The sequence below is a fragment of the Paraburkholderia lebeckiae genome, from assembly GCF_050436325.1.
Lineage (GTDB): Bacteria > Pseudomonadota > Gammaproteobacteria > Burkholderiales > Burkholderiaceae > Paraburkholderia > Paraburkholderia tuberum.
The window spans coordinates 1,786,249-2,015,450 of sequence record NZ_JBNDLZ010000003.1; the positions used below are offsets into that span (position 1 = coordinate 1,786,249).

Annotated in this window: 208 protein-coding genes, 2 tRNA genes and 12 pseudogenes (2 of these 222 only partly in view); 117 read left to right on the top strand and 105 right to left on the bottom strand. The window is 62.0% G+C overall.

Features of this window, described 5'->3' with window-relative positions; genetic code table 11:
• Nucleotides 1-655, top strand: partial view of a Na+/H+ antiporter gene (locus tag OKW44_RS26075; RefSeq protein WP_018419203.1) — the end only. The gene continues 1,001 nt to the left of window position 1, outside the view; only the last 655 of its 1,656 coding nucleotides appear in the window; its start codon lies beyond the left edge, outside the window; its stop codon occupies nt 653-655.
• Nucleotides 656-717: 62 nt separating this feature from the next.
• On the opposite strand, the gene OKW44_RS26080 is transcribed toward OKW44_RS26075, so the two are convergent.
• Together OKW44_RS26080 and OKW44_RS26085 are read right to left on the bottom strand one after the other, a co-directional pair.
• Entirely contained in the window at nt 718-2,025 is a 1,308-nt protein-coding gene (locus tag OKW44_RS26080) for a solute carrier family 23 protein (RefSeq protein WP_018419202.1), read from the bottom strand.
• A 148-nt stretch (nt 2,026-2,173) separates the two neighbouring features.
• Nucleotides 2,174-3,706: a sensor domain-containing diguanylate cyclase gene (locus OKW44_RS26085; RefSeq protein WP_018419201.1), complete on the bottom strand. Its 1,533-nt coding sequence runs from the start codon at nt 3,704-3,706 to the stop codon at nt 2,174-2,176.
• A 334-nt stretch (nt 3,707-4,040) separates the two neighbouring features.
• Here OKW44_RS26085 and antA point away from each other — a divergent pair, with 334 nt between their 5' ends.
• The 3 genes from antA to antC are packed head-to-tail and all read left to right on the top strand — an operon-like array spanning nt 4,041 to nt 6,961.
• Nucleotides 4,041-5,432 carry an anthranilate 1,2-dioxygenase large subunit gene (antA, locus tag OKW44_RS26090; RefSeq protein ID WP_018419200.1) on the top strand — a complete coding sequence of 464 codons (1,392 nt, stop codon included), beginning with the start codon at nt 4,041-4,043 and terminating at the stop codon, nt 5,430-5,432.
• Nucleotides 5,429-5,917: an anthranilate 1,2-dioxygenase small subunit gene (gene antB / locus OKW44_RS26095; protein ID WP_018419199.1), complete on the top strand. Its 489-nt coding sequence runs from the start codon at nt 5,429-5,431 to the stop codon at nt 5,915-5,917. Before antA ends, antB begins: the two co-directional genes overlap by 4 nt.
• Before the next feature lie 15 nt (nt 5,918-5,932).
• A complete protein-coding gene (gene antC / locus OKW44_RS26100) occupies nt 5,933-6,961 on the top strand; it encodes an anthranilate 1,2-dioxygenase electron transfer component AntC (RefSeq protein WP_018419198.1) in 1,029 nt (342 codons plus the stop codon).
• Nucleotides 6,962-6,967: 6 nt separating this feature from the next.
• Here antC and OKW44_RS26105 read toward each other — a convergent pair whose 3' ends face one another.
• A complete protein-coding gene (locus OKW44_RS26105; protein WP_026225566.1) occupies nt 6,968-7,963 on the bottom strand; it encodes an AraC family transcriptional regulator in 996 nt (331 codons plus the stop codon).
• A 244-nt stretch (nt 7,964-8,207) separates the two neighbouring features.
• Here OKW44_RS26105 and OKW44_RS26110 point away from each other — a divergent pair.
• Nucleotides 8,208-8,592, top strand: a pseudogene (locus OKW44_RS26110) (methyl-accepting chemotaxis protein); the annotation flags it as partial.
• Between the two features lie 49 nt (nt 8,593-8,641).
• Here the strand turns inward: OKW44_RS26110 and OKW44_RS26115 are convergent.
• Both OKW44_RS26115 and OKW44_RS26120 read right to left on the bottom strand, forming a co-directional pair.
• On the bottom strand, nt 8,642-9,790 hold the full coding sequence (locus tag OKW44_RS26115) for a type II restriction enzyme NmeDI-related protein (RefSeq protein WP_018419195.1): 1,149 nt from the start codon (nt 9,788-9,790) through the stop codon (nt 8,642-8,644).
• A gap of 487 nt (nt 9,791-10,277) precedes the next feature.
• Complete coding sequence (locus OKW44_RS26120) at nt 10,278-10,559, bottom strand: hypothetical protein (RefSeq protein ID WP_162633919.1); 282 nt, start codon at nt 10,557-10,559, stop codon at nt 10,278-10,280.
• A gap of 418 nt (nt 10,560-10,977) precedes the next feature.
• Here OKW44_RS26120 and OKW44_RS26125 point away from each other — a divergent pair, with 418 nt between their 5' ends.
• Nucleotides 10,978-12,198, top strand: a complete 1,221-nt coding sequence (locus OKW44_RS26125; protein ID WP_018419194.1) for a tyrosine-type recombinase/integrase — start codon at nt 10,978-10,980, stop codon at nt 12,196-12,198.
• 461 nt (nt 12,199-12,659) lie between these two features.
• Here OKW44_RS26125 and OKW44_RS26130 read toward each other — a convergent pair whose 3' ends face one another.
• Nucleotides 12,660-12,857 (bottom strand): helix-turn-helix domain-containing protein, encoded by a 198-nt coding sequence (locus tag OKW44_RS26130; protein WP_018419192.1) that lies wholly within the window; start codon nt 12,855-12,857, stop codon nt 12,660-12,662.
• 422 nt (nt 12,858-13,279) lie between these two features.
• Complete coding sequence (locus OKW44_RS26135; RefSeq protein ID WP_018419190.1) at nt 13,280-13,468, bottom strand: hypothetical protein; 189 nt, start codon at nt 13,466-13,468, stop codon at nt 13,280-13,282.
• A gap of 798 nt (nt 13,469-14,266) precedes the next feature.
• Here OKW44_RS26135 and OKW44_RS26140 point away from each other — a divergent pair.
• The 3 genes from OKW44_RS26140 (at nt 14,267) to OKW44_RS26150 (ending at nt 17,229) form a co-directional block, all read left to right on the top strand.
• Nucleotides 14,267-15,232: a DUF932 domain-containing protein gene (locus tag OKW44_RS26140; protein ID WP_026225565.1), complete on the top strand. Its 966-nt coding sequence runs from the start codon at nt 14,267-14,269 to the stop codon at nt 15,230-15,232.
• Between the two features lie 77 nt (nt 15,233-15,309).
• Nucleotides 15,310-16,308 carry a YqaJ viral recombinase family nuclease gene (locus tag OKW44_RS26145; RefSeq protein WP_018419187.1) on the top strand — a complete coding sequence of 333 codons (999 nt, stop codon included), beginning with the start codon at nt 15,310-15,312 and terminating at the stop codon, nt 16,306-16,308.
• A gap of 15 nt (nt 16,309-16,323) precedes the next feature.
• On the top strand, nt 16,324-17,229 hold the full coding sequence (locus tag OKW44_RS26150; protein ID WP_018419186.1) for a recombination directionality factor: 906 nt from the start codon (nt 16,324-16,326) through the stop codon (nt 17,227-17,229).
• 424 nt (nt 17,230-17,653) lie between these two features.
• Here the strand turns inward: OKW44_RS26150 and OKW44_RS26155 are convergent, their stop codons facing one another.
• Nucleotides 17,654-18,166: a phospholipase D-like domain-containing protein gene (locus OKW44_RS26155; protein WP_018419184.1), complete on the bottom strand. Its 513-nt coding sequence runs from the start codon at nt 18,164-18,166 to the stop codon at nt 17,654-17,656.
• An 87-nt stretch (nt 18,167-18,253) separates the two neighbouring features.
• On the bottom strand, nt 18,254-20,119 hold the full coding sequence (locus OKW44_RS26160) for an NUDIX hydrolase (RefSeq protein ID WP_018419183.1): 1,866 nt from the start codon (nt 20,117-20,119) through the stop codon (nt 18,254-18,256).
• 206 nt (nt 20,120-20,325) lie between these two features.
• On the opposite strand from OKW44_RS26160, the gene OKW44_RS26165 reads away from it, so the two are divergent.
• Nucleotides 20,326-21,258, top strand: coding sequence for a metallophosphoesterase (locus OKW44_RS26165; RefSeq protein ID WP_018419182.1), 933 nt, complete (start codon nt 20,326-20,328; stop codon nt 21,256-21,258).
• Between the two features lie 254 nt (nt 21,259-21,512).
• On the opposite strand, the gene OKW44_RS26170 is transcribed toward OKW44_RS26165, so the two are convergent.
• The 3 genes and pseudogenes from OKW44_RS26170 to OKW44_RS26180 all read right to left on the bottom strand — a co-directional run bounded on the left by OKW44_RS26170 (nt 21,513) and on the right by OKW44_RS26180 (nt 23,138).
• Nucleotides 21,513-21,833, bottom strand: a complete 321-nt coding sequence (locus OKW44_RS26170) for a hypothetical protein (protein WP_018419181.1) — start codon at nt 21,831-21,833, stop codon at nt 21,513-21,515.
• 87 nt (nt 21,834-21,920) lie between these two features.
• Nucleotides 21,921-22,139, bottom strand: a pseudogene (locus OKW44_RS26175) (type I restriction enzyme endonuclease domain-containing protein); the annotation flags it as partial.
• A gap of 63 nt (nt 22,140-22,202) precedes the next feature.
• Nucleotides 22,203-23,138 (bottom strand): COG2958 family protein, encoded by a 936-nt coding sequence (locus tag OKW44_RS26180; protein WP_026225564.1) that lies wholly within the window; start codon nt 23,136-23,138, stop codon nt 22,203-22,205.
• 174 nt (nt 23,139-23,312) lie between these two features.
• On the opposite strand from OKW44_RS26180, the gene OKW44_RS26185 reads away from it, so the two are divergent.
• The 8 genes from OKW44_RS26185 to OKW44_RS26220 all read left to right on the top strand — a co-directional run bounded on the left by OKW44_RS26185 (nt 23,313) and on the right by OKW44_RS26220 (nt 33,939).
• Nucleotides 23,313-25,703 carry a type I restriction-modification system subunit M gene (locus OKW44_RS26185; RefSeq protein ID WP_018419178.1) on the top strand — a complete coding sequence of 797 codons (2,391 nt, stop codon included), beginning with the start codon at nt 23,313-23,315 and terminating at the stop codon, nt 25,701-25,703.
• A complete protein-coding gene (locus OKW44_RS26190) occupies nt 25,694-27,004 on the top strand; it encodes a restriction endonuclease subunit S (RefSeq protein WP_018419177.1) in 1,311 nt (436 codons plus the stop codon). The genes OKW44_RS26185 and OKW44_RS26190 overlap by 10 nt, the downstream gene beginning before the upstream one ends.
• On the top strand, nt 27,001-30,054 hold the full coding sequence (locus tag OKW44_RS26195) for a type I restriction endonuclease subunit R (RefSeq protein WP_018419176.1): 3,054 nt from the start codon (nt 27,001-27,003) through the stop codon (nt 30,052-30,054). Before OKW44_RS26190 ends, OKW44_RS26195 begins: the two co-directional genes overlap by 4 nt.
• Complete coding sequence (locus OKW44_RS26200) at nt 30,044-30,775, top strand: M48 family metallopeptidase (protein WP_018419175.1); 732 nt, start codon at nt 30,044-30,046, stop codon at nt 30,773-30,775. The genes OKW44_RS26195 and OKW44_RS26200 overlap by 11 nt, the downstream gene beginning before the upstream one ends.
• A 32-nt stretch (nt 30,776-30,807) precedes the next feature.
• The gene (locus OKW44_RS26205) at nt 30,808-31,236 is read left to right on the top strand and encodes a DUF3293 domain-containing protein (RefSeq protein WP_018419174.1); all 429 of its coding nucleotides are present in this window, start codon (nt 30,808-30,810) and stop codon (nt 31,234-31,236) included.
• Nucleotides 31,237-31,272: 36 nt separating this feature from the next.
• A complete protein-coding gene (locus tag OKW44_RS26210) occupies nt 31,273-32,526 on the top strand; it encodes a PDDEXK-like family protein (RefSeq protein WP_018419173.1) in 1,254 nt (417 codons plus the stop codon).
• A gap of 111 nt (nt 32,527-32,637) precedes the next feature.
• Nucleotides 32,638-33,279, top strand: a complete 642-nt coding sequence (locus OKW44_RS26215; protein ID WP_018419172.1) for a uracil-DNA glycosylase — start codon at nt 32,638-32,640, stop codon at nt 33,277-33,279.
• A 48-nt stretch (nt 33,280-33,327) separates the two neighbouring features.
• Complete coding sequence (locus OKW44_RS26220) at nt 33,328-33,939, top strand: 3'-5' exonuclease (protein ID WP_018419171.1); 612 nt, start codon at nt 33,328-33,330, stop codon at nt 33,937-33,939.
• 150 nt (nt 33,940-34,089) lie between these two features.
• On the opposite strand, the gene OKW44_RS26225 is transcribed toward OKW44_RS26220, so the two are convergent.
• From OKW44_RS26225 to OKW44_RS26270, 10 genes are all read right to left on the bottom strand, one after another.
• Nucleotides 34,090-34,290 carry a hypothetical protein gene (locus OKW44_RS26225; RefSeq protein ID WP_018419170.1) on the bottom strand — a complete coding sequence of 67 codons (201 nt, stop codon included), beginning with the start codon at nt 34,288-34,290 and terminating at the stop codon, nt 34,090-34,092.
• A 462-nt stretch (nt 34,291-34,752) separates the two neighbouring features.
• Entirely contained in the window at nt 34,753-37,143 is a 2,391-nt protein-coding gene (locus tag OKW44_RS26230) for a DNA primase family protein (protein WP_018419169.1), read from the bottom strand.
• Nucleotides 37,140-37,577, bottom strand: coding sequence for a hypothetical protein (locus OKW44_RS26235; RefSeq protein ID WP_018419168.1), 438 nt, complete (start codon nt 37,575-37,577; stop codon nt 37,140-37,142). Before OKW44_RS26235 ends, OKW44_RS26230 begins: the two co-directional genes overlap by 4 nt.
• Complete coding sequence (locus OKW44_RS26240; RefSeq protein ID WP_018419167.1) at nt 37,570-37,926, bottom strand: helix-turn-helix domain-containing protein; 357 nt, start codon at nt 37,924-37,926, stop codon at nt 37,570-37,572. Before OKW44_RS26240 ends, OKW44_RS26235 begins: the two co-directional genes overlap by 8 nt.
• A gap of 118 nt (nt 37,927-38,044) precedes the next feature.
• Nucleotides 38,045-38,881, bottom strand: coding sequence for a DUF6387 family protein (locus tag OKW44_RS26245; RefSeq protein WP_018419166.1), 837 nt, complete (start codon nt 38,879-38,881; stop codon nt 38,045-38,047).
• Nucleotides 38,882-39,028: 147 nt separating this feature from the next.
• Nucleotides 39,029-39,104: transfer RNA gene (locus OKW44_RS26250), tRNA-Ala, on the bottom strand.
• 62 nt (nt 39,105-39,166) lie between these two features.
• On the bottom strand, nt 39,167-39,520 hold the full coding sequence (locus OKW44_RS26255) for a c-type cytochrome (RefSeq protein WP_018419165.1): 354 nt from the start codon (nt 39,518-39,520) through the stop codon (nt 39,167-39,169).
• Complete coding sequence (locus OKW44_RS26260) at nt 39,520-40,311, bottom strand: BON domain-containing protein (RefSeq protein WP_018419164.1); 792 nt, start codon at nt 40,309-40,311, stop codon at nt 39,520-39,522. The genes OKW44_RS26255 and OKW44_RS26260 overlap by 1 nt, the downstream gene beginning before the upstream one ends.
• A 26-nt stretch (nt 40,312-40,337) precedes the next feature.
• Nucleotides 40,338-40,925 (bottom strand): phosphoheptose isomerase, encoded by a 588-nt coding sequence (locus OKW44_RS26265; RefSeq protein ID WP_018419163.1) that lies wholly within the window; start codon nt 40,923-40,925, stop codon nt 40,338-40,340.
• Between the two features lie 142 nt (nt 40,926-41,067).
• On the bottom strand, nt 41,068-41,490 hold the full coding sequence (locus tag OKW44_RS26270) for a YraN family protein (protein ID WP_239499047.1): 423 nt from the start codon (nt 41,488-41,490) through the stop codon (nt 41,068-41,070).
• Between the two features lie 88 nt (nt 41,491-41,578).
• Between OKW44_RS26270 and rsmI the strand changes: the two genes are divergently transcribed.
• Nucleotides 41,579-42,463, top strand: a complete 885-nt coding sequence (rsmI, locus tag OKW44_RS26275) for a 16S rRNA (cytidine(1402)-2'-O)-methyltransferase (protein ID WP_018419161.1) — start codon at nt 41,579-41,581, stop codon at nt 42,461-42,463.
• 120 nt (nt 42,464-42,583) lie between these two features.
• On the opposite strand, the gene OKW44_RS26280 is transcribed toward rsmI, so the two are convergent.
• The gene (locus OKW44_RS26280; RefSeq protein ID WP_026225563.1) at nt 42,584-43,189 is read right to left on the bottom strand and encodes a septal ring lytic transglycosylase RlpA family protein; all 606 of its coding nucleotides are present in this window, start codon (nt 43,187-43,189) and stop codon (nt 42,584-42,586) included.
• Nucleotides 43,190-43,839: 650 nt separating this feature from the next.
• On the opposite strand from OKW44_RS26280, the gene OKW44_RS26285 reads away from it, so the two are divergent.
• From OKW44_RS26285 to OKW44_RS26295, 3 genes are all read left to right on the top strand, one after another.
• Nucleotides 43,840-44,484: an MBL fold metallo-hydrolase gene (locus OKW44_RS26285; protein ID WP_018419159.1), complete on the top strand. Its 645-nt coding sequence runs from the start codon at nt 43,840-43,842 to the stop codon at nt 44,482-44,484.
• A complete protein-coding gene (locus OKW44_RS26290; RefSeq protein WP_018419158.1) occupies nt 44,481-45,113 on the top strand; it encodes a 3'-5' exonuclease family protein in 633 nt (210 codons plus the stop codon). The genes OKW44_RS26285 and OKW44_RS26290 overlap by 4 nt, the downstream gene beginning before the upstream one ends.
• Before the next feature lie 90 nt (nt 45,114-45,203).
• The gene (locus tag OKW44_RS26295) at nt 45,204-45,662 is read left to right on the top strand and encodes an Lrp/AsnC family transcriptional regulator (RefSeq protein WP_012431468.1); all 459 of its coding nucleotides are present in this window, start codon (nt 45,204-45,206) and stop codon (nt 45,660-45,662) included.
• 63 nt (nt 45,663-45,725) lie between these two features.
• Here OKW44_RS26295 and OKW44_RS26300 read toward each other — a convergent pair whose 3' ends face one another.
• The 3 genes from OKW44_RS26300 to OKW44_RS26310 form a co-directional block, all read right to left on the bottom strand.
• Nucleotides 45,726-47,009, bottom strand: a complete 1,284-nt coding sequence (locus OKW44_RS26300) for a cation diffusion facilitator family transporter (protein WP_018419157.1) — start codon at nt 47,007-47,009, stop codon at nt 45,726-45,728.
• Between the two features lie 287 nt (nt 47,010-47,296).
• Nucleotides 47,297-47,599, bottom strand: coding sequence for an H-NS histone family protein (locus OKW44_RS26305; RefSeq protein WP_008921239.1), 303 nt, complete (start codon nt 47,597-47,599; stop codon nt 47,297-47,299).
• 399 nt (nt 47,600-47,998) lie between these two features.
• Nucleotides 47,999-48,661 carry a HugZ family pyridoxamine 5'-phosphate oxidase gene (locus OKW44_RS26310; protein ID WP_018419155.1) on the bottom strand — a complete coding sequence of 221 codons (663 nt, stop codon included), beginning with the start codon at nt 48,659-48,661 and terminating at the stop codon, nt 47,999-48,001.
• A gap of 251 nt (nt 48,662-48,912) precedes the next feature.
• Between OKW44_RS26310 and OKW44_RS26315 the strand changes: the two genes are divergently transcribed.
• Nucleotides 48,913-50,127, top strand: a complete 1,215-nt coding sequence (locus OKW44_RS26315; RefSeq protein ID WP_018419154.1) for an MFS transporter — start codon at nt 48,913-48,915, stop codon at nt 50,125-50,127.
• A gap of 105 nt (nt 50,128-50,232) precedes the next feature.
• On the opposite strand, the gene OKW44_RS26320 is transcribed toward OKW44_RS26315, so the two are convergent.
• Nucleotides 50,233-51,378: a branched-chain amino acid ABC transporter substrate-binding protein gene (locus OKW44_RS26320; protein WP_018419153.1), complete on the bottom strand. Its 1,146-nt coding sequence runs from the start codon at nt 51,376-51,378 to the stop codon at nt 50,233-50,235.
• 451 nt (nt 51,379-51,829) lie between these two features.
• Complete coding sequence (locus OKW44_RS26325; protein WP_018419152.1) at nt 51,830-52,933, bottom strand: NAD(P)H-dependent flavin oxidoreductase; 1,104 nt, start codon at nt 52,931-52,933, stop codon at nt 51,830-51,832.
• Nucleotides 52,934-53,265: 332 nt separating this feature from the next.
• Here OKW44_RS26325 and OKW44_RS26330 point away from each other — a divergent pair, with 332 nt between their 5' ends.
• Nucleotides 53,266-53,964: a dienelactone hydrolase family protein gene (locus OKW44_RS26330; protein WP_018419150.1), complete on the top strand. Its 699-nt coding sequence runs from the start codon at nt 53,266-53,268 to the stop codon at nt 53,962-53,964.
• A 270-nt stretch (nt 53,965-54,234) separates the two neighbouring features.
• Entirely contained in the window at nt 54,235-55,761 is a 1,527-nt protein-coding gene (locus OKW44_RS26335; RefSeq protein ID WP_026225562.1) for an amidase, read from the top strand.
• 168 nt (nt 55,762-55,929) lie between these two features.
• On the opposite strand, the gene OKW44_RS26340 is transcribed toward OKW44_RS26335, so the two are convergent.
• From OKW44_RS26340 to OKW44_RS26350, 3 genes are all read right to left on the bottom strand, one after another.
• Nucleotides 55,930-56,241, bottom strand: coding sequence for a high-potential iron-sulfur protein (locus tag OKW44_RS26340; protein WP_026225561.1), 312 nt, complete (start codon nt 56,239-56,241; stop codon nt 55,930-55,932).
• Between the two features lie 132 nt (nt 56,242-56,373).
• Nucleotides 56,374-57,480, bottom strand: coding sequence for an NAD(P)/FAD-dependent oxidoreductase (locus tag OKW44_RS26345; RefSeq protein ID WP_018419147.1), 1,107 nt, complete (start codon nt 57,478-57,480; stop codon nt 56,374-56,376).
• 355 nt (nt 57,481-57,835) lie between these two features.
• Complete coding sequence (locus tag OKW44_RS26350) at nt 57,836-58,813, bottom strand: AAA family ATPase (RefSeq protein WP_018419146.1); 978 nt, start codon at nt 58,811-58,813, stop codon at nt 57,836-57,838.
• A gap of 270 nt (nt 58,814-59,083) precedes the next feature.
• Here OKW44_RS26350 and OKW44_RS26355 point away from each other — a divergent pair, with 270 nt between their 5' ends.
• Both OKW44_RS26355 and OKW44_RS26360 read left to right on the top strand, forming a co-directional pair.
• Nucleotides 59,084-59,644 carry a hypothetical protein gene (locus OKW44_RS26355; RefSeq protein WP_018419145.1) on the top strand — a complete coding sequence of 187 codons (561 nt, stop codon included), beginning with the start codon at nt 59,084-59,086 and terminating at the stop codon, nt 59,642-59,644.
• Between the two features lie 54 nt (nt 59,645-59,698).
• A complete protein-coding gene (locus OKW44_RS26360; RefSeq protein WP_018419144.1) occupies nt 59,699-60,496 on the top strand; it encodes an endonuclease/exonuclease/phosphatase family protein in 798 nt (265 codons plus the stop codon).
• Between the two features lie 45 nt (nt 60,497-60,541).
• On the opposite strand, the gene OKW44_RS26365 is transcribed toward OKW44_RS26360, so the two are convergent.
• The gene (locus OKW44_RS26365) at nt 60,542-61,498 is read right to left on the bottom strand and encodes an aldose 1-epimerase (RefSeq protein WP_018419143.1); all 957 of its coding nucleotides are present in this window, start codon (nt 61,496-61,498) and stop codon (nt 60,542-60,544) included.
• Between the two features lie 387 nt (nt 61,499-61,885).
• Between OKW44_RS26365 and OKW44_RS26370 the strand changes: the two genes are divergently transcribed.
• The 5 genes from OKW44_RS26370 (at nt 61,886) to OKW44_RS26390 (ending at nt 68,089) form a co-directional block, all read left to right on the top strand.
• Complete coding sequence (locus tag OKW44_RS26370; RefSeq protein ID WP_018419142.1) at nt 61,886-62,938, top strand: LacI family DNA-binding transcriptional regulator; 1,053 nt, start codon at nt 61,886-61,888, stop codon at nt 62,936-62,938.
• 176 nt (nt 62,939-63,114) lie between these two features.
• A complete protein-coding gene (locus tag OKW44_RS26375) occupies nt 63,115-64,134 on the top strand; it encodes an ABC transporter substrate-binding protein (protein ID WP_018419141.1) in 1,020 nt (339 codons plus the stop codon).
• A 324-nt stretch (nt 64,135-64,458) separates the two neighbouring features.
• Nucleotides 64,459-66,024, top strand: coding sequence for a sugar ABC transporter ATP-binding protein (locus OKW44_RS26380; protein ID WP_018419140.1), 1,566 nt, complete (start codon nt 64,459-64,461; stop codon nt 66,022-66,024).
• 64 nt (nt 66,025-66,088) lie between these two features.
• Nucleotides 66,089-67,069, top strand: coding sequence for an ABC transporter permease (locus tag OKW44_RS26385; protein ID WP_035470513.1), 981 nt, complete (start codon nt 66,089-66,091; stop codon nt 67,067-67,069).
• Nucleotides 67,070-67,132: 63 nt separating this feature from the next.
• Nucleotides 67,133-68,089 (top strand): ABC transporter permease, encoded by a 957-nt coding sequence (locus OKW44_RS26390; protein WP_018419138.1) that lies wholly within the window; start codon nt 67,133-67,135, stop codon nt 68,087-68,089.
• A 187-nt stretch (nt 68,090-68,276) separates the two neighbouring features.
• Here OKW44_RS26390 and OKW44_RS26395 read toward each other — a convergent pair whose 3' ends face one another.
• Nucleotides 68,277-69,431 (bottom strand): NHL repeat-containing protein, encoded by a 1,155-nt coding sequence (locus OKW44_RS26395; protein ID WP_018419137.1) that lies wholly within the window; start codon nt 69,429-69,431, stop codon nt 68,277-68,279.
• Between the two features lie 587 nt (nt 69,432-70,018).
• Between OKW44_RS26395 and OKW44_RS26400 the strand changes: the two genes are divergently transcribed.
• From OKW44_RS26400 to OKW44_RS26455, 12 genes are all read left to right on the top strand, one after another.
• A complete protein-coding gene (locus OKW44_RS26400) occupies nt 70,019-70,789 on the top strand; it encodes a ferredoxin--NADP reductase (RefSeq protein WP_018419136.1) in 771 nt (256 codons plus the stop codon).
• A gap of 404 nt (nt 70,790-71,193) precedes the next feature.
• Nucleotides 71,194-72,081, top strand: coding sequence for a sensor histidine kinase (locus OKW44_RS26405; RefSeq protein ID WP_018419135.1), 888 nt, complete (start codon nt 71,194-71,196; stop codon nt 72,079-72,081).
• A 10-nt stretch (nt 72,082-72,091) separates the two neighbouring features.
• Entirely contained in the window at nt 72,092-72,748 is a 657-nt protein-coding gene (gene rqpR, locus OKW44_RS26410; RefSeq protein ID WP_018419134.1) for a response regulator transcription factor RqpR, read from the top strand.
• A 298-nt stretch (nt 72,749-73,046) separates the two neighbouring features.
• A complete protein-coding gene (gene bcaP / locus OKW44_RS26415; protein WP_018419133.1) occupies nt 73,047-74,438 on the top strand; it encodes a branched-chain amino acid transporter BcaP in 1,392 nt (463 codons plus the stop codon).
• 471 nt (nt 74,439-74,909) lie between these two features.
• Nucleotides 74,910-75,431 (top strand): (2Fe-2S)-binding protein, encoded by a 522-nt coding sequence (locus tag OKW44_RS26420; protein ID WP_018419132.1) that lies wholly within the window; start codon nt 74,910-74,912, stop codon nt 75,429-75,431.
• Nucleotides 75,432-75,441: 10 nt separating this feature from the next.
• Entirely contained in the window at nt 75,442-77,823 is a 2,382-nt protein-coding gene (locus OKW44_RS26425) for a xanthine dehydrogenase family protein molybdopterin-binding subunit (RefSeq protein WP_026225559.1), read from the top strand.
• A 28-nt stretch (nt 77,824-77,851) separates the two neighbouring features.
• A complete protein-coding gene (locus OKW44_RS26430; RefSeq protein ID WP_018419130.1) occupies nt 77,852-78,649 on the top strand; it encodes an FAD binding domain-containing protein in 798 nt (265 codons plus the stop codon).
• A 168-nt stretch (nt 78,650-78,817) separates the two neighbouring features.
• A complete protein-coding gene (locus OKW44_RS26435) occupies nt 78,818-79,699 on the top strand; it encodes an AAA family ATPase (RefSeq protein ID WP_018419128.1) in 882 nt (293 codons plus the stop codon).
• 11 nt (nt 79,700-79,710) lie between these two features.
• Nucleotides 79,711-80,976, top strand: a complete 1,266-nt coding sequence (locus tag OKW44_RS26440) for a vWA domain-containing protein (protein ID WP_018419127.1) — start codon at nt 79,711-79,713, stop codon at nt 80,974-80,976.
• Nucleotides 80,967-81,575, top strand: coding sequence for an SRPBCC family protein (locus tag OKW44_RS26445; RefSeq protein ID WP_018419126.1), 609 nt, complete (start codon nt 80,967-80,969; stop codon nt 81,573-81,575). The genes OKW44_RS26440 and OKW44_RS26445 overlap by 10 nt, the downstream gene beginning before the upstream one ends.
• Nucleotides 81,548-82,570 carry an XdhC family protein gene (locus OKW44_RS26450; protein WP_018419125.1) on the top strand — a complete coding sequence of 341 codons (1,023 nt, stop codon included), beginning with the start codon at nt 81,548-81,550 and terminating at the stop codon, nt 82,568-82,570. Before OKW44_RS26445 ends, OKW44_RS26450 begins: the two co-directional genes overlap by 28 nt.
• 80 nt (nt 82,571-82,650) lie before the next feature.
• Nucleotides 82,651-82,968, top strand: a complete 318-nt coding sequence (locus OKW44_RS26455; protein WP_018419124.1) for a hypothetical protein — start codon at nt 82,651-82,653, stop codon at nt 82,966-82,968.
• Nucleotides 82,969-82,979: 11 nt separating this feature from the next.
• Here the strand turns inward: OKW44_RS26455 and OKW44_RS26460 are convergent.
• From OKW44_RS26460 to OKW44_RS26470, 3 genes and pseudogenes are all read right to left on the bottom strand, one after another.
• Nucleotides 82,980-84,018, bottom strand: a pseudogene (locus OKW44_RS26460) (serine/threonine protein kinase).
• Between the two features lie 218 nt (nt 84,019-84,236).
• Nucleotides 84,237-84,449: a hypothetical protein gene (locus OKW44_RS26465; RefSeq protein WP_018419122.1), complete on the bottom strand. Its 213-nt coding sequence runs from the start codon at nt 84,447-84,449 to the stop codon at nt 84,237-84,239.
• A gap of 238 nt (nt 84,450-84,687) precedes the next feature.
• Nucleotides 84,688-84,852: a hypothetical protein gene (locus OKW44_RS26470; RefSeq protein WP_018419121.1), complete on the bottom strand. Its 165-nt coding sequence runs from the start codon at nt 84,850-84,852 to the stop codon at nt 84,688-84,690.
• A 20-nt stretch (nt 84,853-84,872) separates the two neighbouring features.
• Between OKW44_RS26470 and OKW44_RS26475 the strand changes: the two genes are divergently transcribed.
• The 5 genes from OKW44_RS26475 to OKW44_RS26495 all read left to right on the top strand — a co-directional run bounded on the left by OKW44_RS26475 (nt 84,873) and on the right by OKW44_RS26495 (nt 93,013).
• Nucleotides 84,873-88,055: an efflux RND transporter permease subunit gene (locus OKW44_RS26475; RefSeq protein WP_018419120.1), complete on the top strand. Its 3,183-nt coding sequence runs from the start codon at nt 84,873-84,875 to the stop codon at nt 88,053-88,055.
• Nucleotides 88,056-88,158: 103 nt separating this feature from the next.
• The gene (locus OKW44_RS26480; RefSeq protein WP_018419119.1) at nt 88,159-89,469 is read left to right on the top strand and encodes an efflux RND transporter periplasmic adaptor subunit; all 1,311 of its coding nucleotides are present in this window, start codon (nt 88,159-88,161) and stop codon (nt 89,467-89,469) included.
• A 2-nt stretch (nt 89,470-89,471) separates the two neighbouring features.
• A complete protein-coding gene (locus OKW44_RS26485; RefSeq protein WP_035470432.1) occupies nt 89,472-91,046 on the top strand; it encodes an efflux transporter outer membrane subunit in 1,575 nt (524 codons plus the stop codon).
• Nucleotides 91,047-91,313: 267 nt separating this feature from the next.
• Nucleotides 91,314-92,504, top strand: a complete 1,191-nt coding sequence (locus OKW44_RS26490; protein ID WP_018419117.1) for an MFS transporter — start codon at nt 91,314-91,316, stop codon at nt 92,502-92,504.
• A 326-nt stretch (nt 92,505-92,830) separates the two neighbouring features.
• Nucleotides 92,831-93,013 (top strand): hypothetical protein, encoded by a 183-nt coding sequence (locus OKW44_RS26495; protein ID WP_026225558.1) that lies wholly within the window; start codon nt 92,831-92,833, stop codon nt 93,011-93,013.
• A 100-nt stretch (nt 93,014-93,113) separates the two neighbouring features.
• Here the strand turns inward: OKW44_RS26495 and mgrA are convergent, their stop codons facing one another.
• Complete coding sequence (mgrA, locus tag OKW44_RS26500; RefSeq protein WP_018419115.1) at nt 93,114-94,157, bottom strand: L-glyceraldehyde 3-phosphate reductase; 1,044 nt, start codon at nt 94,155-94,157, stop codon at nt 93,114-93,116.
• Between the two features lie 228 nt (nt 94,158-94,385).
• Here mgrA and OKW44_RS26505 point away from each other — a divergent pair, with 228 nt between their 5' ends.
• Nucleotides 94,386-94,592, top strand: coding sequence for a DUF3185 family protein (locus OKW44_RS26505; protein WP_018419114.1), 207 nt, complete (start codon nt 94,386-94,388; stop codon nt 94,590-94,592).
• 31 nt (nt 94,593-94,623) lie between these two features.
• On the opposite strand, the pseudogene OKW44_RS26510 reads toward OKW44_RS26505, so the two are convergent.
• Together OKW44_RS26510 and OKW44_RS26515 are read right to left on the bottom strand one after the other, a co-directional pair.
• Nucleotides 94,624-95,390: pseudogene (locus OKW44_RS26510) on the bottom strand (phytanoyl-CoA dioxygenase family protein).
• 19 nt (nt 95,391-95,409) lie between these two features.
• Nucleotides 95,410-95,709 (bottom strand): hypothetical protein, encoded by a 300-nt coding sequence (locus OKW44_RS26515; RefSeq protein WP_162633917.1) that lies wholly within the window; start codon nt 95,707-95,709, stop codon nt 95,410-95,412.
• A gap of 251 nt (nt 95,710-95,960) precedes the next feature.
• Between OKW44_RS26515 and OKW44_RS26520 the strand changes: the two genes are divergently transcribed.
• Nucleotides 95,961-96,323, top strand: coding sequence for a hypothetical protein (locus OKW44_RS26520; protein ID WP_018419112.1), 363 nt, complete (start codon nt 95,961-95,963; stop codon nt 96,321-96,323).
• A gap of 231 nt (nt 96,324-96,554) precedes the next feature.
• On the opposite strand, the gene metK is transcribed toward OKW44_RS26520, so the two are convergent.
• Nucleotides 96,555-97,745 (bottom strand): methionine adenosyltransferase, encoded by a 1,191-nt coding sequence (gene metK / locus OKW44_RS26525; RefSeq protein ID WP_018419111.1) that lies wholly within the window; start codon nt 97,743-97,745, stop codon nt 96,555-96,557.
• A gap of 285 nt (nt 97,746-98,030) precedes the next feature.
• Between metK and OKW44_RS26530 the strand changes: the two genes are divergently transcribed.
• The 9 genes and pseudogenes from OKW44_RS26530 (at nt 98,031) to hslU (ending at nt 107,701) form a co-directional block, all read left to right on the top strand.
• Nucleotides 98,031-98,915 carry a lipid A biosynthesis lauroyl acyltransferase gene (locus OKW44_RS26530; RefSeq protein ID WP_018419110.1) on the top strand — a complete coding sequence of 295 codons (885 nt, stop codon included), beginning with the start codon at nt 98,031-98,033 and terminating at the stop codon, nt 98,913-98,915.
• Nucleotides 98,916-99,088: 173 nt separating this feature from the next.
• Nucleotides 99,089-100,024, top strand: a complete 936-nt coding sequence (gene dapF, locus OKW44_RS26535; RefSeq protein WP_018419109.1) for a diaminopimelate epimerase — start codon at nt 99,089-99,091, stop codon at nt 100,022-100,024.
• Between the two features lie 57 nt (nt 100,025-100,081).
• Nucleotides 100,082-100,840 (top strand): DUF484 family protein, encoded by a 759-nt coding sequence (locus OKW44_RS26540; RefSeq protein WP_018419108.1) that lies wholly within the window; start codon nt 100,082-100,084, stop codon nt 100,838-100,840.
• 27 nt (nt 100,841-100,867) lie between these two features.
• Nucleotides 100,868-101,782 (top strand): annotated as a pseudogene (gene xerC, locus OKW44_RS26545) (tyrosine recombinase XerC); the annotation flags it as partial.
• A gap of 71 nt (nt 101,783-101,853) precedes the next feature.
• Nucleotides 101,854-103,056: a class I SAM-dependent rRNA methyltransferase gene (locus OKW44_RS26550; RefSeq protein ID WP_018419106.1), complete on the top strand. Its 1,203-nt coding sequence runs from the start codon at nt 101,854-101,856 to the stop codon at nt 103,054-103,056.
• A gap of 237 nt (nt 103,057-103,293) precedes the next feature.
• Nucleotides 103,294-104,373, top strand: coding sequence for a CobW family GTP-binding protein (locus OKW44_RS26555; RefSeq protein WP_018419105.1), 1,080 nt, complete (start codon nt 103,294-103,296; stop codon nt 104,371-104,373).
• Nucleotides 104,374-105,048: 675 nt separating this feature from the next.
• Nucleotides 105,049-105,468, top strand: coding sequence for an RNA polymerase-binding protein DksA (dksA, locus tag OKW44_RS26560; RefSeq protein ID WP_008923580.1), 420 nt, complete (start codon nt 105,049-105,051; stop codon nt 105,466-105,468).
• Between the two features lie 339 nt (nt 105,469-105,807).
• Nucleotides 105,808-106,344 carry an ATP-dependent protease subunit HslV gene (hslV, locus tag OKW44_RS26565; protein WP_018419104.1) on the top strand — a complete coding sequence of 179 codons (537 nt, stop codon included), beginning with the start codon at nt 105,808-105,810 and terminating at the stop codon, nt 106,342-106,344.
• 10 nt (nt 106,345-106,354) lie between these two features.
• Entirely contained in the window at nt 106,355-107,701 is a 1,347-nt protein-coding gene (hslU, locus tag OKW44_RS26570) for an ATP-dependent protease ATPase subunit HslU (RefSeq protein ID WP_018419103.1), read from the top strand.
• 134 nt (nt 107,702-107,835) lie between these two features.
• Here the strand turns inward: hslU and OKW44_RS26575 are convergent, their stop codons facing one another.
• Nucleotides 107,836-108,378, bottom strand: a complete 543-nt coding sequence (locus OKW44_RS26575) for a response regulator transcription factor (protein WP_018419102.1) — start codon at nt 108,376-108,378, stop codon at nt 107,836-107,838.
• Nucleotides 108,375-109,685 carry an ATP-binding protein gene (locus tag OKW44_RS26580; protein WP_018419101.1) on the bottom strand — a complete coding sequence of 437 codons (1,311 nt, stop codon included), beginning with the start codon at nt 109,683-109,685 and terminating at the stop codon, nt 108,375-108,377. The genes OKW44_RS26575 and OKW44_RS26580 overlap by 4 nt, the downstream gene beginning before the upstream one ends.
• Between OKW44_RS26580 and OKW44_RS26585 the strand changes: the two genes are divergently transcribed.
• Nucleotides 109,684-110,058, top strand: coding sequence for a hypothetical protein (locus tag OKW44_RS26585; protein WP_018419100.1), 375 nt, complete (start codon nt 109,684-109,686; stop codon nt 110,056-110,058). The two genes, OKW44_RS26580 and OKW44_RS26585, sit on opposite strands and share 2 nt — an antisense overlap.
• A 22-nt stretch (nt 110,059-110,080) precedes the next feature.
• Here OKW44_RS26585 and OKW44_RS26590 read toward each other — a convergent pair whose 3' ends face one another.
• Complete coding sequence (locus tag OKW44_RS26590; RefSeq protein WP_084754011.1) at nt 110,081-110,305, bottom strand: cysteine-rich CWC family protein; 225 nt, start codon at nt 110,303-110,305, stop codon at nt 110,081-110,083.
• 263 nt (nt 110,306-110,568) lie between these two features.
• Here OKW44_RS26590 and argB point away from each other — a divergent pair, with 263 nt between their 5' ends.
• The 7 genes from argB (at nt 110,569) to OKW44_RS26625 (ending at nt 117,921) form a co-directional block, all read left to right on the top strand.
• On the top strand, nt 110,569-111,468 hold the full coding sequence (gene argB, locus OKW44_RS26595; protein WP_018419098.1) for an acetylglutamate kinase: 900 nt from the start codon (nt 110,569-110,571) through the stop codon (nt 111,466-111,468).
• A 157-nt stretch (nt 111,469-111,625) separates the two neighbouring features.
• On the top strand, nt 111,626-112,381 hold the full coding sequence (locus OKW44_RS26600) for a pyrimidine 5'-nucleotidase (RefSeq protein ID WP_018419097.1): 756 nt from the start codon (nt 111,626-111,628) through the stop codon (nt 112,379-112,381).
• 53 nt (nt 112,382-112,434) lie between these two features.
• Nucleotides 112,435-113,145, top strand: a complete 711-nt coding sequence (gene slmA / locus OKW44_RS26605) for a nucleoid occlusion factor SlmA (protein ID WP_018419096.1) — start codon at nt 112,435-112,437, stop codon at nt 113,143-113,145.
• A gap of 321 nt (nt 113,146-113,466) precedes the next feature.
• Complete coding sequence (metX, locus tag OKW44_RS26610) at nt 113,467-114,612, top strand: homoserine O-succinyltransferase MetX (protein WP_018419095.1); 1,146 nt, start codon at nt 113,467-113,469, stop codon at nt 114,610-114,612.
• A complete protein-coding gene (gene metW / locus OKW44_RS26615) occupies nt 114,609-115,217 on the top strand; it encodes a methionine biosynthesis protein MetW (RefSeq protein ID WP_018419094.1) in 609 nt (202 codons plus the stop codon). The genes metX and metW overlap by 4 nt, the downstream gene beginning before the upstream one ends.
• Nucleotides 115,218-115,231: 14 nt before the next feature.
• Nucleotides 115,232-116,626, top strand: coding sequence for an AmpG family muropeptide MFS transporter (locus tag OKW44_RS26620; RefSeq protein WP_018419093.1), 1,395 nt, complete (start codon nt 115,232-115,234; stop codon nt 116,624-116,626).
• The gene (locus OKW44_RS26625; protein WP_018419092.1) at nt 116,608-117,921 is read left to right on the top strand and encodes a M48 family metallopeptidase; all 1,314 of its coding nucleotides are present in this window, start codon (nt 116,608-116,610) and stop codon (nt 117,919-117,921) included. The genes OKW44_RS26620 and OKW44_RS26625 overlap by 19 nt, the downstream gene beginning before the upstream one ends.
• Nucleotides 117,922-117,980: 59 nt before the next feature.
• Here the strand turns inward: OKW44_RS26625 and OKW44_RS26630 are convergent, their stop codons facing one another.
• The 5 genes from OKW44_RS26630 to gatC form a co-directional block, all read right to left on the bottom strand.
• Entirely contained in the window at nt 117,981-118,760 is a 780-nt protein-coding gene (locus OKW44_RS26630; protein ID WP_018419091.1) for an exodeoxyribonuclease III, read from the bottom strand.
• A 52-nt stretch (nt 118,761-118,812) separates the two neighbouring features.
• A complete protein-coding gene (locus OKW44_RS26635) occupies nt 118,813-119,652 on the bottom strand; it encodes a PPK2 family polyphosphate kinase (protein WP_018419090.1) in 840 nt (279 codons plus the stop codon).
• 142 nt (nt 119,653-119,794) lie between these two features.
• Nucleotides 119,795-121,270, bottom strand: coding sequence for an Asp-tRNA(Asn)/Glu-tRNA(Gln) amidotransferase subunit GatB (gene gatB, locus OKW44_RS26640; protein WP_018419089.1), 1,476 nt, complete (start codon nt 121,268-121,270; stop codon nt 119,795-119,797).
• 5 nt (nt 121,271-121,275) lie between these two features.
• Complete coding sequence (gene gatA, locus OKW44_RS26645; RefSeq protein ID WP_018419088.1) at nt 121,276-122,763, bottom strand: Asp-tRNA(Asn)/Glu-tRNA(Gln) amidotransferase subunit GatA; 1,488 nt, start codon at nt 122,761-122,763, stop codon at nt 121,276-121,278.
• Nucleotides 122,764-122,919: 156 nt separating this feature from the next.
• Nucleotides 122,920-123,219, bottom strand: a complete 300-nt coding sequence (gene gatC, locus OKW44_RS26650) for an Asp-tRNA(Asn)/Glu-tRNA(Gln) amidotransferase subunit GatC (RefSeq protein ID WP_018419087.1) — start codon at nt 123,217-123,219, stop codon at nt 122,920-122,922.
• 373 nt (nt 123,220-123,592) lie between these two features.
• On the opposite strand from gatC, the gene OKW44_RS26655 reads away from it, so the two are divergent.
• The 5 genes and pseudogenes from OKW44_RS26655 (at nt 123,593) to rodA (ending at nt 129,961) form a co-directional block, all read left to right on the top strand.
• Nucleotides 123,593-124,636, top strand: coding sequence for a rod shape-determining protein (locus OKW44_RS26655; RefSeq protein ID WP_004189550.1), 1,044 nt, complete (start codon nt 123,593-123,595; stop codon nt 124,634-124,636).
• Between the two features lie 154 nt (nt 124,637-124,790).
• Entirely contained in the window at nt 124,791-125,927 is a 1,137-nt protein-coding gene (gene mreC, locus OKW44_RS26660) for a rod shape-determining protein MreC (protein WP_018419086.1), read from the top strand.
• On the top strand, nt 125,924-126,436 hold the full coding sequence (mreD, locus tag OKW44_RS26665; RefSeq protein ID WP_018419085.1) for a rod shape-determining protein MreD: 513 nt from the start codon (nt 125,924-125,926) through the stop codon (nt 126,434-126,436). Before mreC ends, mreD begins: the two co-directional genes overlap by 4 nt.
• 79 nt (nt 126,437-126,515) lie before the next feature.
• Nucleotides 126,516-128,801 carry a penicillin-binding protein 2 gene (gene mrdA / locus OKW44_RS26670; protein ID WP_018419084.1) on the top strand — a complete coding sequence of 762 codons (2,286 nt, stop codon included), beginning with the start codon at nt 126,516-126,518 and terminating at the stop codon, nt 128,799-128,801.
• A gap of 10 nt (nt 128,802-128,811) precedes the next feature.
• A pseudogene (gene rodA, locus OKW44_RS26675) lies at nt 128,812-129,961 on the top strand (rod shape-determining protein RodA).
• Between the two features lie 81 nt (nt 129,962-130,042).
• On the opposite strand, the gene OKW44_RS26680 reads toward rodA, so the two are convergent.
• The 8 genes from OKW44_RS26680 to OKW44_RS26715 all read right to left on the bottom strand — a co-directional run bounded on the left by OKW44_RS26680 (nt 130,043) and on the right by OKW44_RS26715 (nt 138,878).
• On the bottom strand, nt 130,043-130,777 hold the full coding sequence (locus OKW44_RS26680) for a tetratricopeptide repeat protein (protein ID WP_018419082.1): 735 nt from the start codon (nt 130,775-130,777) through the stop codon (nt 130,043-130,045).
• The gene (locus OKW44_RS26685; protein WP_018419081.1) at nt 130,774-131,556 is read right to left on the bottom strand and encodes an HpcH/HpaI aldolase family protein; all 783 of its coding nucleotides are present in this window, start codon (nt 131,554-131,556) and stop codon (nt 130,774-130,776) included. The genes OKW44_RS26680 and OKW44_RS26685 overlap by 4 nt, the downstream gene beginning before the upstream one ends.
• 191 nt (nt 131,557-131,747) lie before the next feature.
• Entirely contained in the window at nt 131,748-132,203 is a 456-nt protein-coding gene (queD, locus tag OKW44_RS26690; protein ID WP_026225556.1) for a 6-carboxytetrahydropterin synthase QueD, read from the bottom strand.
• Between the two features lie 9 nt (nt 132,204-132,212).
• Nucleotides 132,213-132,845, bottom strand: a complete 633-nt coding sequence (queE, locus tag OKW44_RS26695; protein WP_018419079.1) for a 7-carboxy-7-deazaguanine synthase — start codon at nt 132,843-132,845, stop codon at nt 132,213-132,215.
• Nucleotides 132,846-132,899: 54 nt separating this feature from the next.
• Nucleotides 132,900-133,631, bottom strand: coding sequence for a 7-cyano-7-deazaguanine synthase QueC (gene queC, locus OKW44_RS26700; protein WP_018419078.1), 732 nt, complete (start codon nt 133,629-133,631; stop codon nt 132,900-132,902).
• Between the two features lie 763 nt (nt 133,632-134,394).
• Nucleotides 134,395-135,738 (bottom strand): hypothetical protein, encoded by a 1,344-nt coding sequence (locus OKW44_RS26705; protein ID WP_429411860.1) that lies wholly within the window; start codon nt 135,736-135,738, stop codon nt 134,395-134,397.
• Between the two features lie 16 nt (nt 135,739-135,754).
• Entirely contained in the window at nt 135,755-136,378 is a 624-nt protein-coding gene (locus OKW44_RS26710; RefSeq protein ID WP_162633915.1) for a hypothetical protein, read from the bottom strand.
• Nucleotides 136,379-137,933: 1,555 nt separating this feature from the next.
• Nucleotides 137,934-138,878, bottom strand: coding sequence for a hypothetical protein (locus OKW44_RS26715; protein ID WP_026225555.1), 945 nt, complete (start codon nt 138,876-138,878; stop codon nt 137,934-137,936).
• Between the two features lie 157 nt (nt 138,879-139,035).
• Here OKW44_RS26715 and OKW44_RS26720 point away from each other — a divergent pair, with 157 nt between their 5' ends.
• Genes OKW44_RS26720 through OKW44_RS26730 form a run of 3 tightly spaced genes read left to right on the top strand, consistent with a single transcriptional unit; the run spans nt 139,036 to nt 140,854 of the window.
• Nucleotides 139,036-139,626: an RNA polymerase sigma factor gene (locus OKW44_RS26720; protein WP_018419073.1), complete on the top strand. Its 591-nt coding sequence runs from the start codon at nt 139,036-139,038 to the stop codon at nt 139,624-139,626.
• Nucleotides 139,623-140,027, top strand: coding sequence for a hypothetical protein (locus OKW44_RS26725; RefSeq protein ID WP_018419072.1), 405 nt, complete (start codon nt 139,623-139,625; stop codon nt 140,025-140,027). Before OKW44_RS26720 ends, OKW44_RS26725 begins: the two co-directional genes overlap by 4 nt.
• On the top strand, nt 140,024-140,854 hold the full coding sequence (locus OKW44_RS26730; RefSeq protein WP_018419071.1) for an ImmA/IrrE family metallo-endopeptidase: 831 nt from the start codon (nt 140,024-140,026) through the stop codon (nt 140,852-140,854). Before OKW44_RS26725 ends, OKW44_RS26730 begins: the two co-directional genes overlap by 4 nt.
• A 122-nt stretch (nt 140,855-140,976) precedes the next feature.
• On the opposite strand, the gene OKW44_RS26735 is transcribed toward OKW44_RS26730, so the two are convergent.
• Nucleotides 140,977-141,483: a DUF4238 domain-containing protein gene (locus OKW44_RS26735; RefSeq protein ID WP_018419070.1), complete on the bottom strand. Its 507-nt coding sequence runs from the start codon at nt 141,481-141,483 to the stop codon at nt 140,977-140,979.
• Nucleotides 141,484-141,579: 96 nt separating this feature from the next.
• The gene (locus OKW44_RS26740; RefSeq protein ID WP_018419069.1) at nt 141,580-142,614 is read right to left on the bottom strand and encodes a hypothetical protein; all 1,035 of its coding nucleotides are present in this window, start codon (nt 142,612-142,614) and stop codon (nt 141,580-141,582) included.
• Between the two features lie 459 nt (nt 142,615-143,073).
• Here OKW44_RS26740 and OKW44_RS26745 point away from each other — a divergent pair.
• Nucleotides 143,074-144,308 (top strand): IS3 family transposase gene (locus OKW44_RS26745; protein ID WP_280784466.1). Its coding sequence is split into 2 segments (ribosomal slippage): nt 143,074-143,428 and nt 143,428-144,308, totalling 1,236 coding nucleotides; the frame shifts between segments, so codons are not numbered across the junction.
• A gap of 157 nt (nt 144,309-144,465) precedes the next feature.
• Here the strand turns inward: OKW44_RS26745 and OKW44_RS26750 are convergent.
• Nucleotides 144,466-144,636 carry a hypothetical protein gene (locus tag OKW44_RS26750; protein WP_018419066.1) on the bottom strand — a complete coding sequence of 57 codons (171 nt, stop codon included), beginning with the start codon at nt 144,634-144,636 and terminating at the stop codon, nt 144,466-144,468.
• Between the two features lie 703 nt (nt 144,637-145,339).
• On the opposite strand from OKW44_RS26750, the gene OKW44_RS26755 reads away from it, so the two are divergent.
• On the top strand, nt 145,340-145,675 hold the full coding sequence (locus OKW44_RS26755) for a hypothetical protein (protein WP_018419065.1): 336 nt from the start codon (nt 145,340-145,342) through the stop codon (nt 145,673-145,675).
• Between the two features lie 1,221 nt (nt 145,676-146,896).
• Here the strand turns inward: OKW44_RS26755 and OKW44_RS26760 are convergent.
• Together OKW44_RS26760 and OKW44_RS26765 are read right to left on the bottom strand one after the other, a co-directional pair.
• Entirely contained in the window at nt 146,897-147,265 is a 369-nt protein-coding gene (locus tag OKW44_RS26760) for a hypothetical protein (protein ID WP_018419063.1), read from the bottom strand.
• Nucleotides 147,266-147,570: 305 nt separating this feature from the next.
• Nucleotides 147,571-148,098, bottom strand: a complete 528-nt coding sequence (locus OKW44_RS26765) for a Uma2 family endonuclease (protein WP_018419062.1) — start codon at nt 148,096-148,098, stop codon at nt 147,571-147,573.
• A gap of 675 nt (nt 148,099-148,773) precedes the next feature.
• On the opposite strand from OKW44_RS26765, the gene OKW44_RS26770 reads away from it, so the two are divergent.
• The gene (locus tag OKW44_RS26770) at nt 148,774-149,262 is read left to right on the top strand and encodes a short chain dehydrogenase (protein WP_239499023.1); all 489 of its coding nucleotides are present in this window, start codon (nt 148,774-148,776) and stop codon (nt 149,260-149,262) included.
• A 562-nt stretch (nt 149,263-149,824) separates the two neighbouring features.
• Here OKW44_RS26770 and OKW44_RS26775 read toward each other — a convergent pair.
• The 9 genes and pseudogenes from OKW44_RS26775 to OKW44_RS26815 all read right to left on the bottom strand — a co-directional run.
• Nucleotides 149,825-150,151 (bottom strand): annotated as a pseudogene (locus OKW44_RS26775) (DNA polymerase Y family protein); the annotation flags it as partial.
• A 281-nt stretch (nt 150,152-150,432) separates the two neighbouring features.
• A complete protein-coding gene (locus OKW44_RS26780) occupies nt 150,433-150,735 on the bottom strand; it encodes a PepSY domain-containing protein (protein WP_026225554.1) in 303 nt (100 codons plus the stop codon).
• A 143-nt stretch (nt 150,736-150,878) separates the two neighbouring features.
• Nucleotides 150,879-151,607, bottom strand: a complete 729-nt coding sequence (locus tag OKW44_RS26785) for a cytochrome c biogenesis CcdA family protein (RefSeq protein ID WP_018419059.1) — start codon at nt 151,605-151,607, stop codon at nt 150,879-150,881.
• The gene (locus tag OKW44_RS26790; protein WP_018419058.1) at nt 151,607-151,993 is read right to left on the bottom strand and encodes a thioredoxin family protein; all 387 of its coding nucleotides are present in this window, start codon (nt 151,991-151,993) and stop codon (nt 151,607-151,609) included. Before OKW44_RS26790 ends, OKW44_RS26785 begins: the two co-directional genes overlap by 1 nt.
• A 221-nt stretch (nt 151,994-152,214) precedes the next feature.
• On the bottom strand, nt 152,215-152,430 hold the full coding sequence (locus OKW44_RS26795; RefSeq protein ID WP_084754010.1) for a GDCCVxC domain-containing (seleno)protein: 216 nt from the start codon (nt 152,428-152,430) through the stop codon (nt 152,215-152,217).
• A gap of 44 nt (nt 152,431-152,474) precedes the next feature.
• Nucleotides 152,475-153,029, bottom strand: coding sequence for a DoxX family protein (locus OKW44_RS26800; protein WP_084754009.1), 555 nt, complete (start codon nt 153,027-153,029; stop codon nt 152,475-152,477).
• Nucleotides 153,026-153,835 carry an HvfC/BufC family peptide modification chaperone gene (locus OKW44_RS26805; RefSeq protein ID WP_343219775.1) on the bottom strand — a complete coding sequence of 270 codons (810 nt, stop codon included), beginning with the start codon at nt 153,833-153,835 and terminating at the stop codon, nt 153,026-153,028. Before OKW44_RS26805 ends, OKW44_RS26800 begins: the two co-directional genes overlap by 4 nt.
• Complete coding sequence (bufB, locus tag OKW44_RS26810; protein ID WP_018419055.1) at nt 153,813-154,703, bottom strand: MNIO family bufferin maturase; 891 nt, start codon at nt 154,701-154,703, stop codon at nt 153,813-153,815. The genes OKW44_RS26805 and bufB overlap by 23 nt, the downstream gene beginning before the upstream one ends.
• A gap of 15 nt (nt 154,704-154,718) precedes the next feature.
• Entirely contained in the window at nt 154,719-155,039 is a 321-nt protein-coding gene (locus OKW44_RS26815) for a BufA1 family periplasmic bufferin-type metallophore (protein ID WP_018419054.1), read from the bottom strand.
• Between the two features lie 92 nt (nt 155,040-155,131).
• Between OKW44_RS26815 and OKW44_RS26820 the strand changes: the two genes are divergently transcribed.
• The 3 genes from OKW44_RS26820 (at nt 155,132) to OKW44_RS26830 (ending at nt 157,745) form a co-directional block, all read left to right on the top strand.
• Nucleotides 155,132-155,833 carry a sigma-70 family RNA polymerase sigma factor gene (locus OKW44_RS26820; protein ID WP_239499022.1) on the top strand — a complete coding sequence of 234 codons (702 nt, stop codon included), beginning with the start codon at nt 155,132-155,134 and terminating at the stop codon, nt 155,831-155,833.
• Nucleotides 155,830-156,483, top strand: a complete 654-nt coding sequence (locus tag OKW44_RS26825) for an NrsF family protein (RefSeq protein WP_018419052.1) — start codon at nt 155,830-155,832, stop codon at nt 156,481-156,483. Before OKW44_RS26820 ends, OKW44_RS26825 begins: the two co-directional genes overlap by 4 nt.
• Before the next feature lie 446 nt (nt 156,484-156,929).
• Nucleotides 156,930-157,745: a class I SAM-dependent methyltransferase gene (locus tag OKW44_RS26830; RefSeq protein WP_018419051.1), complete on the top strand. Its 816-nt coding sequence runs from the start codon at nt 156,930-156,932 to the stop codon at nt 157,743-157,745.
• 534 nt (nt 157,746-158,279) lie between these two features.
• On the opposite strand, the pseudogene OKW44_RS26835 reads toward OKW44_RS26830, so the two are convergent.
• Together OKW44_RS26835 and OKW44_RS26840 are read right to left on the bottom strand one after the other, a co-directional pair.
• A pseudogene (locus tag OKW44_RS26835) lies at nt 158,280-158,548 on the bottom strand (hypothetical protein); the annotation flags it as partial.
• Between the two features lie 151 nt (nt 158,549-158,699).
• The gene (locus OKW44_RS26840) at nt 158,700-159,299 is read right to left on the bottom strand and encodes a hypothetical protein (protein ID WP_343219774.1); all 600 of its coding nucleotides are present in this window, start codon (nt 159,297-159,299) and stop codon (nt 158,700-158,702) included.
• On the opposite strand from OKW44_RS26840, the gene OKW44_RS26845 reads away from it, so the two are divergent.
• On the top strand, nt 159,298-160,152 hold the full coding sequence (locus OKW44_RS26845) for a class I SAM-dependent methyltransferase (protein WP_018419049.1): 855 nt from the start codon (nt 159,298-159,300) through the stop codon (nt 160,150-160,152). The genes OKW44_RS26840 and OKW44_RS26845 overlap by 2 nt on opposite strands.
• A gap of 360 nt (nt 160,153-160,512) precedes the next feature.
• Here the strand turns inward: OKW44_RS26845 and OKW44_RS26850 are convergent, their stop codons facing one another.
• The 3 genes from OKW44_RS26850 to OKW44_RS26860 form a co-directional block, all read right to left on the bottom strand.
• Complete coding sequence (locus OKW44_RS26850; RefSeq protein ID WP_026225553.1) at nt 160,513-161,355, bottom strand: tetratricopeptide repeat protein; 843 nt, start codon at nt 161,353-161,355, stop codon at nt 160,513-160,515.
• Nucleotides 161,352-162,302: a non-homologous end joining protein Ku gene (ku, locus tag OKW44_RS26855; RefSeq protein ID WP_018419047.1), complete on the bottom strand. Its 951-nt coding sequence runs from the start codon at nt 162,300-162,302 to the stop codon at nt 161,352-161,354. Before ku ends, OKW44_RS26850 begins: the two co-directional genes overlap by 4 nt.
• Nucleotides 162,303-162,789: 487 nt before the next feature.
• The gene (locus OKW44_RS26860; RefSeq protein ID WP_018419046.1) at nt 162,790-162,954 is read right to left on the bottom strand and encodes a DUF2934 domain-containing protein; all 165 of its coding nucleotides are present in this window, start codon (nt 162,952-162,954) and stop codon (nt 162,790-162,792) included.
• 481 nt (nt 162,955-163,435) lie between these two features.
• On the opposite strand from OKW44_RS26860, the gene OKW44_RS26865 reads away from it, so the two are divergent.
• Nucleotides 163,436-163,639, top strand: coding sequence for a cold-shock protein (locus OKW44_RS26865; protein ID WP_018419045.1), 204 nt, complete (start codon nt 163,436-163,438; stop codon nt 163,637-163,639).
• 745 nt (nt 163,640-164,384) lie between these two features.
• Nucleotides 164,385-164,912 (top strand): TIGR01841 family phasin, encoded by a 528-nt coding sequence (gene phaP / locus OKW44_RS26870; protein ID WP_018419044.1) that lies wholly within the window; start codon nt 164,385-164,387, stop codon nt 164,910-164,912.
• Between the two features lie 544 nt (nt 164,913-165,456).
• Here phaP and OKW44_RS26875 read toward each other — a convergent pair.
• Entirely contained in the window at nt 165,457-165,681 is a 225-nt protein-coding gene (locus OKW44_RS26875) for a dodecin family protein (RefSeq protein ID WP_018419043.1), read from the bottom strand.
• 739 nt (nt 165,682-166,420) lie between these two features.
• Here OKW44_RS26875 and OKW44_RS26880 point away from each other — a divergent pair.
• From OKW44_RS26880 to OKW44_RS26900, 5 genes are all read left to right on the top strand, one after another.
• Nucleotides 166,421-168,181 carry a hybrid sensor histidine kinase/response regulator gene (locus OKW44_RS26880; RefSeq protein WP_018419041.1) on the top strand — a complete coding sequence of 587 codons (1,761 nt, stop codon included), beginning with the start codon at nt 166,421-166,423 and terminating at the stop codon, nt 168,179-168,181.
• A 287-nt stretch (nt 168,182-168,468) separates the two neighbouring features.
• A complete protein-coding gene (locus OKW44_RS26885) occupies nt 168,469-168,789 on the top strand; it encodes an acylphosphatase (protein ID WP_018419040.1) in 321 nt (106 codons plus the stop codon).
• Between the two features lie 594 nt (nt 168,790-169,383).
• A complete protein-coding gene (locus tag OKW44_RS26890; protein WP_018419039.1) occupies nt 169,384-169,821 on the top strand; it encodes a response regulator in 438 nt (145 codons plus the stop codon).
• A 728-nt stretch (nt 169,822-170,549) separates the two neighbouring features.
• Nucleotides 170,550-170,990 (top strand): Hsp20/alpha crystallin family protein, encoded by a 441-nt coding sequence (locus OKW44_RS26895; protein WP_018419038.1) that lies wholly within the window; start codon nt 170,550-170,552, stop codon nt 170,988-170,990.
• Between the two features lie 12 nt (nt 170,991-171,002).
• Nucleotides 171,003-171,410 (top strand): Hsp20/alpha crystallin family protein, encoded by a 408-nt coding sequence (locus OKW44_RS26900; RefSeq protein ID WP_018419037.1) that lies wholly within the window; start codon nt 171,003-171,005, stop codon nt 171,408-171,410.
• A gap of 754 nt (nt 171,411-172,164) precedes the next feature.
• On the opposite strand, the gene OKW44_RS26905 is transcribed toward OKW44_RS26900, so the two are convergent.
• The 5 genes and pseudogenes from OKW44_RS26905 to OKW44_RS26925 all read right to left on the bottom strand — a co-directional run.
• A complete protein-coding gene (locus OKW44_RS26905; protein ID WP_026225552.1) occupies nt 172,165-172,704 on the bottom strand; it encodes a hypothetical protein in 540 nt (179 codons plus the stop codon).
• 449 nt (nt 172,705-173,153) lie between these two features.
• Nucleotides 173,154-173,453, bottom strand: a pseudogene (locus OKW44_RS26910) (SOS response-associated peptidase family protein); the annotation flags it as partial.
• 665 nt (nt 173,454-174,118) lie between these two features.
• The gene (locus OKW44_RS26915; protein ID WP_018419034.1) at nt 174,119-174,469 is read right to left on the bottom strand and encodes a hypothetical protein; all 351 of its coding nucleotides are present in this window, start codon (nt 174,467-174,469) and stop codon (nt 174,119-174,121) included.
• 642 nt (nt 174,470-175,111) lie between these two features.
• Nucleotides 175,112-175,819 carry a phosphate signaling complex protein PhoU gene (gene phoU / locus OKW44_RS26920; protein WP_026225550.1) on the bottom strand — a complete coding sequence of 236 codons (708 nt, stop codon included), beginning with the start codon at nt 175,817-175,819 and terminating at the stop codon, nt 175,112-175,114.
• Nucleotides 175,820-175,983: 164 nt separating this feature from the next.
• A pseudogene (locus OKW44_RS26925) lies at nt 175,984-176,217 on the bottom strand (hypothetical protein); the annotation flags it as partial.
• Nucleotides 176,218-176,482: 265 nt separating this feature from the next.
• On the opposite strand from OKW44_RS26925, the gene OKW44_RS26930 reads away from it, so the two are divergent.
• Together OKW44_RS26930 and OKW44_RS26935 are read left to right on the top strand one after the other, a co-directional pair.
• Entirely contained in the window at nt 176,483-176,755 is a 273-nt protein-coding gene (locus OKW44_RS26930) for a DUF1488 family protein (RefSeq protein ID WP_018419030.1), read from the top strand.
• Between the two features lie 563 nt (nt 176,756-177,318).
• Entirely contained in the window at nt 177,319-177,570 is a 252-nt protein-coding gene (locus OKW44_RS26935) for an RNA chaperone Hfq (RefSeq protein ID WP_084754005.1), read from the top strand.
• A gap of 515 nt (nt 177,571-178,085) precedes the next feature.
• On the opposite strand, the gene OKW44_RS26940 is transcribed toward OKW44_RS26935, so the two are convergent.
• From OKW44_RS26940 to OKW44_RS26955, 4 genes and pseudogenes are all read right to left on the bottom strand, one after another.
• Nucleotides 178,086-178,466 (bottom strand): response regulator, encoded by a 381-nt coding sequence (locus OKW44_RS26940; protein ID WP_018419029.1) that lies wholly within the window; start codon nt 178,464-178,466, stop codon nt 178,086-178,088.
• Between the two features lie 720 nt (nt 178,467-179,186).
• Nucleotides 179,187-179,412: pseudogene (locus OKW44_RS26945) on the bottom strand (anti-sigma factor family protein); the annotation flags it as partial.
• Nucleotides 179,402-180,256, bottom strand: a complete 855-nt coding sequence (locus OKW44_RS26950; protein WP_018418176.1) for an RNA polymerase sigma factor — start codon at nt 180,254-180,256, stop codon at nt 179,402-179,404. The pseudogene OKW44_RS26945 and the gene OKW44_RS26950, both read right to left, overlap by 11 nt.
• A gap of 178 nt (nt 180,257-180,434) precedes the next feature.
• Nucleotides 180,435-181,349, bottom strand: coding sequence for a substrate binding domain-containing protein (locus OKW44_RS26955; protein WP_018418177.1), 915 nt, complete (start codon nt 181,347-181,349; stop codon nt 180,435-180,437).
• A gap of 172 nt (nt 181,350-181,521) precedes the next feature.
• Here OKW44_RS26955 and gcl point away from each other — a divergent pair, with 172 nt between their 5' ends.
• The 3 genes from gcl (at nt 181,522) to OKW44_RS26970 (ending at nt 185,223) form a co-directional block, all read left to right on the top strand.
• The gene (gene gcl, locus OKW44_RS26960; protein WP_018418178.1) at nt 181,522-183,297 is read left to right on the top strand and encodes a glyoxylate carboligase; all 1,776 of its coding nucleotides are present in this window, start codon (nt 181,522-181,524) and stop codon (nt 183,295-183,297) included.
• Between the two features lie 129 nt (nt 183,298-183,426).
• On the top strand, nt 183,427-184,236 hold the full coding sequence (otnI, locus tag OKW44_RS26965) for a 2-oxo-tetronate isomerase (protein ID WP_018418179.1): 810 nt from the start codon (nt 183,427-183,429) through the stop codon (nt 184,234-184,236).
• 75 nt (nt 184,237-184,311) lie between these two features.
• Complete coding sequence (locus OKW44_RS26970; protein WP_018418180.1) at nt 184,312-185,223, top strand: 2-hydroxy-3-oxopropionate reductase; 912 nt, start codon at nt 184,312-184,314, stop codon at nt 185,221-185,223.
• Nucleotides 185,224-185,482: 259 nt separating this feature from the next.
• Here the strand turns inward: OKW44_RS26970 and OKW44_RS26975 are convergent, their stop codons facing one another.
• Nucleotides 185,483-186,526, bottom strand: a complete 1,044-nt coding sequence (locus OKW44_RS26975) for an asparaginase (RefSeq protein WP_018418181.1) — start codon at nt 186,524-186,526, stop codon at nt 185,483-185,485.
• 480 nt (nt 186,527-187,006) lie between these two features.
• Here OKW44_RS26975 and OKW44_RS26980 point away from each other — a divergent pair, with 480 nt between their 5' ends.
• Entirely contained in the window at nt 187,007-190,633 is a 3,627-nt protein-coding gene (locus OKW44_RS26980) for an ESPR-type extended signal peptide-containing protein (RefSeq protein WP_280783705.1), read from the top strand.
• Nucleotides 190,634-190,662: 29 nt separating this feature from the next.
• Nucleotides 190,663-191,616: a YadA family autotransporter adhesin gene (locus tag OKW44_RS26985; RefSeq protein WP_026225414.1), complete on the top strand. Its 954-nt coding sequence runs from the start codon at nt 190,663-190,665 to the stop codon at nt 191,614-191,616.
• 145 nt (nt 191,617-191,761) lie between these two features.
• On the opposite strand, the gene OKW44_RS26990 is transcribed toward OKW44_RS26985, so the two are convergent.
• From OKW44_RS26990 to OKW44_RS27010, 5 genes are all read right to left on the bottom strand, one after another.
• On the bottom strand, nt 191,762-192,688 hold the full coding sequence (locus tag OKW44_RS26990; RefSeq protein ID WP_018418184.1) for a CysB family HTH-type transcriptional regulator: 927 nt from the start codon (nt 192,686-192,688) through the stop codon (nt 191,762-191,764).
• A gap of 120 nt (nt 192,689-192,808) precedes the next feature.
• A complete protein-coding gene (locus OKW44_RS26995) occupies nt 192,809-193,867 on the bottom strand; it encodes a sulfate/molybdate ABC transporter ATP-binding protein (protein ID WP_018418185.1) in 1,059 nt (352 codons plus the stop codon).
• The gene (gene cysW / locus OKW44_RS27000) at nt 193,868-194,875 is read right to left on the bottom strand and encodes a sulfate ABC transporter permease subunit CysW (RefSeq protein WP_018418186.1); all 1,008 of its coding nucleotides are present in this window, start codon (nt 194,873-194,875) and stop codon (nt 193,868-193,870) included.
• Nucleotides 194,872-195,768, bottom strand: a complete 897-nt coding sequence (cysT, locus tag OKW44_RS27005) for a sulfate ABC transporter permease subunit CysT (protein WP_018418187.1) — start codon at nt 195,766-195,768, stop codon at nt 194,872-194,874. Before cysT ends, cysW begins: the two co-directional genes overlap by 4 nt.
• A 162-nt stretch (nt 195,769-195,930) precedes the next feature.
• Complete coding sequence (locus OKW44_RS27010) at nt 195,931-196,977, bottom strand: sulfate ABC transporter substrate-binding protein (protein WP_018418188.1); 1,047 nt, start codon at nt 196,975-196,977, stop codon at nt 195,931-195,933.
• Between the two features lie 310 nt (nt 196,978-197,287).
• Between OKW44_RS27010 and lexA the strand changes: the two genes are divergently transcribed.
• The 3 genes from lexA (at nt 197,288) to OKW44_RS27025 (ending at nt 199,110) form a co-directional block, all read left to right on the top strand.
• Entirely contained in the window at nt 197,288-197,938 is a 651-nt protein-coding gene (gene lexA, locus OKW44_RS27015; protein ID WP_026225415.1) for a transcriptional repressor LexA, read from the top strand.
• 90 nt (nt 197,939-198,028) lie between these two features.
• Nucleotides 198,029-198,373, top strand: coding sequence for a hypothetical protein (locus OKW44_RS27020; protein ID WP_018418189.1), 345 nt, complete (start codon nt 198,029-198,031; stop codon nt 198,371-198,373).
• A gap of 119 nt (nt 198,374-198,492) precedes the next feature.
• Nucleotides 198,493-199,110 (top strand): DUF2939 domain-containing protein, encoded by a 618-nt coding sequence (locus tag OKW44_RS27025; RefSeq protein WP_018418190.1) that lies wholly within the window; start codon nt 198,493-198,495, stop codon nt 199,108-199,110.
• Between the two features lie 119 nt (nt 199,111-199,229).
• Here OKW44_RS27025 and OKW44_RS27030 read toward each other — a convergent pair whose 3' ends face one another.
• Nucleotides 199,230-199,697 carry a universal stress protein gene (locus OKW44_RS27030; RefSeq protein ID WP_018418191.1) on the bottom strand — a complete coding sequence of 156 codons (468 nt, stop codon included), beginning with the start codon at nt 199,695-199,697 and terminating at the stop codon, nt 199,230-199,232.
• Nucleotides 199,698-200,118: 421 nt separating this feature from the next.
• On the opposite strand from OKW44_RS27030, the gene nodI reads away from it, so the two are divergent.
• The gene (gene nodI, locus OKW44_RS27035; RefSeq protein WP_018418193.1) at nt 200,119-201,033 is read left to right on the top strand and encodes a nodulation factor ABC transporter ATP-binding protein NodI; all 915 of its coding nucleotides are present in this window, start codon (nt 200,119-200,121) and stop codon (nt 201,031-201,033) included.
• A 19-nt stretch (nt 201,034-201,052) separates the two neighbouring features.
• Complete coding sequence (locus OKW44_RS27040) at nt 201,053-201,880, top strand: ABC transporter permease (protein ID WP_018418194.1); 828 nt, start codon at nt 201,053-201,055, stop codon at nt 201,878-201,880.
• Nucleotides 201,881-201,972: 92 nt separating this feature from the next.
• On the opposite strand, the gene OKW44_RS27045 is transcribed toward OKW44_RS27040, so the two are convergent.
• Together OKW44_RS27045 and OKW44_RS27050 are read right to left on the bottom strand one after the other, a co-directional pair.
• On the bottom strand, nt 201,973-202,395 hold the full coding sequence (locus OKW44_RS27045; RefSeq protein ID WP_013089291.1) for a hypothetical protein: 423 nt from the start codon (nt 202,393-202,395) through the stop codon (nt 201,973-201,975).
• A 280-nt stretch (nt 202,396-202,675) separates the two neighbouring features.
• The gene (locus OKW44_RS27050) at nt 202,676-203,659 is read right to left on the bottom strand and encodes a LysR family transcriptional regulator (RefSeq protein ID WP_018418195.1); all 984 of its coding nucleotides are present in this window, start codon (nt 203,657-203,659) and stop codon (nt 202,676-202,678) included.
• A gap of 254 nt (nt 203,660-203,913) precedes the next feature.
• Here OKW44_RS27050 and OKW44_RS27055 point away from each other — a divergent pair, with 254 nt between their 5' ends.
• Nucleotides 203,914-205,308 (top strand): M20 family metallopeptidase, encoded by a 1,395-nt coding sequence (locus tag OKW44_RS27055; protein WP_026225416.1) that lies wholly within the window; start codon nt 203,914-203,916, stop codon nt 205,306-205,308.
• Nucleotides 205,309-205,433: 125 nt separating this feature from the next.
• Here the strand turns inward: OKW44_RS27055 and OKW44_RS27060 are convergent, their stop codons facing one another.
• Nucleotides 205,434-206,486, bottom strand: a complete 1,053-nt coding sequence (locus OKW44_RS27060) for an NADP(H)-dependent aldo-keto reductase (RefSeq protein WP_018418197.1) — start codon at nt 206,484-206,486, stop codon at nt 205,434-205,436.
• A 168-nt stretch (nt 206,487-206,654) separates the two neighbouring features.
• On the opposite strand from OKW44_RS27060, the gene OKW44_RS27065 reads away from it, so the two are divergent.
• Together OKW44_RS27065 and OKW44_RS27070 are read left to right on the top strand one after the other, a co-directional pair.
• Nucleotides 206,655-206,882 (top strand): DUF3820 family protein, encoded by a 228-nt coding sequence (locus tag OKW44_RS27065; RefSeq protein ID WP_018418198.1) that lies wholly within the window; start codon nt 206,655-206,657, stop codon nt 206,880-206,882.
• Between the two features lie 247 nt (nt 206,883-207,129).
• A complete protein-coding gene (locus tag OKW44_RS27070) occupies nt 207,130-207,375 on the top strand; it encodes a hypothetical protein (protein ID WP_018418199.1) in 246 nt (81 codons plus the stop codon).
• Between the two features lie 170 nt (nt 207,376-207,545).
• Here the strand turns inward: OKW44_RS27070 and OKW44_RS27075 are convergent, their stop codons facing one another.
• The gene (locus OKW44_RS27075; protein WP_018418200.1) at nt 207,546-207,992 is read right to left on the bottom strand and encodes a sulfotransferase family protein; all 447 of its coding nucleotides are present in this window, start codon (nt 207,990-207,992) and stop codon (nt 207,546-207,548) included.
• Nucleotides 207,993-208,429: 437 nt separating this feature from the next.
• On the opposite strand from OKW44_RS27075, the gene OKW44_RS27080 reads away from it, so the two are divergent.
• The 5 genes from OKW44_RS27080 to OKW44_RS27100 all read left to right on the top strand — a co-directional run bounded on the left by OKW44_RS27080 (nt 208,430) and on the right by OKW44_RS27100 (nt 215,013).
• A complete protein-coding gene (locus OKW44_RS27080; RefSeq protein ID WP_084753989.1) occupies nt 208,430-208,801 on the top strand; it encodes a hypothetical protein in 372 nt (123 codons plus the stop codon).
• A gap of 126 nt (nt 208,802-208,927) precedes the next feature.
• Complete coding sequence (gene dusA, locus OKW44_RS27085; RefSeq protein ID WP_026225417.1) at nt 208,928-209,929, top strand: tRNA dihydrouridine(20/20a) synthase DusA; 1,002 nt, start codon at nt 208,928-208,930, stop codon at nt 209,927-209,929.
• Between the two features lie 89 nt (nt 209,930-210,018).
• Nucleotides 210,019-210,094 (top strand) — tRNA-His (locus OKW44_RS27090).
• 1,671 nt (nt 210,095-211,765) lie between these two features.
• On the top strand, nt 211,766-214,216 hold the full coding sequence (locus OKW44_RS27095; protein WP_018418203.1) for a glycoside hydrolase family 15 protein: 2,451 nt from the start codon (nt 211,766-211,768) through the stop codon (nt 214,214-214,216).
• Nucleotides 214,217-214,743: 527 nt separating this feature from the next.
• Nucleotides 214,744-215,013, top strand: coding sequence for a hypothetical protein (locus tag OKW44_RS27100; protein WP_018418204.1), 270 nt, complete (start codon nt 214,744-214,746; stop codon nt 215,011-215,013).
• A 176-nt stretch (nt 215,014-215,189) separates the two neighbouring features.
• Here the strand turns inward: OKW44_RS27100 and OKW44_RS27105 are convergent, their stop codons facing one another.
• Together OKW44_RS27105 and OKW44_RS27110 are read right to left on the bottom strand one after the other, a co-directional pair.
• Nucleotides 215,190-215,483, bottom strand: a complete 294-nt coding sequence (locus tag OKW44_RS27105) for a DUF6566 family protein (RefSeq protein ID WP_429411904.1) — start codon at nt 215,481-215,483, stop codon at nt 215,190-215,192.
• A gap of 147 nt (nt 215,484-215,630) precedes the next feature.
• Complete coding sequence (locus OKW44_RS27110; RefSeq protein WP_018418206.1) at nt 215,631-215,828, bottom strand: hypothetical protein; 198 nt, start codon at nt 215,826-215,828, stop codon at nt 215,631-215,633.
• Between the two features lie 241 nt (nt 215,829-216,069).
• Between OKW44_RS27110 and OKW44_RS27115 the strand changes: the two genes are divergently transcribed.
• A complete protein-coding gene (locus OKW44_RS27115) occupies nt 216,070-216,330 on the top strand; it encodes a hypothetical protein (RefSeq protein WP_084753968.1) in 261 nt (86 codons plus the stop codon).
• 35 nt (nt 216,331-216,365) lie between these two features.
• Here the strand turns inward: OKW44_RS27115 and OKW44_RS27120 are convergent, their stop codons facing one another.
• From OKW44_RS27120 to ssuD, 4 genes are all read right to left on the bottom strand, one after another.
• Complete coding sequence (locus OKW44_RS27120) at nt 216,366-216,581, bottom strand: TOBE domain-containing protein (protein ID WP_008922916.1); 216 nt, start codon at nt 216,579-216,581, stop codon at nt 216,366-216,368.
• A gap of 50 nt (nt 216,582-216,631) precedes the next feature.
• Nucleotides 216,632-217,651 (bottom strand): ATP-binding cassette domain-containing protein, encoded by a 1,020-nt coding sequence (locus tag OKW44_RS27125; protein WP_018418208.1) that lies wholly within the window; start codon nt 217,649-217,651, stop codon nt 216,632-216,634.
• Nucleotides 217,648-218,496, bottom strand: a complete 849-nt coding sequence (ssuC, locus tag OKW44_RS27130; protein ID WP_018418209.1) for an aliphatic sulfonate ABC transporter permease SsuC — start codon at nt 218,494-218,496, stop codon at nt 217,648-217,650. The genes OKW44_RS27125 and ssuC overlap by 4 nt, the downstream gene beginning before the upstream one ends.
• A 74-nt stretch (nt 218,497-218,570) precedes the next feature.
• The gene (gene ssuD / locus OKW44_RS27135; protein ID WP_018418210.1) at nt 218,571-219,731 is read right to left on the bottom strand and encodes an FMNH2-dependent alkanesulfonate monooxygenase; all 1,161 of its coding nucleotides are present in this window, start codon (nt 219,729-219,731) and stop codon (nt 218,571-218,573) included.
• Nucleotides 219,732-219,957: 226 nt separating this feature from the next.
• Here ssuD and OKW44_RS27140 point away from each other — a divergent pair, with 226 nt between their 5' ends.
• Together OKW44_RS27140 and OKW44_RS27145 are read left to right on the top strand one after the other, a co-directional pair.
• Entirely contained in the window at nt 219,958-220,098 is a 141-nt protein-coding gene (locus OKW44_RS27140; protein WP_162633894.1) for a hypothetical protein, read from the top strand.
• Nucleotides 220,099-220,266: 168 nt separating this feature from the next.
• Nucleotides 220,267-220,692 carry a hypothetical protein gene (locus OKW44_RS27145; RefSeq protein WP_018418212.1) on the top strand — a complete coding sequence of 142 codons (426 nt, stop codon included), beginning with the start codon at nt 220,267-220,269 and terminating at the stop codon, nt 220,690-220,692.
• Nucleotides 220,693-220,756: 64 nt separating this feature from the next.
• Here OKW44_RS27145 and OKW44_RS27150 read toward each other — a convergent pair whose 3' ends face one another.
• Together OKW44_RS27150 and OKW44_RS27155 are read right to left on the bottom strand one after the other, a co-directional pair.
• Nucleotides 220,757-221,893: an enoyl-CoA hydratase/isomerase family protein gene (locus tag OKW44_RS27150; protein WP_026225418.1), complete on the bottom strand. Its 1,137-nt coding sequence runs from the start codon at nt 221,891-221,893 to the stop codon at nt 220,757-220,759.
• A 46-nt stretch (nt 221,894-221,939) separates the two neighbouring features.
• Complete coding sequence (locus OKW44_RS27155; RefSeq protein ID WP_018418214.1) at nt 221,940-222,788, bottom strand: TetR/AcrR family transcriptional regulator; 849 nt, start codon at nt 222,786-222,788, stop codon at nt 221,940-221,942.
• A 144-nt stretch (nt 222,789-222,932) separates the two neighbouring features.
• Here OKW44_RS27155 and OKW44_RS27160 point away from each other — a divergent pair.
• The 3 genes and pseudogenes from OKW44_RS27160 to OKW44_RS27170 all read left to right on the top strand — a co-directional run.
• Nucleotides 222,933-223,532, top strand: a pseudogene (locus OKW44_RS27160) (NAD-dependent epimerase/dehydratase family protein); the annotation flags it as partial.
• Between the two features lie 82 nt (nt 223,533-223,614).
• A complete protein-coding gene (locus OKW44_RS27165; protein ID WP_280783726.1) occupies nt 223,615-224,748 on the top strand; it encodes an ISAs1 family transposase in 1,134 nt (377 codons plus the stop codon).
• A 233-nt stretch (nt 224,749-224,981) separates the two neighbouring features.
• Nucleotides 224,982-226,709 (top strand): outer membrane protein assembly factor BamB family protein, encoded by a 1,728-nt coding sequence (locus OKW44_RS27170; RefSeq protein ID WP_113062031.1) that lies wholly within the window; start codon nt 224,982-224,984, stop codon nt 226,707-226,709.
• Nucleotides 226,710-227,247: 538 nt separating this feature from the next.
• Here OKW44_RS27170 and OKW44_RS27175 read toward each other — a convergent pair.
• A complete protein-coding gene (locus OKW44_RS27175; RefSeq protein WP_018418938.1) occupies nt 227,248-228,201 on the bottom strand; it encodes an IS5 family transposase in 954 nt (317 codons plus the stop codon).
• Nucleotides 228,202-228,361: 160 nt separating this feature from the next.
• Here OKW44_RS27175 and OKW44_RS27180 point away from each other — a divergent pair, with 160 nt between their 5' ends.
• On the top strand, nt 228,362-229,202 hold the 5' portion of the coding sequence (locus tag OKW44_RS27180; RefSeq protein ID WP_280783730.1) for an ISAs1 family transposase. Its footprint extends 293 nt past the window's final position; only the first 841 of its 1,134 coding nucleotides appear in the window; its start codon is at nt 228,362-228,364; its stop codon lies beyond the right edge, outside the window.

The window sequence follows — 229,202 nt, forward strand, 5'->3', positions numbered from 1 at the left end:
GGTGTGGCTGCTGCGCTGGTTCGCGAGCCGCGGCGCGACGAAGCACGGCGTCGCGAACGCAGTGCCCGGGTTGCGCATGGTGTCGGTGACGACGGTGGCCGGCGTGCGCGGCGCGGTGACGCTCGCGGGCGTGCTGTCGCTGCCGGAGGTGCTGCCGAACGGCACGCCGCTGCCGGGACGCGATCTCGCGATTTTCATCGCGTCGGGCGTGATCCTGGTGTCGCTGCTGGTGGCGGTGGCCGCGTTGCCGCTGCTGCTGCGCGGCTGGCGGCGCGGCAAGGACCCGCACGCCGCCGAGGAAGCACTCGCGCGTACGCTCGCCGCGCAGTCGGCGATTCGCGCGGTCGATCATCTGCACGACACGGAATGCGCGGACCTCGATGAATCGGCTCAGGCGTATGCGACCGATGTAACCGCGCGGGTGATGGACCTGTACCGCCGCCGCCTAGCGACGCTCGACGACGAACAGGCGCCACGCGAACTCGCGCGCAGCGCCGATGCCCTCGAATTCCGCATGAAGCTCGCGGCGATGCGCGCCGAGCGCAAGACGCTGCTCGACCTGCGCGACACCCAGCGCATCAACGACGAGACGCTGAACAAGCTGATGCGCGAGGTGGATCTGTCGGAGACGGCGCTGACCGCGCGCAAAAGGTAGGAGTTGGCTGCCGCATCGGCACCTGCACCGGCGCTTGAAATGCCAGTGCCGATAAAAGACGCTCAGGCCACCGGCCCTTGCGTCGGCTTTCTTCTCAACAGCGCGTACAGGATGATCGCGCCGAACGTCGCGGTGCCGATGCCACCGAGCCCGAAGCCGCCGAGCTTCAGCGAGAAGTCGCCGGCGCCGAGCACGAGCGTGACGGCCGCGACGATCAGGTTGCGGTTGTCGGAGAAGTCGACCTTGTTGACGACCCAGATGCGCGCGCCCGTCACCGCGATCAGCCCGAATACGACGATCGACACACCGCCCAGCACCGGTCCCGGAATCGTCTGGATCACCGCGCCGAACTTCGGCGAGAAGCCGAGCACGAGGGCGATCAACGCGGCGATCACGAACACCAGCGTCGAATAGATCTTCGTGACCGCCATCACGCCGATGTTCTCCGCGTACGTGGTCACGCCGGTACCGCCCGCGAAGCCGGACACGATCGTCGCGAGCGCATCGCCGAGAAACGCGCGGCCGATATAGCGGTCGAGGTTCTGGCCCGTCATCGCGCTGACGGCCTTGATGTGGCCGAGGTTTTCGGCGACGAGGATCACCGCGATCGGCGCGAGCAGCGTCATCGCGTGCGGGTCGAACACCGGCGACATGAAGTTCGGCATGCCGAACCACGCGGCGTTCGCGACGATCGAGAAATCGATCGGCTTGCCCATGCCGAGGCCGTTCGTGACGATCGCGTATATGACGTAGGCGAGCAGCAGGCCGACCAGGATCAGCAGACGCTGGAGCATGCCGCGCGTGAACACCGCGACCGCGCCGACGCATAGCACCGTGACGAGCGCCATCCACGACTCGAAATTGCTGCCGCTCACGCCATGCACGGCGATCGGCGCGAGGTTCAGACCGATCACGCAGACGATCGCGCCGGTCACGACCGGCGGCATCAGCGTTTCGATCCAGCCCGTGCCGACCGCCGCCACGATCAGGCCGATCACCCCGTACGCGACGCCGCACGCGATGATGCCGCCCAACGCGACCGCAATATTCGGGTTCGCGCCGTGTCCGCCGTAGCCGGTCACCGCGATCACGAGGCCGATGAACGCAAAGCTCGAACCGAGATAGCTCGGCACGCGCCCGCCGACGAGCACGAAGAACAGCAGCGTGCCGATCCCCGACATGAAGATGGCCAGGTTCGGATCGAAGCCCATCAGCAGCGGCGCGAGCACGGTCGAGCCGAACATCGCGACGACGTGCTGGACGCCCATCGCGAACATCTGCGGCCACCCGAGCCGTTCGTCGATGCCGACGATGCCGCCCTCGGCGACGGCAGGCTGGCGGCGCCAGCGGGGGAAATAGGATGCGGCCATCGCGGGGATTCTCCTCAGGGTCGGCGTGGTGTGTGCCGATCACGCGCTGCGGCGTGGGTCCGGCAAAGTTACGCGCGAGTTTACGGAGAGCAATAAGGGCTGGCAAGCGGGCCGACAAGTGGCTCGGGAAACGAGCCCTGGAAGCGCGTCAATTCGCCCGGCGCGGGTCGGGGTCCGGCGTCACCGCGGCGCCGTCCCGCGAGGAGTGGTCCGTCGGCGCGCCGTACAGCATCACCCGATTGCGGCCGGCATCCTTCGCGCGATACAGCGCTTCGTCGGCGGCGTCGACTAGCGCGCGGCTCGTCGCGAGCGCCGCGCCCTGCGCGGTCGCAGCGCCTGCGCTCACCGTCAGCACGTGATGCGTGCTGGCCACATGGCGGCATTGCAGCGCCTGCACCGCCGCGCGCATCTGCTCGGCGATCCGCTGCGCGCCCGTCGCGTCGGTGTCCGGCAGCAGCACCGCGAACTCCTCGCCGCCGAAGCGCGCGGCCGTATCGCCCGGACGTCGCGCGTTCTGCGCGATACAGCGCGCGACGCCGATCAGCGCTTCGTCGCCGGCCGAATGGCCGTACAGGTCGTTGAAGCCCTTGAAGTTGTCGACATCGATCAGCAGCAGCGACAGCGGCCGGCCGGTGCGCTGCGCGCGTCGCCATTCGTCGTTCACGTGCTCCTCGAAGGCGCGGCGGTTGTTCAGGCCGGTCAGCCCGTCCGTGCGCGCCAGTTCGCGCAACTCTTCCTCGGCCGCACGGCGCAGACGCAACTGGCGTGAGAACAGGATCGCGAGCGCGATGATCGTCACGTCGAGCGCGCCGATCAGCGTGCCGATGATCCATGCGCGCCGCCGCCACTCGACGTAGATGTCGCGCGTCGAGAGCGCGACGTCGAGGATCAGCGGAAAGCCGTCGATATGGCGGAACGCATACCAGCGCTCGACGCGATCGATCGCCGCCGTGCCGAAGAAGTCGCCGCTCGGCCGCTTGATGAAGCGCGAGAAGTTGGCCGTGCCGGTCAGGTTGATGCCGATCGTTTTCGAATCGTAAGGACGGCGCATCAACATCGTGCCGTCGCTGAGCATCAATGCCATCGAGCCGCTCGGCCCGAGCTTCATGCCGTCGAACAGCCGATGGAAATACGTGAGGCGCAGCGTGCCGACCACCACGCCGCCGAAGCTGCCGTCCGGCCTCGAGATGCGCCGGCTCAGCGCGATGCGCAGGTCGTCGTCGGTGCCGCTCGGACTGAACGGATGGCTGATGTACAGGCCGATGTCGGGTGAAGCGCGCTGCGCCTTGAAGTAATCGCGGTCCGCATGGTTACTTGCGCGCGGCGGCCACGCGCGTGAATCGAAGCGCACGTTGCCGTTCTCGTCGAGCACGAATACCGAGCCCATGTCCTTTGCGCTGATCGAGCCGTCGAACAGCACCATCTGGCGGATCTCCGGCGGCAGATCGAGCGCGCCCGGCTGCTTCAGTCCGTCGATCGCCGCGCGCAGCGACAGGTCGTAGATCTCGAGATTGCGCGACACGTCGCGCTGGACCAGCAGGGATATGTTGGCGATGGAGTCCTGCGCGCGCCGCAACGCATCTTCGCGCATCTGTGCGAGCAGCGACACGGCGATCGCGAGGATCGCGCCAGCCAGCAAGACACTGATCGCAATCACGTTGTTCGGTCGGCGCGTCACCATGCGTTTTTGGTTCTGACATGCGCTGAACGTCGCGCGTGAAGAAGCGGCCGCGTCTCGGCAATCACCGTCAAAAACGCGACCTATAAAAACGTGAGCGTAGCAGACATGGCGCGCAGGCAAACGTTTGCGTAGCCGGGTGTTTGCCCGCATGCACCGGAACGGCACGCCAGAAGTCCCGTCCGGCGGGGGTTTGCGCCCGATCGCCAGATTATCCAGGCGCCGTCCAATTATTCGGATAGAAAACGCGAATTGGCTGGATAGTTGGCCTCGCCACTTGGGTATTCAATCGAGCCTGTCACGTTCAAACGATTGGACACAAGGAGAGAGACACATCATGAGCGAGAAGCGCAGCGCCTCGGAATGGCGCGAATTCGTCAGCGGCTGTCTGGACTTTCGCCCCGCGGAAGGCGTGTACCGGATTGCCCGCGAAATGTTCACGGAGCCCGAGCTGTTCTCGCTCGAGATGGAGCACATCTTCGAGAAGGCCTGGATCTATGCGTGTCACGAAAGCGAGATCCTCAACAAGAACGATTTCCTGACGATGCGCGCTGGCCGCCAGCCGCTGATCATCTCGCGCGACGGCGCCGGCAACCTAAACGCGATGATCAACGCGTGCCAGCACCGCGGCGCGACGCTCACGCGTATGACCAAGGGCAACCAGTCGACCTTCACGTGCCCGTTCCATGCATGGTGCTACAAGAACGACGGCCGGCTCGTGAAGGTGAAGGCGCCGGGCGAATACTGCGACGACTTCGACAAGTCGGTGCGCGGCCTGAAGAAAGCGCGCATCGCGAGCTACAAGGGCTTCGTGTTCGTGAGCCTCGACGTCGACGGCACCGACACGCTCGAAGACTATCTCGGCGACGCGCGCATCTTCTTCGACATGATGGTCGCGCAGTCGCCGACCGGCGAGCTCGAAGTGCTGCCCGGCAAGTCGACCTACACGTTCGACGGCAACTGGAAGCTGCAGAACGAGAACGGTCTCGACGGCTATCACGTGAGCACCGTGCACTACAACTACGTGGCGACCGTGCAGCACCGCATCGAGTCGAATGCGAAGAAAGGGGATGACCCCAGCGGCACGCTCGACTACAGCAAGCTCGGCGCCGGCGACAGCGAAACCGACGACGGCTGGTTCGCGTTCAGGAATGGCCACAGCGTCCTGTTCAGCGACATGCCGAATCCGCAAGTGCGTCCCGGCTACGAGAGCGTGATGCCGCGGCTCGTCGAAGCCTATGGCCAGGACAAGGCCGAATGGATGATGCACCGGCTGCGCAATCTGAATGTCTACCCGAGCCTGTTCTTCATGGACCAGATCAGCTCGCAGCTGCGCATCGTGCGGCCGGTCGCGTGGAACAAAACCGAGGTCATCAGCCAGTGCATCGGCGTGAAGGGCGAGTCGGCGAAGGATCGCGAGAACCGCATCCGTCAGTTCGAAGACTTCTTCAACGTGTCCGGCATGGGCACGCCCGACGATCTCGTCGAGTTCCGCGAGCAGCAGCGCGGCTTCCAGGCGCGCCTCGAACGCTGGAGCGACATCTCGCGCGGACATCACAAGTGGGCCAGCGGCGCGACCGCGAACACCACGCTGCTCGGCATCGAGCCGAATCTGACCGGCACCGAGCTGACCCACGAAGGGCTTTACGTGAACCAGCACGGCACCTGGCGCGACACGATCCTCAAGGGTCTCGACAAATCCATCGAATCGCAGGGAGAGCAGGCATGAGCCAAGTCCAACACTCCGTCGAGCAGTTTCTGTATCTGAAGGCCGATCTGTGCGACAAACAGCAATGGGACGAATATGTCGACCTGTTCGATCCGCAGAGCGTGTTCCATGTGCCGCAGTGGGATTCGGAGCACGTGTACACGACCGATCCGAAGCAGGGCATGTCGCTGATTTACTACTCGGATCGCGCCGGTCTCGAAGACCGCGTGTTTCGGCTGCGCACCGGCAAGTCGGCCGCGTCGACACCGCTGCCGCGCACGATGCATCAGATCAGTAACGTGCGACTGAGCGAGCGCGAAGATTCGAGCGTCGAAGCGAACGTGAACTGGTCGACGCTGTACACGCGTCACGGCTCGACCGACTACTTCTACGGCCGCGCGGTGTACGACCTGCAAGCGTCGGGCGATAGCTGGAAGATCAAGCGCAAGCACGTGCTGCTGCTGAACGACCACATCAACGCGGTGCTGGATTTCTACCATCTGTAAGCCGGGAGCACGACGATGAAACATAAGGTCGCGTTGAGCTTCGCCGATGGCAAAACCGCGTTCTTCGATGTGAGCCCGAACGAGCTGTTGCTCGACGCGGCGCTGAAGAACGGCGTGAACATTCCGCTCGACTGCCGCGAAGGCGTGTGCGGCACCTGCCAGGGGCGCTGCGAATCGGGCGACTACACGCTCGATTACGTCGACGAGGAAACGCTCAGCGAAGAGGACCTCGCGCAGCGCAAGATCCTCTCGTGCCAGACGCGCGTGAAGTCGGATGCGTCGTTCTATTTCGACTTCGACTCGACGCTGTGCGAAGGCGCCGGCACGAGCACCGTGTCCGCGAGCGTGGTCGGCGTCGAGCTGGTGTCGGCGACGACCGCGATTCTGCGTGTCGATGCGAGCGCGCTTGAGCGTCAGCTCGATTTTCTGCCGGGCCAGTATGCGCGCGTGAAGGTGCCCGGCACCGAAGAATGGCGTTCGTACTCGTTCGCGAATCATCCGAACGCACGCAACGAGTTGCAATTCCTGATCCGTCTGCTGCCCGACGGCATGATGAGCAACTATCTGCGCGAACGTTGCAAGGCCGGTGATACGGTCGAGTTCGAGGCGCCGCTCGGCGCGTTCTATCTGCGCCAGGTCGAGCGTCCGCTCGTGATGGTGGCGGGCGGCACGGGACTCTCTGCCTTCCTCGGCATGCTCGACGACATCTCGGCGAAACGCAATGTCGCGCATCCGGTGCATCTGTACTACGGCGTCACGAATGCAGCCGATCTGTGCGAGACCGGGCGCATCAACGGCTACAAGGCGAACATCGAAGGATTCGCGGTCGAGACCGTCGTGATGAATCCGGCGCCGGGATGGTCGGGCAAGACCGGGCTGATTCCCGAGCATTTCGACCGCTCGTTTCTCGAATCGAATGGCTTCGACATGTACGTGTGCGGACCGCCGCCGATGGTCGAAGCGATCAAGACCTGGCTCACCGAGCAGGGAATTCAGGATTACCGGCTGTTTTACGAAAAGTTCGGCGAAAGCAACGCGCGATAGGACGTTCTAACGCCGCGCTGCGCGCTTCAGCGTCTCGGATGGCGACTCGCCGAACAATGCCTTGTACTCGGTCGAGAAACGGCCGAGATGGGACATCCCCCAGCCCAGCGCCACCGACGAGATATTGCGCACCGAGCGGTCGTCGAGAATGTCGCGCCGCGCCGATTCGAGTCGGTAGCGTTTCAGATACGCGATCGGCGCGCAGCCAAAATATTGACGGAAGCCGTCGAACAGCTTGAAGCGCGACACACCCGAAGCGCGCTCGATGTCTTCGAGCGTGATCGGCTCGCGCGCGTTGTCGTGAATGAACTGGCGCGCGCGGGTCAGATAATGCGGTGGCGTCGGCGCGGTCGCGTTGGCCAGCTGTTCCGAATAGTTATGCGGCTGTGACAGCAGCAGCCCCTTCAGCAACGTTAGTTCGAATTCGCTGGACATGTAAAGCTGCCCTAGCGACGGTCCCGAGCGCTCCATCTCGCCGGCCAGGAACTTGACCATGCGCCACCACGATGCCTGGTCGCCGGCGGCTGCGTCCATGTCAGGCTGGAACACGAGCGGCGTTTCGACGGGGCGTTGCAGCATCGTCTGCAGCACCTGTTGGAGCGCTGAGCGCGGAATCGCGACGTGCAGCTTGCGGCAATTGCCGGTAATCGCGAGATCTTGCGATTCCTGCGGACTGACAATCAGACCGCAATCCTGATCCGACAACCACCTCTTGCCGTGTGCTGCGAGCTCCTGTTGACCGACCATCGGCAGGCTCACGCTGTAGCAGTTCAGCGGACTGCTCTCACTCACCGCGACCGTCACGTCGGTGCCGTATTCGACGTAGCCTATCGTCGTCGCCATCGAACGAAGTACGGTGCCGGACTGGTGGAAGCGCAAGCGCTCTGGATGACTGACCTGGAGGCCGTGGGGGCCGCAGATGGACGCCATCCAGTTGCGTGCGCCGTCTAGGTCGTTTAACGCGGCACGGAGGTCGCGATTGCCGGGGTCCGGAGTTGACATACGTGGAGACGAGCTATTGAGGTGCGTGCCCCGAGGGCAGACAGTCCATCAGGGCGCAGAACGGGGGACATGATGGGATTGGCTAAGCCTACCTCAACCGTGGCCGCTCCGGGTGGATGAATCCGGGTGGATGAATGAGACATTGTCCTCCGGTAAAGCACCGCTGTGCTGGCATGGAGAATCGCTGCCAAATGGAAGAGAGACCGAAATTCAAACGAAAGGCGACGCATTCATCACGCATTTAAATACGCGCAAAACCGTGCAAATTTGTATTTTATCGGTCATTGCGTTGTCAGTCGCGCAGAAGGGCAGCGCGGTGGCCCGCGCGAGGTCGTCAAACACGACGCAGCACATCAGCGACAGCTCGACGAAGATCGCGGACATCACAGCGATCATCGAGGCGTTGCGTTTCAGACCGACCTTCTCGCGCTGAATGCGGCCGTCGAAACGGCGCGCACCCGCGAGCAGGAACGCAGCTTCGCGGTGGTCGCGAGCGAGGTGCGCAGCCTCGCGCAACGCTCGTCGAGCGCCGCCAGGAGATCGACGACCCGATCGCGACGTCGGTCGACCGGATCCGCGACGGCTCGGCGCTCGCTGGCGAAGCGGGGAGGACGATGAACGAGGTCAGCGCCTCTTCAAACGAAGATTGTAGGGAGTGCCTAGCAAGCCCGGGGCAACTCACTCCGCTTCCTCCGCAAATTCCTCGTATTTGTCCAGCACTTCCTGCTTGAGATATTCCAAAGTGGGGTTAGCGGCCAGGTCCTGCACCTTCTCATATGGTAGGTAGCTGCAAAGCGCTGACAATGGCCCCTGCGGGAAAATCGAGAACGCCGGCCGCATCAGCTCCTGAAACACCTTTTTGCGCCGTTCTTCCGGCGCCACGATGTGCAGCCTCGTGTGGAAGTTGGGCTGCAGCGCCAGCAGGTCCGCCATGCGTAAGATCCCGGAGTAGACCGCGGTTGTGTGCTCGACTTCAAAGGCACGCACGATGGTCTTCTTTTGTAGCCAGAGAACATCAATCTGTTCGACCGTCTTGATGGCCGGTTCGGAAAGCTGCGTGTAGGGGAGGGCCGCCAACAGCTCGTGGTTACCCATCTCTGAAAGAACAGCTTCCTTGTCAGCCTTCGGTATCCAGACCTCAAATCCCATGGCGATCCCAATGTCGGCGAGCAACGCCTGCATCTTGTGGGAAGTTCGGACCTGCGGCGGGAGATTTGAAGGGTCTGGTATGTCGCATGGTTTCGGAGTAAGCGTCTCAGGCTGAGGAGCTTCGGCCTCTTGCTCATCAAGGGGAATCTGCACCGCCACAAGCTTTCCCACGGCATTAATCATCTTCAGGCTGCGGTGCTTTTCCCAAGTCTCGTCAGCGATCTCATCAGGAGTCGGATGCTGGGACTGGTGAGAAAGTAGCTCCTCCACTTTCTGACCGTCGGGTTCCCGTAATCGAACGCCACTGCTACGCAGGATGGCATTCCACCCGCCGGCCCCGGGCGTTACGTCCTTCGTGAAGGATAGGGCGGCCCAAACGGTGGAACGCTTAATGGGAAGAAGTGCGCCTTTCTTCAACCAGACGATCGGCTTCACGGGGAATTGCAGCGTGTACTCGCTGAGGATTTCGCTGCTCGGCGCCGCCTCCGCCATCGGCCCCATGACCTCTAATATGCCTACCCAGCAGGACAGCCCCTTAAGGTAGCAAAGAATTTTGTCGCCGGGTTTGATTTTGGTAACCCAAGCCTTGCGGTTGGGGTGGAAACCTGCAGTATTCTTGGGGGTATTTGAAAAGCCCTCGAATGTATCTACCGAGAAAATATCAACGAAGTAGGTCATTGGAGTATGGGTGGGGTTCGGGCAAGGTCAAGTGACGGACGCAGTAACGCTGGATAAATATACTAACTATACTAACGGCTACAGTTGAGGCAGCGATTAAGAATCGCACCGAATTTAGTGGACGCTTATGGGTATCTGCAACAGAAGGTCGATCAGTCACTCGGAGTCGGTTACGCGGAAGACTCCTCATTGGCCGAACCCGGAATGTCATGGTGGCAGACCACCGTTGCAGCGCCGCGCCAAGCAAAGTCTAGTCTTCGAAAAGACCAAGGTAGTCGGTACTCACCCGCTCATAACTCGACGCAGACAGCCATGCGCGGCCGCCCGTGACACTGGCGTTCGTGTGGCCCCACACCGCTACTCTGTGTGCGGGAATGCCATCACTCGCCATGCCCCTAACGCGCCGATTTCATCCAGCTCGCCAGTTCGGGGCATGAGTGTTTCAAGCCAGCGTTCGAGGTGAGGCTTGGCAGCAAGCGTGTCCGATTTACTGCGATTGCAGGTCGGGTGCGCGAGCGAGCACAAAATTGTGAGCTTGGTCCCTTTGATACAGCGAAAATTGGACAAAGTGATCGACGTCGGCCTCGGTAACTCCGCGCCCACAGTAGAAGCAATGAGGGCCGTTCAGCTTACGCAAGTGTGCACCAACGATGGTCAGTGACTGACGCAAGGCGCAAAACAGGAAGTCCGCCAAGTCGTCCGCGTCACCGAGGATGGCGTGGTTACGCCGATTAGCCTTAATATGCTCGACCCAGCGGGTGCGCGACATTTGCTGCACCAGTGTATAAAAGCGGCGAAGGGAGTAAGCGACGCCGTGCCTCAGCGTGATTCCCCCGCGTGTGGATCGCACATAAAGGAACGGATCGGTGACGCCGCCGGAGTTTTGGAGGTGCTTCTCAATGCAAAACAACGCACTACATCGCAAAGACGTAGTGCGTTGCTTTTAAAGCAATTTATGGTGGCGAGGAGGAGGATCGAACTTCCGACCTTCGCATTGCGAATTCGAATATCTGCGATTCACCTAGATACTTCGCCCTACTCCGAACTCTTAAAACTCTGAAAAATCACCGTGTTAGTGTCCGTCTTCGTACTTTCACATAGATCAATGTACCGCTGCTGATCCTACACCGTTCCTACATGATAGAATTTTCTCAGACCCAATTCTCTGTGTAGGAGCCACGCCAAATATGGCAAACATAACAAAGACCTACGTTGAAAAAAGCGCCGCACCCCGCGAAGATGGCAAGCCGGCGTTCTACTTCGATGACGAGATCAAGGGCTTCGGCATTCGGGTGACCGGCGGAGCCAAAACCTTCATCGTCGACCGGAAATTAAACGGCAAGACCGTCCGCGTCAGCATCGGCAGGTATCCCGCCTGGTCAGTTCAGGCAGCCAGAGACCGCGCAAAAGAACTGATCGTGGAACTCGACAAGGGCAATGACGTCCGGCAACAGGAGAAGCAGCGCAGTGATGCGGGGGTAACCCTACAATTAGTTTTCGATAAATTCATGGCTGAACGGCAGTTGAAGCCAAGAACTCAGACCGACTATCGCCGCTACATGGAGCACTACCTGTCAGACTGGATGGGAAAGGCGATAGCAACTATTGATTCGGACATGATCATGGCCCGCTATCGCCGGATTGCGAAATCCAGCAGCGGCGCAGCCCAGGCGTCAAGCGTGATGCGCACCTTGAGGAGCATATTCAATTTCGCCATCGCAACGTATGGGCGAGCTGTCATTCCGGAGAACCCGGTGGCGAGCCTCACGGCCAAGCGCGCCTGGTTGCGGGACAAGGCTCGCACCGATCACCTGCGCCCGCACGAAATCAAGCCGTTCGTCGTCGCAGCGCGGGCATTGCCAAACGCAGTCATGGGCGCTTACATCGAATTCATCCTATTGACCGGCGCACGCCGTACTGAAGCAGCAACGCTTAAGTGGAAGCACGTGGACCGAAAGGCACGAACCCTCACGCTGAAGGAGACCAAAAACCACTCAGATCGGGTGCTGCCTATTACCCCGAGAGTTGCGGAAATTCTCGATGCAATGTGGCAAGTCAAGATCGGCGAGTTCGTTTTTGCTGCCCGAGACAAGAACGGCGAGCCCTCGCACGTCAGCGAGCCTCGCAAAGCGATGACGACGTTGAATGTGGCAGCAAGTAGCGCCGTCACGGTTCACGGTCTTCGCCGCACCTTTTCGACCGTTTTGGAATCGCTGGACTGCCCCGGCATTCCACTGAAGTCGCTACTCGGGCATTCGCTGAAGGGGGACGTTACAACGGCTCACTACACGCAGATCACCGTTGAGCGGCTGCGACCGTGGGCGGAACGATATGAAGAGCATGTCTTGGCTTTACTTGCTGCTACCCCTTCAGACACCGACGAGGCCACAGAGGTCGCAATCGGTTGATTTCGCAAACGAACCGGTCTGACGAGACAATAAATCCACGCCCTGCCGAAGACCGATGGATCAAAGCGTCAAACGGCAGAGGCGGATGATCCCCAAACCGCATTACTTTTTTGTTGGGGGAGCAACCGCGAATCCTGGGCGTCGCAGGCCGGTCTCCTGCACGACATGGTTGATTCGTTGCCGTGCCTCCGGACTCTGCAGATATGCATGCAGGAGCTCGTAGAGTTGCACGTCACCCACGGACCCACCGGATAGGTTACAGGCGAGGATGAATGCTCGCACACCAGCATCGATTTGTTGAAGAGTCAGCCGATCACATGTGCCCGACGTAAGCTCATGCTTTGGCGGTTCCACGTAGAACTCGGGCCAACCTTCTTTAACTGCGGTCCATATCGCCTGCTGAGCCGCCAAGATATTTTGCCGGGCGAGCGTTTCTTCACTTCGTTCGTCGACGTAACACATCAGCGGGTTCCTCGAAGAAGGTGAACGTCGATCCCCGACTCTTTGGCGACGATCTTCGCTCGGTCAATGTTCGGGATGCGCCCTGAGGTGATCCATGCGTGGACTGCGGCGTTGCTGACCGAGCAGGCGTGTGCAACTTTGGTGGGGCCGCCGATTCTATCGACTGCGATCTTGATGTAATTTGATGTAATGTACATGCGCTGCTTAGTCCTTTATTTGATAAGCGCAAGTCAATTTTTTGATAATTGCTTGTCTACTTTTATTTTAATTCAAAGACTGAGACATGGATGCAAATATACTTAATGCGGATTTAGGCGAGCTGTGGCGCTCCACACTTTGAGCAGAAGCGCATTCCGGACGGCGCGCGCGGTCAAGTCAGCGCTTTCAATTCTTTATTGCCAGATCTGTATTTTTCACGCCTAATTTCATCAATTAACAAACCGGGCCGCCCTTTACCAGACGACGCAATGCTGCCCTCTACCACTCAGTGGTCAGCTTACTTCATCTTGCTAAACATTCCTTCCCGCATCTTCTCACGGCGCCAGCTCATGAAGTATGTGAATGCGTAACCAGGATCGTAATCGTACGACATACATGCCTCAGTGGTACTGGTCGGACCTTACTTCTCCCGTCCGTTGGCCTTCTCGTTATCTTTCCGACGCAGCCTATTGCTTTCGTCGTATTCTCGAAGGTCCTCATTCGTCATGCGGTGCCAACCAGGCTCAGTGATATTGCCTTTCTCATCGACATAGCCGTGCCGACGCTGCGACGCATACGACATGTCGGATAAGTTCTTTCGTGTTCCCATGATTTACTCCTGGTTCTTCCCCAACAGTTCGGGGTCGGTTCATTACGATCTCCACTGTGGTGAAGTAATCGTACTCCTTGCCGCCTCCATCCGTGGGTTCTTGACGCGTCGGAGCGAACCATGTGCCGATACCCGGCATGTGGTTGATTCTTCTCTAGCACGACGCAGCTATTGTTCTCGAGCAAAGTTGGGTTGTTTTTTTCGTTGCAGATATGCCTGCGCCCTTAAATGAGCAAGAACCGCCCCCAGAAATATGACAGATTTCTGTAAGTTATAATTATGCACGTAATGTTTAACCTTCTGGAAAATGCAAATCATTTTGCCGCCCGGCAAAGCGCCCCAAAAAAAATCGATAAATATCCAGTTTTATTTCTGGCTTTTTCGATCGCAAGATGCGTCCCGACATTCGCCGTGGAGATCAGCAATCTCTCTAGAGACGGCGAATTATTTATCTTTCAATTGCGGTATTTGCTCAATACTTGAGTGCCGCCTTGGTACAAGAATGATATAGAACCACTTCGCTTTCCGATACTAGGGAGCCTAATGAAAAACGCCGTCGTAACCTTTCTGCTCGTCGTCTTGGTCGAAGCCGCTACCGCAATCGCCGGATACTTGAAGAGACGTCTCTCGGAATACCTACGTCGCTCGGGCAATGACAACGCGTACGACTCCGACTTCGCCTGCTGCTAATCAAGATCTTCCCCTCGTCCCGCTGCACTGGCAGGCGCTTCCCTTTCAACTGCATTCACGACCCCGCGTTTCGACCAGGCTGAATGCGCTCGCCTATTGGAGAAAAATATGCATCTCGTGCAAAGCATGGCCTATGTTGGAGAACGGCCTTGGCATGGCCTCGGTCACCAGCTATCACCGAACCAACCAATGGAAGTCTGGGCCGCCGCAGCAGGAATGAACTGGACTATAGAAGAAGCAGAAGTTCGTTTCGTCGCCGGAAGCGGCGGTCTCGGGAGCATCCACGCGTTTCCCGAACAGAAGGTTCTGTATCGGAGCGACACGCAAGAGCCGCTCTCTGTTGTTTCAAGCCGATACCAGACAGTGCAACCTAGCACGGTTTTGTCCTTCTACAAAGACCTAACCGAAGTTGGCGGATTCCAGCTCGAGACGGCGGGTGCATTGAAGGGTGGGCGCAAGCTCTGGGCCTTGGCTCGCACGGGGCAGTCGGTATCTCTCAAAGGTCGGGACGAGGTGAACGGCTATCTGCTGCTTGCCACGGCATGTGACGGAACCCTGGCGACGACGGCCCAGTTTACCTCTGTACGTGTCGTTTGTGCGAACACGCTCGCTATAGCTATCGGCGAAAGCGATGGCGCAATCAAAGTCCCGCACCGCAGCCAATTTGATCCTGAAGCCGTCAAGCGTCAGTTGGGTATCGCCATCTCGTCTTGGGATGCATTCATGGTCCGAACGAAGGCTTTGTCCGAGCGGAAAGTCAAGTCCGAAACGGCGGAAGCGTATTTCCGTCGTGTGTTGACGTATCCAGTGAGCGCCACTCAGGGCAATTCGACGACAGCGACGAACGATCGGGCCATCAAAGCCGTGCATGACCTGTTCGCTGGCCGTGGTAAAGGTGCAGACCTCGCTTCAGCTTCGGGTACGGCGTGGGGACTCGTCAATGCTGTGACCGAGTTTGTCGACCATCAACGTCGGGCCAGAAGCGACGATCACCGGCGTGACGGCGCATGGTTTGGCCAAGGCGCAGCAATCAAAGCCAAAGCGTGGGACGAAGCACTTCGACTAGTCGCCTGATTTCCCTTAATTCACCTGCAATCTTGTAGCCCGGTTGAACTTCCGTTCGCCGGGCTTTTCCTTTGAAGGAGCGGAACATGAGCATTGCAACCGATGGTTCAAAACCAGCTAAGCAGAAACCGGCGCTTCGACTGGTCAACACCTTGAATCTCGACCGTGAAGACTGGCTTGCTGTTCGCAAGACTGGCATTGGCGGGTCAGACGCCGCCGCTGCTGTTGGTCTCAACCCGTATAAGTCGATGCTTGAACTGTGGCTCGAAAAGACTGGCCGGGACGCCGAAGTCGACAAGCCGGATCCAAATGACACCACGCATCCTATCTTCTGGGGAACACTACTCGAACCAATTGTTGCCGCAGCCTATACGCAGCAGACCAGCAATCGGGTGCGCAAGGTGAATGCTGTACTTCGACATCCGTCGGTGCCATTCATGCTTGCCAACCTCGACCGGGAAGTGATCGGTGCCGACGTCCAGATTCTCGAATGCAAAACGGCCGGCATCAACGGGGCGAAGTTCTGGCGGGAAGGCGTCCCAGAATACGTGACCTTGCAGGTGCAGCATCAACTCGCCGTGACCGGGAAGCTGGCTGCGCACGTTGCCGTGCTCATGTGCGGCCAGCAACTCGACGTCCATCACATCGAGCGTGACGACGATCTCATCGCCAGGTTGATTGAACTCGAAGCCCGGTTCTGGCAATACGTCGAAAGCGACACCGCTCCGCCTGCGGATGGTACGGACTCTGCTGATCGAGCGCTGCGTTGCCTGTTTCCGAAAGACGCCGGAAGCACTGTTGACTTCAGCGACGATCGCAACCTCTCCACCACGTTTGCAGACCTCCTCGCCGTCCGGGCCGAAATCGAAACCAGAGGACAGCTCGAATCAAAGCTCAAGCAAACCATCCAGCAGGCGATGGGCGATGCCTCCCGTGCGGTCTTCGACACTGGCGAAGTGTCGTTCAAACGCAGCAAGGACAGCTCCGGCATCGACTTGAAGAGGCTACTCGCCGATTACCCAGAGCTGCAGCAGCAGTACGCCATCACGAAACCAGGTTCTCGTCGGTTCCTCGTTTCAGCCTAACCATTGGAGGTCATCATGCTGAAGGGATTTGCAATCACGCCGCCTGTCATCGGTCGCATTTCGATTGGCCGTGTTATAGAGAAGAACGGAAAGCGTCTGCCCGAGAAGTCGGACGAATTTCAAGTCACGACACAGGTGCAGGGGCGTGACGGCTGGGTACTCCATCCGTTCGACGAAGCGCTTCGACAAGCAAACGGCGGCGGCAAGCTGAGGGCAATTCCGGTACGGGTGCTGTTCAACGATCCCGACCTGAACCTTCGAGCCGAGTACAGCTTGTTCGACCGCGAAACGGGGCGGCCTGCTTGCGTCGGTAACGGCGAAAGCTGCAAGCGTGTCACCAACGACGGCATCGCTTCCTTGCCGTGCCCGTCTCCCGATGGTTGCTCGTACAGCAATGGCTACTGCAGGCCCTACGGCCGGTTTAACGTTGTAATCGGCGACGAGGATGAGCTGGGCTCGTTCATCTTCCGCACGACATCGTTCAATTCCATCCGGACGTTGGCGGCGAGGCTTCGGTACTTCAGTGCTGTTTCGGGCGGTCTGTTAGCCTGCATGTCGCTCGAACTGAAACTCCGGGGCAAATCGACAACACAAAGCTACAGATCTGCAATTTATTACGTCGACGTCGTGGTGCAGTCAGGTTTGACGCTGGAAGATGCCATCGCTCAGGCTCGGGAACTCGATGCTCGTCGCAAGGCGTCAGGCTTCGATCAAGCCGCGCTCGACGATGCTGCTCGTGTTGGATTCAGCAACGGTGCATTCGAGGAGTCGGGCGAAGACGTTCCTGCTGTCGTGGAGGAGTTTTATCCCGAAGCGGACGGCGTACCGGAAGCTGAAGTCGAATCTGGCAACGGCGTTCCGGCCAGCTTGAAGGACAAGCTCGCACGGAAGGTGGCAACGGTGGCGGGAGGGGCATCATGATCCTTATCAAAGCGATCCTGTTCTTGACCGTTGCGCCGTTTGGGTTGATCGTCGTCGGTCTGGGCTGGCTTTGGCTAGGACATAAGTTGCTGCGCTGTTTTCTGGGACGATGAGGCGTTCCGTTGCTCTTGCTTCGGCGAGGGCTTTTTTAGGTTTGGGCCTTTGTGGCAACCGGTCAAGTAGTCGGCTGGGGCTGCGCCGCTGCATCTCCACTATATATATATATTAGAAAAAGCTCGAAGCGGGAAACGAAGCATCGGCAAGGGATCCCGGCGCTCGACCGCCCACCAGTTTTTAAAATTCGTGGGCAGATTGAGCTTGGATCGTATATGACGACGATGCAATCAACTTTCGCTGGCCCGTGTTTGACGCCATTTCCGCCTAATCGCATCAAGAACTTAGCTTAGGAACTTTGATCAACGCATCATACTGAGCAGGGGCGATCGGCAGGATTCGCGGCGCCACGCTTGCGAGGCCTTAATGCCAGATGCTGCAGATATGCAGCGACCTTTGGGTGCTCAGAATCGCCAATCACGCCGCTTATCTTGACCGACATCTCTTCGTTTGTTTCCAAGCCGCCGCGAGTAATATTTGCGGAGCCAATCACTGCGGTATATTTGCCGTTCGACTCGAAGTAGAAGATTTTTGAGTGTAGATAATAGTCTTCCTTGTACACGATGACGTGCTGTAACTTCCGAGTCGACAGCTCTTCCCTCACACCAGGATAGGTGTTTTCGCGGTTGCTGTAGATCGTTATGGACGCGTTGTTCTTGTCGATAGCCTCATCGATAGCCGGCAGCAGGAGTTGCAGACCGTCCAGCTTCATCCATCCCGAACACAATACGATCCTGTCTGAGGAGAGAACCAGTTCGGTGAGAACGGCTGCGTGAGTTCTTCCTTTCTTGCGCTGGTTGAATATTATTTCCGTCGATGACATATGCCTCAGTAGCTCCTTTTTTGGGCGGGTGTTTCAATCTGTCTCAATGAATGATGGCGGGGCAACTGTGCCAGTTCGACCAGACTCCTACACCAGCGGCGTCACGCCCCACAGCCAACGCGTCGCATACTCGATGCCAAGCTCGTAATCATTGTCTCCGCCGCTCGGGCTGTTGTAATCGAAGACACGCCCGGAGTTGTCCGTCACCACCAGCGTATGTTCGGCAACAACAACCAACCGCAGCTTTGCGGTCAATAAGGCAAACGCTTCTGGGCTGATCTGCGCTCGAAGCGAGGACAATGTATCTGCGTCGATCCGCAACGTCGAAGGCCAATGGCTGTATAAGCTTGCGAAACGGCTCAAAGCGAAACATAGTCGACGCGCAACTCCAAAGAAGTCCAAGACGAATTCTCGCCACTCGTGACGACTACTCTCGCTCCACGTTCCCCATAGCCACATCTCAGCAACCGGTGTCCGGTGCTGCGGGTCCACTGCGCATGCCAGCCTGTTTCCATACGAGTCAGCGACTGAGGCATCCGAGCCTGAAGCCACGCCGACGGGCGTAAGCTTACGTTTTAGGGCTCGGTAAGCAGAAGGCGAGAGTACGTCTTCCCTAAACCACCGCATCTGCTCTTTCGATAGCAACAGCTTCTCTGGCCAATGACCAAACAGCAGTCGGAATCGAGACACCGATTGAACGATTGCTTCATACGACGGGACAGATTCCTCGCCCTCGTCGATTGCGATCAATGCGTCGATCTTCACGATCTTCTTTGGATGCGAGTCGTCGAACACGAGCAACTCATGGTCGTCAGGCCATTCGACGTCGTTGCTGCCCGGTGCCGCATAGTCAGGAGGCTGACTGATGAAGCCGCTGTCACCCAGCGGGAGAAAAGCGTCCATCGCCCACATGCCGTCGTGCTCGGACATCGGCGAAAAAGCTACCGGTATGCGGTTAGTGCGCATAGTCTGGTCGTAGAGCTCGCCGAGCCACGACTCATACGCTTTTGTGAGGGGACCGCTCGAAGATTGCAGGTATTCTTTCTCTTTCCCACAGGCAGTTTTCACGATCCTTTCCGCTAACTCCAAAGGGGAGATGTCAGCATAGCGTTTGGGATCGCCGTAGGCGTTGAGGTATCGGTCTTCACTTCCATTCGTGTACCGAAACGCCACCTTGCCCGGATTGCGCAAGAGATGGAACTCGCAACGCCAATAGCATCCGCTGGACGACATGTACGGTAGCACTCTGAGCCGCCCGTAGCCTTTCTGTATCAGCTCGCTAAGGGTGTAAAGGACGGTAATCATGTGCGTGTGGCGACGCGTGTGCTCACGATCAAGCACCAGTCCGTTGAGCTTCTTGTCGGTCGCATGGGTAATAACGGAGTCAACGTCAAACGGCGATAGCAGATGCACTGCCTGGCTCTGCCATCCCATGTCGGCCGGACTGCCTCCCGTTCTCTTTGCCCAATAGAACCTCGTTACCGAGGCGGTCCGTTGGAAGTCACCAGCAAAGCCGGTGAGCTCGACACGCAGCCCGGTCTTTTCGTAACCATGCTTGACAGCAGCGGCACGAGCTGAGAGCGCTGGTGTCAGCCGTCCCTTAGGATACGTTGTTGTGTATCCGGCGAACTGGTTGGTTGGACTGTGCGCCCAGACCCGCCCGTCTGGCTCCACGATCAAAGCGCCCACCGCGTCGATAAAAGAACCGAGGGGCGGTTCGTCGAAGGTCATGCCTTGCGATGCGAACTCCGTCCATCCCATGTCGGTGGTCGGTGCAGCTTCCCAGCGTGCAAACGCAGTGCCTTCGAATTCGGCAGGAAACTGCCCGCCCGGAATCACGGTGACGACGTTGCTTATTTCATGCCATGAACCATTGTCCGTCGCAACGTTCGGTGTTTTGATTATGACGGGGTTGCCGTCGTCGTTCAGCTTTGGATGGATGTTGTTGTTCATCTTATTTTGAGCTTGTGTCGACGCCACGCAGCACTCGACCTCATAGAAGTCTTGTCCTGTAACGGACCGATGCCCGGAACCTGGAGGTCGAAGTCGCAGCGACTAAAAGTATCTTGTACGCTCGTGCCTGTGGCTGACCTCGCCGCGTATCTGGTACTTTATCGCTGAACTACCAAGTACAATATAAATTTCAAAACGGGGTTGTGATGAGCTACGACGTTATCGGGGATATTCACGGCCATGCGGACAAGCTCCGGGCGCTCCTGAAGCGCTTGGGCTATGTTGAGCACGGCGGGGTGATGAGACACCCTGAGCGCACTGCCATCTTTGTAGGGGACTTCATAGACCGAGGTCCGCACCAGCTTGAGACGCTCAGTATTGTTCGGCCAATGGTTCAGGCTGGCAGCGCCCTTGCCACGATGGGTAACCATGAATTCAACGCCATTGCGTGGTACCTGCGTGACCCCGACCAGAGCGACGAGTATCTTCGTCCCCGGAAAGGGGAAATTGGCGAGAAGAATCGTCATCAGCACGCCGCATTCTTGGCTGAAGTCGAGCACAAGCCAGACCTTCACGCCGAGATCATCGATTGGTTCCTCTCTTTGCCACTCTGGTTGGACCTTCCCGAGCTGCGGGTGATCCACGCTTGCTGGCACCCGGGCTTTATGGCTGAGCTCGAGCCAAGATTGAAGCCGGGTCGTTTGCTTGACGACGCCCTGATGGTCCAGGCCAGCCGCAAAGGCACCGCGGAATACAATTTGGTCGAAACGCTGCTTAAAGGCATAGAAGTCCAGCTGCCACCTGGCTACTTCTTCAAGGACAAATCGGGACATACCCGACACGAGGCCCGCACTCGCTGGTGGGACGAGGCGGCGACCACCTATCGTCTTGCAGCGCTGGTCCCCCCTGAAACCGCAGTGCAACTCCCCGACACGGAGATCCCGAATGATTCGAGGATCAGCTACGCCGCGGACAAGCCAGTATTTGTCGGTCACTATTGGATGACGGGGAAGCCAGCGATATTGTCGCCAACGGTGGCATGCGTCGATTACAGCGCTGGAAAGGGCGGTCCGCTCGTGGCTTACCGGTGGAGTGGCGAAACCGAGTTGTCGTCCGGTCACTTCGTTTTGTCCCATTAATGTCACCGGGGAACTGAAGCAAAGGGACGGTCACGCACGCGTGACGTGATATGCCGTTTGCCTGTGATGACGATTTAGCATCGGAATGCCGGCCATAGGGTGCGAGAGTCTTCGCCGAATCACTCCCTACTATATATTAAAAAATGCTCACCGCCGGGAATGAAGCAATGGCTGAGCTTTCCGTCGGTCGATCGCCCACCAGTTTTTAGAATTCGTGGGCGATGTCAGGGCTACAACCCTCGCTGGCTAACCTATTAGACAAGCCTCAGCACCAACTTCCCGGCGATAACGAGGATAGGGGATGCACCGACCTCGTAGGTATTCGACGAATTGGCATTGACTTTGGGCTTCGCCTTGTTGCCTTCGATGACCCACGTATTTGACGACACTGCATTGTTTTTTGGCTTCAATTCACTACCATTCCAAACCCAGGTATTCGAACTGGTCGCATTCGTCTTCGGTTTGATTTCCTTGCCATCAAAAATCCACGTATTCGACGATGATGGATTGTTTTTCGGCTTGAGTTCCTTTCCATCGCAGACCCAGTCACGCGGCAATTCGATTTTGTTGGCCATCTACCCTTCTCCAAGGTTGTCAATCAGTTCGCTCGCTCAGCGAGCATCAAAAATTGTCTACGCCCACTCCGCAGTCAGCTTCTCAGCTTATTGCCGGTCCGTCTGCACCGCTTCTTCCTGCCGCTCGGGTGGGTATTTGCGCTTCCGCAAGATCCGCCTCACCATCAGCCGAAGCTTCGCTCGAACACGCTCTCGCACCGCCCAATCGACGCTGACGTTCTGGCGAAGGTTTTCGGTCAACTCGTGGGCGATCTTCTTCAGCGTCTCATCACCCAGCAGCCTGACTGACGCCTCGTTGTTCGCCAGGTGCCTACGTGTCAATTTCAGGCTCGGCCGGACCGACATTTCATAGATGGCGCCAGCTGATGCCTAGTCGTCGCCCGTCTGCATGCCCCAATCCCTTGCGTTCGTTTCGCCGGTCTGATAGAACTTCCTCACCAGCTTGACGTACTCGACGAAATCCCGGTTCTCTTCAGCAAGACGATTGCACGTGTCCCAATCGATGCCAGGCCGCTCACGTGCAGGGATCAGTATCTGACTGGCGGTCGGATCGTCAGCATCCAGCTGAATCACCCCGACCCCATGTGCTGTCGCCAGCAGGCGCAACTCTTTCAACGTATCCGAGCCTTCGATTTCCGCTGCGACGAGGTAGCCGAAATTTGCCCATGAGGCGTTGGACACGGTCTGGAAGAAGCTTCGGCGCACATTCGATCGATTAAGCAGCAATTTCACTTCGAATGCCCAAAGCTTGGTGCGGGTATCCGCATGTTCACGAACACAAGCTCTAATTTCAGAAGTCCACTCTGACGAAAGATCCTCCATTCCGACAATGTCCGGATGCAGCCATTCGTTGCCGCCCGAGCCTGCCCTGTTGCTGGAGCGTTTTTCGTCGATTCGCATGGAGTGAACGTTATGCTCCGCCCATAGATATGTCGCTAGGAGCGGGTAGAGGGAGTGTTCCGTTCGTTTTCCCGCAGCCTCCTCGGCGCGACTTACTGGTGCTTCCGCTTCCGCTACTTCCGTCGCATCGTCCTTCAGCGACCAGAAAAATCGACGCGGTCGTCCTTCCGTGGTTTTCAAGGATGGATCTTGGTGCTGCCAATTCCGGTGGGAGCCATATATCTCGGCGCGAAGCTGGGCGAATAGCTGTTCGTCGGTTTCGATTACCGCACTATCGGCAATCTTCTGGGCGCACTCCGCCGGATGGGTCGACATGATCCAGCGGGCAATTTCACCAGCTGTCATTTTTGCGCCCGGATCCGCCCGAAGGCACTCCAGAACACGTTTTCGTAATTCCAGTTTCAAATTTTTCCCCGGAAAGCGGCTTCGTCGAGCGAAGTTCGTATAATTGACCGACTTATGATAATCGGGGCAAGCCGTGCCGGCAAGGCGACGCCGATGGCGACGTAAGCCGCGCTGCTACGTGGCCCCGACCGCATACTCAGCCCCCACACCGCAACATCACGCAGAAGATATTCGATGGCAATCAAGAAATCTGAACTTTACAGCTCCCTGTGGAAGGGCTGTGACGAACTCCGGGGTGGCATGGACGCCTCGCAGTACAAGGACTACGTGTTGGTCCTTCTGTTCGTCAAATACGTTTCCGACAAGTATGCGGGCCAAAAGGATGCCCTGATTGAGGTCCCGGCTGGTGGAAGCTTCGGCGACATGGTGGCGCTGAAGGGTGACAAGGAGATCGGGGACAAGCTGAACAAGATTATCAGCCGCCTCGCCGAAGCCAACGAACTGAAGGGCGTAATTGATGTCGCCGACTTCAACGACGCCGAGAAGCTGGGCAAGGGCAAGGAGATGGTTGACCGCCTGTCCAACTTAGTCGCCATCTTCGACACGCCCGGGCTCGACTTCAAGAGTAACCGAGCCGAGGGCGATGACATTCTGGGCGATGCCTACGAATACCTGATGCGCCACTTCGCAACCGAATCGGGGAAAAGCAAGGGGCAGTTTTACACACCGGCTGAAGTCTCTCGCATCATGGCGAGGGTGATCGGTCTCGGAAGCGCAAAGAGTGCCGACCAGACCATCTATGATCCGACCTGTGGCTCGGGATCGTTGCTCATCAAGGCACACGACGAAGCAAAAGGCACCAGTCGGCTCGATCTGACCATTTACGGTCAGGAAATGGACAACGCCACGTCAGCGCTGGCGAAAATGAACATGATCCTGCACGACTGTCCTACGGCAGAGATCTGGAAGGACAATTCGCTTTCTAGCCCACATTTCAAGCAAGCCACCGGTAGCCTGAAGACCTTCGACTTCGTTGTTGCCAATCCGCCGTTTTCGACGAAGGCATGGAGCAACGGGTTCGACCCAGCGAACGATGAGTTCGGTCGATTCAAATATGGAACTCCACCCGAGAAGAACGGTGACTACGCCTTTCTGCTGCACATCCTGACGTCCCTCAAGAGCGCGGGCAAGGGTGCGGTGATTCTCCCGCATGGTGTCCTTTTCCGTGGCGGCGCCGAAGGTCTCATCCGTAAGCGCGTTGTCGAGCAGGGTTACATCAAGGGCATCATCGGATTGCCTGCCAACCTGTTTTATGGAACGGGTATCCCTGCTTGCATCATCGTGCTCGACAAGGAGCACGCCTCTGCCCGTAAAGGCATTTTCATGATTGATGCCAGCAAGGGTTTCATCAAGGACGGTAACAAGAACCGGCTGCGTGCCCAGGACATTCACAAGATCGTTGATGCCTTCAACAAGCAGGCAGAGATTCCAAAGTTCTCCCGGCTGGTGCCTGTTTCGGAAATTTCCGACAACAACTTCAACCTGAACATTCCCCGCTACATCGACAGTTCCGAGCCCGAGGATCTGCAGGACATCGCCGCACACTTGTTGGGTGGCATCCCCGATCGGGACGTCGAAGATCTGCGCAAATACTGGCAGATCTTGCCGAACGTGCGTACTGCTCTGTTTGGTCCGACCGATCGAGCGGGCTACAGCCAACTGCAAGTCGCCGGGAGCGAAATCAAAGCGACGATCTTTGGCCATTCCGAGTTCGCAGCCTTCAATGAGACGGTCACCGCCCGCTTTGCCGGGTGGAAGACGACCAACGTCCCGCACCTGGCCGGCATTACGATTGGCAGCCATCCGAAAGCGCTGATCGAGACGATCTCAGAAAACCTGCTAGAGACGTTCAAGATGGTACCGCTACTGGATGCCTACGATGTGTATCAGCATCTGATGAGCTACTGGGCGGACTCGATGCAGGACGACGTCTACATGTTGGTCCACGACGGCTGGACTGCGCTGGTCGACGGTAAGCCGAACACGGATTTGATCCCGTCATCTCTTATCGTGTCCCGATACTTTGCAGATGATGCGAAGGCCATCGAACAACTCGAAGCCCAGCGTGACGCTGTCACGCGTCAAATGGAAGAGCTGGACGAAGAACATGGCGGGGAAGAGGGTTTGCTTGCAGAGGCCAAAACTGAGAAAGGCAAGCTCACTAAAGTCAGCGTCAAGACTCGCCTCGCGGAAACAAAGAAGGACCGTGACGCTGCGGACGAGCGAAAGTTGCTGAACGACTACCTCGACTTAATCGAGCAGGAAGCAGCGGCAAACAAAAAGGTGAAAGACGCTCAGAAAGCGCTGGATGCCAAGGTTACCGCGCAGTACAGCAAGCTTACGGAAGCCGACGTTAAAAGCTTGGTGGTGGAGGACAAATGGTTGGCAACGTTGGCTACCGACGTGCAGACCGAGCTCGACCGTGTATCGCAGGCTCTAACTGAGCGTGTCAGGGAGCTGGCAGACCGCTATGCTATGCCGCTTCCGAAGCTTATTGTCGAGGTCGAAGCCTTTGCAGCACGTGTCGATCATCATCTGAACAAGATGGGGTTCGCATGGAACTGAAGCCGGGTTACAAGCTGACAGAGGTGGGGATGATTCCCAACGACTGGAGCGTGGAGCGAATGTCGTCGCTCATCAGCGCCCCCATTCAAAACGGCGTGTTCAATGATCCCGCACGGAAAGGGAAAGGCTGCAAGCTCATTAATGTTGGCGATTTATACAATGCCGTCCCAGTGCCATCGCAATTACTTGAAAGATTTGATGCGTCAAAAGATGAGCTCTCACGCTTCGGAGTTGCAAGAGGCGACATCTTTTTCACGCGTTCGTCTCTGACGCCGGACGGCATCGCACACTGCAATGTTTATGATTGCTCTCACCATGAAGAGGTTGTCTTCGATTGCCACATTGTGCGAGTGAGAGCGAATAAGAAAAAGATCGAGCCTTTTTACCTATTTCGATACTGCAAAAGTTACTCGGCTAGAAAATACTTGGTGACCAACGCCAAGACCACAACAATGACCACCATCGATCAGGCCGTCATTGCGAACCTCCCGACTGTGGTTCCACCTCTTGCCGAACAACGTGACATCGCCACTGCTCTTCATGACGTTGACATCCTGATTTCATCGCTGGATCAACTCATCGCTAAGAAGCGTGACATCAGGCAGGCCACGATGCAGCAACTGCTTACTGGTAAGCAACGTCTGCCGGGGTTTGGTCGCGGCAGCGTCAAATTTAAGCAGACGTCGGTGGGGCTAGTCCCTGAAGAGTGGGACATTAAGCCGCTGGGCGACCTTGGTTCTTGGAAAGGTGGAATGACTCCTTCTATGAAAAACCGGCTATTTTGGGCTAACGGCGACATCCCTTGGGCATCATCTGCTGACGTCAAGGCCACGTTGCTTGTCGATACGCAAATGAAGGTTACAAACGTTGCGATTAAGCAATCAGCCACTACACTGTTGCCGCCAAATTCTATATTGATTGTCACTCGGAGCGGGATTCTTAGAAGGTACCTGCCTGTGGCGAAGAATACCAAACCAATGGCTATCAATCAGGATATTAAGGCATTGATTCCGAATGACGACATTCACGCGGATTTCATACTTCACGTTCTGATTGGCTGCGGGCATAGCATACTGTCCGCTTGCCTGAAATCGGGAACAACAGTCGAAAGTATTGAGTACCCTTGGCTGAAGGCCTATCAGATTCCCGTGCCCCCCGTTTCGGAGCAGATTGCCATCTCTACGGCCCTGTCAGACATGGACGCGGAGCTCGCAGCCCTTGAACAAAAACGTGACAAGACCAAAGCTCTGAAGCAGGGCATGATGCAAGAGCTGTTGACCGGGAGAATTCGCCTCGTATGAGCACCGTCGGCCAAATCGAGAAAAAGACGCAGGAGCGTGTCGTCAAGTTGTTCCGTGACTCGCTGGGGTACGAGTACCTGGGCGATTGGATCGACCGTGTCGGTAATCGGAACCTAGACCACGGCTTGCTCGAAGGCTTCCTGAAACGACAGGGCTACGACGACGCCCTTATCTCCCGAGCTATCCATCTTCTCGATAAGGCCTCCGGCGACCAAAGCAAGAGCATTTACGATCGCAACAAGGCGGTGTACGAGCTGCTCCGCTACGGTGTGAAGGTAAAACCCGACATCGGCGAACAGGCGCAGACGGTTTGGCTGGTCGACTGGAAGCAACCGCTTAACAACGGTTTCGCCATTGCCGAGGAAGTTACTGTCACCGGCGCCGATGCAAAGGCGAATACCAAGCGCCCTGACGTCGTCCTGTACGTCAATGGTATTGCGTTGGGTGTGCTGGAGCTCAAGCGGTCCACCGTGTCTGTTTCAGAGGGGATCCGGCAGAACCTCGACAATCAGAAGAAGGTCTTCATCGAGCACTTCTTCTCGACCATGCAGTTTGTCATGGCAGGCAACGATACGGAAGGTTTGCGCTACGGCACCATCGAAACGCCAGAGAAGTACTACCTCGCCTGGAAAGAAGACAGCCCGATCGAGAACCTGCTTGATCGTCACTTGACCCAGGTCTGCAGCAAAGCGCGCCTTCTGGAGCTGATCCACGACTTCATCGTGTTCGACGCGGGGATCAAGAAGCTATGCCGGCAGAACCAATACTTCGGGGTTCGTGCTGCCCAAGATCACGTGAAGCGCCGCGAGGGCGGCATTATCTGGCACACCCAGGGTTCGGGGAAGAGCCTGACGATGGTGTGGCTGGCAAAATGGATTCGGGAGAACGTCAAGGATGCCCGTGTTTTGATCATCACCGATCGTACCGAGCTCGATGAGCAGATCGAGAAGGTATTCAAGGGCGTCAACGAAGAAATCTACCGCACGAAGAGCGGCGGAGATTTGATCACCAAACTCAACGATACAAAGCCCTGGTTGTTGTGTTCCCTAGTCCACAAGTTCGGGGGCAAGGAGGGCGAGGAATCCGGTGACGTCACAGGTTACGTCGAAGAAATGAAACGAGCTTTACCAGCGGACTTCAGGGCTAAAGGCGATATCTATATTTTCGTCGACGAATGCCACCGCACGCAGTCCGGCGAGCTGCATAAGGCGATGAAAGCCATCTTGCCAAATGCGATGTTCATCGGCTTCACGGGCACCCCGCTTCTGAAGGCCGACAAAGCGACCAGTCTGGAAGTCTTCGGCTCCTTCATTCACACGTATAAATTTGACGAAGCCGTGCGGGACGGTGTGGTGCTCGACCTTCGCTATGAAGCTAGGGATATCGACCAGTACATCACGTCTCAGAAAAAAATCGATCAGTGGTTTGAAGCCAAGACCAAGGGGCTAACTGACCTTGCCAGGGCTCAGCTCAAGCAGAAATGGGGGACCATGCAACGGGTCCTCTCTAGCCAGTCACGCCTCGAACAAATTGTGTCGGACATCATGCTCGACATGGAGACCAAGGAGCGACTGATGAGCGGCCATGGCAATGCCCTGCTAGTCTCGGGCAGTATCTATCAGGCCTGCAAATTCTACGAGCTCTTCGACAAGACCGACTTGGCTGGGAAGTGCGCAATCGTCACGAGCTACAAGCCGTCTCCCGCCGACATCAAGGGAGAAAGCACAGAGGGCCTGACGGAAAAGCTGCGGCAGTACAACATCTATACCAAGATGCTCAACGGACAGGACCCGGACACATTCGAAACCGAGGTCAAAAAGAAGTTTATCGACGAGCCTGGGCAGATGAAGCTGCTCATCGTCGTGGACAAGCTCCTCACTGGGTTCGACGCTCCGGCCGCTACGTATCTCTACATCGATAAAAAAATGCGGGATCACGGCCTTTTTCAGGCGATCTGCCGCGTGAATCGACTCGACGGCGACGACAAGGACTACGGATACATCGTCGATTATCAGGACCTTTTCAAGAGCATCGGAAGCGCCGTACAGGATTACACTTCGGGTGCCTTAGACGGATACGATGCCTCAGACGTAGCCGGTCTTCTGGAAGATCGTCTTGCCAAGGGCAAGGAGGACCTGGACGAGGCCCGGGAAGCGATCAAAGCACTTTGCGAACCGGTCGAAAAGCCAAAGGGAACGCAAGAGTACATTCACTACTTCTGCGCCAAAGACTCTGGTAACGCTGAACAGCTCAAAGCAAACGAGGCAAAACGTCTAGCGTTGTACAAGATGACGGCCGCTTTCGTTCGGACCTATGCCAATCTGGCCAGCGAGCTTGAGGAAGCCGGGTATAGCCCCGCTGACATCTCCGCGTTGCAGCAGGAGACGGCCCACTACGACAAGGTCAAAAACGAGGTCAAATTAAATAGCGGCGACTACATCGACTTGAAGATGTACGAGCCGGCGATGCGTCACCTGATTGACTCCTACATCAAGGCCGACGATAGCGAGGTGATCTCTGCGTTTGACGATATGTCACTGATCCAGCTCATCGTTGAAAAGGGTGTCGGAGCGATTGATTCCCTTCCGAAAGATATCAGGAAGAACAAAGATGCCGTTGCCGAGACAATCGAGAACAACGTCCGCAAGCTGATCATCGACGAGCAGCCGATAAATCCGAAGTACTACGAGAAAATGTCTGAGCTGCTCGATGCGTTGATTGAGAAACGCAAAGCGGATGCGCTCGCCTATGAAGAATACCTCGCCGAAATCGTATCGCTCGCCAAGCAAGTACAAAGCCCAACGTCTGGGTCGAGCTACCCCGCTTCACTGAAAACGACCGCGCAAAAAGCACTATACGACAACCTGAGCAAAGACGAGAATCTGGCATTGAACGTCGATCATGCGATCCTAGTCGCTCGTCAGGATGACTGGCGAAGCAACACAATGAAGACTCGAAAGCTCCGCAACGCCATCAAGTTTGTCTTAGGTGACGAAGATGCACGCGTTGATGCGATTCTGGATCTCGCGAAGAATCAGCATGGCTACTGAGACGCATCGTCAAATCAAGATCAGCGGCTTGACCGTCGACATCGTGCGTAAGGACATCAAGAACCTGCACCTTGGCGTTTATCCGCCCAACGGTCGAGTCCGGGTCGCTGCCCCGCTGGCTGTCACCAATGACGCTGTAAGGCTCGCTGTGATTGGCAAGCTGGGTTGGATAAAGCGGCAACAGGCAAAGTTTGAAGCTCAGCCTCGCCAGTCACCCCGTGAAATGGTCGGTGGTGAGAGCCACTATTTCCAGGGGCGCAGATACCGTATCCGTGTTGTCGAACATAAGGGCGCGGGTACTGTGGTGTTGCGTAACAAAACCACATTGGAAATCCATGTGCGTCCTGAGGCCAACGCCGAACAGCGTTTGAGGGTGCTAGAACGTTGGTACAGAGAACAACTAAGAGCTCAGGTCCCGCTTCTGCTCGAAAAGTGGGAGCCGCTATTGGATGTTGCGGTAGCTCACTGGGGCATCAAGAAAATGAAGACCAAGTGGGGGAGCTGCAATGTTGATGCACGTCGCATTTGGCTGAACCTTGAGTTGGCCAAGAAGCCCATGCAGTGCCTAGAGTATGTCGTCGTTCATGAACTAGCCCATCTGACGGAGAGACATCATAACGACAGGTTCATCGCATTGATGGATCGAAACCTTCCGCATTGGCGAACGTATCGTGAAGAATTGAATCAAGCCCCGTTGGGTCATGAGACCTGGCTTGATTGATCGATCGTCAATTCATACATAAGGGACCTTCCGTGACGACTGCCTCGAACATCGATTCGGACACGATCAAGGCGTACCTTGAGACCCACTACCGCGTCATAAGCGATGAGCCCATGACCTTGCTTGTGGGCACGCCGAATCCTGCATTAGAAGCACTACACGAGGCTACTGGCGTCGAGTCGAGCGCTTTCATCACCGCATGGAATCCGTACAGCCAGAAATGCGGCGACGAGACCAACGCCAATCGACAGAAAGCTCTCGCCGGCGAACTGACTGCACTTGGCCTGCGCTTTTTACCTGGCGTTGGCCTCCACCCATCGGGCAAGTGGCCCGGTGAGCCGAGCTTTCTCGTGCTCGGAATTTCGTTCGAATCGGCGAAGGAGCTCGCTGAGCGGTACGAGCAGAATGCGATCATTTGGGCGAGGGCTGATGCTGTGCCGGAGCTCGTGCTGTTGCGATAGGTGGAACTTGCCGAAACGTTCAATGTGTGATTGCCAATGACCCAAAGCATCGATAGCCAAACCGAGATTCCGCCCGACTTGGGCGCTCGTGATCTGCTGACCTCGGTTCATAGCCGCCTGGAGGGACTGCGCACGGCTCGGGCTGTGTATGCCAAGCGTCTCGCCCCGGAATTCAATGTTCTTTCTCTTCTTCGTCTGGATGAGCTTCGGCTGTCGTCTCTGCTTGCTGAACTGCTCGATCCGGCGGGACGCCATGCACAAGGTCGTACCTTCTTCGATCTGTTCGTTGAATCGCTTCAGTTGCCGGAATGGGTTCACAACTCCCGGCATGCCGACGTCCGGACAGAATCGACAACCGATGCTCTGGATCGAGCGGAGCGACGGATCGATATTTTGATCGTGCTCGACGGTCAAGCCGCTATAGCAATTGAAAACAAACCTTGGGCGGCGGATCAGGATCGGCAGATCGCAGACTATCTCGACCACCTGAAACAGGCATATGCCAAAAATTATGTTCTGCTCTATCTCGCTCCGGATGGGCGAAGCCCTGCGGAAACCAGCATTGCGGCCACGGAGAAAAAGCAAGCAGAACAGGATGAGAAGCTTCGGATTGTTGGCTTCAGTGAGCTGTTGCCATGGCTGAGAGCATGCCGCAATGCCAGCGAGGCATCGAACGTTGCTTCCTTCCTGTCAGAGGTTGAGCAATATATTTGTAGGGAATTCTTAGGGATCCAAGACATGGCTGAAATGGATGCGCTCATCGGTGAGGTAACCCGCAATGCTGCGACGGTCGAGGCAGCCTTCGAAATTGCTCGGGCAGTGGGTGCGGTGAAGCAGAAGCTGCTCGGGGACCTAGAGGTACAACTTCGTAAGCTGTTGGCCGAGTCCGACCGAACGTGGATCCTGACCGTTGACGCGGCCTGGGCATCAAGGTATCAGGGGTTTAGCTTCCAGTTCAGCCCGGGAGATCGCTACCTGCTTCGATTCCAATTCGAGCAAAGCGACTGCCGGCAGTTTTTCTTCGGTTTCAGAAAGGATCCGGCGGACTCTCATCCCGAGGAGGTCAGAGACGCCCTGGATCGGGAGTTCGGATGCAAGGGCAAGAGGAGTGATCACTGGACGTGGTATCAAAACTTTGAGGCACCGCTTTGGGACTGGACGTTGACAGCAATTCCGTGGCAACAAGTCACTAGCGGTGAGATGGCTAAAATGATCGTTTCTCGGGTTGAAACAGTCTATCGTAGGCTCGAAGCCGATAAGCTGTTGTCTCGATTGAAAATCGCAGCATGAAGCAACAGAATTCGGCACCTGTGCAGACTACGAGTAAGGCGAAGGTGCCGACATCACTGCGTTCGCTGGCTGGCGAATAGGCCTTGAAATAAATTGGGCAGCTAATCCTTCATGGACTACATTCACTCTCCCCGTTCTTTCAAGTATCCCGAGGCGGTCGCTCATCGTCGCATGATGCTCGATGAGCCACACATTTCGCCTTTAACGTCTTATGTCGAATCACTGAGGGCCAAATACCCTACTGGGGAATTCCAGGACTTTGACCCAGCGGATGGCGGCATTGCTGCGGAAATCCTCTTCCTGTTTGAAAAACCGGGGCCTATGACGTCGAGTTCGGGCAAGCGTAAAGGCTCGGGCTTCATTTCTCGCAACAACGATGACCCAACGGCTGAGGCTACCTTTTCCTTCATGGTGCAGGCGAACATCGACAGAAAGCGAACGGCGCTCTGGAATGTCGTGCCCGGGTGGAATGGGACCATAAAGGTAAGCTCAGCGGAGTGCCGAGATGGGCGGCAAGAGTTGAAGAACCTCGTTGCATTGTTGCCTCGAGTGAAAACGGTCGTGCTTGTCGGGCGCAAAGCCGGAAACGCAGAAGAGTTCATGCAGTCGCTCGGGTTCAAAGTATTCACATCGGCGCATCCATCACCCAAGGTCAAGAGCATCAATCGAGCGATGTGGGATCTCATACCTAAGCAATGGGCAGAGGCCGGCAGCGACCAGTCGGAAACGATATTGTCTGTTTGCTTGGCTTGACTAGACGCCCGCTGCAGGTCGGGCCGTCGACTAACAAGAGAAATGAGCATGCAAACCGTTGCGGTTCTGGACTTTGAAACGACGGGCCTATCGCCGACGCAGGGTGACCGAGCCACAGAAATTGCCGTCATTCTCTTGCGTGACGGGGAAATCGTCGACCGTTACCAGAGCTTGATGAATGCGGGCAGACGCATACCGTCGGATGTCGTGAACCTTACGGGCATCACTAACGAGATGATTTCGTCGGCTCCCCCGGTCTCGAAAGTAATGCGTGAAGTGGCCCTGTTCGTTGGCAAACATCCAGTCGTGGCCCACAACGCCGGCTTCGACAGAAGGTTTTGGCAGGCTGAGCTTGCGATGGTTGGGATGCCGGCAAATCAGACCTTTGCGTGCACGATGCTCGCGTCGAGACGTATCTACCCTGACGCTCAAAGTCACCGGTTATCGAGCCTGGCGGAGATGCTGCGATTGCCGAAGTCCGGTCGTGCACACCGGGCGATGGTTGATGCTGAGATGACAAGTCACCTGTGGCGCCGATTGCAATCCGACATCGCTCAGCAATACGGACTGGCTCGGGTCGACCACACCGTAATCGCTCGTGTGCAGGTTACAAGTAAGGCGAAGGTACCGGCGTACTTGTGTTCGCTGGCTGGCGGATAGGCGTGAGTCGAGAAAGAGTTATAGGACAGTCGTCGCTGAAGCCATAGGTGTGGCAGGCCCCCACCCCGAGCGCCCTGCCCAGTCGGATGCCCTTTCCGGTAACGTGCGACTGTCCGGATAGAGGGTGGGCTCGGGTCCAGCTAGACAGAGTTACTTCGACTTGTGGCGGTCCAGGATGTCATAACCACGCTGCGCCGACTGCTCCATGAAGAAAGCTCCGACGACGCGGTGTACAGCTTCTTCGTTGTCGAACTCGTGGGCAGAGTTCAGGTTGGGGTCGAGCGAATACTGATAATCGCCATTCTTACCCGCGCGGGTGATGAACCCCAAATCGTTGAAGTATGCGATCACGATCGCTCTCCCTCTAATAGCGTTGGTCAGATATTGTGCTGTTGGTAGGAAGGATACCGCAGCGTTGTCGGTCGTACAACGGCGTGGAGCAAGTCCCGGCACAGGGCTTTTAGCGGCCATTGCCTTCATGCCAGATAGGGTGGGATGCAGGGGCAGATAACCGAAAGCGACGAGAAAGAAAACATTTGACTACGCTTACACTTTCGTTTGCTAAGGGTCCGAACTGAAAGTAATTGCAAAAAACTTTTTTCGGCATAGTAGATGACGGCTATTGATGGCCATCCACGCCTGGAGTGAGATAGTTTTTTTACAGTTTTACTGAAAATATCTACCCCTACCTACCCTGAATCGTATAAATAGCTGATAGATAAAGGAAAGTACGCAGGGACAGGAGAATTTTCATCCCGCCCTGCTGCCGCCCCTATCTGCCCCTGCTGAGTGCAGTACGCCCCGCAGGCAAAATCAAACGCTGTACCTCGACGCCAGTTCACTGCCGATTGCCGAACCGGCGTCCGCTGAGTCATTCGCTGCTGCAGTGATCAGACTCGAGCCGATACCCATGCCGATCCCGTATTCTCGACCAGCCTGCGTTATTGCGACTCGCCAGTACCTAGTCCCGTTCGACTTGACTTGTTCGAAGCCCAGTTCTCCCAGCGCCCGACCAAATGTCGAGACGTTTCGGCAATTGAATCCGTATTGACCGCACCACTGCCTGTGCACCGCAAGTAAGTCCTTCGATTGCGCTCGCCCAGTCTGGGATGCGACCAAACATTCGTCGGCGAAGAGCTTCACAGGGTTTGCCTCGGCCCGGTACTGCTCCAACGCCGCATCCGAAGATGCCGGAATGGTGAAGTGTCCCTGCTGTCGCAGTGTCCTTAGCCCGGCGACCGCCCAAGCCAGAATCCCGGGTAACTCTTCCAGAAGCTCTTTGACCAGGTTCGGGTTCTGCTCATGCGCTGCAAATTTGCGATTGAACGACAAAATGATCGTGCGGCGGAAGAAGCCGTGCGTCAGGTCATTCGTTCTCGGCAAATTGTTCGTTGCGGCCATGAGTCGAGCAAATGGCCGAAACGACTTCGATGGCTTGTACTTCCGGGACGCCTCAATTGTGTCGCCAGCAACGATCGCCTTGATGTAGCCGTCGTCGATCATCGAATCTGCTGCCATCTCGCCAGCAATATTCACCAGCTTGCCGTCAAGCTCAGCCCGGACGTGTGACTGGTGGAACGTGTCCAGCATGGCGTGCGAGATGTTTGCTTCTCCGACCAATGCGTTGACGACGGCCAACAGCACCGACTTACCGTTTGCGCCAGCCCCGACCAGCCAAAGCATCTTCTGCAAGGACGTATCTGGGACGAGCAGATACCCCAGCCATTGCTGGACGAAGGCGATCTTGTCTGCCTTGTCAGCGTCGGACTGGAACACGCCGTCGAGATACGAAACAAACCTCGGGCATGACGCACCCGGATCCCACGCCACCTCTAACCGGGTTCGCAAGCGATGCCCCGGAGAGTGCGGTTCCAGTTCGAACGTGGTCAGATTCAATGTGCCGTCGGTCAAGCACAAGTGATTCAAGTTCGGCGTGAATCCGAAATCGGTCTGGGCCTGCTGGATCGCCAGTAGTCCCGTGAGTTTCCCGATGAAGGTCGCCGTTGCAGAATTGCCGAGGAATTTTGCAATGGGCTGTTCGATCTCCGCTTTTTCATCTAGCTGTTCGTAGGCTCCCGCACGGTAACGATTGTATTCACCGTTGGCATACAGCAGCCCCTCCGGGAAGGTGCTGTCCAGGAACGAACGTAGAATGACCGGATGCGGGATGTCGTCATGCTCGAAGTAGGTCGGCCACGAGGCAAGTCCTGCGGGAGCGCCGGTCGGTTCACCACTGGGCTTCACACAACCACCACGCGGACAATGATTGAACCCAAGCGACTGGATGTGGGCGCAAGTAATCGGCCCAGACTGCGAGAGGTGGCGTGCCAGGCGTGCGTCCGTTTCTTCAGGCGTGTAATCATCGTGGTGACAGCTGGCTGCGTGCGCAAAATCCCGCCCACCTTGGAAGCGGCTAGCGTTCGAAATCATCGCCCTCCACTCAGGCTCGGACACAGCGTTCTGGTTAGCGGGCGCCGAAGCCCAATTCATGAAATGGCAACGCTTGAGAACTTGTTCAAGACCAGGTTCACCCGCCTCGTAGACAGTCACGTCGTCGACATCCATACAACTTGCGTGCCGATTGACTCTTGCTGCCCGTTGAGCCGGTTGCAGTGAAGGCTGTGCCGACGGCAAGGCCGGCAAATCATCGACCGAGATCAAACGTCCATCGTGACGGCGTACAAAATGTCCATCCGTTGCAGGCGGCTTACCGGGCAGGAAGTACATCCGAGCGGGATCCTTCGTCACGGGATCAGCATGTCCTTTGACTAACAAGTCCAAACGTCGACGAGCGACTGGCCAATCGGAAGTCGAGATTGGCGCAGCAAGCGGCAGCACCACACGATACTTCGGGTGCTCGGGGATATGGCTGTGCGACGTGTGCACAACGTGACAAAACGGGTGCAGCCTTCCTTCAAGCTCCGAAAATGGCGTGCCGTCGTCGACGTCAATGACGAATGCAGTCACCGCCGTAACGCCCGTGTTACCTCGAGATGCGCCTGCGGCATAGATCGTGGGCGACCAGAGCTTGCCAGAACTCTTGTCAGCGATAACGTCGTGCTCCATAAACATGGCGATAAACTGCTCAAGCGGCAATCGTTCTGTCTTCGGCTGAGTTGCCGTCATCCTCGTAAAGACTGCAAACGTGATGGCAACATCCTTGGCCGATTCAGTGATCGGCTTGTTGATTGAAATGTCGCTCATGCTGCCACCTCGCCCATGTTGGTGAGACGGACGTAAGTGCCGAGGCGCATATTTGCCAGCGTCCTAACCGGAAACTCACCTTGCTTCACGTCCACTTCGACGAACATGCGGGGGCGGCGATACGTGTAACCCACCTCAAACGGGTATTTACTTTCAAACACAATCTCGTAGCCGATCCGAACGAGCGCCCGCCGATCTGCACTCAGCTTCAGGTAGGCATCCTTGGCGGCTTCGGGGCCAGCGACCGTCAGCTTCAGTGCGAGCCAAAGTACGCTGGCAGCATAGGGACGCATGGTGGCGGTCCATTCGTGCTTCGTGTACTTCGCAGGCGCTTCGCATTCGACACGGTGCGGGGCGTTGTTAAGGACGGCCAGTTCGCATTCTTCCGGCAGAGCCAAGAAGAGCGATGCAATTTGGGCGTGGAGTTTAGACATTGGCGCCCCCGATCACCGCTGCGTTGCCATGGCGGTTAGCCATGACGAAAGCGTCGAGGTCTGCGAGCCGATACATGACGCGACGACCGATCTTCACATAAGGCAAGTTTTGCGTCCGAGTGACGGCCCAGTTTGCCAGAGTCTGCGGCTTGAGCCGGAGGTACGTTGCCGCCTCCTGACGATCGAACAGCCGGTTGAAATTTGCAGACGCAGGAGTAGCGTCATTCCAGGAAGAACCATCCCGAGCCTCGGTACTGGTACTGATTGAGGCCGGGAACGGGACGTGCGCCGTGGGAAAGTCGCGGCAGCTATCCCCGGAAACTTTGCGGGAAAATGCATGAGAGTTCATTTCTTCGTTTCGGGTCACCGGAACATACCGGCATGAAACGATTCTCGGGGTGGCGGCGCTCAGTTGCGAGGAAGAAAAATCTGCGGAATTTCTTTCCGCCTGATCACCGCGCTGTGGATCAGTCGGGCGCTTGTACTGTTGGCAGATCGTTTGCGAGCCGTCGCAAGAGTCGGTATGTGTCTTGCGAAAACAAGAGTGCTGCGGCGTTAGCGGCTTTCTTTTTCTTGGAATCGAGCGTTTCGTATTTCACCCCCGGGAACAGGCTGCCCCAACGAAACACACTTGGGACCGAAAGTCCGGTAAGACGCTCAAACAGATCGAGGTCATACCACTGCACGGCGCAATGTGGAATCCATTGATTCTTCGCCTTGTCCATGTAGTCGCCGTTTTTTTGGTCAGGTTCTGGCAACTGACGACGTTGAAGTTCTCGTTCCAACCACGTCTTGAAATCCTCGATGATCGACTCCCGAGGAAGTTCCAGCGACACCATCACATGCGCAAAGCGTTGGAATGACGACTGTGAATTGGTTGCCAAAATCTCATCGACAACGGCATCTGGAGACTCCATCAAGTCGCTCCACAAATCGCCGTCATCATCGCCACACGAATAGCCGTCATCATCAGTCGCTTGCGTCGTATCCAGCTCATTGATGAGGAACCCCAATCGCCGCAGATTCATCGACTTGACTGTGGCCGTGTTGGCTTCGTGATCTGCACCAATATACCGAACGTCCGAGCCCAGCCACTTCAAGGGCTCCTTCTTGAGTGTTTCGAAAACGCCAGCGACTGCCTCCGGACAACCCCCATCGACTGCACGTCGGATGTTGAGCCGGTCACCGACCAGACGTGCCCACTCCAGCACCGTGAAGTTCTCAAGCCCCGCGTAGTGTCTGGACTGGAACCATTCCAAGTCTTGTTCTGTGGCAGGCGTGGCAATCTTTTTCGAGCGCGGCATAGCCAATACGAAGCTCCGTGCGTGAACGACGGACGAGTGCGGCGGCGTAAGACGCCGGACACCGCCAGAACTCCTACATAGTTCCTACACGCCTTGCTTGGCAGATGTGAAAAGGGCCTAGCATCGCTGCTAAGCCCTTGATTTGTTTGGTGGAGAGGAGGAGGATCGAACTCCCGACCTTCGCATTGCGAACGCGACGCTCTCCCAGCTGAGCTACCCCCCCAACAAAAATAATTCTAGCACAGCCATTTTCCCTTTTGCCAAGCCTCCAGCCCCGGGAAAACCTCATCTGGACGGCGCGCCCGCGAGCACCCAGTCGACGACCGCGCGGATATCCGCATCGCTCATCGATTGATGGGCCGGCATTGGAATCATGCCCCATACGCCGGAGCCGCCGTCCTTCACCTTGCGCGCGAGTTTGGCCGGCGCCTGCGCGTCGCCCTTGTACTTCGCGGCGATTTGCTGGAACGACGGACCAACCAGCTTGCGATCGACGGCGTGACAGCCCATGCATGCATTCGCAGCGGCGATCTGCTGGCCGCGCGGCTCCTCGGCCGCGCGAGCACCTGACGTTATCGTGCCGGCGAGCGCGCCCACCGCCAACGCGAACACGAAACCCGCACGCGTCATACCGCGCATCAAGGCACCGCCTTCGGATTACCCGGCCGCACCGAAGTCGACGAGTTGACAGGCGCAGGCGCCTGCTGATCGAGCGGACGCGCGCTCACCGACGAATCGGGAATCGCGCCGACCGTCGGCTCGCTGACCTCGGGCTGCGAGGCGGCCACCGGCGCCGTCGCACCGGCGGCCGCAGCAGCTTCGGCTTCCTGCGGCTGGATGTACTGGAACACCTTGACCACCTGCACGACGCCCGGCACGCGGCTCGTGACGTCGGCGCCGATATTGCCCTCATTCATCGTGACGAGGCCCATCAGATAGACGTTGCCGCGCTCGGCCACGACCTTGAAGTTGTTCGCCGAAATGTTCTTCTCGGCGATCAGAGCGGTCTTCACGCGCGTTTCGAGGTAGGTGTCGTTGGTGCGCGACGAGAACGAGCTCGCCGGCGTGATCGCCAGTTCATTGACGATCGTATTCACGTTGGTCATGTTCCGCACGATGCTCTCGGCGCGCTGCTTGGACGCCTCGCCCGCGACCTCGCCGGTCAGCAGCACGCGGCGGTTGAACACCGTGACGTTGACGTGCGCGGAGTCCGGCAGATTCTGGCTGATCTGCGACAGCGCCTTCACCTGAATCTCGCGATCCTCGGTCTGCGCGCCGAGCGTGCGGCGGTCGGTCGCCATCAGCGCGCCGCCGCCCGCCGCGGCCCCGACCGCGAGAAAACAGCCTTGCAGCGTGGCCGACAGGCCCGCCGCGACCCCGACCACGAGCACGGTTCTCACCAGTGTCTTCTTGATGCGGAAAACGCTCATCAACTAGCTCTCCTTCGAAATCAGTCTCAGTCTTCGCCGAGCAACATGGCATCGATGCCGTCGCACAGGCAATGGATGGTCAACAGGTGCACTTCCTGGACGCGCGCCGTGCGGTCGGACGGCACGCATACGTGGATGTCGGTGTCGCTCAGCACGTCCTGTGCGCGTCCGCCGCCCTTGCCGGTCAGCGCAACGACGATCATTTCGCGCTCATGCGCGGCTTCGATCGCGGCGAGCACGTTCGCGGAATTGCCGGATGTGGTGATCGCGAGCAGCACGTCGCCGGGCTGACCGAGCGCCCAGACCTGTTTCGCGTAGATCTGTTCGAACGAATAGTCATTGGCGATCGCGGTGAGCACGGAGGTGTCGGTGCTGAGCGCAATGGCCGGCAGACCTGGCCGCTCACGCTCGAAGCGGCCAATCAGCTCGGCCGCGAAATGCTGCGCGTCGGCGGCCGAACCGCCGTTGCCGCACGCGAGGATGCGATTGCCGTTGGCGAGCACGGCGAACATCGTGTCGATCGCGGCGGCGATCGGCATCGACAGGGTTTCGAGGGCTTCGAGTTTGACTGCCGCGCTGTCGCGGAAGTGTTGTTGGATGCGTTCGACTGACATCGAGTCTCTATCTTCTACCGCGAATGGACCGCACTGCGCGGCCGTGTTGTGAAGTCATACTGCCAGGCTGTGGCCGCCGATGAGCTCGCGCGGCACGCGAGCGCAAGTTTATCGCACTCACGCGCGTTGTCTGCGCTGTCGGTCAGACTTCGTCGGCGCGAAACGCATCGCGCAACCACACGAGCCTGCCGCTCTCGAACGCGACGACGTCGAAACGGCACGCGGGTTCGTCGCGCGGGCCGCGGTTCGTCGTGGCGCGCGTCGCGAGATAGTGCCGCGCCGCTCGCACGATGCGCTGTCTCTTCTGCCAACCGATGCTCGCAGCCGCACCGCCATAATGCCGCTGCGCACGCGCGCGAACTTCGACGAACACTAGCGCGCCGTCACGATCACTCATCACGAGATCGATCTCGCCGCCCCGACATGTGACGTTGCGCGCCACGAAGCGCAGACGCTGGCGCTGCAAATATTCTCGCGCGCGTGCTTCGAAAGCCGCGCCGACGGATTTGGACTGGTGAGCGGCGGAAAAGTTGTGGGCGGTTTTTGGACCGGCGTTTATGGACATCTTTTGCGCAGTCTTCTGCACGGCCTGCTCGCGCAAGCCCACATGGCACAATGTCGGCCTCGTTCCGTCTGTTTGTGTCTTCCGTGTCATGACTCCTCTCTCCGAACTCGCGCAAGGGCAGCAGTACCCCGCCGCCGCGCTGTATGTGGTCGCCACGCCGATCGGCAACATCGCCGACATCACGCTACGCGCGCTGCACGTACTCGGACTCGCGGATCGCATCGCCGCCGAGGACACCCGCAACACCGGTCAGTTGCTCGCGCGCTACGGCATCTCGAAGCCGCTCGTCGCCGTGCATCAGCACAACGAGCGCACCGCCGCGCAGCGCGTGATCGGGTATCTGCAGGCCGGCGAGCGCGTGGCCTACGTGTCCGACGCGGGCACGCCGGGCATCTCGGACCCCGGCGCCAAGCTCGTCGATGCCGTGCGCGAGGCCGGCTTCGTGGTGGTCCCGCTGCCCGGCGCGAGTGCGCTCGCCACCGCGCTCAGCGCATCCGGCGACTGGGTCGCGACGTTCTCGTTCCTCGGCTTCCTCCCGCCGAAGCCGAAGGCGCGCGCCGCCGCCTTGCAGGCGCTCGCGCAACATCCTCACGCGATGGTGTTCTACGAAGCGCCGCACCGGATCGTCGAGACGGTGCAGGCGCTCGCCGATGCGTTTGGCGGCACACGCCGTCTGCTGATCGCGCGGGAACTGACGAAGTTACACGAAGCCCTGCACCAGGGCACCCTGGCCGAAGGGCCAACGTGGCTCGCTGCCGACGCGAACCGGCAGCGTGGCGAATTCGTGCTGGTGGTCGAAGGCGCGGCGCCCGAAGCGGCCGGCGAGCACGATCACGACGCGCTGCTCGGCATCCTGCTGGAAGAATTGACGGTGAGTAGCGCGGCGAAGGTCGCGGCGGCGCTCACGGGCGCATCGCGCAACGTGTTGTACGCGCGCGCGCTGGCGCTGAAGGAAGACAAGCCCGAAACGTGAGGGTCGGGCCCGGCGGGTAAAAGGCTGACGGCAACAGAAAAGGGCCGCATGTCGCGGCCCTTCGATTTTCTGCAGACGGTTGGTTCAGCCGACGCGGCATCATCGCCACGGAGCGTCACATCACTTGTTCGAGTCCGAGTTCGACGCAAGCGTCTCGTTCAGCTCGGCGCGCGCTTCCTGCTGCGTGAGCCCTTCGATCTTGACCCGCGCGGTGCCGGCGTGGCGCATGTCGAGCATGGCGGCGGCCGCCATCGACAGGTCGATCACGCGGCCGCGTGCGTACGGGCCGCGGTCGTTGATTCGTACGATCACAGAGCGCGAATTGGCCGGATTGGTCACGCGCACGTACGAGCCGAGCGGCAGCGTGCGATGCGCGGCCGTCAGGGCATGCATGTCGTAACGCTCGCCATTGGCGGTGCGGCGGCCGTGGAAGAAGCGTCCGTACCACGACGCGCGTCCGATCTGATGGAAGTCCGCGACGTCGACGCCGTCGTCGGTGAGCGGCTGCGCGTCAGCCAGCGGCGACGCGGGCGCGTTCGACGCGCTCGGGCTCGAGGCCGGCGCGCTACCGAACGATTGCGGTCCGAAAGAGCTCAGGTGCGCGTTCTTTGTACTTTGCGGCGTGTCGTTCGCGGACGTATCGCGCGCGCCCGGAGGCGTGGCACAGCCGGCCAGTACAAAAAAGGCAAAAAGAGTCCCTAGACCACGGGTTAGCCGAGTTTTCATAAGACGTGCAATCACATTGTCGAGCCGCGTCACCCGCAAAACTGCTGGGTATGTTGCTTGCGGCTCCGGCGGTAGGGACGACAACGCGCCGCGCGAAAAAGCGCAGTACGTCAAAGCCCGGATACGGCTCACTCAGCCGCTACCGCACGGTTAATTTTCACGTCTGGCGCAACCTGTCCCCGGCAGCCTGACCAGACCCCACATGCCGCCAACTGAACGTGGCAATGACACGTTCTTGCGCGCTCAACTCAGCGCGCAGGAACGGCGGCGTAGGCCCCACCCAGCGTCACGGAGATTAATTCCGTAGCAGGCGCGCGGCGCCTGGCTGGATAAGACGTGTGCATCGAACTCATCGATACTGGATGGCCGTCGGCACTCCGACAGCCCTTACTTGAACGGCGAGCGGCATTCCCTTTTTGTGGGAACGCATCGCCTTGTGGCAGCACAATTCCTAGTGCATGGAGTCCATTATACCCAAAACTTTTTTTTGGGATGGTGAGCTGCTCAAAAACTTGATCAATCTTCACATTTATCGCAAAAATGGACTTACGAAAGACCGGGACGGGCCGTGAGCCGGCCTGGTCGCATGGGCGGCGGAGGCTGTCGCGAGGCCCGGTACAATCAACGTTTTTCCAGCGCGTCGTCCAGCCATGAAAGTCACCCTGATCCCCGTCACGCCGTTCCAGCAGAACTGCTCGCTACTCGTTTGCGAGGCCACCGGGCGCGCTGCTGTCGTCGATCCGGGCGGCGACCTTGACATGATCCAGCGCGAGATCGCGCGGCAGAACGTGACCGTCGAGAAGGTCTTGCTGACCCACGGCCACATCGATCATTGCGCCGGCGCGAAGACACTCGCCAGCCATCACGGCGTGCCGATCGAAGGTCCGCATCCCGACGAGCGCTTCTGGCTCGACAAGCTGCCGGACCAGAGCACGCGCTTCGGCTTCCCGGCCGCCGACGCCTTCGAGCCGGACCGCTGGCTACAAGACGGCGACACCGTGCAATTCGGCGACGAAACCTTCGAGGTCTACCACTGCCCCGGCCACACGCCGGGCCACGTGGTGTTCTTCAGCCGGGCGCACCGGCTCGCGCTGGTTGGCGACGTGCTGTTCGCCGGCTCGATCGGCCGCACGGATTTCCCGCGCGGCAATCATGCGGACCTGACCCGCTCGATCCGCGACAAACTCTGGCCGCTCGGCGACGACGTCACGTTCGTGCCCGGCCACGGCCCGACCTCGACGTTCGGCGCCGAGCGCCGCACGAATCCCTACGTCGCAGACGGAGTGGGCGCATGAGCAGCGAAATCTATGTGAGTACCGACGTCGAAGCGGACGGCCCGATCCCCGGCCCGCATTCGATGCTGAGCTTCGCATCCGCCGCATACACCGAAGACAAGCAGCTGATCGCGACGTTCTCGGCGAATCTCGAACTGCTCGAAGGCGCGGCGCCGCATCCTGTGCAGGCGGCGTGGTGGAAGACCCAGCCGGAAGCGTGGGCGGCCTGCCGCCAGGACTTGCAGAAGCCCGAGGCCGCCCTGACCGCCTATGTCGAATGGGTCGAGGCGCTGCCGGGCAAGCCGGTGTTCGTCGCGATGCCGGCCGGCTTCGACTTCACCTACATGTTCTGGTACATGATGCGCTTCGTCGACCGCTGCCCGTTCTCCTGGTCGGCGCTCGACATCAAGACGCTCGCGTTCGCGATGACTGGCCTGCCGTACCGCAAGAACATCAAGCCGCGCTTTCCGAAGCACTGGTTCGACGAGCATCCGCACACGCACATCGCGCTCGACGACGCGATCGAGCAGGGTGCCCTCTTTTGCAACATGCTGAAGGACTTGCGCGCGCGTCAGCCTGAGCTGCCGGGGGACGCTAAGGATGATGGGGACGGCTCAGGGCAAAACGCCGCTCCCGACCCGGTAAATTAGGCAATCTCGCTCGCGAGAGCCGTTTTACATTGCGTTTCGTTTTCGCGCCCTCTACCATGCGTTGATACGGCGACGCTAACGGAGGCGCAGTTGACACTCGATACGTTCTCACAGAAGATCCTGCGCCTACTGCAGCTCGACGCACGTCGTTCCGTGCAGGAAATCTCCGACCAGGTCGGGCTGTCGAGCACGCCATGCTGGCGGCGCATCAAGGACATGGAACAGTCGGGCGTGATCCAGCGCTACACGGCGCTGCTCGATCGCGAAAAACTCGGCTTGCATGTGTGCGCGCTCGCGCATATCCATCTGACGCGCCACACCGAAGGCGGCGTCGAGCAGTTCGAGCGGGAAATCGCCACCTGCCCTGAAGTGACCGAGTGCTACAGCACGACCGGTGAATCCGATTACATCCTGAAGATCGTCGCGCCGGACATCAAGGCGTACGACAGCTTCCTGCACGAACGCATTTTCAAGATTCCGGCCGTCGCGCAGGTGCGGACGAGCGTCGTGCTGCGCGAAATCAAGTTCGATACGCAGTTGCCGTTGTGACGCATGCCGCCGCTGCGGGCGGCATGAAGGTTCGTGGTATCGGGTGTCCGAAACTCATCGGACTCAGGCGGCGTTGTGAGGCTCCGTGGCAATTGACCGACCGCCGGGGGCGACGCCAGTCTTGAGTTCCGCCGCCGAACCGCCTTGCGCGGCCGAGATATCCCGTTGCAGCAGCACGTCTAGCTTGCGCGCGCCGAGACGACGCTTGAGCGCCTCCAGATCGACGCGCCCAAGCGACTGCGCCTCGCTTTCCAGCAGACGCGCGGCCTCTGGGCCGTCTGCAGCGCGCCCTTCAACGGACGCCGCCGCCGGTAACACCACCTCCACGTCGAGCCCGGTGCTCAGGTAATGCAGATTTATCGCAGCGGCCTGCAAGCCCCAGGCCGCCAGCGCCGCGTCGACCTCGGCGGTCACGCGCTCCCGCGGCGGCAGATCGACCGGTGGATGCGCGAGCGCATCGTTTTCCGGATCGACGTGGATCAGCGCGTCGAGCACGCGCTTGTCGGTCAGCACACGCAGACGCGCCGACTCCGCGATGTAATGCCCTTCCGATACCGAAATCATTGGATCGACCAGAATGTGCGCGTCGACGAGCGCGAAATCGCCCATCTTGCGCGTACGCATTTCGTGCACGTCACGCACGCCGGGGGTGGCCATCAGCAATGCGCGCATGTCGGCCGCGGCGGTTTCGTCGAGCGCGCGGTCCGACAGATCCTGCAGCGCGTCCCAACCGAAGGTCCAGCCCATGCGCGCGACCATGAAGCCGACGATGGCCGCTGCGATCGGGTCGAGCAACCGCAAGCCGGCGAGACTGCCGATCACGCCGATCCCCACCACCAGCGACGACGCCGCGTCCGAGCGCGCGTGCCATGCGTTCGCGATCAGCATCGCGGAACGCACACGCTTCGCCTCGCGCAGCATGTAGCGAAACAGCGCTTCCTTGCAGACCAGCACGAGCGCCGCGACCGCGAGCGCGCTCATGTGCACGGCGGGAATATTTTGCAGGTCTGCGAGCCGCGTACCGGCGCGCCACAACATGCCGACGCCGACCGAGATCAGCAGCGCGCCGAGAAATAACGACGCCACCGTCTCATAACGGCTATGCCCGTAATTGTGATCCGCGTCGGGCTTGGCCCCGCTGTGCCGATTGGCAATCAGCACGACAAAATCGGAAATAAGATCGGCAAGAGAATGGATACCGTCGGCAACTAGCGCCTGCGAATGCGCGATCGTGCCGATGGCGATTTGCAGCGTCATCAACACGCTATTGAGCGCAATACTCGCAAAAGTACTTTTGCGCGCAACGCGTTGTTTCTCGGTGGTTTGGGCGATCACGGCGGACTGCATGCTGAAGAGGCGGAAAGGTCAATTACCGTTATTGTACCCGCCGCGAATCGCGCTCGCAGGGAAAAGCGGAAAAAAACCTTTTTAAATCAGGTGCTTATCTAAACGAAAAGCATTCGCGTTCCAGTTGCCTGAAGCGCATGTGACAAAAAAACTCGGCGCCGCAAACGACGAAAGCCGCGCCCTGAACGGTGCGCGGCTTTTTGAGATTCTGCAGCAGGCTATAAATGCGGTGGATTGCCGCCATTCGTATTGCGCGCGGCCAACCCTCACTGCCCGCCTGATCGTGATTACTTCTGGATCAGAAACTTTTCGCGATCAAGACCTGCAATCCAGCGCGGCGGCTTGCCGCGACCGGACCATGTGCTGCCGCTTTCCGGATCGCGATATTTAGGCGCGACGCCTGCGCGCGGTCGGCTCGCTTTAGCGCCTTTCGGTGCGCGGCCGCCGCCGAGTTCGCTCAGCGAAATGCCGTAATCCGCCATCTTCTGCTTGATTTCATTCAAGACTTCCGCGTATTCGCGCGACTTCGCTTCTTCAATCTGCTTTTCGAGCTTCTCGCGCTGCGCGAGCAGTTCTTTGTAAGAAGACATAGGTTCCCTTGTGGTATGGATAAATGACCGCCGGTCTTTTGCCGACTCGCCTTTGAAGGTTTCATGCCTCGGAATTTGACGGCGAGATTAACACAAAATAGAAAGGCTGGATAAGCAACCGGAAAAAATTAATTTAAATTCGTTTCAAAAAGTTTCCTGCGCTGCTTTTGGGCCGGACTACGGCCTTTCAAATCGCTGATTTCGCATGTCGCTGAAAAAGTCCACTGGTATGCATATTTACACGATTTAACTATCAAGAAATGAGACTTGAGCCGTCTATTGCGCATCGAACATTTCACGGCATGAAAGCTTTGGCTTGGATAAGCCGCGCACTATTGAGACAAGGACGCCGTTCGTCGCGACTGGCGCATGCGTGCTTTCCCGATAAACGATAAATGCTTAATCCGCATGCCGCTCGATGCAGACTTCGAGCGCGGCGTGCAATGTCCCGGTATCGGACCGGGCGCCATCGAATGCGAAACGGTGGCGCACGCCGTTGCGTTTCAGATCGGCGCCATAACGGTCGACACCCAGCAATTCGACGCCGCCCGCGCCACTCAGCCGGTGACCGAATTCCCCGATCAGCGCGTCCTCCTCGCCGACTGCAAGCGGCGGCAGCGGATCGAGCTCGGCGCCGTCGAGCCAGCCCATCGCGCCAAAGCCGCCGATGTAGCGCAGCCGCTGGACCTCCATGATCCAGAACGTGAAATCGCCCAGCATGAGGTAGCGCGCCGCGTCCGGGTGATAGCGCAGGTAGCGCCGCGCCAGTTCCGGGCTCGAGCCGACCGGCCCGAAGCGGCCAAGCAGCGTGACGCGCTGGCCGCCCAGCACGTCGCCGTCGGGTGCGTCGACGGCCAGAAAACCGGCGCGCGGATCGGTGTGCAGATTGTGCGTGTGCTCCGCGAGCCGGCTCACGAGGATCGTCGGACGATGCCGCGGGTCCGGCGCGAACGGCAGCACCGACGGATACGGAAAGCCCTCGGGCTGGCGAGCGTGCGTGGCAAGCGTGCCGATCGTGGCCGTGTGCAGCAGATGCAGCGGAGCGTGAGCCGGAATGTTCAACTGAGCGTTCCTCGGTGAATTAAGGAATGAACGGAAAGCGGCGAGTGGTAGAAAAGCCGCCGCGCACGGCAATGCAAAAACCAACTGCGGCGTGCCATGGCATGACAGCCGGCAATACCGCCAGGTTGCGTCCCCAGCCTATCAATCGTATGCGCCGGATCCCACGGCTCCAAGCATTCGCCACCACGCTTCGATAGAATCGAAGATCCGCTTTCAATGCGCTTTCTCGCGCACTTCGCCTCGAGATCTCCGTGCCCGATCACCAAGCCTCCGAATTCGCCGTCCTGCCCGCCGCGCATCGTAATCTGTCTGTCACCGCACGGCAACGCGCACGCATTGCCACGATGGCGCTATTTTTTATCGCCGGTATGATGTACGCGTCGTGGGGCGTGCACGTGCCGACGGTGCGCGACCGCTTCCATCTGAATCCGGCGATGCTGTCGTTCGCATTGTTCGCGGTGGCGGGCGGATCGATCGGCGCGATGGTGACCAATGCGTCGTGGATCGCGCGGGTCGGCACGCGCCGCGCCTGCCTGACCGGCGGCCTCGCGATGGCCGCCTGCGCCGCGCTGATCCTCGTCGTGCCGGCGTACTGGATCCTGCTGATCGTGCTGGCCGTCTTCGGCGCGGGCATGGCCACGCTCGACGTCGCGATGAACGCCGAAGCGAGCGCCGTCGAAAAGGCGCTCGGCAAGCCGATCATGTCGTCGCTGCACGGGATGTTCAGCCTTGGCGGCATGTTCGGCGCGGCGGTGGGCGGGGCGCTGCTGTCGCGCGGCATGGCGCCGGCTCTGCATCTCGCGCTCGCCGCGGCGGCCAGCGCGCTCGTGCTGGTGCTCGCGTGCCCGTCCGTGCTGCCGCACGTGCCGCACGCCGAGCATCCCGATGCTGCGACGCCGCGCGCGAGCCGCTGGCGCTCGCCGGCGTTGTGGGCGCTCGGCACGATGGCGCTGGTCGCGCTGATCGCCGAAGGCGCGATGTACGACTGGGCCACGGTCTATATGCGCGATGTCGTGCTCTCGACGCCCGCGCTCGCCAGCGCCGCCTACGCGGCGTTTTCCGGCGGCATGGCGGCAGCGCGCTTTGCCGGCGACGCGGTGCGTGCCCGCTTCGGCGCGCCGCAACTCGTGATGATCAGCGCGGCGCTCGCCTGCGCCGGGATGGTCGACGCGCTGCTGCTGCCGAATCCGGTGGCCGCGCTCGCCGGCTTTGCGCTGATTGGCCTGGGCCTCGCGAACATGATGCCGGTGCTGTTCGCCGCGGCCGCGAGCGTGAAGGGCATCCACGCGGCCGAGGGGCTCGCGCACGTCGCGGGGCTGGCTTATTTCGGGTTGCTGCTCGGACCGGTGATCATCGGTGCGGTCGCGCAGGTGACCAATCTGACGATCGGGCTGTCGGTCGTCGCTGTGTGCGCCGCGATGATCGCGCTCGTCGGGCCGAAGGTGCTGCGGCGTTTGAAGATCTGACGCAAACGCAACGCCAAAAAGAAGAGGCACGCAAGCCTGCGGCCCACGTGCCTCTTTAGCGGCAAATCGAAGTGCGGCCCGACGCCGCCTTCGACCACACCGAATTTACATCTTCACGACGTCGAGCAGCGTCTTCTTGCCTTGCTTGTAGTTGTACAGCGAGATCACGCCGTGCTGCAGGTCGCCCTTCGAGTCGAACGTCGTTTCGCCGATCACGCCCTTGTAGTCGGTCGTCGGCATCGCTGCCAGGATCTTCGCCGGATCGGTCGAGTTAGCGCGCTTCATCGCGTCGACGATGATGTACACCGCGTCATACGTGAACGGCGCGTAAATCTGGATCGGCTGGCCGAAGCGCTTCTCGTACTTCGTTTCGAACGCCTTGCCGCCCGCCATCTTTTCGAGCGCCATGCCGGCTTCCGAGCAGACGATGTTGTCGGTTGCGTCGCCGGCCAGGTCCGACAGTTTGTCGGTACACACGCCGTCACCTGCCAGCACCTTCGCGCGCAGGCCGAGCTGCTTCGCCTGCTTGGCGAACGGGCCGCCGGTCGCGTCCATGCCGCCGTACATGATCGCGTCGGGATTTTCACCCTTGATCTTCGTCAGAATCGCGCGGAAGTCGACGGCCTTGTCGTTCGTCGCGTCGTGCGACACGACGTTCATACCGAGCGACTTCGCCGTCTTCTCGAATTCGTTCGCGAGACCCTGGCCGTAAGCGGTCGAGTCGTCGACGATCGCGACGCTCTTCACCTTCATGCCCTTCGCCGCGTAGTTCGCGAGAGCCGGGCCTTGCTGAGCATCGGTCGCGACGACGCGGTAGGTCGTCTTGAAGCCTTGCTGCGTATAGGCCGGGTTCGTTGCCGACGGCGAGATCTGCACGATGCCCGCATCGCTATAGATCTTCGATGCCGGGATCGAGGTGCCCGAGTTCAGGTGGCCGACCACGGCGACGACCTTGTCGTCGACGAGCTTCTGCGCAACCTGCGTAGCCGTGCGGGGGTCAGCCGCGTCGTCCTGCGCGTCGAGTTGCAGCGTGACCTTCTGGCCGCCGATCGTCAGACCCTTCGCGTTGATTTCCTCGATGGCGAGGCGCGCGCCGTTTTCGTTGTCCTTCCCCAGGTGAGCGATACCGCCAGTCAACGGCGCGACGTGACCGATCTTGACGACCGTGTCGGCCGCGGCCGATGTTGCCAACGTCGCGAACAGCAGCGCCGCGGCGCTGATCGGCAACAGCTTTTGAATTTTGATGTTCATGTAAGTCTCCAGTTTCGGTCAAAACAACGTAATCGCCCTGTGCCCCGCTTCCCCTACACGTGTCGCTCAGTCCCGTGGACGACCACGCCGGTTGCATCGTTCATGCACTTGGCCAGTACGTTTACCGGACTGTTTGTGACAGTTGGCAAACCGTACTTGCGCGCAAGTGTAGGCCATCAAATTAATTTGGGGGAATTTTTTGAGAAAGTGGGAACAACACTAATAGCGCAGTTCCCGGGCGAACCGCTCGCGGCTTGGGCGAGCGGGCCGGAAAGCCCCAGCCCATGCGGGTTTCCGCTAATTTGGAAGTTTCTCCGCGGGCGCGGATTTAGCCTTTTTCCGGCTTCTGTCACATATGATTCGAAGGGTTTTTCGACTCAAAAATGTGGCGTGCCGCACAGGATTGTGAGTGCGGTAAAAGACTTAAATCAGCCTTAAATCGGCAATGCAATCAACGCAAGAACGCGGCGATTCGCACGGAGGCCGCCTGCCATTCCTGCTCGAGTTGCGCCATCAGTTCGATCGCGCCGATTGCTTCGGCGCGCGCGTGGCCAAGCGGCGCACCCTGCCCCGCCCACAACGACAGGTAATCGCCGTTCTGCGCACGCGCCGCGCTTTGCCGCAGCTCCTGCGTCAACGCGTTTTGCACCGGATACGGCGCGATGCTGTCCGCCGATTCGCGCAAACGCTGCATCAACGGATTGCGGATGCCGCGCGCGTGGCGGCCCGTGATCGCGCGCGTCACCGTGGTCGAGGTATCTGACATGCCGCGCACGCGGGTTTTCCATACCTCGGGGATCGCGCTCTCGCGGGTGGTCAGAAACGCGGTGCCCATCACCGCGGCTTGCGCGCCCAGCGCGAGTGCCGCGACGATGCCGCGACCGTCCATGATGCCGCCGGCCGCGAGCACCGGCAGCCCGGTCGCGTCGACCAGTTGCGGCACGAGCGCCATCGTGCCGACCAGCGCATCTTCGAATGCGCCGATGAACGTGCCGCGATGCGCGCCCGCCTCCGCGCCCTGCGCGGCGACGGCATCGGCGCCCGCATCGCGCCACGCGATGCCTTCGGCAACATGCGTCGCAGTCCCAACTACATAGCTGCCGCTCGCGTGCAAACGCTCGACGTCGTCCGCTGCTAGCAGTCCGAACGTAAAGCCGGCGACCGGCACCCGCAATTCGATCAGCGTTTCCAGTTGCGCGCGAAAGTCAGGCGCATAGCGTGCGAGCGGCTGTCCCGGCGGCAAGCCGAGATCGGCGCGCAGCGGATCGATTGCGTCGAGCGCGCGGCGCACGGTGGCTTCATCGGGCGAGACCGGATCGAGCACGAACAGATTCACGCCGAACGGGCGATCGGTCAGCGCGCGAATCGCCGCGACCTCGCTCGCGATCTTCTCGGGTGCCAGCGCCGCCCCCGCGAGAAAACCAAGTCCGCCCGCATTGGATACCGCCGCGACGAGCGCCGGCGTCGTCGCGCCGCCGGCCATCGGCGCCTGCACGACGGGTACCCGCATCTGGAAGTGCTCGGCGAACGGCGTCACGAAACTGTCTTCATTCATGTTCGTTTCCTTCCGGCGCAAAGCCGGCGATGTGCTGATTCATGCGCTCGCCAACCTGTTCGCGAGAGGCGCTGACACGCGCGAGCCATCACGCGCTGACTGTACCGACACTGTACCGACACGCGCCATCGCGGAGAAATGAATTATCGAGATCGTTTCAATCGCCTTACGAGAATCGAAGCACGCCGCATCACCCGCGAGGACCCGTCCCGCCTCGCTGCAAGGCGGTTCTTTTGATGGCAAACTAAGCGCCCGTTGCAGGGCCTCGTGGCCTTGAGCGTTTCGTACACACCGACCTCGCGCGGCGGTCGCGCGAGTCAATGGAGAACAGCATGAGCACGACTTCCCGATGGATCGACATCCCCGCCGGCAACGACAGTTTCGGCGGCTACCTCGCGCTGCCGAAGGGCGGCAAGGGACCGGCCGTCATCATCATTCAGGAAATCTTCGGCGTGAACGGCCATATCCGCTCTGTCGCGGATCAGTACGCGCAGGACGGCTATGTCGCGCTCGCCCCGGACGTGTTCTGGCGCGTGCAGCCGCGCGTCGAATTGACGTATGACGGCAAGGATCGCGAAAAGGGCATCGAGCTGATGCAGAAAACCAAGGTCGACGACGCGGTCGCCGACCTCGGCGCCGCCGCGGCCGCCTTGCGCGCGCTGCCGGAAGTGACCGGCAAGATCGCGGCGATCGGCTACTGCTTCGGCGGCCGTCTCGCCTATCTGGCCGCGGCGGCCGGTTCGGTCGACGCCGCTGTCGCCTACTACGGCGGCGGCATCCATAACCATCTCGACAAAGCCGCGAACATCAAGGTGCCGATGCAGTTCCACTACGGCGAGCTCGACGCGCATATTCTGCCGTCGGACATCGGTCAGATTCAGGAGCGCTTCGCGGGTCGGGCCGACGTGCAATTCAACATCTACCCGAACGCCGATCACGGTTTCAACTGCTCGGAGCGTGCGTCGTACAACCAGCACGCGTCGGCATTGGCGCATGGCCGCACGCTGACCTTCCTCGGCGAGCGGATGTAATCCGCGGTTCCGGCATTCAGTCGGACCGCCGCGTTGCGCATGTGATCGCAAGCTCGCGCATTTGAAGTGCGCACTCGAATTCACATGAGTCACGTCGGCGCTCAACTCGGGTACTCTGTGCAAGACGGCGTGTCGGCCGACACGCCGTCTTTTCACATGTGCGACGCGCGAGCGGGGCAACGCGATGCCGAGCGAAACGCCCCAGTCGCGCCTGCATGGCCGGCCACGAATTCGACGCAGCATGCCAACCGACCGCGAGGCTCAACCGACGTGCAATCAGACTATCTCGCTCATGACGCCATCGGCCTCGCCGAACTCGTGCGCACGCGCCAGGTCAGCGCGCGCGAATTGATCGACGTCGCGATCTCGCGCACCGAGGCCGTCAATCCCGCGATCAACGCGGTCGTTCTGAAGGACTACGATGCGGCCCGCCAACGTGCGTCGCGCGAAGACGCGAATCGCGCGAATACCGTCGACGGCGCGAACGGCACGGACAACTCCACCGCCCACGCCGCGCTCGCCGGCGTGCCGTTCCTGATCAAGGATCTCGGCGCGCCCGTTGCGGGACTGCCCATGGCAATGGGCAGCCGACACTACCGCCATTTCATTCCGACTCAGGATGCGCCGGTCGTCGCGCTCGCGAAAGCGGCGGGTCTGAATATCTTCGCGAAGACCAGCACGTCCGAGCTCGGCCAGATGCCTTATACGGAGCCCGAACTATTTGGTGCGTGCCGTAATCCGTGGAACATCGATCACACGCCGGGCGGTTCGAGCGGCGGCGCGGCGGCGGCGGTCGCTGCCGGCATCGTACCGCTCGCGCATGCGTCGGACGGCGGCGGTTCGATCCGGATTCCGGCGTCGTGCTGCGGACTGTTCGGCCTGAAACCCTCGCGCGGTCGCGTGCCGCGCGCGGCGCAGGCCAGCGCCGGCGAACTCGGCATCGATCACGCCGTGTCGCGCAGCGTGCGCGACAGCGCGTTGCTGCTCGATCTGCTGGCCGGCAACGCCGAGCGGCCGACCGGCGCGCCCGGCACCTTTCTCGGCGCGACGCGCGAGCCGTGCAAACCGCTGACGATCGCCTACGTGACCGAGCCGATGCTCGCGTCGTCGTTATCGGCCGATGCGCGCGCCGCGCTCGACGACGCCGCGCAACTCGCGAGCTCACTCGGCCATCGTCTGGAGCCGGTGTCGCTCGGCGTCGATTTCGCGGCGGTCCGTCATGCGTTCCTGACGCTGTGGTCGGTAACCGCCGAAGACCTCGTGCTGAACGCTGAGCGCATCACCGGCCACAAGCCAACGCGCGGCGAGTTCGAAATTTCGACATGGGCGATGGCGCACGTCGGCCGCAAGCTCGGCGAACAGGGCTTGCCGGCCGCACTCGACGAACAGCGCCGCATCACCGCGCGTCTGACCGACCTGCTGAACCGCTACGACGTGCTGTTGTGCGCGACGCTCGCGTCCGCGCCGATCAAGATCGGCGAGATGCGGCCAAGCTCGGTCGAGCGCATGCAGATGCGCGCGGTCACCACGATGCCGCTAGAACGATTGATGAAGAAACTGCTGTTCGAAGCGTCGAACAAGGCATTCGCGTGGGCCGGATGCACGGAGCTGTTCAACCTTAGCGGCCAGCCGGCGATGTCGGTGCCTTTGTACTGGAATGCGCGCGGGCTGCCGATCGGCGTGCAGTTCGCGGCGCGTATCGGCGGCGAGGCGACCCTGTTCAGACTCGCCGCGCAACTCGAGGCGGCACGGCCGTGGTTCGACAGGCGGCCACCATTGATGAATGCGCGCCGCTAAAAGTCCAACGGCCCGCTGCAATGAAGCTTTGAAAAACCGGCCCGGCTTGCGCAGCGCAGCCTGCGCCGCGCGCGGCGCGAAGCGCCAGGATGCGCACAATCACGGGATGCGCCGCGGTATTGCGGCGCATCCCGTGCGTGCTTGCAAGCATCTCAAGCGCAGGCTTGCTCAGGCCTTCTTGTTATAGGCGCTGCACCATCCCGTGGCCGCGACCTGCTTGCCCGCGAACATCGGGCAGCCGCCGTAAGCGTCGCCCGCCTTGCCCTGGAAGAAGCTGCAGTTGCTGCATTGCTCGCCAGGCGTGTATTTGGCGAATTTCGCCTTGTCGACTTTGCTCGCGTCCGCCTTGTAGCCAAGCGCCTGCGCGGTCGGATCGGTTTCGGAGACTTTCGGCGCGTCGGCGAACGCCTGGCGCGACAACGCGAGCGTCGATGCCACGCCGATGCTGGTGATCAAAAACGTACGACGGGAAGATCTCATGGGGAACGCACTCCATTTATATGGGAATCAACGCCGTTCTAATGACAGCGTTCGCCAAGCATAGCAACGTAGCCGTCGCCCGTGAGATTCCAAATGCTAAAGATAAGCGGATCGGTACGGTGCAAATCGGCTTCAAGCCCGCCCGCTCAGCTCGCAGACCCGCTGCGCAATCGCAAGCGATGCCGTCAACCCCGGCGACTCGATGCCGAACAGATTGACGAGTCCGCGCACGCCATGCGCGGCCGGCCCCTGGATCACGAAGTCCGCGGCGGGCTCGCCCGGGCCGGACAACTTCGGACGAATACCGGCGTACGCCGGCTGCAACGCGCCATCGGGCAAGGCCGGCCAGTACGCGCGAATCGCCGCATAAAACGACTCCGCGCGACGCGGATCGACGTCGTAATTGATCGCGTCGACCCATTCGACGTCGGGACCGAAGCGCGCCTGGCCGCCCAAGTCGATCGTCAGATGCACGCCGAGGCCGGCTTCGTTCGGCATCGGATAGATCAGGCGGCTGAACGGCGCGCGCCCCGACATGCTGAAGTAATTGCCGCGCGCGAAGTAGAGCGGCGGCACGTGGCGCGCGTCGAGTCCGCGAATCTTGCGCGCGAGTGCGTTCGCATGCAGACCCGCGCTGTTGATCACGCAGGCAGCGCTGATCGTGGTGGGCGCCGCACCGCCGACCGCGATGGTGAAACGGCCGTTGTGAGCCTCGATCGCCTCGACCGGCGCATGGAACGCGCACACGGCGCCGTCGCGCTCGGCATCGCCTTGCAGCGCGAGCATGTACTGATGACTATCGACGATCCCCGTCTGCGGCGAAAACACCGCTTCCACGCATTCGAGCGCCGGTTCGAGCGCCTGTGCCTGATCGCCGGTGATGCGCATCAGGTCGAGCACGCCGTTGTCGCGCCCTTTGGCCATGATGCTTTCGAGCTGCGGAATCTGGTTTCGCGACGTGGCGACGAGCAGTTTGCCGCAGCGCGAATGCGGCACGTTGCGCTCGGCGCAATAGTCATACAGCATTTCGCGGCCGCGCACGCACAGCGTGGCCTTCAGCGATCCGCGCGGATAGTAGATGCCCGCGTGAATCACTTCGCTGTTGCGTGAACTCGTGCCCACGCCGATGGCGTCGGCGGCCTCCAGCACGATCACCTCGCGCCCGCGCGCCGCCAGCGCGCGCGCCGTCGAGAGGCCGATCACACCGGCGCCGATCACTACACATTCGATCTGATCCATATCCTTTGACGCGGCGCATTGGGCCGCGCGCTGCCTCGTTCAGCCGATGGAAGGAAGACAAGTACGGCACCTCGCCGCCGCGTTCCGTTTGTTGTCGAACGCATCTGTCCGATGGTCTGCTTATGTCTTTTTATCACCGCTACGGAAAATTGTACGACTCGGTACAGACAGAAGTGACAAACCTTCGAGCGCGCCGACCAGGCGATGGCGGCGCAAGCTGGCTCGATTCCACGCTCCACATCGAAAGTAGCAATAATTGCCGCGGCATTCACCACGCAGGCTGTACGAATTTGCCGGGACAGCGCCCCAAATTCCAGAGAAGCGGGGCGTTGGTGCAAAAAACCGACCGAAAACCTCAAAAACCGATCGGTTTTCGCCGGTTTCCGTAATCCAGGCGGATATCGGCGGGCTCGATCTGGTCGCGTCCCGCGATGCGCGCCGCGCCGAAGCCGTTCAGGATCGCGCGGCGCATCTCACGCGGCGACGCCCGCTTGAGCGCATCGAGCGTCGCATCGCCAAGCGTCTCCGGAAAGCGCAGGCCCCAGTTGTGCGCGCCGCGGATCTCGTCGTAGATCGATTGCGCGATGCGTCGCGCGCCGGCGTGGTCCGGCGGCGAGATCTCGTAGACGTTCATGCGGTTCAGGATCGGCTCGGGGATCGCGCGTTCGTCGTTGGCAGTCGCGATCCAGATCACGTTGCCCGCGTTGATCGGTATCTCGGCGAACTCGTCGATGAAGCTCTGGGCGGTGTCGTGTTCGAGTAGCGCGTACAGCGCGCCGAGCGGATCGTATTGCGAATCGCCGCTCGCCTTGTCGATTTCGTCGACGGCGATCACCGGGTTCGCGTAGCTGCCGTTCACGAGTGCATCGAACACCTTGCCCGGCTTCGCGTTCTTCCATTGCGACGACGCGCCCGACAGAATCCAGCCCGCCGTCAGCGAACTCATCGCGACGTATTGGTACGCGGTGCCGAGCAGGCGCGCGAGCTGCTTCGCGAAATGCGTCTTGCCGATGCCCGGCTCGCCGAGCAACAGGATCGGCATGAGTTCGAGCCGGTCCTCGGTTTCGAGGCACAGCGCGACCTGCTTGCGGATGTCGTCGAGCGGTGCGGAAAAATTGGGCAGCGCGCCGATCAGATCGTCGATCGACGGCATCCGGTTCGGCTTCACGCAGAATCGCAGATTGCCGGTTTTCAGCATCTTTTCGTAGGTTGTGCGCAGCGCCTCGTTCGCGCCCTCGCCGAGACCGTTCAGCGCGCTTTCGACCTCGTCGAGGTCATACACCCGGCTGAACGAGGCCACGGCGATTTCCTGTTTGACCATTGCTGTCGTCATCGCTCACCCCGTTTGGCTGATTCTGCAGCGGCGGCGCCTTGTGAGCGCCGGTTCGAGTCCAGTGTAGCGAGGACATAAAGGCGTGCAAGCCAGCAGTCATGTGGCTCTGCTGCTAACGATCGCTGGCATCCCATTCTTATCTGGAATGGATTGTTGCTGAACGGGACCTCGTCGACCGTGTCAGAAATCGTCGCGGCCATCGGGGGTAAGATGGCTCTCTAATTGCTACGAGGCACCCACGCAACCGACGCGTGAGCGGAGATCCTTTTTATGTGGAAAACCAGTATCGTGGCCATGCTGCTTGGCGCTTCGTTGCTCGCCCACGCGCAACAACGGCCAGCGCAGCAGGTCGTGCAATGGCAGCTGCAGGTGGTGAAAGATGGCCAGCAGATCGATTCGTTCGACGGCACCACCACCGTCGGCCAGGCACGCACGGATACGCATCACCAGGTCGTGCAACACGAGGTCGGCTGCAAGGACCAGCCGGCCGGCAACATCGATCTGTCACGCACGATCACGGTGTCGCCGCTGCGCGTCGATCCAGAGGGCGTGATGTTTTCGATCGACACGCAGGAAACGCTCGAGGACGACAATGCGCGGCGCACCGACATCGGCTGCAAGCTGCCGCCGCAGCCGCGCCAGGTGAGCGCGAGCCACCCGGGTCTCGTGGTGCCGCCGGATCAATGGGCGAGCTGGACGATCGTCGATCACAATCCGAACCTCGTGTACCGCGTGCATGCGAACGTCGTGAGCAATGGTGCGAACGGCAACGGCACGAACGGCGGCATGAGCGGCAATGGCGCCGCGACCGGCAGCAGCAATCCGAACTGACAGGAACCGCGCGCCTTACCGACGCGCTCAAACAGAACACGTGGATAACGCGGCATGCGAAACCCAGAAGAACTGATTCGCGAGAGCCTCGCGCCGAACGATTTCGTCGCGGTGAGCTGGAACCTGCACAAGGGCCGCACACCGCTCGGTTTTCAGGCCTGGCAGGCGATGCAGCGCTGGGTTCAATCGACCCACGCGGACGCATACTTCCTGCAGGAAGCGATGGCGCGGCGTATGCCGTCGCCGGTATTGGCGAGCAGTTTCGGCACGCCGATGGGCGATCCACTGACCGACGTATGGCACTGTCAGGCAACCGAAATCGCGCGCGCGCTCGAACTCGAAGTCGCGCTCGGCCCGAACGTGTTCAAGCCGTCATGGCGGCACGGCAACGCGATCCTGTCGCCGCATCCGCTCGATCTCGGCGGCCGCTGGGACATCTCCGCGCACCGCTTCGAAAAGCGCGGCCTGCTGGTCGCGCGTGCGACGTTCGGCGGACGACTCGTCACGTTGCTCTGTGCGCACCTCGCGCTGACGCGTCCGGCGCGGTTGCGGCAGATGGACTGGATCGCGCACTGGATCGCGAAGGAAGCCCCCGACGGTCCGCTCGTGCTGGCCGGCGATTTCAACGATTGGCGCAACGACTCGGTGCCGCTCTTTCGCGAGCATGGCTTACAGGAAGTCGCGACGCTGCTCGGCGAACCGGCGCGCACGTTCCCGGCGTTCTCGCCGGCGCTGTCGCTCGACAAGATGTTCGTGCGCGACATGCAGCCGGTCGAATGGATCCAGCCGGCGCAGGAGACCGCGTGGCTGTCGGATCATTTGCCGTATATGGCGAAGTTGCGGCTGGAGTGAGCGCTTCAGTTGGTTGAGCTTTCACCAACGGAACGCGCGTCCCCCTCACTCGCGAAGCGGCGTCCAGCTCAACGCCGCTTCGATCTCCTCCCCCGGCTGCAATACGCAGCCACCGACGTGTTCTTGTGTACCAACCGTGTTGAAGCAATCGGTCGTATTCGTGACCGGTTCCACGCATAGCTGCGGATCGTTGGCCGGCGCGAACACGACCAGATGATCGAACGGCGCATCGGCACGCATCGTCAGATTGCGGCGCTCGTCGGGCCACGAGATCGTCGCCACGCGCGACCAGTTCGAAAAGTTGTTGTCGAGATCGAACGCATCGGGCGACATGCCCGCGCGCAATGCGTCGACGGCCGGATGCGGGCCGAGATGCGTCGGCAGTACGTCGGTGTCCGCGTGCCACATCGCCTGCACGTCGGCATGGATGCGCGTCGACGCGGTGCGCGGATAGTACGGATGATGGCCCATGCCGAACGGCATCGGCCGGTCGGCGAGATTGCGCGCGGACATCGTGATGTGGAGCGCGCCACCGCGCAACTCGATACGCTGCCGCGCGCGATAGCGAAACGGCCAGTCGCCGGTCATGCTCGCATCGGGCTCGTGCTCGAAGTGCAGGTCCACCGCGCTTTCGCTGCGCGCGCCGACGCGCCACGGATGCCGCCACGCATTGCCATGCAGCGCGTGGGCGAAACGCGGGTCGTTGCCGGCGAGATCGATCGTCGCGCCGTCGAACGCGAAGCGCGCATCGCGAATCCGGTTGCAGTATGGGAACAGCGGAAAACTCGCCATGCGCAGCGCATCGCGCGCTTCGAACGCTTCCGGCAGCGCCGGCCGCAGCCAGTGCAACCGACCTTCCGGCGTGACTTCGTAGAACGCCGCGAGCGCGCCGCCAACGTCCGGCGCGAGCACCGCTCGCAACACACCGGCCGACAACGTGACGAGGCGCGCGGCGATCGCGGGATCGTCGAGCCATGAGCGTTGAGTCGCCGATCGAGTCATGGCCTGTGCCTCGCGCGGGCGGGCAGATTCAGGGAAACGTCGCGCATGGTCAGACGAGGCGAAACCGCGAGCGGAAAGCGGTATCAACGTGCATTCATATCTCCTTTGACGTGCCGCGCACCCCGCGGCCGGCGAACCCCCTCAGTCCGCCCCGAGCGAGAATCGCACGACACCGCACCACCGGTCAATATTATTAGTAATAAATTCGTTAAAAAAGCACCGGTAACGGATCGTCAGCTCGGTTCCCAAATGGCGGGTTAGCGTGCGTTGCCGGGCGCATATTATTAGTGGTACCGTCAGCAGCATGATGCCGCTGGCATTCCCCTGCTTCAGCGCCGCCTCCGCGCGGCCCGCACAATGAAAAAATCGACTCAACGCCGTCCCACCATGACCGACATCGCCAAGCTCACCGGCGTGTCGCAATCCACCGTTTCGCTGGTGCTCAACAACGCGGCCGGCGCGAAATTCTCCGATGCGACCCGCAACAACGTGCTGAAGGCCGCGCACGACCTCGGCTACCGGCTGTCGCTGCGCGCGCCGGTAGCGGCATCGAGCGACGAGCGCAACCTGATCGTCTATCTGGCCGACGAAATCTCGACGAGCCCGCACCCGGTCGTCAACATCGACGGCGCGCGCGACGCCGCGTACGCGAGCGGCAAGATGCTCGCGGTCTACTCGACGCACGGCAACGCCGACATCGAAAAACAGGTACTCGACACGGTCCTCACCAATCCGCACGTGTTCGGTGTGATCTACGCGACCGTCTACACGCGCAAGGTCGCGCCGCCGGCCGCGCTGTCGCAGGTGCCGACCGTGCTGCTGAACTGCTACACCGGCGACAGCACGTTCTCGTCCGTGGTGCCAGCCGAGGTCGCGGGCGGCCATCTGGCGACCGAGTACCTGCTGCAGGCCGGCCACCGGCGCATCGGCTACATCAACGGCGAGCCGTGGCAGGACGCCGCGAAAGACCGCCTGAAGGGCTACCGCACCGCGCTCGCGACCGCCGATCTGCCTTTCGCGGCCGAACTTGTGCGCGACGGCGACTGGAGCTCGGGCCTCGGCTTCGAGCTGACGCTGTCGCTGATGCGCGAGGCCAATCCGCCCACCGCGATCTTCTGCGCCAACGACCTGAGCGCGATCGGCGCGATCGAGGCGCTCAAGCAGCTCGGCCTGCGCGTGCCCGAGGACGTGTCGGTGCTCGGCTACGACGACCAGGAAATCGCGCGCCACACGCATCCGCCGCTGTCGACGGTGGTGCTGCCCAACTACGAACTCGGCCGCTGGGCCGTCGAAACGCTGCTGCAGGAAGAGCACAACCGCGCGGCCGGCGCGCCGGTGCGCCATCGCACGGTCAAGCTTGATGGACCGCTGGTCGAACGTACCTCGGTCAGGGTAATCACCGAGGCGAAACCGGTGACAACTAATATTATTAGTGATTGACCGATAATAATTCCTGGTGGAATAATCGGCACGTCGGGTCGGGAAGAAAGCGCACCGGTGGGTCATAGCCGACGGCACGGCTCGCCGGCGAAAAAACGTCGGCGCCCCGACTGGACAGAGGCAATCCCGAGCAGCACAAAAAGCAAATAAACCGTCACCGGTTACTGGAGGAAGACATGGCGTCGCTCAATACGCAGTCGCGCATGCACGCGCGAAAGCAGCAGATTCGTCCGCTGGCAGCTTCGCTGCTGGCTCTGGCAATCGGTGTCGGCGCGGCGGCCGCGCACGCCGACGACGCATTACCGAAGTTGCCGACCAAAACCCCGTTGAAGGTCGGCTTCGCGCAGACCGAAAGCAACAACCCGTGGCGTCTCGCGGAAACCCGGAGCTTCAAGGACATCGCCGCGAAATGCGGCTGGCAGATCGTGATGACCGACGCCAACGGCTCCAACTCCAAACAGGTCTCCGACATTCAAAGCATGATCGCCCAGCACGTCGATCTTCTGGTGTTCCCGCCGCGTGAAGAGAAGCCGCTCGCGCCGGTCGTGCTGCAGGCGAAGAAGGCCGGCATTCCGGTGATCCTCGTCGACCGCGACGTCGACCAGTCGGTGGCGAAGGCTGGCCGCGACTACATCACGTTCATCGGCTCGGACTTCATCGATCAGGGTCACCGCGCCGCCGACTGGCTCGTCAAGGCGACGGGCGGCAAGGCGAAGATCATCGAGCTCGAAGGCACGACGGGTGCGTCGGCCGCGAACGATCGCAAGAAGGGTTTCGACGAAGTCATCGCGAAGAACCCCGGCATGACGATCATCGCGTCGCAAAGCGGCGACTTTGCGCGCGACACCGGCCGCAAGGTGATGGAAACACTGTTGCAGGCGCATCCCGACGTGACCGCCGTGTACGCGCACAACGACGAAATGGCGCTCGGCGCGATTGCCGCAATCAAGGCGGCCGGCAAGCAGCCCGGCAAGGACATTCAGATCGTCACGATCGACGGCACCAAGGGCGGCATGGACGCGATCGCGGCCGGCGAACTCGGCGCGAGCGTGCAATCGAGCCCGTTCTTCGGCCCGCTCGCCTGCGACGTCGCGCAGCGCTATGCGAAGGGTGAAAAGATCCCGACCTGGATCAAGGTGTCCGACCGCTTCTACGACAAGGAAAACGTGCAGCAGAACATGCAGTACGGCTACTGATCGCAATTATCGGGAAGCGCCCCGGGCGCATCATTTTCCCGGGGACTCCCTTCGGCGTTGTAGCAGGAAGTCGCCCGCCTTCCATGAATGTCTCCTCGTCGGGCGGGTGGTGGGAAGGCTTCGAAGCGACGCGCCCGTGACCGACGGACCGTCGCTTCGCTTTTATGCGGGCGTAGCATGGGCCGGGCGCGCTGGCGCGACGGACCCCGCGTCGCCAGCAACAGCGCAGTCGGCAATATCGACAGCATCCGCATCAGGAGAAGTCTCGTGGAATCTGGCAAAGAGACGCCACACTCCCCCCTTACCCGTTCGCCGCTGCTCGAGATGCAGGACATCGGCATCAGCTTCGGCGGCGTACCCGCGTTGCGCGGCGCGAATCTGAGCGTCGCCGCGGGCGAAGTGCACGCGCTGATCGGCCAGAACGGCGCCGGCAAATCGACACTGATCAAAATCCTGACCGGCGCCTATCGGCGCGGCTCGGGCAGCGTGAGATTCGAAGGCCTCGAGGTCGATTTCCGCACGCCCAAGCAGGCGCGCGAAGCGGGCATCAGCACGATCTATCAGGAGATCAACCTGGTGCCGTTCCGCTCGGTAGCGGAAAACATCTTTCTCGGCCGCGAGCCGCGCCGCTTCGGTCTGATCGACTGGCGCACGGTGCAGCAGCGCGCGGCCGCGCTGCTCGATTCGTTCGGTTTGCAGATCGACGTGAAAAAGCCGGTCGGTCGTTACTCGACCGCGATCCAGCAAATGGTGGCGCTTGCGCGCGCGGTGTCGTCGGACGCGAAGATGGTGATCATGGACGAATCGACGTCGTCGCTCGACGAGCGCGAAGTCGAACTGCTGTTCACCGTCGTGCGCAAGCTGCGCGACGACGGCCGCGCGGTGATTTTCGTCTCGCACCGGCTCGACGAGCTGTACGCGCTGTGCGATCGCGTGACCGTGATGCGCGACGGCCAGACGGTCGTGCAAAGCACGATGGTCGAGATGGACAAGCTGCAGCTCGTCACGACGATGCTCGGCCGCTCGCTCGCGGCAGTCGTGCAAGACGACACGGCCGCGCGCGAAGCGAATCTCGCCAGGCGCGGCAAGCAGGTGATCGGCGCGACGCAGCTCGGCGCGCCGCCGAAGGTCAACGGCGTGTCGCTCGACGTGCACGCGGGCGAGGCGGTCGGCTTGGCCGGTCTGCTCGGCTCGGGCCGCACCGAAACGATGCGGCTGATGTTCGGCGCCGATCCGCTGGCACAAGGCGCGCTGGCGATCGGCGGCGAGAAAGTCGCGCTGAAGTCGCCGCAGGACGCGATCGCGCGCGGCCTCGCGTACCTGACCGAAGACCGCAAGGGCGAAGGCATCGTCCCCGAGCTGTCGGTGCGCGACAACCTGACGCTTGTCTGTCTGCGCACGCTCGCGAAAAACGGCATCGTCGACGTGCAGAAGCAGCAGGCGATCGTCGATCGCTTCATCACGTCGCTCGGCATCAAGCTGCGTTCGGCCGATCAGCCGATCCGCGAGCTATCGGGCGGCAACCAGCAGAAAGTGCTGCTCGCGCGCTGGCTCGCGGCCGAGCCAGCGCTGCTGCTGCTCGACGAGCCGACGCGCGGCATCGACGTCGGCGCGAAAGCTGACGTCGCGAAGATCGTGCGCGAGTTGCGCGACGCGGGGCTCGCGGTACTGCTGTCCGCGTCCGAGCTCGAAGAATTGACCGCGGTCGCCGATCGCGCGGTCGTGATCCGCGACGGCCGCACGGTCGCCGAACTGAACGGCGCCGACATGAGCGAGACCGCGATCATGGATGCGATCGCCTACGGCAGCGAAGGCCAATCGGCGCTCGCGCAAGCCGCGCAATCGGCACACATCGAAGACGCCTTGGAGGGCGACCGTCATGGCGCTTAAGCTGCATTCGAATTCGCTGCGCAGCGATGCGGCGGGCGCCGCTGCGGCGGGCGCCGACACCACCATGATGCAATCGACCAATACCCCGCCCGCACGGTCCGCGAGCACCGTGCACAAGTGGCGCCATCTCGCGATGCAGCGCGAAGTGATCGTGCTGCTCGCGATGGTGCTGTTCAACCTGATCTTCACGCCGCACTTCTGGTCGTTGCAGACGTTCAACGTGAACATGACGCAGGTCGTGACGATCGTGATCGTCGGCATCGGCATGACGCTTGTTGTCGCGACGGGCGGCATCGATCTGTCGGTGGGCGCGTCGATGGCGATTTCGGGCGCGCTCGCGCCGATGCTGTTCCTCAACATAGCGGGGCCGCTCGGCATCGGGCTTGCGTTCGTGCTGCCGGTAGTCGCAGCGGCCGCATGCGGCGTGTTCAACGGCCTGCTCGTCACGCGACTATCGGTGCAGCCGATCGTCGCGACGCTCGTGCTGTTCATCGCCGGACGCGGCATCGCGCAGGTCGTCACCGACGGCAGCCTGCAGGCGTTCAACACGCCAGCCTTTCAGTGGATCGCGCTCGGCAAGGTCGCGGGCGTGCCATTCCAGGTGCTGCTGATGCTCGCGCTGGTCGGCGCGTTCGCGTGGATCGTGCGCAAGACGTTGTTCGGCCAGTATCTGCTGATCACCGGCGGCAACGAAAAAGCCGCGTATCTGTGCGGCGTGCCGACCGCTACCGTCAAGATGATCGCGTACACGCTGTGCGCGGCGCTCGCGGGCCTCGCGGGGCTGATCTCGATCTCGGTGAATTCGTCGTCGGATGCGAACGTCGTGGGGCTTGGCGTCGAACTCGATGCGATTGCGGCGGTCGCGGTCGGCGGCACCGCGCTGACGGGCGGCAAGGCGTATATGGGCGGCACGCTGATCGGCGCGCTGATCATCCAGTTGCTGCGCTATACGCTGCTCGCGCACGGCATTCCCGATGCCGCCGCGCTCGTCGTGAAGGCCGGCATCATCGTCGCGGCGGTTTACGTGCAGCGGCGCTCGCGCTGATTCTGGCGCTGGCGCTCACGCTCATTTTCACGATCTGCGGGCACTCTTTCCGGATTCGATGCGATGAAAAAGAATCTTCCCATCCTGCTCGCGCTCGCGGGGCTCGTCGTCTTTGGCCTCGTGCGCTACGACCACTTCGGCTCGGCGTACAACATCACGTCGTTCTGGCGCTACAACTCGATGTTCGCGCTGATCTCCATCGGCATGGCCTTCGTGATCATCACGGGCGGCATCGATCTGTCGGTCGGCACGGTCGCGGCGCTCGCGAGCGTGGTCGCCGCGTTGACGAGCGTCTTCGGCGGCTGGGTCGCGGTGCTGGCGGGTTGCGCGGCCGGGCTCGCGGTCGGTGTGCTCAACGGCGTCATCATCACCCGGCTCAAGATCCTGCCGTTCATCGTCACGCTCGCGACGAGCCTCGGCGCCCACGGCGTCGCGTTGTTGCTCGGCAAGAACGACGCGGTATCGATCGCGGCCGATTCGAACTTCGGCAACTTCGGTCAGGGCGACCTGTTCGGGCTGCCGATTCCGGGACTCGTCGCGCTCGTCGCCGCGGTCGCCGGCTGGCTCGCGCTGCGCAGCACGCGCTTCGGGCGGCACTCGCTCGCGATCGGCGGCAGCGAAGAGGCCGCGCGGCTGATGGGGTTGAACGTCGACCGCACGCTGGTGATGGCCTATGCGGTCAGCGGGCTGCTCGCCGGCATGGCGGGCGTGATTCTCGCCGCGCAGTTCGGCGCTGGGCAGCCTAACGAAGGCGTCGGTTGGGAGCTGTTCGCGATTTCGGCGGTCGTGCTTGGCGGCACGCTGCTGACCGGCGGCGAGGGTTCCGTCGCGATGACGATTGCCGGCGTGCTGCTGCTCGGGCTCGTGTTCAATCTGCTGAACTTCGAGAACGGGCTCGGGTTCATCAGTCTGTCCGCGTACTGGCAATCGGTGATTCGCGGCGTGTTCCTGCTACTCGTGATCGTGCTGCAGGCGCGCGTGTTGAAACAGAGCGGAAAAAAGCGGGTGCCGGCGGTGTGAGCAAGCGGCACCCGCGAATTGGCGTCATCAATTCCATCGGACAGAATTTCCTTACTTGGCCGAGGCTTGCTGCCACAATCGCCGCCCCCGACCCATATCTGTGTACCGATAGACTCGCCGCGAAACCGTGTGACCGTGACACGTCCCCGACGCGTCACGACGTCCCCGATCGTCGTCCCCGGTTTCCTTATTGACTGTCGGTGCGCAACGTCCAGACGGTCGCCGTATTCGTGGCGTCGTCTACCGCGGTGAACTGCAAGTGGCGCTTGCTATCGAGGCCGAATGCGAGGCCGAACGCGGAGCCCGGCGCAGGGTCGACCGACATTTGAGCGACGAATTGTCCGTCGACAGTGAACTCGACGATTTCGCTGGGACGTTTCGGGTCGGGGTTGACCGCGTCGCCGTTTGCGGTCACGAGATGCCCGTTGGGTGCGAGCGCCAGCGCAAGCGGACCGTGCAGGTGCTTGTTGTCCTGATAGATCATCCGGCCGATGCCGCCATCGTGTTTCGCGCCCGCAGCGCCGTAAATGGCGAACACCGCGTTGTCACCGGTCGAGGCGACGTAAAGCACGTCATGCGATGGGTCGTAAGCCAAGCCTGTCGGGCCGACCACGAGTGCCGCTGGGTCGGTGCGGTGCAGATAGCCTGACGCGATGATGGCCGAGCCAGGCAGCATCTGAACGCCATCCTCGCCGATGGCAAGATCGATCCGCGCGACCTTCCCGTTCAACACATCCGAGACGAAGACCCGGACGAATCGCCCCCCGTCGATCACGGTGAGATCCCAGGGGCCGTCCAGCAGGTTGGGATCTTTCAGTTCCTTGACGAGCCCGCCCTGAGGATTGATGACGAGCAGCGAGCCCGGCGCGACGACGTTCTTGCCATCCGTGGTCGGCACATTGCCCACCAGCACGAAGCCGCTTCTCAGCACGGCGAGCGCCGTCGTGAGACCGAGATTGTGTCCCTGGAAGAAAGTCACCGGATCGCTATTGGACACGAGCTTGACGATCGTCGTACCGGTTCCCTGCAAATTCGACTTCGCATTGAAATTCGACACCACCACATCGCCGGGTTTGAGCGTACTCCAGGACGGCACGCCGGCCGGCACGAACGCCATGCCGTACGGATTGACATCGCCGTTGGCCGGAACGGTCGATGAGGTCACCGACTGCGGCGGCAAAATCGCCTCCTGCGCCTCGGCCCCGACCGTCCCCAACGCTAAAACCAGCAGACCAGCTCGACACAGCACGCGACGCACGCGGCGCGATGCGCGTTCCCGTATCACGAACCCGTCGAAGCCAGTGTATGAACCGAATGCGGAAATCGCACGAGAAGCTTCCATTCGACACCTCCTGCTCGCATGGGCGGCCGCAGCCGCCAGGACGAGTCGCGCAGCCAACGCACTGCCTGGCTTAGCGCGACTCGCGTCCTGCGTAAACGAGGCAACGTCGTGCGTATTCCCCAAAAAGTCGCGGCGCGCAAACGATAGTCGAAAGCGAGTCGAGCTCGATGGCGCCGGCAGGGTTCCGCCCCATTTGCCAGTTTTATCAGCAGGGTCAATGCTGCAGCGCACGCCGCCTTTCGGTATCATCCTGAAAATGTCGCCCTTGCGGCGCGTCGCTTTCGCGCCTGCCGGGCAGCCAATGGCAGCCGCCCTTCGCGGCGTTCGCCGAATCGCCGTACCCCGCTGAAGCACGGCCGCACTCACGCCAACGTACTTCGCGGCGCCAGCAAGCCGGCGCCGCCGCTTCCCGGTTGGCAACCCGCTTTACCACGTCCGACCGCCGCGCCGCGGCCCCGCCCCGGCGGGCACGGTAAAATGGCGGATTGCGCGGGAGCCCCGACCACGGGTCAGCGCAGCATCGCCCCTTGCCGTGCCGGCCGGCTCAGACGACTGGCCGCCTTTGTTTTCGCACTATCCAAGAAGCCATGAGCAACCTGAATTCACAAACCGTCCTGAGCGTCCATCACTGGACCGATACGCTTTTCAGCTTCACCTGCACGCGCGATCCGTCGTTCCGATTCGAAAACGGCCAGTTCACGATGGTGGGCCTGCAGGTCGAGGGCAAGCCGCTGCTGCGCGCATACAGCCTCGCCAGTGCGAACTACGAAGAACATCTCGAATTCCTCAGCATCAAGGTGCAGGACGGCCCGCTCACATCGCGTCTGCAGCATCTGAAGGTCGGCGACGAAGTGCTGATCGGCAAGAAGCCGGTCGGCACGCTGGTGGCCGACAACCTTCTGCCGGGCAAGACGCTGTGGCTGTTGTCCACCGGCACGGGCCTCGCGCCGTTCATGTCGATCATCAAGGATCCGGACATTTACGACCGCTACGAGCGCGTGGTCCTCACGCATACCTGCCGTTTCGTCGACGAACTCGCGTACAAGGAATACATCACCGAGCACCTGCCGGCGCATGAACACCTCGGCGAGTTCGTACAGGAAAAGCTGCTGTACTACCCGACCGTCACGCGCGAAGCGTTCCAGAACCGCGGCCGCATCACCGAGCTGATCGAAACCGAAAAGCTGTTCGCCGACCTCGGCGTGCCGGGTTTCTCGCTCGAGGACGACCGCGTCATGCTGTGCGGAAGCCCGCACATGCTGCGCGACACGCGCAAGCTGCTCGAAGACGCGGGCTTCAAGGAAGGCAGCAACAACGAGCCGGGCCATTACGTGGTCGAAAAGGCCTTCGTCGGCTAAGCCGGCCGGCATTCTTCTTCGCGGCCCGCGCGCCGCGAATTCCAAAAGAGGAGCCTCCGGGCTCCTTTTTTGTTGCTCCGTTACAAATCGGAGCCCGTTGCATTACCTTCGCTGTCAGAATTCCTCTGACAGCACGAGTCGGCGGTAAACATCATGTGATCTCTGAAGACTCCGCGCTAAGCCTTTCTGCGACTGCTTTTTTAATCTTTTTGAGATATCATCGCGCCGCGAGACCAGACGAATTCATGCACCGATCGTCGTCGACCCGAGTTGTTACTGAATGTAAATTTCGTTACGTTGGGCCATCGTGTTTCGTCCGACGCGAAACCTCGTGATTCGCAGGCTTTGATTCCGGCTGCGCGTGCCCGCTTCGCCGTCCACTCTGCTTCCTGAGAGGGAAATTCATGGATATGTCGACCGCCGTCCCGTTCAACGCTGCGCTGGCTTCGTCCGCGCAGCGTGATGGCTTCGACATGCCATCGCTCGCCGCGCGCGAGATCGAGCGGCTGCGCGCGCGGGTACGCGAGCTGTCGGCCGAATTGGTCGATGCGCAGGAAAGCGTGCGCCGTCATGTCGCGCGCGAGCTGCACGACGGCGTCGGCGCCGAGCTGACTGCGACGCGCTTCGCGCTCGCCGGCATCGAAACCTGGCTGCCCGCCGACGCGCCGCCGCAATGCGCGGCCGCGCTCGCGGTCGCGAATCGTTCGCTCGACGCCGTGCAGGCGGCAAATCGCGACGCCATCGCGCAACTGCACGCGCCGTCGTTCGAAAAAGGCCTCGCCGGCGCGCTGGAGTGCTGGGCCCGCGACTTCTCCATGCGCACCGGCTTGCGCACCACCTTCACCTGCAGCGTCGACGCGCGGCTCGCGCGCCTGCCCGCCGATGCCGCGCTCGGCGTGTTCCGCGTCGCGCAGGAAGCGCTGAACAACGTCGCGAAGCACGCGCGCGCGACCTGCGCCGAGCTGCGCGTCGAAACCGGTGCGCGTCATCTGAGGCTCCTCGTCAGCGACGATGGCATCGGCCTGCCGCGCGGCGCGCGCGAACGCGGTGGCCAGAAAAAAACGGGCGGTCATTTCGGTCTCGCCAGCATGCAGGCGCGCTGCGCCGCATTCGACGGCACGCTGCGAATCAGCGCGAGGCGCACGAGCGTCGGTCGTGGCGAGGACAGCGGCACTGGCAACAACGGCGCCATCCCCCCGCGCGGCACCCTGATCCAGGCCCGCTTCGCGTGGCACGCGCTGCTCGCGGCCGCCCCAACGCCGCGCGCCGCCCGGCGCGCGCTGCAATCGTGAGCCCGCGACCATGAGCCTGCGCATCCTGATCGTCGAAGATCACGCGGTGGTTCGCCAGGGCGTTCGCCAGCTGCTGCTCGATCGCGGCGTCGCGCGCGAGGTCGCCGAAGCGCAAACCGGCTCCGAAGCGCTCGACCTGGTCGTCCACCAGTGCTTCGACGTCGTGCTGCTCGACATATCGCTGCCCGACATGAATGGCGTCGAGGTGCTCAAGCGTCTGAAGCGCAAGGCGCCGCGCGTCGCGGTGCTGATGTTCTCGATGTACCGCGAGGACCAGTACGCGGTGCGCGCGCTCAAAGCCGGCGCGTCCGGCTATCTGTCGAAGACGGTCGATGCCGCGCAGATGATCGGCGCGATCCAGCAGGTCGCGGCGGGCCGCAAGTACGTGAGCCCCGCGATGGCCGAGGCGCTCGCCGACTACGTGTCGTTCGACGGCGAGCAGTTGCCGCACGAAAAGCTGTCCGATCGGGAGTACCAGACGCTGTGCATGCTCGCGTCAGGCAAACGTCTCACCGATATCGCGGCCGCGCTGTCGCTGTCGGTGAAGACGGTCAGCGTGTACCGCACGCGGCTGCTCGACAAGATGAAGCTGCGCAACAACGCCGAGCTGACCTTCTATGTAATGAGCAACCGCCTCGTCGATCTGAATCCCGCGATGGCGGGCTAGCCCGGCAGACGCCGCCAGCCGTGCCTGCGCCGTTGCGCCGCGGTCGTCCGATCGTGGCGCCGGCGCAAACGGAAAGATTCCATCCTCATCGATTGACTATTCAGTCAATAGCTTTACTGCCGCCCCGCTTCCAGCACCGCAAGACCACCTCGGAATCACCTCCTGGCGGGACTTTCCGCCCCTCGCCTTGGCCCAGAAAGCGCCGCGCGGACCAGCCCGGCGACACGCATCCGCTAGAATCGCGGGTTTTCCCGACATTCGGCGCGCAACACGCGTGCACCACTGGAGACCCACGCCAATGTCCCTGTTTCGCAAAAAGAGCGTCGAGCACATGCTTGCGGCGAGCGCTCAGACCGCCGGCCTGAAAAAGGCGCTGGGCGCGCTCGACCTGACTTTCCTCGGCGTCGGCGCCATCATCGGCACCGGCATCTTCGTGCTGACCGGCACGGGCGCCTTACAGGCCGGCCCCGCGCTGATGATCTCGTTCCTGATCGCGGCGATCGCCTGCGGCTTCGCCGCGCTCGCCTACGCTGAATTCGCATCGACGATTCCGGTCGCCGGTTCGATCTACACGTACTCGTACGCGACGCTCGGCGAGCTGGCCGCGTGGATCATCGGCTGGGACCTGATGCTCGAGTACGGGCTCGCGACCTCGGCGGTGTCGGTCGGCTGGTCCGGCTATCTGCAGTCGCTGCTGTCGGGCTTCGGCGTGTCGCTGCCGATGGCGCTGACCGCGGCCCCCGGCGCCGTCCCCGGACACGAAACGCTGTTCAACCTGCCCGCCTTCCTCGTGATGATGGCGATCACCACGCTGCTGTCGCTCGGCGTGCGCGAATCCGCGCGAATCAACAACATCATGGTTGCGATCAAGGTCGTCGTCGTGCTGCTCGTGATCGGCGTCGGCATGTTTCATGTCACGCCGGCCAACTGGCACCCGTTCATGCCTCACGGCTGGAGCGGCGTGTTCGGCGCGGCCGCGGTGATGTTCTTCGCGTTCATCGGCTTCGACTCGGTGTCGTCGGCGGCCGAAGAAGTGAAGAATCCGAAGCGCGATCTTCCGATCGGCATCATCGCGTCGCTCGGCGTGTGCGCGGTGCTGTATGTGGCCGTGGCCGCGGTCGTCACCGGCATCGTGCCGTCCGGGAAGTTCATGGGCATTTCGCACCCGGTGTCGTACGCGCTGCAACTCGCGGGGCAGAACTGGGTCGCGGGCTTCATCGACCTCGGCGCCGTGCTGGGCATGCTGACCGTGATTCTCGTGATGGCCTACGGTCAGACGAGGGTGATCTTCGCGATGTCGCGCGACGGCCTGCTGCCCGCGAAGCTGTCGAAAGTGCATCCGCGTTTCGCGACGCCGTTCTTCACGACGTGGCTCGTCGGTATCTTCTTCGGCCTGATCGGCGCGCTGGTGCCGCTCAATGTGTTGGCCGAGCTGATCAATATCGGCACGCTCGCGGCGTTCTCGATGGTGTCGATCGCGGTGCTCGTGCTGCGCAAGACGCACCCGGAGCTGCCGCGCGCGTTCCGTTGCCCTGGCGTGCCGGTCGTGCCGGTGCTCGCGGTCGCATCGTGCCTGTTCCTGATGCTGAATCTGCAAGGCATCACGTGGGGCGCGTTCGTGATCTGGCTGCTGATCGGCATGGTCATCTATTTCGGCTACTCGCGGCGTCATTCGAAACTGGCAAAGTAATGCGGCGCCGTTTCGATGAAGCCACGCCAATGAGCTGAAAGCTCGCGAGCGTGGCCACGCTTTCCGCTGATCTATCGATGCGCCCCGTCGTGCTCCGCAGACGGGGCGCTTGTCTTTGCGGCGTCCCATTCCGTGGCCGCCATGCTCTCTTCGTGCGCTCGCGCGCGGCGACACACTTCCCCTCATAGCGCGCCCGCGCGATTTGTGCTTTACTTTTCGGCAGACTTGTAAAACCCGTAGTACCCTCATCGGACCTGGCGAATCGAAGTCAGCACGCAGTCGAAGCAAAGCAGAGGGCAATAACAATCACAGGTCCGGTCTCACCCACAGCAACTATCTTGCATGGGATCGTGGTCTGCGCCGAGGCAGGGATCGATACGCCAACGCGCTCGCTCCGATCAATCGCGATAAACGCATGGGACCGCAGTAAGCGCTGAAGCGCTAACTGCGGTCGACAAAGGAGACAGCTTCATGGCGATCAGCATCAGTCTGACGGTCAATGGCGCGCCCGTGAGCGCCTCAGTCGACCCTGGCACCCTGCTTGTCCAGTTCCTGCGCGATCAACTCCGTCTGACCGGCACCCATGTCGGCTGCGATACGGCGCAATGCGGCGCCTGCACCGTGCATCTGAACGGCCGCGCGATCAAGTCCTGCAACATCCTCGCCGCGCAAGCCGATGGCGCCGAGGTCACGACCATCGAAGGGCTCGCGCACAACGGCGCGCTGCATCCGATGCAGGCCGCGTTCAAACACTGTCACGGTCTGCAATGCGGCTTCTGCACGCCGGGCATGGTGATGAACGCGGTGTCGCTGGTGCAGCGTCAACCCGATCTGACGGGCGACGAGGTGCGCGAGCAGCTCGACGGCAACCTATGCCGCTGTACGGGCTATCACAACATCGTCAAGGCCGTGCTCGAGGGCGCCGCGGGTATGAAGTCCGCCGCATCGAGCGCATCTGCCGGCGCGAATGCCGCCGGCGCAACCGCCGCTTGAGGAGCCGACGATGAACGCACCCGATACACAGAGCCTGATTGGCGCCGCCGTCGAACGCAAGGAAGACTATCGCTTCCTGACCGGCAAAGGCCAGTACACCGACGACATCGTGCTGCCGCAGCAAACCTACGCCGTGTTCCTGCGCTCGCCGCACGCGCACGCGAAGATCAGAAGCATCGACACGAGCGCGGCCAAACAGTCGCCGGGCGTGATCGCGATCTTCACCGGCGCGGATCTCGCCGCCGAGAACGTCGGCGGACTGCCGTGCGGCTGGCTGATCCACAGCACCGATGGCAAGCCGATGAACGAGCCGCCGCATCCGGTGATCGCGCATACGAAAGCACGGCACGTGGGCGATCAGGTCGCGCTCGTGATCGCTGAATCGATCAAGGCGGCGAAAGATGCGGCCGAACTGATCGAAGTCGATTACGAAGAACTGCCGGCCGTCGTCGATACCGCGCATGCGGCCGACCCGGGTCAAGCGGCCGTGCACGACGAAGTGCCCGACAACGTCTGCTACAACTGGGGCCACGGCGACAAGGCCGCGACCGACGCCGCGTTCGCGAAAGCCGCGCACGTGACCACGCTCGATATCGTCAACAACCGCCTCGTGCCGAACGCGATCGAACCGCGCGCGGTCAACGCGAACTATTCGGCGCAGGACGACAGCTACACGCTGTACGTCGCGAATCAGAACCCGCACGTCGAGCGGCTGCTGATGGCCGCGTTCGTGCTGTCGCTGCCGGAATCGAAGCTGCGCGTGATCGCGCCGGACGTCGGCGGCGGCTTCGGCTCGAAGATCTTCCTGTACGCCGAAGACGTCGCGCTCACCTGGGCGTCGAAGAAGATCGGCCGGCCGGTCAAATGGACGGCCGAGCGCTCCGAGGCGTTCCTTTCCGACGCGCACGGCCGCGATCACGTGACCAAAGCCGAGCTTGCGCTGGACGCCGACGGCAAGTTCCTCGCGATGCGCGTGCATACAATCGCGAACATGGGCGCGTATCTGTCGACGTTCGCGTCGAGCGTGCCGACGATCCTTTACGCGACGCTGCTCGCCGGCCAATATGCGACGCCCGCGATCTACGCGGAAGTGAAGGCCGTCTTCACCAACACCGTTCCCGTCGATGCGTATCGCGGCGCGGGCCGGCCGGAGGCGACGTTCGTCGTCGAGCGTCTGGTCGAAGCCGCGGCGCGCGAGATGAAACTCGACCCCGCGGAAATCCGCCGCCGCAATTTCATCACGCAATTCCCGTACGCGACGCCGGTCGGCCTCACCTACGACACCGGCGACTACAACGCGATCCTGTCGCGCGCGCTCACACTCGCGGACGTCGAGGGCTTCGCCGCACGCCGGCAGGAATCCGAAAACAACGGCAAGCGCCGCGGCCTCGGCTACTCGTGCTATATCGAGGCATGCGGTCTCGCGCCGTCGAACATCGCGGGCGCGCTCGGCGCGCGCGCGGGCCTGTTCGAAGTCGGCCAGATTCGCGTGCACCCGACCGGTTCGGTGACCGTGTTCACGGGCTCGCATAGTCACGGCCAGGGCCATGAGACGACCTTCGCGCAGGTGGTCGCGGATCGCCTCGGCATTCCGCTCGAAAGCGTCGAGATCGTGCACGGCGACACCGGCCGCATCGCGTTCGGCATGGGCACGTATGGCTCGCGTTCGATCGCGGTCGGCGGCTCGGCCATCTCGAAGGCGCTCGACAAGATCGAAGCAAAGGCGAAGAAGATCGCCGCGCATCTGCTCGAAGCGTCGGCCGAAGACATCGAGTTCAAGAACGGCGTGTTCCGCGTCGCGGGCACCGACCGCACCAAGGCGTTCGCGGAAATCTCGCTCGCCGCGTACGTGCCGCACAACTATCCGCTCGACGTGCTCGAACCGGGGCTCGAAGAAAGCGCGTTCTACGATCCGACCAACTTCACGTATCCGTCGGGCGCGTATATCTGCGAGATCGAAGTCGATCCGGACACCGGCGTCTCCCGCATCCAGCAGTTCACCGCGGTCGACGATTTTGGCAACGTGATCAATCCGATGATCGTCGAAGGTCAGGTGCATGGCGGGCTCGGGCAAGGCATCGGTCAGGCGATGCTCGAGCGCTGCGTGTACGACAACGACAGCGGCCAGCTGCTGTCCGGCTCGTACATGGACTATGCGATGCCGCATGCGTCCGACCTGCCCGACTTCACGGTCGAAACGTCGAAGGGCACGCCGTGCACGCACAATCCGCTCGGCGTCAAAGGCTGCGGCGAAGCGGGCGCGATCGGCTCGCCGCCGGCCGTGATCAACGCGATCATCGACGCGCTCGCGCCGCTTGGCGTGACCAATCTGCAGATGCCGGCCACGCCGCATCGCGTGTGGTCCGCGATTCAAGCGGCGAAGCAAGCCTGACCCAACGATCCTGAGCGGAGCATTCGACATGTATTCATTCGAGTATCAACGCGCGACGGATCCGCAAGCGGCCGCCGCAGCCCTCACCGCCGACAGCGACGCGAAGTTCCTCGCCGGCGGCCAGAGCCTTCTGCCGACGATGCGCCTGCGTCTCGCGCAGCCGTCGCAACTGATCGACGTGACGCGCATTCCCGCGCTCAGGACGATCACCGTGGACGCCAACGCGGTGACGATCGGCGCAGCCGTCTGTCACGCGGACGTCGCCGAACACGCGGACGTGCGGCGCGTGTTGCCCGCGCTCGCGGAGCTGGCCGCGAATATCGGCGATCGCCAGGTGCGCGCGCTCGGCACGATCGGCGGCTCGCTCGCGAACAACGACCCGGCCGCGTGCTACCCGGCGGCGGCGATGGGCCTCGATGCGACGATCGTCACGGACCGGCGGCGCATCTCTTCGGGCGATTTCTTCGTCGGCATGTACGAGACCGCGCTCGCGCCCGACGAGCTGATCGTCGCCGTCGAGTTTCCCGTGCCCGAGCGTGCCGCGTACGAGAAATTCCGCAACCCGGCCTCGCACTTCGCGCTGGTCGGCGTGTTCGTCGCGAAGTCCGCGAGCGGTGTGCGAGTTGCGGTGACGGGTGCGGCGGCGTCGGTATTTCGCGTGCCCGAGCTCGAAAGCGCGCTGTCGGCGAACTTCACGCCCGAGGCGGCACGTGCAGTGAGCGTGTCGCCCGACGAGCTGAACGACGACATGCACGCGAGCGCCGCGTATCGCGCGCATCTGATTCCGGTGCTCGCCGCGCGCGCGGTCACGAAGGCAAATGCCTAGCGATCCGCGCTGAGCCGCCCGGCTTGCCGCGCGCACACCACGGCGCGCGCAAGCCGGCCTCGTTCACTTCGCGAGCCGGCGCGACAGTTCGACGCCGGGCTCGCGGCCATTGCGTTCTTCACACGCGTCACGCTTTGCCATGGCCTGTCGCACAGATTCAGGATCACCATGCAGCCGGCTTCGATCGACGACACCCTCGCCCAACTCGCCGCCCAACGCTATTTCGCGAGCCGCGAGCTCGCGACCGCACTGTATCTCGCGCTGCGCATGGAGCGGCCGTTGTTCGTCGAAGGCGAGCCGGGTGTCGGCAAAACCGAGCTCGCGAAAGCGGCGGCGGGCATGCTCGGCACCACGCTGCTGCGCCTGCAATGCTATGAAGGCCTCGACACCGCGAGCGCGCTTTATGAATGGGACTACCCGCGCCAGATCATGGCGCTTCGGCTTGCCGAAGCGAGCGGCGAGCGCCCCGACAACGACACGCTGTATCGCGGCGAATTCCTGCTGAAGCGTCCGCTTTTGCAGGCTCTCATGCCCGACGAAAACCATCCCGGCGCGCGGCGCGTGCTGCTAATCGACGAAATCGACCGCGCCGACGAACCGTTCGAGGCATTCCTGCTCGAACTCCTGTCCGACTTCCAGGTATCGATTCCCGAATACGGCACCGTGCGCGCGACGCAGCCGCCGCTCGTCATCATGACGTCGAACCGCACGCGCGAAGTTCACGACGCGTTGAAGCGCCGCTGTCTGTATCAATGGATTGGCTATCCGGACCGCGATCGCGAACTGGAGATCATCGCCGCGCGCGCGCCGCAAACGTCGGCGCAATTGCAGCGGCGCGCGGTCGACTTCGTGCATCGGCTGCGCGGCATGGATCTGTTCAAGGCGCCCGGCATCGCCGAGACGATCGACTGGTGCCGCGCGCTCGAAGCGCTGTCGGTCACGGAGCTCGATCCGCAATCGGTGCAGAACACGCTCGGCGTGCTGCTCAAGTATCAGGACGATCTCGCGCGTGTGGATGCCGCGCAGATCGCGCAGTGTCTGTCCGGGTGAGGGTGATTGGCATGACGAACGGAACCGGCTCTGGCAGGCTCGACGACACGAACCAGCACACTGCGCCCACGCTCGCGCGCAACGTCGTCCATTTCGTGCGCGTGCTGCGCGGCGCCGGCTTGCCGATGTCGCCCGCACAAGCAGTCGACGCACTCGCCGCGTTGCAGTGGATCGACCTCGGCCGCCGCGACGACGTGCACGCCGCGCTTGCCGCGCTGCTCGTCACCGCGCCCGACGAACGCGAACTCTTCAATGCCGCGTTCGATCTGTTCTGGCGCGACCCCGATTGGGAAGGCAGGCTGCGCGCGCTGCTGCTGCCGAAAGTGCGCGACGGGCTGCCACCGCCCAAGCGCAACAACCGTCTCGCCGATGCGCTCGCGGTACGCATGCCACCGTCGCCGCATCTGAATGCGCCGCGGGAAACCGAGCAGCACGAGTTGCATGCGCAGTTGACGTTCAGCGCGGAAGAGCGGCTGCGTCATCGCGATTTCGACACGCTGAACGCCGACGAATGGCGCACGCTGCGTCATCTGATTCGCGGCCAGCGGCTGCCGCTCGCAACCGAATCGACGCGGCGCCTGAAGGCGGCATCGCACGGCACGCATGCGGACTTGCGCGCGAGCGCGCGGCATGCGGTGCGCGCCGGTGGCGACTGGACCGTGTGGAAGTATCGCAAGAGGGTCGAGCGCAAGCCGCCGCTCGTGCTGCTGCTCGACATTTCCGGCTCGATGAGCAACTACTCGCGCGCGGTGCTCTACTTTTGCCACGCGTTGTTGCAGTCGCGCGAACGTCTGCAGGTGTTTCTGTTCGGCACGCGGCTCACGAACGCGACGCGCGCATTGCGCGAACGCGATCCGGACGTCGCGATCGCGACGCTCAGCGACCAGGTGGTCGACTGGTCGGGCGGCACGCGCATCGGCGCGGCGCTCGCCGAGTTCAACCGACGCTGGGCGCGCCGCGTGCTCACAGGTCGTGCGACGGTGCTGCTCGTCACCGACGGTCTCGATCACGAAGCGATCGACGTGCTCGATACCGAAATGGCGCGCCTCGCACGCTTCGCGCATCGCATCGTGTGGCTCAATCCGCTGCTGCGGTTCAGCGGCTTTACTCCGAAGGCGCGCGGCGTGCAGGCGATCCTGCCGTATGTCGACGCGCATCGTCCGGTTCATAATCTAGACAGTCTCGCAGCGTTCGGCCACGATCTCGCGCAACTGACACGCGCGCCTCGCCACGCCGTCGCCGCGACGACACTCGCAGGAGCAACGTCATGGAATTGACCGAAACTCATACGCTGCCGGTCGCGCAGCAGCAAACCTGGGACGCGTTGAACGACACCGAGATTCTGCGCGCTTGCATTCCCGGCTGCGAAAGCATCGACCCGGACGGCGAAAACGCGTACCTGGTCACGCTGAGCGCGGCGGTCGGCCCGGTCAAGGCGCGCTTCAAGGGGCGCATGCAACTGACCGATATCGACGCGCCGAACACCTACACCATTGTGTTCGAAGGCCAGGGCGGCGCCGCGGGTTTTGCCAAGGGCAACACGCATGTCACGCTCGAAGCCGACGGCGATGCCGCGACGAAGCTCTCTTACACCGCCAATGCGCAGGTCGGCGGCAAGCTCGCGCAGATCGGCTCGCGGCTCGTCGACGGTGCGGCGCGCAAGATTGCGGGGGAGTTTTTCAAGCGCTTGAGCACCCAGCTCTCGGGAGACAATAGCGCTCATGAAACAGCGGAAGGCGACGCCCCGGTGGATACCGAAGCCGAAGCCGCATCCGCCTCCGAGCAAACGGAATCGAACGAGGCCGCGGACGGCGAGTCCGGCGGCGAAGCAAAGAAAGGGAAGAAATCATGGACAGCGTGGATCTCGAAGTTCTGAAAACCAGCGCCCGCTGGCTAGCGGACGGACATCGTGCGCTCCTGGTGACGGTCGTGAAGACGTGGGGCTCGTCGCCGCGTCCCGAGGGCGCGACGCTCGCGGTGCGCGACGACGGCCTCGTGGTGGGCTCGGTGTCGGGCGGCTGCATCGAAGACGATCTGATCGATCGCGTGCGGCAACGGGGCATCGAGCAGACACATCCGGAGGCGGTGAAGTACGGCATCACGGCCGAGGAAGCGCATCGCTTCGGCCTGCCGTGCGGCGGCACGATCCAGCTCGTACTCGAACCGTTGACGCGGCAAAGCGGCATCGCCGAGCTGTGTCACGCGGTCGAAAATGGCCGGCTCGTCGCGCGCGAACTCGACATGACGACGGGCGCGGTTCGGCTCGACAACGCACAGGCGACCGACGGCGTGCATTTCGACGGTGAGCGTCTGTTGACGATCCACGGCCCGCGCTACCGGATGCTAGTGATCGGCGCCGGGCAGTTGTCTCGCTACCTGTGTCATATCGCGGTGGGGCTCGATTATCAGGTGACGGTCTGCGATCCGCGCGAGGAATACACCGAGGAATGGGACGTGCCGGGCACGAAGATCGTACGCACGATGCCGGACGATACCGTGATCGACATGAAGCTCGACGAGCGCTGCGCGGTAATCGCGCTCACGCACGATCCGAAGCTCGACGATCTCGCGCTGATGGAAGCATTGAAGACGCCGGCGTTTTATGTCGGCGCGCTCGGCTCGCGCAGGAACAATCAGGCGCGACGCGAGCGCCTGAAGGAGTTCGATCTGAACGAAGCCGAACTGGCCCGCTTGCATGGACCTGTCGGCATTTATATCGGCAGCAGGACGCCGCCCGAGATCGCGGTGTCGATTCTGGCGGAGGTGACGGCGGCGAAAAATGGCGTGTCGCTGCCGACGCTATTGCAGGTCGAAGGCGCGAAGGCCGCGCGGGAGATTGCGGCGTCGGGTGGCGCCGCTTGCAGCGTGTAGCCCGTCGACATCACGCAATTGAGTGCTTTGCTCAATGTCGACAGGCGGCGGGCTCGCCGTGCAAGCGCACGCAGCCGTTCGTGTGCCACAACCTCGCGATCCACGAACGCGCGCGCATCGAACTGCCGGCCAATTTCCGGGTGCTCGACCTGCCGGAGGCGCAACGCACGCAGGACCGCTTCGTCGATTTCACGTCGCAGTACGCGTTCGATCCGCGTAGCAACGTGGTAACGATGACGCGCGACGGCGCCACCCATTTCGACAGCGACGTCTGCACGCCCGACGATTTCACGCGCATGCGTCCCGCGATCGAAGCGATTGGGCGGGACGTGCGCGCGGAGGTGATCGTCAGATCGACGTTGGTGGAGTCGTCGAATGTGGCGTCGCAGGCGCCTTGACCGTCAGGACGTCAAACCGGCCACAACGGCCCTTCCTGCATCGCGCCGATCTGCTCGCGCATCTCGAGGATGCGATCTTCCCAGTAGCGCTGCGTGTTGAACCACGGAAACGCGGCCGGAAACGCCGGATCGTTCCAGCGGCGTGCTAGCCATGCCTGATAGTGAATCAGCCGCAACGTGCGCAGCGCTTCGATCAGATACAGCTCGCGCGGCTCGAATTCGCAGAAATCCTCGTACCCGGCGAGCAGATCGGTCAGCGCGCGCGACGCCTCCGCACGCTCGCCCGGCAGCAGGAGCCATAGATCCTGAATCGCGGGCCCCATGCGGCTGTCGTCGAAATCGACGAAATGCGGGCCCGCGTCGGTCCACAGCACGTTGCTGGGATGACAGTCGCCGTGCAGACGCAGCCTGCGAATCTCGCCAGCCCGCTCGAACGCGCACGCGACGCCTTCGAGCGCGAGATTCACGACGGTTTCCCACGCGGTGCGCAGATCGTCGGGAACGAAACGGTGCGCCAGCAGGAAGTCGCGCGGCTCGTAGCCGAACGTGTCGATGTTTAGCGTGGGACGCTCTGCGTAGTCCTGGGTCTGCCCGATCGCATGAATGCGTCCGATGAAACGCCCCAGCCATTCCAGCGTGTCGCGCCGGTCGAGATCCGGCGCGCGACCGCCGCGTCGCTCGAAGACCGAGAAGCGGAAGCCGTCGAAACTATGCAGCGTGCGGCCGTCGAGCACGCGCGCGGGCACGGCTGGGATCTCGCGCGCGGCGAGTTCGGCGACGAACGCGTGCTCTTCGAGAATCCGCCGCGTCGCTCCAGCGCTCGGGGCGATAGAACTTCGCGACCACGGGCGGACCGTCTTCGACGCCGACCTGATACACGCGATTTTCGTAGCTGTTGAGCGGCAGCAGACGGCCGTCGGTACGCACGCCGGTCGTTGCGAGCACGCCGTCGATCGCGTCGAGCACGGTTTCCGGCGTGAGCCGCGCGAATGGCACGGCGCCATCGGCGCCGGCCTCGGGATAGGAATTGTCGGGAATGGTGTCGTTCATGCCCCGCATTGTGCGCCGCGCCGCGGGTAAAGACGAGGGCGGCGACTCGCAATGCGTCCGTGGCATCGCTAGAAATACGGGCTGATCTGGGACGCGCCGTGAATCGTCGCGCGCATCGGCCCACAGCGATGCTCGCGAGCCGAACTCACCTTACAGCATCACTACAGCCCGCACCTGCCTGTCACGCAACGGCAATGAGCAACCGGTAAGTCTCTCGTTCAATGCGTCTGCGCGCCGGCCGGACGTATCAGATCGCCAGTATCGATCAGATCTTCCAGGAAAAAGGGTTCGGTATTGAGTTGCTGCGAGGCGCCGGGCTCGCCGGCGTACCACGCCACCATCGCCATGTCGCCAAGAATGCGCATGACGATTCCGCGCGCGCCTTGCGGCACGGCGATATGTACCGATCGGACAATGGAACCGACTTCCATGATAATTCCCCGCTTCCCTTAGCCGGCTTTATGATTTCACGCCGGTCGAGGTGATGATAAAAACGCCGCTTCGCATTTGACGTTGCGTGCGCACTTAATCTGTCCTGTCGCGCGCATGGCGCGTGAAGGTTCGAGTCATTGTTCCCGCTTTGCGGGGCTTTGGGAAGGCGAATAGAAGGCTTTCACCAGTCGTTTCGCCCTATTCCCATTACGCTGCGCACGGCCGATGATCTCGGCGTCAGACGTCGTAATGCAGACCATCATAAACCCTGCGGGGGGAGACATCAAAAACGTGCACGGCCAGAACGAGCTGCCAGATGCGGGCGCCGCGCAGCTTCGCACCTGCCTTCGCGCCGAGGTGCGCGCCTGCGTTTCCGATCCGCGCGGTGCGGTCGCCGCTCATTTCATCCGTCTGCGCTAGTCATGTGGATCGTTCGTCTCGCGCTACGGCGCCCCTATACGTTCGTCGTGCTGGCGCTGCTGTTGCTGATCGTCGGACCGTTGACCATTCTGCGCACGCCCACCGACATCTTTCCGAACATCGATATTCCGGTGCTCTCGGTCATCTGGTCGTATAACGGCCTGCCCGCCGACGAAATGGAGCGGCGCATCGCGCTGAACTACGAGCGCGGCTTGTCGGTGGCGGTCAACGATATCGAACACACGGAATCGACATCGCTGAACGGCATCACCGTCATCAAGATCTTTTTCCAGCCGGGCGCGAATATCGACGAAGCGCTCGCCGAGGTCACCGCGCTGTCGCAATCACAAGTGCGCTCGCTGCCGCCCGGCATCACGCCGCCGTTCATCCTGCGCTACAACGCGTCGACGGTGCCGATCTTGCGGCTCGCGTTGTCGTCCGCGTCGCTGACCGAGCAGGAACTCTACGACTTCGGCAATAACTTCCTGAAGACGCAACTCGCCACCGTTCCGGGCGCATCCGCGCCGCTGCCGTATGGCGGCAAGCAGCGGCAGATCATGGTCGACATCGATTCGCGCAAGCTGCAGGAGCGCAATCTGTCGCCAATCGACGTGGTCAACGCAGTCTCCGCGCAAAATCTGATCCTGCCCTCGGGTACCGCGAAAATCGGCTCGACCGAGTACTCGGTGGAAATGAACGGCAGCCCCGATTCCCTCGCGGGGCTCAACAACATTCCGATCCGCACCACGGCAAACGGCACCATCTATATCCGCGACGTCGCGCACGTGCGCGACGGCTACCAGCCACAGACCAACATCGTGCGCGTGAACGGCCAGCGCGCCGCACTGCTGACGATCAATAAAAGCGGCAACGCGTCCACGCTCGATATCGTCGACCGCATCAAGACGATGATGCCGACGCTGCGCAATCTGGTGCCGCCGTCGCTGAATATCGACCCCGTCGCCGACCAATCGCTGTTCGTGCGTGCATCCGTGCAGGGCGTCTTGCGTGAAGCACTGATCGCCGCGTGCCTGACGGGCCTGATGATTCTGCTGTTCCTCGGCAACTGGCGCGCGACGCTGATCATCGCGGTATCGATTCCGTTGTCGATGATCACGTCGATCATCGCGTTGTCCGCGCTCGGTCAGACGATCAACATCATGACGCTCGGCGGGCTCGCGCTCGCGGTCGGGATTCTCGTCGACGATGCGACCGTCGCGATCGAAAACATCAGCCATCAGCTCGAACAGGGCAAGACGCTAGAACAGGCGATTCTCGACGGCGCGCATCAGATCGCGATTCCGACGCTGGTGTCGACGCTGTCGATCTGTATCGTGTTCGTGCCGATGTTTCTGCTCACCGGTGTCGCGCACTATCTGTTCATTCCGCTTGCCGAAGCGGTGGTTTTCGCGATGCTCGCGTCGTACTTCTTCTCGCGTACGCTCGTGCCGACGCTCGCGAAGTATCTGCTGCGCTATCACCACAAGCCCGCGGATTTACATCACGCGCCGGTGCAAACGCGCAATCCGTTCATGCGCATGCACTACGCGTTCGAGCGCGGTTTCTCGCGTTTGCGCGAGCGCTACCGCGTGTTTCTCGAAGCGCGTGTCGCGCGACCGGGACTGTTCGTCACGCTGTTTCTCGCCTGCTGTTGCGCTTCGTTGCTGTTGCTGCCGTTTATCGGCCGCGACTTTTTCCCCGCCGTCGATGCCGGCACGATCGCGCTGCACATGCGCGCGAAAACCGGCATGCGCGTCGAGGAAACCGCGGTGCTGACCGATCGTGTCGATGCGCGCATCCGTCAGCTGATTCCGGCCGGCGAACTGCATTCGATCATCGACAACATCGGTCTGCCGGTGTCGGGCATCAACCTTTCGTACAGCAACACGGGCACGATCGGCACATCCGACTCGGACATCCTGATCACGCTGAACCCCGATCATCATCCGAGTGCCGACTATGTGCGCAAATTGCGGCGCACGCTCAGCGACGAATTCCCCGGCGCGCAGTTCGCGTTTCTGCCTGCCGATATCGTCAGTCAGACGCTCAATTTCGGCATGCCGTCGCCGATCGATATCCAGATCGTCGGCCGTGAGGTTGCAGCCAATCGTGCGTTCGCCGCGAACCTGCTGCACCGTCTGCGCACGGTGCCGGGTCTCGCCGATGCGCGCATCCAGCAGCCCGCCGATCTGCCGCGGATCTTCATCGACGTCGATCGCACGCGCGCGCAGCAAGCGGGTTTTTCGCAGCGCGATATCGCGAGCAATCTGTTGATCACGCTGTCGGGCAGCCAACAGACCACGCCGACGTTCTGGCTCAATCCGCGCAATGGCGTCAGCTACAACGTGATCACGGAAGCGCCGCAATACACCATCGATTCGCTGCAATCGCTCGCGAACATTCCGCTCAACGCCAACGGCCGCAGCAACATTCTCGGCTCGCTCGCGACGATGCGCCGCGAAGCCGGCAACGCGGTGCTGACGCACTACAACGCGCAAACCACGATCGACATCTACGGCACCGCCGACGGCCGCGATCTCGGCGGCGTGTCCGACGACATCCGCAAGGTCATCGACGCATCGAAAACCGAGCTGCCGAAGAGCTCGACCATCGAACTGCGCGGCCAGGTGCAAACGATGAACGCGTCATTCTCGGGCCTGCTCGCCGGTCTGCTGTTTGCGGTGCTGCTCGTGTATCTGCTGATCGTCGTCAACTTCCAGTCGTGGCTCGATCCGTTCATCATCATCACGGCGCTGCCGGGTGCGCTCGCGGGCATCGTGTGGATGCTGTTCCTCACGCACACCACGCTGTCGATTCCTGCCCTCACCGGCGCGATCATGTGTATCGGCATCGCGACCGCGAACTCGATTCTGGTGACCAGCTTCGCGCGCGAACAGTTGCTGCTGCACGGCGACGCGACGCGCGCTGCGATCGAAGCGGGCTTCACACGTTTCCGCCCGGTGCTGATGACCGCGCTCGCAATGGTGATCGGCATGGTGCCGTTGGCGATCGGGCTCGGCGAAGGCGGCGAGCAGAACGCGCCGCTCGGACGCGCGGTGATCGGCGGGCTCGCGGTCGGCACGCTGGCCACGTTGATCTTCGTACCGGTCGTGTTCTCGATGATCTATCGACGGCTCGCGGCGCGGCATCAACGTGCCGCGGAACATGTGGTGCAGAAACCATGAACGTCCAGCACGCGATGACCGTACAAGCCGGCACGCGCACCGTGCGATGCCACGGCATAAGAGGCAGCATCGACTGCCCATGCAATTTCGAAGGGGAAGTTTGATGGAAGCACAACGTCCCGGCGGCTCAGGTTCAGGCTCTGGTTCCGGTGGCCACACCGCGCATGACCCGGCGAAAGCGCGACGCGCGCGCCTGATCATGATCGCCGCCGCCGTCGCCGTGCTCGCGCTCGCCGCGCAAGGCATCTGGTCGCGCCACGATGCGCATGCGGCGCTCGAACGCGATGCCGAGCACGCGAGCCAGATGAGCGTCGAAGTCGTGCAGCCGCAGAAGTCGTCGGCCGGGCTCGATCTCGTGTTGCCCGGCAATGTGCAGGCCTTTCTCGATACGCCGATCTATGCGCGCACCAACGGCTATCTGAAGCAGTGGTACGCCGACATCGGCGCCCGCGTGAAGAGCGGCCAGCTTCTCGCGGAAATCGACACCCCCGAAGTCGACGACCAGTTGCGCGCCGCCCGCGCCGACCTCGCGAACGCCGAAGCGAATTACGCGCTCGCGAAGAGCACAGCCGATCGCTGGACAGATATGTTCAGCAGCAAGTCGGTGTCGAAGCAGGAGACTGACGAAAAAGTCGGCGACATGCTCGCGAAAAAAGCCACGCTCGACGCCGCGCGTTTCAACGTCGCGCGACTCGAAAAGACGCAGTCGTTCCAGAAGGTCTATGCGCCGTTCGACGGCACCGTGACCGCGCGCAACGTCGACGTCGGCGCGCTGATCGACGCGGGCAGCTCGGGTGGTCCCGCGAAGGAGCTGTTTCATGTCGCCCAGGCGGACCGCCTGCGCGTCTACGTGAACGTGCCGCAGGCATACGCGCAGCAGGTTCGCGCGCAGCAGAGCGCGTTTCTGACGCTGACCGAGACGCCGTCGCGGCACTACCCGGGCACGGTCGCGCGCACCGCCGGCGCGGTCGATCCGCAGCAGCGCACGATGCTCGCCGAAGTCGACGTCGACAATCGCAGCGGCGAGCTGTTGCCGGGCGCGTACGCGCAGGTGCATTTCGCGCTCGGCGCGGGCACGGCGCCGTTCACGCTGCCGGGCAACGCATTGCTGTTCCGCCCCGACGGCGTCAAGGTCGCGACTGTCGATCCGCAGCACAAGGTGAAGCTGCTGCCGGTATCGCTCGGCACGGACTTCGGCACGCGCGTCGCGATCGTGTCGGGTTTGCAGGGCAACGAGCAGGTGATTCTGAATCCGCAGGATTCGATCGTCGATGGCGCGCCGGTGCGGATCGTGCCGCGCAAGGCGGAAAGCGGTGCGGCTTCGGAGGGCGCGGCTGGGGCGGCGGGTGCGACCGGCGCGGCGGCCAGCTCGCCGGCGGCGCAAGGCGGCGCGCGGTCGGCCGCGAGGACGTGATCATGAAGAGGTCGGTTTGGCGGCGCGTGGTTGCGTCATTGGCTGGATTCGCGGCTGGGTCGGCGAGCGTTTCCGTTCGCGCCTCGGCGGTTGCGCTGAGCCTCGCCTGCGCGCTCGGCGCCTGCACCGTCGGCCCGGACTACGTGAAGCCCACCGCCGTCACGCCCGCGACCTGGCGCGAACTCGAGGGCACCGGCTGGAAGCCGGCGCAACCGGCCGACACACTCACGCGGGGCGCGTGGTGGCGCATCTACGGCGACGCATCGCTCGATGCGCTCGAACCGCAGGTCGCGAGCGCGAACCAGGACGTGCAGGCCGCCGAAGCGCGCTTTCGCGCGGCGCGCGCGACCGTCGCGCAATATCGCTCGCAATTCTTCCCGGTGGTCACCGCGGGCGCCCAGTATTCGCGGACGCGGACCTCGGAGAACGTGCTGCATAAATCGACCGCCGGTCTCACGCTGAACGACTATCTGATGCAGGCCGACGCGTCGTGGGAGCCGGATCTGTGGGGCCGCGTGTCGCGCAGCGTCGAAGGCGCGAAGGCCGGCGCGCAGGCGAGCGCCGCCGACGTCGACGCCGCGCTGCTGTCGATGCAGGCCGAGCTCGCCACCGATTATTTCGAGCTGCGCGGACTCGATCAGGAGAGTCAACTGCTCGACGACACGATCAAGGCCTACCAGCAGGCGCTCGAACTGACGCAGCATCGCTACGCCGGTGGCATCGCGACCGACGCCGATGTCGCGCAGGCACAAGCACAGCTGAAGACGACCCAGGCGCAGGCGCTCGACCTCGGCGTGCAGCGCGCGCAGCTCGAACATGCGATAGCGATCCTGATCGGCCAGCCGCCTTCTACTTTCACTTTGCCGGTCGCACCGCTCGTCGCGATGCCGGTAGTCGCGGCCACCGGCGTGCCGTCCGGCTTACTCGAACGGCGTCCCGATATCGCGGCGGCGGAGCGGCACGTCGCCGCGATGAACGCGCACATCGGCGTGGCCACCGCGGCGTTTTTCCCCAACCTCGTGCTGGCCGTGACGGGCGGCCTCGAAGCGACCAATTACAGCCAGTGGCTGCTCGCGCCGAGCCGGCTATGGTCGCTCGGGCCGACGCTCGCGGGCACGCTGCTCGACTTCGGCGGCCGCGCGGCGGTCAAGGAGCAGGCGCGCGCGCATTACGACGAAAGCGTCGCGCAATATCGGCAGACGGTGCTGAACGCGTTCGGCCAGATCGAGGACAATCTCGCCGCGCTGCGCGTGCTCGAACAGGAAGCCGCCGCGCAGGACGACGCGGTCGCGGCTGCGCGGCGCGCGCTCGCGGTCGTGTCGGACCGCTACCGGAACGGCGCGATCACCTATCTCGACGTGGTCGTCGCGCAGACGACCGCGCTGACCAACGAGCGCAACGCGGTCGCGATCGCGCGCCGCCGGATGGCCGCGAGCGTCGCGCTGGTGAAGGCGCTCGGCGGCGGCTGGGATACGTCGGCACTGCCGGGCGACGACGCGCTCGTGCATCCGTCGACGGCGACTTCGGGGGCCACGCGGGCGCAGGCGCCGGGCAGTGAAGCCGGGGCGCACGGCTAGCGCCGGGAGATAGGCGCGCGACGTACTGCGAATGGAGCGCTGCGGGCACACCGCGGCGTCGCGGTCTAGCGCACGCCGCTCCGATAGCACGCCGCGTTACCCGCGACGCCGGCTTGAAACGCGTTTTCAGCGTATCCTTAACACTTTTGCGCGTTTCCGTGTGACCCAAGGAGTTTTGTTGTGACCCTGCCGCCGCAATCCCAGCGGACTGCATCTGCCGTTCCCTCCCGCGGCGCAGCTTCAATTGCTTCCGCGAGCACCACCACCGTGTCGGACATCCCTTATCTCGAACGCGGCTCGCGCGCGTACTGGCGTGCCAGCCTCGCGCTGCTGTTCGCCGGCTACGCGACGTTCTCACTGCTCTACTGCGTGCAGCCGCTGCTGCCGTCGTTTTCCGAAGCGTTCAACGTAACGCCGGCGCAAAGCAGTCTGTCGTTGTCACTATCCACTGCCGCGCTCGCGCTCGCGATCTTCGTCGCCGGTTTCGTCTCCGAGGGTTGGAGCCGGCACAAGCTGATGACGCTGTCGCTGACGGTGTCGTCGGTGCTGACGATTGGCGTATCGGTCGCGCCGCACTGGCACCAGCTGCTCGTGCTGCGTACGCTCGAAGGGCTCGCGCTCGGCGGCGTGCCGGCCGTCGCGATGGCTTATCTCGCCGAGGAAGTGCATCCCGACGGCCTCGGCCTCGCAATGGGCCTGTACGTCGGCGGCACGGCGATCGGCGGCATGGCCGGGCGGGTCATCACCGGCGTGGTCGCGGATCTGTTTTCGTGGCGCGTCGCGATCGGCACGATCGGCGTGCTCGGCCTGCTGTCGATGCTCGCGTTCCGCGCGCTGCTGCCACCGTCGCGCCATTTCGTGCCGCGCCGCGGGCTCGGCTTCGCGCATCACCGCACGCTGCTGTTGCGACAGTTCACGCGACCAGGTCTGCCGCTGCTGTTCCTGCTCGGCTTCGTGCTGATGGGCAGCTTCGTCACGCTGTACAACTACATCGGCTACCGGCTGCTCGCGCCGCCGTATCGGTTGAATCAGACGGAGATCGGCGCGATTTTCATCGTCTATCTGGTTGGCGTGGTCGCGTCGCCATGGTCCGGGCGCATGGCGGACACGTTCGGCCGCGCGCGCGTGCTGATCGGGAGCCTGCTGCTGATGGTGTTCGGCCTCGCGCTGACGATGCTGCATCCGCTCGCGGCGATCGCGACCGGGATCGCCTGCGTGACGTTCGGGTTCTTTGCCGGGCATTCGGTCGCGAGCGGCTGGGTCGGGCGGCTGGCGAAAGACGCGAAAGGCCAGGCCGCTGCGCTGTATCTGCTCGCGTACTACATCGGCTCGAGCCTGGTCGGTTCGTATGGCGGCCACGTATGGGCCGGTCATGGCTGGAACGGTGTCGTCGGGCTAGTCGGTGCGCTGCTCGTGATCGGCTTGATCGCGGCGAGCCGCCTGCGCGGGCGCGAATAGCCCGGCGCATCGGTCGCGTTGCGCGGTGCAGGCACCGCGAGCCGGCCGCAATCAGCCAATCCGCATGGATCGGCGGCAAAACGAAAGGCTTGCGTAAACGAACGTTTGATATTTTCCGGCGCGTTTTGTTGCACCGCGCCAATCGCCGCAGGCCGCGCCGCGCCTGGGTTCAGCAGCTTACGAATAAGCGCCGACGCGCCCGCTTGCGCCGTCGCGCCCCTCCATCGGTCTCCTATACTCGATTCGTGCAATGGGGCTGCATGATTTCGAAGCCGCGGACTCTGCTGGAACGACATAGCAATCATCCCGCATGGGAGGAGACGAAGATGACCTACTTTACGATCAGCGATTTCATCCTGGTCATTCCGATGGCATTGGCTGGCGCGCTATTCGTCGGCGCGCTGCCCTGCAAGACCGAGTTGCGACACAACGGGCTGCGTGTGCTGGGCGCGCTGATCGGTGTGATGTGCGCGGTGGCGCTGGTCGAAGGTCTGCCGGCGCTCGTGTAGCGGCGCGGCGAAATACCTGCAGAAAAGCCGCACGCTGAGCGTGCGGCTTCGTTTTGCCCTTGCGTCCGTCCGCCTGTTGCGCGGACGGCTCCTCACGCGATCAGATCGCCTGATCGGTCGACGGCTTTTCCCACAGATTGATCCCGCCTTCGGTCGCATAGCGATCGATTTCGGCGAGTTCGTCGGCCGAGAATGCGAGGTTCTTCAGCGCGCCGACGTTCTCGCGCACCTGCTCCGCGCGGCTGGCGCCGATCAGCACCGACGTCACGCGTGGATCGCGCAACGCCCACGCTAGCGCCATCTGCGCGAGGCTTTGACCACGACGCTGCGCGATGTCGTTGAGCTTCCGCACGTGCTCGATGTTCTGCGGGCTCAGATGCTCGTCTTTCAGCGAACCGCCGCCCGGCTTGTTGACGCGCGCATCGGCCGGCACGCCGTTCAGGTACTTGCCGGTCAACAATCCCTGCGCGAGCGGCGTGAACGCGATCGTGCCCGCGCCGACTTCGTCGAGCGTATCGAGCAGGTCGTGTTCGATCCAGCGGTTCAGCATGTTGTACGACGGCTGATGGATCAGCAGCGGCACCTTGTATTCGTCGAGCAGCTTCGCCATTTCGCGCGTCTTCGCCGACGAGTACGACGAGATGCCGATGTACAGCGCCTTGCCCTGCTGCACCGCGCTCGCGAGCGCGCCCGCGGTTTCCTCGAGCGGCGTATGCGCGTCGAAGCGATGCGAATAGAAGATGTCGACGTAATCGAGGCCCATGCGCTTCAGGCTCTGATCGAGACTCGCGAGCACATATTTGCGCGAGCCGCCGCCCTGGCCGTACGGACCGGGCCACATATCCCAACCGGCCTTCGACGAAATCAGCAACTCGTCGCGATACGGTTTGAAATCGTCCTTGAACAGACGGCCGAAATTGGTTTCCGCGCTGCCGTACGGCGGGCCGTAGTTGTTCGCCAGATCGAAGTGCGTAATGCCGAGGTCGAAGGCCGTGCGCAGGATGTCACGCTGCGTCGAGATCGGCGTAGTGTCGCCGAAGTTGTGCCACAGGCCGAGCGACAGCGCCGGCAGTTTGAGACCCGACTTGCCGCAGACGCGGTATTGCATGTCCGAATAGCGTTCTGAAGCTGCTTCGTAAGCCATTGCTAGTGTCCTTGTCGATGAGATCGCCCGAGGATGGCGGGCGTGAGGATTCGCGCGTTGCGGGAGGCGTGCTGCCGGGAAAATTTGTTGTTGTGGCGTCGCCGCAGTGCGGCCGGACCGCTATGTTAGCCAATCGACGCGGCGCTTGCAGCGCAACCAGTATGCGGGATGGACGAGCACGCACGCCTCACCTACACTCTGGCCGGTTCAGGTTGATGGGAGGTGCAGATGACGAAAGCGATTTCGATCGCGCTGATTGTCGGCGGTATCGTGCTGCTGTATTTCGGCGGGCAGGCGTTCAATTCGGTGAGCAGCGACGTGTCGCGCTTCTTTACCGGCTCGCCGAGCAACAAGGCGATCGTGCTGATCGTCGCGGGCGTGGTGGCGACGCTCGCCGGGCTGACGGGAATCGCGATGTCGGGGCGCAAGCGCTGAGCGTCGGCGCGAGGCCCGCGACCAAAATAATCTAGAACGCGATCTCGGGCTTCGCGGCCGAGCGCGTGCCGGGCAGCGGAACATTGCTTGCGCCGTGATAGGTGAACACCAGCGAGAACTTCACCTCATCGCTGAGATTCTTGCCGGCCGAGTGCAGCGTGTTGCAGTGAAAGAACACCACGTCGCCGGCCTTCAGTTCGGGCGACACCGCCCTGCGGATCGCGGCCTCGTTCTCGGCGAGATCCGCGCGGAAAAACTTCGCTTCGTCGAAACGGTCCGATGTGAACGCGGCGCCGTGCGATTGCGGCACGAACCACAGCGCGCCGTTATCGACGGTTTCCGGGCCGACAGCGAGCCACACCGACACCAGATCGTCGCGCTCGAACGACCAGTAGCGCACGTCGCGATGCCAGCCGGTCAGGCTGCCGTACGCGGGGTGCTTGGTCATCATGCAGTTGTGATGCGCGCGCGACAGACGCGGCTCCTCGCCAAAATACAGCTCCATCCAGCCACGGATTTCGGACGCGGTCGCCCATTGCGCGAACGCGGGGTGACGACCGTACGCGTCGAGCAGGCGCCGCACCGTATGTCCGCCCGGAGCATCCTTCGATGACGGCGCGCCCGGATACTGCAAATCAGCTTCGAATTCGATCGGCGCCGCCGCTTCCTGCAGCTGCCGCTGCGCTGCGCGATCCGCTTCAGTTCGTCGCAACGCTCGGGCGACACGAGTCCTGGCACGACGACAAAACCCTGCTCCCGCAACGTTTGAATCTGCTCTTTCTTCGAATGGAGTGACATGGCGTTCCGTTACCGTCGACTAACTGATGTTCGATTGTAAAACGGGCGCGATCGGGATGCGTTGGTTCACCGCGAGAGGCCCCTGCGTCCTGCTGATCTTTTGCGCCGCTCGCCTTCGCTTTTCGCGGCGCGCCAATGCACCGGTTTCAGGCGCGCGGCGCGCCCGCACCGCACATTCGCTGGGCAAACGCGCACGCAAATCGCCCGTAAAGGGTGACTGCAAACTGGCATCCGCGACGATTCGATCCGCGAAGAAATCCAGTCTCACGGGTAATAACCGACTTTCTGACGTCACGATTCCCGTGTAGTCTGCTCGCATGTCGATCGTCGCTTACGCAGTTTTCTGTTGCGCGCAGGCCGTCAGGGCCCGTGCCGTCGGTTTCTCCGCGTTGTACCTTCGCTGCGCTGTGCGCCGTGTTTCGCGTCGCGATCTCCCGCGCCACGACCCGCACCGAATTTCCCGCTTTCAGGCCGTTCATCGCAACCCCGTCATTGGCACATATGGTGCTGTTTGTCCGTGCACATCCGGTGCACGCGCCGACGTGCGGTTCATTGCCTAAATGTGAAGCCATGCATACTCTTTTGAGCACCCGTCTTACCCGCGCCGCGCTGAAAGCGGCGCGTCCCGCGCGCCGCCATATGATGCGAGCGCTGCGCCATCATGCCGCGCGCACCCGCGCGCTCGGCGAGCAGTGGCGCGACGCGAAGGCCGTCGACGGCTTTCGCACCTGGTTCCATACGTTCTTCTCGGCGCTACGCCAGCAGAGCGGCACGCGCCGTCTGTCGCTGCGCACGCTGCTGCGCAAACCGACACCGTTGCGCCTCGCGGTCGCGAAACGCGCGCCGGCGGTGCGCACGCCTGCGAGCCGCCGACCGCGTCGCCTGTCGACGAGCAGCAGCGGGTGGTTCGCGTTTGCGTTTGCGAGCCGGTGAGATTGCTGGGCCGGTGAGTTGCAGTTGCGCGTTGAGTGGCTAGACCGCTGATCTGCTGACCGGGTGGGCGTTCACCGCTGGGCTGACTTCGAGCGCCGCAAGACTTCGAGCGCGCCGCCTCGACGAGGTGCTTCGCGCGGCGGCTTCGCTACTCCATCGATCGACAAAGAAAAACCCCGCCGGCTCACGCCGGCGGGGTTTGTTTGCTTTCAAGCGGCGATCGGCTCGCGCTTATTCGGCAAGCGCCGCGACCGGCTCAGTGCCTGCCGCTTCGGCGAGTGCGAGCGCCTTGTCGGTGGCTTCCCACGTGAATTCCGGCTCTTCGCGGCCGAAGTGACCATACGCCGCGCTCTTCTCGTAGACCGGGCGCAGCAGGTCGAGCATCTGGATGATGCCCTTCGGACGCAGGTCGAAATGCTGACGCACGAGTTCCGTGATCGTCGCATCCGACACGCGGCCGGTGCCGAACGTGTTGACCATCACCGAGGTCGGCTGGGCGACGCCGATCGCGTACGACACCTGGATCAGGCAGCGCGACGCGAGGCCCGCGGCCACGATGTTCTTGGCGACGTAACGGCCGGCGTACGCTGCCGAACGGTCCACCTTCGACGGATCCTTGCCCGAGAATGCGCCGCCGCCGTGCGGCGCCGCGCCGCCGTACGTATCGACGATGATCTTGCGGCCCGTCAGACCGCAATCGCCCTGCGGACCGCCGATCACGAAACGACCGGTCGGGTTCACGAGGAACTTGATGTCACCCTTGATCAGTTCGGCCGGCAGCGTCGGCTTGATCACCTCCTCGATCACCGCTTCGCGCAGCGTGTCGAGATCGATGTCCGGCGAATGCTGGGTGGACAATACGACGGTGTCGATCGAATGCGGCTTGCCGTCGACGTAGCGCACGGTGACCTGCGACTTGGCATCCGGACGCAGCCAGGGCAGACGGCCGTCGCGGCGCAGATTCGCCTGACGCTCGACGAGGCGGTGCGACAGGTGGATCGGCAGCGGCATCAGTTCCGGCGTTTCCTCGCACGCGTAACCGAACATCAGGCCCTGGTCGCCCGCGCCTTGATCGAGGTTGTTGTCGTGCGCGCGGTCCACGCCCTGGGCGATGTCCGGCGACTGCTTGTCGTAGGCGACGAGCACCGCGCAGCCGCGGTAGTCGATGCCGTAGTCGGTGTTGTCGTAGCCGATGCGCTTGATCGTGTTGCGCGCGATCTGGATGTAGTCGACGTTCGCGGTGGTGGTGATTTCACCGGCCAGCACGACGAGACCCGTGTTGCACAGCGTTTCGGCCGCGACACGCGAGTACTTGTCTTGAGCGAGGATGGCGTCGAGGATCGCGTCCGAGATCTGGTCCGCGACTTTGTCGGGATGGCCTTCGGAAACGGATTCGGAAGTGAAGAAATAGTCATTTGCCACGTTGCAGACTCCTGTTAGTGGTTACGGTTGCGTTCCACGTAGCCGACTTCGGGAGTCTGAAGCGGCGACGCTTTAGCGGATTACCTGACCGATGGACGCAAAACCCATGGAAACCCATGGATCGCACCCGCCGGCTTCGCCCCGCAAGTTGTCTATTAACTCGGCGAAGCCCTTATTATAGCGACTTCCCTTGAATGTCACAGAGTCAAAACGAGTGCGGTATCACGTCTATTTTTCCGCTTTCCACAATTTCGCCCCCTGCGGCGCCGCGCGCCTGGAGGCTGCATGCTGAGCCGCTACGGCGCGAAGCTCGCGATCGGGCTGCTCAAACTCTTTGCGCTGTTGCCTTATGGCTTCGTCGCCCGTCTCGGTAACGGGCTCGGCTGGCTGCTCTACCAGATCCCGAGCCGTCGCAAGCGCATCGTTCATATGAATCTGAAGCTGTGCTTCCCCGACTGGAGCGACGAGCGCCGCAAGGACGTCGCGCAAAAACACTTCCGTCATGCGATCCGCAGCTATCTCGAGCGCAGCGTGCAGTGGTTCGGCTCGGCGAAGAAGCTCGAAAAGCTGATCCAGCTCGACAGCGCGATCGACCTGACGGATCCGAACCTGCCGCCCACATTGTTTCTCGGCTTTCATTTTGTCGGCATCGAGGCCGGTTCGATTTTTCTGAACTACTCGCTTAAGCGCCAGTGCGGCTCCCTCTATCAGCCGATGTCGAATCAGCAGCTCGAGGCAGTCGCGAAAGCAGCGCGCGCGCGTTTCGGCGCGGACATGGCGAGCCGCGCGGATAGCGCGCGCGTCGTGCTGCGCTGGCTGCGCGAACGCAAACCGGTGATGCTCGGCGCGGACATGGACTACGGCGCGCGCAATTCGACGTTCGTGCCGTTCTTCGGCGTGCCGACCTGCACGCTGACCGCGGTCGGCCGTCTCGCGAAGGTCGGGCACGCGCAGGTCGTACCGTTCATCGGCGAGGTGCTGCCGAACTACAAGGGCTACCGGCTCAGGGTCTTCAAGCCTTGGGATAACTATCCGACCGGCGACGATGACGCTGATGCGCGACGCATGAACGAGTTTCTCGAAGAGCAGATTCCGCTGATGCCCGAGCAGTATTACTGGGTGCACAAGCGGTTCAAGACACGCCCGCCGGGGGTGCCGGGGGTGTATTGAAGGTGGGGCTGGGCTCCTTTCCTGCCGTACCGTTTCCGATGTGCCAACGTGTATCATCTGCAATTGGCCGAGCACGGCTCCAATGGGTGATTCACCCAACAGCCGGTGAGGCCGGGATTTTCGGCTCCGCCCGTACGCGCGAAGCCCTAGGCAGCAACGGATACACGGAAAACGTGAAGCTCAAATTCACCAAAATGCACGGCGCGGGCAACGACTTCGTCGTACTCGACGGCTATACCCAACCGGTTGATCTAACCACGGCGCAGGTGCGCGCGTTGGCGGACCGCCATTTCGGCGTCGGCGCCGACCAGTTGCTGCTGGTCGAAAAGCCGACCGTCCAAGGCGTTGATTTCAGATATCGCATCTTCAATTGCGACGGCGGCGAGGTCGAACACTGCGGCAACGGCGCGCGCTGCTTCGTCAAGTTCGTGCGCGAGCGCGGTCTCACCGACCAACGCAGCGTGCGCGTGCAGGTCCAGAAAGGCACGATCACGCTGACGATGCAGGACAACGGCGAAGTGATCGTCGACATGGGCACACCCGTGTTCGATCCCGAACTCGTGCCGTTCGCGACGAAGGGTCTGCAAGGCCGCCGCGAAGGCGCGGATACGCTCTGGCCGCTGGACGTGAACGGCACGACGCGCTGGATGTCGGTGGTGTCGATGGGCAATCCGCACGCCGTGCAGGTCGTCGACGATGCCGAGGTGTTCCCGGTGCTCGTCGAAGGTCCGGCCATCGAGCGGCACACGCGCTTCCCGCAGCGGGTCAACGCGGGCTTCATGCAGATCGTCAACCGCAACGAGATCCGGCTGCGCGTCTACGAACGCGGCGCGGGCGAAACGCTCGCGTGCGGCACCGGCGCGTGCGCGGCGGTCGCGGCCGGCATCCGGCGCGGGCTGCTGGATTCGCCGGTGCTCGTACATACGCACGGCGGCGATCTGACCATCACGTGGGACAGCGCGCACCCAGGCGCGCCGCTACTGATGGCCGGCCCCGCAGCCACCGTCTTCGAAGGGGAGATCGAGTTGGCCGAAGAGGCGTCGAGCGCCTCGTTGGACTCGTCGCAGCACAATCCGTCCAGCCCGGCCGACATGGCGCCCTCCGTCTAACTCATTGACCGACGCGCCGCCGTGAGGCGGCCATCCCGTAGTCCTCTAGCCGAAACCATGAACGAACGCGAAGTCGCCGAATACCTGCTCGCCAATCCCGAATTCTTCGTCGAACACGCGGAAACGCTCGCGACGATCCGGCTCGCGAACCCGCACGGCAAAGCCGCGGTGTCGCTGCAGGAGCGGCAGATGGAGATGCTGCGCGACAAGAACAAGCATCTGGAGCGGCGTCTTGCCGAACTGCTGCGCTACGGTCACGAGAACGACAGCATCGCGTCGAAATTCAACCGCTGGACCATCCGTGTGATGGCCGAGCGCGATCCCTACGCGCTGCCGCGCACGATCGCCGGCGGTCTGCGCGACATCTTCGACGTGCCGCAAGCGGCACTGCGCGTGTGGGACGTCGCCGAGCCGTATGCGCAGGCGGACTTCGCGCGCCACGTCAGCGAGGAAGTGCGCATTTTCGCGGGCAGCCTGAGCACGCCGTACTGCGGCGCAAACACCGGCTTCGAGGCCGCGCAATGGCTCGCGCAAGCTGCGGTCGCGCCCAACGGGACGACCAACCCGGCGGCAAGCGCGACAACGAGCGCGACCGACGACCTCGGCGTCGCGTCGAACGGGACGGCGCAGAGCACCGAATCGATCGCGCTGCTCGCGCTGCGCGACCCCGAAGGCGCCGAAGACGCGCCGACGTTCGGCCTGCTCGTGATGGGCTCATCCGACCCGCGACGCTTCCACGAAGGCATGGCCACCGATTTCCTCACGCAGATCGGCGCGCTCGCGAGCGCCGCGCTGAGCCGGCTGCTGCCGCGCTGAGCCGCGCCACGCAACGTCACCCGTACCGTGACCGCCGCCGACCCGATCGCCGCCTACCTGTCGCATCTCGAGCACGAGCGGCGACTGTCGGCGCACACGCTGCGCGGCTACACGCATGAGCTCGCGGAACTGAAGCAGCTCGCCAAAGGCCGAGCGCTCGAAAGCCTCACCGCCGTCGACATCCGCGGCGCCGTCGCGCGCGCGCATGCGGGCGGTCTCACCGCGCGGTCGATCGGCCATCGGCTGTCGGCATGGCGTGCGTTTTATCGCTGGCTCGCGGGCCAAGTCGAGTTGCCGGCCAATCCGGTCGCCGCGGTGCGCGCGCCGAAGCAGGCGAAAACGCTGCCGAAGGCGCTTTCCGTCGACGACACCGCGCGCCTGATGGACAGCCCGCCCGCCGACTCGCCCGAAGGCCTGCGCGATCACGCGATGCTCGAGCTGTTCTACTCGTCGGGCCTGCGCCTCGCCGAACTGGTCGGCCTCGACGTTCGTTTCGCCGACGTCGACGGCTATCGCTCGGCCGGCTGGCTGAAACTCGATTCCGGCGAAGTCGAAGTGCTCGGCAAAGGCAATCGGCGTCGCGTCGTGCCGGTGGGCAGCAAGGCGGTCGCGGCGCTGAACGCATGGCTCGCGGTGCGCGAACCGATGGTCCGCCACGATCCGCATCCGCTGTTCCTGTCGGCGCGCGGCAACCGGCTGTCGCCGAACGTCGTGCGCGAGCGCGTGAAGCGCGCGGCGCTCGCCGCCGGCATTCCGGCCAACGTGCATCCGCACGTGCTGCGCCATTCGTTCGCGACGCACGTGCTGCAGTCGAGCGGCGACCTGCGCGCCGTGCAGGAGCTGCTCGGCCACGCGAGCATCACCGCGACGCAGGTTTATACGGGCCTCGATTTCCAGCACCTCGCCCACGTCTACGACAGCGCGCATCCTCGCGCAAAAGAAACGCAACTGATCACGCGACTGACGCCGCGCGCCACGACGCGCCGCCTTCGCTTGCACTTTACCTACACCTGATGAATACCGTTACGCTCAAACCGTCGAAAGAAAAATCGCTACTACGCCGGCATCCGTGGGTCTATGCCAATGCGATCGAGCACGTCGACGGTCGCCCCGCGCCCGGCGCGACCGTGCTCGTGCGCGCGCACGATGGCCGCTTTCTCGCCCGCGCCGCCTACAGCCCGCACTCGCAGATCCGCGCGCGCGTCTGGAGCTTCGACGAAGCCGAGCCGATCGATCACGCGTTCTTCAAGCGCCGCGTGCAGCGCGCGTTCGCGCATCGTCAGGCGATGGTGCGCGACACCGGCGCGGTGCGGCTGATCTTCGGCGAGGCGGACGGTCTGCCGGGCCTGATCGTCGATTACTACGTCGCCGACGACGCGGATCAGCGCAGCCAGATAGTCTGTCAGTTCATGGCGGCCGGCGTCGAAGCGTGGAAGGACGCGATCGTCGCGGCGCTGGTCGGCGCGACCGGCTGCCCGAACGTCTACGAGCGCTCGGACGTGTCGATCCGTCAGAAGGAAGGGCTCGAGCAGATCACGGGCGTGCTCGCCGGCGAGCCGCCTTCCGAGAAGCTGATCGCGAGCGAAAACGGCGTGCGCTATCACGTCGACGTGCGCAACGGCCACAAGACCGGCTTCTATGTCGACCAGCGCGATAACCGCCTGCTCGTGCAGCAGTTCGCGAAAGACCGCGACGTGCTGAACTGCTTCTGCTACACCGGCGGCTTTTCGCTCGCGGCGCTCAAGGGTGGCGCGAAGCGCGTGGTGTCGGTCGATTCGTCGGGGGAAGCGCTCGCGCTCGCGCAGCAGAACGTCGCGGCCAACGGCTTCGACGCCGACCGCGCGAACTGGCTAGACGCCGACGCGTTCAAGACATTGCGGCGCCTCTACGACGAAGGCGAACGCTTCGACCTGATCGTGCTCGATCCGCCGAAATTCGCGCCATCGCGCGAGCACGTGGACCGCGCGGCGCGCGCGTACAAGGACATCAATCTGACGGGCCTGAAGCTGCTGCGCCCGGGCGGTTTGCTGTTCACGTACTCGTGCTCGGGCGCGATCGATCCCGAGCTGTTCCAGAAGATCGTGGCGGGCGCGGCCGCCGACGCACGCGTCGACGCACGCATCCTGAAGCGCCTTGGCGCGGGCGTCGATCATCCGCTGCTCACTGCGTTCCCCGAAGGCGAGTATCTGAAGGGGCTGCTGTTGCAAATCGCCTGATCGCCCTTATTTCCCGGTGATTGCGCGTGGCGGCGGCGGCAGCGGCCAGCCTCCCGCGCAGGCGGCCATCAGCCGGCCGCAGGGCGGCCGCCCCTGCGCCCGGCTGGCAAATATGTTCCAATAACCGGCTGGACAGGGCTCGCGCCATCTGGCTGCGGCGGCCCGCCTAACGCATCTGGCTAGCCTTGCGCGCTAGCGTCCGATCACGCACCGTTTCACGACTTACAGGCGACCCACATGATTCCAGTCACCATCCTGACCGGCTTTCTCGGCAGCGGCAAAACCACCCTGCTCAAGCGCATCCTGAACGAAAAGCACGGCATGAAGATCGCCGTCATCGAGAACGAGTTCGGCGAAGAGAACATCGACAACGAGATCCTCGTGCAGGACACGAGCGAGCAGATCATCCAGATGAGCAACGGCTGCATCTGCTGCACGATTCGCGGCGACCTGTCGCGCGTGCTCAACGATCTGGCCGCGAAGAAGCAGGCGGGCGAAGTGGACTTCGACCGCGTCGTCATCGAAACCACCGGCCTAGCGAATCCGGGCCCGGTCGCGCAAACCTTCTTCATGGACGACCAGATCGCGAGCGAATTCCTGCTCGACGCGATCATCACGCTGGTCGACGCGAAGCATGCGAACCATCAGCTCGACCAGCACGAAGTGGTGCAGCGCCAGGTCGGTTTCGCGGACCGGCTGTTCATTACGAAGGCCGATCTCGTCGACGAGCGGCACGTGGGCGATCTGCGCCACCGTCTGCTGCACATGAACCCGAAGGCGGCGATCAAGGTCGTCAATTTCGGCGAGGCGGACATCAAGGAAATTTTCGATCTGCGCGGCTTCAACCTGAACTCGAAGCTCGAAATCGATCCGGACTTCCTGAGTGAAGACGAACACGCGCATAGCCACGCGCACGCGCACGACGAGCACGGCCACACGCAAGGCGACCATGACCACGATCACGCCAATTGCGATCACGAAGGCCATGATCACGGACATCACCACCATGCGCATCACGACGACAAGATCAAGTCGTTCGTGTACCGCAGCGATCGTCCGTTCGATCCGAACAAGCTCGAAGACTTCCTCGGCGGCATCCTGCAGATCTATGGCGAGCACCTGCTGCGCTACAAGGGTGTGCTGTACATGAAGGGCGTCGATCGCAAGGTCGTGTTCCAGGGCGTGCATCAAATGATGGGCAGCGACCTCGCCGCGAAATGGCAACCGGCCGAGAAGAAGACCAACAAGATGGTGTTCATCGGCATCGAACTGCCGCGCGACCTGATCACCGACGGTCTCGACGCCTGCCTCGCCTGAGCGGACGCAGCGCCGTCGCGCAAGCAAGCCTCGGAGCAGCCCACGACACGCCGCGCGCAGCGCGGCATGCACCGTGCTAGTGCGGTGAGACGCCCGCCGCCGACTGCGCGGGCGAGAATCCTCTGCTGAAACGGCGACGCCGCGGCGCCGAGGCCTTTCGAATCCAGGTCATATGAAAAACGCGTGAAAACCCTGCTGTATTAAAGCGTGCACGACCATCGCTTTTTGGCTTTGTGCGCGTTATATTTTCGGGATATCGCTGCGCCGCAGGCCGGCTTTCAGCAGTTGCGGTGCCGAATTGTGATTCAGTTACAATACGTGCCCACTGGAGAATGACAACGAATTGCCCGGTCGCGCGTATCCCGCGACGGGCCTGAAACGGCGCCGGAAAATCTTGTCCGGAGACCCGCCGAAAACGCCGGCGGGCACGGCCTGAAAAGGCACGCGCTCGTCGGCGAGCGATGCCTCAGGAGCATGTGTGAATCGGTTTCCAGAGGAGTTCGGCCCCGCAGCGGCGTAGCTAGCAACGCCCGGTGTGTGGGCGCCAGGCGCTTCGGCGTCACGACAGTCCAACGTTCGTGGCCACCCTGCGCTGCGCGTCCGCGCGACGCGTTTGCGGGCAATACGAAAGTGCGGGCACTATGAGTTTTGCCTCACATTGAAGAAGTAAGCCAGATGACGACGAAACGACTCTTGACCGAAGCCGAAATCCTGAAGATGAGCGACAAGGATTACATGAATGAGGATCAGCTCGCCTTCTTCAAGAACAGGCTCGAACAGTTGCAGGCGGACATTCTCCGCAATGCCGGCCAGACGACCGAGAACCTGCGCGAAACGGTCATCGTGCCGGACCCGGCCGATCGCGCCACGATCGAGGAAGAGCATGCGCTCGAACTGCGCACGCGCGACCGCGAACGCAAGCTGCTGAAGAAGGTGCAGCAATCGATCGCGCGAATCGAGGCGGGCGACTATGGCTGGTGCGAGGAAACCGGCGAGCCGATCGGCATTCCGCGTCTGCTCGCGCGGCCCACGGCTACGCTGTCGCTCGAAGCCCAGGAGCGCCGCGAACTGCGCCAAAAGCTGTTCGGCGACTGATTATCTGCGGCGCGGCTTCGGCTTGGCGCCCTGAAAACGCTGCTTCGTCGAGAGGCGCACGGTGAACCGTGCGCCTTTTCTTTTTGCGCGACATCCGCGCATGCTCCGCCATCCGTCCCGCCCCGCCGTCCCTTCCCGCCTCGTTTCTCAGGCTCCCTGAGCGGATTCTCAGTTTTTCGTCCTAGGCCTTCCGGCGGATCTTGATATGACCGCGCGCGCCCTAAAATAGATCGGACATGCGCTCATGAGCGCGCCAGCCGGCGCGCCGTCCGCTGACTGGATTCATGCGGTAGCACACAGCGCTGCCGCGTCCTACCTGTTTTGCAAAGAGGAACGCATATGGAGCAATTTCACGGCACGACGATCGTTTCCGTGCGCCGCGGCAACACGGTTGCGCTCGGCGGCGACGGCCAGGTCACGCTCGGCAACATCGTCATGAAAGGCGGCGCGAAGAAGGTCCGGCGCATCTACAACGGCAAGGTGCTAGTCGGCTTCGCCGGCGGCACGGCGGATGCCTTCTCGCTGCTCGACCGCTTCGAGGCGAAGCTGGAAAAACATCAGGGCAATCTGACGCGGGCGGCCGTGGAGCTCGCGAAAGACTGGCGCACCGACCGCATGCTGCGTCGTCTCGAGGCGATGCTGATCGCCGCGGACGCGACCACCACGCTCGTCATCACCGGCAACGGCGACGTGCTCGATCCCGAAGGCGGCATCTGTGCGATCGGCTCGGGCGGTGCGTACGCGCAGGCGGCCGCGAAGGCGCTTGCCGACAACACCGAGCTGTCGCCGCGCGACATCGTGGAGAAGTCGCTGGAAATCGCCGGCGACATGTGCATCTACACGAACCATAACCGCGTCATTGAGACGATCGAGTAAGGACCCATCGATGAGCACCATGACCCCCGCCGAGATCGTCTCCGAACTCGACAAACACATCATCGGCCAAGGCCGCGCGAAGAAAGCCGTGGCGGTCGCGCTGCGCAACCGCTGGCGCCGTCAGCAGGTCGACGATCCGCTGCGCCAGGAAATCACGCCGAAGAACATCCTGATGATCGGACCGACCGGCGTCGGCAAGACCGAAATCGCGCGGCGTCTCGCGAAGCTCGCGGACGCGCCGTTCATCAAGATCGAAGCGACCAAGTTCACCGAAGTCGGCTACGTGGGCCGCGACGTCGACAGCATCGTGCGCGACCTGATCGAAATTTCGGTCAAGCAGACCCGCGAAACCGAAATGCGCAAAGTGCGGACCAAGGCCGGCGATCTGGCCGAAGACCGCATCCTCGACATCCTGCTGCCAACCGCACGGCCGGTCGGCTTCGGTTCGAGCTCGAGTTCGACCGACACCGCCGATGAAGGCAGCACGACGCGTCAAACGTTCCGCAAGCGCCTGCGCGAAGGCCAGCTCGACGACAAGGAAATCGAGCTCGACGTCGAGCAGCCGCAGGTCGGCATGGACATCATGGGGCCGCCGGGCATGGAAGACATGACCGAGCAGATCCGCTCGATGTTCGCCAACATCGGCGGCGGCAAGAAGATGCGCCGCAAGATGAAGGTCAAGGAAGCGCTGAAGGTGCTCACCGACGAAGAAGCCGGCAAGATGCTGAACGACGAAGAGGTGAAGAGCAAGGCGGTGCAGAACGTCGAGCAGAACGGCATCGTGTTCCTCGACGAAATCGACAAGATCGCGTCGCGCAACGAAGCGGGCGGCGGTGAAGTGTCCCGTCAGGGCGTGCAGCGGGATCTGCTGCCGCTCGTCGAAGGCACGACGATCAACACCAAGTACGGCATGGTGAAGACCGATCACATCCTGTTCATCGCGAGCGGCGCGTTTCATCTCGCGAAGCCGAGCGACCTGATTCCCGAGCTGCAGGGACGCTTCCCAATTCGCGTCGAGCTCGATTCGCTGTCGGTCAACGACTTCGAATCGATCCTCGTCTCGACGGACGCGAGCCTCGTCAAGCAATACCAGGCCCTGCTCGCGACAGAAGACGTACACCTCGAATTCGCCGACGACGGCATCCGCCGTCTCGCCGAGATCGCGTACTCGGTCAACGAGAAGACCGAGAACATCGGCGCGCGGCGTCTATATACGGTGATTGAAAAACTGCTCGAAGAAGTGTCGTTCTCGGCCGGCAATCATTCGGGCCGTGCAGTGCAGATCGACGCGGCGTATGTCGATCGCGCTTTGAACGAAGTCGCCGAAGACGAGGATCTGTCGCGCTACGTGCTGTGACATGCGCAGTGACAGCGTGAAGCGCTGATGCATGAAAAAACGGGCTGCCTTCGCATGGGCAGCCCGTTTTGTTTTGTGTCGCCCTTCACGCGGCGGCGCCTCGAGCAGCCAGCGCCGCGCCACACGATCGCCGCCTACTGCTTCACCGGCCGCTTCGCCAACTTGCGCTGCAACGTGCGCCGATGCATGTTCAACGCGCGCGCGGTCGCCGAGATATTGCCGTTGTGTTCTGCGAGCACACGCTGGATATGCTCCCATTCGAGCCGCGCCACCGACAGCGGCTGCGGATGCTCGATCGCTTCCTCGGCCTGCAACGCGCTCGCCTCGCTTTGCAGCGCCGACAGGATCGTCTCGACGTTGGCGGGCTTTGCGAGATAGTTGTCGGCGCCGTCCTTGACCGCCTGCACCGCGGTGGCGATGCTCGCGTAGCCGGTCAGCACGAGCATGCGCGCATCGGGCTGCAGATCGCGTAACGGCGCGACGAGCGTCAGGCCGGAGTCGTTGCCGAGGTGCAGGTCCACGGTGATCTCGCTGAACTTCTGCTGATTCGCGAGCCGGATCGCCTCGTCCGCGTTGTGTGCTTCGCTCACCGTGTAGCCGCGCCGCGTCAAGCCGCGCGCGAGGATGCCGGAGAACACTTCGTCGTCGTCGATCACCAGAAAATTCTTTTCGCTCATGCCTGTCTCTCCGTGTTGGATGGCGCGGCGCCATGTGGGCTCGCTCCGGAAATCTTGCGCGCGGCGAGCGGCAGTCGCAGCACCGCACGCGTGCCGCGCGGCCGTCCGCCGTTGGCGTCGGTCAGCTCGATCGATCCCTTCAGACGCGCCGCCGCCGAAAACGCCAGATACAGGCCGACGCCGTGACCGCCCTGCGTGCTCTCCACCGGCATCGCGCCGAGCGAGCCTCGCAGCGCGGCCGGAATGCCCGCACCGTGGTCGCACACTTCGAACACGATCTGGTCGCCGTGTGGCGCGAGCGCGCAGGACAGTGTCACGTGATCGCGGCTCGCGCGCGCGGCGTTGTCGAGCAGGATCGTCAGTATCTGGCTGACGGCCACCGTGTCGTTGAGACTGACATCGGCGGGCGGTGTGCCAAGCCGCTCGAACTTCACGTGAGGATGGCGCAGGCGCCATTGCCCGGCAAATGATTCGAGCCATTCGTCGACCGGCTGGCGGTTCGTCGTGGTCGTTGCGCGGCTGCGCAACCGCGCGAGCGCCGATGTGCAGAGCATCATCTGCTGCTCGAGCAGCTCGAGATCGGCGCGGTAGGGGGCGAGTCCCGCGTCGGTCCGCGCCGCGTCGCGCAATTCTTCGGACAACATCGCGATTGTAGACAGAGGGGTGCCGATTTCGTGTGCCACGGTGGCCGCCTGCACGCCGAGCGCGACCGCCCGTTCGTCGTGGAGCAAGCGCTGCTGCGCTTCTCCAAGCGCTGCGTCACGTAGCCGCAGCGCTCGGGACATGCGCGCGACGAACCACGCAATCAGCCCCACGCTGACCATGAAGTTGACCCACATGCCCGAGCGGTAGTAGTCGAACAGGTTGGCGGGATTCTCGAGATTGAGCGGCACGGAATCGAAACTGAGCATCGCGTAGCAGGCGACCGCGAACGCCGCGAGCCATGCCATCAGATACCACGGCAGCACGGCCGCCGCGATCGCAAGCGATGGCAGGTACAGCGACACGAACGGGTTGGTGGTGCCGCCGGACAGGAACAGCAGCGCCGACAACGCCCCGAGATCGACCCAGATCTGCCCGAACAGCTCGAGGTTGGACTCGGGACGCTGCTGCGACACGCGCCACCACGTGAGCGCGTTGAACAGCACTTCGAGCCCGATCACGAGCAGCATCGCGGGCAACGGCAGATTGGCGCCGATGAAGATCTGCACGAACGCGATCGTCAGCAGCTGACCGATGATCGCGAGGCTGCGCAGCCAGAACAGATGACCGAGATTGACGCGGCCGGTGTTGGTTATACGGTGCATGACCCTAGTCTACCCGTTAGCCGCCGCGGCCCGAGCCAGTGGCGCCACGGCAGATGAAGCCCGTTGCTTCGCCGCCGCGGCCAAACTGCACCCGCTCGACGACGCCTCGCTCGACGCGCTCATCGCCGCATTGCTCGCGCAGCAGCGCCCTGCGGAGGCGCTCGAACTCGCCGCCATTATTGCCCCACTCGACCCGGGAAACGCCGTCGCACAATTCCGCGCCGGCTACACGCTCCAGATGGCCAGCCGGCACGCCGACGCGATCGCCCCGGATCGGCAGCCGCGGTTCGGCGAATGGGAGCCGGCGCTGGAAGAGATTGCGCGCGATCTGCGGGCTGGTGGCGCAGCATCGCCGCGCGTCGGCGGTTTCTGATCGCCCCGGACAAACCGGACCATCACGGCCGCTCATGCTCACTCGCCTCGTGTGTCGCCTGTGCAATCTCCGCGGCAAGACACTCCGGGCACAGACACCGGCCGCCTGGCTTTAACCGCTCGACCGATAGCGGCGGCAGCGCGCGGCACCAGCAGTTGGACGGCTCGGTCTGCATGCCGCAGTCGAAAGCATTGCCGCAGCGCGGACAGCGTGCGCTGCGTTCGGAGCGGGGGGAAGACGATTTCATCGCAGGTCGGCGCACAGAACCGGGGACATTGATCAAGCCATGATGCCATGACTGACACGCTCAGGTGCAGTCGTCCGTTCGGCCAATGCACAGCCGTCATGCAAGTGCGTTACGCTTGCTGTTCGCCGCCCCGCGGCCCGTTATGGTGCGGTACGCCAAGCCTGCACCGCCGTCGCTCGCGCCGCGGCCGAAAACCCTGTTGCAGCGCGCCAGTCCTGTACAATTCGCGCTGTTTTAACTGTTCCGTGCCCGAGCCTGCCGCCATGTCCGAGCTTCCCGACCTCTCGCAGATTGCGCCCACCCTGAAAGCCGAAATTCTGGCCGAGGCGCTGCCTTACATCCGTCAGTATCACGGTAAGACCGTGGTCATCAAATACGGCGGCAACGCCATGACCGAAGAACGTCTGAAGCAGGGCTTCGCGCGCGACGTGATTCTGCTGAAGCTGGTCGGCATCAACCCGGTCATCGTGCATGGCGGCGGTCCGCAAATCGACCAGGCGCTTAAGAAAATCGGCAAACAGGGCACGTTCATCCAGGGCATGCGCGTCACCGACGAAGAGACGATGGAAGTCGTCGAATGGGTGCTCGGGGGCGAGGTGCAGCAGGACATCGTGATGCTGATCAACCATTTCGGCGGCCACGCGGTCGGCCTGACCGGCAAGGATGGCGGCCTGATCCACGCGCGCAAGATGCTGATGCCGGATCGCGAAACTCCGGGCCAGTACGTCGACATCGGCCAGGTCGGCGAAGTCGAGTCGATCAACCCAGCGGTCGTGAAGGCGTTGCAGGACGACGCGTTCATTCCGGTGATCTCGCCGATCGGCTTCGGCGAAGACGGCCTGTCGTACAACATCAACGCGGATCTCGTCGCGGGCAAGCTGGCGGTCGTGCTGAACGCCGAAAAGCTCGTGATGATGACCAACATCCCCGGCGTGATGGACAAGGAAGGCAATCTGCTGACAGACCTGTCGGCGCGCGAAATCGACGGTCTGTTCGAAGACGGCACCATCTCCGGCGGCATGCTGCCGAAGATCTCCTCCGCGCTCGATGCGGCGAAGAGCGGCGTGCGCTCGGTGCACATCATCGACGGCCGCATCGAGCACTCGGTGCTGCTCGAAATTCTGACCGAACAGCCGTTCGGCACGATGATCCGCTCGCATTGATCGTTGCGGCATCCCCGGCACAGGGGTTGCGTCTGAGCGGCGCGACGCCTGTGCCCCGCCTCGCGGCCGGCAGTCCATGCGCGCCCACGAGCGTTGATGCGGCAATCTCTGCGCATCCGCAGCATGAAACGCCCGTCAGCGGCTGAAGAAATCCACCATGCGCACCCCCACATCGCGTCGCCGCCGTCCTGACCTCGCGGGCGGCAAGCCCGTCTGGCTGTTCGATCTAGACAATACGCTGCACCGCGCGTCACATGCCATTTTCCCCGCGATCAATCGCGGCATGACCCAGTACATCATCGATGCGCTGCGAGTCGACATCGACGAAGCCAACCGTCTGCGCACCGGCTACACGCTGCGCTACGGCGCAGCGCTGCTCGGTCTCACGCGCCACCATCCGCTCGACGCGCACGACTTCCTGAAGGTCGTGCACACGTTCCCTGACCTCTGCTCGATGATCCGCCACGAGCGCGGCGTTGCGCGTCTGATCGCGGCGCTGCCGGGCCGCAAGATCGTGCTGACCAACGCGCCCGAAACGTACGCGCGCGCGGTGCTCGCCGAGTTGCGCATCGAGCGGCTATTCGAGCGCGTGATCGCGATCGAGCACATGCGCGATCGCCGCCAATGGCGCGCGAAGCCCGATCACGCGATGCTGCGCCGTGCGATGCGCGACGCGCACGTGTCGCTGAAAGACGCGATCCTCGTCGAGGACACGCGTTCGCACCTGAAAAACTATCGACGGCTCGGCATCCGCACCGTGTGGATTACCGGGCACCTGCCGCGCAAGCCGCACGCGGACGGTGTACCGACGCGCCTGCCGGGCACCGGCCGGCCGCATTATGTCGACCGCAGCATTCGTTCGCTAAAATCGCTACGACTGGGCACGCGCTCGGTTCGATGGAAGGGACGCTAGCCGGGACAGTAGGGACGAAAGCCGCCAACGACATCAGCCGGAGGACGACAGCCATGCAGCCGATCGACAAGCCTGACGAAACCTCAGCCGCAGCCTCTTCCGCGGCGCCGGCCGCCACACGCGCGCCGCGTCCGAAGCCGGGCGAGCGTCGCGTGCACATCCTGCAGACGCTTGCCAGTATGCTCGAGGCGCCGAAGAGCGAAAAGGTCACCACGGCCGCGCTCGCCGCCCGGCTCGGTGTGTCGGAAGCCGCGCTGTATCGCCATTTCGCCAGCAAGGCGCAGATGTTCGAAGGGCTGATCGAGTTCATCGAGCAGACGCTGTTCGGTCTCATCAACCAGATCACCGGTCACGAAAACAACGGCGTGCTGCAGGCGCGCGCGATCGCGTTGATGCTGCTCAACTTTCCCGCGAAAAATCCCGGCATGACGCGCGTGCTGACCTGCGAGGCACTGATCGGCGAGCACGAGCGACTCACCGAGCGCGTGAACCAGATGCTCGAACGGGTCGAGGCATCACTGAAGCAGTGCTTGCGGCTCGCGCGGACCGAAGCGCTTGCCCGTGCGGATAACGACGTCACAGGCAACGCCGGCCCGCAGACCGCACCGCAATCCACCGCGTTGCCTGCCGACTACGATCCCGCAATTCGCGCGAGCCTGGTGGTGAGCTACGTGATCGGCCGCTGGCATCGCTATGTGCGCAGCGGTTTCGCGCGGCCGCCCGCCGAACACGCGGACGAGCAACTGCTGCTGATTCTTCAGTAGTCCGCGAGGACTCGCACCCTTCGCGCGGCATCGCCCATGCCGCTGCCGTGCGGAATTTTCCGCTATACTTTGCGCCTGATGTTGCCGCTGCCTTCCGATGCATAACGGACCGCGCCAAGGCATCCCGAAACACGTTGCACCCGGTTTCACACCCATTCACGCGCCGATTTGCTGACTCGATTGCGGGCGCGCGAACCCTTGGCCCTAGGCCCGCGGTTCACTATAAATGCGGCTAAAGAGGTCGTCAGCTGCGCACACCGTCCTTCTCTTCGTGCTTCGCCGACGCCGTTTAGCCGCCCTGTTGACTCAATGGCGGAATGAATGGAATCCATCGGCATCGTCGCTCCCCAAAAAATGCATTTCACCGAGCCGCTGCCATTGCGCAACGGCAGCTCGCTCGCAGGCTACGACCTGATGGTCGAGACCTACGGCACGCTCAATGCCGCGCGCAGCAATGCGGTGCTCGTGTGCCACGCGCTGAACGCATCGCATCACGTGGCGGGCGTGTACGCCGACAATCCGAAGGACATCGGCTGGTGGGACAACATGGTCGGCCCGTGCAAGCCGCTCGATACCGACAGGTTTTTCGTGATCGGCGTGAACAACCTCGGCTCGTGCTTCGGCTCGACCGGGCCGATGAGCATCGACCCCGCGACCGGCAAGCCGTATGGCGCGACCTTTCCGGTCGTCACCGTCGAAGACTGGGTCAACGCTCAGGTGCGCGTCGCCGACGCGTTCGACATCAAGCGCTTCGCCGCCGTGATGGGCGGCAGTCTCGGCGGCATGCAGGCGCTCGCGTGGAGCATGATGTATCCGGAGCGGGTCGCGCATTGCATCGTGATCGCGTCGACGCCGAAGCTGTCCGCGCAGAACATCGCGTTCAACGAGGTCGCGCGCTCGGCGATCCTGTCGGACCCCGACTTCCACGGCGGCAACTACTACGCGCACGGCGTGAAGCCGAAGCGCGGCCTGCGCGTCGCGCGGATGATCGGCCACATCACGTATTTGTCGGACGACGACATGGCCGAAAAATTCGGCCGCTCGCTGCGTCGCGCGGAAGGTGCGCTCGATGACTACAACTTCAACTTCGACGTCGAATTCGAAGTGGAATCGTATCTGCGCTATCAGGGCGACAAGTTCGCCGACTACTTCGACGCGAACACCTACCTGCTGATCACGCGCGCGCTCGACTACTTCGATCCGGCCAAGGCCTTTGACGGCGATCTGACCGCCGCGCTAGCGCACACCACCGCGAAGTATCTGATCGCGAGCTTCTCGACCGACTGGCGTTTCGCGCCGGCTCGCTCGCGCGAACTGGTGAAGGCGCTGCTCGACCACAAGCGCACGGTCACCTACGCGGAGATCGACGCGCCGCATGGCCACGACGCCTTCCTGCTCGACGACGCGCGCTATCACAACCTGCTGCGCGCCTACTACGAACGCATTGCAAACGAGGTCAACGCATGAACCAGCGAGCACTTGATTACCTGGCATCGCGCCCGGACTTCCGCGCGATCGCCCGCTGGGTCGAACCGCGCGCGACCGTGCTCGATCTCGGCTGCGGGGACGGCTCGTTGCTGTCGCTGCTGAACGAGGAACTGGACGTGCAGGGCTACGGCATCGAGATCAACGACGCGGGCGTGCTCGCCGCGACGCAGAAGGGCGTCAACGTGATCCAGCAGAATCTCGAAGACGGCCTGCGCCTGTTCGAAGACGGCAGCTTCGATTTCGCGGTGCTGTCGCAGACGCTGCAGACGATTCATCAGACCGCGGCGATCCTGCGCGAGACGGTGCGCGTCGGCAAGCAATGCATCGTGTCGTTTCCGAATTTCGGCTATTGGGCGCATCGGCTGTCGGTGTTGCAGGGGCGTATGCCGGTGTCGAAGTCGCTGCCTTATCAATGGCACAACACGCCGAACGTGCGTGTGCTGACGATCAAGGACTTCGAAGCGCTCGCGCCGGAAGTCGGCATCGAGATTCTCGATAGCGTCGTGCTGCATGACGGACAGGTGGTGCGTTGGGGCGTGAACTGGCGTGGTAGTCTTGCGGTCTATCGCGTCAAGAAAAGCTAACGTCACTTATCCACATGTCGAACCCGCCGCACGAGGCGCCCGCACTTACCGCTCACGAAGAACATCCCGGCTGGCGCGCGTTTTTGAATACGCGCATGCTGATTTGCGTCTTTCTCGGCTTCACGTCGGGATTGCCGCTGTTTACGCTCGTCTACCTCGTGCAGGCGTGGCTGCGCTCGGAAGGCGTCAATCTGAAGGAAATCGGCCTCTTCGCGCTGATCCAGTTTCCGTACACCTGGAAATTCGTCTGGGCACCGCTGATGGACCGCTACGTACCGCGCGTGCCCGGCTGGCGGCCCGGCAGACGGCGCGGCTGGATGCTCGTCACGCAAGTGCTCGTGGCCGGCGCGATGGCGACGCTCGGTTTCGTGTCGCCACGCGAATCGATCTGGACCGTTGCCGCGCTGACCGCTCTGGTCGCGTTCTTCGGCGCGAGCTCCGACATCGTGATCGACGCGTACCGGCGTGAATTGCTCAGCGACACGCAGCAGGGCCTCGGCAACGCGGTGCACGTGAACGCGTACAAGATCGCGGCGCTCGTGCCCGGTTCGCTCGCGCTGATTTTGTCCGATCATCTGCCGTGGAGCACCGTCTTCATCGTGACGGCCGCGTTCATGCTGCCGGGCGTTCTGATGACGCTGGTGGTGCGCGAGCCCGAGGTGCACGGCGAGCCGCCCAAGAATCTGCGCGAGGCGATCGTCGAGCCGTTCAGAGAATTCATTCAGCGCGACGGCTGGCGCAGCGCACTCTTCGTGCTCGGCTTCATCTTTCTCTACAAGCTCGGCGATACGATGGCGACCACGCTGTCCACGTCATTCTTCCTCGACATCGGTTTTTCGCGCACGCAGATCGGCGTAATCGCCAAGACCACGGCGTTCGGCGCGAGTCTCGCGGGCGGCATCGTCGGCGGGATCTGGCTGATGAAGATCGGCATCGGCCGCGGCTTGTGGATCTTCGGTTTGCTGCAGATGGTGTCGACGCTCGGCTTCGCGTGGCTCGCGCATCTCGGCCCGGACTCACCCGGACTTGCCGCGATTTACGACATTGCCGTCGCACTGAGCCAGGGGACGACGAAGCTGCTGTCGTTCGTCGGCATCGACTGGAGCGTGCAGCTCGATCCACGCTCGGTCGCGCTCGCGCTCGTGTACGGCTTCGAGACCTTCGCCACCGGTCTCACGATGGCCGCGTTCACCGCGTATATCGCGAGCACCACCGATCCGCGCTACACCGCGACGCAGTTCGCGCTGTTCACGAGCCTCGCGTCGGTGCCGCGCACGCTCGCGTCGGCGGCGAGCGGCTATGTGGTCGCGCGGATGGGCTGGTTCGACTACTTCATCCTCTGCACCGCGCTGGCGGTGCCCGGCATGCTGCTGCTGGTGCGTATCGCGCCGTGGAGGGACCGGTCGTGAAGGTACCGATTCCGACCCGCGCGCGCCGCACCGCACTCGGCGCCGTAAGCGTCCTCGGTTGCGCAAGCGTCGCGCTGGCGATGCCGGCGGGCGCATATGCGGCCGGCACGCCGACTGGCGCGAGCCCGGTGAGCGGCGCACAAGCGCCCGCGCCGCCCGCCGCCGCCGCGACCACCAGCGGTGCGACGCCCAACCCGGCCCCGATGCCTGCGGCCAGGTCCGCGACCAGCGGCGCCAGCGCCGCGGAAAACGCGACTTCGGCTGCAGCCGGCAACAGCGGCAACAACAGCGCCGGCGGTGCCAATCCTGGCGCGAATAACAGCACCGGTGCCAACGCCGGTGCCCCGAGCACGCCCAGCGCTAGCGGTAGCGCTCCGGGCGCCGCCACCTCCGGCTCCGCGCTGCAGCCCGCGCAACCGCCCGCCACCGCCAAAGCGCCCGCCGCGGCATCGGCTCCCGCGGCCGTCCCGCCGCCCTACTACGTGAGCCCGCAACTGCGCTACGGCGGCTACATAGTGTTCCGCAACCTGATCCCGTCGTCGATGCTCGAGGCGCAGGCCGCCGAGGAGTTCAGCCAGATCGTCTACGGCGCCAGCCACGCGAACCGCCTGTACGGCGAGACGGACGCGCGCGTGACGCGCGTGCGCTCGATCATCGACCGGATGATTCCGTACTCGTTGAAGTGGAACGAGCGAGCCAAGCTCTGGAAGTGGGAAGTCGCGGTGGTGCGCTCGAACGACATCCGCATGTACTGCCTGCCGGGCGGCAAGATCGTTGTCTATAGCGGGATTCTCGATCGCGTCCGCCTGAACGACAACGAGGTCGGCATGCTGATCGGCCATGAGATCGCGCACGCGTTGCGCGAGCACGCGCGCATGCGGCTCGGTCAGTTGCAGGCGAGCCAGCTCGATTCGTCGGGCACGATCCCGCAACTGTTCGGCCTCGCCGATCTGGGCATGGCGCCGCTCGGCATCGGTTCGCGTCTGCTGGAAATGAAGTACGAGAGCACCGACGAAACCGAAGCCGACGTGATTGGCAGCGATATCGCGTCGCGCGCCGGCTTCGATCCGCGCGCGGCGGTCACGCTGTGGGATAAGCTCGCGCAGGCGACGCGCGGCAATCGCGAGCAGGGCTTCATCTACGTGCACCCGTACACACCGGCGCGCCGCGACGACATCATCAAGCGGCTGCCGGACATGCTGCCGCTGTACGCGAAGGCAATCGGCAAGAGCGTCGACGAGTTGCCCGATTATTCAGGCATCGGCAGGCCGACCCGCAAGCCGGCGCGCGACTGATACCTCGGTTCTACGACTGCTGGCGGGCCACGGTGCTGCACGCGCCGCGGCCGGTGGGCTTACTTTCCGACCTGATGGTCGTAGTCGACGGTCAGCGGCGCATGGTCGCTGAACTTGATATCGCGGAACACGTCGGTGCGCTTCGCCTTGCTTGCGATGCCCAGCGTCGCGATCTGGTAATCGATCCGCCACCCGACGTTCTTCGCATACGCCTGACCGCGATTGCTCCACCACGTGTACTGCTCGGGCCGCTGGTCGAGCGTGCGGAACACGTCCACATAACCGACGTCGTCGAACAGTTTGTCGAGCCATGCGCGCTCTTCGGGCAGGCAGCCCGAATTCTTCTGGTTGCTCTTCCAGTTCTTGATGTCGATTTCCTTGTGCACGATGTTCACGTCGCCGCACACGATCACCTCGCGCTCCTTCGCCAGCTCGGCGAGATGCGGCATGAACTCGTCCATGAAACGGAACTTGGCCTGCTGGCGCTCGTCGCCGCTCGACCCCGACGGCACATACACCGAGACCACCGACAGCTTGCCGAAACGCAGCTCGACATAGCGCCCTTCCGGGTCGAACTCCTCGCTGCCGAAGCCGATGACCACTTCGTCCGGCTCATGACGCGTATAGACGCCCGCGCCGCTATAACCCTTTTTTACCGCATGCTGGAAATAGCCGGTGAAATCATGCGGCGCCATGAACTCCGGCGTCATGTCATCCTGCGAGCATTTGATTTCCTGCACGCAAAGCACGTCGGCGCCCTGTTCGCCGAACCAGTCGAAAAAGCCCTTCTTCGCCGCCGAGCGGATGCCGTTGAGGTTGGCGGTAATCACACGCAACATGTCTTTCCTCTTTTGTTCGATTCGTTTCTGAAGCCAAGGGGCAAAGCCGCGTTCACTCGACCTTGATTCCCTTCAGCGATTCTTTGGCCGGCGGATATTCGAGCTTCAGCGCGTCGAGCGTGCGCAGCAGCAGTTCGGCTACCATCACGTTGCGATGCGTCTTCGAGTCGGCCGGAATCACGTACCACGGCGCGTATTCGGTCGACGTCGCGGCCAGTGTCTCGCGATACGCGGACTGATATGCGTCCCACTGCTTGCGCGCATCGAGATCCGACACGTCGAATTTCCAGTGCTTCAGCGGATCGTCGATGCGCTCCTGCAAACGCACACGCTGCTCGTCCCTTGAAATGTGCAGCATGCACTTGAGGATCGTCGCGCCGCTGTCGGCGAGCATCTCCTCGAACTGACGGATGTGGCGGCACCGCTGCTGGAACGCCGCGGCGTCGAGCGCGCCCAGCACGGTCGGCACGAGCAGGTCTTCGTAGTGACTGCGGTTGAAGATCGTCAGCTCGCCGGCCGCGGGTGCCTGCGAATGCACGCGCCACAGGAAATCGTGCGCGAGTTCGACGGGCGTCGGCGCCTTGAACGGCACGATGCGCAAGCCGAGCGGGTCGACTTCGTGAAATACCGCGCGGATCGTGCCGTCCTTGCCGCTCGTGTCCATGCCTTGCAGCACTAGCAGAACGCGGCGCTTGCGCTGCGCGTGCAGCCGCTCCTGCAGGTTGTCGAGCAGCAGGCCTACTTCCGACAGACGCGCGCGGTCCGCGTCTTTCGAGCCGCTCGAAAACGGCTTCGCCTTCGGGTCGAAGTGGTCGAGCGAGAAGTGGTTTTTTTTCTTGCCGTCGTCGAAGTACGGCACGCGGAAATCGTCGAGATCGGGTTGCTTTGTCATGCATACACTCCAAGGTCTACGCTTACCTACGCTTAACCGGCTGAAGCGAGTCCGCAAAATAAAACGGGCCGTTGCCCTGCTTCGATCCGGCAACGGCCCGTGGTGATACGGGCGCGATTACGCCCGGCCGCGGCACTTCAACTCAGGACAACTTCTTCTTGAGCAATTCATTGACCTGAGCAGGGTTGGCCTTACCCTTGGTTGCTTTCATCGCCTGGCCGATCAGTGCGTTGAACGCCTTTTCCTTGCCGGCGCGATATTCGTCGACCGACTTCTGGTTCGCGGCGAGCACTTCGTCGATGATCGTTTCGAGCGCGCCGATGTCCGAAATCTGCTTCAAGCCTTTCGCCTCGATGATGCGATCGGCGGCGGCTTCGTCGGTGGCCTTCTCTTCCCAGATCGCGAGGAAGATTTCCTTCGCGATCTTGTTCGAAATCGTGCCGTCGGCAATACGCTGCAGAACCAGCGCGAGCTGCGCGGCCGATACCGGGCACGCGGCAATGTCGAGGCCTTCGCGGTTGAGCTGCGACGACACTTCACCCATCACCCAGTTCGCCGCGACCTTCGCGTTGGCCGCACCGACCTTGGCGACCACCGCTTCGTAGTAAGCGGCCGTCGCCTTGCTCGAAGTCAGCACGTTCGCGTCGTACGGCGTGAGTCCGTACTGCGACACGAAGCGCCGCTGGATCGCTTCCGGCAGTTCCGGCATCTCGCTCTTCACGCGCTCGACCCACGCGGCGTCGATCACGAGCGGCATCAGGTCGGGGTCGGGGAAATAGCGGTAGTCGTGCGCGTCTTCCTTGCTGCGCATCGAACGCGTTTCGCGCTTGTCCGGATCGTACAGACGCGTTTCCTGCACCACCGTGCCGCCGTCTTCGATCAGTTCGATCTGGCGACGCACTTCGTACTGGATCGCTTCCTCGAGGAAGCGGAACGAGTTCAGGTTCTTGGTCTCGGTGCGCGTGCCGAATTCCTTCTGGCCGACCGGACGCACCGACACGTTCGCGTCGCAGCGGAACGAGCCTTCCTGCATGTTGCCGTCGCAGATGCCAAGCCACACGACGAGCGTGTGCAGCGACTTCGCGTAGGCAACGGCCTCGGCCGCGCTGCGCATTTCCGGCTCGGTGACGATTTCGAGCAGCGGCGTGCCGGCGCGATTCAGGTCGATGCCGGTCATGCCCGCGAAGTCTTCGTGCAGCGACTTGCCCGCGTCTTCCTCGAGGTGGGCGCGCGTCAGGTTGATGGTTTTCTCGTACGCTTCCTTGCCCGCCTTTTCATTGGCCGGCACCTGGATCGTCACCTGACCGCCCTGCACGACGGGAATTTCATACTGGCTGATCTGGTAGCCCTTCGGCAGGTCGGGGTAGAAATAATTCTTGCGCGCGAAGATGCTGCGCGGCGCCACCGTTGCGCCGATCGCGAGGCCGAACTGAATGGCGCGTTCGACGGCGCCGCGGTTCATCACCGGCAGCGTGCCGGGCAAGGCCAGATCGACGGGGCTGGCCTGCGTGTTCGGCGCGGCGCCGAATTGCGTCGCGGTGCCCGAGAAGATTTTCGAATGCGTCGACAACTGCGTGTGGGTCTCCAGACCGATCACGACTTCCCATTGTTTGGTCATGGTGCTCACACTCCTGCCGGTGCCTGGCGGTGCCAATCGGTCGCGCGCTGGAACGCGTCGGCCACCTGCAGCATCCGGGCTTCATTGAAATAGTTGCCGATGATCTGCAGACCGACCGGACGCTGCGCGTTCGCGCCCGCGCCGAAACCGCACGGCACGCTCATGCCCGGCAGGCCGGCGAGGCTCACCGACAGCGTGTAGATGTCGGCCAGATACATCTGCACCGGATCGTCGCCCTTCGCGCCGATGTCCCACGCCACCGACGGCGCGACCGGCCCCATGATCACGTCGCACTGCTTGAACGCTTGCTGGAAGTCCTGCGCGATGATGCGGCGGATCTTCTGTGCCTGCAGGTAGTACGCGTCGTAGTAGCCGTGCGACAGCACGTAGGTGCCGACCAGAATGCGGCGCTTCACCTCCGGGCCGAAGCCTTCGGCGCGCGACTTCTTGTACATGTCGAGCAGATCGCGGTACTCGGCCGCGCGATGGCCGAAGCGCACGCCGTCGAAACGCGAAAGGTTCGACGAGGCTTCCGCCGGCGCGATCACGTAATAGACCGGGATCGACAGTTCGGTTTTGGGCAGCGAAACCTCGACGAGCGTCGCGCCGAGCGCTTCGTACTGCTTCAACGCGGCGTCGATCGACGCGCGCACGTCGTCGGCGAGACCGGCGCCGAAGTACTCCTTCGGCAGACCGATGCGCAAACCGGCGAGCGGCTTGTCCGTGCCGTCGTCCTGCCACGACTTGCCGAGATAGCGCGTGTAGTCCTCGCGCTCGTGCGAGAGGCTCGTCGAGTCGCGCTCGTCGAAGCCGGCCATCGCGTTGAGCAGCGTCGCGCAGTCCGCGGCGCTTTGCGCCATCGGGCCGCCCTGGTCGAGCGACGACGCGAACGCGATCATGCCGTAGCGCGACACCCGGCCGTACGTCGGCTTAATGCCGGTGATGCCCGAGAACGACGCCGGCTGGCGGATCGAGCCGCCGGTGTCGGTGCCGGTCGCGGCGGGCGCGAGACGCGCGGCCACGGCGGCAGCCGAGCCGCCCGACGAACCGCCCGGCACGGCCTTGCGGTCCCACGGATTCTGCACGGCGCCGAAGTACGAATTCTCGTTGGACGAACCCATCGCGAATTCGTCCATGTTGGTCTTGCCCACGCACACCATGCCGGCGTTCTGCAGACGCGCGACCACGGTCGCGTCGAACGGGCTTTCGTAGTTCGCGAGCATCTTCGAGCCGGCCGTGGAGCGCCAACCTTTCGTCACGAACACGTCCTTGTGCGCGATCGGCAGGCCGACCAGCGGGCCCGCGTGGCCGGTGTGCAGCAGCGCGTCGGCGGCTTTCGCCTGCGCGAGCGTCAGTTCCGGATCGACCTGAATGAACGCGTTCAGGCTATTGGCCGCGTCGATCCGCTTCAGGTACAGCTGTGCCAGTTCGACTGCGGAGCATTCCTTGGCCGCGAGCGCGGCGCGCAGTTCGCTCAAACTTTTTTCATGCATTGCGTTTTATCCTGGAAAGCGCGGCAGCGTGGTCACGCCGCCGTGGAGGCGTTCGGTTGCCCGTCGGCAGACCGGCCCGGCAAGGTTCGCGGAGGACGCGCGTCTGGACCACGGAGGCTCGCGCCGACGCCAGACCCGGGGGCTGCCCGGCGGGTCTTATTCGATCACCTTCGGCACGAGGTACAGGCCGTCCTGAACGGCCGGCGCGGGGCGCTGGAAAGCCTCGCGCTCGACCGTCTCCGTGACGGCGTCGTCACGCAGACGCAGCGCGACGTCTTCGATCTGCTCGATCGGGTGGGCAAGCGGCGCGATGCCGGTGGTATCGACCGCCTGCATCTGCTCGACCAGGCCGAAAAAATCATTGAGCTGGGCACGCGTGTGCTCGGCGTCGGCATCGGCCAGTTCGAGCCGCGCGAGATGCGCGATGCGTTTTACATCGGTCAGGGTCAGAGCCATGCAGTCACCGGAAAGGGTGGAATGTCGCAGCAGTTAAAAAAGTCGCGTTTTAACAGCGGGTTACGACAAGATAGGACAATCCAGAAAAAGGAGCGGCAACGACAAAATGTGCGCTCCGTTTCCTTCAAAACATCCAAAATTATAAGGTATGATTACGCGTTCGACCCAAACCCGGACCGACTTACCAAGGCCTTACGGACAATTCCAAGAACGTCCGGCGCTTTCCGCCCTGGCTTTGCAACGGCCTCCGGTAGACTCCCCCGCGGCTTCAAGTTCATGTGGCGTCGCTACCGCCCGGTTGAAGCTGTTATTTTTCCGCTGCCGCCCTACGCATACGGTGCGAGGCCCGGCCCCCAGCGAGACAGGATTTTGAATGTTCGGTTTTTTGCGCAGCTACTTCTCCAACGATCTGGCGATTGACCTCGGCACCGCCAACACCCTTATCTACATGCGCGGCAAGGGCATCGTTCTCGACGAACCGTCGGTCGTGTCGATCCGCCAGGAAGGCGGCCCCAACGGCAAGAAGACCATTCAGGCAGTCGGCAAGGAAGCCAAGCAGATGCTCGGCAAGGTGCCGGGCAACATCGAGGCGATCCGCCCGATGAAAGACGGCGTGATCGCCGACTTCACCGTCACCGAGCAGATGATCAAGCAGTTCATCAAGACTGCTCACGAATCGCGCATGTTCTCGCCGTCGCCTCGCATCATCATCTGCGTGCCGTGCGGTTCGACCCAAGTCGAGCGTCGCGCGATCAAGGAAGCCGCGCACGGCGCGGGCGCCTCGCAGGTGTATCTGATCGAAGAGCCGATGGCTGCCGCGATCGGCGCGGGCCTGCCGGTGTCGGAAGCAACGGGTTCGATGGTCGTCGACATCGGCGGCGGCACGACAGAAGTCGGCGTGATCTCGCTCGGCGGCATCGTGTACAAGGGCTCGGTGCGCGTCGGCGGCGACAAGTTCGACGAAGCGATCGTCAACTACATCCGCCGCAACTACGGCATGCTGATCGGCGAACAGACCGCCGAAGCTATCAAGAAGGAAATCGGCTCCGCGTTCCCGGGCTCCGAAGTCAAGGAAATGGAAGTGAAGGGCCGCAATCTGTCAGAAGGCATTCCGCGCAGCTTCACGATCTCCAGCAACGAAATCCTCGAAGCGCTGACCGATCCGCTGAATCAGATCGTGTCGTCAGTGAAGATCGCACTGGAACAGACGCCGCCGGAACTCGGCGCGGACATCGCTGAGCGCGGCATGATGCTGACCGGCGGTGGCGCCCTGCTGCGCGACCTCGATCGCCTGCTCGCCGAAGAAACCGGCCTGCCGGTGCTCGTCGCCGAAGACCCGCTGACCTGCGTCGTGCGCGGCTCGGGCATGGCGCTCGAACGCATGGACAAGCTTGGCAGCATCTTCTCGTACGAGTAAGCGAGCCTTCCTCCCATGTCAGTAGCGCGGATCTGGCACACGGCCCCTTGCGGGCCGCTTTGTCGTTGGCTGGGCCGACCAGCCTCCGCGCACTGACCGCGCGCGCCTTGCGCGTCGCCGTCTCACCCAACCGCTCACGCCCCCGGCGCCGACCATGGAATACAGTCCGCCGCCCCTGTTCAAGCAAGGCCCCTCCGCTCTGGCCCGACTGGTGTTCTTCGTCGTGCTGGCGCTCGCCCTGCTGATCTCCGATGCCCGCTTCCAGACGCTCGAAATCGTCCGCGGCGTGCTCGGCGCGGGTCTCTATCCTTTGCAGCGCGCAGCGCTCGTGCCGCGCGACATCTTCATGGGCGCCGCCGACCTCGCCGTGACGAGCGCCACGCTACGTGACGAGAACGCGAAGCTGCGCGCGAAGGATCTGCGGCTGTCGCAGCAAGCCAATCTGGCCGCGTCGCTCGCCGCCGAAAATGCCCATCTGCGCGCGCTGATGCAACTGTCGCAGAGCCTCACCACGCAATCGCTGCCCGCCGAAATCCAGTACGACACGCGCGATCCGTTCACGCAGAAGGTCGTGATCGGACGCGGCGCGCAGCAAGGCATCCAGAACGGCTCGCCGGTCGTCGACGAAGATGGCGTGATCGGCCAGGTCACACGGGTGTTCCCGCTGCAGGCCGAAGTCACGCTGCTGACGGACAAGGACCAGGCGGTGCCGGTCGAAATTCTGCGCACCGGCTTGCGCAGCGTGATCTACGGTACGCCAAAGGGCGACACGCTCGATCTGCGTTTCGTGCCGATCAGCGCCGACGTCCAGACCGGCGACGAACTCGTCACGAGCGGCCTCGACGGCGTGTATCCGCCGGGGCTGCCGGTCGCGAAGGTCGTGCGCGTCGACAAGCAGGCCGACACCGCGTTTGCCCGCGTGGTCAGTCTGCCGGTCGCCGCGGTGCGCGGTGCGCGTCAGGTGCTCGTGCTGCACGTCGAGAACAACGCGCCGCCGCGCCCGGCGGACGAACCCGACGCGGCAACCGTCGCAAAGGAAGCGAAAGCGAAGAAGGGCGCCAAAGCAGGGGACAGCAAGGGCGCGGCGGACAAATCCGCCGCCAAGCCAGCCGACAGGAACGCCGCCGACAAAGCGCCGACCGAAAAGCCCGCAGCCAAATCCGTGGAAAAGGCGCCGGGCAAAGCTGCGGCCGACAAGAAGTCCGAAAAGCCCGCAGCCGACCGGAAAGCCGAAAAGCCGGCCGCCGCGAAGAACGTGAAGCCGCAAGCCGAGCCGGGGGCTCAGCCATGAATCGCCCGCAATACATCCTGCAGCCCGTCAACCCGTACTTCATCGCGTTCAGCCTCGCTTCCGCGTTCCTGCTGAACCTGATGCCGTGGGGGCGTCTCGCCGGCGTGCCCGATTTCGTCGCACTCGTGCTGCTGTTCTGGAATGTCCATCAGCCGCGCAAGGTGGGCATGGGCATCGCGTTTCTGCTCGGTCTGCTGATGGACGTGCACAACGCGAGCCTGCTCGGCGAGCACGCGCTCGCCTACACGCTGCTGTCGTACGGCGCGATCACGATTCACCGCCGCGTGCTGTGGATGTCGCTCGGCGTGCAAACGTTCGCGGTGATGCCGCTGCTCGTCGTCGCGCAACTGGTGCCGTTCGTGATCCGGTTGTTGACCGGCGCGGCGTTTCCGGGCTGGAGTTATCTGATCGACGGTTTCGTCGAAGCTGCGCTGTGGCCGGTCGCCAGCATCTTGCTGCTGATGCCGCAGCGCCGCCCCGCCGACCCGGACGATACGCGCCCCATTTGATCCCGCATCTGGCCCACCGGCTGCGGCCCATTTTGGCGCACACTCTTGATGGCCGCATGCCGGCCTTTTGCAGAATCGCATGACCGAATTCAAGGACACTCAACAGCAGCTCACGAAATTCCGCCTGCGCGTCGCGGCGGCGGGCCTGTTCGTGTTTGTCTGCTTCGGGCTGATCGGCTTCCGCTTCCTGTTCCTGCAGGTCTGGCACTACAGCAAGTACTCGCTGCAAGCCGATGAAAACCGCATCTCCGTCGCGCCGATCGTGCCGAACCGCGGCATCATCACCGACCGGAACGGCGTCGTGCTCGCGAAGAACTACTCGGCCTATACGCTCGAAGTCACGCCGTCGAAGCTGAACGACACGCTCGATAACGTGATCGACAACCTCGCCACCGTCGTGTCGATCGATGCGCGCGACCGTCGCCGCTTCAAGAAGCTGCAGGAAGACTCGAAGAACTTCGAAAGTCTGCCGATCCGCACGCGCCTGACCGACGATGAAGTCGCGCGCTTTACCGCGCAGCGCTTCCGCTTTCCTGGCGTCGAAGTGCGCGCGCGGCTGTTCCGCCAGTACCCGCTCGGGCCGACCGCCGCGCACGTGATCGGCTACATCGGACGGATTTCGCAACGCGACCAGGAACGCATCGACGATGCCAGCGATCAGAACGACAGCGATCCGGACCACTACGATCCGCGTCTTGACGCGAACAACTACAAGGGCACCGATTACATCGGCAAGATCGGCGTCGAGCAGAGCTACGAGACCGAGCTGCACGGCCAGACCGGTTTCGAGGAAGTCGAGGTGACGGCGGGCGGCCGCCCGGTGCGTACGCTGTCGCGCACTCAGGCGACGCCGGGCAACAACCTCGTGCTGTCGCTCGACATCGGCCTTCAGCAGGTCGCCGAGCAGGCGTTCGCCGGACACCGCGGCGCGCTCGTCGCGATCGAGCCGTCCACCGGCGACGTGCTCGCGTTCGTGTCGGCGCCGAGCTTCGATCCGAATTCCTTCGTCGACGGCATCGACCAGCAGACCTGGGACGAGCTGAACAACTCGCCCGACCATCCGCTCCTGAACCGGCCGCTGCACGGCACCTATCCGCCGGGCTCGACCTACAAGCCGTTCATGGCACTCGCCGCGCTGACGCTGCACAAGCGCACGCCGAGCTGGGGCTTCCAGGACCCCGGTTACTACACGTTCGGCGGCCACACGTTCCGCAACGACGTGCGCTCGGGCCAAGGCTGGATCGACATGAACCGCGCGATCGTCGTGTCGAACGACACGTACTTCTACATGCTCGCGCACGATCTCGGCGTCAACAACATCGCGAACTTCATGAAGCCGTGGGGCTTCGGGCAGATCACCGGCATCGACATCGCCGGCGAAGCGAAGGGCATTCTGCCGTCGACCGACTGGAAGCGCCACGCGTACCGCCGCCCCGAGCAGCAGAAGTGGTACGAAGGCGAAACGGTCAGCCTCGGCATCGGCCAGGGCTACAACTCGTTCACGATCCTGCAGCTCGCCCATGCCACCGCGACGCTCGCGAACAACGGCGTCGTGATGAAGCCGCACCTCGTGCGCGACATCGAGAATCCGATCACGAAGGACATGCGGCCGGTGGTGCGCGATCCGAGCGACAAGATCGCGGTCAAGCAGCAGGACATCGACTTCATCAAGCGCGCGATGGAAGGCGTGGTCACGAACGGCACGGCGGCCAAAGTGTTCGCGGGCGCGCCATATCAGGCGGCCGGCAAGACCGGTACCGCGCAGGTGTACTCGCTGCAAGGCGCGAACTACAAAGGTCACGCGGTTGCGGAGAATTTGCGCGATCACGCGCTGTTCATCGCCTTCGCGCCGGCCGATCAACCGAAGATCGCACTCGCGCTTGTCGTCGAAAACGGCGGCTGGGGCGCGGAGGCGGCCGGTCCGATCGCGCGCAGGGTGCTCGACTATTACCTGGTCGGCAAGAACAAGCCCGGCGCGGAAGAAGCGGCCGTCGCGGTAGCGGCATCGACCACGCTCGAAGCATCCGCGCCGCAGGTCGGCGATACGCCGGCCTCGCATGAGGACGCTCACTCGCTCAAGATTGCGGCGGGCTTTACGGCACTGCCGATGCCGGGGGCGGCGGCTGCCGCGGTGGCCTCCGGTGCGTCGGCGGCTGTTGCGGCTTCGGGCGCGAATGGCGCGTCTGCGCCGATGGCGGCATCGGCTTCGTCCGCGGCAAAGAAATCCGCGTCGCGTACGTCCGGCGCCCCGCACCAACCCCGTCCGGCAAGCGAGCCGGCGCCGAGCGTCGCGGCACCATCGCGCGAGGACAGCTTCCAGGGCGCGTCGCCGCGCCAGCCGGCCGCCGGCGGCATCGACGAATAAGGAGAAAGGCATGCAATTCGACAAGCGCGCCTGGCTCGAGCGCATCAAGCGGATGTTCGTAGGCTTCGACCGTCCGCTCGCACTGATCGTGTTTCTGCTGCTGTGCGTCGGCATCGTCACGCTGTACAGCGCGACACTCGACATGCCGGGCCGCGTCGAAGACCAGTTGCGCAACATCCTGCTCACCTTCGTGCTGATGTGGGGGCTCGCCAATGTGCCGCCCAATACGCTGATGCGCTTCGCGGTCCCGCTCTACGCGTTCGGGATCGCGCTACTGGTCGCGGTCGCGATGTTCGGCCTTACGCGCAAGGGCGCGAAGCGCTGGATCAACGTCGGCGTGGTGATCCAGCCATCGGAAATCCTGAAGATCGCAACACCGCTGATGCTCGCCTGGTACTACCAGCGCCGCGAAGGCGTGATGCGCTGGTACGACTACCTGGTCGGCTTCGTGATCCTCATCGTGCCGGTCGGCCTGATCGCGAAGCAGCCCGACCTCGGCACGGCCGTGCTGGTGTTCGCGGCCGGCCTGTTCGTGATTTATTTCGCGGGGCTGAGCTTCAAGCTGATCGTGCCGGTGCTGATCGCGGCCGTGATTGGGGTTGGGTCGATCGCGGCGTTTCAGGACAAGATCTGTCAGCCCGAAGTGCAGTGGCCGCTGATGCACGACTACCAGAAGCACCGCATCTGCACGCTGCTCGATCCGACCTCGGACCCGCTCGGCAAAGGCTTCCACACGATTCAAGCGGTGATCGCGATCGGCTCGGGCGGCCCGCTCGGCAAGGGTTGGCTGAAGGGTACGCAGGCGCATCTGGAGTTCATCCCCGAGAAGCACACCGACTTCATCTTCGCGGTGTTTTCGGAAGAGTTCGGTTTGGCAGGCGGAATCGTGCTGCTCACGCTGTACATGCTATTGATCGCGCGCGGGCTCTACATCGCGGCCAACGGCTCGACATTGTTCGGGCGATTATTGCGCCGGCTCGTTGACGATGGCGTTCTTCACGTACGCGTTCGTCAATATCGGCATGGTGAGCGGGATTCTGCCGGTGGTCGGCGTGCCGTTGCCGTTCATGAGTTACGGCGGCACCGCACTGACTACATTAGGCGTCGCGATCGGGCTGATCATGAGCGTCGCGCGACAGAAGCGGTTGATGCAGAGCTAACCGCCGCTAGCGGCACGCGGCAAACGACAATGCAAAAAAGGGCGCTCGTTGGGAGCGCCCTTTCGCTTTATTGCTGCTTCATTACTGCGGCTTCACTTCCTTCTGATCGCGCAGTTGCGCGCTCAACTGCTGATACTTCAGGCGCGCGGCCGGATCGCCCTGCGCCGCCGCGGCCGCGTAATACGCGCGCGCCACATTCAGATTCCGATCGACTCCATCGCCACCACGCTCGTAGAACGAGCCGGTCACGTACTGCGCGGTCATGTCGCCGCCCTGCGCCGCTTTCTTGTACCAGACGAACGCCTGCTTGTTGTCACGCTCGGTACCGCGTCCGTCGAGGAACTGATTCGCGAGCGCGAGCTCCGCCTGAACATGGCCCTGCGCGGCCGCCTTCATGAACCAGCGATGCGCCTCCACCGGATCGCGCTCGACGAACTCGCCATCGTCGTACATCTTGCCGTACACGTATTGCGCGTGCGACATGTTCGCGTCGGCGGCCTTGCGCAGCCACTTCTTGCCTTCGTCGACGTTGACCGGCGTGCCTTCGCCGTTGAGCAGCATCATCGCGTAGTTGAACTGCGCAAGCCGGCTACCGCGCTCGGCGGCCTGGCGGAATTCGGTCAGCGCCGCGCCAAGGTTGCCGGCGTTGTAGTCGGCGACCGCGGATTGCGTCTGCGGATCGTTCGCCTTGGCGACGTGATCCTGTGCATACGCGGCATTCCACGCGCCACTAGCGAGCAACGCCGCCGCGATGGTCACTTGCGCGCTCACCCGCGCGATCATCCGCCCGGCACCGCCCTGCACTCTGCCGTTCATGACCTCACCTCCTGTAATGCCTGGCGCGTCGCGCGCAACATCCAGATCACGTCGGCGGCCAGCGCCACGAAGCGAAACCCCGCGTCGCGATGCTGCCGCGCGCTGGCCACGTCCATCGCGAAGATGCCGGCGGCAATGCCGGCTTTGTCCGCCGCGCTAACGATACGCGCCATCGCCGCCTGCACGTCCTCGTGTTTCGCGTCGCCAAGATGACCAAGGCTCGCGGCCAGATCGGCCGGACCGACGAACAGGCAATCGACGCCCGGCGTCGCCGCGATCTGCTCGACCTCCCGCAAGCCGCGCGCCGATTCGATCTGCACGATCGTCGCGATCTGTGCGTTGGCCGTCTGCACGTAATCACGCCGCATGCCGTAACCGGCCGCGCGCACGACGCCCGCGACGCCGCGCAGGCCGTCGAGCGCCTCGGCGGTCGGATATTGGGTGAGCCGCACGGCGCGTGCCGCGTCGTCGGCGGATTCGATGTTCGGGAACATCAGCGTGCGCGCGCCGGCGTCGAGCACGCGCTTGACGAGCCACGGCTCGCTCGCGGGCACGCGCACCACCGGCTCGCTCGGCAGATGGGCGGCGGCGATCGCGCGCAATTGCGACTCGACGCCGCCGCTATCGTTGGGCGCGTGCTCCATGTCGATCAGCAGCCAGTCGAAGCCGGCGTGCGCGAGTGCTTCGGCGGCGGCCTCGCTGCCGAGCGACAACCACAGCCCGAACAGCGGCGCGTTGTCCTTCAGACGTTGTTTGAGGGAGTTGGTGAAGGTGCTCATCGGCTGGCCTCGCGCGGGTTTGCAATGCGAAGCGGGGCCAGATAGCGAATCAGACAGGCACCGGGGCGCTGACGGCCTCGTTGCCTGCTGCGACGCGATGCGGTGACCGGCATGTCTCGCTCCGTGTGTTGGTCGGAACGATCATACCGTGACAATAACGCGAGAGTTCGCTCGCGCGGCGGGGCGTGGGTTCAGGTGGGAAGCGAGTCGCGGACCACGTCGGCCCAGCAATTCGGCGTCTCGTACAGACGCACTTTGTGCAGGCGCAGGTTCACGCCGTAGTGCGCGTCGTAGACGTTCGCGAGAATATCGAACGCAATCGCGGCGAGGTTTTCGACGGTCGGAATGCGATCGAGCACGACCGTCTTGTGACCCGCCATGCTGTCGAGGAAGCCACGCACCTGCGTGTCGCCTTCGTAGACGAGAAAAGCATGGTCCCACTTGTCGACCAGGTGCTCGTTTGCGAGCGACTTCACGTCGGCGAAGTCCATCACCATGCCGCGATCGGGCGCGCCTTCGGTGTCGACCAGATCGCCTTGCAGCGTGATTTCGAGCACGTAGCGATGGCCATGCAGATTGCGGCACTGGCTGCGGTGATCGGGAATGCGGTGGCCCGCGTCGAATTCGAGTTTTCGGGTAATCGTCAGCACGGCAAATCAGGGAATGTTCAGATACTTGTGAGTCTGCATCGACAGGCGCCACTGCGGATGACGTTTGCACCAGTCGATCGCGAGCTTAGTGTTGATGTCGCGCGACGGGCCGTCCATCGGTTGGACGAGGAAATACTCGAAGTCGAGCTTGGCGTAGTCGTCGAGGCGCTGGTTGTCCTGCGGAATCACGGCCTTTAGTTCGTTGCCCTTCGTCACGACGAGCGGCGCGTCGGCCTTCGGGCTCACGCAGATCCAGTCGATCGTGTCGAGCACCGGCAGCGAGCCGTTGGTCTCGATCGCGATCTCGAAGCCGGCCGCGTGCAGCGCGTCGACGAGCGGCTGATCGATCTGCAGCATCGGCTCACCGCCGGTGCACACGACGAAGCGTTCGCCCTCGCCTTGCGGCCATTGCGACGCGATCATCGCGACCAGTTCGTCAGGTGTGCGGTACTTGCCGCCGTTCTCGCCGTCGGTGCCGACGAAATCGGTGTCGCAGAAACGGCAGACGGCTTCCGGGCGATCCTCTTCGCGGCCGGACCACAGATTGCAGCCCGCGAAGCGGCAGAACACGGCCGGCCGCCCGGCATTCGCGCCCTCGCCCTGCAACGTGTAGAAGATTTCCTTTACCGCGTACGTCATGCTGCTTTCTGTCCTGTGTTCCTGAATCAATGATGGGCGCTCTCGCGCGAGCCGTCAGACCGGCTCGGTGACTTTTTCGCCGGCGAGGTAGGCCTCATAGCCACGTTTGCGCAACCGGCATGCTGGGCATTCGCCGCAGCCGAAGCCCCATGAGTGCAACTCGGCCCGTTCGCCGACGTAGCAGGTATGCGTCTCGACGCGCACCAGTTCCACCAATGCGTCGCCGCCGAGTTCGCGCGCGAGGCGCCACGTGTCGGCCTTGTCGAGCCACATCAGCGGCGTCTCCAGCGCGAAGCGCTTGTCCATGCCGAGATTCAGCGCGACCTGCAGCGCCTTCATCGTGTCGTCGCGGCAATCGGGGTAGCCCGAGAAGTCCGTCTCGCACATTCCGCCGACCAGCACCTGTAAACCGCGCCGATACGCGATGGCCGCGGCGATCGTCATGAACATCAGATTGCGGCCCGGCACGAACGTGTTCGGCAACCCATTGGCCGTGGCTTCGATTTCGATCTCGCGCGTCATCGCGGTGTCGCTGATCTCGCCGAGCAGCGACAGGTCGATCGTGTGATCGTCGCCGAGACGGTCGGCCCACGCCGGAAACGCACGCACGATGGCCTGACGGAATCCTTCGCGGCATTCGAGTTCGACACGATGACGCTGACCATAATCGAAGCCGATCGTTTCGACTGTGTCGTAACGGTCGAGCGCCCACGCGAGACACGTGGCGGAATCCTGGCCGCCGGAAAACAGCACGAGCGCGCTACGCTTAGCGTCTTTGCGGATCACCGTGATACTCCGTGAATGAGACTGCCACGTCGCGCTGCGCGAGGTGCGCCATGCAAGCGGCGCGACGTGTGCCGGCACTGTGCCGGCCCAAAGCAGTATAGGTCGCGCGTTGCGCGGGAACGTGGCTGGGCGCTTATACCGCCGATTGTCGGGCGAAGGATTGGGTGCTTCGGTGCGACTCCATCGGCACCGTATTCGCGCGGTGCACGACCGTGCGACGCCTGCATGCAAGTCTTTGAACTGGCGCGATTTTATCACGCGACACCGAATGTCGCCGACGCCAGCTGTCCCACGCGCGCGGCTTCAACTGCGTGGCAAGCCGAAATGACGACTTGTCCGCCAAACGGAAAAGCCCCAGGAATCTTGCGATTTCCTGGGGCTGAATCCTGGTGGCCTGGGGCGGAATCGAACCACCGACACGCGGATTTTCAATCGCAGCATCCGCCCGGCCGGTATCCGTTGTGACACGCAACGTCACGTAAAATCAAGTACTTGACCGCAGTCATGCGCAGTCGCGCGCACGCCCGCGAAATGGTATCTGCCAGAAATTTGCCAGATACCGGACGAATTCTAGCCCGAACACCCGGAGCAGACAACCCCGCGCACCCTCCAGCGGCGCACGACCGAGGCGTCAACTCCGCCCCCCGCCAATCCTGCATCCACACGCAACGATTCAGCACAGTCGGAACCGGCTGAAGCCCCTTCGCCTATGGGTTCTTCCATTGCGCAGGATGTTTGACGCTGGAATCACGGCGATGACGCGTTACGGCCAGAACAAACATCCGCTGCCTGCGCTTCGAAAAAGCGATGCGTAGTTGTTGTCAAAGTCGACCCGAACTGTAATCTCGTAATCCATCGAAGGGGCGTCAGCCAATCTGACCCTCACATAGACTGGGCTTCTCGGGATGAGAAGCTTCGGCGCATCAGGTCCCTGCCACGCGGGCGGACAGATAAACCGGGGAGACACAACCACGCCGTGGCTCTGGCCCTCTTCGCTCACATACAGGGGCTCAGTGTCCGTCGACGAGTGCTGCATCCGGAACGAGGCAGAGGTTCCATGCGCCCCGTTTTCGATGGGGAAGCCCCGCGCATCCATGAACTGCACATTCACGTTGAAGTGCAACTCGTCGAGAACGATCGGACTCGGCAGATTTTCTGGTAATACGTCGACCGTGCAGCCCACGGGTTCAGAATAGCAGGCATCCGTCAGTTTGAGCGTCACCCGCGGCTCGAACGCCTGTGGGAAAACACCCGGCCACGCCATAACGGCGAATCCCACGCCAATTGCCACAAACCACGAGTAGACAGACGGAATCAGATAGTCTTTGGCAGAGCTGAGCGACTTTTGCAAGCGTCGTCTGTTAGCGACGTAAATCCGCAGTCCAGTGGGAAAGGCACACGCGCCGAACGACGCCAATGTCAGCGCCAGACCATGTTCCCGAAACCAGTCAGAGGGGCCAATCAGGCCAAGCACGAAAATGCAGCACGCGACAAGCCAGCTAACATAGTTCAGCTTGAATAGCGCAGTGGCTGCGATGTATGTGGTGAACTCCCTCCTTGCCTGGCCTGCTGCCCCTGACTTCATACGTACGCAGCAGAATCCGACGTAGCACGCAACCACTGCGGTCTCGGTCGCGACAGACGCAAGAAAGACGGCACTCTCCTCGGTCAGTTTCAGGTGCAGGGCCGCCACGATAAAATGACGTATCTGATAAGCAAACACATCAATTACCTTCGTGGTCCCGAGATATTCTCCGAGGAGCCAGTTCCGGTTCAGCAGGTTGATACCCAGAAAACAGAAAATCGCCATCGGTGCGAGGACGGCCGGGACGATTAGAAGACCGATGGCCAGATTCGCACTGACGGCATGCGGAGGTCTTTTATCGATTTCGTCGACAGTAATCAGGCCGTCGGCCCACCGGCACGTGTCGCTCAGCCTGCGCCATTGCCTGTGCGGATTCAGATTGTTGACGGCCCAGGCCAGCAAAGCATTGTCAGACTGTTTGCGTGGCGGCTTCAACAGGACAATTTTTTTTATCTCCGTCCCATTTCCACCTGCGAGCACGCGTCGTAACGCCGCCACGTCGGCGCCTCCTCGAAGCGTCACATGTACCGCCTGGTGGTCACTGAGCACCCCGAAACGCAGTGCCGGCTTCGTCGGGGTCGTCGAGCACCGTTCGCAAGACCTCTTCTGCCAGACGCTTGTCGGAGCCGTGAAGGTCCAACTCGCGGACAGCACATACATTCAGCAGGTCCCGCAATTCGTCATCGGTTGCCCCCCTGTGAGTGTGCTTTGTCCACGCCTGTGACAGCAGCCCGCGAAAGTTTTCGAACACTTCCCGTCTGGCCTCCGGCTGCGCATGCAAGAGCGTCCCAGACCGGTGCACGTCCAGCACGTCCCGAAGGTGAACTCGAATCCGCTTGGAAGCCTCCGGACCGACGACCAGGAACAACCTGTCCGTCGAGGGGTTCAGCGGCCGGTTCCATCCGTACTGTGCCTGCCCGGAACTGGCGCACAGCCAGTACCGGACAAACTGGTCAGCGACGCTGCCCAGTCGGCTGCCCAGCGTGCACTCTACGGTGGTCTTCGCCTGTATGGCGATGTACCCGCCTGCGTCCGTTTCAATGAGCACGTCATCTACCGACGCCTCGGTTTCTACACGTATCGACGTCACACGTGCCCCATCGAAGCCAAGGTCACCCAGATTGCGCGCTCCAATTGCAAGTGCAGAAAAATAGGCGCCCACACGGAAATGGAACCCGCTTCCTGCACCGTTAGCCTGCCCCCCCACCATTCGCCAACAACCCAGACAATGTACTCACAGATACTCAACCTTTGTTTTGTTCATCGCCGCCGCGCCGCCAGCGTCTTCGTGTGGTCGTATCGGGCAGTGTCCAGATGGGCTTAACCGCAAACGAGTGCAACGACACCCAAAGGGACGCCGTCTGCCTCGGGGAGTGAGCTCTCGTCTATGCACAGATGTGCCACGCGTGCTTCGTCACCGCGAGCCATGGTGGGTCCTGGTTGGATAACAAACACCCGAAGTTTCGGGTTCCCCAATGCGACTCGCATCTTTCATTGCGACGAGAGTGTCGCATGCCATGTTGATATCGGCTTACCCGGGTTCCGCCTTTAGCCTGCAGTTCAATCAATGCAAAAAAGTTGGTGCGATGAAATTGACCGCGCGGCCCTCAACGTTATGCGGGTCGAGCCGAGCCACGCCTCATGTCTCAAAGCGGCGGCTGTCAAATGACCAGCGCGACCGCAATCTGCCCGGCGGATTCGAACTTGGTCGACAAGCAGCGGCCTGCGTCCGTCGACGGGCAATCGACCGTACATGGTGCGTTGCGGGACGTCAGCACGAGTTGTCCGGCGGCCGGGCGGGTCCCCTTCCGTCCCGATGCACCGACGGCTGACCAGGCCAAAGACCGGCCCATGTCCGACGCCGTGACGCGAGCAGGCAGGACTGCGAGTCCGTGTATAAACCCGCTCGCTAGTATTCTAAAAAGAGTTTCTTCATTATTAAGAGAGTCTCTTCTCTTTAAAAGCACAGAAGAGGAGCGCCTTGAGTTGACGTGCGCATTGCCCGTTCACTGCGGCACGGACCGCTTGCGCGGTCGAATCCGGCCCGACGTGGCTATAGTTCTTTTCCTGGCCCAAAGCACCTCTTCAGTTCCCAGCACAGAAAGAAGCTGCTTAGGCGCGCGTGTGCGCCGGTCATCCGTGCAGGGATGCAGGAATACGCGTCCGTGGCCGCGGGAGCGAGCGCCTTACCGCGTGCGGTTGCTCCTCCTGCCCAGACTCCTCGCCGCCGAAAGCGGGCGCGGCCATTCGGCATTTCCGGAATTTCCGCGAACGCGGAAGTGCTGAGTCGAGCGCACGAGCGTGAACATGACTGACATCCGGGCACGACTAACCGCGGCCGGCCGTGCGCTCTGCAACTTTCCGCAAGCTCCAAGCGGGGGACCCGGCTGCCATGCGCCGTTATCTAAAATTTTAGCGCCCGGAAGCCAGCCCGCGCCGCTTGAGCCGAAGCGACCGATGTCGCAGCAGTCGCTTCCCGCTTTCAGACCGAGACAGCTTTGACTGCGGGTTCGTCGGTGGAAACTGGCCGGGCACCACAGAGGAAGTCTGGCGGCAACGGTTGGAACGCGTTTCCGTCAGGCTGCAAGAGATAACTGTGGGGGCAATACGGTGAGTGATGGCAGGGAGCTGAATTGCACGAAGCCGGGTCAGCACGACGGGCGAGGCACTGCCTCGCCCGTCTGCGCTTGTGTGACGACAGCGTGAGTTCCCGTCCCTTAGGCAGCGCGCCGCTTTCCGCTGCCCATCAGCGCGTCAAGCTCGTCAAACCAGCTCCTCGTGTGAATCAAACGCGCGCAATGGACCCCAGTTGCAAGGATTTCTGCCTTCGTGAACTGGGATACCGTTACCCACGAGGACTCGGCGAGAACATAAGTCGCGTTGTTCACGTGTTTGTTTTCGAGCAGGCAAAACCCGAGTTCGGGAAATCCAAATACGACGTAACCATCAAATCCCCCGCGCCCGACGGCGACAAAGCCGGGTTCGTATCTTCCAATGGCGGCAAACCGTTCAGCGATGACAGGCCGGTTGCCCGGCGCCGCACTTTCCACAATCCGTGAGACGGCAGCCTTCGCGCTGGCCCAAGGGTTCTGGCCTGTCGGCAGCAACTCCCAGTTCAAACGCCTGATTGGGGATGCAATCCACGCCTCGAGTGCTGACGTCAGGATTTCAAACCCGCCAAGCTGTTCCCGGAAGACGTTCGCCGTGTTGGTTGCCACAACGTCCAGTGCAGCCTGTACCTTGAACGGACCAGAGACGAGAAACGTTGCACCGTCGCTGCGCGTCCGCACCTGCATCTCAATCGCGTACGGCGGGATGCGAGTTCTCGGGTAGCGCTGGTAGGGCACGTCCTTGACACCGGTTTTCTCCACTTTGTCGCGTCCGTGGTGTTCGGTCCATGACCAGCTAATCTGCCTGTACATGGTCTCCTTCGGCTGGTCCCGGTGGATTACATCAAACCCTTCAGCGTTGCGGCGACTGGCGGCGCCGCGCTTTGCTGCTGGCAGGATGCTTTGGCCAGTTTGAACCGGGGTATCGAAGCCTAGCCGCTGAAGCCTCTCAACTGAAGCGGCGTCGACCGGCAGCCCGACGAAATATTCGTCCCCTGCGCTCAGGTGGGTTAGGTGCCCGTTGATGTTGCGAGTTTTGCGATTTACTATCATCTGGATGTCCTTAATCAGAAAAAAGGCCCCGACGTAGGAAATCGAGCCCCTAAACAATAGGACTCTCCAGACGGCATCCGCGGACGCGGCAAATAAATATATTTTTAGCGTCCGTGAGGAGCAGCAGAGGAGTCTTGTAAAAGGAGTGTCCAGGGCAATGTCCGACACCGCAGAATTTGAGAGCAGACTGAGCAAAAGCGAAGTCGAAAATGAACTACTGCAGATGAGTCCGGCAGATTGGGCTCGAACCCAACGGCTCGCGAATTTCCTTTCACGTAGCCTCACAGGAATAACAGGCGATGACCTGCTCCAGGAAACACTTACGAAGTTGTTGAGCCAGGAGCGCGTCTGGAAGCGCGGACTCAAGCCGATATTGGTTCTATTCGTCGCGATGCGGGGCGTATCGAGCAACGACCTGAAGAAGGAAATGAGTGGGCCGGTGGACGCCTTCAAGGTCGTTTCTACGACTGACGAGGAGCCGGAAGATGCCAGCCGGGAGCATTTCGAGATGGGTGTATCGCACCACACGCCCGCAGTTTCGCTTATGAAACGTCAACTGTTGGAGAAAATCCAGGCGGACGTTAGTCAGGACGAAGACGCGCATTTGCTCCTGCTCATGTGGATGGACGGAGTTCGCGGCGCGGAAGCTGCTGCAGAACTCGGAATGGATGCAAAACGTCACGACGCCGCGAGGAAACGCCTTGCACGTCGCCTGGCACCTTACGAAATGGCGAGGATGCAGCAATGAACTCGACAAAGAAGACCGAAACTCACGATTTGCTCGCCGACGCTTTGGCGGCCGAACTGTTGGACATGTCGGATGAGGACGTGCTGGACGGCGCCGATGCTGCCTCGGCCAAAGCTCATGGCCTTCGTCTGCTGCAAGCCGCAAAGGCAGAAGCGGGACGCCGACGGCTGGCGGCCGCTCGGCAAGGGGCTGCAAACAGCCGCTCCCGGACCGGTCCGACAACTGCAGGCGTTTCTGTTGAGTCGGCGAAGGCCTACATCCTGCAAGCAATGAATGACGGCCGGTACACCTTGGCGGCACGCAAACTTGAGGAAATGACCGACGAGGACTTGCTGGGGCTTTACTCGCGCATAAGGCGATTGGACCTGCCAGACGGTTCGGGCGGGAGTTCCGATAAATGAGTCCAGGTGAGCAGGCCGAAAAGCTGGTCGCGGATTTCGGGATAACTTCGCCGGATGACCTAGACGTCGAGGCGTTCGCATTCGATGCGCGGCTCGAGGTTGAATACCAGGAACTGCAGGGGTGTGAAGCGACGCTCGTGGGCTTTGAAAATCGCGCGATAGCTACTGTCCGTCCTTCGACCGTCCTCGGCCGGCAGCGATTTTCGATTGCACATGAGCTCGGCCACTGGATGATGCACCGTGGCCGCTCGTTTCGCTGCCGCGTTGATGACCCCGGCGACAACTTGGCATCCAACAAAGATTATGAGAAGCACGCCGACGAGTACGCGTCGCACCTGCTCATGCCTCGGCCGATTTTTCAGCCTATGGTGAAGGCCATTGGGAAACCGGGATTCAGACAAATCAATGACTTGGCCGAAACCTTTCAGGCCAGCCGGACGGCCACTTGCATCCGGCTTGCACAAATAGACACCCTACCCATCGTCGTCGCCTGCTACGGGGAAAACGGATTGCGGTGGCATGTCCGTGCTCCTGATGTGCCCAAACGATGGTTTCTACGGGGTGCGTTGGATGACGACAGTTTTGCGTACGAGCTCGCCACCTCTTCCGGTGCCGAGATGAAGCAGGGCAAGCAGCCAGCCGAAGTTTGGTTCGAAAACTCCGATGCCGGCGACTTCGAGGTGATGGAGCATTGCGCGCGCGGGCGACAAGGCGAGGTGTTGGTGCTCATCTACCTTGTTGGTGCGGAGATGATGGAGGCCGGCTATGACCCGGACGTAGGCACACGCAGATATAGCGAGCGCGGCTCGTATATCAGTCGTCGGTAGCCATGGATTACTACAGGGCTGGTCTCAACTTCGCGGTCTCGTACCGCGCTTGCTCTCTGATACGCCGAATCCTTTACTGCTTACGGATGACGAGCGCGGCGCGTCCAATGTCCTTCGCCCCCTCAAGTAAGTGCCCCGCCTGCCGTTATCGTAGCCGGGGCAATCACAAAGAGAGAACAATGGCGCAGGAGTACAACGCAGAAATCGGCCGCGCGCTTGGATGGGACTTGGCGTACTACGCTGCCCGCAGCGTTTCCTTTTTGTGCGTAGACGTGCTTGCGGATTTTGTCTGTCGTTTCGCGAAGCTGCGTCGCCATTATTTCAGTACGGCCAATCTGCAATAGGATATATAGAATCAATGCGACGCGGTCGTTGTAACCCGCTGGCAGGGTATTGTCTTCTGAAATCTTTCTCAGCAAGGAAGCAGCATCGCCTTCGACCTGGCCGAGGGCGTGCTCGAAGTCAAGTGTCTTTCCGTAGAAGTATTCTTTGTAGCACTGGTTCGTTAAATTTGCCGACAGTATCTTTCTGTGTGACTTGAGGATGAAAGCGTTGATACTCTTCCCGTCAGCGCTGAACCGCTTGAGATAGAACTTCGGCACAAAGTGATGCTTTTTGTTGTCTGGCATAGCCTTGTGCCCTCGAAGTCCCGACTTGGTCGCAGTATGGCATAGTGCCTTTTGAAGGCTGATGGGCCTGAAGCCTCCGAGTCCAATTGGAATTCATCACTCGGTATACTTGAGCCGGAACTTCGAATGTGCATGTGCAACGTAAGCTAGAGGCCGCCGTTCTTGCACATGCGTTAGTCCTTGAACTCCAGTTATCGCCTGGTACGCGCTCACGGCGAAGGTTAGGCCCGCCACCGTCAGCCCCCCCGGGGTCGAAATGTCGGCCGAGGTAAAACTCATACCGCCAAGGAACAACGGAACCAAAGAACCGAAGGAAATCTTGCCCCAACTTGGCCGCATTGCATCAACGATTTCGTCGACCTGTTGACGGCAATCTTCGATAGCCTGTCGTGTCGCCATTTCTCGCAAGCTTGCAGTCTCTAGTCCGGCAATAAACGCACATTTGCTTTCTACAAGCCTTCGCAGAGCAGGCAAAAGGTGGCCTTTTCGCAGTTTGAATTGAACCAACTTTTCCAGCGTCACCACTTCGTTTGGAAAAGGAAGCAAGGCATCGAGCACGACTTGCCGGGCCTTATGTCTATGCACGTCACGCGAAACTGCGCGGCGCGGCGCGTCTCCCACGAACATGCTCGCGAAGGCCAAATCGTTGGTAACGGGCACAGCGTTAAGTTCACTGTTGCCACCGAGGCAGGAAGCAAGGTACGCCATGAACAGATTCGCGAATCGCACATCTACGTTGTACCAAGAGTAGTCCACCTGCTCGGCGAGCCCTCGGTCGACAAGGTATTTGGGAATGCCCCACATCTTCTCGACGTGAATTCGCGTGCGCACGTGTGCTCGTTCATTTTCGCGAGCATCCATGTGAATTGGACGTTTATTCAGGTGAGATTCGACGAGTTCGATAAACAACCTCTCGAATTCTTCGGTATTTTGGATATAACGAGAGGGAATCACTTGCTCAACCAATCCCACCTCGACGAGGTCCCGCATAAAGCTGCCGAGCTTTTCCGGGCGGTCAACGAATGCCATTGGAACTATTGAAGAGAGCTTGTCCCAATATAGCAACGTCTTGATGGTCCAGCGTTCATTCGGAACTGCAATGTACGGAAAATAGAGTGCATTGTCGTTCATGATATTTCTTCATCGGACTTGGCAACAATCGCCTGGTCTAGCTTCGACCGCGCACCACAGCGGGCGCGATTTCAAATCGTTTGGGAGCTTCGGTTGAGTCGTTCGTTCCGAACGCTCGTCAGCCCGCGGAAAACATTAGTATGACAGCCGGGCGCGACAGTAGCCTACCGAAGTACCGCCACTGCCTTAGGAAAGCAGTGCCCGCAATACATGGTGCTCAGCGACATTTCCCTTCCTAGATATTATTTGCCTCAAGCCGGGCAGGTCCGAGGGACAAGAGCTTGCTAAGAACGAGTGCGAGTCGACGCGACTGGCTTATATTAAAGCTGTCGTATCGAATCCTCCAGGCACACTTCCGGCTCACTATCGAACCGCTCTAGTGCTGCCCTGCATTCTGGAACGGCCCCGTCGAAAACCGGACACGAGGTAACGCTTAAACTTTAAGGTAGTCTTCCGCCTATGTTTAAGCCTAGCTCCCATGTAGAACCCGTTGAGGTTCTGACCCAGCCGGAACAGCGCCGGCGCCGCTCTGTCGAGGAGAAACTCGCGATAGTGCGTGAGACCTTCGAACCCGGAGCGAGCGTTTCCGGGGTAGCCCGTCGCCATCAGGTGAATGCGAACCAGGTGTTCGCCTGGCGCAAGCTGTATCAGGATGGCAGCCTGTCAGCCGTGAGTGCCGGCGAACAGGTGGTGCCAGCCTCCGACCTGGTCGAAGCGACGAAGCAGATTCGCGAACTCCAGCGGCTGCTGGGCAAGAAGACCATGGAAGTGGAAATCCTCCGCGAAGCAGTGGAGTACGGCCGGGCAAAAAAATTGATTGCGCGCTCACCATTGCTGCCGGGGGACGACCGATGAAGACGGTCTGTGAAGTCCTGGGTGTGTCGCGCTCTAATCTTGCGGTCAAATCGAAGCGCCCCGCCGAGTGGGTCGACCAGCGCAAGACGCCAGCCCTGGACGACATGCCGCTGGTCACCGAGCTTCGGGGGCTGGTTGCCGAGCTGCCCACCTACGGCTACCGGCGTGTGTGGGCGCTGCTGCGGCGAAGCCGGGACGCGCAGGCCCAACCTCGCGTTAATGCAAAACGGGTTTATCGGGTCATGCGTACCTACGGCCTGCTACTCGAGCGCCGGCCTTGTCATGCCCAGTCCGCACGCCGGCACGACGGCAAGGTCGCGGTGGAGCGAAGCAATGCGCGCTGGTGCTCGGACGGCTTCGAATTCCGTTGTGACGATGGTGCGCCATTGCGCGTCGTCTTTGCATTGGATTGCTGCGACCGCGAGGCCATGAGCTGGGTGGCGAGCACGGGCGGCTACACCGGTGACATGGTGCGTGACGTGATGCTTCAGGCCGTCGAGAACCGCTTCCACGGAGCGCTGAGAACCGACAATGAAATCGAGTGGCTTAGTGACAACGGTTCCTGCTACATTGCCGATGAGACGCTGAAGTTCTCGCGGGCAATCGGCCTGAAGCCCGTCACGACACCCGTCAGAAGTCCGCAGAGCAACGGGATGGCCGAGAGCTTCGTCAAAACGATGAAGCGCGATTATGTCTCGTGGATGCCCAAGCCTGACGCCAGGACGGCGCTGCAAAACCTGGCCATCGCGTTCGACCACTACAACGAATCGCATCCGCACAGCGCTCTGAAATACCGCTCGCCACGCGAGTTTCGCCAGCAAGCAAATTCACTAACCTAAGCGTGACCGCGTGTCCGGTTATGCAGGGGCGAGTCCAAAAGTTGGGACCCGTTGACTTATGCGCATACCCGCCACGGTTGTCCAGCTTCGGCATCGAACCATTGAGTCTTGCGAGCAGACTGTGCGCTGTACTTGCTGACTTCACCGACCTCGCGACTTACACGCCACGGGGGTCAATAAGTTCGATGGTTTCAACACTCTCCGGATGGTCCGCAGCTTGTCCGCCATTGCGCTCGACATCGCCAGCGGCCGCAACCTCGTTCGCCTGCACGCTTTCGGGGTCGCCATCAGTCAAATCAGCACGCACCTCCTCGCCAGCCGTCACCAACGCAGACTCACACCGAGCCACGAAACATCTCCCTTCAGCGAGCGTGGAGGCGTGTACCCACCATCCCCTCTGCGTTGCCGGTAAGCCGGCTCCGCAGGACGGTCGAAGCAAGACACTCACGCGCTTGCAAGACTAATGGGTCGGCGCGTCGAACAGGGACAGAAGCAGCCAGAGCATAATCGCCGGGCCCCCACTGTGGCAGGAGGAAATGCGGACGTTCGTTCGTTACTGCTCGCAAGAACGGTTTTTCTGGACCCTGCGCGGCACCCGTGTTCGCTCGTAGAGGTGGCATGGCGGCGCGATTCGTGCGCCGTCGTTTTGTCCGAGCGGTTGCTTCCGAGGTTGCGTCACCGACGTCAGTGAAAAGCGCGCCGACGATGAACACCGGACGGCCTGGCGAGTCCAATCAAATACCGACGAAAACACCTCCTATGCCGAAGAAAGAGGACGCCTGAAGAGAACCAGAAGCCAATTTCCGGACATCTCAAATTCGCGGACGACGCGCGATGTGGAGTTTCTTCTTCCTTCTCTGCTCGGATTCTCAGAGGTGTACGCGCCAATGGACATGCGTGCGCAGGGACCAATTTGAGGGTTGGCACCGTTCGCTGATTGTGCCGATGGGGGCTGTCGCCTACGCGTGAGCGCGTCAGCAAACTGGCGGCCCTTGAGGCTCGTGGTTGCGGGACAGACCAAGGAGCGGCAGATGGACGTTTCTCAATATCTGCAGGCGATGGAGCAACTTGAACGCGCGACGGAAAGCATCTGGAAGAATGCGCCGGAGCCATTCAAAACCCAGGCATTCAAGTGCGGCTGGGCGCTCGACGATACAAAGAAGCGCCTTCGCTCATGGGGTTACGATTTGCTTCGAGACCGCGACCGAATGTTGCTGGCTATGGCTGGCACGAACGCCCAGCGGCTGGAGGCACGCGGAGATTTTGAGAGAGCGTTAAAAGAGATTCAGGCCGCGATTCTCATCTTGCGCAATAGTCACGGCGGGCCGTTTGACGACATCGTCGGCGGTCCACTTACACCAGAGTAAGAGGCTGACTTGCGGCTCCGTGACCTCGGGCCGCCTGCAAGCGCGCCGACTATGGACACCGGACTCCTTCGCGAGTCCAATCAGATACCGCCGAAAAATCCTCCGTTACCTAAGAACGAAGACGACTAAGGAGAACCAGAAGCATGTTTTCGGGTCTCTCGAATCTTGCCGACAAGCCTTGTTTTAGGATTCTTCCCGCCCTCGAACCGCGCGCAGGTGCGTGAGCTTGCCAACAAGAAGGCTGCACTAGGCATAAGCGCGGTGGGGCTTCGAATCGGATTTGGCTGAAGTCTCGTACGTGCTCGTTGTGTCAAACTAGGCTTGATGCGTTTACCTGTGAGACGGTCTCAGGTTCCTTCTCATGCATCTCGAAGTAACAGTCAAGCGCGGCGAGCGTGATGTTTTCGAGCACGGCGGTGCGCGCTTCGCTCTACACCATGTTGCCAAGTGCTGTGACCTTGTAGCCCTGGTCGTCAAGACGTTCCTGGATTTCGTTGCAGCCTTCATAGATAGCGTCAAGCAGCATGGCCGGTCGCCGCTACCGAGTGGCGCAGCGCATCCGCGGACCAGCTCCTCAGAACATCCATTGCCCGCGTTGCGATGCGCCCCGACACGGAATAGGATTGCCTGACTGCCGCAGCAATGCGTGGGAGGCGAAGATGCATTTCTCGAAGAGACGGTCCAGCAATCGACGGTCGTGGGTCGCACCTCACGCGAAGGAACGAGTGAGTCAACGGTCTACCTTGTCGGCAACCTCTGTTCGAGAAATGGTGGACGCAGGTCGATGCGTGTCACTTGGGGAGGTTCCGCCCAACCGGCGCTGCTACCTCATCTACAGTAAAGTCGACGACCGCAGTTATGTCGTCGTGCAGGACATGGCTAACTGGGCTGTCATTACAGTTCTGCCCCTCTGGATGTGGAACAACGACGAGTTGTCGGAAAGTTCGCCGCAGGCAGACGAAGCTCGCAGGTTGGCGCTCGAACCACGCTCACGCCAGCCAAACCGAGAAAATGTCGGGTATCAGTCGCGACAGCCGACCGGCCTGTTCGGACGTCGACGATAAGCCCGGCCCGGAGCGTAACGATTCTCGCAGTTGCTTCGCGTAGCGGATTCGGTCTACGCCAATCGCCCACGCGCCATGAACGAAGGCGACCGGAGTAGCTTCTTCAGCATTGCAGGAGCAGGTTCAAGTTGTCAGTTGGACTTTGTTAGAACCTGATTCAGTGGGCAACCAGGCGGGTATGCCACCACGCCATGACGCTTGCCAGGAATACACCCCAGCACGCGCCAAGGGCAAGCATCATGAACGGAATGGCGGCGCACATCGTGTCGAACGAGAGTGCGCGCAGTACACGCGGCAATGCATACTGGTCACTGGCCGTGAGGAACAACGCGAAGAGTCCAGTAGACACAGCCGTGCGCCCGTGCATGAAGGCAGGGGCAACCCGCACATGGTAGCGGACGATGAAATATGCGAAAAAACAGGCGACGGCCGCAGGAGCGACCAGCAACAGCGAAAATAGCGCGTCGTGCTGGACTGCAAAGCCCATCAACGCCGCGTGCACATTGTCCAACGCTGCTTCCAACATTCTAGTTTGCCCTCGTGCTCTCTTCTCGCCGGTACCAGTTTCACCCATTTGCCGACATCGAACTGACCAGCTTGACAATTGAGAAAACAACTCCGCCATCGACAACTCGCTACCCAACCTGGCTGGTCGGTCTAATGTTGGCGAGCGGGTCAATATTGTGTTGGCGTCAGCACATGAAGCGCCGCGAGGTCAGAAACTCCTCGCTTATCGAAATTTCGACAACTTTGACCGGTACCGACTCTGAAACCAGGTCCGACTTTCACCACTGCTTTTAGGAGAGATGTTTCGAGCGATGCCGATGTACGTCACGCCCACGCGAAAAACATCGGGTCCGGTTCGAGGGTCACGCGAAACAAGGATGACGAACGCGGACCGTCTAGCCCTCGAAATTCAACCTTCCCGAGGGGGCCGACGATGATGACTTCCTGTGCACCGCTGTTGAGGTAGGCGTCAGCCTTGCGCTCAACCTGGTCGGCGTCATTGTCGTCCGCGACCACCTCGATGCACAGGTCGGGAACGGAAGGTAACGGGGCGTCCGAATCGATTTCCGGCCACTTCTCCTCGGGCATCCACACGACGTCGGCGATGCGGATACCGAACGACCGGGTTGATACCGGCTGACGCATCGCCACGCGAGGCCCCAACTGCGAGGCAAGCTGGCAGAACATGTCGGTGACCAGGAGTTGATGCCATGGACACACCCGTCGATGGTCGACGACTCGTCCCAGCTGGTCGACTTCGTATCCGACCCGTCCGTCGCTGGCCGCGTGAGCATTCAGGTTTCGCCATACTGCCAACAGCCTGTCTGGGCCCGAGAGATTTTGCGTTTTCATGGTGCTCTCCGCCAAAGAGACAAGCCCAGTGTATACCCTCGCGGAAGCATTGGGTCCAGGTCGACTGCCTCAACGTTGCGGATACCCGGACGACCAGGAGTGCACCGTCCACTCCAACGGCCAACGGGCGCCGGCCCCATATGAGCGTGGCGCTCATCGGATGCAGGGGGTACCTCGCTGAGCCCACGGTCGCCAGCGTCAGACCATCGGCGAACACCGCTACACTTCGCGACGGCGGATGAGCATGCCGGCTGGCCGAGCGCGCTCATGCAAGACCGTACAGTCCCACGACGAGCATGGGATGGTCAGCTGCTCAGCCGCCGATAGGCGCCCAAAAAATGACACACGAAGCCCTGCTTGTCACCAAGTTTGTCGTGAAGCAGGCAAGGTTACGATGCGTATCAGCGTAGGAGGGGTTGAACTCAAGGCATCGCTCGTAGCCCGGTCAGCGTCATCCAGTCGACCTCCCCCCGCTCGAACGGTAGTACGATATTCGCTCGTCTGCACGCTGAGCGTGATGCGTCGCTCCGCGGTGGCGTGACCCTTCCGGATAAGGAGGACCTATGCGCGTGCTGATAGTTGGCGCAACCGGACTGCTCGGCAAGGAAATCGTTCGCCTGCTCTCGTCCGACCACCCAGGTTATTGGCGCGAGCCGCAATGGCCCGGACCTGTCAGTGGACCTCGCAGACAAGGCGTCCATCGTGGCAATGTACCGGCAACTCGGAACCGTTGATGCCGTGATTTGCGCCGCAGGTGCAGCGAAATTTGCACCGCTTGATTCGCTGACCGACGAAGACTTTGCGTTTAGTCTGACGAACAAGCTGATGGGACAGGTCAATCTCGTCCGGTGCTCGGTTGGTCACATCGCACAAGGCGGGTCCCTGACGGTAACCAGCGGCATTCTCTCCCTGCATCCGGTCACAGGGAGTGCCGTAGTGGGCATCGTGAATGCAGGGGTCGAGGCGTTCGTCCGGTCCGCAGCTCTCGAAATGCACGGCAACGCACGCGTTAACGTCATCAGCCCAGGCTGGGTTTCAGAAACACTTGCCGCGATGGGGCAGGCCTATTCGGCAGGTACTCCCGCCGCGGTGGTGGCGCAAGCGTACAAGCGAAGCCTGGTCGAGGACATCACGGGACAGGTCATCACAGTCAAAAAATCGTGAAAGCAGCGCCGCCGCCGTTCAACGCGCTGCCGTCGCAGCAACGGCAGCGCCGGTAGCCGAATCAATCGAACGTGACGGGCCAGTCATGCGGTGTGCTTCTTCGTCGTGTAACCGCAGCCAGGCGAGTATCATCGGAACAAGGTTCTTCCTGTGGCCAAAGGAACTGCTTGAGACGGAGCTCAACCGCAATGCGCTTGCGTCAACCGTTCAGCACGACCTCTTTGATGGCAACCCTGACGGCTGGAACGCATACGTCGCTCACATTAAAAAGAAAGTGCGTTGGTTTGGAATCGGACTTCCCGAAGTGAAAGGGAACGTGTTGCCGGGACGGGTGGGCAGTGTCGCAGGTAAGACGACACCTGTCGAGCCAAAGGACCCAGTTGTGTCACCCGCAGAGCGAGACCTACGTAACGAGAAAAAGGGCTGGCCCTGGCCAGAGCCGAGGTCGACGTCATGAGGCAGGCAACTTGGGGCAGTCACCTCCGAAGTTAAAGCGCCAATGGCTTTCCATCATTCGTCGCGATGGAAAGTGATACCGAGCAGGCAGTTGAAGCAGAAGTCACGCAGCGAGGCGATGCTCAAGCGATGCCAGTTTCAATACGCGCCGGTTACCATATTTCGCGAGCAGCCAGGCGCCCTGGCCAGTCGGCGCGGCGCTAATTCGTGCGGTAAAGCCAAGTGCATTGAGGACAGCCTTCGCTTCGCGACAAAGCGCGAGCAGACCGCCGAAGAGCCGCAGACTTGCGCCGACCTCGACGACGACCGTCGCATCATCGAACAACGCGCCTTCGGGCGAGAAGCGCTTCAGAACGACACCCACCTCCCGTTGTGCGGCGCCCTCGCGGCCCATGTCGCGCTCATGCATTTCCGTCTCGGGCGACAGCGTCACGCGCGGCACATGCCCGAGTTCATCCTGTAGGCGCGGAAGCGGTTGTCGTCTTGGACGATTAGTAGGCGCATACGTCGTCTCTTCAACTGCAGAGTGTGCGCCAGTCAAGCTTAGGGTTTTCTTATCCGGACATGGGAGGAGAACGCACCGATGCTGCCCGCGGATACACTCCGGAGCGCAGAAATCGTCGAGAAAGGAGCTTCGCGGGCTTCGAGTGTGAGGGGTTAACGCCTATCAGCCAATAGACATGCAAAATTCCGGCACGACAGGACGCCAACGCATCAGTCAGGGTTGGGTCCTTCCAGCTTGTTTTCCAGAACGGTCCCGTCATGAGCGTCAACTCCGACCTCCTGAGTTGCGTGTCCCGTGCGAATATCGAAGGAATACCGCAATCCAGTGCCCCCAGCCTCTCTTTCCAGTTCTTCATCGACGATTTTTCCCGGATGCGCCTTGAGAGCGATAGAGCGCGCTTCCGCAATGCCAATCTTGGCATTCTTGGCGAGTTGTTCGCCATTGAACGCATGTGCTCCGACACTTGCAACGAACAATCCGCATGTCAATCCGATTCCGAAAAATTTCTGCATCTCATCCTCCATGGTGGCTTTGGCTTAGATTCGATGCTGCTCCGCTTAACCTTAACGGTTGCTTACGGGGGCGTAGCGACTTGCTCGTCAACTTGACGTCGGGGACGCCGATTCCTGGGTCATTGCCGCGGGTGCGTTGCCAGTCACAAAGCCGTCGTGAAAGCAGTCAGCCATTGTGGACTTGCTGAGAGAATGGCCGTCTCGAGCACCTTGTCCAGTCCGGTGAGCGCCAGTACGCCGAATGCGACGAAAACGGCTCCAAAGACAGCCTTTCCGACCCGCGCCGCAGAATCAAGTCCACCGCGCCACCTTGTCATCGACGCTCGCGAAAGCGCACCCAGTATGACCAGTGGAAGGCCGGCACCAAACCCGAACACCATCATCAGGAGAGCGACATCGCCAAGATTTCGTCCTTGGGACGCGAGCGTGGAGGCCGCCCCCAATGTCGGGCCAACGCACGGTGTCCAAACGACCCCTACGAGCAGTCCAATAGCGAACTGACCGGGCAGGGTATCTCCCCTTACCTTGCTCAACCACCTCTGCCCTGCGCCGCCGAAGCGCGCAGTCGCACGAGTGAAGATGACCTGCAGGCGGCCAGAAAGCATCACCAGCCCAAACAAAATCATCAACAGAGCCGCAACGTTGCGAAAGACACTGCCATCGAAACCGAGCGATATGCCCAGCGTCGCCAGAAAAATGCCGATGGCTGAAAAGGAAGCACCCAATCCGAGCGCGAGTGCAATGACAGCCATCCGGTGCGCCGACAACGCCGACGCGATGAGAACCGGAACCAACGGCAGCACACAGGGGGATAACGTCGACAGCGCGCCTGCAGCGAAGCTCAGTCCGTATGCACCCACTCCGAAGTTCATCACAAAGCCTTTGCGAAGGTATCCCTGATATCCCGCTCGCGCGTTTGTCCAGTCGACCGGGCGGCTTCGTGGCCACCTTTGAACACAACGAAGGTCGACTGTTGCGTCACCTTCATGGCCCGCTTCAACGCGACTTCCTTATCGTAGTCGGCCACGAAGATAGTCACCTGTTTCATGTCCGGTTGCGCCGAGAGGTGGTCCACAATCGGTTGCTGCATCTTGCAGGTGGGGCACCACGTCGCGTGGAAATAGACAATGAGCGGCTTCCCGGCGGCGTTCAGTTGGTCAAACTGCGCCTGATTAAACGGCTGTTCGCCGCCGACCGCGCCGCCAGCGGCAAAGCCGAGCATGACAACTAGAAAAATCCGCGCTATCGCTTTCCACATGTTCAATCTCCGGTTACGGGCGATACAGACGTATTATTCATTTGACAGAGAAGGCCTATGGCGCATTTCGCAGGCGAACACGACGCGCAAATGCCGCCTGCGCTCGGTCCCCAACAATCTGCGTATCTCCGGCTTTCTGTGCCCATAGACCTGCCGGATTCATACGCCCCCCGGTGGGACCCGGGCGGAAGAGCCGAGGCCGCGCAGTTGACGTTGGCAAATCAGCAGACCCAGCACGCACCTGCCTGTTGTACCGGAGGACACGCCGTAGTGCCATACGAGCAGTAAACACAGCAATCCCCTGCCTTCGGCTTGAGAACCGTCTTGCAGCGCTCGCACTCGTAAAACCACACGCAGGCATCGACGGGCATCATTTCTTGTTTGGCGTACCCGCACACCGGACAGGTGATGGTCGATTCATGTATGACTGTCTTCATCACTTCGTCTCTCTTAACCTGGACGGATTACCTGATTCTTCCCGTTATAACCGTCGAACGGAAGCATCACCCAATGACAAAAAAGACCCGGGCTCAGTCTGCGGACGACGTGACCCATTGTCGGAGACGGTACTGAGGCGTCTATATAACAGATGGTCCACTGACCAGTTGCCCGCGCCCCGGCACAGCAGAACCAGCAGCATGGCGGCCCACTGGATGTGCGTGGGCCACGCAAGCGGATACACAAACACCTCGATGACGGTCGTCATGCCGAGTAACACAAACGCGACGGGTCGCGTGGCCAGGCCCAACACCAGTAGAACCGGCGTGGTCAGTTCGATTGACACCGCGACGTACGCAGCGAACTCCGGTGCCAGCAACGGCAATCGATAGTCTTCCCTGAACAGTTCGAGCGCTGCATTCCAGTCAGCCAGTTTGGTCATCGCCGAATTCCAGAAGACCGTTGCCACCGCGAATCGCAGTGGGAGCGCAAGGACCGTATATGGCACTCGCTCCAGCCATCCAATGACGTTCCGTATGCGGTCGTTCAGCGTCGACCCGCGAGAGGTGTTAGAGGCGGATTGGGTTTCGCGTGTCATGTGGCCTGGCTCCCGATTGTCGGACCGCATGCCTGATTTGACATGCGTACTTCGGTAAAGCAGCCTGATGCCAAGAGCGATGCGAGCCAAACGTGCACTTCTCTATTCGGCGCCCCGGCAAGCGCGCCGTGTAACGGGCGGCCCGCAAACAACGCCGTCGCAAACCGCCACTGCCACTCAGCTATCTGCCTGACCTCTGCGCCAGTGGTGCTCCGGTAAACATGGAGCCAGACCGGGCCGGAGGCCAGATTGATGTCCGCCAGTGCGCCATCGTCGCGGGTCAATACTGCGCGCCAGATGGCATCGACTGGATAGTCGGACTGAAGTAGTCGTACAGTCGTGTTCGGCACGAACCGAACGGACTTCAGCCCGCTGTCGTTCAATCGCCCAAGGCGCTGCAGGTCAAGCGGTCTTGCGTCTGGTGCATGCAGCACTCCGTTCACGGCCCATTCGAGGCGCGCGGTATCGGGCAGATAGTCGAGTGACGCCGCTTCTGGCATCTGTGCGAGGAAATCCGGGAACGTCGCACCGTAGTTATGGAGCTGCGCGTGCGACGGTGGGCATTGCTCGATGAACAGCCGGGCGGCCCCTTCAAAGAATTCTTCTCCAACCAGAGCCTGTACGGCCGGATAGGAAAGCTGCAGCGCTTTCAGCAGCGTACTGTTCACCGTATTCCGATAGATGGCGAACCGTGCTTGCGGGGCCAGCCCTTCGGGCATCACGTATTCAGCAGCACCGCCGTCAGCAAGACCGAGCAGGTCGCCGCGGACCGCGCGTTGCAACTCAAGCAGCGTTGGCGCATACATCGGCATTCTGCTGCCCCTCTATATTGGCTTGCGCAATCGCAGCCTCCTCCATCAGGACGTCGAGCGCTGGCACGTCCGTGTCCCACTCGATGAGGGTGGGAACCGGTCCGAAGCGCCTGAGAGCCTGCTCAAACAGGTCCCACACGGGAGGCGCGACGCGCGAGCCGTGGTCGTCGATGCGAATAACCTGACCATGGTCAAGCTGCCGCACGCTGTGCCCGGCGAGGTGAATCTCGGTAATCGCCGCTGGTGGCAGCGCATCCAGGTAAGTCAGTGCGTTCCAGCCATGATTGCTGGCGCTGACATAGATATTGTTGACGTCGCAGAGGATGCCGCACCCGGTGCGACGCGCGACCTCTGCCATGAACTCCCATTCCGGGATGGTCGAGTGCCGGAACCGCAAATAGGTCGACGGGTTCTCTATCGAGATTCGCCGCTGCAGATGAGCCTGGACCTGGTCGACGTGAGTACAGACAACGGCAAGCGCCTCTTCCGTCAGCGGCAATGGCAACAGGTCGGCGAAGTAGGTGCCACCGCTCATGCTCCAGGACAGGTGTTCAGAAACCAGTCCCGGCTCCACGCGCCCAACGACGGCGCGCACGCGTTCCAGATGCGCCGCGTCCAGGCCTTCGGCGCTACCCAGCGAGAGGCCGACCCCGTGGAGAGAGACAGGGTAATCGCAGCGTATGGCATCCAGATAGCCCGGCGCGCTGCCTCCCCCCGTGTAGTTCTCGGTATGCACCTCAAACCACGCGACTGGCGGACGCACTTCGACAACCTCTTGATGGTGCCGGAAGCGCAGCCCAATCCCGGCACGCGCCGGAATCGGGCTGAGCGCATGTTGCGACGCAGCAGAAGAGGCAGACATCGACTGCTCCTTTGCTTAGGCCGGCTTCAGCTTGCCGCCCTGGATTTTGCCGCAATCTCCCGCGGGGAGCAGAACGAATGACCTAGCGTCGCGTGCCTGGGTGGCCTGGCCGGCGCAGGAGTGGGCGCCCTCCGCGCAGTCGTTCTTCGACACGGCGTTGACGCCGTAACACTTCTCGAGTTTGTTCTGCTCCATCCGGGCCATGTTGTCCTTGACGACCTGGGGCATCTTGCTCATGTCCTTCATTTCCTGGGCCTGGGCCGGCAGTGCCTGTAGGGCAAGCGCTAGGCCGATTGCCGACGACAGGGTCGAAGCGGCCATCACATGTCTGTTCATCACGCATCCTCCTGAGGGTTGCGGCCCGGCATCGGCCGTGTAGAGAAGTTCGGCCGGCCACCGCGAAAGGTTACGTCTCAGGAAAACTTTTTTTGGATGACAAACTGTCCCCTGAACCGCAAAATTTCGGGATGCGCCGGCATTCACACTCGCCCAGTCCCGTTCCAGGTTCCGAGAGAGAGGACCGGAAGTCAGCTGCGCCGTGCCGACAGACCGGGCCGCTGGCCAACCGTTCTGACGGCACGCTGGACTGGTCCACTGCGATGGCGAGAGCACAGGCGGGTGACAGGGAGGCCTATCGTCAGCTGCTCCAGGACATCACTCCCTATCTTCGTGCGCTCGCAGCACGCCACATCCGCAATGGCGCGGACATAGAGGACACGGTTCAGGACGTGCTGCTCACCGTGCACGCCGCGCGCAACACATACGACCCGGCCCGCCCGTTCGGGCCATGGCTGGTCGCCATCGCCAACCGGCGCATTGTCGATGGACTGCGGCGGCGCGGTCGCATCGGGTCACATGAAACCCAGGTGGAAACTGACCTAGAAACCTTTTTTTCTGGTGCTGCAGCGAACTTACAGGAAGAGGCAATGAACGACCGCCTCGTCAGGGAAGCGATTGAACAGTTGCCGGTCGGACAGCGTGATGCCATGCGAATGCTGAAGCTCGAGGAAATGTCTCTTCAGGAGGCTGCGGCTGCGAGCGGAACTTCGGTTGCAGCGTTGAAGGTTGCCACTCACCGGGCAATGAAACGGCTGCGTGGACTGTTCCTGCCGCGAGGTAGCAAATCATGACGCGGACCCCCGAACTGATTGACGTGCTGGTTGCGGACGCAACGCCGGTCCGGCGTCTGCGCCCGCCCGCGGCGAGAGCCGCATGCTGGCTGCTGTTTGCGGGAATGGTGATTGTTCTCGTCGGTATCGCGCATGGGGTGCGTGCGGACCTGGCGTTCAAACTCCATCAGCCTCTCTTTGCAATAGGAGTAGCCGCAGCGCTGACGACGGGAGTTCTTGCCGCATTGGGGGCATTTATCGCCAGCGTGCCGGGTCTGTCACGTCGCTGGCTTCTGTTGCCAGTACCGGCCTCGTTCGTCTGGGTGGCGACGATTGGCTATGGCTGCCTGACCAGCTGGGTCTCCATTGGGCCGGACGGTATGTCGTTGGGAGAAACGGCCCGATGCTTCGCAACACTGGTGCTGGTCAGCGTACCGCTCTCCCTGGTGATGCTCATCATGCTGCGCTACATAGCTCGCCTCTCCCCAGGCCCGGTGACGATGGCAGGTAGTCTCGCGGTCGCCGCAATGACTGCGGTCGCGCTTTCAATGCTTCATCCGCTCGATGCGACGGCGATGATACTGTTGTGGAATCTCGGGGTGGCTGCGCTCTTTCTTTCGGTGAGCGGTCGGTACGGCCAGCGGATTCTTGTCTGGCTGACGCGGGGCTAATGCGCCTGTGAGCCGTCAAAGCTCCAGAAGGCGTTTCCTCGGGCCGGCGATGCGCTCCCATGCGGGTTGCCCGTTACCTGGATACAGCGCATTGGCGTTGCGCGGGGCATGTTCGAGGTGGGAGATGGCACACCGTCTGAGGATGCCGAGGTAGTAGGGCTGTTCCAGTCTGATGACAAAGCTAGCCCGCGCTAGGAAGTCCGCCGGAACAGGGTCGAATACACCCGGGGCTGTCTTTTGCGCAGCGACGCTATGCGTCGTACAGCGAACCCCAATTTGATATCAATTGGCCCTGCCAACAGGCGACGTTGTTGGTGCGCCGCACCACATAGTTGCTCGCGCTTCAGTCGTCAGTCTGGATTGTTCCCTCAATAGACAGACAGTACCTTTACGAGGAACATGAAGGCCCTCTAACGCGCCAGGGTGCCGAACGAGTGGAGGCAAACATGGGACAAGTCGACTTCAGCGCATTTGAGCACGAAGGCTGGGAGCGGGTCGCGCAGGCCTATGACGAGTATTTCGGTGATTTGACTGCTCAGTCGAACCACGCGATGCTCGAGGCGCTCGGCATTCAGCGAGGTTCGCGTTTTCTGGATGTAGCATCGGGCCCAGGCTACCTCGCTGCTGCAGCCAAGCTTCGCGGCGCGGACGTCGCTGGCGTGGATTTCTCCTTCGCGATGGTCGAAAAGGCGAAGCGCGTTTTTCCGGGGCTTGAGTTTCGCATCGGCGACGCGGAGGATTTGCCCTTCCCCGATGAAAGCTTCAACGCAGTGGGCATCAGTTTCGGCATGCTGCATTTTCCGCACCCCGAGCGCGCACTCTCGGAGGCGTTTCGTGTGCTGCAACCTGGCGGCAGAATCGCCTTTACGGTCTGGGCCACACCGGACAAGGCAGTCGGCTTCGCGATGGTATTGAATGCAATCGAGAAGCACGGGACAACCGATGTGCCCGTGCCGCCGGGACCGCCCTTCTTTCGGCTCAGCGATTTGGAGGAATCGAAGCGCATATTGCTTGATGCGGGGTTCGTTCAACCGCATATGCGCGAGGTGGACTTGACCCTTGTGCTTCGTTTGCCGGATACACCGTTTCACGCACTCATGCGCGGTGGCGTTCGAGTCGCCGCGATGCTAAACGCCCAGACGCCGGCCGCGCTGGCGTTGATTGAACAGGCCGTCGCGCACGACGCAGAGGCATATCGGAACGACGCCGGAGAGCTGCGGATTCCCATGACCTGCGTCTTGGCTTCCGCACTCAAGGCCTAGGGCCAGCCGGTCTATACAAGCGGGTCGGTACTTCCTCGCCTTGAGTTTGCCAACTCTGATGCTTGAACGTCCCGCATAGAGGCCCGATGACGCGCGCGACCATGAATGATTCAGCGCGTTGAAGAGTTGCGTCAATGCTGCCCTGCGTTCAATAGCATCCAAATCTGCTGCGAAGGTGTGCCACCGAGAATGCGAACGAACACCGCCCCACACTGCGAACAGATGTAGTGTTCCTCTCGTTTTTTAGCCCGCAGCGGCACAATGCCCTCGAGCGCGAGGTCGTGATGAGGAGGCTCGGCCGACGTTTTGCCGTATAGGTCAGCGCACCGTGCGCAGGGTTGAATCCAGAGGTCCATTCGCCAGTTGTCCAAAATTTCTGAGCGACACGGACTATGTCGATGCTGGTAGAACGCACGGGTTTCGAAGCGAGGAATATCTGCGACGCGGCGTCGCAAGGTAGACCATCTGTGGTAAGCGCACCATCAGCGCCCACGCCTTCAAATACCAACAAGGAATCGATGTCTTTCGCGGCCGGTCCCCAAATGGGTTGCCGATTTCTTTCACTGTGGTATTGAGGTCGCGTTCCACACGCGTGGCCTTGAGCACGCGCTCGATGTCGCGCTCGAAACTGACCGCGTTGCCGAAGTGAGTCATGTTCCAGTTGCAGCTTGTCTTGTCAGCTTCATGCAGCTGCGGCCCCGGCACACGAATCTTTACGCCATCCTCCATGATTTTCTGCGTCGATGGATTCCCCGATTGACCTCCTGCTGTAGCCGCGAGGCATTGAGCGTCTTGCGTATCATCCGAGTCTTCTTCCAGTTGCTCAAGCCAGTCAAGCGCAAGTGAGGCGTTGCGCAACTTGCCGCTGAGATGCAAAGTGCCAGGAAAAGGGACGGTGCGGGCGTCGGACTAACTTGTTGCCGAAAAGCTACCCGCCGCGCGAAGCTGGGCGCCCTACGGCCGTCTCGCCATGCCAGCAGCGGGTGGAAACACGTTCCAGTAGCCGTCGTCGGGTTCAAAGAAGAACAGTGCGTGAAGACCCGTCACTTGTAAGGTTTCCACACGTACGTAACGCCCTCTGCCAAAGCGGCTGTGCCCAAACGCGGTTACATGCACTGGCGCGGTGGGAGCAAGCCATTTTTCAACCTGGTACCGCAGTGACGCCGTTTTCGTGTCTTTCATCCGCTGCACCCTTGCATCGGCGCTTTTACGGCCCAGTCGCCCGATAGGCGAAAACGCCGTGACGCACCGGCCGCCTTCGAGGGATGACGCATTTTTCCGCACCGCATCCAGAGGCAGGAAACTACTTGAACTATAGTGCCAAAAGTTGACATTGGCATTTGTTTCAGCGGGACCGCAACACGAACAAGCGTAGCCCAAAAGCGGCTGTTCGGCGGCCTCGGGTGACGCTTGTTGGTGCGGCGCACCACACATTCGTTTGCTCTTTGCGTCGCCGACCCTGGATTGTTTTCCCGATAGGCAGACATACCCTTTACGAGGAACATAAGCCTGCGCAGCAACTTGCCAACGTGTCGGACCGGTCGAGGTAAGCATGGGGCAACTCGACTTCAGCGCCTTCGAGCACGAAGGTTGGGAGCGGGTCGCGCAGGCCTATCATACGTATTTCGGTGATTTGACCACCCAGTCGAACCACGCAATGCTCGAGACGCTCTGCCTTCAGCGAGGCGCGCGTTTTCTCGACGTTGCATGCGGCCCTGGCTACCTCGCCGCTGCCGCCGCGCGGTGCGGCGCGGATGTCGCCGGCGTGGATTTCTCGGTTGCGATGGTTGAAAAGGCGAGACGTGTCTTTCCGGGACTTGAGTTCCGCGTCGGCGACGCGGAGGATTTGCCATTTCCCGACGAAAGCTTCGCGTCAGTGGGCATCAGCTTCGCATTGTTGTTGCATTTTCCGCACCCCGAGCGCGCGCTCGCGGAGGCGTTTCGTGTACCGCAACCTAACGGCAGAATCGCCTTCACGGTATGGGCGACACCGGAGAAGGCAGTGGGCTTCGCCATGGTGTTGAAGGCCATCGAGAAGCATGGGACGACCGATGTTCCCGTCCCTCCGGGACCACCCTTCTTCCGGTTCAGCGATTGGCAGGAATCAGCACGCGTGTTGCTCGATGCCGGGTTCGTCCAACCGGGCGTGCGGGAGCTGGACCTTACCCTCGTGCTTCATGCTCCCGATACACCCTCTCATGCCCTCATACGCGGTGGCGTACGGTTTGCCGCGTTGCTGAACGCCCAGACGTCGGCCGCCCTGAAGTCGATTGAACGGGCCGTCGTACACGACGCAGAGGCGTATCGCAGCGATGGTGGGGAACTGCGGCTTCCCATGAGCTGCGTTCTCGCTTCCGCTCTGAAGACTTTGGGGGACGCGGATTTATCTGAACGGGCCCGTGGCTAGAATTTGCCAAGCCGGATGCTTGAATACTCGGAGTAAAAGCCCCGACGCCTCGCACCACCGATAATGACACGGAGCATCGAACGCTCGAATCTCCCGTCCCGCGAGTTAGAGCTTGCGGGCATGCTCGCACGCGCATTCGAGCTTGACCCTCTTGCCCGCTTTGTTTTTCCGGACGACGCGGTTAGGAGACGTCACTTGGTTCTTCTTTACCGACTCTACGAGAACGATGCGCAACGCAGCTTTGTACGTGCTCGCATCAGGCCGTCGCCTGCACATGCCGCGAGTTTCAGCATCCTCATGAACGGGTTGATTGGTCGAACGTCGTGCTCTGAAACACACGAATTGGCGGCGAAGTCCAGTTCAGCCGACGAGCCGACGATAAGCGCTGAGATGCCGGACGAGACCTTGTTTGTCGCCACGAATCTCGCTCAGCCGGGCAAGGTTAAAGTGAGCGTCTGCATGCGTCGGGTCGAGTTCTATGCATCGCTCATAGGCTGTCGCCGCAGCGTCATAGCGTTTCAGCTCTTCGAGAACGACCGCGCGGTTGAAGTGCAGTAACGCGTCATCCGGGAAGTGCTCTAACGCCCCTTCAAAAACGGACAATGCCTCATCGCAACGCGTTTCTGCCTCACACAGCAATACGCCCAGATTGGTATATGCGTGGTAGTGCGGCGATGGCGCGAGCTCCAGCACTTTCCGGTAGGCCTGCTCTGCGCCAATAGCATCGGTTCCGGTCAGTTGTTCGGCGAGTGCAAACCATTCCTCCGCTTGCTGTTCCCGACTCGCCAGGTTTCGCGGTGTCGAGTCGAGGAACGCGACCTCGCCTCGAATAGGCGCGACCTCGAAGTCGAGCAGGTGCTGGCCCGAGGCCGCGTCCCATTGGGCCTGTCCTGACCTGACAGCCACGGTCTCGCCTACCGATGTGATTCGGATTCCAGACAGTGGAAGCTCGTCAGGGAGTTCGGCCTTTAGCTTGGCAAGCGCCTTCAGAATCTTCCGTGATGAGACTTTGGCTGATTGCAACTGAAATGCTGTGCGCAGGACCACTACATCCTGGAAAGAGAACCGAAGTTCGTTTCTTCGGCCGCGTGCAGGGTGAACAAATCCTGCTTCAATCAGCCCGGAAAGCACCCGACGCGAGACCCCCAGCAGCGATTGAAGGCTGCGCAACGAGTAGTCGTTTGACTGATTCCGTCTGGTCACTTGCGTGCTCGAACCTTTGCCGGCTGCGCCTCTTTGATGTCGGCTTTCGGTGTGGCTCGTTTGACAGGGCGCCTTGGTTTGGCTGCCAACACTTCGACGTCAGCGGCGGTGGTCTTCTTCGTTGCCATTGTCCTGGGCGGCGCCGTCTTCGCCGGTACGTCCCGTTTCGCCTTGTTGGCGCTGAGACTCGCCCGAAGCGCTTCCATCAGGTCAATTACCTGGCCGCCCGACTCACTCGTGGACTCCTCTGGAGACACAATCTGCTTGCCCGCGATTTTCCGGTCGATGGCCTCGAGAATCCGCTTTTTCTCCTCGTCCTCATAAGCCGACGGGTCGTACGCGTCTTCGGAGACCTGGTCGATGATTTGCAGCGCAAGCTTGAGTTCCGTGGCGGTTACGGGCTCCTGCTCGATATGCAAATCGCTCAATGCGCGCACCTCATCTGCGAACAGCAGCTGCTGGAAAACCATACCGTCTTCAGCGGGCCGTATCTGGACGATGCGGGTTTTGCCTTTATAGGACCATTTGGCGAGTGCGCACCGTTCGCTTTGGCGCATCGCCTGCTGCAGCAGACTGTAGGGTTTGCCACCCCGTTTGTCCGGCGCAATGAAATACGCCTTGTCGTAGTACAGCGGGTCGACCGATTTTTCCGGCACGAAAGAGACAATTTCCACGACATGCGTCGCGCCTTCCTCGAGCGCTTTCAGCTCATCAGGCGTGAAAACGACGAACTGTCCCTTCTCGAACTCGTACCCTTTCTTCATGTCAGCACGTGTCACGACCTTGCCGGTGGCTTCAGAAACGTACTGCTGCTTCACCCGCCCGCCTTCTGGCGACAGGAAATTGAAGCCTACCCCTGAGGCACTCTCGGTGGCCGAATACAGTTTGACCGGGATGGAAACCAGCCCGAATGAAAGGGTCAACGATGCGATTGAGCGCGCTGCCATGGACTTCTCCTCGTAGCCGGCGGCAGGAAACTCGCGCGGCTTCTGATTACGGCTGGACCAGCCAGCTGTTGGAGGCTAGCCGATACCCTCCCGGCTTTCGCAAGCTTAGCACCGGGAGACTAGTTCCCGGAGGCCGGAGCAAGCGAAATGCCCGTCGATGCTGATGCCGCCTTCAGTCGCACAGCGCCGCCGTTTGCACGGGAACCGAACTTTCTATTCATCCAAAGCTTTCGCAGAGTCAGTCCAACTCCGAGACGTTGCGCGCCTTACGCTCGGTCATGCGCGAACCGCCAGTTGTTTTCGCAGGGTATCCAGGTGTGCTACCTGCTAGCGCCGCCGATTTTGGCTCACTGGAAAGCACCCGAACTGGCGAAGAGCAAAGCGACACCCGGACGGTCGGAGTACCTGAGACCAGTCCGGTCAATCGCCAAGACAGGCGCGTGAGGGCCCTTGCTCAGGCGCCCGCATTGCCTTTGGCGCGCGCCGCTCAGGCTACTGTGTCGCCCTCAGATGCTGCCGGTGACTCGTCCGCACCCAACTGCTGTCGAGCCTTCTCCCAGTATTCGTCCGCGCGTCCTTCGGGAGAGCCGTCCTTCTCCCACAGATAGAAAGCAAGTGTTCGGATTTGTTCTTCAGTGACTGGCACGTCCATCTCAATCTCCTTAAAGAAAGTGGCCCGGGCGGGCAGGCTAATTACGGCTAGTCGATGGTAGCAAGGCGCCTGCTTGATGTCGCTGGTCGTCGGCGACTCACCGTCTCAGTCTGGCACGGACCGTGGTTGCCCGAACGCTCTTCGTTGAGAGCCGACCTCATGTTGCTTTTGCAACGTCTTCACCTAGCCTATTTGATACTGAAACGGTCCCTCGGTTGGGTCAGCCGCCGAACAGATTTCGCCGAGTTCCCTTCGGGGCCGGCAACAGGCCAGTCAGCGGCCTCCTCGCGGCCACCTTCGCTCCTTCAGTTCGCGGTCAGCATGACATGTTGCGGACCAACGAAATGCGACAGAAGTCTCCATGTGCCGATGCCCCTGGTTGTCGGCCGTCAATCCGCTGTGGTAAAACCGGAATGGCTCGAGTCAGCCGTCCAGCTGACCGGCGTCCAACACAACACGTCTCTTTGGAAGATTCAGCAAAATGGCAACAGGTACAGTCAAGTGGTTCAACGACGCGAAGGGGTTCGGATTCATTACGCCAGATGATGGCGGAGAAGACCTGTTCGCACATTTCTCTGAAGTCCAGGGAAGCGGCTTCAAATCGCTGCAAGAGAACCAGAAGGTGAGTTTCGAAGTGAAACAAGGCCCGAAGGGCAAGCAGGCATCGAACATTCAGCCGCTGTAGGCGCGGGTCATCGAATGGTTTGAACCGGATGGCCCGCTCATGCGGGCCATCTGCTTTTCACGAGCATCGCCGCTTCCGGCATCGATAGCAGATACCGCAAGATGTCACCGCCATGACTCCCTGGCGCCTTTGCAACAATGGTTTACGCGTAGCATGCGCCAAGTCATGACGACAAGGCTCAAAGCGCTGGCGGCCAATATCCAGACGATATACCCGATTGCTTCTTGGGCCCGGGCCTATACGATTGTTGACACGCCAGCGCCCCAATGCGTTGCGTGTGTGTTTCGGCCGCAGCGATGTCTGCGGCTTTTTTTGCGCATTGCGGTACATGGAACACCGGTTCCGAAGTTGCAGCCCGCTGTTGCCGGATGGGCGGCTTCATTTTCGTCGACGCGCACCGCTGGCCGGCCCATTGGCGCCGTCATTGGCTGTCTTGCGGGAAAGTACCTACTGAGCGCAAAGCGTGGCCTGAACTGACGACAGGCCGTTAGAACCACCCTGGGCTGCCAGTGCGTGGGGCTTCCGGGTTGACAGACGTCCGCCGCCAGGGCTAATTTGTGGCACTGCATGAATGAATAGTGCGTTGCAGTACAAGGCAGCGGAGAGCCCGGGTAGCCGCTTCCATGGCACGGTGGGAGTGTCGGGGCCCTGCAAGGTCAGCGCAGATGGCCCAGCCAAGTTCTTGTTCGGACTGCTAACAATCGGTCGACACCCTTTTGCCCTTTTCCTGAATGGAGTGACTAGCATGAGTACCGTGGCCCCGGAGCAGTTTGTTGCAGCACAGAAAGCACGCGCAACAGCGCTTTACAGCCTTTTCGAAAGCGGTTTCAAAGGCTTTGAAAAGCTGGTCCAACTGAATGTCGAAGCCACCAGGGCCAGTTTGGCCGAGAACCAGGCGGTTGCGACGGAGGCCGTTTCGGTTAAGTCACCCGAGGCGTTCTTCACCTTGCAATCGCGTCAGGCACAGGCATCGAACGAGAAGCTTCAGGCCTACTGGCGGCATGTGAACGAAATCCTGTCCGAGGCGGGCAGCGAAATCCTCGCAACCAGCGGGAAGCAGATTGATGAATATGTTCGGCAATCCCAGGCGTTCTTCGAGAACCTCTTCAGGAACGCGCCGGCGGGCAGTGAAGCATTTGTATCGCTGTGGAAGACGGGCTTCGGCGCTGCGCGTGACGCCGGAAATGCGACCTACGAGAATGCACAGTCGGCAGCCAGGCAGGCTGTCGAAGTCATCGACAAAGCGGGCAAGACCGTCAGCGCGAAGCCGTAACAACCGGGTCCTTGAGTTGCGCGATTGGCGCCGCATAAGCAGTCGCAGACGCTCGTCTCCCGGTTCGTCCCGACACGGCAATCGATGGACCTCGGTGAGCTGGACATGCGCCCCTGCAACGCCACGTGCGAGTGGCTGTAGCGCTGCAGGCGCTAATGTAAATACTTCTGCCGCATCGGCCAGTGGCGGTTTGACCGTGGCGCGATAGTAGCCGGCCCCGGAAGGACTACGCCATCTGCGATGCGACGAACGTGGTCGAATTTATGTGCGTTGAAGGCGAGCGCGTCCTGCCAGTTCGCAGCGGCAAGGAGGCGCAGGACTGACTGAAGCCCGCTGCCACGCAGGCACGCCGCCAGACTGAACTGCATGGCCCCGCAGGCGCGCTAGCGCAACATGCCGAGGCGTCGTGCATCGCGGCCACCGGAGCGTAAGCGCTAGCGTGAGCACTCTGGGAGTCGCACCCTCCGCAACTGGCGTACAAGCTCGATGCCGCAAACTTGCAGTATCGGAAGCCTCTTCTCTGCCGAGGTACGGGGTCGTCGTTTCATGCTTCGTACTTGAACGACAAAGAGACTCGCGCCCGGTATTCAACGACCTTGCCGCTATCGACCCTCATGTCGAGCTTGCAGACTTCGGCGACTCGCAAATCACGCAGCGAGTTCGCTGCAATTTCCACAGCATTTTTCGCCGCATCCTCCCAGGAGGTTGGGCTGGTGCCGATAATTTCCGTGACGCTGTAGACGCTGGATTCGGTATCTTGCTTGGCCATGATTCTCGCTCCTCTGGGTTAGGAGGCACGTTTTCCGCACCTCAATGATTTCATCATAGGCCGTCCCGCGTACCACGCGTCGCTTGAAGTGGCAACGCGCTGCCAGAGTCCCGCCAGGAGGCGGGCCAACTTCCAAGGGGGAAGCCATGTTCGATTGCACACCGAAACGCCGCCACATGCTCGCGCAATCGCCCACGAATGATTCTGCTCGCGGTGCCACCCGTGATGATGCAGCTACCGTGAAGCGGAGCGAGCCCGAAACTTCGAAGGTCCTCTGAACGTCGTGAAGGGTGTCTTTGCCGACGCCCAGGATGCAGTCATCACAGGTACTGCACCGTCTCCGCAGTTCGCCCTTGACGCTCAGACAGAAGCAACCGCTCCGTAGCGGGATATCGCATGTTCACTGTTCGGACGTCCGTCCGGGTACTTCCGGTTCCGCTCAGTCGAGCAGATTATGAATCGCCTTTATCAACTGGCCTATAGGGGCGGGCTTCAGCGACAATACGTCTCATAGCGGCTCTTCCGGTTCAGGCGGCAGCGCGGCCGACAGCATGACCACCGGAATGTCGGCCGTCGCGGTGTCGCCCTTCAACCGTTGACAGAGTTCGACTCCGTCAACGCGCGGCATCTCCAGTCGGTCACGGCTTGCCGGCCGGTTTTTGTGATGCAGCGCCTACAATTAATCCAGCATGGTAATTTCTTCCGTGTAGCCACATACCCATTACAACCTGGAGACCCTATGGCCGGGCTGTCTGCATCATCGGCAGCGGACCGCGCGCGGCGTGAGGGTAGTCTCGTCACACCAACGCTCGACACGCGTGCGCATCGCCCACCCGACTATGCGGCAGAAAGCAGCGCGATGCACCGTCTGGCGCAGGCACTGACGTCGTCGGACGGTGCCATGCTGCAGACGCTCTCGGATATGGCACTGAGTCTGTGCGAAGCCGGGAGCGCGGGCATCGGCCTGCTGGAAACCGGCACTGCCGGCGCCCTCGTGTTCCGCTGGGTCGCGGTTTCGGGTGCATGCGTGGCCGCTGTGGGCACCACCATCCCGACTGCGGACAGCCCGAGCGCCGTGACGCTCGAACTGGCTTCGGGACAACTGTTTTCGTTTCCCCGGCGCCACTTCGCCTGCCTGGAACACGTCTCTCCGGAGATTATCGAAGAGCTGGTTGTACCCATTCCGGGCGAACATGAGCCGTGGGGCACCCTGTGGGTCATGTCCCACGACGGGGTACACCTTTTCGATGCGGAGGACCGCAGAATCCTGACCAGCCTTGCAAACTTCACCTGCGCGGCGCTCACCATGACCCGGGCGAAGGCTGACGCGGAAGCCCGGGCGGCAGAAGCGGAGGCCGCCAGGAATGCGCTGGCCCTGGCTGAAGCACGCAAGGACGACTTCATTGCGACCCTGACTCATGAATTACGCAATCCCCTCGCGCCAATCGACGGTGCCCTGACGGCGGCGCGAAAGCTCGCGACAGACAATCCCGCCGTGTTGGCTGCATTGGGCATCGCTGACAGACAGATGCGGATACTGAAACGGCTCGTCGGCGACCTGCTCGACGCGTCCCGGATAAGGCATGGCAAACTGTCCGTGCGCCCGTCGTACGGGTTGCTCCAGGATATCGTGGCCGACGCGGTGACGGCGATGAAGGCCGACGCCGCTAATGGTCCGCACCAGCTGCATGTCACTGTTCCCCCGTATCCGGTGACCGTTCATGCGGACGCGGCCCGACTCACCCAGGTTATATCGAATCTGCTGACGAACGCGGTGAAATACACGCCTCCCGGCGGCGACATCACGTTATCGGTAAAGGCACCGGACCTGAGCATCGCATCGATACGCGGCTCATCGCCCCGAACTGCGGTCATCACGGTGACGGACAACGGTGCGGGCATTTCATCTTCAATGCTGCCGCACGTCTTTGACATGTTTGCCCAGTCGGCGTCAGCACGCGGAAAGGCACAAGGCGGACTCGGAATCGGACTGGCGGTCGTGAAGCATCTGGTTGCCGCACACAACGGCACGGTTACCATTGCGAGCGCGGGCGAAGGTAAAGGGACGGAAGTCACCGTGCAGCTCCCGATTGTCTGCGAGAGCACGAGCGAGTCTGTCGTTACCGCGACACGCCCGACGGCGTCAAGTCGTATCCTTCTTGTCGACGACAACGCGGACACCATGGAGGCGCTGGCTACGTTGCTGGAGCTCGAGGGGCATGAAGTGAAACGGGCACAGAGCGGACCCGACGCGCTCTCGATAGTGGAATCATTTACTCCGGACGTTGCCCTGATTGATATCACGATGCCCGGCATGGATGGCCTTGAGCTTGCGCAACTGCTTCGCCTTCGGGCCCAGTGCTCCCAGACGAAGCTGGTTGCTTTAACGGGCTACACCGATGCCACCAGCAGATTCCAGACCGACGAACGGGTATTTGACTGCCATCTCACCAAGCCACTATCGCTCGATGACCTGGCGGATGTCATGCGTCGCTCGTAGAGCCTGATGGCTCGATGGCAAACAGCCCGATGGCAAACGTTGAAGGCGAGTCTCATGGCGCCGCGACACTGGACGCCGCTATCCCGCTGGACGGTTACGTGGCGGTATGCGAATACGCATCCATTCGCGCAGCGCGGCTGCGGTACCTGAGCCGCATTTCCGGGACAGAGCGTTCTTCAGGTATTTCCAGGAAAAGCCTGCGGGAGACGATAGTCAGGCATGCGATTGCAGCCGGGCCACTTCAGTGAGGGGCGAAGCTGCGCCAATACTTTTCAAGGACTACACGCATGGAAACTGACAACCAGGATGGGATGCTTGAGACCCGGCTGGTGCAGGTGCGTGGTCAGGGGCGTGGTCAGGTGCAGGGCATTGGCTACCGGGAAGCGTGCGTACGTCAGGCTCGGGCGGTAGGCGTCACCGGCTGGGTACGTAACCGCATGGACGGTTCGGTGGAGGTGATGCTGCAGGGTTCGCCGGAGCAGCTTGCCAACATGTGCACGTGGCTAAGCGAGGGCATGTCCGCAGCGCTGGTCGGCGAGCTTGAAGTGACCGAGGTGCCGCCGCCGTTTGCCCGCTTTGACTACTTTGAGCGATTGCCCACGCTGTAAAGGCGAGCATTTCGACACAGCGGAAGATGTCGGGTTTTCCATCTGCAGGCCTGTCGGGCAGCGCCATCGCTGATGTCAACGGGATGGACCTCGGTGCCTTTCAGCTGCGGGGTCACCGCGCGCTTCGAAATACACACAACCAGGCGGTAGCGATATGCCAAACATCGAGGCCTGCCGCTGGCCCAACGGCCCCCAAAATCCAACCTGTCCGCGCCGACCCCCGACAATGACTTCGCTGGCGCCCCTTCCAGATAAGCTCCGACCCTCCGGTCGATGTCCTGCGGCCCGTCCCTGTCGAGAAGCACGTCAACATAGAGGTCGGGCACGAACGGCACGGGTTATCGCGGTCGAAACGCTCTGGTCAGACGACGCCACGCGGCGACCAATCCGTTGCGGTCCAGGAAAGTGGGCGCGTCCATAAGCGTCTCCCCGGCAACTTACTTTAAGCGTATGCCCTTTGTTGTAATGTAACAATTATGTATGTGTGCACTGCGCCAGTAACACTACCTGCATAGCCTTTGCCGGACCGGCGGCAGGAAGACTCCGGCACGGTCGTTGCAACTCCTCCGTAAACGTCCTGTATCGCATCTCGTCATGTCAACAGTCCTGCTTGTCGACGATGAGTCGGATAACCTGTGGGTACTTCAGCTTCTTCTGGAAGAGCATGGCCATCACGTACTCTTTGCAGAAGATGGGGACGTGGCGCTGCGAAAGGCTGCCCGCCACGTTCCGGAACTGATTGTTACGGACTGGGAGATGCCCGGGATGAACGGGGTCGAACTGTGCGAACGTCTCAAGCTCTATCCGGCGCTTGCCCAGATTCCAGTGGTGATGGTTTCCGCCCGGGCTCCTCCGGAAGGAGAGGTGAAAATCTGGAACGCCTTTCTGCGCAAACCCATCGACCTAGATAGTTTTGACGCAACTGTGAGTTCGTTCCTGGCTAAACGGCTAAGGGACTTATCGAGACGCTCGTTCCCTTCGGACCGCGCAATGTCCCGATGGCAGCCAATCTGCTCGAAGTGTTGGCCGTAGCAGGTTTGCGGATGGCCTGGATGCGGCGGCGGGACGAACGGGCAGAGAAAGCGGACAGGCTGCCAGGCGGCCAGTCTCGGCTCTGTTCCCTTGCAGGTGCACGGAGGAGGTAGCAACATCTACCAGCTTGGTCCGGACCACCTCGTTCAGGCACGATGACTCCGCTCGTTGCGCACGGTTACCGCCGCGCTTCGCCGCCTGAAACGCCAGCGCCACGGGGTCAGCAGCGTACAGCTGTATGACACGGTCGCCTCTTACCCGTGCAATACGTTGCATAGCGACACAAAAAAACCGCTCCGCAGAGTGCCTTCGCGGAGGAACCTCGTCCGTCTGCAGACCAGTTGCGCTGAACCGGGTCTGCCGGCCGACCGAAGACCCGTTTGATGCACCTCCGCCTGCCGCATGACATCTGTTGGAAAGCCTCGTGTTGAGCGCAGCCTCACCCGATGCCTGCCAAAGGTTCTCCAGTCCGTATCGAATTCCACAATGCTCTCCAAGTTGAACCGGGTGCGTGAATTCTATGGGCACCGGCGTGGTTTTCAAGAGCCGAAAAATTTCTGCTGGTCGCCCCTTGAAAATCTCTTCCGGCCTACTATTTTTGAATCGCTCAGGCGGCAGTCCTGCAGTTAGCGGTCGCCGCGTGTTTCAACCTGTTTGTCTGCGACCAGGCAAACGAACCGGTGAGCGTATGCCGGTTCGTCTCCTTGCCGCCAGAGGAGAAAGCGACCATGAGTGACCCTTACTTTGGAACCGACCTCTTCAGCGAACTGGACCGACTGCAACGTCAGATGTCCAGCCTGTTCGGCGGCTTTCCTTCAAGCCTTCGTTCCAGCCGGTTCGGAACGTTTCCGCCCATCAACATAGGTACAACCGACGACACAATTGAAATCGTAGCGTTCGCTCCAGGTGTCGATGCATCGAAGCTCGACATTTCCATCGACAAGGGACTCCTTACGGTAGCCGGTGAGCGCACGACTTCGGAGACGGCATTGGCCGAAGAGACGAGACAGTATGCACAGGAGAGGTTCAGCGGCTCTTTCCGTCGCGTCATCGAGCTTCCGCAGCAGGCCGACCCGGACAAGGTGCAGGCGCGTTATATCGACGGATGCCTGCTTGTTTCAGTTGGCAAGCGCGAAGCTTCCCGGCCTCGTGCGATTACCGTTCAGTAATGGGGTGACATCATGAGCGATACGACCCAGATTGCCCAACGCGAGCAGGGAGAAGTGACGCGTCAAGGTGCAGAAGAAGCGTCGCGCCGAACGGCGCTGACGCCGGCCGTTGACGTCTTTGAGGACAGTCATGCCGTCACCCTCTGGGCAGATTTGCCCGGCGTCCCCAGGGACAAGCTTGATATCAAGGTGCATGACGGCAGCCTGTCCATCGAGGCGGAGTCGGTAGTTCAGACTCCTCCCAATCTACGGTTGTCCCACGCAGAAGTGGGCGGCCCGTATTTTCGGCGGCGGTTTACCATCGGCGACGATTTTGACACATCAAAGATTGAAGCGAACCTGAAGGACGGCGTCCTGAAATTAACCATCCCGCGCCGCGAGGAATCGAAACCACGCCGCATTGAAGTAAGCGTAGTCTAAAACGACAGTCAGGTGAAACGACGAAAGGAGCATGGGGCCGTCTGCGAACGGTCCCATGTGTCACGGCACTTTCGCTTTTCCTGAGCAGGCATACGGCTAAACACGCGACCGCAGAGTTCCCTGGTACCGCTGACGGGAAGTAGCCGGCAGAGCGTCCACAGGAAGCCAAAAACTGGAGGCGCTGTCCGCTGCTGCGGCGACGCCTCAGGAAAGGATTAGCCCCTTTGGCAACATCCGGCCGCCCATGCGACGTCGCTACCGGCGCTCCAGTTACCGTACCGACACTGGATTGATGCTGGCTTCCAGTCGCTTGAGGATAAGCTCAAATCGGAACGTCGCGTGGGCAATTTCGTTTTCGGCGATGCGCCCACGATGGCTGATGTATGACTTGTGCCACAGGTCCGAAATGCTCGTCGATTCGAGATTCCGATGGACAAATACCCGTTAATTTCACGGCTCGCTGACAATGCCATGACTCTGGAGGCATCTATTCAGGCGGAGCCAAGGAGTCAGCCCGACGCGGAGAACTGACGCAAAAGTTTCGAGGCGCCGGTCCGAGCAGTGGTCTGGAGACATGCTTTTGACCGGCGATAATCTTATCGCACGACTGATAAGATTACGAGAAAATCACAGGACTACGCCTAATCTTCTCGCAAACTCATCACAAGTGAGAAGCTTTCCCTGTCGCCATTCCCTTTTTGAGTTCGGTCGGGGACGCGGGTAGGCCGGTCCCAGCTTAGTCGCCCGGACTACGTTACTTCAACAGCGTCGTGAACTCCGGGGAATGCACAACCTTTGCAATCAGGTCCTGCACCGCTGGCATCAACGCCTGAGCAGTCTGGTTGCAGGCAGTTTCGCCATAGTAGCTGGACGCGTATGAATAGTTTTCGGCAACGCTCAAGCTGCGACCATTCGACGACGAAACGGTCAATCCGAGATTCCACGCACCAGAGACTGACGAAAAGTCGATACTGTCCAATCGCCCCGTAAGCTGGACCGGGGCACCGGGCGCGTACACCCCAGCGATTTTGAGCTCTGACACAAGCCCACTCTTTACGAAGTCGGCGAATGGCTCACCGTCCGGCGTCTTGATAGGTCCGACACCTCGACACATTATCTCGTTCGGGCTTTGGTTCGACATCGGCGATTGGGTGAATGCGCCCACACCAACACCGTTGACCACAGTCGACTTCAAGGCGACCACATTGTCGGCAGAAATCGAGTACCTCGGAACCGCATAAGTTGAGCAGCCGGCCAGCGTGGCGACTGCAAGCAAACCAAAAAGTAGCTTCATCCTTCTATTCCCCATTTGTTGTGTTTCTTTTGAGCCGTCTTATCCGGGTTTGAGACGGTTTCCAAGCCTGTGTCGTCGAACTGGGTAATGGCCGCGCCGTCGTGTCGAGCTGATTCACAGGAGAAACTTTCGCACCCCGAAAGCACCGGCGTAAAATCCGTTCGCGGAACAACCCAGCGTGGTGTTCAGTTCCTGCGAACGTCCTGCGGTTGGCTATGCTGCCGTGACCGCCCTTGGTATTACGGCGGTCTGGAGCCGGACTTGAGGAAATGTGTCCCGATAGGGTCTACGTCCGCGACGGGGATGACTGGCTTTCTTGCCGCAGCACAGACGAAGCGAGGTCGTTTCTACAGTTGTACCCAGCGGAGGAAATGCATGCAGAGGCATTCCCGCCGCCGCCACGGACGCCGCGTGCGAAGCACGCTGAGGGCGAGCAGTCGCTGCTCGATTAGCCGATGTTCATGGAACGGCCGGTCTCTGTCATCAAGAATCGCGTATTGCGCCCCAAGGTCGGATGCATCGGGATTCAGCCATACGTCGATGCGCTCCGGCTTGATTGGGATGATGCAGCGGTCGTGCCCCGCAGCAGCAATCTCCCGCGGCGGCTCGTCCGTAATAGCAGCAAACAAAAACATATCCGGCTCACCCGCACCCGACCAATGCGACCAGAGACATGCGACAAGCATGTTGTGAGCTGGATTTCGCTTGAACTGAAGAACTACGTTTTCATCCTTCTCCCCCTCGGCGAGTATCGCCGCGCACGTTGCGAGGACTCACGTTAACAACTGTTTCGAAGACCAGGGACAGCGAAACGCCCAGACACGGATGGACATCCTGGGCGATGCCAGCAATGGTCTCAACGTGGTCGGCTGAAAACGAAAATCCTCGCCAAATGCCACCAGCAGACACCAGCTAATGCTTCGGCTGTGCAGGAGAAAGAGAGAATTATGAACCCGGAAGCAACGGCGGCAGGGCCTGGCATTCGTGTCCCGGCTCCGGTATTTTACCTGGCAGCGCTCGCGATAGGAATCGCACTTGAGTATCTGCTATGGCCGGTTCCGATTCCTGCAGCTCCGTCAAAGTATGTGATTGCGTCGATTTTTATTATCGTCAGTGTTTTGATAATTCCGCTTGTCCTCATGCGCTTTCGTCGAGCTGCCACTCCTTTCGACGCGAGGAAGCCTGCTGCTGCGTCTCTTAACAGATTGACCTTACCAGTTTCCCGCAATCCGGCATCAGTTCTTCGGAGCGACCCCTGGTTGGTCGAAACCGCTGGGAACGGAAATTCTGACCACAGATTAGCCATCAGGCAGATTGGGGATGATTGTTTATTTGCCGGCTGTGGACGAGGCAAACCCACGATGACTTTCATGGAAGTCATTGCAGAACGGAGATGAGAGGCCGCAGCACTAATTCAGTCGGAGCTCAATGTGTCGTCAATGACACGTTGCGCAGCACTGACACCGGTTGCGAGCGCATCTTCTTCCGTTGCGAAGAGGCGTCCGCTCGCGGCACCTAACCGGAGAGGGGAGAAGAGTACTCCCGTATCGCCCTCGCGCCTGACGGTTACAAGCGCGACATATCCCTGCGGTGAGGCGTAGCCGCTTCCATGCCCCTGGCCGGTGACGGGCAGGGCCTCTACCTCGACGATAAAAAGCTTGTACTGGTAAATCCGCCTCATTTCGGTCCCCAAGACCCGCGAAGCAATGACAGAAACCAGAAGCACGTCCCTCAAATCGCTTTCGAGGCAAGTTGTCTCACGCATGCTTCGAGCCGCGAGCGCTGTTAATGTCAACGCGCCAGCAGGAGCGCTTCCAAAGACACCGGTTTGACGAGAGAGCAACCCAGGCCAGTGCAACCCGTCGCCTAGATTTCCGGAATTCGCGTACCGCTGTTCGCTATGGCGCAGGCTACTCGATTTCAAAGTTGGCCGCCATCTGCGTGTGCTCGCCTCCATGGAGACCAGGTAGTGAAATCCGCTGATAAAGGCAAAAAAACAAGAGCCCTTACCGGCGCGCTCCGCGCCGACTGCGAAACAGCGTACGACTTACCAGCGTGGCGATGGTCGCAATCGCAATGCACGTGACCGTAGTCGACGACAATCCGACAAAAATCATGCAGACAATCGCCGCGACGGCAAACGTCATTTGCACCAGGCCGAGGACCAGCCGCAGAATCCCCCAGATGAGGTAATTCTTTTCGACCGAGCCCAAAGTCGAAGGAGCGTTCGGGGCAAGGACTCTCGCCGGTGCTCGCGTTCTATCTGCCTTCGATGCCTGACTGATTTCATGTAAGGGCCTTCTCGCCTAAGAATTCCCGATGTACGAGCAGGCGCATCACCCCCTTTCCTTATTACGTCCCCAGAATTTGAGATTTGGACTGTGGCGGTGCATCGCCTGCTTCAATCTCAGCTACCCGAGGCATCCCGCTCAAGTTGTTCTTGGGATACATGGCGAACATCGGCACCCTTGACGACATAAATCACAAATTCGGCGATGTTCTTCGCGTGGTCGCCGATACGCTCAATAGCCTTCGCAATGAACAGGTAGTCCAGTCCAATCGAGATGGTTTGAGGGTCTTCCGCCATGTATGTGACGAGCTTGCGCACGAACGCCCGGAACTCGCTATCGATAGCTTCGTCATCGCGGACAATCTGTGCAGCGGCAACTGTATCCATCCGTGCGAACGCGTCCAGCGCTCTGCGCAGGATGTGCACGGCCATTTCGCCGGAAGCCTTGATTTCAGCGGTGTTGACGTTTAGCCCTCCGCCGTTCGCGTGGATGCGCCGCATACGTTTCACTATTTTCCGCGCTTCGTCGCCCGCACGCTCCAGGTTGGTAATGCACTTCGAAGTGGCCATCAGGAATCGCAGGTCACGGGCGGCGGGCTGTCGACGAGCAATGATATTGGTGACCTCCTCGTCGATTTTGATTTCCATGGCATTGAGCCGATGTTCACCCTCGAGGACCTGGTCAACGAGTACCGTATCGAATTCTTTTACAGCCTCGAGCGCGTATGCAATCTGTGACTCCACAAGTCCTCCCATCTCGAGAAGCCTTGATGAAAGAAAGTTGAGGTCCGCATCAAACTTACTGGAAAGGTGCTTGTCTGGCATGGTCGCTCCCGAGTCGATACAGCCGGTGAAGCAATCGACGGTCATGCAATGCAGGTTGAAAAATCTGTTCGGTCGTATCAAATCCAGCGAGCGCGTCCCAATCCATGAAGGCCGTGTGCTCGCCCTCCGGGGCGCACTGACAGCGCACCGAGGGCGCTGTATCGCTACAATTTTGCCGGCCGACCGGTCTTGACGGTTTCCACTGCAGAAATAGCTGCCAGCAGACCCTCGGTAGTGGAAGCTGAGTCCAGCAAGAGCAGGCCAGCGCGAAGAATCTCACTCTTTTTAACCGACACGCCAGCGCCGAGACACTTCTGTTTCAGTACCGCGATTTTTTCGTAGTCGGACTTCGGCATGGTGAAGCTGTCGCGCACGACCTTTTCCTTCTTCATGCGCTTTCAGACTCAAGTTTAGCACCTCCCCAATGACTAATTTCGGCGTCCTCTCATGTACCTGCGGCCTCGAAGAATGTGGCGCCGCTGCGAACCATCCCGACTGCACTGCGCCCGGTTACTCTATGGGCTGCGGTGACGCTTCCGCTTAACGAAAGGGCTCGATAGCGGTCAACGCCGGGGGGCGGTCTGATTTATTATTGACCAGGTATGTCAGCGGGTGCTTTCGGGCGGTAATCCTGCGTTCGGTCAATAAGGAATCTATACAACTATGGACGACACCATCACCGCGGAACCCTGCGTTTCTTCAGACGGAAAAGTGGTTGCTTTCGTTGCATCTTTTCGCAACCAGTCGGTGCAATGCTCAATCAGCCGCGACGCGCTCGAACGGCATTTCTGGTTGCCGGCCGGTGCTAATGAGGCGCGCACATTGAAAGCATTTGCCGACGGACACCAGCGCATAACGGCAGCCGTCGAAAGAAGAATGCTCAAGAAGACCGGCACCGCGATAGTCTTGTCGGCAGCAGATTTTCCGGACCGATGACGCGGCTGGCTCCAGCAACGACCGTCTGTGACGTTCCGCACCGATTAAATCCGACGCATCTTTTAGAGTCGGCGCATTGCGTGCTTCCAACGCAGGCAGTCTCAGGGAAGCAACGCCAAACGCCGACCGAAGCGTTCGGGCCGTGGTCGCGCCCGCCCCCAAGGAATCAACGACGATGAAAGAAAAAAGGTCTCGGCGGAGGCACGCGCCCTCGTGCGTGTGGTGAGCGCCGCGCGAGAAGTACAAGCCGCGTCACTACGGCTCGAAGCGCACTACGCAGGAGACTCACATGAGCATCCATCGACTTTGGGATTGGCCAGATTCGCGGGGCCATGCAGGAACTGAAGGACGCGCGCGAAGCCTTCGATGTTCTGGTCGAGAAATGAGACCTGACCTCGGGCGACAATCTCAAACGTCGGCTTTGAGGGCCACTCGTGAGCCGTCAGCAGTTCCCATACTCGCACTGATGGCATGTCGCAGTCGCGTTACCGTCGACTGGCTCACATCCATAATGCTGGAGCTCCTGATGGTCCTTCCGCCCTCCGTAGAAGAAGGCTTTTCAGATGTCGTCCAGAGACAAGACGACTGTGAGCGTCTTTCTCAAGACCGGCATCCGCCTGACCGGGAAAATCGAATCGTTTGACCGCTACACCGTCGAGCTGGCGTCGCCCAGAGGCTCACAATCCATCATGAAGCACGCAATCGCCACCGTACTGCCGGGGGGGGGGGGAACCGCCTGCTCGCGCCGCATCCGACAAGCCGGAAACCACAGAGCGCCAACTGAATCAGCTTCGGATTCGCTAGTAGCCGAATGAAGGCTCGCCTGCGCCCAAGCGGACAGGACACCGCTGTCGAGAGGGCGCGGAAAATGATGTGGTCCGGCCTCGGCGTTTGCAGTCTGAGAGGATTCCTGCGTAGTGCAGGCCAAGGTTCCGGTTCTGTTGGCAGCATGCCCGGCATGAGGCCAGTGCTCAAATTTGCCACCGCGTCCGCCAAAGCTGATATTGACGGGGAGGCGGCGCCGACACCGCCGTTCACTCGGAACGCTTCGAATTGTGGGGGTCATGCGAATGGCAAAGAGCAGGACGACGACAAGCGCGCTGTACGGCAAGCGTGACGATTACCCCGGACAATAAGCTTATAGTCGCGTCCGGTGTCCTTGGAATTTTCGATAGCGAAGAAGAAACGTCAAAGCGCCCCACGCTAATGCGACGGGGTATGGGACTGGCAGCGCGAGAAGCATTCTCGTCTGACGCCGGGTCATTATCAATTTCCCTGTGGAATACCCGCTCGACCGCCGGCGTCACCGCAGCAGACAGCAAAGCAATGCCTAGGCGGCCAGGAGAACGCTCGCATCGCTGCTGCAGCGAGCATCTTCGATGACTTGCATGAGTGCTTCGAGGGAGAAGGGCTTTTGCAGACACACATCGAAGAGCCGGGCAAACTCTTCGTTGCTATCGCTGTCACCCGTCATGGACGCAACAAAGGGTCGGGGGAAGACTGGCCTGTCCAGCAGCGACAGCGCGACGGCACTGCCGTTGATGTCGGGGAGGTTTTCGTCCAGGAAAACGAGTTCGAAAGTGCCGGCATGGAGCAGTTCCAGCGCAGTCTCCCCGTCGTGCGCCATAACGGCGCGGTGACCAATGCAGTCCAGCAGGAAGGCCAGACTGTCCGCGGCGAACTCATTATCGTCGACGACGAGCACATTCATTCAATATCCTTATTACGCGAAGTTCGCGGCGCTGCCAAGAATGCTTCTTTTGTAATAAATATTATTAAATGGCGTTGCCTGTACGTTTAGTTTTACAGATTAATTCGTAAGTATATATCCACAGCCCCCTTCAGCAGGCGTTTAAATACCCCCCATACGACGCAGAGGACAAGGTCGACAATGCAACCAGGGACTAATGGAAGCAGCGGAGCCCCAAGAGCCCGGGTCTTCGCTTCAATCACGCCGGACGTGCCGCCGCCTGGCGTCACTCTCTATCGCGCGGGCAATAGACAGCTCCGCCAGAAAGGCCGGAGTCAAATTTCGACGTCCGCGCTCTTCCGGTGTCGGATAGTTCTGCTTATCGTCATAGGTCAGGTGAATTGACAGTGGAGGTGTTGAAAGACTCGTCGACATGCAATGGAGGCTGAAACTGGTCACCGCACGGTCCCGACGCTGCCGCGCGTCGGCGGGTTGCGTCCAGGTCACGCACGGCCTCAGCTGTCGGGGAACTGTTGAACACGACGAGCGCATCTCTGTAGCGTTCAATGTGAACGCCCGTGACCGCCGCCACCGCCCCAGTAATGGCCGCCGCCGCCCATACCACCCCTTGGGTATCCCTGCGCGCCCCAGCCGCCATGACCGCCCCAACCGCCGCGATATCCATGGCCCCAATAGCCGTGGTGGCCCCAGTAGCCGTGCCGGCCCCCGTAACAGTTCCTCCCTCGACCGCGCCGGGCAAGCCCGCCACGATCCGCGCCCGCAACGACTGCGGCGCCCGATGATACGGCGCCGCGCGCAGCGCGCCGCTCAGCGCGCGCAGGTTGTCGCTCGCGCGCCGGCAGTCGTCGCAGCTCTCGATATGCTGCTGGACCCGGCGCGCATCGGGCGCCGGCAGTTCGTGATCGGCGTTCGCATCGAGGAGCGGCCGAGCTTCGTTACAGTCCATCCGGCGTCTCCTGAGCGGGGTCGGCGACAGCGCCGGGAATGTTGAGGGGCCGGCCGTCGGCAAACGCCCGGAGCTGTGTCACTGTTGCGGTGGCGGGCACCCCCGCCGCCGATGCCGGGCGACCATCGCCGGAACTTCGTGCGGGCTGCGGGCAGGACGCAGGCGGCGCGGAGGGCGCTGACCGCGCGAGTCGGTCGGACTGCGCGGCCTGATCCGACGGCGCTCCCGTCGACCCGCGCGGGCCACCCTGCCCGCCTTTGCGCCCCCCGCCAACCGACTCCCCCCCGCCTCGCTGCTGCGCCATCAACACCTCCGCCAGCTTGCGCCGCCCACGCGCGAGCCGCGACATCACCGTACCGATCGGCACATCGGCCACCACCGCGATCTCCCGATATCCCATCTCCTCGAGCTCGCGCAAGATCAGCACCTCGCGATACTCGACCGGCAAACGCGCCAACGCGTCGTGTACCTGGCGTGCATCCTCGTCGCGGATCAGCAGCGTCTGGGGATCGTCGCCGCCCGCGCTCCAGCCGTCGAGTGTCGCGCCGTCCATCGTTTCGTCGAATTCCAGCATGTCGTGCGACGGCGCGCGCCGCCGCCATTCCGTGTACCAGGTGCGGCGCACGATCGCGAGCAGCCACGGCCGCGCAGAGTCGCCGCGAAACGTATCGAAGAAGCGGAACGCGCGCATGAATGCTTCCTGCACGACGTCCTCGGCATCGTTCGGATTGCCGCACAGCCAGCGCGCGAGGTTGTACGCGGCGTCGAGATGCGGCAACGCCAGCTGCTGGAAGCGGCGGCTTTTCGCTGCATCGGCATCGGCGTCTGAATCGGTCTGGACCACGTGGGCCCCTCCAAGGGCATGGCGGCTGCGTCGTGCGGGTCGCTGCGGTTGCGCGCCCCGCGAGGTGTCGTTCCTGACGTGTCTTTCACAGCAGAACTGGCCATAGACCGAGTTTATTCCCGACTCAGGCGAGCATTCGCAGGAAAGATCGCGATCGCCTGCGCGCGCGGCTCGCCAGCTAGTACGATGGCCGGCTCCAGTAGTCGTCGCTCGCGTACATGTCTTTCAGATAGTCGATGAAATAGCGCACGCGCGCCGGCACGAAGCGCTGCTGCGGATAGACCGCAAGGATGTCGTAATCGGGCAGCGCATATTCGTCGAGCACGGTTTCGAGCTCGCCGCGCGCGAGCTGCCGCTGGATTTCCCACGTCGAACGCCAGCCGAGTCCGAGCCCCTCCGAAACCCAGCGATGCAGCAGTTCGCCATCGTTGCAGTCGAGCGAGCCGCCCACCCGCACCGTCGCGAGCTTGCCGTTGCGGCGGAAATACCAGCCGCGGTTCTGCCCGCCTTGCAGATTGAACGCGAGACAGTTGTGGGCCGGCAGATCCTCGAGCGTCTTCGGCTTGCCGTGACGGCGAAAATAGTCGGGCGTACCGCACACCACGCGCCGGTTCGACGCGAGCTTCACCGCGACGAAGTTCGGATCGACCGCGCCGCCTATGCGGATCGACAGATCGTAGCCCTCGCGCACCAGATCGACGACCCGGTCGGTCAGATTGAACGACATCTGCAACTCGGGTTTGTCGCGTAAAAACGCGGGCGCGAGCGGCGCGACGTGCTTACGCCCGAACGCGGCGGGCGCCGACACGATCAGATGGCCGTTCACCGCGCGGCGCCCCGCGCTCAGTTCGTTTTCCGCCTGATCCCATTCGCTGAGAAGCCCGCGGCAGCGTTCGAGAAACGCGGCGCCGTCCTCGCTGACCACGAGCCGCCGTGTCGTGCGATACATCAGCTTCACGCCGAGGCGCTTCTCGAGCGCATCGATGCGCCGCCCGAGAATCACGGGCGACACCCCTTCCTCCAGCGCCGCCGCCGCGAGACTGCCCGCATCGGCGACCCGCACGAAGGTTTCGATCTGTTTGAAGCGGTCCATGTTCGTCTCCCACCTGTCTCTTGCCGGGCTGATGCCGGCCGTGCGCCGGGCTTCACGTCATTCCATACTTTTTGTTTCGGAATAAGCGACCCGGACTGATCTTATCAAACCTTTGGCGCAGGCCTACAGTGTCCCTCAACCGACGTAATTCCCCGACCTTGAGGAGATATTCATGGCCAAAATGAGAGCCGTCGACGCCGCTGTTCTGGTGCTCGAAAAAGAAGGCATCGATACCGCCTTCGGCGTGCCGGGCGCCGCGATCAACCCGTTCTACTCGGCGATGCGCAAAGCCGGCGGCATCAGCCACGTGCTCGCGCGCCATGTGGAGGGTGCGTCGCACATGGCCGAGGGCTACACGCGTGCCCAGCCGGGCAACATCGGCGTGTGCATCGGCACCTCGGGCCCCGCCGGCACCGACATGATCACCGGTTTGTACTCCGCGCAGGCCGACTCGATTCCTATTCTGGCGATCACAGGCCAGGCGCCGCGCGCGCGTCTGTACAAGGAAGACTTCCAGGCCGTCGATATCGAATCGATCGCCAAGCCCGTCACCAAGTGGGCCGTGACCGTGCGCGAGCCGGCGCTGGTGCCGCGCGTGTTCCAGCAGGCGTTCCATCTGATGCGCTCGGGCCGCCCGGGCCCGGTGCTGGTCGATCTGCCGATCGACGTGCAGCTCGCCGAAATCGAATTCGACATCGACACGTACGAGCCGCTGCCGGTCTACAAGCCGAAGGCAACCCGCAAGCAGATCGAGGCCGCGCTGACGCTGCTCAACGATGCCGACAGGCCGCTGATCGTGTCGGGCGGCGGCGTGCTGAACGCCGTAGCCGAAGACCTGCTCGTGAAGTTCGCCGAAACGCTCGGCGTGCCGGTGATCCCGACGTTGATGTCGTGGGGCGCGATTCCCGACGACCATCCGCTGATGGTCGGCATGGTCGGTCTGCAGACCTCGCATCGCTACGGCAACGCGACGATGCTCGCGTCCGACTTCGTGCTCGGCATCGGCAACCGCTGGGCCAACCGTCACACCGGCAGCGTCGATGTCTATACGAAGGGCCGCAAGTTCGTGCACGTCGATATCGAACCGACGCAGATCGGCCGCGTGTTCGGCCCGGATCTCGGCATCGTGTCGGACGCGAAGGCCGCGCTCGAACTGTTCGTCGAAGTCGCCAGCGAATGGAAGGCCGCGGGCAAGCTGAAGGATCGCGGTGCGTGGGTTGCCGATTGCCAGCAACGCAAGCGCACGATGCTGCGCAAGACGCACTTCGACAACGTGCCGATGAAGCCGCAGCGCGTCTACGAAGAGATGAACCAGGTGTTCGGCCGCGACACGTGCTACGTGAGCACGATCGGCCTGTCGCAGATCGCCGCCGCGCAATTCCTGCACGTGTACAAGGCGCGCAACTGGATCAACTGCGGCCAGGCCGGGCCGCTCGGCTGGACGATTCCGGCGGCGCTCGGCGTGCGCGCGGCCGACCCGCAACGGCCGATCGTCGCGCTGTCCGGCGACTACGACTTCCAGTTCATGATCGAGGAGCTCGCGGCCGGCGCGCAATTCAAGCTGCCGTACGTGCATGTCGTCGTAAACAACTCGTACCTCGGCCTGATTCGCCAGGCACAGCGCGCGTTCGAGATGGACTACTGCGTGCAGCTCGGCTTCGAGAACATCAACTCGCCGGAGACGAACGGCTATGGCGTCGATCACGTCGCGGTCGCCGAAGGTCTCGGCTGCAAGGCGATTCGCGTGTTCAAGCCCGAAGAGCTGAAGCCGGCGCTGCAAAAAGCGCAGTCGATGCTCGCCGAGTTCAACGTGCCGGTGATCGTCGAGGTGATTCTCGAACGCGTGACCAACATCTCGATGGGCACCGAGATCGACGCGATCAACGAGTTCGAGGAACTCGCGGAAAAGCGCGAGGACGCGCCGACGGCGATCAGCCTGCTCGATTGAGCGTTGCGTCTTCGCGGTATTCGCAGTATTCAGCGCGCTCGATACGCGAGGGCCGAGTTCATGCTCTGCGCCCTCGCCTCATCACGACCAGCGCGCCATTCCCTGACCGACCTGAGAGACAAAAGCACCATGCCTAAATTCGCAGCGAACCTGACGATGCTGTTCAACGAAGTGCCGTTCCTCGACCGTTTCGCGGCAGCGGCCAACGCCGGCTTTCATGCCGTCGAATTCCTGTTTCCCTATCCGTATTCGATCGCCGAATTGAGCGAACGTCTGCAACAGAACCACCTCAAGCTGGTGCTGCACAACCTGCCGGCCGGCAACTGGGAAGCCGGCGAACGCGGCATCGCGTGCCTGCCCGATCGGGTCGCCGAGTTTCAGGAAGGCGTGGGCCGCGCGATCGAATACGCAAGCGCGTTGAAGGTGCCGCAACTGAACTGCCTCGTCGGCATTCCGGGCGCGAACGTCGATGCCGACACCGCCCGCGCAACGATCGTCGACAACCTGCGCTTTGCCGCGCGCGAGCTCAAGAAGGCCGGCATCCGGCTGCTCGTCGAGCCATGCAACTCGTACGACATTCCGGGCTTCGCGCTGAACCGTTCGCGCGATGGACTCGACGTGATTCGCGAAGTCGGCTCGGACAATCTGTTCCTGCAATACGACATCTATCACATGCAGCGGATGGAAGGCGAACTCGCGGCGACGATCGAAAAGAACCTCGCGCAGATCGCGCATATCCAGCTCGCGGACAACCCCGGGCGGCACGAACCGGGCACCGGCGAGATCAACTATCCGTATCTGTTCGCGCTGCTCGACTCGCTCTGCTACGACGGCTACGTCGGTTGCGAATACAAGCCGCGCACGACGACCGATGCCGGCCTCGGCTGGGTGCAAAGCGTGGCAGGTCAGGCGCGCGGCGCGGCACACGCGGCGGCTTGAGGCGGCTCAAGGATCATCACGGCTCCCTGAAGGTCCTCAACGCACGTCCCCTAATAACCCTGGAGATTCACATACATGGCAAAGATCGGCTTCATCGGACTCGGCATCATGGGCGCGCACATGGCGCGCAACCTCATCAAGGGCGGACACGCGCTGTTCGTGAACGGCGCGTATCCGGTGCCGGACGACATCGCGAAGAGCACGAGCGTGGTCGCCAGTTCGACCGCGGTCGCGCAGGCCGCCGACATCGTCATCATCATGGTGCCGGACACACCTGACGTCGCCAACGTGCTGTTCGCCGACGACGGCGTCGCCGCCGGCCTCACCAAAGGCAAGCTCGTCATCGACATGAGCTCGATCTCGCCGCTCGACACCCAGGCGTTCTCGAAGAAGATCAACGCGCTCGGCGTCGACTATCTCGATGCGCCGGTGTCGGGCGGCGAAATCGGCGCGCGGGATGCGTCGCTGACGATCATGGTCGGCGGTCCCGAGAAAGCCTTTGCGCTGGCCAGGCCATTGTTCGAACTGATGGGCAAGAACATCTCGCTGATCGGCGACAACGGCGCGGGTCAGACCTGCAAGGTCGCGAACCAGATCATCGTCGCGCTGAACATCGAAGCGGTCGCGGAAGCGCTGCTGTTCGCGTCGCGCTCGGGCGCCGACCCAGAGCGCGTGCGGCGCGCGCTGATGGGCGGCTTCGCGTCGTCGCGGATTCTCGAAGTGCATGGCGAGCGCATGACGAAGCGCACGTTCAATCCGGGTTTCCGGATCGAGTTGCATCAGAAGGACTTGAATCTCGCGCTCGATGGCGCGCGTAAGCTCGGCATCGCGCTGCCGCATACCGCGAGCGCGCAGCAACTGTTCAGCGTCTGCGCCGCGAACGGCGGCAAGGCGTGGGATCACTCGGCGATGGTGCGCGCGCTCGAAATCATGGCGAATCATGAGGTCGCGCAGGCGCCGGACAGTGAAGAAGCGAAGGCGGCTTGAGGTCTTCGTGCTTCCTCTTCAGTTCAGCTCGCCGTTGATTCCGCCGGTTGCCGCTTCGGCATCGGAGACGTCACGGTGAACACAGGTGGGGCGCCCGTTCGTTGCACGGCAGCTTGGGTTGCCGGCGCGGCGCAACGGGCAAATCGCGCCGCTCTGGGCTGAGAGCGGCAAGTGGGGTCCGCAGCGGCACCCGTCGGTGACGGGGAAGCCTTGGTCGGTCAGACGTCGTCGTCGGGTGTCCGGCTGTCGGATTCGCCAATCAATACGTATCGAACACCTTCTGCAACGCCGCCGGCGCAGTGTGGCCCGCGGCCAGCGCCAGCATCAGCAGCACCCTCGCCTTGTACGGATTCAGCGAACCCGCGCTGACGAAACCGAGCGCATCGTCGGCCGCCGCTCCGTTGCGCATCACATGCCCCGAACCCACGCGCGACGAGCGCACCACCGCCACGCCGCGCAACGCGGCATCCGCCAGTGCCTGCTGCAACGACTGGTGGATCGAGCCATTGCCCGTACCCGCCACGACGATGCCGCGCACACCCGCGGCGACCAGCGCATCGATGGCGATCCGCGACACGCCCGCATAGCTCGGGACGATCTCCACCTGCGGCCACGCCGCATCGATCGCGAATTCGCTCGCGACCGTATGCGCGCGCACCACGCCGCGCTGGAACTCGACGCGGCCATCCTGCACCCAGCCGAGCGCGCCAATCTCAGGCGACTGGAACGCATCGACCGCATAGGTGCTCGTTTTCACGACGTCGCGCGCGCTATGAATCCGGTTGTTAAACGCGACCAGCACGCCCTGCCCGCGTGCCGCCGCGTGCGCGGCGACCGTCACCGCGTTTAGCAGGTTCAGCGGACCGTCGGCGGAGAGCGCCGACGCTGGGCGCATCGCCGCGGTCAGCACGACCGGCTTGTCCGACTTGACGGTCAGATGCAGCAGATAGGCGGTTTCCTCGAGCGTATCGGTGCCGTGCGTGACCACCACGCCGTCTACGTCGTCCGTCGCGAGCAGCGCGTTGATGCGTTGCGCGAGTGTGGTCCACAGCGGCAGCGACATGTCCTTGCTGTCGACGCTGGCGATCTGCTCGGGCGCGATTCGCGCGACCGTAGACAACGCCGGCACCGCCGCGAGCAGCTGATCGACGCCGACGACGCCCGCCTGATAGCCCGACGTATTGGCCGCATCCGGGGCCGCGCCGGCGATCGTGCCGCCGGTCGCGAGCACCGCGATGCGCGGGAGCGTCGGCGCGGCGGGATGGCTGGGAGGAATCGGGAGAGAAGAAGTCGAGATATTCATGGCGGCGATTGTAAGCGATGCGCTAGACGCCGCCACGCGGCGCCCGGTTGCAGTCATCCAAACCCGTATTGACGACGGACATCGCTGAACTGCTGATGCTTGATGAAACGAATGGGGACGCACTTTCCACGATCTGTCGCCGCCTCAAGATTTCCGACCTTGTCACGCTCTCCACGTTAGCAGGCAGCACCGCTACCGCAAGCGCTGCCGCGCTCCGATACCGGCCCGCGCCGATTCGGACCTGACCTATTTTTGTTCCATCTCAAAAATATAGACTGAAGCCAGTCACAAAGATTTAGCAAAGGCCGGACCTAGATTGACTCGGCAGAATCTGGCCGATTCCTACTGCGGCCATGAGCTTTCTGGATCGTCATCTCCCCCGTTTTTGCCGCTGATATTGAACAGCACGAAATGGCAACGGCGATTTGGCATTAGTTCGCATAACTCAATTCTTTTTCGAACCTTCAAAGGAATCATGTCATGAACAAGTCCTATCGCACCATCTGGAACGAAGCCCTTGGGTCGTGGGTGGCAGCCTCCGAGAATGCGGCTGCGCGCGGCAAGCGTAACAAGGCAAAGGTTTGTGCAGTTGTCGCGACTGCGGTTGTGGCCGCAGCCTCGTGGGCGCCGGTAGCGCACGCACAGTACAACGCTGGCGGAGGTGTTGCCAAGGGATCAAAGTCGATCGCAATTGGATCAGGCGCTACGACTGATGGTTCACAGGACGGCAATATCGCTATAGGGGATAAGGCTTCTGCGAATTCTGGTACGTCGGCAAACGCATATAGCGCTACTGCCATCGGCCTGGATGCGACCGCAGCCGGTGATGGCACTGTCGCATTGGGTGATGCCGCCAGTGCCACGGCGGACAGGGCGACCGCAATTGGCCGCTTTGCACATGCCGACGGCGTCAAGTCAAGCGCACTCGGCTCAAATGCCTATGCTTTCGAGCTAGGCTCCACAGCAGTGGGCGCAGAGTCCTTCGCATCCGCACAAGGGGCTACAGCACTCGGCTTTACGTCGGTTGCTGCGGGCCAAAACTCGGTCGCTGTGGGGTTTGGCGCAACGAGCATAGGTGACGCTGGGATTGCAATTGGGCAGCTAGCTAATTCGAAAGGGAATGCCTCCCTGGCGATGGGTACGTACGCTTCGTCGACAGGAGATTCCTCAACCGCGATCGGTTTGGAGGCACGTTCGGAAGGGGACTGGTCCACGGCGCTCGGTTACCAAGCGTACACGGCAGGGATCAGGTCCACGGCGCTCGGAAACCAATCCTTCTCGGAAGGGAAAGGCTCTACTGCACTTGGTGATCGGACCAAATCGACTGGGGACTGGTCCGCGGCGGTCGGTTCGTATGCCGAGTCGGCGGGGATCAACTCTGCTGCGGTTGGTGCTCTTGCCAGTTCGTCAGGGGACTTCTCTGCGGCAGTAGGTTCGAACGCTCGATCGGAAGGGTATGGATCGATCGCACTGGGTTTAAATTCCTCTGCATTGGAGGATCGCTCGGTGGCGTTGGGCGCGGGTTCGATCGCCGACCGCGGCGATGCGGTTTCGGTCGGCAACGCGACGCTCAAACGCCAGATCACGAATATGGCAGCCGGCACGCTGTCGGACAGCAGTACGGACGCGGTGAACGGCAGCCAGCTATATGCGACCAACCAGAACGTCACGGCCAACACGACGAACATCACCGACCTGGACAGCCGCGTGACTACGGTGGACAACCGCGTCACCAGCATCGACGGCCGCGTGACCAACGTCGAAGGCTCGGTCACAAACCTGACGCAGCAACTCGACAGCGGTAGCGTCGGCCTGGTGCAGCAGGACGCGACCAGCAAGGCCATCACGGTGGCCAGGGATCTGGATGGCACGACGGTGGACTTCGCCGGCGCGAATGGCGTGCGCACGCTGGGCGGCGTGAAGGCCGGTGCGCTGAGCGACATCAGCACCGAAGCGGTGAACGGTTCGCAGCTGCACGCGACCAACCAGAACGTCACGGCCAACACGACGAACATCGCCAGCAACACGACCGCGATTACCAGCCTGGACAGCCGCGTGAGCACGGTGGACAACCGCGTCACCAGCATCGACGGTCGCGTGACCAACGTCGAAGGCTCGGTCACGAACCTGACGCAGCAACTCGACAGCGGCAGCGTCGGCCTGGTGCAGCAGGACGCGACCAGCAAGGCCATCACGGTGGCCAAGGGTCTGGATGGCACGACGGTGGACTTCACCGGCGCGAATGGCGTGCGCACGCTGAGCGGCGTGAAGGCCGGTGCGCTGAGCGACACCAGCACCGAAGTGGTGAACGGTTCGCAGCTGCACGCGACCAACCAGAACGTCACGGCCAACACGACGAACATCGCCAGCAACACGACGGCGATTACCAGCCTGGACAGCCGCGTGACCAACGTCGAAGGCTCGGTCACAAACCTGACGCAGCAACTCGACAGCGGCAGCGTCGGCCTGGTGCAGCAGGACGCAACCAGCAAGGCCATCACGGTGGCCAAGGGTCTGGATGGCACGATGGTGGACTTCACCGGCACCGAGGGCGTGCGTGCGCTGGGCGGCGTGAAGGCCGGTGCGCTGAGCGACACCAGCACCGAAGCGGTGAACGGTTCGCAGCTGCACGCGACCAACCAGAACGTCACGGCCAACACGACGAACATCGCCAGCAACACGACGGCGATTACCAGCCTGGACAGCCGCGTGAGCACGGTGGACGACCGCGTCGCCAGCATCGACGGCCGCGTGACCAACGTCGAAGGCTCGGTCACGAACCTGACGCAGCAACTGGACGGCGGCAGCGTCGGCCTGGTGCAGCAGGACGCAACCAGCAAGGCCATCACGGTGGCCAAGGGTCTGGATGGCACGATGGTGGACTTCACCGGCACCGAGGGCGTGCGTGCGCTGAGCGGCGTGAAGGCCGGTGCGCTGAGCGACACCAGCACCGAAGCGGTGAACGGTTCGCAGCTGCACGCGACCAACCAGGCAATCGCGAACGCGAGTCGCTACTTCAAGGCGGGCGGCCTGGAGGATGGCACGGACGATGCGATCGCGGCAGCCAAGTCGGTTGCGGTCGGTGCGGGCGCATCCGCCAATGTGGGCAGCGCAGCAACCGCTAACTGGAATAATCCTCTTGTCTCGGGCAACGGCTCCAACACGGATATCAATGGTGTTGCTATCGGAGCTAACTCTCGTGCTTCGCTGGGCGGTATTGCACTTGGCGACACGGCCGTAAGCGATAGTTATTCTGGTGTAGCGCTGGGCGCATACACCGTAGCTGGCTCGCATGGAACCGCGGTCGGCGCAGGCGCGATGGCCGAGGGTGCGGATAGTTCTGCGCTGGGGTACAACGCCCTTGCCACCGGAGGAAGTGCAGCGGCAATGGGTAACTTTTCGACTGCCTCGGGCGACAAATCCGCGGCACTTGGCGCGAAGGCGAATGCACAGGCGGCGAATTCGGTGGCGCTGGGTGCGGATTCCATCGCAGACCGCGACGATGCGGTGTCGGTTGGCAACGCGACGCTCAAACGCCAGATCACGAATGTGGCGGCCGGTACGCTTTCGGCTAGCAGCACGGACGCGGTGAACGGCAGCCAGCTGTACGGCACGGCATCGAGCGTGGCCCAGGCACTGGGTGGCGGTTCGACCGTGAACCCGGACGGCACGATCAGCGCACCGAGCTACAGCGTGGGCGGAACGACGGTGCATAGCATCAGCGATGCTGTTACCAACATCGACGGCCGTACGACGCGGAACGCGAGTGACATCGAGCAGAACACCGCGACTATCACGAACGTGCAGAACCGACTGGCTGATGGCTCGGTGGGTCTGGTGCAGCAGGACGCGACCACCCGTGACATCACGGTTGCCAAGGACACCGACGGTACGGTGGTGAACATGGCGGGCACGGCGGGCGACCGCACGGTAACAGGCGTGGCCGCAGGCGCGGTGAACGCATCGAGCGTGGACGCGGTGAATGGCGGCCAGCTGTACGGCACGGCATCGAGCATGGCCCAGGCACTGGGTGGCGGTTCGACCATGAACGCGGACGGCACGATCAGCGCGCCGAGCTACAGCGTGTTACGACCGTGCATAGCGTAGGCGATGCCGTCACCAACCTGGATGACCGGGTGACGCAGAACACCACGGACATCACGAAGCTGCAGACGCAGGTGGGCGATGTCGGCACGCAACTGTCGGGCGCGGTGCAGTACGACCGTAACGTTGACGGTTCGGTGAACTTCGGTTCCGTGACGCTGGGTGGAGGTCTGGGCGCGGGTCCGGTGATCCTGACCAATGTGGCCAACGGCACGAGCCAGTACGACGCGGTGAACTTCGGCCAGCTGTCGACGTTGCAGGACCAGGTGACGGATCTCAACGGGCAGGTGAAGGATCTCGGTTCCCAGGTGTCGAACATTCAACCGGTCACCCCGGATGTTTCGTCGCCGGACCGCAACACAGACGAGGTGGCCAATGCAGCGACGCCGGGTACCGGTGTGGGCAGCACCGTGGCCGGGGCAAACGCCAGTGCTACAGCAGACAACGCGGTAGCAGTGGGCACCAATGCGGCGGCGACCGGCGTCAACTCGACGGCGATCGGCACGGGCTCGCAGGCTGGCAATGCGAACTCGGTGGCGTTGGGTCAGGGCTCGGTGACGGATCGCGATAACTCGGTATCGGTGGGTTCAGCGGGTCACGAACGCCAGATCACCAACGTCGCAGCGGGTACGGCGGACACGGATGCAGTTAATGTCGGTCAGATGAACAGCTCCGTCGCACAAGGCGTTCAGCAGGCCAACAACTACACCGATCAGCGTATCAACGCGACCAACCAGGCGATCAACGACGTCGCGAAGAACGCCTACGCAGGGATCGCAGCAGCGATGGCAATGCCGAACATGACGCCGTCGGGTCCGGGCAAGACGATCGTCGCTGCGGGTGGGGCAACCTATAAGGGCGGCAGCGCCGCAGCAGTAGGAGCTACGTACCGCTCACGGAACAATAAGTGGCTCGTCAACGCTGCGATGTCGGTCACGTCGACTGGTGACGCTGGTGTACGTGCGCAGGTTGGCTACGAGTTCTAATAGCCATGTCACGTAAAGAGCAGAAGGTCCGTTAGTCCAATAGCTGTATAGCGGGTGTTTAGAGAGAGTCTTGCCGGGCACGGCAGGACTCTTTTTTTTGCGTCCATCCCGCGAATGCAAGTCCCACCCTAAGCTGTTCGCGGCCCTAAGCCGCCTCGCGCAACTGCGCCGCGATGTCTGCCTCGCTCAACTGCGGCGCGAACATCTCGATCAACCGATAGGCGTACGCGCGCAGGAACGCGCCCTTGCGCAAGCCGACGCGCGTCGTGCTCGCCTCGAACAGATGCTGCGTGTCGAGCGCGACGAGTTCGCTGTCGCGCTTCGGGTCGTAGGCCATTGCCGCGACCACGCCGATGCCCATGCCGAGTTCGACGTAGGTCTTGATCACGTCGGCGTCGATCGCGGTCAGCACGACGTCGGGCAACGCACCCGCTTTCGCGAACGCCTGATCGATATGCGAGCGGCCGGTGAAGTCCTGGTCGTAGGTGATGATCGGGAATTCGGCGATCTCGTCGAGCGTCAGATTCGCTCGGCCGACGAGCGGATGATCCTTCGGCACCACCACGACGTGATGCCACGAATAGCACGGGAACGTGACGATGTCGGGAAAACGGTCGAGCGCCTCGGTCGAGATGCCGATATCCGCCTCGCCGTTGATGATCATCTGCGCGATCTGCTGCGGGCTGCCCTGGCGCAGCGCCAGATGCACTTTCGGGAACACCGACGTGAACTGCCGAACCACCTTCGGCAATGCGTAGCGTGCCTGCGTGTGGGTGGTCGCGACGACGAGGTGGCCGCTGTCCTGATCCGCGTACTGACGCGCGACGCGGCGCAGATTCTCCGCATCGAGCAGCATCCGCTCGATCAACTGATGCACGGCCTTGCCCGGTTCGGTGAGCCCGGTCAGACGCTTGCCGCGGCGGATGAAGATGTCGACCCCGAGTTCGTCCTCGAGATCCTTGATCTGCTTCGATACGCCCGACTGCGACGTGTAGAGCACATTCGCCGCTTCGGTCAGGTTCATGTTCTGCCGCACGGCTTCGCGCACGAAGCGCAATTGCTGGAAATTCATCGTTGTGTCTCCGGTTCTGCCAGAGTTGAGTTTTATTGGAGCCGCAAATGCCAGGCGATCCACGCGGTACGGCTGATATGTTCTCTCGTGTCCTCAGCGCCGCACAGCGGCGCCGCCACCTCACTGCGCCGGAAACACCCGCAGCGCGCGCGGCACCGCGGTCACGCCGTCGCCGACCGCGAGTTGCAGATCACGCCACGTTTCGCGATCGAGTTCGGCTTCGAGCAGATTGCCCTCGCGACCCGAGAGCTCGACGCGCACCGAACCGCCGAGCGTCACCACACGCCGCACGTCGACGACAATGCCCTCGCGATGCCCCGCCGCCTGCGGATACAACTGCAGATCGTGCGGCCGCACATAGGCGAACGCCGGGCCCCTAAAACCCGCCGCGATCGCGACCGGCAGCGCCGCGCCATCGACGACGAAGCCTTGCGCACCGACGCTGCCGTGCAGGCGGTTCGCCGCGCCGAGAAACTCGTAGACAAACGGCGTCTGCGGATGGTCGTACACCTCCTGTGGGCTCCCTACCTGCTCGACATGCCCGCGATTGAGCACGACGATACGGTCCGCCACTTCGAGCGCTTCTTCCTGATCGTGCGTGACGAAGATCGTCGAAATATGCAGATCGTCGTGCAGGCGACGCAACCAGCTGCGCAGTTCCTTGCGCACCTTCGCGTCGAGCGCGCCGAACGGCTCGTCGAGCAACAGCACCTTCGGCTCCACGGCCAACGCACGTGCGAGCGCGATGCGCTGGCGCTGGCCGCCGGACAGCTCCGACGGATAGCGCTGCGCGAGCCAGTCGAGCTGCACGAGCTTCAGCAACTCATGCACCTTCTCACGAATCACCTTCTCGGACGGACGTTCCTTGCGCGGCTTCACGCGCAGCCCGAACGCGACGTTTTCGAACACCGTCATATGACGGAACAGCGCGTAGTGCTGGAACACGAAACCCATCTCGCGCTCACGCGCGCCGACCGCCGCGACATCCAGGCCTTGCAGCTCGACCTGGCCGCCATCCGCGTATTCGAGGCCGGCGATCACACGCAGCAACGTCGTCTTGCCGCAACCGGACGGCCCGAGCAGCGCGACGAGTTCGCCCGGCGGAAAGTCGAGCGACACGTTGTCGAGCGCGACGAAATCGCCGAAGCGCTTTTGCAGGTTACGAACGGTGATACCCATTTACAGCTCTCCTTGCTTGAGCGGATGTCGCTGCGACGCAGGCGTGGCGTTGACGAAAAACGAATGAGAAGCGGACTGCGCGCTATTGGCCTGCGAAGCGCCGGACGGCGACACGGGCCCCGCATACGCAGGCACTTCGCGCGCCGCCGACAGTTCCGCCGACATATGACGCTCGGCCAACAGCTTGAGCCCCAGCGTAACCAGCGCCAGCAATGCGAGCAGCGAGGCCACGGCGAACGCGGCCGAGAAGTTGTACTCGTTGTAGAGGATTTCGACGTGCAGCGGCATCGTGTCGGTCTGCCCGCGAATATGGCCCGACACGACCGACACCGCGCCGAACTCGCCCATTGCGCGCGCATTGCACAGAATCACGCCGTACAGCAGACCCCACTTGACGTTCGGCAGCGTGACGCGACGGAACGTCTGCCAGCCCGATGCGCCGAGCACGTGCGCGGCTTCTTCCTCGTCGTTGCCCTGCGCCTGCATCAGCGGAATCAGCTCGCGCGCGACGAACGGGAACGTGACGAAGATCGTCGCGAGCACGATGCCCGGCACCGCGAAGATGATCTGCACATTGTGATCTTCGAGCCACGGGCCGAACCAGCCCTGCGCGCCGAACATCAGCACGTAGATCAGACCGGAGATCACCGGCGACACCGAAAACGGCAGATCGATCAAGGTGGTCAGCAGCGCCTTGCCACGGAATTCGAACTTCGCGATACACCACGACGCCGCAAGGCCGAACACGAGGTTCAGCGGCACCGCGATCGCCGCGGTGAGCAGCGTCAGTTTGATCGCCGACAGCGCATCCGGATCGGCGAGCGCTTCGAAGTAAAAACGCAGTCCCTTGTTCAGCGCCTGATAGAACACCGCGGCGAGCGGCACGACCAGAAACAGCGCGAGAAACAGCAGTGCGAGGCCGATCAGCAGCCAGCGCACGACCGCCGGCTCGCTGACCGGATCGGGGCGACGCGCCACGCTCGCCGGGTTGGTCGGAACGCGGCTCATTGCACACCTCCACCGATAGCGGCGACGCTCGTGGCCACTGGCGTCGATCCCGTATTGCCGCGGCTCGTGCGCCGCTGCAGATACCACTGCAGCGTGTTGATCGACAGCAGCATCAGGAACGACACGACCAGCATCACGACCGCGAGTGCCGTCGCGCCCGCATAGTCATATTGCTCGAGCTTCGTGATGATCAGGAGCGACGTGATCTCCGACTTCATCGGCACATTGCCGGCGATGAAGATCACCGAGCCGTATTCGCCGAGCGCGCGCGCAAAGGCGAGCGCGAAGCCGGTCAGCAGCGCCGGGAACACGGCCGGCAGCACGACGCGGCGAAACGTGAGCCAGCGCGAGGCGCCGAGACACGCGGCCGCCTCCTCCTGCTCGCGCTCGAACTCCTCGAGCACCGGTTGCACGGTGCGCACGACGAACGGCAGGCCGATGAACGTCAGCGCGACCAGCACACCCGCCGGCGTGAACGCGATCTTGATGCCGAGCGGCGCGAGGAACTGGCCGATCCAGCCGTTGCCCGCATACACGGCCGCGAGCGAAATGCCTGCCACCGAGGTGGGCAGCGCGAACGGCAGATCGACGACCGCATCGACGATCCGCTCGAACGGAAACGTGTAGCGCACCAGCACCCACGCGACGAGAAAGCCGAACACCGCGTTGATCAGCGCGCCGCCTAGCGCCGAGAAAAACGTCAGCCGATACGACGCGAGCACACGCGGCGACGTGACCGCGCGCACGAACTGATGCCAGTCGAGCGTCGCGGTTTTCAGAAAGGTCGCCGCCAATGGAATCAGCACCACGAGGCTCAGATAAGCCACCGTGATGCCGAGTGTCAGGCCAAAACCGGGCAATGCGCTCGGCTTGCGGAAGGTCAACGTGGTCATGCTGGATACTCGTTCATGGTTGATGCTCGCGCGGTTGTTCGTTTTGCCGTGTTGCCGTACTGCGGTACTGCCGCACTCTGCTGGCCACCGGACCCCGGTTAGCCGAAAGCGCGCCCATCAGGCGCGCCCTTTTGCCCCTGCCTGTGATTCAGGCGGTGGTTCTTACTGCGGCTGATAAATCGAATCGAACACGCCGCCGTCCGCGAAATGGGTCTTCTGCGCGTTGGTCCAACCGCCGAACGAATCGTCGATCGTGTACAGCTTCAATTTCGGAAACTTCGCGGTCAGATCGGCGGGCACCTTGCTGGAACGCGGACGATAGAAATTGCGCGCGGCGATCTCCTGACCTTGCTCGCTATACAGGAAGTTCAGATACGCCTCGGCCAGCTTGCGCGTGCCGTGTTTGTCGACGACCTTGTCGACCACCGCGACCGGCGGCTCGGCCAGAATGCTCACCGACGGCACCACGATCTCGAACTTGTCCGGACCAAACTCCTTCAGCGACAGAAACGCCTCGTTTTCCCACGCGATCAGCACGTCGCCGATACCGCGCTGCACGAAGCTCGTGGTCGCGCCGCGCGCGCCCGAATCGAGCACGCCGGCGTTCCTGTACAGCTTGCCGACGAACTCCCTGGCCTTCTGGTCGTTGCCGCCCGGTTGATGCTCGGCGTACGCCCACGCGGCCAGGTAGTTCCAACGCGCGCCGCCCGAGGTCTTCGGATTCGGCGTCACGATCGACACGCCCGGCTTCACCAGATCGTCCCAATCCTTGATGTGCTTCGGGTTGCCCTTGCGCACCAGAAACACGATCGTCGACGTGTACGGCGATGCGTTGTCCGGCAGACGCTTTTGCCAGTTCTTGTCGACGAGCCCCTTGTTCGCGAGCGCGTCGATGTCATAGGCGAGCGCAAGCGTCACGACGTCGGCCTGCAGTCCGTCGAGCACCGAGCGAGCCTGCGCGCCCGAGCCGCCGTGCGACTGCCTGAAGGTGACGGCTTCGCCGGTCCTGGCCTTCCATTCCTTGCCGAATGCCTGATTGATGTCCTGATACAGCTCGCGAGTCGGATCGTAGGACACGTTCAACAGCGTGGTGTCGGCGTGCGCGACGCCGCTTGCGCCCAACATGCCGAGCGCACCCGCCGCGCCGACGGCGAGCGCCGCGATCAGTCTCCTGGTTCGAGCCGCAAGCCCCGTATGCCGATGGTTCATTTCAATTTTTCTCCGCGTGATGTCCGCTGATGAGCGTCTGGTGTTGTTCTGCGTCGCGGTCACGTGCACATGAGCGCCAACCGGAGGCCAGTCTATCGAAGCGCTTTCATCATTAAAAATAATGTTTCTTCATTTTTTAATACTCAAAAGTGGTAACGACAGATGCGCCGGCTGTTGGGACGCCGACAAGGCCGTTATGTCGCCGACAAACGACGCCCGAGCGCGCCCCTTGCGCCGAACTTAAAGTAAAGCTTGAAATGCGCCGAATACTGTATAAAAATACAGTCACCTGTTCATACATACAGTGGCCATGACAAAACTCACCGCACGACAGCAGCAGGTTTTCGATCTGATCCGCCGCGCGATCGAACGCACCGGCTTTCCGCCCACCCGCGCGGAAATTGCCGCCGAACTCGGGTTCAGCTCGGCCAATTCCGCGGAAGAGCATCTGCGCGCGCTGGCGCGCAAGGGCGTGATCGAACTCGCGGCCGGCGCGTCGCGCGGCATCCGCCTGCTGTCCGGGCAGGAGGACGCGCCGTATCAGTTCACCCTGCCGCATGCGGGCCTGATGCAGTTATCGTTGCCGCTGATCGGCCGGGTCGCGGCGGGTAGCCCGATCCTCGCGCAGGAACATATCTCGCAGCACTACGCGTGTGACCCGGCGCTGTTCTCGAGCAAGCCCGACTACCTGCTGAAGGTGCGCGGCCTGTCGATGCGCGACGCGGGCATTCTCGACGGCGACCTGCTCGCGGTGCAAAAGCGCACTGAAGCGAAGGACGGCCAGATCATCATTGCGCGGCTTGGCGACGACGTGACGGTCAAGCGTCTGAAGCGCCGGCCGAACGGCATCGAATTGATTGCCGAAAACCCCGATTACGACAACATCTTCGTGGAAACCGGCAGCGCCGATTTCGCGCTCGAAGGGATCGCGGTCGGGCTGATCCGCCCCAGCGAGTTCTGATCTTTCGCTGTCGCCAGAACGCTTGCGCCGGTTTGTCCGACCCAAGCCGCATTTACGCCCGCATCTACGCCGCATCGCCTGGAGAGACTCATGGAACGCCTTGCCCGCCTGTTGCCCTTTCGCCAGTTCGGCCGTCTGCGCCATCTGCGCAAGCTCACGCCCTGCGCGCTAATCGAGGCGCCCGCTGCGCGCACGCCGTCGCTGTTCGACGCGACTGCCGAAGCTTCCGGTCTGCCGTCGTCGTTGCCGGCGTTCGCGCGCGTGTCGCTGAATTCGGCGCTGAACATCGCCGAGCCCGCGCGTCGCGCGCCGGTGCGGGTCTATCATGGACCGTCGCGACTGATCATGGTCGGCACGGTCGACGCCGTATGCCGTATGATCGATCGTTGCATAGCCGACGAAGCCAACGTGCACGGCGCGGTGTTCGAAGCCTGAGCGAATCCTGAGTACGCATGCAACAAGTACTTCGGATGTTCAGAGATTCGCGTGGGATGGGATCGTTCCGACCTCGCCGTGGTCGACGTTAGATCATCACTGACGTGGAGTCCCATTCGATGACAATTCGGAAACGCACACAGGGCAGCGCCACCCGGCCGCTGCTGATCACACTGATCGTGGTGATCGTGATTGCCGCGCTGGGCTTTATTTATGCGTCACCGTATCTCGCGGTGAACAATCTCAAACGCGCCGCAGATGCTCGTGACGTGCAAACTGTCAATCAATACGTGGACTTTCCCGCGCTACGCGATAGCCTGAAGCAACAGGTGGGCGCCATGCTGACACGCCGGCTCGAGGCGGATGCCGGCAACAAGATGGCCACGATCGGCGCGGTGATCGGCGTGACGCTGATCGGCCCGCTCGTCGATGCCTATGCGACACCCGACGGCGTCGCGGCGCTGCTGAACGGCATGCCGCCGCGTGGCACGCCGGGCGAGCAACCATCCGCGCCGCCAGCCGCGGGCGGCGAAGCGCCGGCCGCACCAGCCGCTGGCGACACCACCACCCAGGCAAGCGCACCGCCGCCCGGGCGTCAAAGCACGGCCGGCTATCGCAGTCTCAACGAGTTTGTCATCACGTACCGGCGTGGCGAAGGTAACGCGAACTATTCGGCAATCTTTCGTCGCGAAGGTCTAGTCACGTGGAAGCTCGCGGCAATCGATCTGAACGAGTGACATTGAAGCCTGGCCGGATGGGATGCGTAGCTGGCCATCGGGGCCGGCCACGCGACAGGGTCTATTCACATTCTGGGCTAGATGACGGGGCGCGCGGCTTCGCGTCCCTCACTAGCCTCTTACGCCGCAGCCGCCTGCTGCTGCTCCTGCGCGGACGAGCACGCCACCAGAATGCTGCACGACACGCGGTCGAGCAGCGGCGTGTTGCCCGCCCCCATCCACCACCGCGACAAACCAGTCCGGCAGCGATGACCCACCACCACGAGGTCGACCTGCAACTCGTTGGCAAGATTGGCGATCTCGTCGATCGGATGACCGAATGCGAAATGCCCTTGCGCGCTTACGCCGCGCTCGGTCAGCCAGTTCACGCCCTCCTGCAAAATCTCGCGGGCTGTTTTTTCAAAGCTGCCGCAGGCGACGTCCGTCAACAGGCCCGCGCTTTGGGCAATGCTAGAACGCATGTCGACCACCGACAGCAGATGCGTTTCCGCCTTCAGTTCCAACGCCAGATCGGCACCGCAACGCAGGGCTTTGCGGCCTTCGCGCGAGCCGTCGTAGCACAACAGAATTTTCTGGTAGCTCGCCATCTGTTTTCTCCATTCGCGCGGAAAGCGCGGTCTGAATCAATCATGGTGCGCCGCAATTCAGCTTGCAAGGGATGGAAAACGCTAAGTGCATACTCGGTGCATGCCGATCCAGTCTGCACAAGCGTTGGGCGACCCGACGCTGCGTTTGCACACGGATGCCGCAATGCAAAACTTCGTTTGCGAACGCTGCGTCGACACACTGCGGGCCGGTTGACGTGGCAGCCGTGCCACCGCCAGTCAGCGGCGCCAACCGACACCGACAAGCGCATCGCACCCTACGCATGACGCGTTCCCGGACACCCGCTCGCATCAGCGATCCGATACCTGGAGCAAGCGGCTTCGCGTGCGCAATGCGTGCATCACGGCTATGTTGTGTGTCTTGCGCGTACGTCGTGTCTTTTTCCGGAGCCTTGCTCGAGCCATGCCCACCGCCCCCATCGAATTCCATCAGGTCAGGAAAAGCTACGGCGAAAAAACGGTCGTCGACGGATTGTCGTTTTATGTGAACACCGGCGAATGCTTCGGGCTGCTCGGCCCCAACGGCGCCGGTAAGACCACGACATTGCGCATGCTGCTCGGCATTGCGGCGCCCGACGCCGGCGCGATCCGGCTGTGCGACGAGCCGATCCCGGGCCGCGCGCGCCTCGCGCGCTCGCGCGTCGGCGTGGTGCCGCAGTTCGACAACCTCGATCCCGATTTCACGGTGCGCGAAAATCTGCTCGTATTCGGTCGCTACTTCGGTCTGAGCGCCGCGCAGTGTCGCGCGGCGGTGCCGGGTCTGCTCGAATTCGCTCGCCTCGAGAACAAGGCGGACGCGCGCGTGAGCGAACTGTCGGGCGGCATGAAGCGGCGCCTCACGCTCGCGCGCGCGCTGATCAACGATCCCGACGTGCTGATCATGGACGAGCCGACCACCGGTCTCGATCCGCAAGCGCGCCATCTGATCTGGGAGCGGCTGCGCTCGCTGCTCGCGCGCGGCAAGACCATCCTTCTGACCACGCACTTCATGGAAGAAGCCGAACGGCTCTGTCATCGACTGTGCGTAATCGAGGAAGGCCGCAAGATCGCCGAAGGGGCGCCGCGCGAGTTGATCGAATCCGAGATCGGCTGCGACGTGATCGAGATCTACGGCCCCGATCCGTTTGCGTTGCGCGACGAACTCGCGCCGCTCGCCGAGCGCACCGAGATCAGCGGCGAGACGCTGTTCTGTTACGTGAACGACGCGCAGCCCGTGCATATGCGCCTCAAGCAGCGCGCCGATTTGCGCTATCTGCATCGGCCGGCGAATCTCGAGGATGTGTTTCTGCGGCTCACCGGTCGCGAAATGCAGGACTGAACCCATAGCGAGACACTTGATGGACGCACGTACTTACGAAACCCACGACGGCACGCCATCGGCGCAAGAGCCGTTCGGTGCCTTCCCCGCCAACGCCACGAACTGGATCGCGGTATGGCGCCGCAACTACCTGGTGTGGAAAAAGCTCGCGATCGCGTCGATGTTCGGCAACCTCGCCGATCCGATGATCTATCTGTTCGGTCTCGGCCTCGGGCTCGGGCTGATGGTCGGGCACGTCGACGGCGTGTCGTATATCTCGTTCCTCGCGGCGGGCACGGTGGCGTCGAGCGTGATGATGTCGGCGAGCTTCGAGTCGATGTATTCGGGCTTTTCGCGCATGCACGTGCAGCGCACGTGGGAAGCGATCATGCAGACGCCGCTCACGCTCGGCGATATCGTGCTTGGCGAGGTGGTGTGGGCCGCCAGCAAATCGGTGTTGTCCGGTGTGGCGATCATGCTGGTGGCGGGCGCGCTCGGCTATGCGAGTTTTCCGTCGATGCTGCTCGCGCTGCCGGTCATCGTGCTGGCCGGTCTCGCGTTCGCGAGCCTCGCGATGATCGTGACGGCGCTCGCGCCGTCATACGACTTTTTCATGTTCTATCAGACGCTCGTGCTCACGCCGATGCTGCTGCTCTCCGGTGTGTTCTTTCCGATCTCGCAACTGCCCGGCGCCGCGCAAGCGGTGACTGCCGCGCTGCCGCTCGCCAATGCGGTCGATCTGATGCGCCCGGCGATGCTCGGCCGGCCGATGGAGCACGCCGCGCTGCATGTGAGCGTGCTGGCCGCTTATGCAGTCGGCGGCTTCATCGTGTCGGCGATCCTGTTTCGGCGTCGCATGATGAAGTAAGCCGAACGCGCGGGCGGCGCGTTGCGCCTGCACCCGCGCAAGACGACGCCGCGTCGGTCGTCGTATGGCGTGTTTGCTATCGTTGCGCGCGCTCAGTCCTCGTCATCGGTCCACGGAATGTCGACGTCGGAGATGAACGCGACCGTCGCGAACGGGCCGCCCTCGTGACGCCCGATCTTGCCATCGGCGCGCTGCCACTCCACCCGGAACACGGTGGCCGGATCATCCGCGATCAGCCGCACCGTGCGCAATTCGTCGGGATCGGCGTCCTCGACCGGACCGTCGAGCGAGATCAGCAGCGCCTGTGGCCATAGACCATCGGCGGGATCGTAGATCTTGTCGCCGTCGTGAATCAGCGTGAAGGCTTCCACGCCGATGGTTGCCGACGCATCGACGATCATCTTGGCGAGCGCACGCAACAACGCGGTCGCTCGCGCCGAGTTCGCCTGACGGATCGCGAGATCGCCGCGCGTGAGAGCCTGCTCGAGTTTTGGATTGGTTTTCTGTTGCGCCATGGCTGTGTTGGTCCTATCGCTCTGTTGTGGGCAACGCGCCATCGGGACGACGCGCCGCGTTTCTATTTGGGTCCATCTGTTGCCGCTTGTGTGCATTGCAGCATCGCGGGCTGGGCGGCAGGTCCGCGGTTCGACTGTCATTGTTCCGCGTTTCCCCTGATCGTGGCGCGCACCATCAGGGTCGTTTTCTCAGGGCCGTCCTTGCCGTCCACCACAGTTTAGGTCGTGATTCGGATTCCGGGAGAACATTTGCCGCTTGGTGCGTTGCATGTGACGCATTTCATGCATCGGCTCGCGGACGCCGCGGCGTACGTTTACCGCGTCCGCCGGCGACCTTCGACGCCTGCGCCCCAGCCGGCTTCGCATCCGCGATCCGCGCGATCAAATGGTCGCGAAACGTGCGCACCGACGAGGGCAACTCGCGCCCCGCCATCGTCTGCACCTGGATGCTGCGCTGGCGCATCTGCGGGTCGGTGAGCGGAATCACGACGAAGCCGTCGTCGGCATAGCGGTCGCGCACCGACAGCAGCCCCGTGAACATGATCGCTCCGGACCGCTGCGCGTAGCGATAACTCGCGCCGCTGTTGTTGCAGATCAGGTCCGGCTCGAGGAGGATGCCTTCGAGCGCGCACGTGATGTCGATCAACTGGCGAATCGTGGTGCCCGTCTCCGACAACACGAGCGGATGGCGACTCACCTCGGCGAGCGACAGTTTCGCGCGCGCCGCAAGAGGATGATCGGCGCGCAGCAGCACGAACACCGGCGCGCGTTCGGTGTGCTCGACCTTCACGCCCTTCTCCGGCGCGAGGCTGAACGACAGCGCGATATCGACGTCACCGTCGCGCACGTGGCGAGTGGCGTCGGCCGGCGACATCACGGTCAGCGTGAAATCGATGCCGGGGTGCTCGGCGCGGAAATCCGCAATCGCGGCGGGCAGGAAGTCGACCGCAAAGCCCTCGGCGGTCGCGATCTTGATCCGGCTGCCGTGCAAGCTCGCGAGGCCGCTAATCTCTTTCATCACGTGCTCGGCTTCGAGCAGGCTGCGTTGCGCGTACGCAAGCAGCCGCTCACCGGCCTCGGACAGCGCCATGCCGCGCGGCCGCCGTTCGAACAGCGTCACGCCGAGCCCGCTTTCGAGCCGCGCGATTTGCCGGCTGATCGCCGATACCGCGACGTGCAGCCGTTCCGACGCGTCGCTCAGCGAGCCGCTGCGCGCGACTTCGACGAAATAACGCAACGCGATGCCATGCAGTGAACGTGCCATCCTGGACGCCTCGATCGAATCTGTTGCAACGGTGCCATGGGCGGGCGGGTGCCGCGGTTCGAGCCGACTCGCGACGCTTTGCTTTTCCGGCAAGGCAAGCTTCGAAACCTGATCATTGTGACAAAAATGGCGCGCTTCTAGAATCGGTTGCAATGACGTTGCAGGCGATTCGCCTGAACGCCGCGTCGAGCATCGAGCCATCGAGCCTGGCGGCCCTCTGCCCCTCACCTATCCCCCGCATCGGAGACATCGACATGAGCCGCAACGAGGCCATCGAGCTTGCCACCCGGCACTTCGAATCCGGCGCTTTTCTCGCCGATCTGAACCGCCGCGTCGGTTTTCGCACCGAAAGCCAGGAAAGCGATCGCGGCGCGCTGCTGCTGTCCTATCTGACCGACGAAATCCAGCCCGAAGTGGAGCGCCTCGGCTTCAGCACGCGCATCGTCGATAACCCGGTCGATGGCTTCGGTCCGTTCCTGATCGCCAACCGTCACGAAGGCGATCATCTGCCGACCGTGCTGATCTACGGCCACGGCGACGTCGTGCGCGGCTACGACAGCCAGTGGCGCGCGCCGCTGACGCCGTGGGCGGTGACCGTGGAAGGCGAGCGCTGGTTCGGTCGCGGTACCGCCGACAACAAAGGCCAGCACTCGATCAACCTCGCCGCGCTCGCGAGCACGCTCGCCGCGCGCGACGGCAAACTCGGCTTCAACACGAAGCTGTTGATCGAGATGGGCGAGGAAACCGGCTCACCGGGGCTCGACGCGATCTGCCATGCGCATCGCGATGAACTGGCCGCCGACGTGCTGATCGCCTCCGACGGTCCGCGTCTCGCAGCGCGTCGTCCGACCGTGTTTCTCGGCTCGCGCGGCGCGGTCAATTTCAGGCTGTCGCTGAACCTGCGCGACGGCGCGCATCACTCGGGCAACTGGGGCGGCTTGCTGCGCAATCCGGCGACGGTGCTCGCCAACGCGCTCGCGAGTCTCGTCGATGCGCGCGGCGTGATCGCAGTCGACGGCCTGCGTCCGCCGCCGATCCCCGAGGCCGTGCGTCGCGCACTTGCCGACATCACGGTGGGCAACGGTCCGGGCGACCCCATCGTCGATGATAACTGGGGCGAGCCGGGTCTTTCCGCGCCCGAGCGCGTGTTCGGCTGGAACAGCTTCGAAGTGCTGGCCTTCAAGGCGGGCAATCCGGAGAACCCGGTCAACGCGATTCCGCCGTCGGCGTTCGCGGTCTGCCAGTTGCGTTTCGTGGTCGGCACCGATTGGGAAAACCTCGGCGAGCACCTGCGCGCGCATCTCGATGCGCACGGTTTTCAGCTCGTCGAAATCGACGTCGAACGCGGCGCGCCAGCCACGCGGCTGGATCCCGACGATCCGTGGGTCACGTGGGCGATCGCGTCGCTCGAAGCGACCACCGGCAAGAAGACCGCGCTGCTGCCGAATCTCGGCGGCACGCTGCCGAACGAGGTATTCGCCGACACGCTCGGTCTGCCGACGATCTGGGTGCCGCATTCTTATCCGGCCTGCTCGCAGCATGCGCCGAACGAGCACCTTCTGGCTCCGGTGGTGCGCGAGGGACTGCAGATGATGGCGGGACTGTTCTGGGATCTCGGCGAGAATTCGCCGCTTGCGGCGAAGCGCTAGACGGTGGATACGGCAAAGGCCGCGGGTTGAGTTCGGCCGATGCCGAGTGATTCGCTGCACCTTCCGCGGCCGCCCCGGCAATCGACCGGGGCGGCCGCGGCAAGCGCGTCGCGCTTACCTCGACATCAAGGCGCCGGATTCGGCTGCAGCTCGTGCAGCCTGTCGATTTCCGCCAGCACTTCCGGCGACAGCTTCACGTCCGCGCTGGCGATGTTTTCCTTCAATTGCTCGAGCGAGGTCGCGCCGATCAGATTGCTGGTCACGAACGGCCGGCTATTGACGAACGCGAGCGCGAATTGCGCGGGGGTCATGCCGTGGCGCTTCGCGAGCTCGACGTAACGCGTGGTCGCCTGCACGGCTTGCGGCTTGCTATAGCGCTGGAAGCGCTCGAACAGCGTGATGCGCGCGCCGGCAGGACGCGCGCCGCCCTCGTACTTGCCCGACAGCCAGCCGAACGCGAGCGGTGAATACGCGAGCAGACCGATGTTGTCGCGATGCGCGTACTCGGACAGACCCACTTCGTACGTGCGGTTCAACAGGCTGTACGGATTCTGGATGCTGACGATGCGCGGCAAGCCGAGCCTTTCGGCCGCGCGCAGAAACTGCGCGACGCCCCACGGCGTTTCGTTCGACACGCCGATATGGCGCACCTTGCCAGCTTTCACGAATTCGGCGAGCACCGTCAGCGTTTCCTCGATCGGCACCGTGTACGCGTCGTCGACCCACGGATACGACGGACGGCCGAACGTCATCGTGCTGCGATCGGGCCAGTGCAGCTGATACAGATCGACGTAGTCCGTTTGCAGACGTTTGAGGCTGTCGTTGAGCGCCTCGGTCAGGTTCTTGCGATCGAACTGGTTGCCCTCGCCGCGAATATGACGCGGATTGTGCGGCTGACGCGCGGGGCCCGCGATCTTGGTGGCGAGAACGATCTTCTCGCGCGCGCTCTTGTGCTGCGCGAGCCACGTGCCGATGTAGCGCTCCGTCGAGCCTTGCGTTTCGGCGCGCGGCGGCACCGGATACATTTCCGCGGTGTCGATCAGGTTCACGCCGTGATCGAGCGCGTAGCCGATCTGCGCGTGCGCTTCCTGCTCGGTGTTCTGCTCGCCCCACGTCATCGTGCCGAGACCAATCAGGCTAACCTGCACGTCGGAGTCGCCGAGTCTGCGGTATTCCATCTAACTTGTCCTGTTGAAGAGGTGAACGGAAAGCGCAGACGTTACCACGCCGGCGCATTACCTGCAGCAAGGCTAGAATGCGGGGCCATGCGTTGCAGCGCGCCGCGTCGTGCTTGCGCGTTGCGCGCTTTGCGTTCTCGATGCGCGTCTCATCATGACTTCGTTGCCATGAATCACGAACACCTCGAATTGCTGGTCACGCGCGTGATGCCCTACGGGAAATATAAAGGCCGCGTGATCGCCGACCTGCCCGGCCACTATCTGAACTGGTTCGCGAGCCAGGGCTTTCCGCCCGGCGAGATCGGCCGTCTGCTCGCGTTGATGCACGAGATCGATCACAACGGTTTGAAACCGCTGCTCGACCCATTGCGCAAACCGAAGCCGCTGGAGCGTTGAGACCGTCGCCGTGAAAGCGTTGCCAAGCCGGCTGAAAGTCGCGGCGCAGGCAAGCTGCAAGCAATGCAGGACAGTACAAATTCAGACAGGTTTTTTCTTGCGGATCGCGTTTGCGTGGCCTTTAATCGGCATAGGTCGTCGCGCTGTGAAACGTCGAGAGTGAAGCCGATCAGTCGTCATTCGCTGAACAATTTCGATGTGTTCCGGCGCTGTCCGATCCCCCGCCTTCGTGACTGCCTGCATGTCCATGTCGCAATTCAGCCTGTCGGCGTTGCTCGAATTCATCGGCCACGATCTGTCGCCGGTGCGCGCGGTCATCCTGTTCTTCGTGATCGGCTACGTCGTGGTCGGACTGCCCGTGCATTTTCGCCAGGGCGCGGCCTCGCGCGACATCTGGGGCACGGCCGCCGGCGTGACGATGGCCGCGATCTACGCGGCGTTCATTGCCGGCGTGTACCCGTGGCTGCATCACGTGTCAGTGATCGCCCGTTGAGCGTCGGCCGCCGTCAGGTCGGATCCGAGACCTTCCCATAGCGGTTCAGGCAATTCGCCTCGCGGCTGCCAGCGCCGCACCGACGTTCGATACAACGGTCGGCGCACCTGTGCCGAACTCGCGGTGCTGACACGCCGCATCTTCTCGCGAAATGCGAGGCAACGTTCGTCTCACTCGACCCCGCAATGCGCGTGCATGCGACGCACGTTCGCTTCGCTATCGTCGACCAGCTCCTCCTGCTCGATCTCGATCATCACGCCCGCGTGTAGAACGCGCCACCAGTGCGTTATCAACGCATCGTACGCGCGCTGACAGCGGCCCAGCTCGCAGAGGTGGTAGCCGAACGGCACGTCGTGAAAAATGCGCGAGGAAATGAAGTTAAACGGGTATTTGTCGGCAAAGCGCGCGAGCGGTCCAGCCGATTCCGCCTCGTCGTAGCGCATGCCCTGGCGATACAGCACGTTGCCTTTGACAGGATGATCCAATGACGCGGGCAAGCGTCGTGGCGAGGCGCTCGCGATGATCCGGATCGGCGGGCTGGAGCGCACATGCGCATTCGAAACATCGTAGCGCGGCTTCGTCGTCGCCGTGCGCGATACAGGCGTCGTCTTCGGCACGCCATTGCCCTGCGGTGTCCGGTTGAGGACCCAGCTTCATAGACGGCCGTGCATTGCTCCTTAGAACTGGCGAAAGGCTAGCGCGACGGCGGTCGGGCGGCGGCGTCGCGGGCGAATGGGTTGTTCGCTTTCGTCGAGCAGAAGCGTGGATTTCCGCGCGGGCACGCGAATCGCTTCCGACTCAAACGACGAATCGTCCGATGGAAGTTAGCAGCCACGCCCTTCAGTAATGTTTCAGATCGTTAACGAAGATTTACCGCAGCGCTGCTCGGGAATACGCGAGAGGTCTGGCGAAACGGTCGAGCATCGCGGCAACGGCTCGCGTGGTCGAAGCCCCGAGCGCGCACCGCCGCGCCGGCGCCGGTAACGCTCGGACACAAACGCGGCTGAACTCCATTGCGCGCGGTTTTTCTGAGGATTACGTGAAGGAGAAAATCGTGACCAGGCTCATTGCATCGATGACGTTGCTAGCGGCCGCGGCAGCGAGCATCACTGGATGCGTCGTCGCGCCGCCAGCGGACTACGGCTACGCGCAACCCTACTATCCCTACGCGTATGGACCGCCTTACTACGGACCGGCGTACGGCTCGGTTGGTATCTATGGCGGTTTCGGAGGGCGGTGCTGCTATTACGGACATGGGTATTGGCACGGGCGCGGCGGATGGCATGGCGGAGGCTGGCACGGCGGGCACGGCGGCTGGCATGGCGGGGACGGCGGATGGCACGGTGGCGGATACGGCGGCATGCACGGCGGCGGCAGCTCATGGAGCAGTGGTGGCGGGATGGGGGGACATGGGCATGGGCATTGAGGCATTGAGGAATTGAGGCATTGACGAACCGGTGCCCGCCTCTGTCGCGATATGGCTCCAGCGCGCCCGGCGGTTTCTGGCCTTGCGGTAAAATTAATGTTTTGATTCAAGCCGCCTGGCCGCTCCATGTCTTTACCTCGCACTCCCAGCCCCCGCCGCGTGTCCGTTGCCCCGATGATGGACTGGACGGATCGTCATTGCCGCTCGCTGCATCGAATGATTTCGCGCCATACCTGGCTTTACACGGAGATGGTGACGACCGGCGCGCTGCTGCACGGCGACGTGCCGCGTCATCTCGCGTTCACGCCCGACGAAGCGCCAGTCGCGCTGCAACTCGGCGGCAGCGAGCCCGACGATCTCGCCCGTTCGGCCAAGCTCGGCGAGCAATGGGGCTATGACGAAATCAACCTGAATTGCGGCTGCCCATCCGAGCGCGTGCAACGCGGCGCGTTCGGCGCATGCCTGATGAACGAGCCGCAACTCGTCGCCGATTGCGTGAAGGCGATGCGCGACGTCGTATCGGTGCCAGTCACGGTCAAGCACCGCATCGGCGTCGATACGGTCGAGGAATACGGCTTCGTCCGCGATTTTGTCGGCACGATCGCGCTAGCCGGCTGTGAGGTCTTTATCGTTCATGCGCGCAACGCGATCCTGAAGGGCCTGAGCCCGAAGGAAAACCGCGAGATTCCACCGCTCAAGTACGACTACGCGTATCAGTTGAAGCGCGATTTTCCGCAGCTGGAAATCATCATCAATGGCGGTATCAAGACGCTCGACGAAGTCGACGCGCATCTTCAGCACGTCGACGGCGTGATGCTCGGGCGCGAGGCGTATCACAACCCCTATCTGCTCGCCAATGTCGACGCGCGCTTCTACGGCTCTGCGCAGGCGCCGCTGACCCGCGAGCAGGTCGAAGCGAAACTGATCGAGTATTGCGCGACCGAAATGGCGCGCGGCACCTATCTCGGCGCGATTACGCGTCATGCGCTTGGGCTGTATCGCGGCGAAGCGGGTGCGCGTGGTTGGCGTCGAGTTTTGTCCGACAGCAAGCGACTTGCGGCCCGTGATCTGACCATCTTCGACGAAGCAAGACAGCATCTGCGCGAGCCCCTCGAACTTTTTGAATAAAGGACTAGGCAAACCACAATCTAGTCCCTATAATCTCGTTTCTTCGTTGGCGAGACCGGTTTTTAGAGCAAGTCAAGCGGACGTTAGTGGTGGCTGTAGCTCAGTTGGTAGAGTCCAGGATTGTGATTCCTGTCGTCGTGGGTTCGAGTCCCATCAGCCACCCCAAAGAATCCATTCGAATCAATCGCGTATCGAATTCCTCAGATTTCACTTAGTGAAATTCGGAACGGAGCGAGGATTTCGGAATAAGGCCCGCCATCGAGCGGGCTTTTTTGCGTCCGGATTTGGGCGAAGAGCGGCACGCTCTCGCACTGGAGTTTGGCGCCCGAATCTTGACCGAGTTGCCTATCGATAAGTGATGGGAGGGACGGAACACCTAGATTCCTTGTAGCCACGGGCTCTAATGAACGATGCTGGCAAATCATCTGGCTGGAGTATGGCCGCATTCGCAGTCCTCGCGGAAATCCTATCGATAGGTGCCGTCCCGCACAGGTGCGAAGGGATAGGTGTCTGATGACACCCATTCGAGGTGGGATCGGTGTCGCGGATGACACCTACAGTTGCCTGATTCAACGCTATGCGGTTTTGGTGTCGGCGACCAAATGCTACGTAGGTGGGAATGAATACCCGGCAATAGTGACTAAGACAATGAGCCACTGCCAATGCCATGTAGAAAAGGAATTCATCGTCAAACTCCATAAAAACCAGCGCATGACAGGTGAGTTGAAGACGCGACCGTGGCTTGCGCGATAGAACGATTAATCCATTTAGCTTACAACTCAAAGAATAACGTCACATCACCTTTATGAGGCGCGGCATGTCGCAATTGCCAACCGCGCCAGCTAGATATGTGCCAGCACTTGTCAGACCTAGCTATGCTGCATATCCATACAGTAATGCGCACCCCTCCCACATCCGCTATCCGGACGCCGTGACAGACCTGACGCGCTTTGGTATCCTGCCAAAATGATCATTTCATTCATGTAAATATTCGACGGTTATTTTTTTGCGGGTCGCGAGAAAATAATTCCCGGAATTGTTCGAGAAATACCCAAGGATCTTTCCGGGATATACGGTACCGTTTGCATAGCAATTCCACCACAAACACTTGACGCCAAGGCAATTGATAAAATAGATCAAGCTTCACACCGGCGGATTCGAAAAAAAACTGGATAATGTCGGAATTCGCAACGTAACTGAGGAAGAGTGTTTCGCGCGAATCTCTATTGCGTTATGTTGCTCCGCGAGAGGCGGGAAAGCAGAGCGCTTTTTCTGGCGCCAACGCGGCCGACAACCATTCTTTTGGGTCGTCGCAATCCACCAAGGCCGCGAGGTCCCCAGTATCGAAAAATAGTCCCGCAAGAATCTCTCGTCTGACTCGGCGTCCATTGCTCCTACTGAGCTATTCCCGCGGAATACATAACGCATATATGCCCCTCGTCTCTCGCTGTCGATGTCGGCGATCTAGGTTTGCATGCCGACCGTCCGAAAGTGGCCGAGGAAGTACGCGACTTCGCCAGTTCCCTCCTCATTCCACCTTGCTGCCGTCGGCCGTAGAGGCTTCTTAGGCGAAGTTGACAGATCCGTGCGCCAGCGTAATCACGCTCACGCGCCGCACGCAAAGAGGACTTCTACACGCATGCGAGGGAGGGCACGCCCGCCACGCGTCCCTCTGAACTTGTTAGGACTGTCGCTGATTGGGCGGGCTCACGTGTCCTCTCTATGCACGTCAAAAGCGCTATCCTCGATAGCTACAACGCGTAGCATGCCCGTTCTTCTGGTCATCACGTTGATTTCTGATCGATCGAAGCAAAGAGAATAATGGAGTGAGATGCGATGGCATATCTGCTTGAATCGAATCCGGCTCCGGGCGCACCTGGCAATCCGCTGAACTGGAGCCGCGCGGACAAAGACGCCGTCGGAACGGCGTACTCGCTGTCGAGCCAGGTCTGGTACACGACAGCAGGCGGCATCCTCACGGAAATCTACTTCCCGGATGTCGACACCCCTCAGGTACGAGACTTCCAGCTGATCATTACCGACGGGTCGACCTTCTATCACGACGCGCAGAAGGACTTCGACCATCGATGCGAATGGCCGGAGCCGCCCGCCCTATCCTTCCGGCTCACATCCCAGGCGAAAGGGCAGCCCTACACCGTCGTGCAGGACGTGATCGCCGAGAAGGGTTCGGCCTGCGTGCTGGTTCGCACGACACTGCAGGGGGACCAGGATTTCCTTAACAAACTGCACGTCTACGCGTTGTTGGCGCCTCACATGGCGGGATACGGCGCTGGCAACACCGCGCATCGCGTCAGCACCGCAAATGGCGATCGCCTGGTCGCGACGCGCGACCATTACTGGCTGGCGCTGGGCGCCGACTGCGGCTTCGGCACGACGAGTTGCGGCTTCGTGGGAGTGAACGATGGCTGGACCGACATCATCGCAAACAGGCGCTTGCCGGTCTGGAACTACGACGCAGCAAAGGACGGATACGTCGCCGTGACGGCAGAGATCAACCGCGCAGGGCAAAATCAATTCGTTCTGGCACTGGCGTTCTGCGTCGACGAACCGACGCCGATTACGCAGAGCACGCCCAACAAGGCGTTGACCGCCGTATCCGAGGCGCTGGCCTACCCGTTCGACACACACGCCGACCCATACAGCCACAAGCAAGCGTTCAACCAGGGCTGGAACGACGCTGTTCGTGACCCGTTCGAGCCCAAGGCGAACATTACGGGCGATGGCAATGCGCTCTTCAACATGAGCCGCAACGTGTTGCTCGCGCATGAGGACAAGACGGCCGACGGCGCACTGGTGGCTTCATTGAGCATCCCGTGGGGACAGACGATGCGGGACCTCGCTGCCGGCTACCACATGGTCTGGCCGCGTGACATGTGCCAAAGCGCACTCGCGCTGCTGGCCTCGGGTGCGCAGGATGCGCCGCTGCGTGGACTGATGTTTCTCGCGGCATCGCAATTGGCGGATGGCAGCTTTCCGCAAAAGTTTTTCATCGATGGCGAGCCGTGGCCCGGCAATGCCTCGCAGCTTGACGAATATTCCTTTCCAATCATCCTGGCCTACCACTTGAGCGAGGCCGGTCTGCTGCGTCAATTCGATCCCACCGGAATGGTGCTGGCCGCGGCAGGCGCATTGATCAAGAACGGCCCCATGACTCAGCAGGAACGATGGGAAGAACTCGAAGGCTATTCGCCTTCGACACTGGCATCGAACATCGCGGCGCTGGTCTGTGCGGCCGCGAAATGGGCGGACGCCAAAACCGCCCAGTTCCTGCTCGAATACGCGGACTTTCTGGAATCGCATCTCGAGACATGGTGCGTCACCACGCAAGGCACACTGGTTCCGGACATTGCGCAGCACTACATTCGAATCTTGCCGACGCACATCAATGGCGTCTTCGATTTTCCAGAAGATCCAAACACCGCTAAGGTAAGCGTCTGGAGGAACGAGTACGACGCAAACACCATCGTGGACGCAGGCTTTCTCGAGCTGGTGCGCTATGGCATTCGCGCCGCGAATGATCCGATCATCGTCAACTCGATCAAGGTAGTCGATGCAGTAATCAGAAAAAATCTGCCACAGGGACCGGGCTTTTATCGATACAACCATGACGGTTACGGCCAGGGCAATCTCGGTGAGGACTGGTACGACGGCTCTCCCTTCGGGGTTGGGCGCCCCTGGCCGCTGCTTGCTGGCGAACGCGGCCATTATGAATTGGCCGCCGGTGGCGATCCTACACCCTACATCCGCGCTCTCGAGGCGTTCGCAGGAACGCGCGGTCTGCTTCCCGAGCAAGTGTGGGATCTGCCCGATCTGCCCAACACGCCCTTCGTGACCGGCGGGCCGACGGGCTCAGCCACGCCGCTCGCGTGGGCCCACGCCGAATACATAAAGCTCGTTCGCTCCGCTTCTGATGGTCACGTCTTCGACCGCCTCGATGTCGTCGCCGGCCGTTATCAGCCTCGGCTTGCCCAGGCGCCGCGCGCCCGCAGCACCATCGAAATCTGGAACTTCAACCGCCCGCTGCCGTCGATTCCTGCCGCCACGACACTTCGGATCCCTTTGGCTGCGCCTTTCCGCCTGCGCTGGTCGATCGACGACTGGGCCTCGTCGGAGGACAGCGAAGCCACCACAACGGCGGTCGGCATCTACTATGTCGACCTGGTCACGCAAGCAGCCCAGGCCGGTTCATCGCTTGCATTCACTTTTTTCTGGACCTCGAGTCAGACGTGGCAAGGGCAGAATTTTTCCGTCGCCCTCCAATCCTAAGCGATGAGTCGTCAAAGGCAGACCATTGCTTCTGCCGTGAAGAAACGGGCGACTTCATCTGGCTTGCGATGGGCACCGCGTCGCTCATGTAGTGGAACACCCAGTGGGGAATGGCGAATGGTCATCCCTCGCAAGACCGTTTGAATACCGTGCCGTGTAGGCACCGTGTCACCCCAAGGATTTCAAGCAAACGGCGTTGTGAGCAATCACAACGCCGTTTTTGTTTTGCTGACGGCCTTCTGCGTTTTCCACGATGTATGTCCGGTTTTCCACCCCCGCATCGCCCCTTCCCGCATTCTCCCGCCTCTCAGAAACCGCTTGGCCAATAGGGCCGGATCACCGGTCCGCCTTGCGGCGCGCACGTCTGAACGATTGTTTCTTCCGCGGGAATAGTAATTTCAGATTATGGGCACAAATTTTCGATAGTAGGGGTATACACTGCATCCCATCGACGTTGCAGACACCTGATTCACTGGCTCCTGCAACATCTTCCTGAAATGCAGTCGAACCGTTCTCGGAGTCCTACCATGAAGACCAAGTTTATCGCCGCCCTGCTGGTTGCCGCTTCCGCCTCGATCGCCGCTCCCGCTTTCGCCAGCGGCTATGGTCCGGCACCGTACTACCGTCCGTCGGTTGGCGCGCCGGCTTCGCAACAAGGCCAGAACGCGCAGACCGTCGCTGCGGAACGCGCCAACGCGCAATCGAATGCATACGGTGGCGTGAATAGTGTGTCGACGCAATCGGGCACGCGCAGCGAACCCACGTCGGGTCCGCAATCGGTGTTCTTCGGCCACTAAGCCGCCAGCAGTACCGTCAGATCCGCTGCCTCTGAGGCAGCGATCAAACTGGGCGCCGCGCATGCAGTATCGATGCCGGCGCCCAGTTGCATTCACGGCAGCCGTGGTAGCCGGTACGTTGCCCGGGTAGCCTTCGGTTTGCAACCGTCGTCTCGTGCGCTTGCCGCTTCCTTGCCTCATCCGAACACGGCGTCCCTTGCCGTCGCGATGCGGCTATCCGCGTCTAACTCGCCAGCCCCGCATCGATCAGCTCGCGCGCGCGCCGCGCGAAAAGCCGCCTCGGCGGCCGCATGCTCGGTGGACCACAAGCTATCGATATGCACGAGCTGCCAGTCGACCACCGTCGAATCGTCGCGCAGCACCCGGAAATGCGCCTTGACGCCGGTCAGCACCTGTTCGACCGCCACCTCGATGTCGTAGTCGCCATAGCGCGCCTGATAGTCGCCCATGTCGACGCCCTTCGGCTCCATGCTCGTCTCCGTGGTTTCGCTGATCGCGGGTAGGCGGACGCGCGCGTCCAGCTAGCGTCGCGCAGGCCAATCACCTGCTCGCGACTCACCCGCGACGCACCGCCTCGCTCTTCACACCGGCCGTGCGGCCGGCCGCCGATCAGCGGATCAGTTGCAATCGCCGGAAAGATACTGCCGGCCGTTGCAGTTGATTTCGACCCCACCGCCGCCCGCTTTGGCAACCAGGTCGCATGCCAGCAACTCCGCCGCAACGGACTGCGCGACTTCGGGCGCCGTCTGTCCGACGCCGACGTCGTTCAGACGCCGCAACGCTTCGACCGCTTCAGGACTCAGGGACTTCGACATGGCCGTCTCCGTCGGAATGCTCAATTCATCGTAGCAAGTTTCATCGGCGGATGCAGGTGTGCGCGCCTGACGAGCCCGCTCCCCGGAGCGTCGAGCCTGGCAATTGGCGGCTGAAACCGGCCTGACCGTTAGGAGCACGCCTCAACGCGCCAGCAGCGGCCCCGGAACGCGGCCTGCTACTAGCTAATCGTGCACACGGCCGCGCGTCTGCAGACGGCGCGCGACATCGAAGGAGAACGACATGAAGCGAGGCAATTGGGCCACGTTGACCGCCACCGCCGCCACGCTGGCGGCGCTCTTCGCGAGCGGCGCGAGCGCCGTCGCGCAGACGGCGCCCAGCGCGCCGCCGGACAGCCATGCGCCGATGGCCAAACCGCCCGAGGCGGCCTCGGGCGCCGGCGGTTCGAGCAACCCGGACAACATGCCGATCAAGCGACCGGAGAAGCCAACCAACGACCACATGTCGCACGAGCCGCCCGCAAGCGGCGCAAACGCGAAATAGCCGTTGCGCACGCCGCTCGCATTGGCGGAGCGTCATCAAAGCCGCGCGATCGACACCTCGGTCGACTTCACGAGCGCGACCACCTCCGAGCCGACTTTCAGTTCGAGTTCGTCGACCGAGCGCGTCGTGATCACCGACGTGACGATGCCGAACGGCGTCTCTACGTCGACCTCGGACACCACCGAGCCGCGGATGATTTCCTTGACCTTGCCTTTGAACTGATTGCGCACGTTGATGGCGGAAATGCTCATTTCAGATAACTCCACAGAAGCAGCGGATCGGATCGATTTGTCAGGAAAACTCAGACTGCCCAGCGCACTTCGGTCGGCAGCTTGAGACGGCCGGGTTCGGGCAAGCCATACGGGTCATAGGGCTGATACGCGCGATGCGCCAGGGTGTCGTCGTTCGGCGCGTTTCTCAGCACGCGCTGCAGCACGTGGTCTTCGAGTGCGGCGAAGCCCGCCGACGCCCGAGCGCGCGGACGTGCGAGCGCGACCGGCTGATCGAGCGCGATGCGCCCTTCCTCGATCAGCAGAATCCGGTCGCCGAGCGCGACGGCTTCGTGCACGTCGTGCGTGACGAGCAGCGCGGTGAAGCGATGCTCGCGCCATAGCCTTTCGATCAGCGTGTGCATTTCGATGCGCGTCAACGCATCGAGCGCGCCGAGCGGCTCGTCGAGCAGCAGCAATTGCGGACGATGCACGAGCGCCCGTGCGAGCGCGACGCGCTGCCGCTGACCGCCCGATAGTTGCGCGGGCCAGTCGTTCGCGCGTTCGAGCAGGCCGACTTCGGCGAGCACCGCGCGCGCATCGTCGCGCGCGCCGCGGCCGAGGCCGAGCATCACGTTTTGCAGCACGCTTTTCCACGGCAGCAGACGCGCATCCTGAAACATGATGCGGGTGTCGAGCGGACCGCCGTTCCCGGCGCGCTTTTCGAGCACACCCGAGCTGGCTTCTTCGAGACCCGCGACGAGCCGCAGCAAGGTCGACTTGCCGCAACCGCTGCGGCCGACGATCGCGACGAAGCTGCCCCGCTCGATCGACAGATCGAAGCCCGACAGCACCTCGCGCTCGCCATAGCGCTTGCCGACGCCGCGCAATTGCACCGCGTAGTCGCTCGCGGGGCGCGCGTCGCTGCGGGCCAGGGCGGTGGCGGGTTGCAAGCCCGGTTGCGAGCCGCAATGCGCCACGGCCGCCCCGTCCCGCTCAACCTGCGCGGTCTCGTTCGCGTCGTGAGCCGCGAGCCGCGGCTGCGCGAGTTCGGTCTCAAGATCGCTGCCCGCGATACCGCCGAACGTCGTCGATAGCGTCGTTGCGCTCATGCTTTTGCTCCTCGCTGATAGGCCGGATGCCAGCGCAGCGACACGCGCTCGAGGCTCTTCGCGAGCATGTCCGCGAGCTTGCCAAGCGCCGCGTACAGCAGAATGCCGACCACCACCACATCGGTTTGCAGGAATTCGCGCGCGTTCATCGTCATGTAGCCGATGCCCGATTGCGCGGAAATGGTCTCGGCGACGATCAGCGTGACCCACATCAGACCGAACGCGAAACGCACGCCGACCAGAATCGACGGCAGCGCACCCGGCAGAATCACGTGGCGGTACAGCGCGAAACCTTTGACGCCATAGCTGCGCGCCATCTCGATCAGGTTCGCGTCGATCGAACGGATGCCGTGAAACGTGTTCACATAGACCGGGAAGAACACGCCGAGCGCGACGAGGAACACCTTCGCTTGTTCCTCGATGCCGAACCACAGGATCACGAGCGGAATCATCGCGAGCGCGGGAATGTTGCGGATCATCTGTACGGTCGAATCGAGCACGATTTCCGCGGGTTTGAAGAGACCCGTCGCCAGTCCGAGCACGAGACCGATGCCGCCGCCGATCGCGAAGCCCGACACCGCGCGCCAGGCGCTGACCTTCACGTCGGCCCACATTTCGCCGGACTGGATCAGCGACCATGCAGCCTTCACGACCGCGAGCGGCTCGGGCAGCACGCGCGTCGACAGCGCACCGCTGCGCGCGGCGATTTCCCACGCGAGCAGGATCGCGATCGGCGCGAGCCACGGCAGCAGGTGCGAGCCGAAACGGCGCAGCGCGGCAGCGCGCGTTGTGGACGCGGGCGGCGGAGTTGCCCCCGTTCCCGCGCTCAAAGTGGTGTCACTCATGTTGGCTTTTCTCCTTGCCTGTCGATCGTCGTGCGCGTGTCGCGCAAGCCGCGCGACCTACGCTATGCGCGCGCTCAACTCGCGCTCGCCACCTTCGGCAGATAGCTGGTGCCGACGATTTCGCCGAACGGCCCCGACAACGGCCCGTTGGCAAGCTTGCTGAAGCGTTGCGGCAGCAGCGGAAACACGAGTTCGGCGAAACGGTAGGATTCCTCGAGATGCGGATAGCCCGACAGGATGAACGTCTCGATGCCGAGCGCCGCGTACTCCTTCATGCGCGCGGCCGCCTGCTCCGGACTGCCGACCAGCGCGGTGCCCGCGCCGCCGCGCACGAGCCCCACGCCCGCCCACAGGTTCGGATAGACCTCGAGCTGCTCGCGCCCGCCGCGCCTGCCGCCGTGCAGCGCGGCCATACGGCGCTGCCCTTCCGAATCCATCTTCGCGAACGAGGCCTGCGCACGCGCGACCGTCTCGTCGTCGAGCTTGCTGATCAGTTTGTCGGCCGCGGCCCACGCTTCCTCCTCGGTCTCGCGCACGATCACGTGCAGACGGATGCCGAAGCGAATCTGTCGACCGCGCGCCGCGGCGCGTGCGCGAATGTCGGCGATCTTCTTCGCGACCGCTACGGGCGGCTCGCCCCACGTCAGATAGGTGTCGATGTGCTCGGCCGCGATATCGTGCGCGGCCGCCGACGAGCCGCCGAACCACAGCGGCGGATGCGGGTTTTGCACCGGCGGATATAGCGCCTTGCCGCCCTTCGACCGCAAATGCTTGCCATCGAAATCGATCGCTTGATTGCTGTGCGACGCGGCGAGCAGCTTGCGCCAGATATGCAGGAATTCGTCGGTGATTTCGTAGCGCGTGTCGTGATCGACGAACACGCCGTCCCCGGCCAGTTCCGCCGCGTCGCCGCCCGTCACCACGTTGATCAACAGACGCCCGTTCGACAGCCGGTCGAACGTCGCCGCCATACGCGCGGCGAGTCCCAGCGACGACAGCCCCGGGCGAATCGCGACGAGGAACTTCAGCCGCTGCGTCACGGGAATCAGGCTCGACGCGACGACCCAGGCGTCCTCGCACGAGCGGCCGGTCGGCAGCAGCACACCCTCGTAGCCGAGCGTGTCGGCGGCGACGGCGATCTGCCGGAAGTAGTCGTAGTCGGATGCGCGTGCGCCTTGGGACGTACCGAGATAGCGGCTGTCGCCGTGAGTCGGAATGAACCAGAACACATTCATGTTGGTGCTCCTGCCTGTTCTTGACGGAATGAAAACGGTGAGCGCGAGCGCCGGCCGCGCGCATCGAGCCGGCAACCGGCAAGGCGCTGCGACGGGTTGAAGGATTGAGAAACGGACGATGGACTCAGGCCATCGGCAACTGCGTCAAATCGATGAAGGCTAGGTGCCTGGCGGACGACACCGCGAACACGACCGCGCGCGGGCCCTGCGACAACGGAGATTCGGCGTGAGGCTCGACATTGCGACGGCTTTCCTCGACCAACGTGCGCGTGATGCGCTCGATTTATCGGATGACGGCGACACCCGCGCCGTCTGCATGAGGAAACAGTCTATGGAGCGGTCCGCGGCTTTTGAACGATTTTTTTGAGCTTAGGATTTCCGCTTCCGTGATTAGCGCGGTGCTACCGCATACGGTTGTTGCGCTTTATACACGCGGCCCCGGCCGCCCAACCCCGGTCGATATAATGGCGCTCGTTTCCAATCACCCGGTACAGGTCTTGCGGTCCGCGTCGCCTGTACGTTGCCGGTGCAATGCATGCAAAAAATTATCCTGCCGTTCGTCGCCGGTTTTCTGGCTTCTTTGTTCTTTCGCGAATCGACGCTGGCGCTGATGCACGCCGCCGGCATCATCGACCCCAGCGGTTTTTCGACCGCGCCGTTTTTGCCGCTCGGCCTGCCTGAGTTCATCGCGAACGCAATCTGGAGCGCGTGCTGGGCCGTGCTGATGGTCTGGCTGCTGCGCGTCGCGCCGCATCGGCGCGCGCCGTGGGTACCCGCGTTCGTGTTCGGCGGCATCGTGCTGACGGCGGCGAGCGTGTTCGTCGTCGATCCGCTGCGCGGCATCTGGCCGAGCGGCAACATGCTGCCGCGGCTCGCGGTGGGCTTCACGGCGAACGCGATGTGGGGCTGGGGTGCGCTCGTGTTCATGCGCGCGTTCATGGCGAGCGAGGCAGAGGAATAAGCGCGGCGAACATGAATTCGCGCAACGCGTAGATTCGCGCGGGCGGGTTCGTGAGGCCGCGCGTTCACCCGCGCAAAGCGCCCAGCGGGTGCTCGTTCGCGGGCCACGGGCTGTCGAACATCTGCTCCACATCGGCCCGGTTGACGTCCTCGATGCGCGCGAAACGCCAGCGCGGCGCGTTGTCCTTATCGATGATGCGTGCGCGAATGCCTTCCACCGTATCGCCGCGCTGAAAGCTCGAGCGCGTCAGATCGAGATCAGTGCGCAGCACGTCGGCCATCGACCCTTCCGCGCGTGTGACCACTTCGAGCGAGACCGCCATCGACAGCGGCGAGCGCTCGCGCAGCACCGCGATCGTCTGCTCGGCCCAGTCCGCCGTGTCGCCACCTCGCTCGCGTTCCCGGTTGAGCGACTTGAGTATCCGCGCGACGTCGGGCAGCGCGAAATGCCGGTCGATCAATGTCCGCGCCTTCGCGAGCGCGCTCTCCTCGGGCCGCGGCGCGACCTGATACGCGAGCGTCTCGCGCTTGACGCACGCAACCACATCAGCACCGCGCTCGAACGGTTCGCGGCTCAACCTATCGACGAGCGCGGGCAACGCCGCGTCGTCGATGTAGGCATCGGCGAGGCCCGCGTACAGCGCGTCGGCCGCGCCGATCGTCTCGCCGGTCACCGCCAGATAGCGGCCGATCGCGCCGGGCGTGCGCGCGAGAAACCAGCTCGCGCCGACATCCGGAAAGAGGCCGATACGGGTTTCGGGCATCGCCATCTTCGTCGATTGCGTGACGACGCGCAGGCCGCCGGTGCGATGTGCGCCCTGCGAAATGCCCATGCCGCCGCCCATCACGATGCCGTTCATCAACGCGATATACGGCTTCGGATACACGAAGATCGCGTGATTGAGCCGGTATTCCTCGCTGAAGAATGTATCGCGCGCCTCCTGGTCGCCGGTTTGCGCCGCTTCGTACATGTAGCGGATGTCGCCGCCCGCGCAGAACGCGCGCTCGTGCCGGCTGCGCACGACGACGGCCAGTACCTCGGGGTCCTCGCGCCACTGGTCGAGCGCCGCGTGGATCGCCCGGATCATGCCGGTCGACAGCGCGTTCAGCGCTTTCGGCCGCTCCAGTTCGATGAGACCGATGCGGTTGGCTACGTGGGTCGCGATTTCGTCGCTAGTGGCGGGCAAGGCGGACGTGGACATGGAGAACTGGGCGCGGCGGCGCGGCATGAGGTGGAACTGAACGTTATCACGGGCCTGCCGCTTTGCGTTTGGTGGGGAGCTCGGGGGCCGGGTCCGTGGAGCCGGCCGACCTGGCGTGGCGCCGTGCGACGGTTTTTTTGCCGCGGACTGCGACGCTGTTAGATGCGCCCGCCGCCACGGCTTGCGGCACACCGAGCCATGCGTCGAGCGTCACGCCGACGAGCGTCTCGAGCGGCACGCTCGGAAACACCGGGCACGTGAGATTCAGTGCGACGATGCCATGCAGACTCGCCCACAACGCCTCGGCCCAGACGGCCGGCTCCATCGATGCGACCGACGCCGACAGACGCCCCGCTGCTCGCAACTCGTCGAGCGCGTCGATCATGATGCGCAGCGCGGCGTCGCCGGGGTCGTCGTCGGCAACGCCGCCGGCGGCGTTGCCCAGGGAGGCGGTTGAACCACCGGTCCCGGCGTTCGCGCTTGTGTCGCCCGTGTGGCCCTGGTGTTTGCCAGTGCCCACCCCGCCACCGAGCGCCGCGCCGGTATAGCTCGGGTCCTCCATGAAAATCAGTCGGTACGTTTCAGGATGCTCGGCGCCAAACGCGACGTACGCGCGCCCGAGCGCCTTCAGCCGTTCGGCGGGATCCGCGATCTGCTCGAGCGGCACGAAGGTCGCGAGCAACTGCGCGTAGCCTTCGGCGCACAAGGCCCGCGCGATGTCGTCGCGACTCGCGAAATGCAGATACAACGTGGCGGGCGAATATTCGATCGCGTCAGCGATCTTGCGCATCGACAGCGCGGCAAAGCCCTCGCCCACGACGATGCGCCGCGCGGCATCGAGGATGCGTTCGCGCAGTGCCTGCTTCTGGCGGTTTTTTCGTTCGGTGATTCCCATGACTCGCAATTTTCAGATTGACAAACTGAAAAGTCAATTTAAACTTAACATCGTTTACTGAACGATGTTAAGTAAATGTTCGTCTGTCAAATCGAGCGGCCACAAGGGCGCGACGATGTCGCGCCGCCATCTGAGGGCGTCGTCATGCAAGCCACGGGAAAGGTCGGTTTATTCGGTGCAGCAGGCGCTGCGGGTCAAAGCATCGCGACGGCGCTTGGCGCGGCGGGCCGCGATTACCGTGTGGTCGGCCGCTCGCGCGACGTATTGCAACGGACTTTCGGTGACGACCCGCACGCGGAGATCGTCACCTGGAACCCCGACGACCCCGCCTCGATCCGCGCCGCGGCCGCCGGTCTGCAGACCGTGATTTACCTCGTCGGCGTGCCCTACGATCAGTTCGCGCAGCACCCGCCGTTGATGGAGAAAACGCTGGCTGGCGTGACGGCCGCCGGTGTCGAGCGCTTCATTCTGATCGGCACCGTGTATCCGTATGGCCGCGCGCGCGGCAACCCGGTCCGAGAAGATCATCCGCGCGAGCCACACACGTTCAAGGGCCGCATGCGGCTCGAACAGGAAAAGCTCGTGCTGGCCGCGCATGGCCAGAAAGGTCTCGAAACGCTGGTATTGCGACTGCCCGATTTCTACGGACCGGGGGTCGAGCGCAGCCTGTTGCACGGTGTCTTCGTTGGCGCCGCTACCGGCAAGCGCGCGCAGGTGCCAGGGCAATCGCACGAAAAATTGTTTACCCGCAATGGGTTACGAATGGGCGTTGTAAACTGCTGCGAAGAAGCGTTAACTCTTGGTTTTGCCAAGAGCCGGGAGTGGTGTGGACGACGAATACGAGCCGTTGAGTTTGCAAGACGCGTTTGGGGACCTGAAGGATCCGCGTGTACGCACCCCGGAGCATGATCTGACGGAAATGCTGGTGGTTGCACTGGCGGCGATCTTGTCAGGTGCCGACGGCTGGGTGGGGATCGCTTTGTGGGGGCAAGGACAACTGGAGTGGCTGCGCCGGTACTTGCCGCTGCGCAACGGGATTGCCTCGCATGACACGTTCGGGCGCGTATTCGCAGCGCTTGATGCGCGGCAGTTCGAGGCTTGCTTTGTGCGGTGGGTAAGCGGTATCTGTCCTGCAGTCGCGGGCCAGGTGGTGGCAATTGACGGCAAGACGGTACGGCGCTCGCACGGCATGGGGCGTAGCGCGATCCATCTGGTATCGGCCTATTGCGGCGCGTTGGGGGCGACCTTGGGTCAGGTGAGGACTGCCGACAAAAGCAACGAGATCACCGTGATCCCGGCATTGCTGGATGCCTTGCTGCTCAAGGGTGCGATCGTGACGATCGACGCGATGGGTTGCCAGCGGGAGATCGCGGCGAAGTTCGTGGCTGGAGGTGCCGACTATGTGCTTGCGGTCAAAGGCAATCAGCCTGCCTTGCATGAAGCAATCGTGCAGCTGTTCGATGCACAGCGCACACAGTCTTTGCGCAGCGTGCGCTTCGCTGAGCACTGTCAGACAGGCAAGAAAGTGCACGGAAGAATCGAGACGCGCCGGTGCGTTGCGACCGACATGATTGACTGGCTGGATGAGGACGGCAAATGGGCCGGCCTGCGTTCGGTGGCGATGGTGGAGGCCACCCGCGAGATCGACGGCCGCGTTTCGCTGGAACGGCGCTACTACGTGAACAGCCTGCCCGCTGACCCGAAACGGATCAACGAGGCGGTACGCGCCCACTGGGCCATCGAAAACAGCATGCATTGGGTGCTCGATGTCGCCTTTGGCAAGGATCAATGTCGTGCCCGGGTGGACAATGCAGCACAAAACTTCGCGATCCTGCGCCGCATCGTGTCGAATCTACTGCGCGCTGACAAAGCCACCAAGGTCGGCATAAAGAACAAGCGGCTCAAGGCCGGATTCGATGAACACTATCGGGCTCGAGTGCTAGGAATGCAGGTCTCTTGATGCGATTGCCCTGGCGGCCAGCCCATGCGTTTGAATTTCGCATGACGGAATACTAAGATATATTCGCTGGCGTGCCGTCCTTCCCGAGCTCTTCTTGGGCTCTTCCTGTCTGTAACGCCACCGCCACCCGCACGCTGAAGCGGGTCTTAAGCAAGGGTGCTATGGCCAAAAGCCGTCGGTGTGCTGTCTTCACACGATAAGCGCACCAACTCCACGTCCCCGAAGGTGTCCCCATGACCACCGCACACGCCGGTCTTAAGAAGGTTGAGCGGGTCGCCACTATGATTCTCGCCATTTTTGCCGGCTTAAGCGCGCTCGCGCAAACCTCTCCAATGCCGCCTCATGGCCCCTCGGGTTCGTCCGCCAAACCGAACATGCCGCCCGCCAGTGCGCTCGATGGATCGCCGGTGAGCCAACAGAATTTCGTGAACGGCCACCTTCCGCCCAGCGTCCCCGGCGGTCAGGGTCCGACGCTGACGGCGAACGCGCCATACCAGGCGCCTGCGGCTGTGAGCGCCGCGACACGAGCCCGGACACCCGGAGCAGCGGCTGCCTCGTCCTTCACGGCGACCGACTGGCCCACATTCGGCATGGACATGCAGCGAACCGGGAACAACCCCGTCGAGACCGTGCTTAACCCGACCACTGTGCGCAAGGGCTTGGTGACGCACTGGGCGACCGACCTTGGCGGCGCCATCCTGACTCAGCCGACGTTGGCTACAGGCGTGAACATCAACGGCACGTTGACCGATGTCGTCTATGCGGCGACGCTGCTGGGGACCACGTTCGCGCTGAACGCTTCCACCGGGGCCATCATCTGGCAACAAAGCGTGCCTGCCGTGCAAACCAGCTGCGAGGACTTGGCCTTGTCGGGCGGCAACGCCGGTTTCATGGGGACGCCCACCATCGACCGTTCCACCAACCGGCTATACATCGTGAGCGGCAGAGGCTACCTGCACGCATACAACCTCGCAACCGGCGCGGATACGCCCGGCTTCAACCTGCCTATTCCCGACGCGGCGAATTCCTGGCCGAGGACGTTCGTCTACGGCAGCCCCGCGATCATCGGCACCTCGCTATACGTCGCTACGGCCGGCGACCCGTGCGATACCCGGCCGTACCATGGACAGCTCGTCCACGTATCGACCAGCAACCCGCCGACGATTCTGGAACGCTGGTACCCGACCGGTGCGAACGGGCCGGAAGGGGGCGGCATCTGGGGTGCGGGAGGCGTATCGATCCCGCCTGACGGGACAGTCGTCTACGCGCTAACGGGAAACGCTTTCGCCAATCCGGAAAATGCCGGGTTCGCAGAACACGTCGTCAAGCTAACCCCAACGCTGGCGGCGGCCGCGTCCAACTCGCCGCTCGCTCCGAGCGTTGCTGTGCCAGACGTGGACTTCGGTGCGACGGCGGTGCTGTTCCAGCGTCCCGGCTGCCCAACGATGCTTGCGGCCTACCAAAAGAGCGGCAACCTGTTCATCTATAACCGGGCCACCATCCAGCAGTCAGGCCCCATCCAGACGTTGGCGATTGCCCAGAGTTCGAGTGCCGGCGTCAACATCGGCCAGCCTGCGTTCGATCCGGTGTTGAACCAACTTTACGTCGCGGCGCCGTCCGACTCACCTGTCGCGTTGAACAACCACGGGCTCCTCGCGCTGGCCGTTGGCAGCAACTGTTCCGTCAGCCTTGCCTGGCAGCAGCCGATCGGCGCAAACGCGACGAAGAACAACCCCGCCATTTCGCCCATCGTCGCAAACGGCGTCGTGTACTACGCCGATGGCGTCGCAAGCCAGGTGTTCGCCTTGGACGCGACGACTGGAAATGTACTCTGGAGCACCGATAGCCTAGCGCCGGCTGACCGGATCACCGGGGGCATCTTCGCATCGCCGACCGTCGTGAACGGACAGCTGTTCGTTGCGGGCGGCAGCGATCACAAGATTCGTGCCTTCGGTCTATAGCGAATACCGCTCGCCACGACCGTGGCCGTAGCCCGCGCGGCGCCGACCGCAGGAAGCACGAATAGCTTGCTAACGGGCTCCGCACTGTCACCGGGAGGAATCGGTCTGCAAGTTTATGGCGTAATCCTTGCGTCACCCATCACAGACAAGTCATACGTCGCCAATCCAATGAACCCTAGTCAGCGTCATTCACCATGGTCAGACACCTGTCGCTGATGATCTGGTCCCCCGAAAAGTGGACGCCATAAGGTTGATTTGGGGTGTCCATGTAACCGGAGTCATGTCGTCTCCATGGCCGGTTCTGTCGAGGGCGCTCAAGACTGGGAGGATGCCCGCGTTTCCTCGGTGGCGTGGGTCGCATGGCAGGGCAATCGCATGAAAAATTGTTTAGGAAGGTCTGCACAACCCGCTTTTCACGCGTTATTTTTCACATCCAGCGCAGCCTCTGCGTTCAGATATTTTTTGGTGAGTTGATCGCCGTTTTTTTCGCGCGCCGGAGCTCTTCAACCAGACATACGACCCTTATCGACCCGGTGTTTCAAGCTTTGCGCAAAGCTCTACGCGCCATCCATAGATTGCCCAAAGCAAACAGCGTGGTGATCTGGGCGGTGTTCTTCATCAAACCACGATAGCGGGTCTTCATGTAACCGAACTGCCGCTTAAGGATGCGAAACGGGTGTTCGACCTTGGCTCGAATACTCGCCTTCAGGCGTTCGATTTGATCGTATATCGCGTCCAACGAATCACTCATATCCAGTTTCCTGCGCTTTGCCGGTCGCATTGCAACATGCCAACGAACCGCGCCTGCCTCACAGCGCTTTTCGATACCCTGATATCCGGCGTCCGCGTACACGTCCGTTTCTTTACCATGTAGCAACGCCTGGGCTACGTTGATGTCGTGAACGTTGGCCGCCGTTCCAATGACCGTATGGACCAGGCCCGACTCGGCGTCCACGCCGATATGCATCTTCATCCCGAAGTACCAGTTGCCACCTTTCTGCGTTGATTGCATTTCCGGATCACGTGTGCCGGAGCCATTTTTTGTCGAACTGGGTGCGGCAATCAGAGTGGCGTCGACTGCCGATCCAGTCTTGAGCATCAGACCTTTCTCCGTCAGGATTTCATTGACCAGCGCCAGCATTTGCACTGCCAGTCCGTGCGTTTCCAGCAGATGGCGGAACCGGAGAATCGTGCTTTCATCCGGCAAGCGAACCATCCCGCCGTCGAGACCCGCGAACTCGCGATAAAGCGGCACGTCATAGAGTGCCTCTTCCATTGCGGGGTCTGACAGACCGAACCATTGCTGCATGAAATGAATCTGCAACATCGTCGCAATCGGGAACGGCGGCCGACCGGTTTTGCCCGTGGGATAGTGCGGCTCGATCAGCGCAATCAGCTTCAACCAGGGCACAACACGCCGCATCTCATCGAGAAATTCCCGTTTGCGCGTGCGCTTCGTTGACAGATCCAGACCAAGACCAAGTTGCGCCATCACACTGCTCCTCGCCTAATTCGCTCTGTTTCCAGGATAGCTCAACAGCAACGCAATGCCAGGACTTTTGCAGACCTTCCTTTACACCCAATGGGTTACGAATGGGGGTTGTAAACTGCTGCGAAGAAGCGTTAACTCTTGGTTTTGCCAAGGGCCGAGAGTGGACGACGAATACGAGCCGTTGAGTTTGCAAGACGCGTTTGGGGACCTGAAGGACCCGCGTGTACGCACCCCGGAGCATGATCTGATGGAAATGCTGGTGGTTGCACTGGCGGCGATCCTGTCAGGTGCCGACGGCTGGGTGGGGATCGCTTTGTGGGGGCAAGGACAACTGGAGTGGCTGCGCCGGTACTTGCCGCTGCGCAACGGGATTGCCTCGCATGACACGTTCGGGCGCGTATTCGCAGCGCTTGATGCGCGGCAGTTCGAGGCTTGCTTTGTGCGGTGGGTAAGCGGTATCTGTCCTGCAGTCGCGGGCCAGGTGGTGGCAATTGACGGCACGACGGTACGGCGCTCGCACGGCATGGGGCGTAGCGCGATCCATCTGGTATCGGCCTATTGCGGCGCGTTGGGGGCGACCTTGGGTCAGGTGAGGACTGCCGAAAAAAGCAACGAGATCACCGCTATCCCGGCATTGCTGGATGCCTTGCTGCTCAAGGGTGCGATCGTGACGATCGACGCGATGGGTTGCCAGCGGGAGATCGCGGCGAAGATCGTGGCTGGAGGTGCCGACTATGTGCTTGCGGTCAAAGGCAACCAGCCTGCCTTGCATGAAGCGATCGTGCAGCTGTTCGATGCACAGCGCACACAGTCCCTGCGCAGCGTGCGCTTCGCTGAGCACTGTCAGACAGGCAAGAAAGTGCACGGAAGAATCGAGACGCGCCAGTGCGTTGCGACCGACATGATTGACTGGCTGGATGAGGACGGCAAATGGGCCGGCCTGCGCTCGGTGGCGATGGTGGAGGCCACCCGCGAGATCGACGGCCGTGCTTCGCTGGAGC

Bases quoted from the DNA above. Each gene is read 5' to 3' on its own strand.
- OKW44_RS26080 (WP_018419202.1), bottom strand. From the start codon at position 2,025: ATGGCCGCATCCTATTTCCCCCGCTGGCGCCGCCAGCCTGCCGTCGCC.
- OKW44_RS26085 (WP_018419201.1), bottom strand. From the start codon at position 3,706: ATGGTGACGCGCCGACCGAACAACGTGATTGCGATCAGTGTCTTGCTG.
- antA (WP_018419200.1), top strand. From the start codon at position 4,041: ATGAGCGAGAAGCGCAGCGCCTCGGAATGGCGCGAATTCGTCAGCGGC.
- antB (WP_018419199.1), top strand. From the start codon at position 5,429: ATGAGCCAAGTCCAACACTCCGTCGAGCAGTTTCTGTATCTGAAGGCC.
- antC (WP_018419198.1), top strand. From the start codon at position 5,933: ATGAAACATAAGGTCGCGTTGAGCTTCGCCGATGGCAAAACCGCGTTC.
- OKW44_RS26105 (WP_026225566.1), bottom strand. From the start codon at position 7,963: ATGTCAACTCCGGACCCCGGCAATCGCGACCTCCGTGCCGCGTTAAAC.
- OKW44_RS26115 (WP_018419195.1), bottom strand. From the start codon at position 9,790: ATGACCTACTTCGTTGATATTTTCTCGGTAGATACATTCGAGGGCTTT.
- OKW44_RS26120 (WP_162633919.1), bottom strand. From the start codon at position 10,559: ATGTCGCGCACCCGCTGGGTCGAGCATATTAAGGCTAATCGGCGTAAC.
- OKW44_RS26125 (WP_018419194.1), top strand. From the start codon at position 10,978: ATGGCAAACATAACAAAGACCTACGTTGAAAAAAGCGCCGCACCCCGC.
- OKW44_RS26130 (WP_018419192.1), bottom strand. From the start codon at position 12,857: ATGTACATTACATCAAATTACATCAAGATCGCAGTCGATAGAATCGGC.
- OKW44_RS26135 (WP_018419190.1), bottom strand. From the start codon at position 13,468: ATGGGAACACGAAAGAACTTATCCGACATGTCGTATGCGTCGCAGCGT.
- OKW44_RS26140 (WP_026225565.1), top strand. From the start codon at position 14,267: ATGCATCTCGTGCAAAGCATGGCCTATGTTGGAGAACGGCCTTGGCAT.
- OKW44_RS26145 (WP_018419187.1), top strand. From the start codon at position 15,310: ATGAGCATTGCAACCGATGGTTCAAAACCAGCTAAGCAGAAACCGGCG.
- OKW44_RS26150 (WP_018419186.1), top strand. From the start codon at position 16,324: ATGCTGAAGGGATTTGCAATCACGCCGCCTGTCATCGGTCGCATTTCG.
- OKW44_RS26155 (WP_018419184.1), bottom strand. From the start codon at position 18,166: ATGTCATCGACGGAAATAATATTCAACCAGCGCAAGAAAGGAAGAACT.
- OKW44_RS26160 (WP_018419183.1), bottom strand. From the start codon at position 20,119: ATGAACAACAACATCCATCCAAAGCTGAACGACGACGGCAACCCCGTC.
- OKW44_RS26165 (WP_018419182.1), top strand. From the start codon at position 20,326: ATGAGCTACGACGTTATCGGGGATATTCACGGCCATGCGGACAAGCTC.
- OKW44_RS26170 (WP_018419181.1), bottom strand. From the start codon at position 21,833: ATGGCCAACAAAATCGAATTGCCGCGTGACTGGGTCTGCGATGGAAAG.
- OKW44_RS26185 (WP_018419178.1), top strand. From the start codon at position 23,313: ATGGCAATCAAGAAATCTGAACTTTACAGCTCCCTGTGGAAGGGCTGT.
- OKW44_RS26190 (WP_018419177.1), top strand. From the start codon at position 25,694: ATGGAACTGAAGCCGGGTTACAAGCTGACAGAGGTGGGGATGATTCCC.
- OKW44_RS26195 (WP_018419176.1), top strand. From the start codon at position 27,001: ATGAGCACCGTCGGCCAAATCGAGAAAAAGACGCAGGAGCGTGTCGTC.
- OKW44_RS26200 (WP_018419175.1), top strand. From the start codon at position 30,044: ATGGCTACTGAGACGCATCGTCAAATCAAGATCAGCGGCTTGACCGTC.
- OKW44_RS26210 (WP_018419173.1), top strand. From the start codon at position 31,273: ATGACCCAAAGCATCGATAGCCAAACCGAGATTCCGCCCGACTTGGGC.
- OKW44_RS26215 (WP_018419172.1), top strand. From the start codon at position 32,638: ATGGACTACATTCACTCTCCCCGTTCTTTCAAGTATCCCGAGGCGGTC.
- OKW44_RS26220 (WP_018419171.1), top strand. From the start codon at position 33,328: ATGCAAACCGTTGCGGTTCTGGACTTTGAAACGACGGGCCTATCGCCG.
- OKW44_RS26230 (WP_018419169.1), bottom strand. From the start codon at position 37,143: ATGAGCGACATTTCAATCAACAAGCCGATCACTGAATCGGCCAAGGAT.
- OKW44_RS26235 (WP_018419168.1), bottom strand. From the start codon at position 37,577: ATGTCTAAACTCCACGCCCAAATTGCATCGCTCTTCTTGGCTCTGCCG.
- OKW44_RS26240 (WP_018419167.1), bottom strand. From the start codon at position 37,926: ATGAACTCTCATGCATTTTCCCGCAAAGTTTCCGGGGATAGCTGCCGC.
- OKW44_RS26245 (WP_018419166.1), bottom strand. From the start codon at position 38,881: ATGCCGCGCTCGAAAAAGATTGCCACGCCTGCCACAGAACAAGACTTG.
- OKW44_RS26255 (WP_018419165.1), bottom strand. From the start codon at position 39,520: ATGCGCGGTATGACGCGTGCGGGTTTCGTGTTCGCGTTGGCGGTGGGC.
- OKW44_RS26260 (WP_018419164.1), bottom strand. From the start codon at position 40,311: ATGAGCGTTTTCCGCATCAAGAAGACACTGGTGAGAACCGTGCTCGTG.
- OKW44_RS26265 (WP_018419163.1), bottom strand. From the start codon at position 40,925: ATGTCAGTCGAACGCATCCAACAACACTTCCGCGACAGCGCGGCAGTC.
- OKW44_RS26270 (WP_239499047.1), bottom strand. From the start codon at position 41,490: ATGTCCATAAACGCCGGTCCAAAAACCGCCCACAACTTTTCCGCCGCT.
- rsmI (WP_018419161.1), top strand. From the start codon at position 41,579: ATGACTCCTCTCTCCGAACTCGCGCAAGGGCAGCAGTACCCCGCCGCC.
- OKW44_RS26280 (WP_026225563.1), bottom strand. From the start codon at position 43,189: ATGAAAACTCGGCTAACCCGTGGTCTAGGGACTCTTTTTGCCTTTTTT.
- OKW44_RS26285 (WP_018419159.1), top strand. From the start codon at position 43,840: ATGAAAGTCACCCTGATCCCCGTCACGCCGTTCCAGCAGAACTGCTCG.
- OKW44_RS26290 (WP_018419158.1), top strand. From the start codon at position 44,481: ATGAGCAGCGAAATCTATGTGAGTACCGACGTCGAAGCGGACGGCCCG.
- OKW44_RS26300 (WP_018419157.1), bottom strand. From the start codon at position 47,009: ATGCAGTCCGCCGTGATCGCCCAAACCACCGAGAAACAACGCGTTGCG.
- OKW44_RS26305 (WP_008921239.1), bottom strand. From the start codon at position 47,599: ATGTCTTCTTACAAAGAACTGCTCGCGCAGCGCGAGAAGCTCGAAAAG.
- OKW44_RS26320 (WP_018419153.1), bottom strand. From the start codon at position 51,378: ATGAACATCAAAATTCAAAAGCTGTTGCCGATCAGCGCCGCGGCGCTG.
- OKW44_RS26325 (WP_018419152.1), bottom strand. From the start codon at position 52,933: ATGAATGAAGACAGTTTCGTGACGCCGTTCGCCGAGCACTTCCAGATG.
- OKW44_RS26330 (WP_018419150.1), top strand. From the start codon at position 53,266: ATGAGCACGACTTCCCGATGGATCGACATCCCCGCCGGCAACGACAGT.
- OKW44_RS26340 (WP_026225561.1), bottom strand. From the start codon at position 56,241: ATGAGATCTTCCCGTCGTACGTTTTTGATCACCAGCATCGGCGTGGCA.
- OKW44_RS26345 (WP_018419147.1), bottom strand. From the start codon at position 57,480: ATGGATCAGATCGAATGTGTAGTGATCGGCGCCGGTGTGATCGGCCTC.
- OKW44_RS26350 (WP_018419146.1), bottom strand. From the start codon at position 58,813: ATGACGACAGCAATGGTCAAACAGGAAATCGCCGTGGCCTCGTTCAGC.
- OKW44_RS26355 (WP_018419145.1), top strand. From the start codon at position 59,084: ATGTGGAAAACCAGTATCGTGGCCATGCTGCTTGGCGCTTCGTTGCTC.
- OKW44_RS26360 (WP_018419144.1), top strand. From the start codon at position 59,699: ATGCGAAACCCAGAAGAACTGATTCGCGAGAGCCTCGCGCCGAACGAT.
- OKW44_RS26365 (WP_018419143.1), bottom strand. From the start codon at position 61,498: ATGACTCGATCGGCGACTCAACGCTCATGGCTCGACGATCCCGCGATC.
- OKW44_RS26370 (WP_018419142.1), top strand. From the start codon at position 61,886: ATGACCGACATCGCCAAGCTCACCGGCGTGTCGCAATCCACCGTTTCG.
- OKW44_RS26375 (WP_018419141.1), top strand. From the start codon at position 63,115: ATGGCGTCGCTCAATACGCAGTCGCGCATGCACGCGCGAAAGCAGCAG.
- OKW44_RS26380 (WP_018419140.1), top strand. From the start codon at position 64,459: ATGCAGGACATCGGCATCAGCTTCGGCGGCGTACCCGCGTTGCGCGGC.
- OKW44_RS26385 (WP_035470513.1), top strand. From the start codon at position 66,089: ATGATGCAATCGACCAATACCCCGCCCGCACGGTCCGCGAGCACCGTG.
- OKW44_RS26390 (WP_018419138.1), top strand. From the start codon at position 67,133: ATGAAAAAGAATCTTCCCATCCTGCTCGCGCTCGCGGGGCTCGTCGTC.
- OKW44_RS26395 (WP_018419137.1), bottom strand. From the start codon at position 69,431: ATGGAAGCTTCTCGTGCGATTTCCGCATTCGGTTCATACACTGGCTTC.
- OKW44_RS26400 (WP_018419136.1), top strand. From the start codon at position 70,019: ATGAGCAACCTGAATTCACAAACCGTCCTGAGCGTCCATCACTGGACC.
- OKW44_RS26405 (WP_018419135.1), top strand. From the start codon at position 71,194: ATGGATATGTCGACCGCCGTCCCGTTCAACGCTGCGCTGGCTTCGTCC.
- rqpR (WP_018419134.1), top strand. From the start codon at position 72,092: ATGAGCCTGCGCATCCTGATCGTCGAAGATCACGCGGTGGTTCGCCAG.
- bcaP (WP_018419133.1), top strand. From the start codon at position 73,047: ATGTCCCTGTTTCGCAAAAAGAGCGTCGAGCACATGCTTGCGGCGAGC.
- OKW44_RS26420 (WP_018419132.1), top strand. From the start codon at position 74,910: ATGGCGATCAGCATCAGTCTGACGGTCAATGGCGCGCCCGTGAGCGCC.
- OKW44_RS26425 (WP_026225559.1), top strand. From the start codon at position 75,442: ATGAACGCACCCGATACACAGAGCCTGATTGGCGCCGCCGTCGAACGC.
- OKW44_RS26430 (WP_018419130.1), top strand. From the start codon at position 77,852: ATGTATTCATTCGAGTATCAACGCGCGACGGATCCGCAAGCGGCCGCC.
- OKW44_RS26435 (WP_018419128.1), top strand. From the start codon at position 78,818: ATGCAGCCGGCTTCGATCGACGACACCCTCGCCCAACTCGCCGCCCAA.
- OKW44_RS26440 (WP_018419127.1), top strand. From the start codon at position 79,711: ATGACGAACGGAACCGGCTCTGGCAGGCTCGACGACACGAACCAGCAC.
- OKW44_RS26445 (WP_018419126.1), top strand. From the start codon at position 80,967: ATGGAATTGACCGAAACTCATACGCTGCCGGTCGCGCAGCAGCAAACC.
- OKW44_RS26450 (WP_018419125.1), top strand. From the start codon at position 81,548: ATGGACAGCGTGGATCTCGAAGTTCTGAAAACCAGCGCCCGCTGGCTA.
- OKW44_RS26465 (WP_018419122.1), bottom strand. From the start codon at position 84,449: ATGGAAGTCGGTTCCATTGTCCGATCGGTACATATCGCCGTGCCGCAA.
- OKW44_RS26470 (WP_018419121.1), bottom strand. From the start codon at position 84,852: ATGAGCGGCGACCGCACCGCGCGGATCGGAAACGCAGGCGCGCACCTC.
- OKW44_RS26475 (WP_018419120.1), top strand. From the start codon at position 84,873: ATGTGGATCGTTCGTCTCGCGCTACGGCGCCCCTATACGTTCGTCGTG.
- OKW44_RS26480 (WP_018419119.1), top strand. From the start codon at position 88,159: ATGGAAGCACAACGTCCCGGCGGCTCAGGTTCAGGCTCTGGTTCCGGT.
- OKW44_RS26485 (WP_035470432.1), top strand. From the start codon at position 89,472: ATGAAGAGGTCGGTTTGGCGGCGCGTGGTTGCGTCATTGGCTGGATTC.
- OKW44_RS26495 (WP_026225558.1), top strand. From the start codon at position 92,831: ATGACCTACTTTACGATCAGCGATTTCATCCTGGTCATTCCGATGGCA.
- mgrA (WP_018419115.1), bottom strand. From the start codon at position 94,157: ATGGCTTACGAAGCAGCTTCAGAACGCTATTCGGACATGCAATACCGC.
- OKW44_RS26505 (WP_018419114.1), top strand. From the start codon at position 94,386: ATGACGAAAGCGATTTCGATCGCGCTGATTGTCGGCGGTATCGTGCTG.
- OKW44_RS26515 (WP_162633917.1), bottom strand. From the start codon at position 95,709: ATGCGAGCAGACTACACGGGAATCGTGACGTCAGAAAGTCGGTTATTA.
- OKW44_RS26520 (WP_018419112.1), top strand. From the start codon at position 95,961: ATGCATACTCTTTTGAGCACCCGTCTTACCCGCGCCGCGCTGAAAGCG.
- OKW44_RS26530 (WP_018419110.1), top strand. From the start codon at position 98,031: ATGCTGAGCCGCTACGGCGCGAAGCTCGCGATCGGGCTGCTCAAACTC.
- OKW44_RS26540 (WP_018419108.1), top strand. From the start codon at position 100,082: ATGAACGAACGCGAAGTCGCCGAATACCTGCTCGCCAATCCCGAATTC.
- OKW44_RS26550 (WP_018419106.1), top strand. From the start codon at position 101,854: ATGAATACCGTTACGCTCAAACCGTCGAAAGAAAAATCGCTACTACGC.
- OKW44_RS26555 (WP_018419105.1), top strand. From the start codon at position 103,294: ATGATTCCAGTCACCATCCTGACCGGCTTTCTCGGCAGCGGCAAAACC.
- dksA (WP_008923580.1), top strand. From the start codon at position 105,049: ATGACGACGAAACGACTCTTGACCGAAGCCGAAATCCTGAAGATGAGC.
- hslV (WP_018419104.1), top strand. From the start codon at position 105,808: ATGGAGCAATTTCACGGCACGACGATCGTTTCCGTGCGCCGCGGCAAC.
- hslU (WP_018419103.1), top strand. From the start codon at position 106,355: ATGAGCACCATGACCCCCGCCGAGATCGTCTCCGAACTCGACAAACAC.
- OKW44_RS26575 (WP_018419102.1), bottom strand. From the start codon at position 108,378: ATGAGCGAAAAGAATTTTCTGGTGATCGACGACGACGAAGTGTTCTCC.
- OKW44_RS26585 (WP_018419100.1), top strand. From the start codon at position 109,684: ATGACCCTAGTCTACCCGTTAGCCGCCGCGGCCCGAGCCAGTGGCGCC.
- OKW44_RS26580 (WP_018419101.1), bottom strand. From the start codon at position 109,685: ATGCACCGTATAACCAACACCGGCCGCGTCAATCTCGGTCATCTGTTC.
- OKW44_RS26590 (WP_084754011.1), bottom strand. From the start codon at position 110,305: ATGAAATCGTCTTCCCCCCGCTCCGAACGCAGCGCACGCTGTCCGCGC.
- argB (WP_018419098.1), top strand. From the start codon at position 110,569: ATGTCCGAGCTTCCCGACCTCTCGCAGATTGCGCCCACCCTGAAAGCC.
- OKW44_RS26600 (WP_018419097.1), top strand. From the start codon at position 111,626: ATGCGCACCCCCACATCGCGTCGCCGCCGTCCTGACCTCGCGGGCGGC.
- slmA (WP_018419096.1), top strand. From the start codon at position 112,435: ATGCAGCCGATCGACAAGCCTGACGAAACCTCAGCCGCAGCCTCTTCC.
- metX (WP_018419095.1), top strand. From the start codon at position 113,467: ATGGAATCCATCGGCATCGTCGCTCCCCAAAAAATGCATTTCACCGAG.
- metW (WP_018419094.1), top strand. From the start codon at position 114,609: ATGAACCAGCGAGCACTTGATTACCTGGCATCGCGCCCGGACTTCCGC.
- OKW44_RS26620 (WP_018419093.1), top strand. From the start codon at position 115,232: ATGTCGAACCCGCCGCACGAGGCGCCCGCACTTACCGCTCACGAAGAA.
- OKW44_RS26630 (WP_018419091.1), bottom strand. From the start codon at position 118,760: ATGTTGCGTGTGATTACCGCCAACCTCAACGGCATCCGCTCGGCGGCG.
- OKW44_RS26635 (WP_018419090.1), bottom strand. From the start codon at position 119,652: ATGACAAAGCAACCCGATCTCGACGATTTCCGCGTGCCGTACTTCGAC.
- gatB (WP_018419089.1), bottom strand. From the start codon at position 121,270: ATGACCAAACAATGGGAAGTCGTGATCGGTCTGGAGACCCACACGCAG.
- gatA (WP_018419088.1), bottom strand. From the start codon at position 122,763: ATGCATGAAAAAAGTTTGAGCGAACTGCGCGCCGCGCTCGCGGCCAAG.
- gatC (WP_018419087.1), bottom strand. From the start codon at position 123,219: ATGGCTCTGACCCTGACCGATGTAAAACGCATCGCGCATCTCGCGCGG.
- OKW44_RS26655 (WP_004189550.1), top strand. From the start codon at position 123,593: ATGTTCGGTTTTTTGCGCAGCTACTTCTCCAACGATCTGGCGATTGAC.
- mreC (WP_018419086.1), top strand. From the start codon at position 124,791: ATGGAATACAGTCCGCCGCCCCTGTTCAAGCAAGGCCCCTCCGCTCTG.
- mreD (WP_018419085.1), top strand. From the start codon at position 125,924: ATGAATCGCCCGCAATACATCCTGCAGCCCGTCAACCCGTACTTCATC.
- mrdA (WP_018419084.1), top strand. From the start codon at position 126,516: ATGACCGAATTCAAGGACACTCAACAGCAGCTCACGAAATTCCGCCTG.
- OKW44_RS26680 (WP_018419082.1), bottom strand. From the start codon at position 130,777: ATGAACGGCAGAGTGCAGGGCGGTGCCGGGCGGATGATCGCGCGGGTG.
- OKW44_RS26685 (WP_018419081.1), bottom strand. From the start codon at position 131,556: ATGAGCACCTTCACCAACTCCCTCAAACAACGTCTGAAGGACAACGCG.
- queE (WP_018419079.1), bottom strand. From the start codon at position 132,845: ATGACGTACGCGGTAAAGGAAATCTTCTACACGTTGCAGGGCGAGGGC.
- OKW44_RS26715 (WP_026225555.1), bottom strand. From the start codon at position 138,878: ATGATAGTAAATCGCAAAACTCGCAACATCAACGGGCACCTAACCCAC.
- OKW44_RS26720 (WP_018419073.1), top strand. From the start codon at position 139,036: ATGTCCGACACCGCAGAATTTGAGAGCAGACTGAGCAAAAGCGAAGTC.
- OKW44_RS26725 (WP_018419072.1), top strand. From the start codon at position 139,623: ATGAACTCGACAAAGAAGACCGAAACTCACGATTTGCTCGCCGACGCT.
- OKW44_RS26730 (WP_018419071.1), top strand. From the start codon at position 140,024: ATGAGTCCAGGTGAGCAGGCCGAAAAGCTGGTCGCGGATTTCGGGATA.
- OKW44_RS26735 (WP_018419070.1), bottom strand. From the start codon at position 141,483: ATGCCAGACAACAAAAAGCATCACTTTGTGCCGAAGTTCTATCTCAAG.
- OKW44_RS26740 (WP_018419069.1), bottom strand. From the start codon at position 142,614: ATGAACGACAATGCACTCTATTTTCCGTACATTGCAGTTCCGAATGAA.
- OKW44_RS26755 (WP_018419065.1), top strand. From the start codon at position 145,340: ATGGACGTTTCTCAATATCTGCAGGCGATGGAGCAACTTGAACGCGCG.
- OKW44_RS26760 (WP_018419063.1), bottom strand. From the start codon at position 147,265: ATGTTGGAAGCAGCGTTGGACAATGTGCACGCGGCGTTGATGGGCTTT.
- OKW44_RS26765 (WP_018419062.1), bottom strand. From the start codon at position 148,098: ATGAAAACGCAAAATCTCTCGGGCCCAGACAGGCTGTTGGCAGTATGG.
- OKW44_RS26780 (WP_026225554.1), bottom strand. From the start codon at position 150,735: ATGCAGAAATTTTTCGGAATCGGATTGACATGCGGATTGTTCGTTGCA.
- OKW44_RS26785 (WP_018419059.1), bottom strand. From the start codon at position 151,607: ATGAACTTCGGAGTGGGTGCATACGGACTGAGCTTCGCTGCAGGCGCG.
- OKW44_RS26790 (WP_018419058.1), bottom strand. From the start codon at position 151,993: ATGTGGAAAGCGATAGCGCGGATTTTTCTAGTTGTCATGCTCGGCTTT.
- OKW44_RS26795 (WP_084754010.1), bottom strand. From the start codon at position 152,430: ATGAAGACAGTCATACATGAATCGACCATCACCTGTCCGGTGTGCGGG.
- OKW44_RS26800 (WP_084754009.1), bottom strand. From the start codon at position 153,029: ATGACACGCGAAACCCAATCCGCCTCTAACACCTCTCGCGGGTCGACG.
- OKW44_RS26805 (WP_343219775.1), bottom strand. From the start codon at position 153,835: ATGTATGCGCCAACGCTGCTTGAGTTGCAACGCGCGGTCCGCGGCGAC.
- bufB (WP_018419055.1), bottom strand. From the start codon at position 154,703: ATGTCTGCCTCTTCTGCTGCGTCGCAACATGCGCTCAGCCCGATTCCG.
- OKW44_RS26815 (WP_018419054.1), bottom strand. From the start codon at position 155,039: ATGAACAGACATGTGATGGCCGCTTCGACCCTGTCGTCGGCAATCGGC.
- OKW44_RS26825 (WP_018419052.1), top strand. From the start codon at position 155,830: ATGACGCGGACCCCCGAACTGATTGACGTGCTGGTTGCGGACGCAACG.
- OKW44_RS26830 (WP_018419051.1), top strand. From the start codon at position 156,930: ATGGGACAAGTCGACTTCAGCGCATTTGAGCACGAAGGCTGGGAGCGG.
- OKW44_RS26845 (WP_018419049.1), top strand. From the start codon at position 159,298: ATGGGGCAACTCGACTTCAGCGCCTTCGAGCACGAAGGTTGGGAGCGG.
- OKW44_RS26840 (WP_343219774.1), bottom strand. From the start codon at position 159,299: ATGCTTACCTCGACCGGTCCGACACGTTGGCAAGTTGCTGCGCAGGCT.
- ku (WP_018419047.1), bottom strand. From the start codon at position 162,302: ATGGCAGCGCGCTCAATCGCATCGTTGACCCTTTCATTCGGGCTGGTT.
- OKW44_RS26860 (WP_018419046.1), bottom strand. From the start codon at position 162,954: ATGGACGTGCCAGTCACTGAAGAACAAATCCGAACACTTGCTTTCTAT.
- OKW44_RS26865 (WP_018419045.1), top strand. From the start codon at position 163,436: ATGGCAACAGGTACAGTCAAGTGGTTCAACGACGCGAAGGGGTTCGGA.
- phaP (WP_018419044.1), top strand. From the start codon at position 164,385: ATGAGTACCGTGGCCCCGGAGCAGTTTGTTGCAGCACAGAAAGCACGC.
- OKW44_RS26875 (WP_018419043.1), bottom strand. From the start codon at position 165,681: ATGGCCAAGCAAGATACCGAATCCAGCGTCTACAGCGTCACGGAAATT.
- OKW44_RS26880 (WP_018419041.1), top strand. From the start codon at position 166,421: ATGGCCGGGCTGTCTGCATCATCGGCAGCGGACCGCGCGCGGCGTGAG.
- OKW44_RS26885 (WP_018419040.1), top strand. From the start codon at position 168,469: ATGGAAACTGACAACCAGGATGGGATGCTTGAGACCCGGCTGGTGCAG.
- OKW44_RS26890 (WP_018419039.1), top strand. From the start codon at position 169,384: ATGTCAACAGTCCTGCTTGTCGACGATGAGTCGGATAACCTGTGGGTA.
- OKW44_RS26895 (WP_018419038.1), top strand. From the start codon at position 170,550: ATGAGTGACCCTTACTTTGGAACCGACCTCTTCAGCGAACTGGACCGA.
- OKW44_RS26900 (WP_018419037.1), top strand. From the start codon at position 171,003: ATGAGCGATACGACCCAGATTGCCCAACGCGAGCAGGGAGAAGTGACG.
- OKW44_RS26905 (WP_026225552.1), bottom strand. From the start codon at position 172,704: ATGAAGCTACTTTTTGGTTTGCTTGCAGTCGCCACGCTGGCCGGCTGC.
- OKW44_RS26915 (WP_018419034.1), bottom strand. From the start codon at position 174,469: ATGCGTGAGACAACTTGCCTCGAAAGCGATTTGAGGGACGTGCTTCTG.
- phoU (WP_026225550.1), bottom strand. From the start codon at position 175,819: ATGCCAGACAAGCACCTTTCCAGTAAGTTTGATGCGGACCTCAACTTT.
- OKW44_RS26930 (WP_018419030.1), top strand. From the start codon at position 176,483: ATGGACGACACCATCACCGCGGAACCCTGCGTTTCTTCAGACGGAAAA.
- OKW44_RS26935 (WP_084754005.1), top strand. From the start codon at position 177,319: ATGTCGTCCAGAGACAAGACGACTGTGAGCGTCTTTCTCAAGACCGGC.
- OKW44_RS26940 (WP_018419029.1), bottom strand. From the start codon at position 178,466: ATGAATGTGCTCGTCGTCGACGATAATGAGTTCGCCGCGGACAGTCTG.
- OKW44_RS26955 (WP_018418177.1), bottom strand. From the start codon at position 181,349: ATGGACCGCTTCAAACAGATCGAAACCTTCGTGCGGGTCGCCGATGCG.
- gcl (WP_018418178.1), top strand. From the start codon at position 181,522: ATGGCCAAAATGAGAGCCGTCGACGCCGCTGTTCTGGTGCTCGAAAAA.
- otnI (WP_018418179.1), top strand. From the start codon at position 183,427: ATGCCTAAATTCGCAGCGAACCTGACGATGCTGTTCAACGAAGTGCCG.
- OKW44_RS26970 (WP_018418180.1), top strand. From the start codon at position 184,312: ATGGCAAAGATCGGCTTCATCGGACTCGGCATCATGGGCGCGCACATG.
- OKW44_RS26975 (WP_018418181.1), bottom strand. From the start codon at position 186,526: ATGAATATCTCGACTTCTTCTCTCCCGATTCCTCCCAGCCATCCCGCC.
- OKW44_RS26980 (WP_280783705.1), top strand. From the start codon at position 187,007: ATGAACAAGTCCTATCGCACCATCTGGAACGAAGCCCTTGGGTCGTGG.
- OKW44_RS26990 (WP_018418184.1), bottom strand. From the start codon at position 192,688: ATGAATTTCCAGCAATTGCGCTTCGTGCGCGAAGCCGTGCGGCAGAAC.
- OKW44_RS26995 (WP_018418185.1), bottom strand. From the start codon at position 193,867: ATGGGTATCACCGTTCGTAACCTGCAAAAGCGCTTCGGCGATTTCGTC.
- cysW (WP_018418186.1), bottom strand. From the start codon at position 194,875: ATGAGCCGCGTTCCGACCAACCCGGCGAGCGTGGCGCGTCGCCCCGAT.
- cysT (WP_018418187.1), bottom strand. From the start codon at position 195,768: ATGACCACGTTGACCTTCCGCAAGCCGAGCGCATTGCCCGGTTTTGGC.
- OKW44_RS27010 (WP_018418188.1), bottom strand. From the start codon at position 196,977: ATGAACCATCGGCATACGGGGCTTGCGGCTCGAACCAGGAGACTGATC.
- lexA (WP_026225415.1), top strand. From the start codon at position 197,288: ATGACAAAACTCACCGCACGACAGCAGCAGGTTTTCGATCTGATCCGC.
- OKW44_RS27020 (WP_018418189.1), top strand. From the start codon at position 198,029: ATGGAACGCCTTGCCCGCCTGTTGCCCTTTCGCCAGTTCGGCCGTCTG.
- OKW44_RS27025 (WP_018418190.1), top strand. From the start codon at position 198,493: ATGACAATTCGGAAACGCACACAGGGCAGCGCCACCCGGCCGCTGCTG.
- OKW44_RS27030 (WP_018418191.1), bottom strand. From the start codon at position 199,697: ATGGCGAGCTACCAGAAAATTCTGTTGTGCTACGACGGCTCGCGCGAA.
- nodI (WP_018418193.1), top strand. From the start codon at position 200,119: ATGCCCACCGCCCCCATCGAATTCCATCAGGTCAGGAAAAGCTACGGC.
- OKW44_RS27040 (WP_018418194.1), top strand. From the start codon at position 201,053: ATGGACGCACGTACTTACGAAACCCACGACGGCACGCCATCGGCGCAA.
- OKW44_RS27045 (WP_013089291.1), bottom strand. From the start codon at position 202,395: ATGGCGCAACAGAAAACCAATCCAAAACTCGAGCAGGCTCTCACGCGC.
- OKW44_RS27050 (WP_018418195.1), bottom strand. From the start codon at position 203,659: ATGGCACGTTCACTGCATGGCATCGCGTTGCGTTATTTCGTCGAAGTC.
- OKW44_RS27055 (WP_026225416.1), top strand. From the start codon at position 203,914: ATGAGCCGCAACGAGGCCATCGAGCTTGCCACCCGGCACTTCGAATCC.
- OKW44_RS27060 (WP_018418197.1), bottom strand. From the start codon at position 206,486: ATGGAATACCGCAGACTCGGCGACTCCGACGTGCAGGTTAGCCTGATT.
- OKW44_RS27065 (WP_018418198.1), top strand. From the start codon at position 206,655: ATGAATCACGAACACCTCGAATTGCTGGTCACGCGCGTGATGCCCTAC.
- OKW44_RS27070 (WP_018418199.1), top strand. From the start codon at position 207,130: ATGTCGCAATTCAGCCTGTCGGCGTTGCTCGAATTCATCGGCCACGAT.
- dusA (WP_026225417.1), top strand. From the start codon at position 208,928: ATGTCTTTACCTCGCACTCCCAGCCCCCGCCGCGTGTCCGTTGCCCCG.
- OKW44_RS27095 (WP_018418203.1), top strand. From the start codon at position 211,766: ATGGCATATCTGCTTGAATCGAATCCGGCTCCGGGCGCACCTGGCAAT.
- OKW44_RS27100 (WP_018418204.1), top strand. From the start codon at position 214,744: ATGAAGACCAAGTTTATCGCCGCCCTGCTGGTTGCCGCTTCCGCCTCG.
- OKW44_RS27105 (WP_429411904.1), bottom strand. From the start codon at position 215,483: ATGGAGCCGAAGGGCGTCGACATGGGCGACTATCAGGCGCGCTATGGC.
- OKW44_RS27110 (WP_018418206.1), bottom strand. From the start codon at position 215,828: ATGTCGAAGTCCCTGAGTCCTGAAGCGGTCGAAGCGTTGCGGCGTCTG.
- OKW44_RS27115 (WP_084753968.1), top strand. From the start codon at position 216,070: ATGAAGCGAGGCAATTGGGCCACGTTGACCGCCACCGCCGCCACGCTG.
- OKW44_RS27120 (WP_008922916.1), bottom strand. From the start codon at position 216,581: ATGAGCATTTCCGCCATCAACGTGCGCAATCAGTTCAAAGGCAAGGTC.
- OKW44_RS27125 (WP_018418208.1), bottom strand. From the start codon at position 217,651: ATGAGCGCAACGACGCTATCGACGACGTTCGGCGGTATCGCGGGCAGC.
- ssuC (WP_018418209.1), bottom strand. From the start codon at position 218,496: ATGAGTGACACCACTTTGAGCGCGGGAACGGGGGCAACTCCGCCGCCC.
- ssuD (WP_018418210.1), bottom strand. From the start codon at position 219,731: ATGAATGTGTTCTGGTTCATTCCGACTCACGGCGACAGCCGCTATCTC.
- OKW44_RS27145 (WP_018418212.1), top strand. From the start codon at position 220,267: ATGCAAAAAATTATCCTGCCGTTCGTCGCCGGTTTTCTGGCTTCTTTG.
- OKW44_RS27150 (WP_026225418.1), bottom strand. From the start codon at position 221,893: ATGTCCACGTCCGCCTTGCCCGCCACTAGCGACGAAATCGCGACCCAC.
- OKW44_RS27155 (WP_018418214.1), bottom strand. From the start codon at position 222,788: ATGGGAATCACCGAACGAAAAAACCGCCAGAAGCAGGCACTGCGCGAA.
- OKW44_RS27170 (WP_113062031.1), top strand. From the start codon at position 224,982: ATGACCACCGCACACGCCGGTCTTAAGAAGGTTGAGCGGGTCGCCACT.
- OKW44_RS27175 (WP_018418938.1), bottom strand. From the start codon at position 228,201: ATGGCGCAACTTGGTCTTGGTCTGGATCTGTCAACGAAGCGCACGCGC.